Consider the following 223,247-nt stretch of genomic DNA (forward strand, 5'->3'; position numbering starts at 1 on the left):
GTCCAGGATCAGCACCTTGCCCGACATCTCGACCGCGCGGGCAATGGCGACGACCTGCTGCACGGCGACAGAATAGCGCGTCAGCGGCTCGCCCGGATCGACGTCGAGGCCATAGTCGCGCAGCACCCGGCGCGCCTCGGCCACCATGCGCTTGCGCGACACCAGCCCGCCGCGCATCGGCTGACGACCCAAGTACAGGTTCTCGGCCACTGTCAGATTGGGCAGCAGGTTGACCTCTTGGTACACAGTGCCGATGCCGCAGATCTGGCTTTCGGCGGTGCTGGCGGGGTTGATCACCTCACCGTCCAGCGTGATCACGCCGCCGTCGCGCTTGTAAGCACCGGTCAGGCATTTGATCAGGGTCGATTTTCCGGCGCCATTCTCGCCCAGCAGGGCGTGCACCTCACCCCGGTGGAGCGTCAGCTCAACATCGTCGAGGGCTATGGTGCCGGGGAAAAACTTGGAAATGCCCTTGGCATGCAGCATCGGCGCGTCCTGCGCATCCGTGCCAGTGGGGGTGCCAGTCGGGGCGGTCTGTTCTGTCATGTCGCGAATCCAGCGGTCATGGGGCGTTGCGAATGGCCCTGCGCGAAACACGCAGGGCCACCCATGAAGACGACCGGAAAAACAACCACCGGCCCCTGATAAACCTCAGTACCCGAGGTCTTTCTTCATCTCGTAGACCGCCTGATTGTCGTCCTTGGCGGTATAGAGTTTGCTTTCGGTCTGGATCCATTTTGCCGGCATCGTGCCGTCGGCAAGGTAGGCTTCCATCGCGTCCAGCGCCGGGCCGGCCATGTTCGGCGTCAGCTCGATCGTGGCGTTCATCTCGCCGTTGGCCAGCGCCAGGTGCGCATCCGGAACCGCGTCGATCGACACGATCTTGATGTCGGTGCCGGGTTTCAGACCGGCTTCCTTGATCGCCTGAATGGCGCCCACGGCCATGTCGTCGTTATGCGCGTAGAGCGCGCAGATATTCGCGCCGCCCTCGGCCTTGAGGAAGCTCTCCATCACGACCTTGCCTTGCGACCGGGTGAAATCACCGGTCTGGCTGCGCACGATTTCCAGGTTGTCGTGGCCCTTGATCGCCTGCTCAAAGCCGGTCTTGCGGTCGATGGCGGGGGAAGAGCCGGTGGTGCCCTGCAGCTCGACAATGCGGCAATCCGCGCCTGCGACCTCATCCACCAGCCACTGGCCAGCGACATTGCCCTCATGCACGAGGTCCGAGGTGACGGCGGTCAGGTACAGATCTTCCGGTGCATCGACGGTGCGGTCCAGCAGGACGACGGGAATATCGGCGTCCTTGGCTTCCTCCAGAACCTCGTCCCAGCCGGTGGCCACGACCGGTGCGATCAGGATGCCGTCAACGCCTTGCGCGATGAACGAGCGGATCGCCTTGATCTGGTTTTCCTGCTTCTGCTGCGCATCGGCAAATTTCAGGTCGATGCCGCGCTCTTCGGCCTGCTGTTTGGTGACGGTGGTTTCTGCCGCACGCCAACCGGATTCAGACCCGATCTGCGAAAAGCCGATGGTCAGATCAGCCGCAAAGCCAGCCACAGGGGCCAGCGCCACGACGCCCGCCAGGAGCGTTGTTTTGATGTTCATGATGTCCTCCCTAAGAACACGTTATGTTCACGAATCCGATTAAGTATTACTTTATTATTTTTGTAAACAGATTTGTGATCAGCTTGTGAGGTGGGAGAGCCTTTTCATTGAACTTTCAACCATAGAAAGCGCCGCTGCTGCGCCGGTAATGCCTTTGCAATCAATCGGTTGTCGCATTTTCTGTTCGGCGCAACCTGGCGTTGATTTCCTCGGTGCGGCGCAGGTGCTCGGGCCGTTCCGCAATGGCCTTGCGGCTCGTCATGCTGGCGATCTGGTGGCAGATCGCGCTGATCGCGGCATAGTTGGACGGCGGTGTTGGAGTCTCGATCCGGCCGCGGAAATGCCAGGCGAATCGCGGGTCATCCGGCATGCTCTCGTCCGAGATCACGGCGCAGGAGGCCCCCGTCATCAGCACCTCCTGCAAGGCGGCCTCGATCACGCTGGGCCGGGGCGACAGCGCGAGGCACAGCACCAGATCGTCAGCATGCAGCAGCGCCAGATGGTCGCCCAATTGCTCTCCCGCCTGGGGGATGACGCGCATGTCCGGCACCACCCGAGACAGCTGCCAATACAGCATGCTGGCATAGCTGTGGCTGATTTGGTGGCCGATCAGCCAGACCCGCCGCGCCTTCAGAAGCGCCGTCGCCAGCGAGTCGAGCGAGTCCGGATCTATCCGCTCAAACGTCCAGGCGATGTTTTCCCATTCCTCGCCGAGGTTCAGCGCGGTCAGTGTCTGCATTGGCGGCTCAGTCGCGCCGATGGCGCTGCCCAGCGGTGTGAAATGCCGTGTCCCGGCCTGTCTTTCGCTGCGCGCCGCGCGCCGTGCCGCCTCAAAGCTCTCGAACCCGATGCGGCGGACAAAGCGAGACACGGTGGCCTTGGAAACCCCGCTCAGCTGCGCCAGTTCCTGCGCGTCGTAGGAGGCCACATCGCCCGCGAAATCCAGCAGAAACGTCGCCAGTTTGTGCTCGGCACGCTGCAGTTCCGGAAGGTGGACCCGGATGCGTGACAGAAAGGGCTGATGCGCGGGCGTGGGAAACTGTGATTTCATGCCAAAACTATGCGACAGCGCGTCAGACGGCACAAGACGGTCTGACCCTGATTAGCGTCAGGTGTCACAGAAACTGGTTATAATTTTAGTGTCCTCCGCCGAAATGAGGGCTCTTGGACGGTCTTCCCAGCGCGCACACATGCCCGATTGAAATCACAGTTTCAAAACAGCGCAAATCCGCAACACAGGTTTCCTGCCGACTCGGAATTCTCCTCAAGGTTGTACCGCGTTCCACGCCAGATCCCTGTGTTCCTCGGCCAGTGGCGGCGCTATGGTCCTCCGATATCAGCCACGCGGTCCCACCGGATCCCCAGCCACCCTGATCCACGTCTTTCGGGAGCCCTGACATGACCCTCACCGCGCAAACCCTTCGCCCGCTCGGCACCACCGGCCTGACGGTCACGGCCCTCGGCGTCGGATCGGCGCCGCTTGGCGGCCTCTATGGCGATGTGACCCAGGCCGAGGCGCTGGAGATGCTGGACACCGCATGGTCGCTCGGCATCCGCTATTTCGACACCGCACCGATGTACGGGCGGGGCAGGGCCGAGCACCTCGTCGGCCATATGCTGCGCGATCGGGGCGCGGGCTATACCCTCTCCTCCAAGGTCGGGCGGCTGATGCAGCGGGCTCGTCCGGGGCTGACGCTGCCGCCCGCGCAGGAACGTCAGCGGCCCGGTCCGACCTGGCACAACAGCCTGAGCTTTCGCGACGTCTATGATTATTCCTATGACGGCATCCTGCGCAGCTACGACGACAGCCTGCAGCGGCTGGGGGTCGCGCGGATCGATATGCTCTATGTCCATGACATCGGCCACGCCACCCACGGCCCCTATCAGGATGGGCACTGGCACGCGCTGACCTCGGGCGGCGGCTTTCGCGCGCTGGAGCAGCTGAAGGCCGCGGGCCAGATCAGCGGCTATGGCATCGGCGCGAACGAGTGGCAGGTGATGCGCGACGCGCTTGAGGAGACCGACCTCGATTGCTGCCTGCTGGCGGGACGCTATTCGCTGATCGACCGCGACGCTGAGGCGGAGTTCCTGCCGCTGGCGCAGCGTCGAGGTGTGGCGCTGGTGCTCGGCGGGGTTTTCAACTCCGGCATCCTCGCCGCCGATGCCGAGGCGCCGCAGATGTTCAACTATGTCGCCGCCGCACCCGAGGTCGTCGCCCGCGCCAACGCCCTGCGCCGCGTCTGCGCCGACCACGGCGTCGCGATGGGGGCGGCCGCGATCCGCTTTCCGATGCGCCAACCGGCGGTGGCCTGCGTGGTGATCGGGGCGACCTCCGCCGCGCAAATCCGCCAGAATGTCACGTGGTTTTCCAGCGAGCTGCCAGAGGCGCTCTGGTCCGACCTCGACGCCGCGCTCGCCATGGTCTGAGCCACCACCAGAGCAGGCAAAGCCCCGGCATCGAGCCGGGGCTTTGCCTTGGGCGGCGGCTGAAATCGCACCGCCCGGATACCGTTCACATACCGACGCGATACCGACGTCGCAATTTCACCATTTCCGAAGGGGGCTAAACGATCCCGCCGCCGCCGCCCGTCGACTTGGGACGCACCGCCGCGACCTGCTTGCGATAGCCGCTGGCGCGGTAGGTCAGGATCGGATCAATGGCGCCGCCCGCCTCAAGCCGCGCCATCGCCAGGATCGGCTCGACATCCGTGCGGAAGGCCGCGCGCAGCGTCGCACTGGCCATCAGAGCGTCGTTTGCATCCTGAAATCCACCCAAAGCCGCACGGTCCACAAGGCTCGCTTGCACATAGGCGCGCTGGATCTCGCAGGCAGAAATCATAAGGCTTTCAATGGGATCAGTGACATTATGGCTCTGGTCTATCATATGCGCCAGGTCGAGGTCGGCGCTTTCGGCATCCACCAGCTCGTTCCAGATCAGGAACAGGCGGTAGGGCTCGATCGTGCCGCTGTCGAGGTCATCGTCGCCATATTTGCTGTCGTTGAAGTGGAACCCGCCCAGCTTGCCCGCATGGATCAGACGCGAGACGATCATCTCGATGTTCACATTCGGCGCATGGTGGCCCAGATCGACCAGACATTTCGCTTTATCTCCAAGCTCTTGCGCGGTCAGAAGGCTGCTGCCCCAGTCCTGAACGACCGTCGAATAGAAAGCAGGTTCATAGATCTTGTGCTCGGAGAAGATCTGCCAACCCTCTGGCAAGCCTTGATAAATCTCCTTCATCGAGGAGAGGTAGCGTTCAAACTGCCGCCCCATATGCGACTGACCGGGAAAGTTCGTGCCGTCCCCGATCCAGACCGTCAGCGCCTTGGAGCCGAGCTTTTCACCGATCTCGATGGTCTCAAGGTTGTGCTCGATGGCCTGCGCGCGCACAGCCTTGTCCATATGCGACAGGGAGCCGTATTTATAGCTCAGCGGATGGTCCGCATGGTCTTGAAATGTATTGGAATTCATCGCGTCAAAGCCGACGCCGACCGCCTCGGCCTTTGCCAGCAAATCGGCCGGATCCGCCTTGTCCCAGGGGATGTGCAGCGACACGGTCGGCGTTGCCTGCGTCAGCCCATGGATCACGCCGCAATCGTCAAGTTTGTCAAAGATATCGCGGGGTTCGCCCTCGCCCGGGAAGCGCGCAAACCGTGTCCCGCCGGTGCCTGTGCCCCAGGACGGGACAGCAACGCCAAAGCCCTTGGCGCGGTCTTTCAAGGCCGCGATATCAATGCCGCGCCGGTCCAGATGTTCGCCCAATGCGGCGTAATCGGCGCGCAGAGCGGCCTCGCGCGTTTTGTTCTCAGCTTCGATCAAACCCTTGTCGATCATGGAAAATTCCTCCCCAGAATGTCGTGGGGCGCGGTGTGATCCCCGCCCAAAACCCCTCAGCGTGTGAAGGCTTCCTTGTTGCCCGCATCGACGTTGATGATATTGCCCGTCGACTTTGCCGACTTGTCGGAGGCAAAGAAATAGGCGGCCTCCGCAATATCTTCGGGCAGCACCGAGCGCTTCAGCATCGAGCGGTTGCGATACATCTCTTCCAGCCCGTCCTTGTCGGTCTTGTAGGTGCTGGCGCGCTGGTCCAGCCATTCGCCTTCCCAGATCTTGGAGCCGCGCAGAACGGCGTCGGGGTTGACCACGTTGACACGAATACCAGCCTCGGCCCCCTCCAGCGCCAGACAGCGCGCAAGATGAATTTCGCTTGCCTTTGCAGTGCAATAGGCCGCCGCGTTGGGGCTGGCGGCAAGGCCGTTCTTGGACGCCACGAAGACGACAGAGCCGCCAATCGCCTGCGCCCGCATCACCTTGAAAGCCTCGCGCGAGACAAGGAAGTAGCCGGTCGACAGGATCGACATGTTCTTGTTCCACAGCTCCAGCGAGGTTTCCTCGATCGGCGCAGACGAGGCGATGCCGGCGTTCGACACCAGAATATCGATGCCGCCAAACTCCACCGAAACCTCGGCATAGGCGGCAGTCACCGCCGCCTCATCCGTCACGTTCATCGCCACGGTGCGCACGACGTCCTTGGAGTAGCGCCCCGAGAGTGTATCCTTTGTCGAAGCCAAGGCAGCTTCGTCGATATCCGCCAGCATGACGCAGGCGCCTTCCGAGAGGTACCGTTCCGCCGTCGCCGCGCCGATGCCGCCCGCGCCGCCGGTGACCAGAGCCACCCGACCGGCCAGGCTTTTCGGCTTCGGCATGCGCTGCAGCTTTGCCTCTTCCAGCAGCCAGTATTCGATGTCGAAGGCTTCCTGCTCGGGCAGGCCGCAGTATTCCGACACGGCGGAGGAGCCGCGCATCACATTGATCGCATTGACATAAAACTCGCCCGAGATGCGGGCCGTCGCCTTGTCCTTGGCGAAGGTGATCATGCCGACGCCGGGCACGAGGTAGACCACCGCGTTGGGGTCACGAATGGCCGGCGAATCGTCGTGCTTGCAGCGCGCGTAATAGGCCGCGTAATCCTCACGGTAGGCGGCGACCTGCGCCGACAGACCTTCCAGAACCTCGTCGATATTGCCCTTGGCCGGATCGAACGCGACGACCAAAGGCCGGATCTTGGTGCGCAGGAAGTGGTCGGGACAGGAGGTGCCGAGCGCCGCAAGCGCCTGCATATCCTTGGAATTCACGAACTCCAGCACCGCGTCGCTGTCCTCGAAATTGCCAGCCATGTGCTGGTTGCCCGAGACGAAGCCACGAATGGCGGGCATCAGTTTCGCCGCGACCGCACGCCGCTCAGCCGCCTCAAGGCTTTGATGAACGGCACCGCCGAAGGCATCCTTGCCGCTGGTCTCTTTCTCGAAATAGGCGATGGCGGTGTTGATGATCTCCAGCGTCAGCTCGTAGCAGGCCTTGGCGTCGTCATCCCAGGTGAACAGCCCATGGCTTTCCAACACGACACCCTTGGCGTCGGGGTTCTCAAGGCAGAATTTCTCCAACCACAGACCCAGCTCGTAGCCCGGCTTCTTCCACGGCAGCCAGCCGATGGTGTCGCCGAAGATCTGCTGCGTCAGGGCGCGCGAATTCTTCGACGCCGCGATCGCGATGATCGCATCGGGGTGCATGTGATCGACGTGTTTCTTGGGCACATAGGCGTGCAGCGGCGTGTCGATGGAGGCCGCCCGCGGGTTCAGCGCCCAGGTGCAATGGGGCAGATAGCCGACCATTTCATCCTCGAATTCGACGCCGCGATAGAGGTCCTTCAGCGCGTTCAGCTTGTCCATGTAGAGCGTGGCAAAGCCGTCCATCTTGATCGAGCCGACATCGCCGCCCGATCCCTTGACCCAGAGAACCTCAACCGCTTCGCCCGTCAGCGGGTCCTTCTCCATCACCTTGGCGGAGGTATTGCCGCCGCCGTAGTTGGTGATCCGCTTGTCCGAGCCAAGCAGATTCGAGCGGTACAGAAGCTTTTCAGATTCGCTCATTGAGCTGGCCTTGGCCTCGTCCCACTTGGACAAAAGGCGCGTGGTTGCGGGTGTCATGATGGTCATTGCTGGTTCCTCCGGGGCGTTCCTGCCAGAACGATGTTTTCAGGCGAAAGCTGTCAGGGGTGCGTCGCATTGTCAATCATAAACGATCATGAACAATCATGCTGCGATGCAGAATGAAAAGTTACGATCATTTATGATTGACAATGATTGAGCTTCTACGACAGGTTGAAGGTAAGGTGAGGAACCACATGCACGAGAAAGAACGCCACAGGATCATACTCTCCGCTGTCCAGGACCGCCCGGTCGTGACAGTGCCAGAGCTTTGCGCGTTGACTGGCGCGTCTGAGGCCACGATCCGGCGTGATATCGCGTCTCTGCACGTCGCCAAAAAGCTGCGCCGGGTGCGCGGCGGGGCCGAGGCGCTGCACGGCACGCAGTTTCCCGGGTTGGCGGGGCGTCCCTTCACGCTGAACGAAACGGTCAGGATCGCTCAGAAACGCGCAATTGCGCGCGCGGCTGTCGAGCTGTGTGAGGATGGTGAGCCGATCATCATCAACGGCGGCACCACGACCTTTCAGATGGTGCATCCGCTTGCCTCGCGCCGGTTGCAGATCTTCACCAACTCGTTTCCCATCGCTGAGCATCTGCTGAAGAATTCGCGCAACACGATCCTGCTGTCGGGCGGCGTGGTCTACCGCGAACAGAACATCATCCTGTCGCCGTTCGAGAATGACGTGACACGCAATTTCTACGCCCGGCGCATGTTCATGGGCGCGCAGGGCATCGGCCCGCTCGGGCTGATGGAGGCCGATCCGCTGCTGATCCAAGCCGAACACAAGCTGATCGGGCAGGCGGACGAGCTGATCGTCCTCGCCGACAGTACGAAATTCGACAACCGCTCGTCACTTGTGCTTTGCCCGCTGGACCGGATCCAGCGGCTGATCACAGATGACGGCATATCGGACCGCGCCGCCTCGATGCTTGAGGCGGCTGGTGTGCAACTGATCGTGGCGACCCCGAGCACCACGATACAGGAGGCCTCTGGAGGGTAGACGCAAGCGTCTGCGAGGAGGCAGAAAAATCGGGATTTGTTCTTTAGGGAGGAGACAATCATGAAACTCGCGAAACTGCTGATCACCGCCGCAACGGCTGTCGGTCTGACGGCATCCGCCGCCGCCGCCGACGAGATGCGCATCGCGCTTGTGGTCAAGGCGCTCGGCATCGGGTTCTTCGAGGCCGCAGCAAAAGGCGCCGAGGAAGCCGCAAACGAGATCGGTGACGTCAAGATCATCTACACCGGCCCGACCGAAACCACCGCCGAAGGCCAGATCGAGGTGATCAACGCCCTGATCGCCCAGAAGGTCGACGCCATCGCCGTCTCGGCCAACGACACCGACGCGCTGGTGCCGACGCTGAAAAAGGCCATGCAACGCGGCATCACCGTGATCTCGTGGGATAGTGGCGTCGCCCCTGAGGGTCGCTCGGTCCACCTGAACCCGTCGTCGAACCCGCTGATCGGCAACATGATCATCAAGCTGGCCGCCGATCACATGCCCGATGGCGGTGACGTTGCCGTGCTGTCGGCCACCACCACCTCGACCAACCAGAACATCTGGATCGACGAGATGAAGAAGGTGATGCCGAACTATCCGGGCATCAACCTGGTCACCACCGTCTATGGCGATGATCTGGCGGACAAATCCTACCGCGAGGCGACCGGCCTGCTGCAAACCTACCCGGACCTGAAGGCGATCATCGCGCCGACCTCCGTCGGTATCGTGGCCGCCGCGCAGGCCGTGGCGGATGCCGGCAAGATCGGTCAGGTCAACGTGACCGGCCTTGGTCTGCCGTCCGAGATGGCCGGCGCGGTCGAGAGCGGTGCGTCGGACAGCTTCGCGATCTGGAACCCGATCGATCTGGGCTATTCCGCCGCGATGATCGCCTACCACCTTGCCAAGGGCGATGCCGAGGCGAAACCCGGTGCGGAAATTCCGATGGGCCGCATGGGCGCGCTGACACTGGACGACAATCTTGAAGGCGCGATGGCGGACCCCTTTGTCTACGACAAGTCCAACATCGAAGAGTTCAAGAGCATTTTCTGAGGGTTCCTCCCTGCAGGGCGACCCAAAGCGCCCTGCTGCACGACCGGACCGGGGGCCTGTTTCCCCCGGTCCACCTCTCTATCGTCAGGAAATCCGCCATGCCCTATGATACAACATATTCCGGCGCCCAGCCGCCCGCAGGGGCTCCGATCCTTGCTCTGAACGGCATCGAAAAGGTCTTTCCCGGCGTCAAGGCGCTCGACGGTGTCAACCTGTCGCTCTACCCCGGGCAGGTCACGGCGCTGGTCGGCGAAAACGGCGCAGGCAAGTCCACCATCGTCAAGATCCTGACCGGCATCTATCAACCCGACGGCGGGCAGATCCTGCTGAACGGCGCGCCCATTGCCTTTCCCACCGCCCAGCACGCCGCCGCCGCTGGCGTCACCGCGATCCATCAGGAAACCGTGCTGTTTGATGAGCTGACGGTCGCCGAAAACATCTTTCTCGGCCATGCCCCCCGCACCCGCCTCGGTCTGCTCGACTGGCGCGCGATGCGGCGCGACGCGCAGGCGATCCTGACCTCGATCGGCGCCGACATCGACCCCGGCGTGAAGCTGGCCGAACTTGGCATCGCCTCCAAGCACCTCGTCGCGATTTCCCGCGCGCTCTCCATCGACGCCCGTGTCGTGGTGATGGACGAACCCACCGCCGCCCTGTCGCACAAGGAAATCCATGAGCTCTATGAGCTGGTGGAAAAGCTCAAGGCACAGGGCAAGGCGATCCTCTTCATCTCGCACAAGTTCGACGAGATCTTCCGCATTGCCGATCGTTACACCGTGTTCCGCGACGGCCAGTTCGTCGCCGAGGGCCGCATCGACGAGGTGAGCGAGGGCGATCTGGTGCAGATGATGGTCGGCCGCTCCGTCGATCAGGTGTTCCCGCAGCGCACGCCCACCTTGGGTGAAGAGATCCTCACCGTCGCGGGCTACGCCCATCCGACCGAGTTCGAGGACATCAACTTCACCCTGCGCCGGGGCGAGATCCTGGGGTTTTACGGCCTCGTCGGGGCGGGTCGGTCTGAATTCATGCAATCGCTGATCGGCATCACCCGCCCCTCCAAGGGCGCGGTCAAGATCGAGGGCCACGTCCGCATCATCCGTTCGCCCGCCGAAGCGATCCGCGAAGGCATCGTCTATGTGCCTGAGGATCGCGGCAAGCAGGGCGCCATCACCGCCATGCCGATCTTTCAGAACGTCACGCTGCCCTCGCTGGCGCACACCTCGCGCAACGGCTTTTTGCAGCTGGCCGAGGAATTTGATCTGGCCCGCGAATACACTCAGCGGCTGGATCTGCGCGCGGCCTCGCTCGACACGCCCGTCGGCTCGCTCTCGGGTGGCAACCAGCAGAAGGTGGTCATCGCCAAGTGGCTGGCCACCAAGCCCCGCGTCATCATTCTGGACGAGCCGACCAAGGGCATCGACATCGGATCGAAAGCCGCCGTGCATGAATTCATGGCCGAGCTTGCCGCCGAAGGCCTCGCCGTCATCATGGTCAGCTCGGAACTGCCCGAAATCCTCGGCATGTCCGACCGTGTCATCGTGATGCGCGAAGGCCGGATCGTCGCCGAGGTTTCGGGCGACGAGATGACCCCGCAAACCCTTGTCCGCCATGCGGCCGGCATCGGGCAGGAGGACGCCGCATGATCCCCTTTCGTCTGACCCGCGAAGTGCTTCTGGCCTTCGCGCTGCTGGTGCTGCTGGTGCTGGTGGCGACCCGGTTCCCCGGCTTTGTCGCGCCATCCAATCTGGCCGCCGTCTTCAACGACACCTCGGCGCTGATCATCCTGGCGCTCGGCCAGTTCATCGTCATTCTGACGCGCTGCATCGACCTGTCGGTCGCGGCCAACCTCGCCCTCACCGGCATGGTCTGCGCGCTGCTCAACACCGTGGCGCCGGACCTGCCCATCGTCTTCACGCTGGGGCTGGCCCTCGCCCTCGGTGCGACGCTCGGTGCGGTGAACGGGTTTTTCGTCTGGAAGCTCGACATCCCCCCGATCGTCGTCACCCTCGGCACGATGGTGATCTTTCGCGGCATCATCTTCCTGATCTCCGACGGCCAATGGGTCAACGCACATGAGATGAGCCCGCGCTTCACCGCCTTCCCGCGGTATGAGATCCTCGGCATTCCGATGCTGTCGTGGTGCGCTGTGCTGGTGATCGCGCTGGTCTATGTGCTGGTGACGCGCACATCGCTTGGCCGGTCGTTCTTTGCCGTCGGTGGCAACCCTCACGCGGCGGTCTACACCGGCATCGACGTCGGTCGCACCCAGTTCCTGGCCTTCGTCATCTCGGGCACGCTGGCGGGTCTTGCAGGCTACCTCTGGGTGTCGCGATACGCCGTCGCTTACGTCGATATTGCCGGCGGGTTTGAGCTTGACGTCGTGGCCGCCTGCGTCATCGGCGGCGCAGCGATCAGCGGCGGGGCCGGGTCGGTCTTCGGCATCGTGCTGGGCGCGCTGTTCCTCGGCGTGATCAAGAACGCGCTGCCGGTCGTCGATATCTCTCCCTTCTGGCAACTTGCCATCTCCGGCTCGGCGATCATCATCGCCGTGGCGCTGAACGCCCGCTCGGGCCGCGCCAAGGGCCGTATCATCCTGCGCAAAGCGGAGCATGCACATGAGCCTGTCTGAAACCGCCCTGTCCCCCGCCGCCACCCAGCGGCGCGACCCCCGCCAGATCCCCGACCGCCTGACCACCCGAGGCCAGCGCGTGCTGAAGTCGTGGGAGGCGCTGTTGCTGCTGGTCGGCATCGCGATCTTCATCGCCAACTGCTTTGCCTCGCCCTATTTCCTGTCGCCGTGGAGCCTGTCGGACGCCACCTTCAACTTTACCGAAAAGGCGATGATCGCCTTCGCCATGGCACTGCTGATCATCTCGGGCGAGATTGACCTCTCGGTCGCGGCGATCATCGCACTGGCCTCTACCGCCATGGGCGCCGCGGCGACCGCAGGCTTCGGCACGCCGGTTCTGGTCGGCATCGGCCTTGGCACGGGGCTGCTTTGCGGCGTGTTCAACGGCGTCCTCGTGACCCGCCTCGGTCTGCCCTCCATCGTTGTCACCATCGGCACGATGAGCCTGTTTCGCGGCCTCTCCTATATCGTGCTGGGCGACGGCGCCTATCGCGGCTACCCCGAGAGCTTCGCCTTCTTCGGGCAGGGCTACGTCTTCTGGGTGGTGTCGTTCGAGTTCGTGCTGTTCGCCGTCCTCGCCGTGATCTTCACCGTGCTGCTGCACAAGACCAACTTCGGGCGGGCGGTGTTTTCCATCGGCAACAACGCCACCGCCTCGCTGTTTTCGGGCGTGCGGGTGCCGCGGGTCAAGATGATGCTGTTCCTGCTGACTGGCGTGATGAGCGGCGTTGCCGCGATCTGTCTGACCTCGCGCCTCGGCTCGACCCGCCCCTCGATCGGGCTGGGGATGGAGCTGGAGGTCGTCACCATGGTCGTGCTCGGTGGTGTCAGCATCCTTGGCGGCTCAGGCTCGATCCCCGGCGTGGTCATCGCGGCCTTTGTGCTGGGTCTGCTGACCTTTGGCCTTGGGTTGCTGAACGTGCCCGGCATCGTCATCTCGATCTTCACCGGCGCGCTGCTGATCGGCGTCATCGCCCTGCCGCGCCTTATTCAGAAATGGAGGGGCTGATGCAAAAGCACGCCTTCAAGATGCGCCTCAACCCCGGGTGCCGCGCAGAATACGAACGGCGTCATGACGAGATCTGGCCAGACCTGTCGGCGCTGCTGAAAGAGGCGGGCGTCTCCGACTACTCGATCCACTTCGACGCAGAGACGGACACGCTGTTTGCCGTCCTGTGGCGGCGCGACGATCACGGCATGGCGGCGTTGCCGGATCATCCGGTGATGCAGAAATGGTGGGCGCATATGGCCGACATCATGGCGACCAACCCCGACAATTCGCCGGTCGCGACCGACCTGCCCATGCTCTTTCACATGGCCTGATCCGCATGACCCGTCCCCGCCATATCGCCGTCATCGACGTCGGCAAGACCAACGCCAAGCTGGCGCTGGTCGAGGCGGGCTCCCTGCGCGAGCTCGACGTCGTCACCCGCCCCAACACCGTGCTGGCAGGGCCGCCCTACGCGCATTTCGATCTTGAGGGGCACTGGGCCTTCTTCCTCGTCCACCTCGCGCGGTTTCACACGGACCATGGGATCGATGCGATTTCGATCACCACGCATGGCGCTTCGATCGTGCTGCTGGACGGGCAGGGCGGGCTCGCCACCCCGATGCTGGATTACGAGGATACCGGCCCCGACACCCAGTCCGCCGCCTACAACGCGCTCCGCCCCGGCTTTGCCGAAACCGGATCGCCGCGTCTGCCTGCCGGGCTGAACGTCGGGGCCCAGCTGCATTGGCTGTTCGCCCGCGATCCCGATCTGCTGGAGCGCACCGCTCATATCGTCACCTATCCGCAATACTGGGGCGCGCGGCTGACCGGCAATTACGCCACCGACGTCACATCCCTCGGCTGTCACACTGACCTGTGGACTCCTTGGGAGGGCGCGTTTTCCCCCCTCGTCGACCGCCTCGGCATCCGCGACAAGATCGCCCCCGCGCTGCATTCCGGTGACACCCTCGGCACCCTGCGCCCCGATCTGGCGGCGCTGACCGGGCTGCCGGACAGCACGCCGGTAACCTGTGGCATCCACGATTCCAACGCCTCGCTCTATCCTCATGTCGCGGCGCGCAAGGGCGCTTTCTCGGTCGTCTCCACCGGCACATGGGTTATCGCGATGTCGATCGGCGGCGATCCCGTCAGCCTGGACGCCGCGCGCGACACGCTGGTCAACGTGAACGCCCTTGGCCAGCCGGTGCCCTCGTCCCGCTTCATGGGCGGGCGTGAATACGAACTGATCCGCCGCGACGCGCCCCCCGCCACCGCAGCCGACTACGCCACTGCCCTGCAAGGCGCGCTGCTGCTGCCCTCGGTCGAGCCGACCTCCGGTCCCTTCCAAGGTCGCCAGATGCGGTGGAGCGGCGACGAGCCGCAAGGCGCCCCGCGCATGCTGGCGCTGTCGTGGTACCTGGCGTTGATGACCGACACCTGCCTCGGCCTTGTCGGTGCGCGCGGCCCGGTGATCGTCGAGGGGCCGTTCGCGCGCAACCCTGACTACCTCGCCATGCTGGCCGCCCTGCGCACCGAGGGGGTCGAGACCGCCTCCTCGGCCACCGGCACCGCTGCCGGGGCCGCGCTATTGGCACAAAAGAACACCGCGCCGCCCGACACGGCAACGGTGCCGCGCCCGAAGGATCGCGCGGCGCTGATCGCCTATGCCAAGCGCTGGCAAGCGGCCGTGGAGCAGGTCGCTACGATGGCCTGAAGTGTCACGCGCTCAGATGCGTCAGCAGCACGCCGCCGCCCATGCAGATCAGCGCCACACCGCCCAAGGCCTCGGCCGCCCGGCCAAAGCGCACGCCCAGAAACCGCCCCGCCATCAGGCCCGCCGTCGCCATGCAGGTGGTCGCGACGCCAATCGCCACTGCCACCGTCAGGATATGCACATCGGCAAAGGCCAGCGACACGCCGACAGCCATCGCATCAACCGAGGTGCCAAAGGCCGTCGCCAGCAAAGCCCAGAAGCTGCCCCGCGCGGGCAATGCGGCGTCCTTAGGGCCCTGAAGCGCCGACAGGATCATCCGCAGGCCGACCCCGCCCAGCAGCGCGAAGGCGATCCAGTGATCGACGACTGCGACATAGCGGCTGGCGGCGATCCCCAAGGCCCAGCCGATCAGGGGCGTCACCGCCTCGGCCAGACCAAAGATCAGCCCGGTGCGCAGCGCGCGCGCCAGCCCCGGTTGCTGTCGTGTCGCACCCCGTCCGAGCGCGGCTATGAAGGCGTCGACCGACAGGCTGAGGGCCAGAATGCCAATGCTGACGGGTGTCATGGGCCGTATCCTGTCTGCGAAGATGCAAAAGACGCCACCCGGTGGGGCAGCGTCGTCTGGGGCATCTGATTGCTTTGGTCGCATCTGTTAGGCGTGGTGCCAACAAGTGTCAATCAATTCAATGGTCTATAGAATGAGACGCATTCGCAACTGGTCTGCTTTGGCGCGTGTGGATCAGGCCTCGTTCGCGTCTTATCTCGCCAGCAGCTTCAGCACATGGGCCGGGCCGGTGGGCACGATCCCCGACGGGTTCAGCGCCTTGATCGAGTAATAGCCGCGCGTGATGTGGTCCATGTTCACCGTCTCGGCGACGCCGGGCAGGGCCAGCACGTTCTCCATCAGCGCCTGCAGCTTGGGGTAATCCGCGATGCGGGCGCGGTTGGTCTTGAAGATCCCGTGATAGGCCGCGTCAAAGCGGATCAGCGTCACGAACAGGCGCACATCGGCTTCAGTCACCGCATCGCCGAACAGGAAATCGCCCGCCACCCGCGCCTCTAGCATGTCGAGCGTTTCGAACACGCCCTCGACCGCCTCGTCATAGGCCTGCTGCGAACTGGCAAAGCCCGACTTGTAGACGCCATTGTTCAGCCTGTCATAGAGCACCGGATTCAGCGCGTCGATCTCAGGGCGTAGCGCTTCGGGATAGAGGTCAACCGTGCCCGGCACCAGCCCCTCAAACGCGGTGTTCAGCATCCGCAGGATATCGGCGCTCTCGTTGTTGACGATGACGCCCTGCTGTTCATCCCAGAGCACCGGCACCGTGGCGCGACCCGTAAAGACTGGGTCCACGCGGGTGTAGATCTGGTGCATGAACTGCGCGCCAAACAGCGGATCTTCGTCCGCGCCGGGATAGCCGCCAAACGACCAGCCCTGATCCCCCAGCACGGGCGACACCACCGTCACCGCGATCATGTCCTCCAACCCCTTGAGCTTGCGCGCAATCAGTGCCCGCGACGCCCAAGGGCAGATCAGCGCCACATAGAGACGATAGCGCCCGGCCTCGGCCTTGAAGCCTGCCTCGCCCGTCGGACCGGCGGCGCCATCCGGCGTGATCCAGTTGCGGAAAGAGGAGGTCTGGCGGACAAAGCGCCCCTCGGCATCCTTGGCCTGCACAGGGGTCCAGTCGCTTGCCCATTTTCCGTTGACCAGCATCGTCTCAATCCTCTCCACTTTACCGTTCAGACATAAAAAACGCCCGCCCCGAGCATGTCGGGACGGGCGCTTTGGCAGGATCAGATCTTGGTTTTACGACCCAGCGGGAACAGCGCATAGGCCCCATCCCCAAGACCGGCGATTGCGGCCATCACGAAGGCCCACAGCACCGGGTATTCCCAGCCACCACCGGCATTGGAGAAGGTGAAGCCGTTGCCGCCGTGACCGAACAGCGCCGCGCCCAGCAGGACGGGAACCATGATCAGCGCGACCAGACGGGTGCCGAGGCCGAGGACGAGGGCGATACCGCCGACGATCTCGATCACCATCGTCACAACGCCGAGCCAGCCCGGCAGGCCGATCGACTGAAAGTAACCAGCGGTGCCGGCGGGGGTGAAGACGAACAGTTTGATCAGGCCGTGGGTCAGCATGTAAACGCCGGTGATCACGCGCAGCAGCAGCACGGCATAGGGTGCGGTTCTTGTATCAATCATAACATTTACTCCGGTGCGCCAGAATGGCGCGTGGTTTTCAGATGTGCGTCAGCAGGGCACTGCAGCCCCTGTCGCGATGACCTTCTTATCGCGCAATCCCGCCCTCCATGATATGGCGCATATGTGGATTAACTTTCGCCAGTATGTTCCGAATAGGAGGGCCCATGGATTTTCTCGACGGTATCCGCGTCTTTGTCGCTGCGGTCGACACCGGCTCTTTCGCGCAGGCCGGGGCGCGGTTGGGGATCTCGGGCAAGCTGGCGTCGAAATACATGGGCGCGCTTGAGGATCGCCTTGGCACCCGGCTGTTGCAGCGCACCACCCGCAAGCTCGGCATGACAGCGGCGGGAGAGAGCCTCTATGCCCGCGCCCCCGCATGGCTGGACGAGCTTGAGGAGATGACCTCTGCCATCAACGAACCGGGGCGAGGGGTGACGGGCACGCTGCGCGTCTCGGCCCCGGTGATCTTTGGCGAGCATCATGTGCAACAGCTGCTGCGCCGGTTTCGCGCCCAGCACCCCGATCTGGTGGTCGACCTGCGCCTCACCGACGCCTACAGCGACCTCGCGAGCGAAGGCATCGACGCCGCGATCCGCATCGGCACCCTCTCCGACAGTGCGCTGATGTCGCGGCATCTGGGCAGCACCGGGCTGATGATCGGCGCGTCGCCCGCCTATCTCGCGGCGCATGGCACGCCACAGTGCCTCGACGATCTGGGCCGGCACGCCTGCATCCGCGACACCAACATCCGCAGCCGCGGCGGGTGGGAGCTGTCGGAGGGCGGCATCCTGCGCAAGATCGTGGTGCGCGGCCCCTATCTGGTCAATTCCGCCCGCGCCGCGCTGGAGCTGGCCGTGGCGGGCGAGGGCATCGTCATGTCGCCCGATTACGTCCTGGCCCCCGCCCTGCGCGAAGGCCGGCTGGTGCGCGTGCTGGCTGATGTCGAAGCCGCGCCGCTGGATATCCAGATCGTCTATCTGGCCGGGCGCAGCATGCCGCGCCGCCTGCGGGCCTTCCTCGATTTCCTCTCCGTGCAGAAACGGGACCTCTTCGATCCGGGAATTGCGACCCTGTGAGCACAACTTATAGGCGTACCTTCGCAAAACATTGCAGAAACGCCGCTATCAATGGTACGAGACCCGACCAAACCGAACGGGGCCAGAGCTGATGCTGCGAACTTTCTGGGAAAATGTCATATCGCCGCTGATTTCGCGGCCCAGCCGCTTTCAGGTCGCGGCGCTTTGCTACCGCAGGCTCGGGGGCGAGGTGCAGGTGCTTGTGATCACCTCCCGCGACACCGGCCGCTGGATCCTGCCCAAGGGCTGGCCGAAACGCGGCTATGATGCCGGTGGCACCGCGCTTGAGGAAGCCTGGGAAGAGGCCGGCGTCAAATCCGATGGCGCGCCGCCACGCCTGATCGGCACCTACCGCTATGACAAACGCCTCAAGGGCGGCGTCCCCGTCACCACGGATGTCGAGGTCTTCGCGATCCGTGTCATCAAGCTGCTTGACGACTTCCCCGAGGTCGGCGAACGCACCCGCGAATGGATGACCCCTGAAGACGCCGCCGAGGTCGTCGATGAAACCGGCCTGAAGGCGCTGTTGCGCGACCTGCCGGTGACACTCTCGGACTGACGGCGTAAAGGCTGGCCAATCTGCGCGGCACGAAGGCGTGCCCCGCCGCCCCCCTGCGCCCTCAAACGATAGCACAAACGGAACAAGAACCTTGCCAGAGCCGACCAACAATTATCAGTGGCAGACGCTAGACCGCGATCTGAACCGTTTCTCGCGGGTTGAATATGCCACCAACTACGTCTCTCGCCCACTGGTCGGGGTGGGGGTCTCGCTTGTGTTCATCGTGCTGGCCACGCTGGCGGCGGCCCTGATCATCGGACGCGAGCCGGGCTCGCTCATCGTGATCGCGGCAGCAGCCTTCGGCGCCTATATGGCGCTCAACATCGGCGCCAATGACGTGGCCAACAACATGGGGCCCGCGGTCGGGGCCAATGCGCTGTCGATGTTCGGCGCCATCGCCATCGCGGCGATCTTTGAAAGCGCCGGGGCGCTGCTGGCCGGCGGCGATGTCGTCTCGACCATCTCCAAGGGCATCATCGACCCCTCCAGCGTCGCCACCACCCGCGTCTTTGTCTGGGCGATGATGTCGGCGCTGCTTTCGGCGGCGATCTGGGTCAACCTCGCCACTTGGATCGGCGCACCGGTCTCTACCACCCACTCCGTCGTCGGCGGCGTCATGGGGGCAGGGGTCGCGGCGGCAGGCTTTGGCGCGGTGCAATGGGGCACGATGGGGGCCATTGCCGCCAGCTGGGTGATCTCGCCCCTGCTCGGTGGCATCATCGCCGCCGCCATGCTCGCCTTCATCAAATCCCGCATCATCTATGCTGAGGACAAGATCGCTGCGGCCCGCAAATGGGTGCCGGTTCTGATCGGCCTGATGACCGCAGCCTTTGCCACCTACCTTGCCCTAAAAGGCCTCAAGCACCTGTTCGAAGTCACCATGGGCCAGGCCCTGCTGATCGGCGCAGGCCTCGGTCTGGGCAGCTGGCTCGTCGCGATCCCGCTGATCCGGCGCCAGTCACGCGGCCTTGAAAACCGCAACCGCTCGCTCAAGGTGCTGTTCGCCTTCCCGCTGGTCGCCTCGGCGGCTCTGCTGTCCTTTGCCCATGGCGCGAACGACGTGGCCAACGCTGTCGGCCCTCTGGCGGCGATCGTGCACGCCCAGCACTTCGGGGCAGCAGCAGGCGAAGTGGTGATCCCGATGTGGGTCATGGTGATCGGCGCCTTCGGCATCTCCTTCGGTCTGATCCTGTTCGGCCCGAAACTGATCCGCATGGTCGGCAACCAGATCACCAAGCTGAACCCGATGCGCGCCTATTGCGTCTCGCTCTCGGCGGCCCTGACGGTGATCCTCGCCTCCTGGCTCGGCCTGCCTGTCAGCTCGACCCATATCGCGGTGGGCGGCGTCTTCGGCGTCGGCTTTTACCGCGAATGGTACATGGAAAAGCGCGCCCGCTCCTCCGCTCAGGCCCGCCCCACTGTTCCGGGCCATGCCGCCGAGGAACGCCGCCGCCGCAAACTGGTGCGCCGCTCGCACTTCATGACGATCATCGCGGCTTGGGTGATCACTGTCCCCGCCGCCGCCCTGATGTCGGCACTCATGTTCCTGCTGCTCGGAGGCCTGCTCGGCTGACCGCCCGGATACCGTTCAGATACCGACCGGATACCGACACTGCAATTTCGCCCCTCAGAGGCCTAGCGCAGGCCGCATGAGACAAGCCCCCCCCTGTCATCTTGCCCGAAATACTTCGGGGGAGGCCGCAGGCCGGGGGCAGCGCCCCCTGCGACACTACATCCCCGCGTGTCCTGCCCTCTGCCCATTCAAACATGCCGCGAAAATGGATATATGGCGGGATAACAACGACGGAGCATCCGATGACAATGGTCACAGACATCCCCACCCGAGAGCTGAAGCCCGCCATGCTGCGCGGCGCCCGTGGTCGCTGCCCGCGTTGCGGCGAGGGGCATTTGTTCAGCAAATACCTCAAGATAGGCGATGCCTGTTCAGAGTGCGGCCTGGATCTGACACATCAGCGCACCGACGACGGTCCGGCCTATATCACCATCCTCATTGTCGGCCACGTCGGGGTCTTCATGCTGACGACGCTGTTTCACTACATGTCCGAGCACCCTCTGGCGCTGGCGCTGATCATGTCGACGGTGTGCTTTGGCCTGGCCCTGCTGATGCTGCCCCGGGTCAAAGGGGCCATGGTCGGTCTGCAGTGGGCCAAGCGGATGCACGGGTTTTAGGTTTTTAAGTCAGGCCCTTAGCCCACCGGCGTCAGCAATGCCTCGCCTGCGAAATGCGCGGCGAGGTTGTCGACCACCAGTTGTGCCATCGCATCCCGCGTCTCGACAGTGCCGCTGGCGTGGTGCGGGGACAGCGTGACAGTGTCGAGGTCGGTCAAGGCCTTGTCCGGACCAGGTTCGCTGGCAAAGACGTCCAGCCCCGCAGAGCCGAGCCTGCCGTCTTTCAGCGCGGCGATCAGCGCCGCCTCATCCACGACACTGCCGCGCGCGATATTGATCAGCGTGCCCTGAGGCCCGATGGCCTCGATCACGTCTTGCGACACCAGAGCCTGCGTCCCCGCGCCGCCCGGTGTTGCGACGACAAAAATATCAGACCACTGCGCAAGGGCTTGCGGAGTCTCGAAAAATTCAAAGTCCACCGGCTTTTCAGAGCGCGCACTATAGCCCACCTGCAGGCCGAAGGGCAGGCAGCGCTCGGCAATCGCCTGGCCGATCCGACCCAGGCCGAGGATGCCAACCCTCTTGCCTCTGAGCGCCGAGGTCAGTGCAAAAGGCCCCTTCTGTGCCCAGGTGCCGGAGCGGACATATTCATGCCCCTCCACCAGTCGCCGCCGCGTCATCAGGATCATTCCGAGTGCGATATCGGCCACGTCGTCGGTCAACACATCCGGCGTGTTCGTCACATGGATACCCCGCGCGGCGCAGGCCGTCAGATCAATCGCATCCGTCCCGACACTGGAGGTTGCGACGATCTCAAGCGCCGGGAGAGCCGCGATCTCAGCCGCAGTGATGCCCCGTCCCCCAGTCGTGACCGCCGCGCGGACACTGGGGGCCACCTCAGCGAGAAAACTCGCAGGATCTGCCGCAAGATCAAGGCGGTGCAGGGTGTAGGCCGCGTCGAGCTGGCGCATCTGATCGGGCCGGATTGCGGACAGGACAAGAAGGTCGGGCTGGGGCATCGGGTCTCTCCGAAGGGGGTGGAACAGGGGCCCGGCCGCCCCCTATTGTGGGGGGGGCGGCCGGGGGTTTCAGGGACGGGGAATCACCGACCTTGCGTCTTGCGCCAGAGCGCGAACTTTTGCAGGTTCTCATCCTTGGTCCCGGGATACAGCCCGATGATCGCCGCGCCGGCCTTCACCTCGTCCAGCACGAAATCCTCATACACCGTCATTTCGACAGCCTCGTCCGCGACCTCATCCGCGATCCCGGCGGGGATGACGATGACACAATCCGCATCTCCCACGATCACGTCGCCGGGAAAGACCGGTGCGTCTCCGCAGCCGATTGGGCCATTGATTTCAATGGCTTCGTTGCAGGTCAGGTTGGTCGGGCTGGAGGGGCGCATGTGGTAAGCCGGGATCTCGAGATCGGCGATGGTGGCCGCATCACGAAAGCCACCGTCGGTGACCACGCCCGCGCCGCCACGCATCATCAGCCGCGTGATCAGGATATCGCCAGCCGAGGCCGCCTCGGCGCTTTTGCGGCTGTCCATGACCATGACGTGCCCGGGTGGGCAGGTCTCGATCGCGACGCGCTGTGGATGCTCGGGATTGCGGAATTCGACGAGTTGGTTGCGGTCCTCACGTGCCGGCATGTAGCGCAGCGTGAAGGCGGGCCCGACCATGTTGGCACCCTTGAAGCCGATCGGGTGCACTCCCTGAATGACCTGATGCCGCAGGCCACGTTTGTAGAGCGCGGTGGCGAGTGTCGCGACCGACACCCCCATCAGTTTTTCGCGGGTTTCTTCTTTCATTTCAATAACTCCTCCTCACTCGAGGTCATCGGGCAGGACGCCCTGAGGGATGTTCTGGAAACAGACGGGGCGCAGGAAGCGGCGGATCGACAGGGTGCCGACGGAGGTCGCGCCAAAGTTGGTCGAGGCGGGGTAGGGGCCGCCGTGCACCATGGCGTCGGCGACCTCGACCCCGGTGGGGAAACCGTTGGCCAGAACCCGACCGGCCTTGCGCTCCAGGATCGGCAGCAGCTTGCGGGCGAGGTCCTTGTCGGCGTCGTCCATCTGGATCGTCGTGGTCAGCTGGCCCTCGAAACCGCGGGCAAGGCCGAGCATCTCTTCGGGGTCGCTGATGCGCACGATCAGGCCGAGCGGGCCAAAGACTTCCTCGCCCAAGGCGTGGTCCTGGAGGTAGGCGTCGGCGTCAGTCTCATAGAGGTTCGGCCTGGCGGTGCGTCCCTCGTTTTCGGTGGACAGCAAAGGGGTTACGGCATTGCGCCCCTCAAAACGGGCCTGCCCGTCGCGGTAGGCCTTGGCGATGCCGGCGGTCAGCATGACCTGCGCGCCGGTGGCGGAAAGGGCCTCTTTCGCGGCGGCGACAAAGGCGTCGCCCTCAGGCCCCTTGGCGATGACGGCGATGCCGGGGTTGGTGCAGAACTGGCCCGCGCCCATGGTCAGCGACCCGGCCCAGCCGGTGCCGATTTCAGCGCCGCGCGCGGCGGCGGCGGCGGGCAGCACGAACATCGGGTTGACCGAGCCGAGCTCGCCGAAGAAGGGGATCGGCTCGGGGCGCTGTGCGCAGAGGTCGAACAGCGCGCGACCGCCGCCGAGCGAGCCGGTGAAGCCGACGGCCTTGATCAGCGGATGGGTCACGAGGGCTGCGCCGACCGCGCGATTGCCGCCTTGGATCAGAGAGAAGACGCCGGGGTGGAGGCCGCATTTTTTACGCGCGGCATCAATGGCTTCGGCGATGATTTCACCGGTGCCGGGATGCGCGGAGTGGCCCTTGACGACGACGGGACAGCCCGCAGCCAGCGCGGCGGCGGTGTCGCCCCCGGCGGTGGAAAAGGCGAGCGGAAAGTTCGAGGCCCCAAAGACCGCGACGGGGCCGATCGGACGCTGGATCATGCGCAGCTCGGGACGCGGCGGGGTGCGGTCGGGCACAGCGGCGTCGACGCGGATGTCGAGGTAGTCACCCTTGAGGATATGCTCGGCAAAGAGGCGCAGCTGGCCGGTGGTGCGGCCTCGCTCGGCATTCAGACGCGCCTCGGGAAGGCCGGTTTCGGAGGTGCCGATGGCGGTGACAGCCTCGGCGCGGGCTTCGATTTCATCCGCTATGGTGTTGAGAAACTGCGCTCTTTCGGCGCGCGAGGTATAGGCGTAGCTCCAGAACGCCTCCTCTGCGGCGGCGCAGGCCTGCGCCACGAGGGCTTCGGTGCCGACGGAGAAATCATGCGCGGAACCCGTGGCGGGATCGGAGGCGAAGGTCTGCGCGGTGGCGACCCAGTCGCCGGCGATCAGGTGTTTGCCATGCGGGGTGAAGGCGGAGGCTGTGCCATCCATGAGAGGCTCCTTTCGAGGTGTCGGTATCGGGTCGGTAAGTGGTCGGTATCTGAACGGTGCGATTTCTGGCGGCTCCCACTGGCGCGCTTTTGTCGTTTCCCTGTTGTAAATATCCCGGGGGAGGCCGCAGGCCGGGGGCAGAGCCCCCTGCGCACCAGACACAGGGGGCTCTGCCCCCGGCCTGCGGCCTCCCCCGAAGTATTTCTGGCAAGATGATGGAGCGGCCACAGCGCGGGGAGGCTGGGATGGGTCAGATCAGGGCGTTGCGGGTCAGGAAGTCTTGCAGGCGGGTTTGCTGGGCGGCGGTCAGGGGCCACGCTGAGGGCGGGCGGGTTGGGCCGCAGTCGTTGCTGAGCGCCATGAGGGCGGCTTTGACGCCGGTGACGTTGGTGCCGTTGAGTTCTTCTGCGCGGATGTCCTCGAAGGCGCGCATCTCGGCGATGAGGGCGTTGGCTTTTGGGTAGTCGCCGGCGTCGAGGGCGGCATGGATCGCGAGGGAGCGTTCGGGCCAGATGTTGATCAGGCCGGAGGTGAAGCCGCGCGCGCCGACGGCGTAGAAGGCGGGGGCCCAGACCTCGGCCAGGCCTCCGACCCAGGTGATCGAGGGGTCGCAGGCGGCGATGGCATCGGCCAGTTTCTGGACGTTCGGCGTGGCCCATTTGACGCCCTTGACGCCGTCGATATCGCAGAGCGCCTTGATGCCTGCGGTGCCGATGGCGTCGTTGCGCAGGTAGAGCATGATGGGCAGGCCACCGGAGGCCTCGGAGATCGCCCTGACGTAGTCGACCGTGCCGCGTGGGGCGACGAAGGGGTCGGGGGCTGGTGGATCATCAGGGCGGTGGCGCCGGCCTCGGCGGAGGCTTCGGCCAGTTTGCAGGCGTCGCGGATGCCGCGACCGATGCCGGCGAGGACCGGGGCACGGCCATCGACCATGGCGCAGACCTCGGCCGCCATGGTGCAGGCCTCGTCCGTGGTCAGGGCGTAGAATTCGCCGGTGTTGCCGTTGACGACGGGCATGTGCAGGCCCGCGTCGAGGGCGCGGTCGAGGATGGGGGTGAGTTTTTCCGGGGCGATGTTGCCTGCCGCGTCATAGGGGGTGACGAGGATGCCGGAGATGCCGGAGAGGGCGGTGTCGAGATCGAGCATGGGGGTGTCCTCAGAAAATGTCGGGTTCGGGGGCGGTCCTGCCGAAGTCGGCCTCGAGGTAGTCGAAGTCGCAGCCCTTGTCGGCCTGCGTCACGTGGCGCGAGAACATGTAGCCGTAGCCGCGTTCGTACCGGGGCTGGGGGGGCTGCCAGTCGGCGCGGCGGCGGGCGAGTTCTGCATCATCCACCAGCATGTTCAGGCTGCGGTTTGGCAGGTCGAGGCGGATGATGTCGCCGGTTTTCAGCAGGGCGAGCGGGCCGCCGATGAAGCTTTCGGGGGCGACGTGCAGCACGCAGGCGCCGTAGGAGGTGCCGGACATCCGCGAATCCGAGATCCGCAGCATGTCGCGGTGGCCCTGCTTGATCAGCGCCTTGGGGATCGGCAACATGCCCCATTCCGGCATGCCGGGGCCGCCCTGGGGACCTGCGTTGCGCAGCACCAGCACCGTGTCCGGCGTGACGTCGAGGTCTTCGTCGTCGATGGCTTTCTTCATCTCGGGGTAGCTGTCGAAGACCAGGGCCGGGCCTTCGTGGACGTGGTATTTCGGGTCGCAAGCGGCGGGTTTGATCACCGCGCCGTCGGGGCAGAGGTTGCCGCGCAGCAGGGCCAGCGAGCCTTCCTTGTAGACCGGGTTCGACAGCGGGCGGATGACGTCATCGTTGTAGACCACCGCGCCTTCGAGGTTTTCGCCCAGCGTCTTGCCGGTGACGGTGAGGCAGGTGGTGTCGAGGCGTTGCTCCATCTGTTTCATCAGGGCGCGCAGGCCACCGGCGAAGAAGAAATCCTCCATCAGGTAGTCCTTGCCCGAGGGGCGGACGTTGGCGATCAGCGGCGTGGTGCGGCCCAATGCGTCTAGGTCATCGAGGGTCAGGTCGACACCGGCGCGGCGCGCCATGGCGATCAGGTGGATGACGGCGTTGGTGGAGCAGCCGGTGGCCATGGCGACGATGGCGGCGTTCTGCACCGCAGCCGGGGTGATGATCCTGGAGGGCGTGAGGTCTTCCCACACCATCTCGACAATGCGGCGACCACATTCGGAGGACATGCGCATGTGGCCCGAGTCGACCGCCGGGATCGACGACGCGCCGGGCAGGGTGAGGCCCATGGCATCGGTGATCGCCGTCATGGTCGAGGCGGTGCCCATGGTCATGCAGGTGCCCGCCGAGCGCGCGATGCCGCCCTGGACGCCGAGCCATTCCTCGTCCGAGATATTGCCCGCGCGGCGTTCGTCCCAGTATTTCCACGCATCCGAGCCGGAGCCGAGGATCTTGCCTGCGTAGTTGCCGCGCAGCATCGGCCCGGCGGGCAGGTAGATCATCGGCACGCCTGCGGTGATGGCGCCCATGACGAGGCCGGGGGTGGTCTTGTCGCAGCCGCCCATCAGCACCACGCCGTCGAGGGGGTGGGCGCGGATCTGTTCTTCGGTCTCCATCGCCAGCATGTTGCGGTAGAGCATCGAGGTCGGCTTGTTGAAGCTTTCATCAACGGAGAGGGCGGGCATTTCCACCGGCAGGCCACCGGCCATGGTGACACCGCGTTTCACGTCACGCACCCGCTCGGGGAAGTGGCTGTGGCAGGAGTTCAGCTCGGACCAGGTGTTGAGGATGCCGATGATCGGTTTGTCGCGGTACTCGGCGTCCGTGTAGCCGAGCTGCATCATCCGGGAACGGTGGCCGAAACTGCGCAGATCGTCGGGCGCAAACCAGCGGGCTGAACGGAGCTGGTCGGGGGGCTTGCGGGGGCCTGTCGACATGGGTTTCCTCCTCTGGAAAGGCTGTCGTTTGTATTTTTGTATGCGCATACATAAGTGCGCGTCAACTGCAATGAATGCGGATTCTGCAGAAATGAAACGGCTTGACAGAAGGTGGCGCGGCATGTTTTTAGATTATGTATGCGCTTACATTGGTGCGTTCCAGCGTCAGGAGAGCGCTTGGAATAGGAACTGGATGGGCCGCTGCGGCGGTTCAGGGAGGATCAGATGAAGATCAATCGCAGAACACTTCTTGCCGCGGCGTCGGCTGTCGCGCTGCTGGCGCAACCGATGATCGCGCAGGCGCAAAACCTGCCGCGCAACATGCGCATGGTGATCGGGTCGAAATCGACCGGCGGCGATACCTATCAGGCCTCGGCGATGGTGGCGGATGCGCTGTCGGAAAAGCTCGGGATCAACATCAAGGTGGATGCCGTCGGCTCCTCCGAAGCGTTCAAGGTGCTGGAGCGCGACAAGCGCGGCACGACGATCATGATGTTCCACGATCAGGCCTACCTCGGGCATCTGTACGGCGTGACCGGCTATGACGATATCTTTGCCAATTACAACATTGGCCCGACGGTCGCGATCAACCCTGGCAACGCCTATCTGGTCGCCGCCGATTCGCCCTATCAGAGCATGCAGGACATCCTGCAGGCTGCCGCCGATGGCACCCGCGTGCGTGTGGCGATCCAGCCCGGTGGCGTCTCCGAGATCGGCTTTTCCGCTATGAAGAATGCCGCCAAGGTACTGAACCCCGGGTCGGAAGAGAACATCGTGCCGGTCAACACCGGGTCGCAGTCCGACAAGAACCAGGCGATGTGGGATGATCTGGCGGATGTGATCAACGGCTCGATCCAGGGCAACGAACAGTTCACCCAGCTGCCCGCCGACGACGTTAAGGCGATGCGCTTTGTCTGGATCACCGCGCGCCCCGAGACGCTGGAGCAGGCACCCGAGGCCGGCATGGGCGGCACCAGCCGCGACGAGATGCTGAAGCACGCCAGCCCCGCCACCAGCGTGACGCTGGACGGGTCCAAGGATTTCACTTTCGATAAGGAATTCTTCCTGCTTTATAACAAGGACATGGACCCCGCCGTCTCCGAGGCGATCGATGCCGCACTGACCGAGATCTATGCCGATGGCGAGATCCAGAAGCGTCAGAAAGAGGCCTTCTTCATGCCCAACTTCCTGCCCGCGGCCGAGGCCAAGGCGCATCTGGAAGACAAGAACGCCACCTACGCCAAGGTCATCGACCAGATCTCCGCGGGGAACTGAGGCCTGAACCGGACCCGGCCAGAGACGCTCTGGCCGGGGTTTCCCGCGTGTGCGGTGCCCGGTGCCGGGATCACGACCGAATAACCAAGACTGAAAGGGAGGGGGAGGCAGCATGGGCGACCTGACCCGCGTGACGATCGACTTTCAAACCTCGCATCTGATTTTTCCGACGCTGATCGCCTGCGTGCTGGGCCTGCTCGGGCTGGCGGTGCTGATCCGCGACCGCAGCAAAATCGCCGCTGCCGTGCCTTACTGGCGCGGTGTGCTGGAGGGCATGGACAAGCTGCGCTTCTTCGGCGCGCTGGTGCTGACGCTGCTCTACTTCTCGCTGATGGTGCCGGTCGGAAACATCTGGCCGAACACCGGCCTGGGGTTCCTGCTGTGCTCGATCCCCTACCTGCTGGCGACGGGGCTGCTGTTCATGCACGAACGCCCCCTGCGTCAGGTGCTGCCGTTGCTGATCGTCGCCGTCGTCGGCCCGGTCTTCGTGTGGTGGCTGTTCACCTATCCCCTGTTCCTGTCCCTTCCCTGAGGCCGCACACATGCTGGAAATTCTCACGCCGCTGTTCCTGTCGCTGATCGTCGGTGGCACGCTGGTCGGTATCATCTTTGGCGCCATTCCGGGCATGACGGCCACCATGGCTGTCGCTGTCTGTCTGCCGCTGACCTATTCACTGGGGCTGGAAAACGGCCTCGCGCTGTTGCTGGGGCTCTATGTCGGGGGCATCTCGGGCGGGCTGGTGCCGGCGATTCTGCTCGGGATTCCGGGCACGCCAAGTTCGATCACCACGACGTTCGACGGCTATCCGATGGCGCAACGGGGCGAGGGCGAGAAGGCCCTGCGCATCGGCATCGTGTCGTCCTTCGTCGGCGGCATCATCAGCCTGATCGTGCTCTGGCTGTTCGCGCCGACACTGGCCGATTTCGCCATCAAGTTCAGCTACGTCGAAAAATTCCTCATTATTTTCTTCGCGATGACCGTCATGGCGGCACTATCGTCGGACATGCTGATGGGCGTCTTCTCGGGCGTACTCGGCGTCTTCATCAGCCTGATCGGCACCTACGACATCTCGAATGGTGGCAACGGTGAGCTGCGGCTGATCCCGCCGGGCACCGAGTACTGGCTCGAGTCCGGCTTTTCCCTGTTGCCGGTGCTGATCGGATTGTTCGGGCTGGCCGCCATTCTGGAGCAGGCCGAGATCGGCGTGCCCAAGGGGCATTCGGCGAAGGATCTGCAGGTCGGCAAGTCGTCGTCGTTCTCCTTCCGGATCTTCGCAACCAATGGTGTGAACCTTGTACGCTCGTCGCTGATCGGGACGTTTGTGGGGATCCTGCCAGGGGTGGGGGGCTCTGCGGCCTCGATCATCGCCTATACCAACGCCAAGACCTTCTCCAAGACGCCGGAGAAGTTCGGCAAGGGCGAGCCTGCGGGCATCATCGCGTCGGAGTCAGGCAACAACGGGCTGACCGGGGGCGCGCTGGTGCCGCTGCTGAGCCTTGGTATTCCCGGCGATTCCACCACTGCTCTGCTGATCGGGGCGTTTACGCTTCAGGGCATTCAGGTGGGACCGCTGTTCATCGGCAACAACCCTGTGACCTGGGACGCGATGATCATCGCCATGCTGATCGCCAACGTCGCGATGTTCGTCATGATGTATTTCGCCATCCGCTACTTTGCTCTGGTGGTGACGATCCCCAAGCACATCCTGTTTCCGGTCATCCTGATGATGTGCGTGATCGGCGCCTATACCATCAACTACGGCATCATGTTCGACGTCTGGACGCTGCTGATCTTCGGGGTTTTCGGCTGGCTTGCCAGTAAGATAGGCATCGAGGTCGCGCCCTTCATCATCGGTTTCATCCTGGGGCCGTCGGCCGAGGTCTACTTCGTCAAGAGCCTTGAGAGCTTCGGAGATCTGACGATCTTCTTCACCAAGAGCTGGATTGCGGTGCTGCTCTGGGTGCTGATCCTGGGGTCGATCGTGGGGTCCGTGCTGATGTCGCGCAAGCAACGCCGGATGAACCAATAGGGCGCGCATGGCTCAGAGGCTTGCGCTGGCGCGCCGGGGGGCCGAAAGATGTGTCCGATGGATGAGCATGAACATAACGCCGCCTCCCGCGATGCGGGGGGCAGGGCCGCAGGGCGCAAACCGGCGCGCGGCGTCACGATGGAGACGGTGGGCCGCCTTGCCGGGGTGTCGCAGGTTACTGTCAGCCGGGCGCTGAGTGATCCGTCGAAAGTGTCGCCCAAGACCCTCGCAAAGATCCACGAAGCCATTGAAATGACGGGCTTTGTGCCGAACGCTCTGGCGGGGGCGCTGGCGTCTAGCAAGTCAAAGCTGATCTCGGCTCTGGTGCCCTCGATCCGCAATTTCGTCTATGCGGGGATGGTGCAGGCGTTCAGCGCGGTGATGCGCGACAATGGCTATCAGATCATGCTGTCCGAGACCGGATTCGAACCCGAGGAGGAGGAAAAGCTGATCGCCGCCCACCTGTCGCGCCGCCCCGATGCAATGATGCTGACCGGCATTCACCATTCTGCGCAGGCGCGGCGGATGCTGCTGGGCGCCGATATTCCGGTGGTCGAGGTCTGGGATATCACCGACTCGCCCATTGATGTCTGCGTCGGGTTTTCCCATGCCGATACCGGGCGCGCGGTGGCCGAGTTTGCCCATGCCAACGGCTATCGTCAGGCCGGATGCGTGGCCGCCGGGGACGAACGCGCCCGCCGTCGCGCGCGCGCCTTTTCCGAACGTTTCAAGGCACTTGGCGGCGAAGGCGTGGCGATTGCACAGTTCGACGCTCCGGCCAGTCTGGAGCGGGGGCGGCAGGGGCTGGCGCAGCTGATGGACGCGCAGGGATTTAGCGGCGGCGTTGTCTTCTGCAGCTCGGATCTGCTGGCGCATGGGGTGCTTGTGGAGGCGCGCGAGCGTGGCTTGCAGGTGCCGGGACAGCTGGCTGTGATCGGCTTCGGCGATCAGGATTTCTCGGCCTTTGTCACGCCTGCGATCACCACGGTCCGCGTGAATATGGAGGCCTTTGGCCAATCCGCCGCGCGTGCCGTGCTGGAGCGGATCGAGGCGCAGCGCGGTGATCAATCGGTGATCGACCTCGGGTTCGAGATCGTGCGGCGCGAGTCGGCCTGAGCGGCCCAAACCCCCGAAATTGGGATGTCGGTATCTGGTCGGTATCCGGGCGGTATCTGAACGGTGCGATTTCAGCCCAGTTCGGCGACCAGATCCGGCAGCTCGGCAAAGCGGGAGAACCGCCCGGCGCAGTCGATCGCCTCGGCCGGGCCCTTGGGATAGCCTTCGGTGAACAGCAGAAAGGGCACCGCAGCGGCATGGGCGGTTGCGGCGTCCGTCTCGCTGTCACCGACATAGAGCGCGTGGGTGTCGCCGAGGTTGGCCAGGATCGCCAGCAGCGGTGCCGGGTCGGGCTTGCGCTGGGGCAGGGAGTCGCCGCCCAGCATGACATCGAAATATTCCGCCAGCCCGAGGTGGGCGAGCACGGCGCGCGCCGGTCGCGCCGGTTTGTTGGTGCAGACCCCAAGGCGATGGCCCGCAGCGCGCAGCGACTCCAGCGTTTCAGCGACGCCGGGATAGGCGGTGGTCTGCCCGACAGCGGTGTCGTAACGCGCAAGGAAGCCCTTGTGCAGGGTGTCATAGCCCTCCGGGTCCAGCCCGCGCGCGGCGATCATGCGCTGCAGGAAGGTCGGCACGCCCTCGCCCATAAAGGCGCGGGTCTCGGCCAGGGTCAGAGGCGGCTGATCGGGTGGCAGCAGGGCGTTGGCGATGCCCTGCACATCGGCTGCGCTGTCGATCAGGGTGCCGTCGAGGTCAAAGACGATCCGGGTCATGCGAGGCGGCCTTTCATGCGGGTTCGTCGCGGGTCTGACTTCCTTATGGCGCAAGAGGCGGCATTGGTCGCGGGAAATCGGGGGGGCGGGAAAAAAGACCGCAGCTGCTTGAAACCCGCCCAGCTGCCGTGTCAGGTGGCGGCGATCGCCAAGGCCCGCCCGCGCGGGCCGCTGCGCCCATAACATGAAGACATCAAGATCATGCCTGAGCATCTGTTCCTTCTGGCCCTTGCGGCGTTTGTCGTCGGGCTGGCCAAGGGCGGGCTGTCGTCTGCCGGGGCGCTGTCGGTGCCGCTGCTGAGCCTGTTCATGGACCCTTTGCAGGCCGCCGGGGTGATCCTGCCGGTCTATATCGCCAGCGACATGATCGCGGTGTATCTGTACCGGCGCAATTTCTCGGTGCAGAACCTGAAGGTGCTGGTTCCGGCGTCGCTGGTCGGCATCGTCATCGCCATGGTGATTGCGCCGCTGGTGCCGGTGGCCGGGGTCATTCTGGCGACGGGGCTGATCGGGTTGATCTATTGCCTGCAGGTGGCCTGGGTACGGCTGAAGGGCGGACAGGACGCGCGGCCGTTTTCAGCGCGGCGCGGTTGGGTGTTCGGCATACTCTGCGGCATCACCAGCTTTATCTCGCACAATGGCTCGCCGCCGTTTCAGGCCTTCATGCTGCCGCAGAAGCTGGAGAACCTGACCTTTGCGGGCACGGCGACGATCCTGTTCGCGATCATCAATATCTCGAAGATCCCCGCCTATACCGAGCTGGGGCTGTGGGATCAGATCGAGCTTGTGCGGATGCTGTGGATGATCGGCGTCGCAATCTGTGGCGCGTTCATCGGGCGCTGGCTGGTGGCGCGGTTGCCCAAGTGGTTCTACATGGGGATGATCCAGATCATGCTGTTCTGCGTGTCGGTCTTCCTGATCTACGAGGCGCTGAGCGCGCTTCTGTGATCGCTCACATCGGCCGGGTTTCGGTGACATAGGTTTCAAAGAAGTCCGAGAAGGTGGCAAGGCGCGTCGGCAGCCGGTCGTAGGGCGGGTAGTAGAGCGTCAGCCAGAGCTCGGGCGGGGTCCAGTCGGGCAGGACCGGGCGTAGGGTACCGGCTTGCAGCGCATCGGCAGTGATGAAGCGCGGCAGCAGGGTGATGCCTTCGCCGTTGATCGCGAGGCGTGCGGTCAGGTCGCCGTTGTTGCTGGAGAGCACCGCCCCGGCGGTGATGCGACGGCGGCTGGCGCCATTGGCCAGATCCCAGACCTCAGGCCCCGCGTCGGAATCGTAGCCGATGCAGGTGTGGCGGGTCAGATCTTCGGGCGTCTCCGGGGTGCCATGGGCGTCGAGGTAGCGCGGGGAGGCGACCAGCAGGCGCGGCACCCGGCAGATCTTGCGCCAGATGGTCAGCTTGTCCTTGGGGGGTTCCGAGATGCGGATGGCGAGGTCGGTGTTTTCCGAGACAATGTCGATCATGCGGTCAGTCAGGGTCAGGGCGACACTGACACGCGGATGCAGGGTGCGGAACTGAGCGATGACGTCGGGCAGCACCCGTTCGCCCATCGACATCGGCGCGTTGATGCGGATCAGCCCGGCGGTCTGGGACTGGCCATCGCGGATATCCTCGGTCGCGTCGTCAAAGCCCTGCACCAGCGGCGCCACCCGCGCGGCATAGGCGGCCCCCGCTGAGGTGAGCGAGACCTGCCGCGTGGTGCGCAACAACAGCTGCACGCCAAGCTTTTCCTCAAGCGCGTTGAGGCTGCGGGTGACGGAGGGCGGGGTCATACCAAGGGTGCGGGCGGCGGCGACAAAGCTGCGCTGCTCGGCCACGGCCAAAAACACCTTGATGGATTCGAGGTCGCCCATGGGGGAAGGATGCCTGATTGTTGCGATATGTGGAATAGTGAACCGAAGATTATTGTTATTCTCTATTGGCGGCACTGGGGCCATGTTGGGTGCAGGCAAAGACACCGGCCAGCACACAGGCTGGTCCCCAGACAGAGGGCTGACCCTACAAAAGGTCCGGCGCCCCTCAAGGAGCGAACACATGGCACTGAATATCAATGGTCTGCACCACGTCACCTCGATCGCGTCGGATGCTCAGGAAAACAGCGACTTCTTCACCAAATCCCTCGGGCTGCGGCGCGTCAAGAAAACCGTCAACTTCGACAGCCCCGATACCTATCACCTCTATTATGGGGATGAGGCGGGCAGCCCCGGGTCGGTGATGACCTACTTTCCGTTCCGCAATGCCGGGCGCGGTCGCCCCGGTGTCGGGGAAGTCAGCGAGACGCAGTTCTCGATCCCGAAAGGGACGGTTGGTTACTGGAGCGAGCGCCTCGGCAATCGCGGCGTTTCGGGTCTGAAGGAAACCGAAGTGTTCGGTGAGAAGCACCTGCGCTTCAAGGGTCCGGATGGTGATGGCTTCTCGCTGGTGGAAGTGGCGGATGACACGCGTGCTGGCTGGACCGGCGCGGGTGTCAGCGACGCGGAAGCGGTGCGCGGGTTCCGTGGGGCCACGCTGCGGCTGCGCGACGGTGCGGCGACAGGCGAGCTGCTGACCTTCATGGGCTACCAGAAGGTCGACACGCAGGGCAATGTCACCCGCTATGGCGTGAACGACGGCAATGGCGCGGACTTCGTCGATGTCGAAACGCTGCATGGGGCGAGCTTTGCCCAGCAGGGCGCAGGCTCGGTGCACCATATCGCGTTTTCGGTGAAGGACCGTGCGGTTCAGCTGGAGGTGCGCAAGGCACTGATGGACACAGGCTATCAGGTGACACCGGTGATCGACCGTGACTATTTCTGGGCGATCTACTTCCGCACCCCCGGTGGTGTGCTGTTCGAGGTGGCCACGGACGAGCCCGGCTTTGACCGCGACGAATCCCCCGCCAAGCTGGGCACCGCGCTGAAACTGCCGAAACAGCATGAGCGGATGCGCAAACAGATCGAGGCCTATCTCGACCCGATCAAGGATTGATGCCGAGCGGCGCGGAGGGGCAGGCCCCCTCTGCGCCATCCGGTTCCCAGAATGACAGGAGGCAGAGATGTCCCAACTCGACAAACACGTCTATCAGAGCGTGGCCGTACCCGGCGCGCCGATCGTTTTCGCCTTTCACGGCACCGGAGGGGATGAGACGCAATTTTCCGATCTCATCGCTGATGTGCTGCCCGAGGCGGGTATCATTGCGCCGCGCGGCGATGTCTCGGAACACGGGGCGAACCGGTTCTTTCGCCGCACTGGCGAGGGGGTCTATGACATGGCCGATCTGGCGAAACGGACAGAGGCGATGATTGCCTTCGTGCGGGCCCGTCAGGCGGCCAATCCCGGCGTGCCCTTCTATGCGCTGGGCTATTCCAACGGCGCGAATATTCTGGCGGCGATGTCGTTTGTTGCGCCGGATCTGTTTGAGCGCACGGCGCTGCTGCACCCGCTGATCCCCTGGACGCCGGAGCCTGTCGCGGGCCTGAAAGGCGCGAAGGTGCTGATCACCGGTGGGCGGCGCGACCAGATCTGCCCGCTGCCGCTGACCGAGGCGCTGGCGACCTATTATCGCGGGCAGGGGGCCGATCTGACGGTTAGTCTGCATGACGGAGGCCATGAGTTGCGCCCCAATGAGGTGACGGCTCTGCGGGCCTTTTTCCGCTGACACAGCAGTTGTTAACGAGTGATCCTGTTTCTGCCGCCGTCCGTGGAGTGTCCCGGGCGGCGGTTTGCGTGTGGCGCGCGCGCCTTCACCTGCCGTTGAGGGACCTTGCCTGAGGGTGCCAGAGGCCCAAAATAACGCTCTCAATCCCGTGCCGGTTGAGGCATAGGGGAAGGGCAGGCAGGAGATACAGATGCAAGACGAGACCGGCAGTCCCCCCCAGACACCGCAGGCCCCGACACCCGACAGCCGCCACCCCTTGCGCCGGTTGTCGCTGCCCGAGGTGATGCGCCGACATGCGGCGCTGGTGCTGACGGCGGTGCTGTTTCTGGCCGGGATCTATGCGCTCTATCGCTTGCTGGCACCGCTGGACATGAAGGTCGTGCTGGGCCAGATCCGCGCGACCCCGCCGCATCTGGTGGCGGGCGCACTGGCGGCGACGGTGGTCGGCTATATCGCTTTGATCGGGTACGACTGGTCGGCGATGCGCTATATCGGCAAGAAAGTGCCCTTTGGCGCGACGGCGCTGGGCAGCTTTCTAGGCTATTCCATGGGCAATACCATCGGCCTGAGCGCGGTGTCCGGGGGCGCGGTGCGCTATCGGATCTATTCGGCGCTGGGCCTGGATGCCTATGATGTTGCGGCGATTTCTACCTTTGGTGCGGTGTCCTACGGGGTTGGCGCGACGCTGATCGGGCTGATCGCGCTGGCGCTGGATCCGGTGTCGCTGGAGGGGCTGGTGGCGCTGTCGACCGCCACCTTGCAGACGCTGGCCTGGTGCGGGGTGGCGGTGATCGTGGCTGTGCTGATCTGGGTGACGCAGCGCGGCGGGGCGCTGCAGATCGGGCGGTTCTCGATGCGCGCGCCGACATCGGTCGAGACGCTGCGCCAGCTTTGCATCACCTCCACCGATGTCGCCATGGCGGCGCTGGTGCTCTATCTGCTGCTGCCCACCGGCGCGGTGCCCTATGTCAACGTGCTGGCGGTGCTGGCGGTCGGCACGCTGATCGGCGTCGCGAGCCATGTGCCCGGCGGGATCGGCGTGTTCGAGAGCGTGGTTCTGGCGGCGCTGCCTGCCTCGGTGCCGGTCAACGATGCGGTGACGGCGCTGCTGCTGTTCCGGCTGATCTATTTCCTGCTGCCCTTCGTTCTGGCCCTCGCGCTGCTGTCGCTGACCGAGATCTGGGGCAGTGCCGCACAGCGCATCGCGGGCGTCGCGGGCCTTGCCCCCGTGGTGCGGGCCGGGCGGTCGCTGATCCCGACGGCGACGGGCGTGCTGGTGCTGCTCTCGGGTCTTTACATGATGTTCGCGGGAATCCTGCCGAACCCGCGCATTTCCCCCGAGGAGATCGAGACCTTCCTGCCGCTGGCGCTGGTCGCGGGCGGGCCGATGCTGTCCTCGGTGCTGGGGTCGTTCATGGTGGTGCTGTCGATCTCGCTGTTCCGCCGCTCGCGCATGGCGTTCTGGCTGGTGCTGGCGGTGCTGGTCTATGGCGCGGCGCTGGCGGCCTGGCGCAGCCATGACCTCGACCGGGTGGTGACGCTGGGGGGCATGGCGCTGATCCTGCTGCCCTGCCGGCATGAGTTCTACCGCAAGGCGCGGTTTTCGCAGGGGTTGCTGTCGGCGCAGTGGATCGTCTTCACGCTGGCGATCATCGCGTCGCTGGCGCTGACATGGTCACTGGTGCACGAGGGGCGCGCGCCGCGGGACATGATGTGGTGGCAGGTGATGGGCGACGCCCCCGCTGTCGCTGCCTGGCGGGCGGTCTTCACCGGCGCGGTGCTGCTGAGCGCGGTTCTGCTCTATGCCGGGCTGCGCGCCGCGCGCACGCTGACCAGCCTGCCCGACACTGCCGAACTGGACGCCGCGCAGGCGCTGATCGCGGCGCATGGGCGCGGCGGCGACATGATCGCGGTGACGGGGGACAAGATGCTGATGTTCGGTCCGGCGGGCAAATCCGTGCTGTCCTATGCGGTCAAGGGCACCAGCTGGATCGCCATGGGTGCGCCGGTGGGCGAGGCCGAGGATGTCGAGGATCTGTCCTGGGCGTTTCACGACGCTGCCCGCGCCGCAGGGGCGCGCCCGGTGTTCTACGAGGCCGATCCGGGCTTTACCGAACAGGCGATCGATATGGGGCTGACCCTGCACAAGATGGGCGAAGAGGCGGTGGTGCCCCTGACCCGCTTTTCGCTGGAAGGACCTGCCCGCAAGAAGCTGCGCACGACGCACGCCCGCGCGGGCCGGGACGGGCTGGTGCTGGAGCTGGTCGCGCCGCCGCACGCGGAGGAGCTGATCACCGGGTTGCGCGGTATCTCAGACGACTGGCTGGGCCAGCACGCGGCGCGCGAAAAGCAGTTCTCGGTCGGGCGCTTTGATGCGACCTGGCTGGGGCGCACCCGTGTCGCGCTGCTGCGCCACAACGGCGTGCTCTGCGCCTTCGCCAACCTGATGGAGAGCGAGCGCGGCTGCGCTGTCGACATGATGCGCTATCGGCAGGGCGCGCCGACGGGGACGATGGAGTTTCTGTTCACCGAGTTGATGTTGCAGCTGAAGGCCGAGGGCTGCACCGAGTTCAGCCTTGGCATGGTGCCCTTTGCCGGTCTGCCGGGGCGGCGGGGTGCGACGCTCTGGGCGCGGTTCGGCAATCTGGTCTATTCGCGCGGCGAAAAGCTTTATAATTTCGAGGGCTTGCATCGCTTCAAGTCAAAGTTCGATCCCGATTGGCAGCCGCGCTATTTCTGCTGCCGCTCGGCGCTGCCGCCTGTTGGCCCGCTGGCGGACGCCGCCCGGCTGATCGCAGGCTCGGCGCGCGGCATCGTCGGCAAGTAGCGCGGGGTGTTGTCGCTGATGAGGGCCTGCGCCGCCTGTGGCGCGGGCTGAGGGGGCAGGGTGGCGCATACGGCGCACACTGGTTCATGCCAGCTAGACCTAGGCTCTCAGCGAGCCTCTCAGGCGGCCTGCCTGGATGTCACGGAAGACGCCCGCAGACGGGCGCACCGCCGCGTTACACGGAAAGCGACCGCACCGCCGGAGCGGCGTCGAATGCTTTGATTTATTTGAGTGAGTTGGCTGGGATGGTAGGAGCCGCAAAGGCCTGTCCAGCATTTAAGAAAATATTGATAATCAGATGTTTATCGGATCGTCGCAGCAGAGAAGAGACGCTTCTGTGTAAACTGTTGTGTAGATTCTCATGTAACCTCTACCTGCCTTCGATAGCCTCAAGATTTCGATGTGTATAGGTTCTTGATGGTGCGATACCTTCCTCGGGTACGGGCTCGCGGGCGCATCCCGAGCCACATCGGGGGGGCGTTGCCGCAAATATTTCGGAAGCTATGGTGCCGAGCCTGGGCGCCGTTGCCATGGTCGGCGCGTAACCCGAGGTGCGAGTGTGTCCGAGGTCGGCGATGCGCATAGAGCGGCCCCCTCAAACCCGGTTTTTCGACAACGGGCGACATGTTTCGTGCCGAGATGTCGCCAGCAAAAGCGGCCAGTCGCGGCGGGCGCAGGGCCGACTGTCAGCACAGCCTAGTAGTCCACCGCTAATCCACAACGCTATGAGGCAATAAATCGCATTTTGGGTGCGGTGTGAGCGTTGGCGCCCTCACCCAGAAAAACCTGTTCGAACTGGGCACTCATCAGATCGCCCTCCACCGCTGCATAGAACACGAGGCGAAGATGCCGATCTTGGTCAACGACAAATGTCGAGTGGCTGAACGTGACGCGACCTACCGCTTCAATGTTGAAGCTGCGCTGACCCTCGCAGGATCCGTTGACCCGATGATCTGCCCACAAATGCCGAAACTGGCTTGAGACCGATTGTAGCCGCTCGACCAGCTCCTGCATGTCGGGCCTCTCAACGGCCTGCGCGAAGTCACGACGAAAACTTGCGACGATCTGGGGCGCCTGGTGAGGCCAGTTCTCGACGCGCCCGCTCAGCCGGTCGTCAGAGAAGTACATCCATAGCATGTTTCGATGTTCGGCGGGACGCGCGTCGAAGCCGAACACCCTGTCAGCAGCGGCATTCCATCCGATCACGTCCCACCTGAGATTCATGACGAAAGATGGTCGTACTGGCAGATCTTCAAGCAGCCTCCTGACCAGCGGGGGCAATACGCACCAAGTTTTTGCGGGAGCGGAGGGAGGCCGTTGCTGTGCAAGAAGGTAGAGGTGCTTGCGCTCATCCCCGTCCATCTTCAAAGCGCGGGCGACATTGTCCAGAAAGGCTGACGAGACGCTGATCTCGCGTCCCTGCTCGAGCCACGTGTACCAGCTCAACCCGACCCCTGCGAGTGTGGCGACCTCTTCTCGCCGCAACCCCGGTGTCCGACGCCGAGTTCCAATTGGCAGGCCGACCTCTTCCGGCCGGATGGCTGCTCTTTTCCGGCGAAGAAACTCCGAGAGTTCGGAACGGGTGCGTGAGAGGCGGGATGCTGTCATGAGACCTCTAGTCATAGGATAACTTCCCTCATTGTAACAGCATGAGTGTCGCGCGACATGCAATTTCCATCGAAAGGAAATTAAATGTCCTCTGACCTATTGCTCACCTCAGCCTCTCCGCCTCGGGCTCGCGCCCAGATCGCGCTGCTTTTGGGGGGCTTCATAACAATCTTCGATCTCTTCGTGGTCAATGTCGCGATACCTGCGATCCGTACCGACCTGAACGCCAGCCTTTCTGATATCGCGTTTGTCGTCGCTGGCTATGAGCTGTCCTTTGGTGTCTTGCTGATCGCCGGAAGCCGCCTCGGCGATCGCTACGGTCGGCGCAAGGTTTTCATGCTCGGCATGCTGGGCTTCACACTTGCGTCGATCCTGTGCGGTCTCGCGACCAGTGCATCCATGCTCATTCTGGCGCGCCTCGTTCAGGGCGCGGCTGCAGGGATGCTCTTTCCGCAGGTCTACACAATGTTGCGCGTGCTCTACGACGAGAACGGGCGTAGACGCGCTTTTGGTTTTCTGGGCATGACACTTGGCTTTGCCGCTATTGCGGGTCAGGTGCTCGGTGGATGGATCGTAACAGCGGATTTCGCGGGCCTCGGATGGCGCTCGGTCTTCCTGATCAACCTCCCCGTCGGAGTGATCGGCCTGGCCTGCGCCGCCACAATTGTGGAAACGTTCAGCGAAGACGGCAGCCGCATCGACAAGCTTGGTACACTTCTGGCCTCTGGGACACTGTTGCTGGTTTTGTTTCCGCTACTGGAAGGCGCAAAATTTGGCTGGCCGCTGTGGATATGGGCATGTTTCATGGCTGCCATCCTGCTTGCAGTACTCTTCGTAGCCTGGGAGCGAAAACTGCGGGAATCCGGCGGTGCTCCCGCGGTAGATCTGGAATTGTTCAGCAACCCTGCCTTCAGTGCTGGTTCCTTGGTGGTTCTCCTCGTTTACTCGACCTCCACCTCTTTCTTCCTGTGTTTCGCGTTGCTCGTGCAAACCGGGTTTGGTCTGTCGGCTTTCGACGCGGGCACATTATTTGCTCCCGCAAGCGTCGCCTTCGTGGCGGCTTCCCTCATAGCGCCCAGACTTGTCGCGAAATTCGGCGACCGCCTTTTAGCAGTCGGAGCCCTGATCTACGCCCTCGGAACAGGCTGGGTCATCGCGATTGCTGTCAGTTTGACGAGTGCTGACGAAGCACATCGCCTGTTGCCCGCGCTGATCCTATTCGGATTCGGGCAAGGGCTTTCGATGACACCATTGCTGAACTTTGTGAGTGGCCTCGTTCCAGCCCGCCAGGCTGGAATGGCGGGCGGCATCATCTCGACCATGCAACAGATCGGCGGTGCTTTTGGCGTCGCTCTCGTCAGCATCCTATTCGGAGAGCTGCTCGGCGGGGGAGAGGCGTTGGCCTATACTGCAGCTTTTGCCGGGGCGCTTGCCTACAATATCGTTGCACTGGTGATAGTAGCTGGCGTTCTGATCAGTTTGGCACGGAGGGCGAACTAGCAGGTCATCTCGATGAATGGTGACGGCGAACCCTACTAGGACGAAAGTAATACGTCTCGGTAGGGTAGATGCCGTGACATGGGCTCGAAGCCGCCATGTGGCGGCGCGGCATGAAGACCGCGGTCCCACACCGCCTCGGCGATGACAACATCCGGCGGCAGCAAGCCCTTTCGCGACGCCCCTGCGAAGCGCAGCATGCCGCGTGGGGCCGACACTAAGAAAGCAACTAAGGGCTGCACAAGGCTAGGTTCATCCCTGCCCCAAGGAAGCGACTCCTCCTGTTCACTGGTGAATCTTAAGGAAAAGCACAGTTCTGCATACTATAAATATTGATGAACTGTCAGCGTTTCAGGCGGTTGTTCAGTTCGAGGAAGATCACTATCATCAGGTCAACTGCGAAATAATTTATATCTTCCAGTGGCGAGGCGATTTCGCGGGGCGATAGTATAGACGAGAGAGACAGATCTTGACGAGGTTAGAGCAATTTGCTTCAAAAGAAGCACTACCAAAAAAGCCAACATCTCGAGAGCCTAAAGTTGTAGACCTTTTTTCAGGGGCTGGAGGCTTTTCGCTAGGGGCACGTAATGCGGGTGCTCAAGTCGCATTTGCGGTAGAGTTTGACAAATTCGCAGCAGCTACCTACCGTAATAACCTATGTAGAGATGGCAAAACTACGCTCTACACCGAAGATATTGTTGAGCTGGATGCGAATGCTCTGGCCGAGAAGCATTTTCCAAATGGTTCAGAGTGCGACATTCTTTTAGGCGGACCGCCCTGTCAGGGCTTTTCTACCCATCGAATAAATAATGCGGGTGTGAACGACCCTCGAAACACCCTGATTTATCGATACTTCGACTTCGTAAGGGCCTTACGTCCAAGGGCTTTCTTGTTGGAAAATGTGCCCGGGCTACTCTGGCCCAGGCATAAAGAGTATCTGGAAAAATTCTATCAACTTGCAGCGGATGAGGGGTACACTGTTTTTGCGCCATCAACGCTCGATGCTAGAAATTTTGGTGTGCCGCAACGAAGAAAGAGAGTTTTTATTCTGGGCATCTGCAAGCGAAGACTGACACCATCTTTGAATTGGCCGCTGAAACCGTCCCATTCAGAAACAAGTCAAGATCCGGAAAAAAAGTGGATCTCATGCCAAGATGCTTTCTTGCCAGCAACTTTGGGTGACCCTAACGACCTGCACATGAACCACAATGAAGAACTGATCGGAGCGTTCAAGAACACGCCTCCAAATGGCGGTTCAAGACGGGACTCTGGCCGCACTCTTCCCTGTCACAAGAACCATGACGGGCACAAAGACGTCTATGGTCGGATAGACCCGCGGGTTCCAGCTCCCACAATGACAACTGCATGCATCAACCCTTCGAAAGGTCGCTTTGTTCATCCAACTGAGCACCATGGGATCACTGTGCGCCAAGCGGCGCGCCTCCAAACATTTCCGGACGATTTTGTGTTCGAAGGGGGCTTGACCGCAGCAGGAAAGCAAATAGGCAATGCGGTTCCAGTGAAAATGGCAGAAGCATTGATAAATCATCTAGTTTCGATGGTTTGCCCAGTAACTGAGCCAGCATGCCTACCGGTCCATAATGAGCAAAAATCATGAAACGTTCCGGCTTCAAGACAAGAGCTAGGACCGTCGACCATTTGGGCAGAGAACAGGTCGCTGATTGCCCAACCGCAATTTCGGAACTTTGGAAAAATGCGTTTGATGCATATGCGACAGACGTTATCCTGGACATTTTCGACGAGAAATCTCCGATAGCCGTGGTTTCAGACAATGGCCACGGAATGAATCTATCCGAATTTCAAGATCGATGGCTGGTCATTGGGACTGAATCCAAGGCGACGGGAGACAAAGTACCAAAGGCTGATCGAAAAGGTCTTCAGGAAAGGGTTAAGCAAGGTCAGAAAGGCATTGGCCGGCTGTCGTGTGCCAATCTGGGGCCTATACTGCTACTAGTCTCTAAACGCTCTGGTGAAAAATTCGTCGTTTCTTTGGTTGACTGGCGATTATTCGAAAACCCATTCCTAAACCTTTCTGACATTTTTTTTCCGACTGTCGAAGTCTCCGGTCTCGAACATGCCTTTGAACGCCTTCCAAGCATGATCGAGGAGCTTGTCCAAAATATTGAGCCGAACAGCAGGCCAGTCTTGGACGACTCTGACACAGAGTATGATGATGCGAACAGAATTGCAGAGGCTTGGAACGATTTCGACAATCTTCCAGAACGTTCCGGAGGTGTGACTTCGAAGTCGATAGTTAAGAGCATCCGAGAGCTGAGTTTCTCGTTTCACCACCTGTCCGGATGGGCCGTCGCTCAAGGAACTGCAGATAGCGGTACCGCTCTCTTGGTTTCGGGTATCAACTACGACTTGCAATCTCAACTTCTATCACCGCCCTTCAAGCAGTCGGTTGCCAGAACACGTAAGAATTTCAGAGAAACTTTGGCTAGTTTTCTTGACCCATTCGTTGATGCAGATGATCAGACACTTCCTGATTATTTTTCGGATTTTTCCTATCAGGTGCGCATCTGGAAAGATGATGTATCAAAGACGATTGTTGGCCGTGAAATCGGCATCTCTCGCCGTGACGTTTCACAGTTGGAGCACTGCATTATTGGTAGCGTGGACATCGAAGGTGTTTTCCGTGGGCGTATAAAAGCTTGGGGAAAATGGCTCCCCGACCAAGTCAAAATACTTCCAGCGACTGATGTTCAGATCCCTACCAGAGCAGATACAAGACTTGGAAATTTCGAGCTTTTCATCGCGGCCATGGAATTTGACTACAAAAACTCGACCCACGAAAAGGCGGAACATGACAGATTCAGAGAGATAGCCGAACTGTACGCAGGCTTCATGATATTCAGGGATGGTTTGCGCGTACTGCCATATGGCCGCAGTGGCGATGATTTCTTTGAGATTGATGATCGTCGATCAAGGCATGCAGGTCGTGAATTCTGGAACCATCGCCGGATGTTCGGACGTATCGGAATTACTCGTGCTGGCAACCCAAACCTGAAAGACAAAGCCGGTCGCGAAGGAGTCATAGACAACCGCGCAGCAAAAGCTCTAAAAGATGTCGTAGTCAATCTCCTCATGCAGTCGGCACGGAAGTATTTCGGTACTGATGCACCAATCAGAAAAGAGCTGCTACCGGATGTAGTGGCAAACAAAAAGCAAGCACGCGACGCAGAAGCTCGGCGCAAACTGAGCGATAAGAATAAGAAGACTTTTGCACGCAACCTCAAAGAGGGCCTTGAGGCTCTCCCTGATTTGCTGGGCCGGCTGGAGTGCGCAGCGAAGGACCTGACTATCAAAAACGACGCTGATGTAGCGGATAAACAAGAGCTCATTTCTGCATTTCGAGACCAACTTCCGCCAGCGACAATTCCAGGCGCGCCTCGTTCAATGTCACCACGTCAACAAGAGAATTATTCGGCCTATCGCTCTCAAGCTTCTCAAGCGCGAAATCTTTATGCCAGTGTCTCCAGAGCTGTCGATGACGAGGTTGAAAGGTTCAGACCTTCGGACCCACTTTCAGTTTTACAAAGCCAGGTAGAGAAGTCCCGGAACAGAATTTCAGCTCGAGTCAATCACTGGCAAAAGCTTGTTCGGACACTTCAAACTGATGAATTCAAGAGAATCCTTGATCTGTCTGATCAAAGAAAAACACTGTTTAAAGCTGAGGCTGAAGCCGTGCTGCAACTATTCAAAGCCGAGCGAGAAACCTTCTCCTCGGCATCAGCAAAGCTGACAAAGATCGATCGCGACATTTCAGAACAGAATGAGGACATTTTTGAACCGTATGTACGCGCTCTTGAAGGGCTGAAAGAGAGTATTGATCTTGAGCACCTTGCTACACACGGCATGGAGGAACTCGCGGAAGCAAGAGTTGAGCTCGAGAGGCTCAACAGCCTAGCGCAACTCGGCATAGCGGTGGAGATCACCGGACATGACTTGCAAGACTTTGATGATATCATTGCCTCTGGCCTTCGGGCGCTTCCTTCTGAACTTTCGCAAACAAAGGCAGTTCGAGATATAACACTTGGCTACGAAGGATTGACGGATCAACTTCGCTATCTTTCACCACTCAGATTATCCGGAATCAAGATTGAGAGATGGATTACTGGCGCTGAGATTCAAGATTATATTCATGATTTTTTCGCCCCAAGCTTTAAGAAAAACCAGATCGACTTTCGGGCCACTGAAATCTTTCGTGGCTTCAGAGTCTTTGATCAACCTTCGAGGTTATTCCCTGTGTTTATCAACTTGGTGAACAACAGCATCTACTGGGTTGGTACCAGCCGAAGTGCCGAGCGCACAATTTTATTTGACGTTAATTCTGAGAAAATCGTTGTCGCCGATAGCGGGCCGGGTGTAGCAACTGAAGATATCGAAAACCTCTTCAAACTCTTTTTCACAAGAAAAATTCAAGGGGGAAGGGGTGTCGGACTTTACCTCGCTAAAGCTAATCTGGTCTCTGGCGGGCACTCTATTTCGTATGCCCGAGACGATAGCAACCAGCTACTTGCGGGCGCAAACTTTGTTATAGACTTGAATGGGGCTGAATTTAAAAATGGCTGAGGGATTCGAGAGCTTCATTGAAGATGCATTTATTGATCCAATCCGGTCGGTTGTAATTGTTGATGATGACTATCCCACGATCGAAGAGGTTTTGAATTCTAATGTCGAGGGTGAAGGTAAAGTTACAAAGACTGATAGCCAAAAAGGCTGGGTAAAAAACCCCCGACAGGTACTGGAGGTAGTCAGCGAATTTCGTTCCAAAGAGAAGAAGTACATACTCGACATTCACGACGCCCAGAACCTTACTGACGATCAAGAAGTTGAGGGTGCGGCCCACCTCCATCAGACTGATTTGTTAGTTTTGGACTACCAACTTGATCCCGAGAATGTTGAAGACCATACACGCTCCCTTCGGATTGCGCGCAAACTCTTTGCTAGCGATCACTTCAATCTAATCATCGTCAATACCAATAAAGATCTTAACGAGGTATTTGAAAATTTTTTAATTGGGCTGCTAGAGAGGGATTGTTTGCCAGCCCTTTCGGAAGAAGCCAGCGCTAGGGTCGAGGAAGCATACGAAAAAAATGACATCCCAGATAGTTTTTCGGATGGCTTGAGGAAGGCTGTGGGGTTTCGACAATTTATTTCGGTGGTACAAGATTGTAAAAATATTTCTCACGTGATGTCGGGAAAATCTGAGTTTGCGGCGCTGTCTAAACTCTTTGCAGATTCAGGGTTGCCAAAAAAATATTGGATCAGTATCGCAATGTCTGCAATCCTATCCTATCAGGAGAAAATAGCTGACCAGATGAGCGTTGGAAGCTGTGGAGTATCTAGTTTCCGCGATTCAGGCAATGTGAAGTGGATTCGATCTGATCGTGGCTTCATCACATTTTCAGACAAGAAGGCAAAGAGGCCGCTGCTGGATGCTTTACGCGCAGCGCTAGCTGACTGGAAGCCGAGACCCTCGCGTCTTTTATTGGCTAAGATGTCAGCTGATATCGAAAATCAAGGTGTCGAAATGCAAGATCGTGCCCTTGCCGACAATCATTCATCCGCACTTTGGTTTAAAGATTTGCTGCTTTCCAATGAATTAGAGCGAAAATCGGCCATAGACGGTACAGTCAGACGGCACATTGAGGCCATGGTCGCTGAAGTGCTTCCAGGGGTTCGAGCTTTTGCTGAGAGGCTTGTTGCGTCTCAAAGACAAGATCTGGAAGCGGACAACATTTCTATTGTCAAGAGTCATTACCAAGTTGATCTCTCTAAAATGGAACAACTTCAGAAGGCTCAATTGTTCCATAATGCCCTAACTTGTAGCGAGGACGTGTCTGGGTGGCATATCCAGACGGGTCATGTTTTCGAAGCCGCCGGGGAAACCTGGATTTGTGTCTCACCGTTGTGCGACACTGTCCCTGCTCAAATTTCCAATAATAATATCCAGCTGCACGGAGATAGACTTAGATTTAGCGCAATCAAGCTGCATTCGAAAAATTCGAACAAGATGCCCAAGAACGTTCAAAGCAATCAGTTCTTATTCTTTAATTCTGAACATGGCATATCAGTCTTCTCGATTGTTGTGAGTCCGGATGCCATGCCGGAGACGGAGGTTTTCTATGCCGAGAACAAAGGCATCTTTCACGACGGCTTTAAATTCACGATATGCCGTTCTGAAGTGAACCGAAACTCTAACGAGCTCGGCATGGTCAGCCACTCTACTGAGGTTAGTTACCAGCTTAGGTACGAGTATGCACAAAATCTTGTCCAACGTCTTGGAGGGGCGGTGACAAGGATCGGACTTAATTTCGCTGGCAACTAAAGCGTCTAAATGAGCCCTTTGGAAGCTATTTTTTTGAATAGACTGGTATCAGTTTTTTTCGCAGGCAGCGAATGGCAGCTATGGCGCGCCGCATCGACGTATTTAGAGTATTTCATGAACGGCAGATCAGGGCCGTTCACTCCACTTACGCTCGGCCCGGCAACAAATTTGCGAGGTCCGCTTCCTGAGCATCTCTGCCGGTCAAGCAGCCTGCAGCATCACCTAGCGCCGCGTCAACGCGCCGAGCATCAGCTTTTGGGAAGTTGGTCTTGGGATCTCACGGCAGCAGCATAGCTATCGCTGCGCCAGGCAAGAAGGTCGCGAAAGGGCTGCAACCGGTCATGCGCGGCGTCTTGCACGAATGGCGGCTCTGCGCCGGAAGTGTCGAACATGCTGGTCGTAGCGCCCCCGGGCGGAACGGCAGCTACCTGAGCACCTCTGCCTTTCGCGCCAGGCGTTACTAAGGACAGCTATCTTAGCCACGTCGATGGATGTAAATGGTGATCTCCGACATTTAGTCACGCGTGAGGCCGAGATTTCGTGCTGGAGCGCACGGCTGAAAGCTAAGTGATCAAATTTGACCAGTGTCGATTCAGGCCTTCAACTACCGTCTTCTGCGTTGCTGGTACTTTTGCAGCTTCAGAGAGCTCGGCGCAGTTCGCCCTGACCAGTGCCTCGGCGAGGGGCGGGCACACGCTGTTCCCGCAGCAGCTGACCTGGACGTCTTTGGTGAAGGGCCGGAACTCCCAAGCCCCGTCGGTTTCCTGCCAGTGGCCGTCGATCACGTAGTCTGGCGGAAAGCCTTGGGCGTTGAACAGCTCGCGCGGGGTGAGCATGCGCAGGCCGATATCGGTGATGACGTAGGTGGCGCCATCGATCTCCATAGTGACGACATCGCCGCCGTCCCAGACGCCATGGGCCCGGAGGAACTCGGCCACGGCGTGGGCGCGGGGCGCGTGGGCTTCGGTGAACGGCGGCACCTGCAAAGCCGCCTGAACATGCGCCATGCGATCCTTGACGGTGATCGTGTGGCAGGGCGCGTTGGTCCGGGCGCCGTCTCCGGTGCCGTAGTATTTGGCGAAGAAGGATGCCACGGGCTGCTGAGCCAGCGTAGGGATGATGACGGCGTTCTGATCCTTGCGGCTCGCACAGATTGTGGAATGGGGCAGGGTCGCCGGGCGGCAGGCGCCGCCGTGCTGGGCATAGGTCAGCACCGGTGCGATCAGCGCGCTGTGACCGCCGCCGGCCAGAACGGTCGGATGCGGGGCCGTGACCGCGCTGTCGCGCCGGGCTGTGCCCTTGAGCGACATGAGCGACGGCGCAAGCAGACCCAGCGGGGCCGCGCCGCCGGGGCGTTTGATCCAGCTGTTGGCGGTGATCGTCGGCGCCGGGGCGCGCAGGTCGGATCCTGTGGCGCCGCCGTTGAACCGGGTCAGACTGGGGACCACGAGGGCCTTTTCGCCCCGATGCGCTCCGGTAATGGTGCGCAGGGGCTCGGCGAGATCTTCGATCCGCCCGCCGTGGGTGAGGTTGACCAGGAAGGGGCGCTCGGCGTCCAGCACATAGCGTTTCATGCCGCGCGCGATGCGGGCCAGCGTGTTGGCAGCCAGAGGGCGCTTGGCCCGCAGGCCATGCTTCGCCATGACCTCGGCACTGCTGTCGAAGATCGAGGGACATGGCAGCGACCAGTCGATGCACTCAGCCGCCGCACGCCATGGTTGCAGCTGACCTGACATCACCTCGGCGCTGTCGGGCGCGCCGTGCGTCGGCGCGGGCCAGACGATGGGCTTGCCGTCAAAGCGGATGATGACAAACAGACGCTTGCGGATGGTCGGGGCGCCGTAGTCACAACCACGCAGCTCGCGCGTCTGCATCTTGCCGCCGAGGCGTCGGATCTCCTTTTGCCACGCCCGAAAGGTCTCGCCACGCCGGTCAGGGCAGGGCATCAACCCGCACGGCGTTTCCACCAGCGGCCCCCAGTCCTTCCACTCCTCGACGTTTTCCATGATCACGACATCGACCCGGCCACCCTTGCGCTGCAGGCGGTCGATCCACCCCGGAATGATCCAGGCGAGGTCGCGGATGTTGCGCTCGACCGGCTTGCCGCCCTTGGCCTTGGAGAAGTGCTTGCAGTCGGGGCTGAACCACATCAGCCCGATGTGACGGCCTTGCATGTGATCCAGAGGATCGACCCGGAAGACGTTCTCGGAGAGGTGCAGGGTGTCAGGGTGGTTCGCGGCATGCAGCGCCAGCGCGGCGGCGTTGTGGTTGATGGCGATGTCGGGACTGCGCCCAAGGGCAAGCTCTATGCCAGTGCTGGCCCCGCCGCCGCCCGCGAAGCTGTCGACGATCAGCGGGCGGGGATCGGAGTACACCGGGACAGGTGAGGGGTCCGCCAGAATGCCGAAGAGGTCGGAGCCATCCATCAGGCCATCCCCAGGGCTTCTTTGTACATCTCCAGCACCGCCTCTTCCTCGGCGATGTCGTCGGGCTCGCGCTTGCGCAGGGCGATGACGCGCCGGATGATCTTGGTGTCGTAGCCGCGGCCTTTGGCTTCGGCGAAGACCTCCTTTTGCTGGTCGGCGAGGTCTTTCTTCTCGGCCGCCAGCCGCTCTATGCGTTCGATGAAAGCGCGCAACTCGGCGCCAGTGACGCGGAAGGCGCTATCGCGGACGGCCTTGTCGGCCTCGGTCTCTTTCATCGGCGTCTTGCCGGTGGGGTGGTCAGACATGGGGTGTCCCTTTGGTGCGGGGTAAATGGCGCAATCGAGCTTGGCGCAGGCATCGCGCTGGCCTGCGGCGTTGGCTGGGCCGTAGACGGTGGGCGCTTCAGCAGCGGCCCACGCTGCTATGGCGACAACCGCGCCGATGGCAGCAACCTTGAGCCAGGTGGGGGCGGGTGCTTCGGACATGACGGCTCCTAGCGCGGGGCTGCGATCTTGCCGGTCCAGACGTCGAACTCGGTGATCAGGATGTTGAACCTGACGAGGGCCTGCACGTCGCTGTGCAGGTCGGCCCGGCTGAGAATGTTGCACTGATCCCGCAACCAAGCAGAGGTGACGTCCTCGGTGAAAAAGCTGACGCTGTAGCCGCATTGCTGCGCGGCGAAACGCTGGAAGCGCGAATCCTTAAAGAGCAAGGCCGCCTGCGTCCCGGCGGGCAAATCCGCGAAGGCGGGGCGTCTGGCTGTGCGGGTCATGTCTGCGCCCCGACAATCGCGGACAGCAGCGGACTCACGATGAGCCGCCAAACTGCGAAGCCAGTGCCGTAGAACAGCATCAGGCTGGCCAGCACGATGAGGATGCGCTGCGAGCGGACCGAGCGGCGGGCAAGGGCGTTCAGCGTCCGCTGCCATAGTGACGATGTTGTCGATGTCGTGCTGATCGGGTGGCCGGACATAGGGATCCCCATCGGCCAGCAGGACATGCGGCCGTCAGCGCTGAAGTGCGCTGGTTGAAAATGATGGATGGAAGAAGCGCCGGGGCTTACGCCTCGGCTGATGCGCCTTCGAAGGTGATCTTGTGCGCGGTCCGCTTCCAGGCGCGGAAGGCGTCGGCCTCGTCGCGCCCGGAGGCGCTGATGCCATGCAGGCTGATCTCGAACAGGTGGAGCGCGTGAGGCGTTTCGGGCGGCGCGTCATAGCGACCCCCGGTCTCCACGATCTCGCTGACCAACGCGTCGCGCTGACCGGCGGTATCGAGGCATTCGAGGTTGGTCAGGAATGCGGCCAAGCGGTTGTGCAGGGCATCAAGGGTCATGCTGGGCCTCCGCTCGTCCGCCGCGCGATGATCTCGGCGAGGCGCTGCTGGGTGCGCTGGCAATGCGGCTGGATCTGTTCTGCGACGGTGCCGACGGCTGGCATGGCTTGGCCGAGGGTACGCCCACGGGCGGCGCTGGTTTGATCGTGCAGCGGCGTCAGGCGGGCGAGGCGCTCGGGGTCGATCTCTTGTCCACGGGCGGCCTTGGCGGATGCCCAGTTTGCCGCTCTGGCGGCTGGGGAGCGCGCGATCAAGTTGGTGGTGCAGATGTGGGCGTAGTAGTCGGTGAGGGTAGGGGGATGCATGTGGATCTCCATCAGGTCGATGGGAACCTTTCGTAATCCGAAAAAATCGGATAGGCAACAAGTAAATCCGATAATATCAGATAGCCTATTTGAAGCGAAGTCTTGTCACCAAACAGTCCTGCGGGGATCAAACCATGAACGAAGAGCAAGTAGGATGGTGCTAGCGATTCTCCACGCTTTGCGACGTCTGGGTCTTAATGTTAATTGGATAGGTGACTTCAGGACGGCTCTCGTTCACCAAGAGCAGCTAACAGCTCCATCTGAACATTCGAAGGAAGCTGAGGCAGATCACCGTGCAGGATGAAATTGAAATCGATCCTAAAAGACCTGTAAAAATAGCGCATTAGCTTAACTGAAGGTCGACCGGAAAGCACCTGAGAGTTGAGTGTGGTCGGTGAGAGGCCCAAGTGTGCTGCTATTTCCTTCTGCGCCATACCACTGACCTTCTCGGCCGCCTTAAGGCGGCGAGAGATGGCTTCATCAGAGGTATCGCCAGTACGAGCAAGACGTTCTCGCGCTTCCGGATCGTTGGAAATTGGGGCTCTTTTCATGAGGTAACTCATACCCCGGAAGTCCATCAAACCGAAGATCTCGGATCGAAAAGCTTGCATATCCGATATTATCGGATTATTGGCGTTATTCATGACAGAAAATGTTCGTGAGATGCTGAGAACTATGGGCGGTTTTCGACACATGGCCCTGAGAGTTGGATTGGCTGCGGCGACGTTGCACAGCGACATGATGGCAAACGTCCTGCGAGCGAAGTTTTACTTTGCCTTTCGGGATTTCGTTACCGAGCTGGGCTGCGTTTCTCCCTCGCCGGATTTGTTCGGCTTCGCTGCCCCTCTTCGTTCCGCGTGTGTAGGTGAGGAGTGTGACGTCGTATGACGCATTCATTCGGCCTTTTCTCCGCGCTGCCGTGCTGCCCGAGACACGATACAGAGTCGCGAGCATACCCACCTCTTTCTTACCCTTTCACCGTCCGCTTTGAGCTCCGTTCTGCCCGAATGGGCTTCATCTGTCCCGCGAAACCGTCAGGAGAGTTTCCCCATGCGTAATGTGCGCCCTGCGTCGATCCAGTCGGCGGTCCAGTCCTCGATGCGAGCGGGCGGCGGCCTAGAGGCCGTCGCCAATGACCTCGGCGTCGGGGTGTCGACGTTGTCCCACGGCACCGAGTTGTCCGAACAGCGCCCCGGCGGGTTGGGTGTGAACTACCTTGACCGGCTCGGGCGGATCTCGCCAAAGGCTGCCGTGCCGATCGCTCAGCACTTTGCGGCGCTTGGCGGCGGGGTGTTCCATCCGCTGGAGGTCGAGGGGCGGCTGGCCTCGGACATCCACCAGATCACGCGCGATTTCTCGGACGTGTTGCAGCGCCATGGCGAAGCGCATTCGCCGAGTTCGGAGAACCCGAACGATTACACCCCGAAAGAGGCGATGGCGCAGGTGGTCGAGCTGGACCAGATGGTTTGCGCCGCGATGAACTTCCGCGCGGCTCTGCTGCAGAAGGCGGGCGTCTCCGTGGTGCCAGCACAGACGCGCGCGCAATGACGCGGGGCCAGATTTTGGAGGTGCCGGCATGGACATCCTGACCGAAGAAGAGCGCCGTTTGATCGACGAGGCTCTGGCGCGGATTCCCGAGGAAGCGCGTCGCGTCCCAACGGGCGTCAGCGGGATGGATCCCGACTATGTCTGGGATCCGAAAACCCAGCGGATCATCACGCGCAACGAGGTCTTCGCTGGCGGCTATCGGACGATGACCCTGCGCAACGTCCGCAGCCCCGAGGATCGGATGAAGGATCGCGAGATCTCTCTCGATATCCGCGACGGTTTGAGCATCGGAGAAATCTCCCTGCTGCGCCACACCAGCCGCGAGCGCATCCAGCGTGTGGCACGCGAGTACGGGATCGAGGTGGCGCGTGCCAAGCCAGCGCCGCGCCAAAAGACCGCCTCGGGCAATGACGACGATATCACGCGCAAGATCCTGACCTTCGTGGATGGGGAGCGCGGCCTGACCGAGATCGCCCGGTTGGCGGGGTGTCACAAGGACGCGGTGAGGCTGCGGCGTGACCGGCTGGGGCTCAATATCCCGGCAGCCATCCGGGGGCAGGCGGCATGAGTGCAGAGATGGACCACGCCCCCGAAGCGGGCTCTTGCGCCGCCAGGTGCCGGGCGCCGCCCCCGCTAGGGGCTGAGCGCACAGAGCACTGTGGGGGCCGCTCAAGCGGCTGATCTCACACCATGAAACTCGCCGCGCGGAGTGCGCGGAGTTGATGCGGCCTTGGCCCGTCGACGCAATTGGGCTGCCCGGAGGACACCATGAACACTACAGCCATGACGAAAGACGCCGCGACAGAACCGGAGCCGGAAGACGGCTTCACGGTCCCCGAGGGCTACCTGCTGATCGCCCCCGCCGACTGGGAGCGCCAGCGCTGGCACTGGCTGAAGGGCGTGCGCCGCGATGGCGGTCCGGGCAGGCTCAGCCCGATGGCCCGGCTGGTGGCGCATGCCCTGGCGCTGGATTTCGCGCACCATCTTACGGCGCGCTGTGATCCGCTGTTCAGCCACCTCACCTCGGCCGTCGGGGCCTCAGCGGCGACCGTGAAGCGGGCTCTGGCAGAGCTTGAAGCGGCCTGCTGGATCGTGCGCGATTCCGGGCGCGGCAAGGGGCGGCAAAGTCGCTTCGGCTTCCTGACGCGGCCCCGGATTGCGCCGCTGAAAGGAGGTGGCTCGACCCCTCCGAAATCGCGCAGAAATGAGCCATCAAAGGCCCGCGAAAAGGCTCAGAATTGTAGCTCTTCTGGCTCAGATATGAGCCATCCCTATAATAAGGATAAACCATATAAGAACCATAAGGGGCGCGAGGGTGCGCGCGAGCTCTCTCAAAATCCGATGGTTCGCAAGCGGGCCGAGGACGCTGTGCGCAGCTTTCGAGGGGGTCGCTCCGAAGCCTTCGCCGAGCTTCCCCGCTACGTCTTGAACCACATCATCGCCGCAGACCTGCTGACGCCGCTCGAGCTTCAGACGTCGGGTATTTTCTGAGAATGGAGGCGCTGGCCATGACCGAGGATCTCAAGATCGAAACCAAGCGCGACCGGGTGCGTCGCCTGCTGCTGACACCGATGGCCGAGCTCGGCTTTCGCTTTCCCAAGGCGGTCAGCGCCGAGGACGGCCAGCGAAAGCTGGACCGCATTGCGGATGACCTGGCCTACATGGCCGATGACCGCCTGCAGCTGCGGATGCTGCCTGTGCTGCGGACCAAGGGTCAGGGCAGTGCTCGGAACTTCTGGCCGGATCACGCGACCTTCATCGCCTATGCCCAGATCGCCCAGCCGCGCCCGCTTAGCGAGATGCCGGGCATTGCCAGCTGGTTCGGCAGCGTTGCGGGGCAGCAGGCTCTGGACGGCGGCCGCCTTGTCGCCGAGTTCCGGTTCTGGCTGGAGAAGAACAGACCCCCGCAGGGCGAGGCCGAGAAGCGCCGTGTCGCCTCCAAGGGCGCAGAAGATCAGAGCCGCGTGACGCGGATCCGCGAACGGCTGAGCCACAACCTCGCTGTCGATATCATTGATCGCGGCTGGCTCGCCGAGTTCGAACAATCCGAAGCGCGGGCCATGGCCCTGGTCGACGCCAAGCGGGGAGAAGTGGCATGACGATGCAGATGCCGATCCGGGCGACACGGCGCAGCCACGACATGCGCGAGGTCTCGATCCTCCAGCTGATCGAATGGGCCTTCCAGCGCGAGAAGGTGCGCATCGACTTCGAGCAGGGCACCCAGCACCGCCCGCAAGGCGCGCTCAAGGGCTACGGCATGGAGCACATCCTGATGCGCCAGGCAGAGCTTGGCTGCCGTGTCGATGGCGGTGGCACATCTGAGCCGCACCCGGACGCCGACGCTGTCGCTGACGCGCTGGCGGTCCTGCCCGAGGGCCACGGCGGCCAACGCATGGCGATGCGCATCGGAGAGCTTGCAAGGGCAGGGCAGGTGCCCAGCTGGCACATCCCCGAGAAGACCCGCGTCGTGCCCTGCGAGTGGCGCACCACCAAGCACGGCACCTTCGCGCAGACCGAAAGCGCCGGGATGCTCAGCTACATGAGCCGGGGCAAACTCCGCGAGGTCGAGGTCAAATACTGCCCGATCACCATCCAGAACCATCCGGGCGATGCGGCTGCTCTGCGCAGGGAATATCTCGGCTGGTGGGGTGCTCTGCTGGAGCTGCGGGACACCTTCCGGATCTACGGTGGGCTGACGTCCTATGTGGTGACGGAGGCGATGCCACCTCGCACGCCATGGAAAGACGCGGCACGCTGATCGCGAGCGGGTGGCCCCCAGTGGTGGGGGCTGCCGCCGTGGCGGAGGATCGGGCACTGCCCTGGGTGATCCGCCGCATAGGGGGGGGCTATCCGAAAATCTGGGCGAAGACACGTTGACCGGTATGATAACAGTTGTTTTCGTGCGCGCTGAATTGGAGAAAAAAGCCCAATTTGGAACGGGTTAGCAGTGATAGGAAAGTGCGTTTGGCCAAGGTGCTGCAAGCTCCGCTGCGCTACCAGCTCCCACCATGCTTACCTTCGGATGCCGCGACCGAAAGTCGTAGCGTAATGTAATTGAAGCATCAAAATTAACCCGAGCGGCTGCTGCGCGGACTTTGCGGCCGGTTGATCTTATAGGCGATAGCCGCCGGAAACGGTGAGGACTTCACCTGTGATAAACGAGGCGTCATCCCCGGCCAAGAACCGGACTGCTCTTGCGATATTGTCGGGGGAGGCGATACGGCCCAAAGCTGTCTCATCGGCAAAAAGTTTCACGAGCTCATCCGGCCGCGGCGCTTCTGGAATATTCACCGCACCGGGTGCCACAGCATTCACCCGGATTTGGCTGGGCCCAAGTTCCTTCGCCATACCTTTTGTCCAAAGGTTGATCGCAGCCTTGCTGGCTCCATAGATCGCAGCACCTTTGGGCGGCAAAACCGCATTGACCGACGAAATGTTTACGATGGATGCTCCTGCCTTAAGATGAGGCAAAGCGGCGACCAGAAGTGAATGGGCTGCTAAGACATTCACATTCAGCATCCGACCCAAACCATCCGCATCGAACACGTCATTTCGGGAAGGAGAGATCAATCCGGCATTATTGACAATCACGTCGAGACGCCCGAACCGATCTATGATTTCCGCCACGATCCTGGGGGCAGCGTCTTTGTCTGTCAGGTCCGCCCGAACCGCCAGCGCCCCATCAGGCAAAGCGGCCGGCGGTGTGTTCAACCACGTCACAGCAAGGTCATGGTCCCGCACAAGGTTCAGTGCGATGGCTAAACCAATCCCTCTGGCGCCGCCCGTGACAAGCGCAACTTTCCGCATGGCAATCTCCGGACTGATAGGAATTCCAGACGACCACGAGGCCCCGTCTTTGTCCAGAATGCTTTCGATGTCATCGAAGGGCAAAATTGGGCTCGGACCGGACCTGCGCGGCGCACTGCGTGAGGGTCCGGTGAGCGGACTTTCCTGTCGTTGACTGCGATCTGCGCGAAGGTCCGGTTTTCCAAATTGGGTCAGTTGGTAACGTGATAGTCAAAGTCATCCGACCTCTGACACCCATGGGAAGATTGGCTTTTCATGAAAACATCGTATCTGGTGGTTTTTCCAACAATCCGGTGGGTACAGGGCCTCACCCCCTCTATGGCATGAGCTTTCAATGGCCACTTCAGAACAACTCTTTTGGCGTCATGCTGAAGGGCAGTTCTGACGAGGTCCGCGGCATCGTCATCGTTTCCCACTATCTCGCGGACTTGCCGCAAATCGAGCTTCACTAGGGCAGATCCACTGCGAGCAGGATGCATCGGATCAATCAGGATCGCTTCTGCGGGGATTTGGGGTAGCAAATCCTTTGCGTCTCCCCTCAGTAGCGACATCCGGCCAATGATATCGCGCAGTTCCCCACCTTCCTTGGCCGCACGAGCCATGCCTTCAGCCAGCAAGAAGTGCATAGTTTCGGACCGCTCGATCATTGTGACCCGAGCTCCGAGCGAGGCCAGCAGAAAGGAGTCTCGACCCAGACCGGCAGTAGCATCAATGATGACCGGGGTATTTCCCCCACGCAGGCCCATGGCCTTCGCAAGCGGCTGGCCGCGACCCCCACCGAACCTGAGCCGATGTGCAACGGCCCCCTTAACGAAATCAACTCTTAGGTCACTTACGGATTGCTTCACGGGGGTGCTCATCACTGTTGGAGACTAAAGGGAAGACTGCAGGGTAGGACTTGGACGATTTGTTTTCTGGTCCGCTAAAGACCAGATCTGAGCCGCATTGATTTTACAGGATGCGACATTTCAATCGGGTTCCAACTTGAATGAAGTTGTCCTTGTAGTGCGGGTCGCGCTGCTGCGTATGACCCGCATCATCGTCAAGAGCAATACGCCGTCCCGCGAAGCAAGTCTGCTAAGAGATGTGGCCTCGCCACGATGTGCCTGAGCTACCTGCCTGCGGGCACCGGAGCGGATCAATCGGCATAGCGCCATACCGCGGTCGCCCGGCCTGAGGGGATCCAAAGCGCGATCAACCAAAGCTGCCGTTTATGTAGATTGCGGCATTAAGAAGAGAGGGCGAAGGCCGGACCTTCGCCGCACACGGCAGCGAGGTCAGGTGAGCGGACAATGGGGACTTTCGCTGCGATTTTGCCAATGTCGGCTTTCGTAAATAGAAAGGCGTCGATAAGTTTGGTTCTAGCGAAGCTATTTGGCGCATTGGTTGCTGCGCTTGCTCCACTATGGGACATCTCCCAACTAGACGGTTGTGGCTTTGCCGTGTGTTCCGGTATTCTGCGATAGAGTGTATCGACTTAAGAGGAACCATTTCATGGAAGACAAGGTTAAAGGCCCCGCGTCCTATTTCCCCTCTATCGAGAAGACTTACGGCAAGCCGGTTCAGCATTGGCTCGACCTGATCTCAGCCAGACCCGAAGAGAAGCACATGGAGACAGTTGCTTGGCTTAAGTCTGAACATGGGCTCGGTCACGGACATGCAAATGCGCTCGTGGCTCATTCGCGGGCCTCGAACAGTTAGGTAGAAATTACGATTTCGCCACAGCAGACCCAAAAACCAGACATATCTTGATGGCGCAGCATCTTTTATTCTGGGCTCAGACCGGACTTGCGGCGGCGCAGCGCCAAGGCGAGCATCCAAAGCCGCTTCTGTGACGAACACAGCAGGTCGCAGCCAGCCCTTTCGCGACCTTCGTGCCTGGTGCAGCGGTAGCTATGCTGCCTGTGAGAGAGGCCAAATTCAAGGAAGCGGACGCTAGGCCACTTAGCGCAGAGCCCAATGATCCTGCGGACCGCCCGACTGACAGAGAAGCTTGCCGTTAGAGAGGATTCAAGGCAAAGTTCTCACTCAAAACACGAAGAGGACGTAAACCGATGCTTCGACTTCTACGCCGTCTCTTCACCACCCCTCTAAGCTCACGCCCTCGAAAGCCGGGTAGCGCGTTTGCTCCTTCGGTAACTCAGCCTGATGTCTCTGTTGGCCACAACGCATAAATGAGGCGCATCTCGGGGCGTTTCGTGCGGCATCTCCTTTTTGTCATCGCGCTGGTCGCGGCCACCTGGGTCTTTGCGCCCGGGTCGGCACAGGCGCATGAAACGGCGCAGAGCGTGCCTATGTCAGGCGACTGTCCGAACTGCATGGACATAGACGCCGAAGGATCGGTCGATCACAAGATGACCCACGATTGCCACCAGGGCGCAGTCTGCGGCCCGGCGCTTGCTGGCTTTTCCGACAGTGCTGGCCTGGTCATTTCGTTTCCAGCGGCAAAGCTGAATTTGCGCCCGAGGAGCCAAGCGGCGCCCGGGTCCGAGGTTGTCGCTAGGGACCTGCCTCCACCGCGAGCCTGACTGCATTCGAAACCGGGTCGCGGGCAACTCCGCGTCCACGATGCATTCACGGCCATGACGCCGAGTTTTTCAGGACAACCATTATGAACAAGATCATTCCCGCCTTGGTAGCGGCTATTGCCGTTATGGGCGGTGCCTACTACGTCACAAAACCCTCCGAGCAGACTGTAGCGGACTCACCTGTTCAGGGGGAGCCGCTGGTGGCTATCACCCTGCCCGCCGACCTCTCACCCGAGGCAAAGATGGGTCAGCGCGCCTTCGACGCCACCTGTGCCGAGTGCCATGGGCAGAACGCGACGGGCAAAATGGGCTTTGGCCCGCCGCTGGTGCACAAGATCTACGAGCCAAACCACCACGCCGACATCGCTTTCCAGATGGCCGTACAGAACGGCGTCCGGGCACATCACTGGCAGTTCGGAGACATGCCGGCCCAATCCGGGCTGACCCGTAGTGATGTCGGCAATATCATCGCCTATGTGCGCCAACTTCAGCGCGTCAACGGGATTAATTAGAACGCCATGCCTCGTGTGGCACGAGGACCGGGGTCGCAGACCCTGCAAGACAATATGAACCAAAGTCGCCTTCGCGGCCGCACCCACTAAGGATCTAAAAATGAAGAAATATATCGCACTTGGTTTCATTGCGGCTGGAACCGCCGCCCTCGCACATGGTGGGGTCAAGGACCCGGACGTCATGAATCGCATGATAGGGATGTCGGAACTTGCAAAGCAGATGAAAGTCGTCGGGAGCATGGCCAAGGGAGAGACCGCATTCGACTCTGCCGCCGCCAACGCAGCTCTGGCAAAAATGTCGGAAGAGGCGTCGTATATCCCCAGCCTTTTCGAAACTGAGGCGATAGACCCCAAGTCCGAAGCGCTGCCGATAATCTGGGATCAGTTCGAAACCTTCGCCGCACGCGCCAATGACTTGGAGCAGGTCACAGGAAGCCTCGCGGGCCAAGTGCTGACGGTCGGCGATCTCGGTCCGGCCATGCAGCAGATCGGCAAGGCCTGCAGCGCCTGTCACACGACGTTCCGCAAATGAAGCGTGCTGGCATATCGTAGGTTTGTGCCGCGCCCGGAGCCCAAACGGACCGCCGCTTCCGGGCGCGCGATCTGGAAGCAGCGGCACCCTCTATGAAAGCCATTCGCTGCGCATGTCGCGTAGTGGCTCTGGAAGAAGCAGCCCTCAGCGCAGTGTGCGACCTTCTGGCGTGTGTCTGGTCGACCTGGCCAGACCGCGCGCAAGAGGTTCAGCGTCAACGCACGCATGGCGTCGAGGAACCACGATAAAAACGCAGGCGCGACGATCCTGAATATTTCCTCGTGCCTTCAAAACCTTCAGGTCGTCAGCAGCGCCTTGCGTGCGGCATAGTCCTCCGCTTCGATCTCGCCACGGGCGAAGCGGAGGTCGAGTTCCGAACGCGCGCTTGACGCTGCACCGTGCGCATGGTGGCCGTCCATCCGACGGACGAACCAGATCACCCCGGCAACGATTAGCCCAAGGACAATCAGCCAGAGCACCGGACCAAACATCATGCCCATTCCGTATCCATATCCGCCGTCCATCATATGGCCGTAGCCATCCGTATCGGCCAGGGCAGGTTGGGCCATTATGGCCAACAGCAGTGCAATACGTTTCATAATACTCTCCGGTGTTTGAGGTCTGTCCTGACGATACTGCCCCCGCTCAGAGGCTGGCGCGCTGATCTGCATCAAGTGCGTTGTGATCAGGCGAAAGCCAAAGGCGCGCCGAAAATATCGACGCGCCCCTTCGCAGAACAGGTAGCTCGCTAAGCCGCTACCTTGGCGTTACTCGGTCATTATCTCCGTCACGGTCAGCTTGCCCTTCACGCGGTCGGCAACAAAATCGACCTCCTGGCCTTCGGCGAGGCCTTCGATCATCACGGGGTCAGTGACTTCGAAGACCATTGTCATAGCATCCATTCCGAGATTTTCGAGCGGGCCATGATCGATTGTCAGCTTGTTCCACTTGGTGTCGATCTTGGTGATTGTGCCATGGCTCATCTGCATGTCGCCATGGTCGGCGGAATGGGTGCCTTCGGCGTGAGCGGTGGCGGCAAAAAGGGCGAAAGCGAGGGCAATCAGGGTTTTCATTCAGGATGTCCTTTCAAGGTACTAGGGGGAGCGCCTAGGCGCTCCGGCGATAGTCAGCCTTTGTGAAGATGGCTGCGCGGGGTGAGGATGGTGTCGGGGCTATCGTTGCGGGCGTGATCGGGAAGTTCGCCTGTCCACTCCCACGCCTGCGTTCCGGGCGGGTTTTCATACCAGCCGGGGTCGGAATAATCGTTGTCGGCAATGCCGTCCCGGACCTTCACGACCGAGAACATGCCGCCCATTTCCAGCGGGCCATACGGACCCCAACCCGACATCATCGGCACAGTGTTGTCGGGCAGCTCCATCGACATTTCAGCCATGTCCGCCATGCCGGCGGTGCCCATGGGCATATAGCCGGGGGTCTGGCGGCGGATCATCTGGGCGAGCTTCTTCTTGTCCGCCCCGATGAACGTTGGCAGGTCGTGACCCATGGCGTTCATGGTGTGATGCGCCTTGTGGCAATGAATGGCCCAGTCGCCCTCATGATCGGCGGTGAACTCATAGGCGCGCATCGCCCCGACCGGGATGTCGATGCTGACCTCGGGCCAGCGGGCCTCGGGGCGCACCCAGCCGCCATCGGTGCAGGTGACCTCGAAGTCGTAGCCGTGCATGTGGATCGGGTGGTTGGTCATCGTCAGATTGCCGCAACGCACCCGTACCCGGTCGCCCTTGGACACGACCAAAGGGTCGATGTCGGGAAACACACGGCTGTTCCATGTCCACATGTTGAACTCGGTCATGGTGGCTACGCGGGGGATATAGGTGCCCGGGTCGATGTCGTAGGCCGCCAGCAGAAAGGCAAAGTCCCGGTCCACCGGCATGAAGGCAGGGTCGCGCGGATGCACGATGAACAGGCCCATCATCCCCATGGCCATCTGCACCATCTCATCCGCATGAGGGTGATACATGAAGGTGCCCGACTTGATCAGGTCGAACTCGTAGACATAGGTCTTGCCCGGTGGGATCGCGGGGTGGCTCAGCCCGCCGACGCCGTCCATCCCTGATGGAAGGATCATGCCGTGCCAATGCACCGTGGTATGTTCTGGCAGGCGGTTGGTGACATAGATCCGAACTCGCTCTCCCTCCACCGCCTCGATCGTCGGGCCGGTGGACTGGCCGTTGTAGCCCCAGAGACGCGCCATCATGCCGTTCGCCATGATCCGTTCGACCGGCTCGGCCACAAGGTGGAATTCCTTGACGTTGCCGTTCATGCGCCAAGGCAGGGACCAGCCGTTGAGGGTTACGACAGGGTTGTAATCCGGCCCTGATCCGGGTCGCGGGGGCACCATGGTGTCCGGGCTGTCGTATGTCGCCGCATCGGGCAGATCGCGAAAACGGGTCTGTGCTGTCGCGGCGGAGGCCATCACCAGCCCGGCGCCTGCGGTCAGAAGCTGTCTGCGGTTCATTCGCGGGATCCTCCGTTGGAGCCGCCCCAGATGGCGGCAGTCATGTCGGCCTCGGCGCGCCAGTAGTCGGCCTTGGCCTCGGCTGTGCTGAGTTGGGCCTCAAGCCCTTCGCGGGCGTCGGTGATCAAATCAAAGGTCGAGATCAACATGCCGTTGTAGGACCTCAGCGCGTCTTCATCGATGATACGGCGCAGCGGCAGGACAGCATCGCGCCAATGCTTTGCGACGTTGTACTTCCCAGTGACCGCAGCATGAGCAGACCGGGCCTCTGACCTTGCGTTTACGGCCTTTTGAGCAAGGTCGTTCGCGGCGCGCATGTATTCAATTTCGCCCCTGCGCGCGATCAGAGAGCCGGTGTCGTAGATCGGGATTTCGAACGTGACCTCCAGCACCGGCGACACCTCGGTTGTCCGGCTCGAGGGAGAGCCCGATCTTTCCGCCGTCGCGCCTGCGACGATAGACACGTCTGACAGCATGCGCGTTTGTCCGGAAAGGCGGTACTCCTGTGCGACGGCCTCAAGTTCAAGCCGACCGATGGCAAGGTCGGTGCGGTGCTCCAATGTCAGCCGTTCCACATCCGACCGCCCCGGCCTGCGCCCTGGCAGGCCCGGCAGTTGGTTTGGCACGTAATAGTCGATATCCGCGCCCCAAAGCCCCATCAGCCGGGTCAGCTTTTCTTTCGCCAGTTGCGCCTCAAGCTTCGCGTCAGCGCGCTCAGCAGCCAGTTCGGCCGTAAAGGCATGTTCGCGCGCCTGATCCGAACGGCTCATTGCCCCGGTGCGGCCCAGTTCCACGGCAAGTTCAGACGCCGCATCCGCGGTGTCCTGCGCCCGCCCGATCAACGCGGCCGCCTCGAAGGCAGCAACGGTGTCGACCCAGGCCTGCCGGGTCTCGGTAGCCAGTGCGATAGTGGAGCCAAGCGCTGCGAACTGGGCCTGCCGGAATCGCGTCTCGGCAATATTCCGGCGCGGCTTCGCCGTCGCCGCCTCCAGGATCGCCCCGGTCACTGATGCCTCCAGAGAGCGCGCCAGCCCGACCTCGCCGATACCCGAGATGGTGACGCCAAAGGTCGGCACGGGACCACGCGCGACCTCCCATAGATCGGCCGCTGAAAGGCCAAGATCGCCGTAGGCAGCCTGAAGTCCCCGATTGTTCATCAGCGCCACCTGAACGGCAGTGTCCGGCCCGATGGTCTTGCCATGCACCAGAGCGCGCGCCTTGGTCTCGTTGGCTGCCACCTCTGCCGCCGATTGCGCCCAGACGCCGACAGCGCCGGTGGCCTGCTGCGTGCCACTGGATACCAGAGAGTACCCCGCACGTGGGGCCGAGGCCTTTTGCACCAGCCCCGTGTCAGCACAGGCCGCCAAAGCAAGGGGGAGTGCTGCTGCGGTCATCTTCAAACCCCAGATCATGAGGAGCCTCCCGGCGCTTGTGCGTCGTTCAGCCGTCGCCAGTCTTCTGGCTCGGCAATGGTGCGCAGGGTGTTTGCGACGCCCGGACCGGGTCGTGCAGCGCGCGACGTGGAGGGATCGGCCGCGCGGGTGAGCGGTGTTGCAACAGGCGGCGCATAGGGCTGCGCACAGCCCGCAAGCGCCAGCGGCACGGCGGCCGCAAACAGGATTTTCATGGAATAACTCCGGAAGGGATCGGCAGTGCAGGCGCCTTACAGCGCCCTACGACATGTCGATCAGGCCTTCGGAGGTCGGCGCAGTCCGTTCGGGTGGTTCAGCTCGGTCAGATCATCCGACGCCCAGGCATGAATTGCCCTGGAGCTGGACCCTGCGGTGACAAGGTCAAACGATGGCGTAGAGGCCTCGAAAAGGCACGCATGGTCGCAGCACACCAACGCCTGCGTGTCCGAAGTCCTGTCCTGTTTCGCATGCCCCGCATGAGAGGTACTTTCGACGTCGGCCTTCATATGGTCCGCATGCGTGGCCACGAGAGGCTGTCGATCCTGCTTGTCCTGCAGTGCTGCCCGCTGTTCACAGAGCATGTCTCCAGCCATAGCCATGGCTGCGACCGGAGAGATCGCGACCATGGAACCGGCCAGCGCCAGGAACATTGTGAGCAGGTATCGCTTCAACATGCCGGCATAGATGTCCGATCAGTTTGTATCTGGCAAGACACGAGTGCATGATATGACGTCAGAAAACAGAGATACGGGATATGACGGTTTCTCCGTGACGCGACCTATGACGCGGTATCGAGGCGCGGACCCAAGGGATGGGGGCGAGCGTCGCACAGCTGGAAAAGGGGGGCTGATCGGGTCCGGGGTAATTCCGGCCAAGGGTGTCCAGAGGGAGCGGCGCGTCCCTCTGGCAGGTGTTTCGAAAGAGGGCAGCGCCTTCTTCGTCAGGGTTTCGAAAGGGGCGAAGCACCCTTCGCCGGAGAGACAAAACCGCAGGTTATGGCTAGTAGGTTCAAGCGTAGCGCCGAAGCGTAATGATTGCCCTGATCGGTTTCTTGATCGTCATAATTCCTGAATCCGGGTCGATCCTTTGACAGCCATCGTGAGACTAGAGCCGTCACAGCCGTTGTCACGGGGCCGTCCCGTAACTGGTGAGCGTTACGCCGCTCCACCACGCGTTCTCGGGAAAAGCAAGAATAAGGCAGATTAGGCGAGGGGAGAAGAAAAGGCCGCTAGGGACTTTCACGGGACGGGGCGATCCTAGTGACATGAAGGATTTGTGGCTCTCAGATACCGGCGCTGATGCCAACCCGCGCGCGGCTTCTCTCAGGCTGAAGTCGCGCTCGATGAGCCGCGCCTATGGCCAGCGTCGCCATGATTTCCGCAAGGGGGTCCAGCCGAATTACGTGCAGGGGGAGCGGACACATCTGAACCGTGTGTTGCTTCAGCCCCGGCCCTTGCCGCTGATCCGTGAGGAGATCGAAACTGTGCGCCGGGAGCGTGGCGCGCAGAGGGCGCTGAAGTCCAACGCAGGCATTGTCACCGCAGGGATCATCACCTTTGGTCAGGAAGCTGCCTTGCTCTTCGAGGCCTTGTCCCCGGATGCACAGGATGCGGCGTTCCAGTCGCTCGCCCGGGCTGTGGCCGACCGGTTGGATACCCAGCTCGAGGCACTTTTGGTGCATTGTGATGAAGTGACGCTCCACGCCCATTTCGAACTGCGCGCCTATTCCAAGACGGGTATCCCGGTCAGCAAGATTGCTCTGGCTGGCGTGATGTCCGAACTGCAGGACCTGACTGCCGAGATCATGGGGACCCATTGTCCGGGAATTGAACGCGGGACCAAAAAATACGATCGACTGGCGGCCGGGGCGGATTACGCGGCGACATTGAACCGATCCGTCAAGCAGCTTCACAGGGATTTGCCGAAAGAGATCGCCGCGAAGGAGGCGAGCTTGGCCGAGCTGTCCGATGAAGTGATGCGCCTGTCGATCGCGCTTGAAAAGGATAAGGCCCGGGTCGCGAAGCTGATCGCGATGGCAGAGCGCACAGCCAAGGAAGAAAAGCGCCTGGCGACCTATACCGAGCGCCTTAAGAAGCGCGTTGTGGCACTAAAGGTTGCGGAAAAAGCAGTGCAGGAAGGCGAAGCACGCAACCAGCGCCGGACCGATGCAATCATTCAGATCCAGAAAGAGCAGGATGCCCGCCAGTCCACACAAGAGGCCGCAGATGCCCTACTCCTTGATCGCGCTGCCACACTGGAGACGCAGGAGGCACAAGCCCGCTGTGACGCCGCCGCACTGGAGGCCGTGACGCGAGAGCTGGCCGAGAACACGGTGGGGCACACAGACGGTCGCCTTACTCTGCAGGACCCGACTCCCATGCTCCGTGCCTCGCTGCCCATGCGCAAGCGCCTCGCGCAGGTGATGCGCCAGCACCTCGACTTGCGGGCGGCGCTTGTGGATCGGATGGCTTTCGTGGATCAGCTGATGACCCGTGTGACGAGATGGCTCAAACGGGACGATCTGCCCGCCGACGCCCGGCAGGAAGCCGAAGAGATCCGCCAGAAGCGGGACGAAGGTCCGGGTTTTTAGGGGCGCTGTGTTGGGCGTTTGGTAGGAGGGGCCATGCTGACGAGGGCGCTTCGGTGCGACGTTCGCCCCGCTCCGACATACCGCCCATGTTCTTGTGGCGCTCATCGTCGTGCAGAAGATAGTCGTTTCGAACATTTCGAAGCGGGAAATAGTCGCCGTGAAAAGGCTGCAAACGCCGCATGAACGGCCCGCCGTCCTTCTGGATAAGCGCCTCGGCGCGGGTGCGAGCAGGGATAAACGTTTGCCTGCTGTTTTCAGCCCAGAGGCGTCGACGGGCTTGTGTTGGCAGGTGCCCCCTCAGAAAAGGCGCGGCAACGTCCTGACAGCGGCGTAGAGCGGCCCGAGGGGCTGTTCCGGACGCCGGTAGGTGGTCAGGTTCACCCCCAATGGCGTGTGCCCCAGCAGGTCCATCCTATCCATTTCGGAAACGACTTGGGTGGTGCCATCTTCCTGCCGCAAGGTCACAAGATGGTCGTTCACGTAGTGTCGGAACCCATGACAGGACAGCCCGCGCGGGTTACCATTGAGACTCAGCTCGAAACTCCTGCGCAGCGGGTAGTCCAGACTGTCTGCGAACTTCTTGTCGTAGAGGACTTCACCGCCCTTGGTGGAATGGGCCAGGCGACGGCGATCCTTTGGAAGCGCCTCGGGGAAAAGGGCGACCAAGTTCCGCTTACGGCACTTGCTGACGAACTCTGCAAAGCCGAGCTCGATGACATGCGGGTGCAGGGGGACGCGCCGCGTGCTGGCCAAAGTCTTCAGGCCGCGCATGTGGTTGGGCCGAATATGGACATAGGGAATCCCGCCCTCTTCCCCAAGATCACCGACCAGCAATCCGGCGATCTCGCTGCGCCGTGCGCCCGTGTAGGCCAGCAGCAGGTTGATCCAGTAGTGATGATCCCTGAGAACCACTTTCCCGGGCACATGCCGCCGCCCGCGTGACTTGCAGCCCTGCCAGAGGGTGTGGCTGAAGAGTGTTCTCAGATCGTCCAGGGTGGGAACGGCGCGCATCTCGCTTGGGGCACGGGTTTCTTCAGGAACCAAGCCGCGCAGGTTCGGAACGAAGGTGCCGACGTTGCCTTCTGTTCTGGCGTGATGGATCAGGCTGGCGATCGCATTGATATGGCGTTCGATCGTATTTGGCGCAAAACCACAGGGCAGGCCAAGGCGCGTGGCATGTGTGATGGTCTCTTGGCTGGTCAGGTGGCGGTCTTCCTCCCTGCGCCAGTATTTCGTGGGCATCCGCTGCTTGATCAGTTTTGCAAAGCGGTCCAGATGGTGCTGGCGGATCTCGGACATGCGCTGCACGCCGGTGAGGTACATGAAGAGGGCGACCGAGGTCAGCTTCTGGTCCCGCGTGTTCTGATTGCCTTTGATGCGCCAGGTCATCCGAACGGCCGTACCTGCGATGTCGTCGCCGTAGGTGCGTTCGATCTCGACCGACTCTGCGAAGCCGTCAAAGCTATCGTCCTGCGGTTGTGCGCGTGCTGCGTTGATCTGGGCAAGGATCGACACGCCTGTCATCCTGCCTTCGATCAACGCGACGCCGGGCGTCAGTGTCGGGCGCGCCTGGGCCGGGGGGACCGGGGCGGGCATTGCGATTGGCGTCTGTACTTCGGGGGCGGGGCCTTCGGGCTCGGTCGGTACCGGCACAGGCGCGGGAGGGGTGATGCCGGCGGCGGCCTTCTGCATCAGGCTGCGCAGCAAGGACACGGCTGCCTCCTTCGCCTCATCACCCGCGTGCAGGGGAACGGCCTCCGCTGCTTCATGCGCTGCCATACGTGCCTCGACGGCCGCCCAGCGAAGATGCAGCACATCAAGCTGGGACAGATCGCTCCTCGCGGTGGCGCGGGCCTGAACCTCGCGATTGAAAGCAGGTGACAGGAACTCTCGGAACAACGTGCTCTGGATTTCGATGGCAGTAATCTGGTCGTTGGGGGCAAGCGTCTTCAGGCGCTCGGGCGCCATCTCTTCGCGCAAACCATCCTCGACCATGCCGCGCAGCACGATCGTCTCCAGCTGATTCCGACGCGTCTTCTCGGCGGTCAGGCTGCCATCCATCCGCTCGATCATCCGAACCTGTGACACGGCATCCACGCAACGGCGCAGCTCGGCCTTGAAGAAGGCCGCCACCTCCGTGGAGGGCAATGTCTTATGTAGGTTCTCGTCGAGCATCCGGTCCATGCGTGCTGTGAGTTGCACACATATCTTAAGTGCCCCGGAGCGGTCCGTCGTCCCCAAGGAGACCATGAGGGGCATATGAGATGTGGATAACCCCGGAATGCGGCGACGAAAGTAAAACCGTCCCGCCCGCGCGCACAGGTAGGGGATCGTGATCATGACGACTGCTCCGTAGCTCAGTCATCTCTTCGGTCAGGTGCGACGTTTACCGGGCCGGGCGACGAGGCTGTGTCACCCCGTGTGTCACCTTGCGTGTAAACGCTTGTGTAACCTGTACCTCAAACCACCGCAGGCAAGAACCTGAAGTATCTGATATCGCAATATTTCTTGAGTGAGTTGGCTGGGATGGTAGGATTCGAACCTACGGTACACTGTACCAAAAACAGTTGCCTTACCACTTGGCTACATCCCAACTTGGAGCGCTGATTACTCTGGACTTGCCGCGTGTTCAACCCCTTTCGCACGGAAAAATGCACGACATCGAAAGCTAATTTTTCCGTCCGCTTCTCCGCGGGCTCACCACAGGGGGCAGGGCCGCGCCGCAACCGTTGAAAATAAGAGAAACCGAGGCCGTGTCGCGGCTTACTCGCGGATCTCGTCGGCCATGACACCCCAGAGCGCGGTTTTCGGAGCCCAGCCTTTGTAGCCGGCGACGGAAACCTTGCACCAGTCGAGCGTGCATTCATCGAGATCGGCAATCACCCCGGCTTCGAGCTTCGCGGTGATGCGGGAATCGCTGTCGGGACGGAACCGCAGCTCCAGCATGTCCTGTTCGACAAGCACCGTGCGATGCCCCGAGATCAGCGCATAATGCACCCAGCCGCCCATGCCATCATGATCGCGGATCCGCCGCCAGTGGCCATATTCGGCGACCACCTCGACCGGCATGCCACGGCGCAGGAACTCCCAGTCGATTCGATGCGTCTTGCTGGGGCCCCGGCGCACATTGGTGCGTTCGGTCTTCATCGACAGAAACCGCGGCAGCGGCAGATTGGTGACAGGGCCCAGCACGGGGCCAGAGCCGTTGCTCTGCTCTGGGTCGGGCAGGGGGGCGGGCAGCACGCCGGGGATCGCACTGGCGGCGGCGCGGGTGTCCTCGGGGGCCATCAGCACAGGGGTATCGGGCACCGCGTCGGAGTCTGAGAATTCGGACGGGATATCGGGGCTTTCCTCGCCGGGCAGCTCTTCTGCCACCAGAAAGCCTGCGACCGAGAATAGGGATATGGACAGCGCAATCGCGCTCATTCGCCAAGGGCTCATTGTCGTCGCCTGTTCTTGCCTCATCAGCGCCAGAGTTCTTGTGCCCCCGGTCACTTTGCGCCACCTTGCCCCCAAAGCGCCTGATTGGGAAGCCGCCGGAGGAAATCTATGCCATCTCAACGCCTGAGTGTTGTTGTAACGCGACGCCTGCCGGAGCGGGTCGAGGCCCGTCTGAGCGAGCTGTTCGACGTCACCCTGGGCCCCGAAGACCGCCCCATGACGCGCGAGGAACTGGTCGAAGCGGTGCGTCACGCCGATGTGCTGGTGCCCAATCTGCGGGACGTGATCGACCAGTCGCTGCTCAGCCAGGCCGGCGAACAGCTGCGCCTGATCGCCAACTACGGCGCCGGGGTCGACCACATCGACGTCGCCACAGCGCGCCAGCGCGGCATTCTGGTGTGCAACACGCCGGACGTGGTGACCGAAGACACCGCCGACATGACCATCGCGCTGATCCTGGCACTGCTGCGCCGGGTCCCCGAAGGCCTCGCGATGATGCAGGCGGATGAATGGACCGGCTGGAGCCCCAATTCCATGCTCGGCAGCCGCATCACCGGCAAGCGGATCGGCATCCTCGGCATGGGGCGGATCGGGCAGGCGGTGGCCCGCCGGGCGCGCGCCTTCGGCATGCAGGTCCACTACCACAACCGCCGCCGCCTGCGCGAGGAAACCGAATCAGAACTCTCGGCGCGTTACTGGGAAAGCCTCGACCAGATGGTGGCGCGGATGGACGTGATCTCGGTGAACTGCCCGCACACCCCCTCGACCTTCCACCTGCTGAACGCCCGCCGGCTCAAGCTGCTCAAGCCCGAAGCGGTGATCGTCAACACCTCCCGGGGCGATGTCATTGATGAAAATGCGCTGACGCGGATGCTGCGCGCGGGCGAAATCGCCGGCGCCGGCCTCGACGTCTTCCGCTACGGCCGCGATGCCAACCCGCGCCTGCGCGAGCTCAAGAACGTCGTGCTGCTGCCGCACATGGCCTCCGCAACGATCGAGGGCCGCATCGAGATGGGCGAGAAAGTCCTGATCAACATCAAGACCTTCGCCGACGGCCACCGCCCCCCCGACCTGGTCCTGCCCGCCATGATCTGAAGCGCGACGCCACACCTCTGCAGACCCCGCGCCACCCGTCATCTTGCCAGAAATACTTCGGGGGAGGCCGCAGGCCGGGGGCAGAGCCCCCTCCAAGCCCGCAGCCCGCGCCGCCTTCAGCGATTGGCGCCCGGCACCCAGAGCACATCCCCCGCGCCGCCGTCATTGGCTGCGCGCGAGGCGACAAAGAACCAGTCGCTCAGCCGGTTGAGGTACTTCACCGCCAGCGGATTGCAGCCCTCGTCCAGCATCAGCGCGACCGACAGACGCTCGGCGCGGCGGCTGACGGTGCGGCACAGATGCAGATGCGCCGCCAAAGCCGAACCACCGGGCAGCACGAAACTGCGCAGCGGTTTCAGATCGGCGTTCATCACGTCGATCTCGGCCTCCAGCCGGTCGACCTGCGCGGCGATCATGCGCAGCGGCGGGTATTCGGCCACGGCGTCCTTTTCCATCCCCGGGCGACACAGATCCGCGCCGAGGTCGAACAGGTCGTTCTGGATACGGGCCAGCGCCGCGTCCATTTCGCCCTCCGCGTGCAGCCGGGCCAGCCCGACGGTGGCGTTGGTTTCATCCACGGTGCCATAGGCCTCGACCCGGTCGGAGGGTTTCGGCACCCGGCTGCCATCGCCCAATGCGGTATCCCCGGCGTCGCCGGTGCGTGTATAGATTTTCGACAGAACGACCATGTCAGCCCCCTCTGCGGATCAGCACGAACAGCACGATCAGAACGACCGCCCCGAACTGCGCGATGATCCGCCATTGCATCAGTTTGTTGGATTTCTTGGCATCGCCGCCCTTGGCGAAATTGCCGATCCCCAGTGCCAGGATCAGCGCCACCAGCAGCACGGCAGCGGCAGCGGCGAGGAAGACAGGATCACGTCCCATGGGTCAGCTCCTTTTGGCCCCGGTCGGTCACAGGATAGTGGCCTTTTCGGCTGGCGGGTGCCTCTTCCCCATCTAGAGGGGACGGGGCCAAAAGCGAACAGGAAAAACCGCCGCAGGGGGGCGGCGGGCTCACCGGGCGCGCCTTCAGGCGTTGCGCACCAGCCGGTCGATCAGGCGCGCGGGCAGCAGGCGGCGGATCACGGCGGCGCTATAGGTCGGCGTCGTCACCATGTAGCGGGCCTTTGGCCGGGGATCCTCCAGCGCGCGGATCAGCTTGGCGGTCACCGCCTCCGGACCCAGCTCGAAGCGGTCGGGTTTGCCCGCCGAAGCCCCGCGCTTGTAGAGCTTGTCGAGCAGCCAGTCGCGATAGTCCTGCGCCCGTTCGGAGGCCTCCCAGTCCACCCAATGCTCAAAGGCGGCGATGGCGTTCTTGCGGAAGTCGGTGCGGATCGGGCCTGGCTCGATCAGGATCGGGTGAATGCCTGTTCCCGCGAGCTCGACCCGCAGGGTATCGGTCATCCCCTCCAGCGCGAATTTGCTGGCGTTATAGGGCCCGCGCCACGGCGCCGCGACCAGCCCAAGCACCGAGGAACAATTGACGATTCGCCCATGCCCCTGCCGTCGCATCGCCGGGATGACGGCGCGTGTCAGGGCGTGCGGGCCGAGGAGATTGACCTCGAACTGCGCGCGCATGGCGTCGCGGGGGATATCCTCCAGCGGGCCGGGAATGGCGAAGGCGCCGTTGTTGAACACGGCATCAAGACGCCCGCCGGTCGCGCTCAGAACATGGGCGACGGCAGCCTCGATGCTGCTCTGGTCGGCGTAATCGAGGTGCAGCGCCTCTAGCCCCTCGTCCGCAAGGCGGGCCATGTCGGCGGGGCGGCGCACGCTGGCGAAAACGCGCCAGCCATGGGCCTTGAGGCCGAGAGCCGCGTCACGTCCGATGCCGCTGGAGCAGCCGGTGATCAGGATTGTTTTCATGCCCGAAGTGATGCCGTGACCGAGACGGCAGGGCAAGGGGCAGCCGCGCCGCAACAAAAAACGCGCCCGGTCAGGGGCGCGTTCGGGAAGGGGAGGCTTCCTTGGGTATCAATTGTCGGGCATCAAATTGGCGGCGATCAGTTCGCGGCGGCAGTGACCAGAAAATCAGCCATCCAGCCGATCCGCCCGGTTTCGGCGACGCGCAGTTTCAGCCAGCTGCGTTCCTGTCCGATCACCTCGACCGTCTCGCCCTGACCCAGCTGATCGACGACGCCGAAGCTGGTGCCGGGGCCTTGGCGCAGATTGACGTGGCTGCCTGCAACGGCTCGCACATCGGCGGCCGCCTGAAGGGCGGCGGCGGCAATAGCGCGGCGCTCAGCCCCTGCGGGCAGGGTCGAAGAGGGGGTCTTGGACGCGACCTGGGAGATCTTTGCCAGCGGGAGCGCAGAGACGGAGGGGTCGATCTGCGCGCTCTTGTCGGCGACGGGCATGGAGGCCAGAGTCACGACCGCATCGGGGTATCCGGGCAGGCTGGTCGCGGACTGTGTCTTGGCCATGTTCGCGGCAATCATGTTGCCGGGGGTCTGCGTCGCACCGATACCGGCACCGGGTGCAGCGTCCGCCAGCTCAGCGGTGGTCTTGGCCCCCGTCTCGGAGGTGTCAGCCTCGGCCGAGCGCGGCTGGAAGTCGAAGCCGCCGCTCGCCTGAAAGAAAACACCGGCAAGCAGAAGGGTGGTCGCGGACATGAACTTGAACATAACAGGCCTCCAATGGTCTCGTAGGGTCAACCACCGGACCGCCGAAAGGTTCCCGAAAACGTGAACAGATCGTGCATTGTCTTTTGGGGCGACCCCAGGTCGGCTTGGGGATGCCGCTGAAACAGGCGCGCACCAGAGGCCGCAAGCTACAGCGAAACTGACGGCTTTACCGTGGCCCGACCTGCGGCTATCACCGCGTCATGAGCGATACCCCCGAAGATCCCAAGACCGGCCCGAAAAAGGCCCCGAAAGCTGGTGCCGACGCCAGCCCGAAGATTGCGCATGAAGTGCTTGCGGAACCGTTGCGCCGTGCCATCGGCGACCGGTACCTGACCTATGCGCTGTCCACCATCATGCACCGTGCGCTGCCCGATGCCCGCGACGGGCTGAAGCCGGTGCACCGCCGCATCCTCTATGCGATGCGAGAGCTGAAGCTGGGGCCGAACTCGCGCTTCCGCAAAAGCTCCAAGATCTCGGGCGACGTGATGGGCAACTATCACCCGCACGGCGATACCGCGATCTATGACGCGATGGCGCGACTGGCGCAGGATTTCAACGTGCGTTATCCGCTGGTCGACGGCCAGGGTAACTTCGGCAATATCGACGGCGATAACCCGGCTGCCTCGCGCTATACCGAAGCGCGGCTGACCGTCGTGGCCGATGCCATGATGGAAGGTCTGACGGAAAACGCCGTCGATTTCCGCGACAACTACGATGGCACGCTGCAGGAACCCGTGGTGCTGCCTGCGGCGTTTCCGAACCTGCTGGCGAACGGTTCCTCCGGGATCGCGGTCGGCATGGCGACGAACATCCCGCCGCACAATATCGTCGAACTGTGCAACGCCTGTCTGCATCTGATCAAGACACCGGATGCGCCCGATGACTCGCTGCTGAAATTCGTCCCCGGCCCGGATTTTCCGACCGGTGGCGTGCTGGTGGAAAGCCCGGAGAACATCGCCCAGGCCTATCGCACCGGGCGCGGCGGCTTCCGCCTGCGCTGCAAGTGGGAAAAGGAAGAACTGCCGCGCGGTCTCTGGCAGATCGTCGTCACCGAGATCCCCTATCAGGTGCAGAAATCCAAGCTTGTCGAACGGCTTGCAGATCTGATCCAGACCAAGCGGGTGCCGATCCTGGCCGATGTGCGCGACGAATCCGCGGAAGACGTGCGGCTGGTGCTTGAGCCGCGCTCGAAAACCGTCGATCCGGACGTGCTGATGAACCTGCTCTATCGCAACTGCGATCTGGAGCTGCGGTTTTCGATGAACATGAACGTGCTGATCGACGGGCTGACGCCCAAGGTCTGCTCGATGAAGGAAGTGCTGCGCGCCTTCCTCGATCACCGCCGCGACGTGTTGCAACGCCGCTCGCAGTATCGTCTCGAAAAGATCGACCACCGGCTGGAAGTGCTGGAAGGCTTCATCACCGCCTTCCTCAACCTCGACCGGGTGATCGACATCATCCGCTACGACGAGGATCCCAAATCCGCGCTGATGGCCGAGGAATGGGCCAAGAAGCGGGGCCGGGCGCGTGACGAGAAAAGCTATGTCTCGCCGCTGGGCCAGGGCGATGACGGCGAGCTGACCGAGATCCAGACCGAAGCCATCCTCAACATGCGCCTGCGCAGCTTGCGCCGGCTTGAGGAAATGGAGCTGATCCGCGAACGCGACGCCCTGATCGAAGAACGCGCCGGCCTCGACGACCTGCTCACCACGCCCGAACTGCAGTGGACGCGGATCGCCGAGCAGATGCGCGAGACCCGCAAGGCCTTCGGCAAGGACTACTACGGAGGCGCGCGCCGCACCCTGATCGAAGCCGCCGCCGAGGCCGAGGAGGTCCCGCTGGAAGCCATGATCGACCGCGAGCCGCTGACGGTCGTCTGCTCGAAAATGGGCTGGATCCGGGCGATGAAGGGCCACCTCGACCTCGCGCAGCCGCTGAAGTTCAAGGACGGTGACGAGGGCCGCTTTGCGTTCCACGCCGAGACGACGGACAAGCTGCTGGTCTTCGGCTCGAACGGGCGCTTCTACACGCTGATGGCCGCCAACCTGCCAGGCGGCCGCGGCATGGGCGAACCGCTGCGCTTGATGGTCGATCTGCCGAACGAGACTGAAATCGTCGAGATGCGCATCCACCGCCCCGGCGAGCGGCTGATCGTCGCCTCCTCGGCGGGCGATGGCTTCATCGTGCCCGAAGACGATGTGGTGGCACAAACCCGCTCCGGCAAGCAGATCCTGAACGTGCGCGATGATGTGCGTGCGCTGCTGGTCAAGCCGGTCTGGGGCGATCACGTCGCCGTTGTGGGCGAGAACCGCAAAGTGCTGATCTTCCCGCTGGAAGAACTGCCCGAGATGACCCGCGGCAAGGGCGTGCGCCTGCAAAAGTACAAGGACGGAGGGCTGTCTGACCTCTCAACACTTGTGCTGGCAGACGGCCTGAGCTGGCACGACCCGGCCGGGCGCACCCGGACCGAGATGGTCCTCGAGGATTGGCTCGGCAAACGCGCTGGGACGGGCCGCATGGCGCCCCGCGGCTTCCCGAGGGACAACACCTTTACCTGAGACGTTTCCCTGTTTCAAAATATCCTCCGCGAAGCGCGCCCCGGGCCTATGGCCCGGGGCGTTTTCGATCCTGCGGACCGAAGCCTCCGGCGGGGATATTTGGAACAGGGAAACGATAAGGCGTCCGCGCTGAGGCCGCGGGTCAGTCGAGGGGATCGACGGTCAGCCAGATGCCGCCTTCGGCGCGCAGGGTCAGGATCATGACGGGTTTGGGGGATTTGCCCGGCACGGCGGTGAAGCGGAACCTGGACAGCAGCGTGGCGAGGATGATCACTGCCTCTTGCAGCGCGAAGCTGGCGCCGATGCAGACGCGGGGGCCGTCGCCGAAAGGCAGGTAAGCGTAGCGCTCGATGCTCTTGCGATCGGCGAAACGCGCGGGGGCAAAGCTGTCGGGATTGTCCCAGAGCAATGCGTTGCGGTGCAGGGCGTAGATCGGCAGCATCACGGTGTCGCCTGCGCGCACCTCGCGGCCACAGAGGGTGTCAGCGCGTTTAGCGGTGCGCGATACTAGGGCTGCGGGCGGGTAGAGGCGCAGGGTTTCGTCGATGATCTGACGCGTCAGGGGCAGGTTGGCGACATCTTCGGCGGTGGCGGTGCGGCCCTGAAGCAGGGCGCGGGCTTCGTCGCGCGCGGCTTCCTGGATCTTCGGGTCGAAAGCGCAGAGGTAGAGCGCCCAGCCAAGTGTGAGGGCCGTTGTCTCGTGCCCCGCGACGATGAAGGTCAGCAGGTTGTCGGCCAGCTCGGCGTCGCTCATCTTGCGTTCGGACTGAGGGTCCTCGGCACCGAGCAGCAGGTCGAGCAGGTCGGGCGGCAGGTCGGTTGGCGCGCGGTCACGGCGCGAGGAAATCGCGTCGTCTGCAATCGCCTTCATCTGTTTCAGCGTGCGCGCCGACATCAGGCGGCCGGGGCGTGGGATCCAGTCCGGCATGCCGAGGATGTCGAGCAGCGAGACCTTGCCCGCCTCGGAAATATAGGCGTCAATGGCGCGATGCACGGCGTCACGGTCAAAACTCTTGCCGCCGGAGAAGGTCACGTCGGAGATCACCTCGAAGGTGGCGCGCACCATTTCATCGGCCATGTCGACTGCCTTTGGCCCGACCTGAGCGAGGCGGGCGGAGGCGCGGTCAGCTGCGATGGACATCACCGGCGCAAGGCCCGTCACGTTGCGATGTGAGAAGACGGGTGCGACCGCGCGTCGCTGCCAGCGCCAGTGCGCGCCCTCTGCAATGAACAGGGATTCGCCGATGGCCGGGCGCAGCAGGTTCTTGGTGACATCGGATTTGGGGTAATCCTCGACCGCCTCGAGCAGGATGTGGCGGATCGCCTGCGGGTCCATCACCATATGCCAGCGGATGCCCATCTTGCCCGAGACGATGGGTTGGGTCACCGCCAGATGTGGCAGGATTTCCAGCACGTTGCGCCGTGCGGCGCGGAGCGAGCCGAAGAGGCCCAGCGGCTCGGTCACCAGCGGGACATGGACGGGCAGGGCATTGGTGTCGGGCGTTGGCAGGGTGGTGTCGGGCATGGCGCCTCCGTTGCCGGCGGACTGCGCGCGGCTCTCGCTTCGATATAGGCGCGACGCGGGGAATTTCAAAAGAGCCGCGGACATACGGGTTCTGACAGAGGCCGTGGCAGACAGACTGCGGGGGGGGGGCGCAGGCGGAGCCTCGCCAATGCGCCCAGCAGGTTTGGCGGGAATGCGCTGGTGAATTGTAAAGCCGGGGCCGATCCGCTATGCGAGGTGGGTTGTCATCGCATCCGAGGGTCTCATGTTCCGCATCCGCTCTGCCATCCGCGTGTCTCTTGTCGCCCTTGCCGCGGGGGTCTTCCTGAGCGCCTGCACCAATTCCGACGACCTCGGCGAGCCGATGAAGGACCTCGGCCAGTTCCGTCTTGGCCATGACGTCGTCGTCGCCGAGAAGATGAAGAAGGGGCCGTTGTCGCGCGAAGCCACGCCGGAACAGTTCGAGGAGGCGATGAAGGCCGCCGTGGAGGAGCGTTTCCGCCGCTACGATGGCAGCCAGCTCTATCACTTCGGGATCTCGGTCGAGGGCTATATGCTGGCCACCCCGGGCATTCCGCTGCTGTTTTCGCCGAAATCGGCGCTGATCATCAACGTCACCATCTGGGATGACGCCGCTGGCAAGAAGCTGAACGAGGAGCCGCATCAGATCACCGTGCTGGAAAGTTTCTCCAAGACGACGATCATGGGTTCGGGGCTGACGCTGTCGCCGGAAGAGCAGATGCAGAACCTGACGCGAAACGCCGCGAAAGAGATTCAGAACTGGATGCAGCAGAACCGCGAGTGGTTCGGGGCGAAAATGCCTGAGGTCCTCGCGGCCGAGAGCAAAGAGGTCGCAGCGGCCAAGACCAAGGCCAAGGGCGACACTGCGCCTGCCATGGTCTTCCCCGAACCCATGGCCCCGCCCTCAGACCCAAGCTGAGCTGATTTTCGACATTCCGCGAAGGGGTTAGGCTGCGCATCGCCGGTTTCTGCGATGCGGGCGCGGCGTGCTTTTGCACCAGGATGCGCCGGGATCTGTGTCGCGGGGCGGCAAAGACTGGCGCAGCTGCAACAATCGCAGCGCCTGTTGCACAGGGCTGCGCGACGTGCCGCTTGATTTTCCTCCACAGACTCAATAAATGCCCCCCGGAGCGAAATCGGCCCGCCCTATACCTTGGGGGGTCCCCAACACAGAGGCGCCTTACGATGGGAAAAGGTAAGTTTGAGCGCGGCAAGCCGCACTGCAACATCGGCACGATTGGTCACGTTGACCACGGCAAAACCACGCTGACCGCTGCGATCACCAAATACTTTGGTGAATTCAAAGCCTACGATCAGATCGATGGCGCACCGGAAGAAAAAGCCCGTGGCATCACGATCTCGACCGCACACGTGGAATACGAGACCGCTGCACGCCACTACGCACACGTCGACTGCCCCGGCCACGCTGACTATGTGAAGAACATGATCACCGGTGCCGCACAGATGGACGGCGCGATCCTGGTTGTGAACGCAGCTGACGGCCCGATGCCCCAAACGCGCGAGCACATCCTGCTCGGTCGTCAGGTTGGCATCCCGTCGATGGTTGTCTTCATGAACAAAGTGGACCAAGTCGACGACGAAGAGCTGCTTGAGCTCGTCGAGATGGAAATCCGCGAACTGCTGAGCATGTACGACTACCCGGGCGACGATATCCCGATCGTTTCGGGTTCGGCTCTGGCCGCGCTTGAAGGTCGTGACGAAGCCATCGGCGAGGACAAGATCCGCGCTCTGATGCAGGCTGTCGACGACTACATCCCGCAGCCCGCACGTGCCATCGACCAGCCGTTCCTGATGCCGATCGAAGACGTTTTCTCGATCTCGGGTCGTGGTACTGTTGTGACCGGCCGTGTTGAGCGTGGCATCGTGAACGTTGGCGACGAACTTGAAATCGTCGGCATCCGCGACACCCGTAAAACCACCTGCACCGGCGTTGAAATGTTCCGCAAACTGCTCGATCGCGGTGAAGCTGGCGACAACATCGGCGCCCTGCTGCGCGGCATCGACCGTGAAGGCGTGGAACGTGGTCAAGTGCTCTGCAAGCCCGGTTCGGTCAAGCCGCACACCGAGTTTGAAGCCGAAGCCTACATCCTGACGAAAGAAGAAGGCGGCCGTCACACGCCGTTCTTTGCGAACTACCGTCCGCAATTCTACTTCCGCACCACGGACGTCACCGGCACCGTCAAGCTGCCCGAGGGCACCGAGATGGTCATGCCCGGCGACAACCTGAAGTTCGAAGTCGAACTGATCGCGCCGATCGCCATGGAAGAGAAGCTCCGCTTCGCTATCCGTGAAGGTGGCCGGACTGTCGGTTCGGGCGTCGTCTCGAAAATCCTGAAGTAAGAAAGACCTTTTCGCCCCGGCGAAAAGTCTTTCACTGCGCGAGGTCACTTTCCCGACGGGAAAGTGACTTAAGCGGCACCCGGTCGCAGATTGCCCGCGGATGCACCACACAACGAATGGCGGGGCCTCTGGCCTCGCCATTTTACATTCCCGACGCGGATCTGCGCTAAAGCCCAGTTCTCGCTAGAACTTCCGTGTCCCCGCTCTATCCTCGCGATGACCAACCTGCCCTGATCAGGACGCCCCCCCATGACTCAACCCTGCCAATTTGCCTATGCCCTGAACGGTGATCGCCGCGGCCAACTGCTGAGCGGCAGGGATATCGAGGAGCTGCTTGAGGCCGAGACGCTGTGCTGGGCACATCTGGACGCCGCCGATCCCGAAACGCCTGACTGGGTGTCGATGAAGCTCAACTACCTCGATCATACAGTGACCGAGGCGCTGACCCAGACCGAGACGCGCCAGCGGGCCAATGTCATCGGTGACGGGCTGCTGGTGATCCTGCGCGGCATCAACATGAACGAGGGTATGGACCGCGAGGACATGGTTGCCGTGCGCGTCTGGGCGGATGCCAATCGCATCGTCACCCTGTCGCGCCAGCGTGTGCGCGCGCTTGAGGATATCGCGAAGGAAGTCGCCCTCTGCGAAGGTCCCGAGACCGCGGGCGAGTTCCTGTCACTGCTGGCGGCGCGCCTGAACGCGCGATTCGCCCCCTTCGTGCATGAGCTGGACCAGAGCGTTGAGGCTCTGGAGACCGAGGTGATCGATTCGCCCCGCTCCGAGCTGCGCCGCAAGATCGTCGCTCTGCGCCTGTCGGTGGTTGAGTTGCGCCGTCATGCCCCGCCGCAACGCGACGCGGTCAACGATCTGCTGGAATCGGGCAGCCCTCTGCTGTCGGATCAGGATCTGCGCGAACTGCACGAGGCCCATGACAAGCTGGTCCGCCTGGCCGAAAACCTGGATGAGCTGCGCGACAATCTGTCTGTGTTGCGCGACGAATTGCAGGGCCAGCTGTCGGACCGGCTGAACCGGCACATGTACCTGATCTCCATCATGTCGGGGGTGTTTCTGCCGCTGGGCTTTCTGACCGGCCTGCTGGGGATCAACGTTGGCGGCATTCCCGGCGCGGGGGATCCGCATGCCTTCTGGGTGTTTTCCGCCATTCTGATCGGTATTCTCTGCATTCAGGTTGTGGTGCTGCGGGTCTTTCGCTGGATGAACTGAGCCGGCGGGCAGGGCCCTTGTCCTTGCCCGGCAGGGGGGATGGGGTGGATTTGCCCCCGGCGTGCGGACGACGCGAGAAAAGTGGCAAAAGGCGGTGCGGGCCCTCTTGATCTTCATGGCCCGCTGCCGTATCCGGGCGCTACGGACTAGGGGTTTAGCTCAGTTGGTAGAGCATCGGTCTCCAAAACCGAGGGTCGTGGGTTCGAGTCCCTCAGCCCCTGCCAGTCCGGATCTCATGACATGATGACCTGCCAAAGCCCTCTCCGGGGCCGCCGCGGGCTCATGTCTGTGGCGCGGGCATTGAATGCGGCCTTGAAACACCCCGCTGGTTTCCGTATGTCGGCGCAGATCTAACGTCGGTCGATGTACCGGCGCGATACCTACCTGACACCGACGTAGAACCGACACAGGATTTTACCCATGGCGAACCCGCTGCAATTCATCCAGCAGACCCGTGCCGAGATTGGCAAGGTCTCATGGCCGACCCGCCGCGAGGTTGTGCTGACCACCATCATGGTGCTCATCATGTCTGCGCTGGCGGCTATTTTCTTTGCCCTCGTCGATGTCGGCATCCGTTCGGGTCTGCAGGCGATCCTCAGCTTCTTCGGCTGAGGTCACGCAGGGTCGGGGGGAAGGCTTGCGCTTTCCGGCGCATGTTTGTATCTGACAGCCAATTCCCCAATTTTGGCGCGTGGCGATTCGAGCCCTGCGCCGATTTTCTATTGGGGGTCCGGCATTTGGGCAGATCAGCCCGGGCTGGACAGACATAGCAGAATTTCGACCGATCGGTCGCGATGGAATAAAGGGTCGACACGACATGGCAAAGCGGTGGTACTCGGTCAGCGTCCTCTCGAACTTCGAGAAGAAGATCGCCGAGCAGATCCGGCAGAGCGTCGAGGAAAAAGGTCTTGAGGACCAGATCGACGAAGTGCTCGTGCCGACCGAAGAAGTGATCGAAGTGCGTCGCGGCAAGAAGGTCACGGCAGAACGCCGCTTCATGCCCGGTTACGTGCTGGTGCACATGGAGATGTCCGACGCGGGCTATCACCTGATCAACTCGATCAACCGCGTCACCGGTTTTCTGGGCCCGCAAGGTCGCCCGATGCCGATGCGCGATGCCGAGGTGAACCAGATCCTGAACCGCGTTCAGGAAGGCGAAGACGCCCCGCGCACCCTCATTCACTTCGAGATCGGCGAACGCGTCAAGGTCAACGACGGCCCCTTCGAGGGCTTCGATGGCATGATCGAGGAAGTCGACGAAGACAACCAGCGCCTCAAGGTGTCGGTTTCGATCTTTGGCCGGGAAACCCCGGTCGAGCTGGAATTCACGCAGGTTGCAAAACAGACGTGATGTTCGAGACGTGGGAGGGGGCGCTACGGCGGCTCCGAACCACGGCATGCCCTTCGGGGCAGTTGTAAGGCGGGATTTTCCCGCCGCTTGAAAATAGGAGAGGCCACATGGCCAAGAAACTTATTGGTAGCCTGAAGCTGCAAGTTAAAGCAGGCCAGGCCAACCCGTCCCCGCCCGTCGGCCCGGCCCTGGGTCAACGCGGCATCAACATCATGGAATTCTGCAAGGCGTTCAACGCCAAGACGCAGGAAATGGAGCCCGGCGCGCCGTGCCCGACCGTGATTTCCTACTACCAGGACAAATCCTTCACGATGGAAATCAAGACGCCCCCCGCGTCTTATTACCTCAAGAAGGCTGCAAGCCTGAAATCCGGCGCCAAACTCCCGGGCAAGGAAACCGTTGGTACGGTGACCATCGCTCAGGTGAAAGAAATCGCCGAAGCGAAAATGCGCGATCTGAACGCCAACGACATCGAAGGCGCAATGCAGATCATCCTGGGCTCCGCCCGCTCCATGGGCATCGAGGTTAAGTAAGATGGCAAAGTTCGGAAAACGCACCCGCGCCGTCCGCGAAGCCTTCGCTGGCAAAGAAGATCTGTCGGTTGAAGACGCCATCGCGCTGATCAAAGCCAACTCGAAGGTCAAGTTCGACGAGACCATCGAGATCGCGATGAACCTCGGCGTTGACCCGCGTCACGCAGACCAGATGGTCCGCGGCGTTGTCGGCCTGCCCAACGGCACCGGCAAAGACGTGCGCGTCGCAGTGTTCGCCCGTGGCGCGAAGGCTGATGAAGCCACCGCAGCTGGCGCAGACATCGTCGGCGCAGAAGACCTGATGGAAGCCATTCAGGGCGGCAAGATCGATTTCGATCGTTGCATCGCCACCCCGGACATGATGCCCGTCGTCGGTCGTCTCGGCAAGATCCTGGGCCCGCGCAACCTGATGCCGAACCCCAAGGTCGGCACCGTGACCATGGACGTCGCTGACGCCGTGAAAGCGGCCAAAGGCGGCGAAGTTCAGTTCAAAGCTGAAAAAGCCGGTGTTGTGCACGCAGGCGTTGGCAAAGTCTCCTTCGACGACGCCAAGCTGGCCGAAAACATCCGCGCGTTCGTGGATGCCGTTTCCAAGGCGAAACCGGCAGGCGCCAAAGGCTCCTACATGAAAAAAGTCTCGCTGAGCTCGACCATGGGTTCCGGCGTTTCGGTCGCGATCGAAAGTGCCACCGGCAACTGATTTTTTTCAGATCCAGTGAATTGAAAGGCGGAGTGCAAACTCCGCCTTTTTTTTGTCTCTCTGGCAGCGTGGTAGGCCTATTTTAGGGTGTTGCCCAAATAGTAGCTGCCTGACTGTTGCCCGAAGTCGTCGTTGTCTGGCGGGTCAATACCTAAAGGCGAATGCGCCTTGCTTTTAAACCTTGCAAGGCTACTAAATTCGGCAACGTTTTTGTGAGTCTTTTGATGAGAGTGGAGAAATGCTTGTCATGTTCGATTGTGTGAAAAGGGCTGGTCTGGCCGTTCTGGCGGGCGTGACAGTGATGACCGCAGCCGTGAACACGGCTTCTGCGCGCGACATTGGCAACGTGACGATGTTCGGCGCGGATACGGCCTTCATCCTGCCCCATGGTGCGATGTTTATCGGCGGCACACTATCGGATCCGCGCGGCGGCGTTGCCGGCAATGACATGGATGGTGACATTGCCTTCGGTGCCGGCTTCCTGAGCCCGACGGACTCCATCGGTCTGGAAGTCGATGTGAACATCACGGGGACTGACCCGATGTTCGATTCGGGTGCGCTGACCTTCAAGGCCTCCCGCGCGCTGTCGCTGCAACCCAACAGTGCCATCTTCGGCTCGGTCGCCGTGTCCAACGTGGCCGCCTGGGGGGATGCCAAGCTGGCAGACGAGCGCTGGAATGCGACGATCTCCGGGATGACCCAGATCGTGGGACCCAGCATCACGCACCCGATCATGTGGACCGTCGGTTACGGGTCCGATGCCGTTTTGCGCACGCCTGGCAGGTCGCTTGTTGATAGCGGCGTGTTCGCCGGTGTTGGCATCGGGGTCAACAAGTACTTCGGCGTTTCCGTGTCGGGCACCGAAAACCAGATGAACGCGGGTATCGGTATTTCTATTCCTGGTCTTGATGGTGTTGGTATCAGCTATGGCGTCAACGACATCACTGACCACATGGAACGTCGCCAGCAGCTGCTGAGCATCACCTTCACCAAGCTCAACGTTTTTAAAGGGTACTGACATGATGAAAAATATCGTCCGTTTCTCGGCCGTCGTCGCGCTGTCGCTGGCTGCAGTGTCGCCTGCCTTTGCTGGCGGGTCTTCCGTGGTGAATTCGACGGGCACCGCAACGAGTTCTCAGCTTGCAAGTTCAGGCGTTGTGACCGCGGCTTTTAGTGGTGCGGTCGTCGTCGCGCCTGGAGCGCCTGCAGGCATCAATTTCCAGTCGGCGTTTGTGGAATTCTATGGCTTTAATCCCGGTGAGCCTACAACGGCCTCTGCCCCTGATGCTGTGACGCTTAGTTTCGCTGAGTAAGCTCCCAACATCCATATTTTGAAAGCGCCGGGATCTTCCCGGCGTTTTCTTTTGCGGCAGGCGCTGACGCACTTTTCCCCTTCACATTCCCTTCGTCATTGTCTAAGACCGGCGACTGTTACGCTGCCGGGAGCGATTTCGGCGGCGGACGATTCGTCCGAGACGGTGGGTGAGGGCTCCGGCCTTCATAATTCCTGCCTGAGACGGGAAAAGACCAGATTTCTTCGGGTTTTGCGCAAGCGGCGCCCGGGGTGACCTTGGACGGACCCGTAAATGGACCCGAATGCCGGGACTCTTGTTCCGGCAAAACTGAGCCGGAGGGTCAAACCTCCCTACTTGGAGTGAAACTGTGGATAGAGCCCAGAAAGAGAAATTGGTCGACGAACTCGGCCAGATCTTCGAAAGCTCTGGCGTTGTTGTGGTTGCCCACTACACCGGCCTCACGGTTGCCGAAATGCAGGACCTACGTGCGCGCGCTCGCGACGCAGGTGGTTCCGTGCGTGTCGCCAAGAACAGGCTCGCCAAGATCGCCCTGGAAGGCAAGCCCTGCGCAAGCATCGCTAATTTCCTGACGGGCATGACCGTTATTACCTATTCCGAAGACCCCGTGGCAGCAGCCAAGGTGGCCGAGGATTTCGCCAAGACAAACAAGAAGTTTGAAATTCTTGGCGGCGCAATGGGTAACAACGCTCTGGACCGTGCCGGTGTTGAAGCCGTGTCGAAAATGCCGTCGCGTGAGGAGCTTATCGCTTCCATCGTCGGTTGCATCGGCGCACCCGCTTCCAACATTGCCGGTGCCATTGGCGCTCCTGCTTCGAACATCGCGTCCATCTTGTCTACAATCGAAGACAAGGCAGCCGCGTAAGCAACCCAGAGACCGGCGTAGGGTTGAACTCCCCATCGTTGGAACACATCTAGAGATACGGAAACAGTACAATGGCTGATCTGAAGAAACTGGCTGAAGAGATCGTCAACCTGACGCTGCTCGAAGCACAAGAACTGAAAACCATCCTGAAAGACGAGTACGGCATCGAGCCCGCAGCCGGTGGCGCCGTCATGATGGCTGGCCCGGCAGATGCCGGTGGCGCTGCTGAAGAAGAGCAAACCGAATTCAACGTTATCCTGAAATCGGCCGGCGCTTCCAAAATCAACGTCATCAAAGAAGTCCGCGCCATCACTGGCCTGGGCCTCAAAGAAGCCAAAGAGCTCGTTGAAGCTGGCGGCAAAGCTGTCAAAGAAGGCGTGTCGAAAGACGAAGCCGAAGACGTCAAAGCCAAGCTGGAAGCAGCTGGCGCAGAAGTCGAAGTCAAGTAATCTGCTCCGGGATATTCCCGGGTGTAAGATTTTTAAGGCTGGACGCGGGGTGACCCGCGTTCAGCCGAACCCGTCTCAGACAGGGCTTTAGCAAAAGCCTTGTCTAAGGCGAGGTTTAAGGATCGGGAGGTCACCCTTGGGAAGGTGGCCAGGCATGGATCCTAACCCCCTGTCTCGAAAGGGCGTGGTGCCGGAGCCCGACGGCATCGCCCCCGAATGAGAAACGAAAGGTGACTTCTGTCATGGCTCAGACCTTCCTTGGTCAGAAACGACTTCGCAAATACTACGGTAAGATTCGCGAAGTTCTCGAAATGCCGAACCTCATCGAGGTTCAGAAAAGCTCTTACGAACTCTTTCTGAAATCCGGAGACCAGATCGACCCCACCGACGGTGAGGGCATCAAAGGTGTCTTCCAGTCGGTATTCCCGATCAAGGATTTCAACGAGACCGCAGTTCTCGAATTCGTCAAATACGATCTGGAGCGTCCGAAGTACGACGTCGAAGAATGTATGCAGCGCGATATGACCTACAGCGCACCGCTGAAGGTGACCCTGCGTCTGATCGTGTTCGATATTGATGAAGATACCGGAAACAAATCCGTCAAGGACATCAAGGAACAGGACGTCTTCATGGGTGACATGCCCCTGATGACCCCGAACGGGACGTTCATCGTGAACGGCACCGAACGCGTGATCGTGTCCCAGATGCACCGTTCGCCGGGCGTGTTCTTTGACCACGACAAGGGCAAGACCCACTCCTCGGGCAAACTGCTGTTCGCCTGCCGCATCATTCCCTACCGCGGCTCCTGGCTGGACTTCGAGTTCGACGCCAAGGACATCGTCTTCGCCCGCATCGACCGCCGCCGCAAACTGCCGGTGACGACGCTGCTCTATGCCCTTGGCATGGATCAGGAAAGCATCATGGATGCCTACTACAAGACGGTGAACTTCACCTACCGTCGCGGCCAGGGCTGGGTCACCAAGTTCTTCCCGGAGCGCGTGCGTGGCACCCGTCCGACCTATGATCTGGTGGACGCCGACACCGGAGAGATCGTTGCCGAAGCCGGCAAGAAGATCACCCCGCGCGCCGTCAAGAAGATCGTCGACGAAGGCACTGTCGAGAACCTGCTGGTTCCGTTTGAACACATCGTTGGCAAGTTCGTCTCCAAGGACATCATCAACGAAGAAACCGGCGCGATCTATGTCGAAGCCGGTGACGAGCTGACGCTGGACTACGACAAGGCCGGTGACATCACGGGCGGCACCCTGCAGGATCTGCTGGAAGCCGGCATCACCGAGATTCCGGTGCTGGACATCGACAATATCAACGTCGGTCCCTACATGCGCAACACCATGGCGCAAGACAAGAACATGAACCGCAACACGGCGCTCATGGACATCTACCGCGTCATGCGTCCGGGCGAGCCGCCGACCGTCGAAGCCGCGTCGAACCTGTTCGACACGCTGTTCTTCGATAGCGAACGCTATGACCTCTCGGCCGTTGGCCGCGTTAAGATGAACATGCGCCTGGACCTCGAGAAGCCCGACACCCAGCGGACGCTGGATCGCGACGACATCGTTCAGTGCATCAAGGCACTGGTCGAACTGCGCGACGGCAAGGGCGACATCGACGACATCGACCACCTCGGCAACCGTCGTGTGCGTTCGGTTGGCGAACTGATGGAAAACCAGTACCGCGTCGGGCTGCTCCGCATGGAGCGCGCGATCAAGGAACGTATGTCCTCGGTCGAGATCGACACGGTGATGCCGCAGGATCTGATCAACGCCAAACCGGCAGCAGCGGCTGTGCGTGAATTCTTCGGCTCCTCGCAGCTGTCGCAGTTCATGGACCAGACCAACCCGCTGTCCGAGGTGACGCACAAGCGTCGTCTGTCGGCGCTTGGGCCGGGCGGTCTGACCCGCGAACGCGCAGGCTTTGAGGTGCGTGACGTTCACGCAACCCACTACGGCCGGATGTGCCCGATTGAAACGCCGGAAGGCCCGAACATCGGTCTGATCAACTCTCTCGCGACCTTCGCGCGCGTCAACAAGTATGGCTTCATCGAAACCCCGTACCGCACCGTCAAGGACGGCCAGGTCACGGACGAAGTGAACTACATGTCGGCGACCGAAGAACAGCGGCACGTGGTGGCGCAGGCCAACGCGACGCTGGACGAAAACGGCCGTCTGGTCGACGAAATGGTGAACACCCGTCAGGCGGGTGAATACACTCTGACGCCGATCGAAAACGTGGACCTGATCGACGTGTCGCCGAAACAGCTGGTTTCGGTCGCCGCTTCGCTGATCCCGTTCCTTGAAAACGACGATGCTAACCGCGCTCTCATGGGCTCGAACATGCAACGTCAGGCCGTTCCGCTGCTGCGGGCCGAGGCGCCGCTGGTCGGCACCGGGATCGAAGAAGTTGTCGCACGTGACTCCGGCGCGGCCATCATGGCCAAGCGGGCAGGGATCATCGACCAGGTTGATGCGCAGCGTATCGTTATTCGCGCCACGCATGATCTTGAGCTCGGCGATGCTGGCGTCGACATCTACCGCATGCGCAAGTTCCAGCGCTCGAACCAGAACACCTGCATCAACCAGCGCCCTCAGGTGAAGGTCGGTGATACGGTTGTGAAGGGCGAAGTGATTGCAGATGGTCCGTCCACCGATATGGGTGAACTGGCGCTCGGCAAGAACATCATCGTCGCGTTCATGCCCTGGAATGGCTACAACTACGAAGACTCGATCCTGATCTCCGAGCGGATTTCGCGCGATGACGTCTATACCTCGATCCACATCGAGGAATTTGAAGTCGCCGCACGGGACACCAAGCTCGGGCCGGAAGAGATCACCCGCGACATTCCCAACGTCGGTGAAGAAGCGCTGCGCAACCTCGATGAGGCTGGCATCGTCTACATCGGTGCGGATGTCGAACCGGGCGATATTCTGGTCGGCAAGATCACTCCGAAGGGCGAAAGCCCGATGACGCCGGAAGAAAAGCTCCTCCGCGCCATCTTCGGTGAAAAGGCATCGGACGTCCGTGACACCTCGCTTCGTGTGAAGCCGGGCGATTACGGTACCGTTGTCGAGGTCCGCGTCTTCAACCGTCACGGCGTCGAAAAAGACGAACGTGCGCTGCAGATCGAGCGTGAAGAAGTCGAACGTCTGTCGCGTGACCGCGACGATGAGCTCGCCATTCTGGATCGCAACATCTACGCCCGTCTGAAAGACATGATCCTGGGCAAGGTGGCTGTCAAAGGCCCCCGTGGCATCAAGGTCGGGTCGGAAATCACCGAAGAACTGCTCGGCACCATGTCGCGCGGTCAGTGGTGGCAGCTGGCGATCGAAGACGATCACGAAGCCAAGATCGTCGAAGCCCTGAACGAGCAGTACGAGGTGCAGAAACGCGCCCTGGATGCCCGCTTTGAGGACAAGGTCGAGAAAGTCCGTCGTGGCGACGATCTGCCGCCGGGTGTGATGAAGATGGTCAAGGTCTTCATCGCCGTGAAGCGCAAGCTTCAGCCGGGTGACAAGATGGCCGGTCGTCACGGTAACAAAGGTGTGGTGTCGCGCGTCGTCCCGATGGAAGACATGCCGTTCCTCGCCGATGGTACCCCCGTCGACTTCTGCCTCAACCCGCTGGGCGTGCCGTCGCGCATGAACGTCGGTCAGATCCTTGAAACCCACATGGGTTGGGCCGCACGTGGCCTTGGCATCAAGATCGACGACGCCTTGGGTGATTATCGCCGCTCCGGCGACATGACCCCCGTGCGCGAAGCGCTGCGCATCGCTTATGGCGATGACGTCTACGAGGAAGGCTTCGCCCATATGGAAGAAGCCCAGATCCTCGAGGCCGCAGGCAACGTCACACGCGGTGTGCCGATCGCAACGCCGGTCTTCGATGGTGCCAAAGAGGCAGACGTGAACGATGCGCTGACGCGCGCCGGTTTCGACACCTCGGGTCAGTCGATCCTGTTTGACGGCCGCACGGGCGAGCAGTTTGCACGTCCCGTCACCGTCGGCATGAAGTACCTGCTGAAACTGCACCACCTGGTTGACGACAAGATCCACGCGCGTTCGACCGGCCCGTACTCCCTCGTCACGCAGCAGCCGCTGGGTGGTAAGGCACAGTTCGGTGGTCAGCGCTTCGGTGAGATGGAAGTCTGGGCTCTGGAAGCTTACGGCGCCGCCTACACGCTGCAGGAAATGCTGACCGTGAAGTCGGATGACGTGGCAGGCCGGACCAAGGTCTATGAAAGCATCGTCAAGGGCGAGGACAACTATGAGGCCGGTGTGCCTGAATCCTTCAACGTTCTCGTGAAGGAAGTCCGCGGCCTCGGCCTGAACATGGAACTCCTGGACGCGGAGGACGAGGAATAAGGGCCTTCCAGCCACCGCGCGGGCATCGACCCGCGCGGCTCCTCACCTCCAAGCCCTGTCTATTTAGGAAGACGACATGAACCAGGAACTGACGAACAACCCGTTCAACCCACTGACCCCGCCGAAGGTTTTCGACGAGATCAAGGTATCCCTGGCCTCCCCCGAACGGATCCTCTCGTGGTCCTACGGCGAGATCAAGAAACCCGAAACCATCAACTACCGGACCTATAAGCCCGAGCGCGACGGCCTGTTCTGCGCCCGGATCTTTGGCCCGATCAAAGACTACGAATGCCTCTGCGGCAAATACAAGCGGATGAAGTATCGCGGCGTTGTCTGCGAGAAATGCGGCGTCGAAGTCACGCTGCAAAAAGTCCGCCGTGAGCGTATGGGCCACATCGAACTGGCGTCGCCGGTTGCGCACATCTGGTTCCTCAAGTCGCTGCCCTCGCGCATCGGCCTGATGCTGGACATGACCCTGCGCGATCTGGAGCGGGTTCTCTACTTCGAGAACTACGTCGTGATCGAACCCGGTCTGACGGACCTCACCTACGGTCAGATGATGACCGAAGAAGAGTTCATGGACGCTCAGGACACCTTCGGCATGGACGCCTTCACGGCGAACATCGGCGCCGAGGCCATCCGTGAGATGCTGGCACAGATCGACCTCGAGTCCGAGGCCGAGAACCTGCGCGCAGAGCTCGCCGAAGCCACTGGCGAACTGAAGCCCAAGAAGATCATCAAGCGCCTGAAGGTGGTTGAAAGCTTCCTGGAATCCGGCAACCGCCCGGAATGGATGGTCCTGACCGTGATCCCCGTGATCCCGCCCGAGCTGCGCCCGCTGGTGCCGCTGGACGGTGGCCGCTTTGCGACCTCGGATCTCAACGACCTGTATCGCCGGGTCATCAACCGCAACAACCGTCTGAAGCGTCTGATCGACCTTCGTGCGCCCGACATCATCGTGCGCAACGAAAAGCGGATGCTGCAGGAATCCGTCGACGCCCTGTTCGACAACGGCCGTCGTGGCCGCGTGATCACCGGCGCCAACAAGCGCCCGCTGAAATCGCTGTCGGACATGCTGAAGGGTAAGCACGGTCGCTTCCGTCAGAACCTTTTGGGCAAGCGCGTCGACTTCTCGGGTCGTTCGGTCATTGTGACCGGCCCCGAGCTGAAGTTGCACCAGTGCGGTCTGCCCAAGAAGATGGCGCTCGAGCTGTTCAAGCCGTTCATCTATTCGCGTCTTGAAGCGAAGGGCCTGTCCTCCACGGTCAAGCAAGCCAAGAAGCTGGTCGAAAAAGAGCGTCCCGAAGTCTGGGATATCCTTGACGAGGTCATCCGCGAGCACCCGGTTCTGCTGAACCGCGCGCCCACGCTGCACCGTCTTGGCATCCAGGCGTTCGAGCCGATCCTGATCGAAGGTAAAGCCATCCAGCTGCACCCGCTCGTCTGCTCGGCTTTCAACGCCGACTTCGACGGTGACCAGATGGCTGTGCACGTCCCGCTGAGCCTTGAGGCCCAGTTGGAAGCGCGCGTTCTGATGATGTCGACGAACAACGTTCTGTCGCCTGCCAACGGCGCACCGATCATCGTTCCGTCGCAGGATATGATCTTGGGTCTCTACTACACGACCATCATGCGTCAGGGCATGAAGGGCGAAGGCATGATCTTCTCGTCGATCGACGAGGTGCAATACGCGCTGGATACCGGCACCGTACACCTGCACACCAAGATCATCGCCCGCGTTCCGCAGATCGACGAAGAAGGCAACGAGATCGTCAAGCGTTACGAGACGACCCCCGGTCGTGTCCGCCTTGGTTCCTTGCTGCCGATGAACGCAAAAGCACCGTTCGAGCTGGTCAACCGTCTGCTGCGCAAACGCGAAGTTCAGCAGATCATTGACACGGTTTACCGGTATTGCGGTCAGAAAGAGTCCGTCATCTTCTGTGACCAGATCATGACCATGGGCTTCCGTGAAGCGTTCAAGGCCGGCATTTCCTTCGGCAAGGACGACATGGTTGTACCGGAATCGAAATGGCCGATCGTGGAAGAGACCCGCGATCAGGTGAAAGACTTCGAACAGCAGTACATGGACGGCCTGATCACTCAGGGTGAAAAGTACAACAAGGTTGTCGATGCCTGGTCCAAGTGCAACGACAAGGTCACCGATGCCATGATGACCACCATTTCGTCGGTGAAATACGACGAAGATGGCGCTGAAATGGAGCCGAACTCGGTCTACATGATGGCGCACTCCGGTGCACGTGGCTCGGTCACCCAGATGAAGCAGCTGGGCGGGATGCGCGGCCTGATGGCGAAGCCGAACGGCGACATCATCGAGACCCCGATCATCTCGAACTTTAAAGAAGGTCTGACCGTTCTCGAGTACTTCAACTCGACCCACGGTGCCCGTAAGGGTCTGTCGGATACCGCTCTGAAGACAGCGAACTCGGGTTACCTGACCCGTCGTCTGGTGGACGTTGCGCAAGATTGCATCATCCGCGAACATGACTGCGGCACCGACCGCGCGATCACCGTCAGCAACGCCGTCAACGATGGCGAAGTTGTGGCGACGATCGGCGAACGGATCCTTGGTCGTGTGACGGCCGATGACGTGCTGCGCCCCGGCACAGAAGAGGTCATCTGCAAGAAGGGTCATCTGATCGACGAACGCATGGCGGATCTGATTCAGGACGCTGGTGTCCAGTCGTTCCGCATCCGCTCGCCGCTGACCTGCGAAGCCGGTGATGGCGTTTGCGCGGCCTGCTACGGTCGTGACCTTGCACGCGGCACGATGGTCAACCAGGGCGAAGCTGTCGGTATCATCGCGGCTCAGTCCATCGGTGAACCCGGCACACAGCTGACGATGCGGACCTTCCACATCGGCGGCGTTGCGCAGGGTGGCCAGCAGTCCTTCCTCGAGGCCTCCTCGGACGGTGTCGTTGAATTCGAAAACGCCACGCTGCTTGAAAACGCAGCCGGCGACATGCTCATCATGGGTCGGAACATGAAGCTCCGCATCATGGACGAGCATGGCGAAGAACGCGCCAGCCACAAGCTGGGCTACGGTACCAAGCTGTTCGTCAAGCACGGCGAGACCATCAAGCGCGGCACCAAGATGTTCGAATGGGATCCCTACACCCTGCCGATCATCGCGGAAAAAAGCGGTACGGCCCGTTATGTCGACCTGATCGCCGGTATCGCTCTGCGCGAAGACACAGACGATGCGACAGGCATGACCCAGAAGATCGTTTCGGACTGGCGCGCTGCCCCCAAAGGCAACGAGCTCAAGCCCGAGATCATCGTGGTCGATGCTGATGGCGAACCGGTCCGCACAGACAGCGGCAACCCGGTGACCTACCCGATGTCGGTGGACGCGATCCTTTCGGTCGAAGATGGCCAGGAGATCCGTGCAGGTGACGTTGTGGCGCGTATCCCGCGGGAAGGCGCGAAGACGAAGGACATCACCGGTGGTCTGCCGCGTGTGGCCGAACTCTTCGAGGCCCGTCGTCCCAAGGACCACGCCATCATCGCCGAGATCGACGGTTACGTCCGCTTTGGTCGCGACTACAAGAACAAGCGCCGGATCACGATCGAGCCTGCGGATGACACCAAAGAGCCCGTGGAATACATGGTGCCGAAGGGTAAACACATCCCGGTTCAGGAAGGCGACTTCGTTCAGAAAGGCGACTACATCATGGACGGCAACCCTGCGCCGCATGACATCCTTGCCATTATGGGTGTCGAAGCGCTGGCGAACTACATGATCGACGAAGTCCAGGACGTCTATCGTCTGCAGGGCGTGAAAATCAACGACAAGCACGTTGAGGTTATCGTCCGTCAGATGCTGCAGAAGTGGGAAATCACCGACAGCGGCCAGACGACGCTGCTGAAGGGCGAACACGTCGACAAGATCGAATTCGATCAGGCCAACGAGAAAGCCGAACTGAAGGGCTTCCGTCCTGCTTCGGGCCAGCCGATCCTTCTCGGGATCACCAAGGCCTCGCTGCAGACGCGCTCCTTCATCTCTGCCGCCTCGTTCCAGGAAACGACCCGCGTCCTTACCGAAGCTTCGGTTCAGGGCAAACGCGACAAGCTGGTCGGTCTGAAAGAGAACGTGATCGTCGGGCGTCTGATCCCGGCCGGGACCGGTGGGGCCACCATGAAGGTGCGCCGCGTTGCAACCGACCGCGACAACGTCGTGCTGGAAGCCCGTCGGGACGAAGCCGAAGCCGCCGCAGCGCTGGCTGCTCCGGTCAAGAAAGAGGTCGCGGGTGGTGACGCCTTTGATCCTTTCGCGCCCAAGGCTGACACGCAGGACTGATCGTCCGATCTATCTTGATTTGGAGAAGGCCCCCGGTTTCGGGGGCCTTTTTCGTTTGTGCCTCCCGCAGCGGCTGCACCGGGGCGCAGCAGTGCGCCGGGGCAGGGGGGCCGGGCCCGTGAAGAGTGGGCACTGATCCGGTCGCCGGGCAGGGCGCTCAGCGGCTCTCTGGGGACAACACCTTTTCAAATCCGCGCGCCTGTATCATGTGTGCGGACAGGAACCGTCAGGGAAGGCCCGAGACAATGACCGACAACGTGAAGGCCGCGCTGCTGATGATGGGGGCGCTGGCCATGCTGGCGCTGAACGACACCGCCATCAAGACCATGGCGCTGACCATCCCGCTGTTCCAGATCGTCGTGCTGCGCAACGGTGTGACGACGCTGGCGCTTGGCTTCTCGATCCTGCGCGGCGGCAAGCTGCCCAGGCTGTCGCGCCGTGATCTCGCCCTGTCGTTGCTGCGCGGCGTGGGCGAGGTCGGGGCGGCCTACTTCTATCTGATCGCGCTGGTGGCCATGCCCTTTGCCAATGTCGTGGCGATCCTGCAATCCGCGCCTCTGGTGGTCACGCTGGCGGCGGCGCTGTTCCTGGGCGAGAAGGTCGGCTGGCGGCGTCTGTCGGCGATCCTTGTCGGTTTTGTCGGGGTGCTGCTGATCGTGCGCCCGGGCACCGAGGGCTTTGACATCTTCGCGCTGGACGTCCTGATCTCGGTCGGCTTCATCACCCTGCGCGATCTGGCAACCCGGCGGCTGTCGCGCGAGGCGCCGGCGATGACCGTCACGGCCATCACCTCCTCCATGGTGCTGGCCTTCTTCGTGGTGCTGGGGCTGGACGAGCCCTGGGTGCCGATGTCCGCCTGGTCGATCGTGCTGACCTTCGTGGCGGCGGGTTTCGTGCTCGGCTCCTACCTCACGACGATTCAGGCGATGCGCATCGGAGAGATCTCCTTCGTGTCGCCGTTCCGCTACACCAGCCTGCTCTGGGCGCTGCTGCTGGGCTTCGTGCTGTTCGGAGAGTGGCCTCAGGCGTTGACGCTGATCGGGGCGGCCATCGTCGTGGCCTCAGGTCTGTTCACCCTGTACCGCGAACGCAAGACCGGACAGCCGGTGCCACAGGGCCCCGAGGTCATCCAGGCGCTCGAATCCAGGCCGTAAAACGCACCTACCGGTTACCGACGCAATACCGACCGGATACCGACATGCCGTTCAGGCCCCGAATTGAGCGCCGCTGGCGGCCCGGCGTCGGCTGACGCCCTCCTGCGCGCGCCCAGTCATGCCCCTGCCTGTGGACCCCGCTGCAGGCCCTGCGGCGGGCGTGACTTTCGCTTGATCACCGCGGCATTCGCCACTAAACGGCGGGCGTTACCAGAGTCTTGCAGCCGCAGGGCAGGCGGCCAGCCCGCCGCACCCTGTCTGTGGCGCCCCGTATGGCCGCTGAGCCCTGCGCCGAGGCGCCTGAAGCTGCAGCAATCCTTGGCCTTGTGGGCGGGCGCAAACTTCACCTCTTGTTGACAACCCCCACGACTCCCCCTATACGCGCCCCAATCAGGCGAGGGGGCCGCCCCTTTGCCTTCCAGGTTTGAAGTGGTCAAGATCCGGGTTAACCACCCCGATCCTCTGGAAAACCCACCGCGTCGTTCCCCGTGTACGAGGGGACGGATGCGGTTTTTTACGTTGCGCGCAATGCGCGGCGAATGTTTCTCAGCCCTCTTGTGGCTGGGGGACGGGCCCGTGAAAGCGCGCTCACGAACCCGGTTCGGGCGGACGCGCCAGGGACCATCGGAAGGAAACTCGCATGGGGACACGGCCCCTCATGCAACACATGTGTTAGAGACGGGAAAAGAACCCTATGCCTACGATCCAGCAGCTGATCCGCAAGCCGCGGCAGCCCAAAGTCAAACGCTCGAAGTCGATGCACCTGGAACAATGCCCGCAGAAGCGCGGCGTTTGTACCCGGGTTTACACGACCACACCGAAGAAACCGAACTCGGCTATGCGGAAAGTCGCCAAAGTGCGCCTGACCAATGGTTTCGAGGTCATTTCCTACATCCCCGGTGAAAGCCACAACCTGCAAGAGCACTCCGTTGTGCTGATCCGCGGCGGCCGGGTAAAAGACCTTCCGGGTGTCCGTTACCACATCCTGCGCGGTGTTCTGGATACCCATGGCGTCAAAGATCGTAAGCAACGTCGTTCGAAATACGGCGCGAAGCGTCCGAAGTAAGAGGATTAACAGATGTCCCGTCGTCACGCCGCCGAGAAGCGCGAAATTCTGCCCGATGCCAAGTATGGCGATCGGGTTCTGACAAAGTTCATGAACAACCTGATGGTCGACGGCAAGAAGTCGATCGCAGAGAAAATCGTCTACAACGCGCTTGGTCGCGTCGAAGACAAGGTGAAGCGCGCGCCCGTGGAAATCTTCCACGAAGCTCTCGACAACATCAAACCCTCGGTCGAAGTCCGTTCGCGCCGTGTGGGTGGTGCCACCTACCAGGTACCCGTCGAAGTGCGCCCCGAGCGTCGCGAAGCTCTGGCCATCCGCTGGCTGATCAACGCGTCCCGCGCCCGTAACGAAAACACCATGGAAGAGCGTCTGGCGGGTGAACTGCTCGATGCTGTGAACTCGCGCGGCTCTGCCGTCAAAAAACGCGAAGACACCCACAAGATGGCCGACGCGAACAAAGCGTTCAGCCATTACCGCTGGTAATCCATTCCACAAAGGCTGCACATTATGGCACGCGATTATCCCCTCGAACGCTACCGGAACTTCGGCATCATGGCTCACATTGATGCTGGTAAAACGACTTGTTCCGAGCGGATCCTGTACTACACCGGCAAATCCCACAACATCGGTGAGGTGCACGATGGTGCAGCCACCATGGACTGGATGGAGCAGGAACAGGAACGCGGCATCACGATCACTTCCGCAGCCACAACGACGTTCTGGCAGTGGCAGGAAGATCCGACCGCTGAAGGTACCTACGACACCAAGTACCGCATGAACATCATCGACACCCCCGGCCACGTCGACTTCACCATCGAAGTCGAACGTTCGCTGGCGGTTCTCGACGGTGCCGTCTGCGTGCTCGACGCCAACGCCGGTGTTGAGCCCCAGACCGAAACCGTGTGGCGCCAAGCAGACCGTTACAAGGTTCCGCGGATCGTGTTCGTCAACAAGATGGACAAGATCGGCGCAGACTTCTTCAACTGCGTGAAGATGGTTGCTGACCGTACTGGCGCGATCCCGGCACCGATCCAGATTCCGATCGGCTCCGAGACCGAGCTTGAGGGCATGATCGACCTCGTGACCATGGAAGAATGGGTCTGGAAAGGCGAAGATCTGGGCGCGTCCTGGGTTCGTCAGCCGATCCGTGAAGACCTGCAGGACCTCGCCGACGAATGGCGTGCCAACCTGATCGAATGCGCCGTCGAAATGGACGACGGAGCCATGGAAGACTACCTGGAAGGCAAAGAGCCCGATATCGCTTCGCTGCGTGCTCTGATCCGCAAGGGTACTCTGGCTCTGGCGTTCGTTCCGGTTCTCTGTGGTTCGGCATTCAAAAACAAAGGTGTGCAGCCCCTGCTGAACGCCGTTGTCGATTACCTGCCCAGCCCGATGGACGTTGTCGACTACATGGGCTTCCGCCCCGGTGATGAAACGGAAACCCGTGACCTGCCGCGTCGTGCCGATGACAACATGCCCTTTGCTGGCCTTGCGTTCAAAATCATGAACGACCCCTTTGTCGGTTCGCTGACCTTCGTGCGCGTTTACTCGGGCATGCTGAAAAAAGGCGACTCGCTTCAGAACTCGACCAAGGGCAAAAAAGAGCGCGTCGGTCGTATGATGATGATGCACTCGAACAACCGCGAAGAGATCGAAGAAGCGTTCTCGGGCGACATCATCGCGCTGGCCGGTCTGAAGGACACCACCACTGGGGATACCCTGTGCGATCCTAAAGATCCGGTGGTTCTGGAAACGATGACCTTCCCCGATCCAGTGATCGAGATCGCCGTCGAACCCAAAACCAAGGGCGACCAAGAAAAGATGTCGGCGGGCCTTGCTCGTCTGGCGGCTGAAGATCCTTCCTTCCGGGTGGAGACCGACCTCGAGTCCGGTCAGACCATCATGAAGGGCATGGGCGAACTTCACCTCGACATCCTGGTTGATCGTCTGCGTCGCGAGTTCAAGGTCGAAGCCAACATCGGTGCCCCGCAAGTGGCATACCGTGAAACGATTTCGAAGCAGGTCGAGCACACCTACACCCACAAGAAACAGTCGGGTGGTTCGGGTCAGTTCGGTGAGGTCAAGCTGATCATCACACCGACAGAGCCGGGCGAAGGTTACTCGTTCGAGAGCAAGATCGTTGGTGGTTCGGTGCCCAAGGAATACGTTCCCGGCGTCGAAAAAGGGATCAAGTCGGTCATGGACTCCGGTCCGTTGGCAGGCTTCCCGGTCATTGACTTCAAGGTTGCGCTGATCGACGGTAAGTTCCACGACGTTGACTCCTCCGTTCTGGCGTTCGAGATCGCTGCACGTATGTGCATGCGTGAAGGGATGCGTAAGGCCGGTGCGAAACTGCTCGAACCGATCATGAAAGTCGAAGTGATCACCCCGGAAGAATACACCGGCGGGATCATCGGCGACCTGACCTCGCGTCGCGGTCAGGTAACGGGCCAAGAAAACCGCGGCAATGCCGTGGCGATCGACTGCTTCGTGCCGCTGGCCAACATGTTCGGCTACATCAACACTCTGCGTTCCATGTCTTCGGGCCGCGCACAGTTCACGATGCAGTTCGACCACTACGATCCGGTTCCGTCGAACATCTCGGACGAGATCCAGAAGAAATACGCTTAACGGGAAGGCGGGGAGTACCCCGCCCTACCCACATTCCGTAGGGCGGGGACACCCCGCCACCCGACAAGACAAGGAGCCCATGATGGGAAAAGGTAAGTTTGAGCGCGGCAAGCCGCACTGCAACATCGGCACGATTGGTCACGTCGACCACGGCAAAACCACGCTGACCGCTGCGATCACCAAGTACTTTGGTGAATTCAAAGCCTACGATCAGATCGATGGCGCACCGGAAGAAAAAGCCCGTGGCATCACGATCTCGACCGCACACGTGGAATACGAGACCGCTGCACGCCACTACGCACACGTCGACTGCCCCGGCCACGCTGACTATGTGAAGAACATGATCACCGGCGCCGCACAGATGGACGGCGCGATCTTGGTTGTGAACGCAGCTGACGGCCCGATGCCCCAAACGCGCGAGCACATCCTGCTCGGTCGTCAGGTTGGCATCCCGTCGATGGTTGTCTTCATGAACAAAGTGGACCAGGTCGACGACGAAGAGCTGCTTGAGCTCGTCGAGATGGAAATCCGCGAACTGCTGAGCATGTACGACTACCCGGGCGACGATATCCCGATCGTTGCAGGTTCGGCTCTGGCCGCGCTTGAAGGTCGTGACGAAGCCATCGGCGAGGACAAGATCCGCGCTCTGATGCAGGCTGTCGACGACTACATCCCGCAGCCCGCACGTGCCATCGACCAGCCGTTCCTGATGCCGATCGAAGACGTTTTCTCGATCTCGGGTCGTGGCACTGTTGTGACCGGCCGTGTTGAGCGTGGCATCGTGAACGTTGGCGACGAACTTGAAATCGTCGGCATCCGCGACACCCGCAAAACCACCTGCACCGGCGTTGAAATGTTCCGCAAACTGCTCGATCGCGGTGAAGCTGGCGACAACATCGGCGCCCTGCTGCGCGGCATCGACCGTGAAGGCGTGGAACGTGGTCAAGTGCTCTGCAAGCCCGGTTCGGTCAAGCCGCACACCGAGTTTGAAGCCGAAGCCTACATCCTGACGAAAGAAGAAGGCGGCCGTCACACGCCGTTCTTTGCGAACTACCGTCCGCAATTCTACTTCCGCACCACGGACGTCACCGGCACCGTCAAGCTGCCCGAGGGCACCGAGATGGTCATGCCCGGCGACAACCTGAAGTTCGAAGTCGAACTGATCGCGCCGATCGCCATGGAAGAGAAGCTCCGCTTCGCTATCCGTGAAGGTGGCCGGACTGTCGGTTCGGGCGTCGTCTCGAAAATCCTGAAGTAAGTCTGGCGTCCTGCCCTGGCGGGACACCGACCGAACAGGTCCAGAACCGGATGAAACGGCGGGGGAAACCCCGCCGTCTCTCTTCTGGTTACGAAAAGGAAAAGTTGTGCTGGACATAGCGTCCCACACAACGTATTCCGCGCCAATTCCAAACGGCGGGTCGCCTTGTTTTTGCAGGGTCCGCCGCGTGGGTTCGACGAGGGGCAGGGGTGATCCCTGCTCGTCCTATCAACTCCAACGCCGCGAAAGGCTGACAACATGAGCCAAACCATTCGCATCCGGCTGAAGGCATTTGATTACCGCGTACTGGACTCCAGTACCCAGGAAATCCTCAACACGGCGAAGCGCACTGGCGCGACTGTCCGTGGCCCGATCCCGCTGCCCAACAAAATCGAGAAGTTCACGGTTCTCCGTGGCCCTCACGTTGACAAGAAATCCCGCGATCAGTTCGAGATCCGTACGCACAAGCGTCTGCTCGACATCGTGGATCCGACCCCGCAGACGGTGGACGCGCTGATGAAGCTCGACCTCGCCGCCGGCGTGGATGTCGAGATCAAGGTGTAAGGGGAGCAACGGATATTATGCTGCGTTCCGGTATCATCGCAAAAAAAGTCGGTATGACCCGGCTGTTCATGGAAGACGGTAAACAGATTCCTGTGACCGTTCTTCAACTCGACAAACTGCAGGTTGTTGCTCAGCGCACTTCCGAACTCAACGGCTACACTGCTGTTCAGCTCGGCGCCGGCACTGCCAAGGTCAAGCGCACCTCGCAAGCTATGCGCGGTCACTTTGCTGCAGCCAACGTCGAACCCAAACGCAAGGTTGCCGAGTTCCGTGTGGACCCCGACAATCTGATCAAGGTTGGTGAAGAAATCACTGCCGACCATTACTTCGCTGGCCAATTCGTCGACGTGTCTGGCACGTCGATCGGTAAAGGCTTCGCGGGCTCGATGAAGCGTCACAACTTCGGCGGTCTGCGTGCTTCGCACGGCGTCTCGATCTCTCACCGGTCGCATGGTTCGACGGGTCAGTGTCAGGATCCGGGCAAAGTCTTCAAAGGCAAGAAGATGGCTGGTCACATGGGTGCCGTTCGCGTCACCACGCAGAACCTGCAGGTCGTCAAGACCGATGCAGACCGCGGCCTGATCATGATCAAAGGCGCCGTCCCCGGTTCCAAAGGTGGCTGGGTGACTGTCAAGGATGCTGTCAAGAAACCGTTCCCCGAGAACGCGATCCTGCCCGCAGCCCTGCGCTCTGCTGCTGAAGAAGCTTCCAAAGCCGCTGCTGAAGCTGCTGCGGCCGCTGAAGCCGAAGCCAAAGCAGCCGAAGAGGCCGCACTGGCCGAACAAGCTGCTGTGGAAGAAGCCGGTCTGAAAGAGGCTGCGGCCGATATTCAGGCTGATAAGAAGGAAGGCGAAGAATGAAACTCGACGTGATCAATCTGGACGGCTCCATTGCCGGTTCCGTCGATCTCGGCGACGAGATCTTCGGCCTGGAGCCGCGTGCAGACATTCTGCACCGTATGGTTCGCTGGCAGCGTGCCAAGCAGCAGCAGGGTACCCACAAGGTTCTCGGCCGCTCGGAAGTGAGCTACTCGACCAAGAAGATCTATCGCCAAAAAGGCACCGGTGGCGCACGTCACGGGTCCCGCAAGGCGCCGATCTTCCGCAAGGGTGGTATCTACAAGGGCCCGACGCCCCGCAGCCACGCACACGATCTGACGAAGAAGTTCCGCAAGCTGGGTCTGAAGCACGCGCTTTCGGCCAAGGCACTCGCGGGCAACCTCGTCATCATCGAGAATGCAGAAGCTGAGGGCAAAACCTCGGTTCTGGCCAAGCAGGTCGCAAGCCTCGGCTGGAAACGCGCCCTGATCATTGACGGCGCCGCTGTCAACGAAGGGTTCGCCCGTGCTGCCGCCAACATCGACGGTCTGGACGTGCTGCCTTCGATGGGCGCCAACGTTTATGACATCCTGCGTCGTGACACCCTCGTGCTCACGAAGTCGGCTGTCGAAGCCCTGGAGGCCCGTCTGAAATGAGCGCGAAAGCAGAACATTACGACGTGATCCGCAAGCCGATCATCACCGAAAAAGCCACGATGGCGTCCGAAGCTGGCGCTGTGGTTTTTGAAGTCGATATCGCGGCCAACAAGCCGCAGATCAAAGAAGCTGTAGAAGCCCTGTTCAACGTCAAGGTGAAGGCCGTCAACACGACCATCACCAAGGGCAAGGTCAAACGGTTCCGCGGTCAGCTCGGCAAGCGTAAAGACGTCAAGAAGGCTTATGTGACCCTGCAAGAGGGTAACACTATCGACGTGACCACGGGTCTCTGATAGTAAGCCGCGAATCTTACATGGCCCCGGACCTCCGGGGCCATGTATTTTTGGTCACGAGACGGGCGTAAGCCGGTCATCTGACCGCCGGGCAGGGTTACCTGCCTCACCCCACCGGGGACCTTCGGGGCCCTAATTCAGGGTAGTGTGTCGTTTGCGGACCTTTCCATCCGCGCGGCAAGTACCCAATACATAGCGGCCCTGGTCCTCTCTGGGACAGACGGGTCGCACTTGCTAAACGGAAGACAGAAAGCATGGCACTTAAGTCGTATAAGCCGACTACGCCGGGCCAGCGCGGGCTGGTGCTGATCGACCGTTCGGAGCTGTGGAAAGGACGTCCCGTCAAAGCCCTCACCGAGGGTTTGACGAAATCGGGCGGCCGGAACAACACCGGACGGATCACCTCGCGCCGTCGCGGCGGCGGGGCGAAACGCCTCTACCGGATCGTTGACTTCAAACGCAACAAATTTGACGTCGAAGGCGTCGTGATGCGGATCGAGTATGACCCGAACCGCACCGCCTTCATCGCACTGATCCAATACGTCGATGGCGAACAGGCCTACATCCTGGCGCCTCAGCGTCTGACGATCGGCGACAAAGTCGTCGCCAGCGCCAAGGCAGACATCAAGCCGGGCAACGCAATGCCCTTCTCGGGTATGCCGATCGGTACGATCGTCCACAACATCGAGCTGAAGCCCGGTAAAGGCGGTCAGATCGCACGTGCCGCCGGCACCTACGCCCAGTTCGTTGGTCGTGACGGTGGCTACGCACAGATCCGCCTGTCGAGCGGAGAGCTCCGCATGGTGCGTCAGGAATGCCTGGCAACCGTGGGTGCCGTGTCGAACCCCGACAACTCAAACCAGAACTACGGTAAAGCCGGTCGTATGCGCCACAAGGGCATCCGCCCGAGCGTTCGCGGCGTTGTCATGAACCCGATCGACCACCCCCATGGTGGTGGTGAAGGTCGGACATCCGGTGGTCGCCACCCGGTTACCCCCTGGGGTAAACCGACCAAGGGCTACAAAACCCGCAAGAACAAGGCGACGGATAAATACATCATCCGTTCGCGTCACGCGAAGAAGAAGGGTCGCTAATCTATGGCACGCTCTGTTTGGAAAGGCCCCTTCGTTGACGCTTACGTCCTGAAGAAGGCCGAGGCGGCACGCGAAAGCGGTCGTAACGAAGTCATCAAAATCTGGTCGCGTCGCTCGACGATCCTGCCCCAGTTCGTGGGCCTGACGTTCGGCGTTTACAACGGTCAGAAACATATCCCTGTCAACGTCTCGGAAGACATGATCGGTCAGAAGTTCGGTGAGTATTCCCCGACCCGGACCTATTATGGTCACGCTGCAGACAAAAAAGCGAAGCGGAAGTAAGTCATGGGCAAGGAAAAGAACCCCCGCCGCGTGGCAGACAACGAAGCAATGGCAAAATTGCGCATGCTTCGTACCAGCCCGCAGAAACTGAACCTGGTTGCAGCGATGATCCGCGGCAAGAAGGTCGGCAAGGCTCTGAACGATCTGACCTTCTCGAAAAAGCGTATCGCTGAAGACGTTAAGAAATGTCTCCAGTCCGCGATCGCCAACGCCGAGAACAACCACAGCCTGGACGTTGACGAGCTGATCGTCGCCGAGGCTTATGTCGGTAAGAACCTGGTGATGAAACGTGGCCGTCCGCGCGCACGCGGCCGTTACGGCAAGATCATGAAGCCGTTTTCGGAACTCACCATCAAGGTGCGTCAGGTCGAGGAGCAAGAAGCGTAATGGGTCAGAAAGTCAATCCGATCGGTATGCGTCTGCAGGTCAACCGGACCTGGGACAGCCGCTGGTACGCCGACACCAAGGATTACGGTGATCTTCTTCTTGAAGACCTGAAAATCCGCGCATTCATCAAGACCGAGTGCAAGCAAGCTGGCATTGCCCGCGTGATCATCGAACGCCCTCACAAGAAGTGCCGTGTGACCATTCACACTGCACGTCCGGGCGTGATCATCGGCAAGAAAGGCGCTGACATCGAGGTTCTGCGCAAGAAGCTGGCGAAGATGACCGACAGCGAATTGCACCTCAACATCGTTGAGGTTCGCAAGCCCGAGCTGGACGCGGCCCTGGTTGCCGAATCCATCGCTCAGCAGCTGGAACGCCGTGTGTCTTTCCGTCGCGCCATGAAACGTTCGGTTCAGAACGCCATGCGCATGGGTGCACTTGGTATTCGTGTCAACGTCGGTGGCCGTCTTGGCGGCGCCGAGATCGCACGGACCGAATGGTACCGTGAAGGCCGCGTGCCTTTGCATACCCTGCGGGCCGATATCGATTACGCCCACGCCGAAGCAATGACCCCCTATGGTATCATCGGGATCAAGGTCTGGATCTTCAAAGGCGAGATCATGGAACATGATCCGCAGGCGCGTGACCGTAGGGCACAAGAACTCCAGGACGGACCCGCCCCTCGTGGCGCCGGTCGCGGCCGGTAAGGAGAGAGTGATATGCTTCAACCGAAACGCACCAAATTCCGCAAAATGCACAAAGGCCGTATCCACGGTCTGGCAAAAGGCGGTTCGGACCTGAACTTCGGCACCTTCGGCCTCAAGGCTACTCAGCCTGAGCGTGTGACGGCTCGTCAAATCGAAGCGGCTCGCCGCGCGATGACCCGCCACATGAAACGCCAGGGCCGTGTCTGGATCCGGATCTTCCCGGATCTGCCCGTAACCTCGAAACCGACCGAAGTCCGTATGGGTAAAGGTAAAGGTTCCGTGGACTACTGGGCAGCCAAGGTGAAACCGGGCCGCGTCATGTTCGAAATCGACGGCGTCAGCGAAGAAGTCGCACGTGAGGCTCTGCGCCTTGCGTCGATGAAACTGCCGATCAAAACCCGCGTCGTCGTTCGCGAAGACTGGTAAGTCCGGGGTGGGCCTCAGCGGCCCGTCATCTGACCATCTAAAGAAACCCCCGCTGATCCGTCAGCGGGGGTTTTTCTGTGTGGGGCAGGGGCCGCGTCTGGGGTGCGTTTGTGGTCACCTGAAGGCGGGGTGAAGCCCGCCCTCCGGCAGGATTTCATTTGACTTCGCGCGCCCCATATCGTTCGCCTCGCCCCAAGCCTTCAAAGGAGTCTCGCCATGTCCGATATCCGGTCCCTCTTCGCCACCCGCCTCTACCGCGCCGCCCTGTCCGAAAAGGGCAATACTGTCGATGCGGATGAGCTTGAGGCCTCCTGCTACTCCATCGCCGAGGATGACGAGGCCGGGCAGGAATGGTGCGAGGACAACGATTACCCCGGCTACACCAGCTATGCCTCGCTGACCGATCTGCCCTGGCGGTTCCCGATCTTCGGCGATCTGGTCAAGCTGCTGGATGCCCATGTCGCCAGCTTTGCCGAAGACCTCGGCTTCGATCTTGGGGACAAGAAGCTGAAGCTGGAAGACCTCTGGATCAACATCCTGCCCGAAGGTGGCACGCACAGCTCTCATATCCACCCGCACAGCGTCATCAGTGGCACGACCTATGTCGCCATGCCCGAGGGCACCAGCGCGCTCAAGCTCGAGGATCCGCGCCTGCCAATGATGATGGCGGCCCCTGTCCGCCGCAAGGACGTGCGCGAGGAGCTGAAAACCTTCGTCTACGTCAAACCCGAGGTTGGCGACGTGCTGCTCTGGGAAAGCTGGCTGCGTCACGAGGTGCCGATGAACATGACCGAGGCGGACCGCATCAGCATCAGCTTCAACTACGCCTGGGGCTGAGGCCGGGGAGGGGGGCTGAAAGCCTTGCGAACCTTGTCTGCAAGGGGTTGCAACATGAGGCCCCCCCGCGTATAGGCAGCGCTCGTACTTGTAAAATAACCCACCGGATTCGCGGGTCACCTCAAAAGGGCCCCCCGGTGCAAGGATGGAAAGGAAGCGCTATGAGCGCCATCGAGCTTCGCGAGAAGACTCCGGACCAGCTTCGTGAGGAGCTGGCAGAGCTGAAGAAAGCACAGTTTAACCTGCGTTTTCAACAAGCGACCGGTCAACTGGAAAACTCCGCACAAATCCGCGTCGCGCGCCGTCAGGCTGCCCGCGTTCTCACCGTGCTGAACGAAAAAGCTGCAGCTGCAGCCGCTTCTGAATAAGGAAGATCCAGATGCCCAAACGTATTCTTAACGGCGTCGTCACTTCGGCTGCCAACGAACAAACAGTCACCGTCTCCGTGGAACGCCGTTTCACGCACCCGGTTCTGAAGAAAACCATCCGTAAGTCCAAGAAATACCGGGCTCACGATGAACTGAACACCTACAAGACAGGTGACGCGGTTCGCATTCAGGAATGCGCTCCGAAATCGAAAACGAAACGCTGGGAAGTGATCGCCAGCTGATCGGAAAGGCCTGCCCGCAAGGGTGGGCCGCAACCGTGAAGCCGGGCAACATTTCCCGGTTCAATCGAAACCCTGGGGCTCTGTTGATCATCAGAGCTTCCACAGGTCGGGAGAAACCACATGATCCAGATGCAGACCAATCTGGATGTCGCTGACAACTCCGGCGCTCGCCGAGTTCAGTGCATCAAGGTTCTGGGTGGCTCCAAGCGTAAGTACGCTTCGGTAGGTGACATTATTGTCGTCTCCGTCAAGGAAGCTATCCCGCGCGGCCGCGTAAAGAAAGGTGACGTCCGTAAGGCCGTCGTCGTACGCACCGCCAAAGAAGTTCGCCGTGAAGATGGCACCGCGATCCGTTTCGATCGCAACGCCGCTGTTATCCTGAACAACAACAACGAGCCCGTAGGTACGCGTATCTTCGGCCCGGTTGTTCGTGAGCTGCGTGCCAAGAACTTCATGAAAATCATCTCGCTGGCGCCGGAGGTGCTGTAATGGCTGCTAAACTCCGCAAAGGCGACACGGTCATCATTCTGACTGGCAAGGACAAGGGCAAGACCGGCGCAATCGCGTCTGTTGATCCCAAATCCGGCAAAGCCGTCGTTGAAGGCCTCAACATGGCAATCCGTGCGACCCGTCAGACACAGACGTCGCAAGGTGGCCGTATTCCCAAAGCAATGCCGATCGCTCTGTCGAACCTGGCACTTGTAGACGCAAACGGCAAAGCGACCCGCGTCGGCTTCAAAGTTGAAGGCGACAAGAAAGTCCGCTTTGCCAAGACCACGGGGGACGTGATCGATGCTTGATTCTGAGACCTACACCCCGCGTCTGAAGGCGATGTTCAACGACACGATCAAGCCCGCTCTGAAAGAAGAGTTCGGCTATAAGAACGACATGCAGATCCCGCGTCTGGATAAAATCGTTCTGAACATTGGTTGTGGCGCTGAAGCTGTCCGTGATTCCAAGAAAGCCAAATCGGCCCAGGAAGATCTGACGACCATCGCAGGCCAGAAGGCACTCATCACTGTCGCCAAGAAATCCATCGCTGGTTTCCGCGTTCGTGAGGACATGCCCCTCGGCACCAAGGTGACCCTGCGCGGTGACCGCATGTACGATTTCCTTGACCGTCTGATCACGATTGCAATGCCTCGTATCCGCGACTTCCGCGGCGTTCCGGGCAAATCGTTTGACGGCCGTGGCAACTATGCCATGGGCATCAAGGAACATATCGTGTTCCCCGAGATCAACTTCGACAAAGTCGATGAAGTCTGGGGCCTCGATATCGTCATCGGCACCACCGCGAAAACCGACGCGGAAGCGAAGGCCCTGTTGAAACACTTCAACATGCCTTTCAACAGCTGATCGCGCGAGGGAGATAGATATGGCTAAAAAATCCATGATCGAGCGCGAGAAGAAGCGCCAGCACCTGGTCGACCAATACAAGACCAAGCGCGCCGCTCTGAAAGTGATCATCAACGACCAATCCAAGCCGATGGAAGAGCGCTTTCGCGCAACTCTGAAGCTTGCACAACTGCCGCGCAACAGCTCGGCCACTCGGCTGCACAACCGTTGCCAGCTGACGGGTCGTCCTCACGCTTACTACCGTAAGCTGAAAATGTCGCGGATTATGCTTCGTGAACTGGGCTCCAAGGGCGAAATCCCTGGCCTGGTTAAGTCGAGCTGGTAAGGAGGGCATAAGATATGAACGATCCTATCGGCGATATGCTCACCCGTATCCGTAACTCTCAGATGCGCGGTAAATCCGTGGTCTCCACGCCGGCTTCCAAGCTGCGCGCATGGGTCCTGGATGTGCTGGCGGACGAAGGTTACATTCGCGGCTATGAGAAAGGCACTGATGTCAACGGTCACCCGACCCTCGAAATCAGCCTGAAATACTTCGAAGGCACTCCTGTCATTCGCGAGATCAAACGGGTTTCGACCCCGGGTCGCCGCGTTTACATGAGCGTCAAGGACATCCCGTCGGTCCGTCAGGGCCTGGGCGTGTCGATTGTCTCCACGTCGCGAGGCGTGATGTCGGATGCAGCAGCACGTAGCGCCAATGTTGGCGGCGAAGTGCTCTGCACCGTATTCTAGGGAGGTCTGTAATGTCTCGTATTGGTAAAAAACCTGTCGAGCTGCCATCGGGCGTCACAGCGACGATCTCGGGCCAGACCGTTGAAGTGAAGGGGCCGAAAGGCACCCACTCCTTCACCGCTACGGACGATGTGACAATCGAGTCAGCTGACAACACGATCACCGTGACCCCGCGCTCCAAGACCAAGCGCGCGCTCCAGCAATGGGGCATGTCCCGCACTGTCGTGTCGAACCTCGTCAAAGGCGTCACCGTCGGCTTCAAGAAAGAGCTTGAAATCGTCGGCGTGGGTTACCGGGCACAGATGCAGAGCGCAAACGTTCTGAAACTGAACCTCGGCCTCAGCCACGAAGTCAACTTTCAGGTTCCGGATGGGGTCACAGTGACCGCGCCGAAACCGACTCAGATTGTTGTCGAAGGCACCGATTCACAGCTCGTCGGCCAGGTTGCGGCTAATATCCGCGAATGGCGTCGTCCCGAGCCCTACAAGGGCAAAGGGATCAAGTACAAAGACGAGTATATCTTCCGCAAGGAAGGTAAGAAGAAGTAAGGAACGCGAAAATGGCAAACAGCAAAAGAACCCTGTTTCTGAAGCGCCGCCTGCGCGTTCGGAACAAACTGCGGGCGGTAAACGCCGGGCGTCTTCGCCTGTCGGTTCACCGCTCCAACAAGAACATCAGCGCACAGCTGATCGACGATGTGAATGGCGTCACCATTGCCGCAGCTTCTTCCCTCGAGAAGGATCTGGGCGTGTTTGGCAAGAACAACATCGAAGCGGCCACGAAAGTGGGCGCAGCCATCGCCGAGCGCGCAAAGAAAGCGGGCATCGAAGAGGCTTATTTCGATCGCGGTGGTTTCCTCTTCCACGGCAAGGTGAAGGCTCTGGCCGACGCTGCGCGTGAAGGCGGGCTCAAAATCTAAGGACGGGTCTGCGGGCAACCGCATACCTTTCTGACGATCCCGCAGGGTGCGTGGTTCTCCACGCACCCTGCACCTTTCAAGAGGGCGCAGGTCGCCCCGATGATCCGGGAGATATGTTCTCACCTGGATTGGGACAACGGGCAGGGGCCGCAGGGTCAATGCCCAGAAATTCAAGGAAGCCACAATGGCAAGAGATGACAACCGAGGCCGCCGCGACCGCGACGAATCCCCGGAATTCGCAGATCGCCTCGTCGCGATCAACCGTGTGTCCAAGACCGTTAAAGGTGGTAAGCGCTTCGGCTTTGCCGCTCTGGTGGTTGTGGGCGACCAAAAAGGCCGCGTCGGTTTCGGCAAAGGTAAAGCGAAAGAGGTCCCCGAGGCCATTCGCAAAGCCACCGAGCAAGCCAAGCGTCAGATGATCCGCGTCGCTCTGCGCGAAGGTCGCACGCTGCACCACGATATCGAGGGCCGTCATGGCGCTGGTCGCGTGGTCATGCGCTCCGCACCGACGGGTACCGGTATTATCGCTGGTGGTCCGATGCGTGCCGTTTTCGAAATGCTCGGCGTCCAGGACGTTGTTGCGAAATCGGTCGGGTCTTCGAACCCCTACAACATGATCCGCGCCACTCTGGACGGTCTGACGAAAGAATCGTCGCCCCGTTCGGTCGCACAGCGTCGCGGCAAAAAAGTGGCTGACATTCTGCCCAAGCGTGACGAGGCTCCGGCCCAGTCCACGCAAGTGGCTGAAGAAGCGTAAGGAGAGCTGGATATGGCAACTATCGTCGTCAAGCAGATCGGTTCTCCGATCCGTCGCCCCGCCAAGCAGCGTCAGACGCTGATCGGCCTCGGCCTGAACAAGATGCACAAAACCCGCGAGCTGGAAGATACCCCTTCCGTGCGCGGCATGGTCAACTCGATCCCTCACATGGTGAAGATCATCGAGGAAAAGCCCTGATTTCAGACGGTGGGGCACGCCCCGCCTGACGAACATCTTAAAGACGCCCCGATCGCAAGGTCGGGGCGTTTTGCGTTTGGGCGGCTGGCGGGCGCCACAGAGCACAGGCCGCAGGGCAGGGGGCCTTCGCCGCACCCCAGACACCCAGCCAACGAAAAACGCCCCCGGATTTCTCCGGGGGCGTTTTGCTATCTCAGATCGTGGGTCGCTTAGGCTGCGCGTGTGCTGCGACGACGTGCGCCACCCTTGGCCGAGTGGCCTTCGGACTTGCCGAAGCCGCCACCGGGCTTGCCACGGCCTGCGCCGCCACCACCGCCACCGGGGCCACCACGGCTACGGGCACCGCCGCCGCCGCCTTTGCCACGACCGCCACCGTTTTTCGAGGTGCCGCCACGGACTTCCCAGGCTTCGCCACCGGCCACGGGAATATCCCGGCCCATGACTTTCTGGATGTCGCGCAGTTCGCCCATCTCGGCGGGGGCGCAATAGGCAATCGCGGTGCCATCACGGCCCGCGCGTGCGGTCCGGCCGATGCGGTGGACATAGTTGTCCGGCACGTTCGGCAGGTCGTAGTTGTAGACGTAACGCACTTCGGGGATGTCGATCCCACGCGCGGCCACGTCGGTCGCAACCAGAACCTTCAGATCGCCATTGCGGAACGACTTCAGCGCGCGATCACGTTGGCCTTGGCTCTTGTTGCCATGGACGGAGCCTGCGGAGTAGCCGGCGCGCTCAAGCTGACCCATCAGGCGCTCGGCGCCGTGCTTGGTACGCGAGAACACCAGAGCCGACTGCTCGCGGTGCTTGTCGAGGTGCTGGATCAGCAGCTGGGTCTTGTCACCTTGTTGCACAAAGTGAATGTACTGGTCGATTTTCTCGGCCGGCTTGCCCGGAGGCGCCGTTTCAACCCGCACAGGGTTGGTCAGGTACGCCGAGGAAATCTCGCTCATGTGCTTCGGCATGGTGGCCGAGAACAGCATGGTCTGACGTTCCTTCGGCAGCAGCGGCGCAATGCGACGCAGCGCGTGAATAAAGCCGAGGTCCAGCATCTGGTCAGCTTCGTCCAGCACCAGGAACTTGGTTTCGTCCAGACGGACGGCCTTGCGGTCCAGCAGGTCAATCAGGCGGCCGGGGGTCGCGACCAGCAGGTCGGTGCCCTTTTGCAGCTTGGAGATCTGGGCGTTGATCGAGGCGCCGCCCACAACCAGCGCAATGCGAACGGCAGTGCCGTCTGCATAGGCGTGCAGGTTGTCGAGGATCTGTTTGGCCAGCTCGCGTGTCGGGGCGAGGATCAGCCCGCGCACGCCTTTCGGCAGCGGACGGCCCTCCATACGCAGCAGAGCGCTGAGCAGCGGCAGGCCGAAGGCAGCGGTCTTGCCGGTGCCGGTCTGGGCCAGACCCATCACGTCACGGCCATTCATGGCGTGCGGGATGGCTTGGGTCTGGATAGGGGTGGGTTCAGTAATGCCAAGCGTTTTCATGTTGGCGCAAAGGCGGGACGGCAGTCCCAGCATGTCGAAATCCAATAGATCGTCCTTCATCGCAGGCGGCATTGTGCCACCCGCTTGCAAGCGGGCGCTTGGCCCTTTTGCAGGACAGCGCGTCACTCGTGGGTTACGCCCGGAAGGAACCCCATGGCCGTATGCCAGTGGAGTATCAGGGCGCTGGACCCCCGCGTGAAATGGGAACCAATGTGTAGAAAAACCTGCCGGCGGGCAATCATGGCCCTGCGGCCTGCTCACGCGGCAGGAACGGCAGTTGATGGTGATATGGAGGTTTCTTCCGGCATTGTCAATGCAGCTGCAGCATTCCACACCGAGCGGATGCCGCAGCCTGCCCCGTATCACAGATCAGGGGCGCAATTTTTCGCCGCTTTAAGCCGCAAACGACAAAAAAGAAGAATTTCCCGTCAAAACTGATCACAGATTAACGCATGCAATTACACCCTAGGGTAGAGTTTCCCTGTGGGTGCTGGATCAGGCCGGAGGCACGCTGTGAATCTGTTCTATGAATTGAGCGAAGATGACCGGATACTCGCTGTCTGTGACGGCTGGGATGACTTCGGTCGTGCCAACAACGCCAGCAAGCTTGGCGCCGATGTCATTGGCTATCCGATCTGGCAGTTCATTTCGGGGCAGGACACCCGAAGCTACATGAACTCGATCTTTTTCTCCTGTCGCAGCTACGCCCGCCCTCTCACGGCGCTCTATCGTGGCGATTCTCCTGAGATGATGCGGGTCTACAGAATGACGGTGGCGCCGCTGCCGGATCTGGGTCTGCGCCTCACCCATCACCTGACGGCTGAAATGCCGCACTGGCACGATCCACCTGTGCGCCGGATACCGCGCGCGCTGGTCCAGTGCAGCCAGTGTCTGTCGCTGCAAACCCCGCAGGCCTGGGCGCCCGGTCCCGGCCCGGCGTTTCGCGCAAAGGGCGAGATTTCCTACCATGTCTGCCCTGATTGCCGCCAAAGCCTCTCGCGGCAGATCGAACGAACGGCGCTCAGCGAGGTGGCGGCCAGCCGACCCAAAGGCGGCGGCGTGCTGACGGCCTGAGCGGATCTCGCGGCACTCCGGGGGGGGCGCGCAGGGGCCGAAGTCGCCTTTTCTGACAGGGGTTCTGGCGTCGGCGCCGCGAAACCCGCTTGATCCGGGGGGTGAGCTATCCTATACGCCCCGGGTGGCCTGATCGGGCCCGGAATCAAAACCAAAAAATGCCGTGTCTGTCCATTCCGCTTCGGGGGCAGTTCCGGCTTAGGAGAAGCGACATGAAACTGAACGAACTGCGCGACAATCCAGGCGCAACCAAAAAACGCATGCGCGTTGGCCGTGGCCCGGGTTCGGGCAAAGGTAAAATGGGTGGCCGTGGTATCAAAGGTCAGAAATCCCGTTCGGGCGTAGCGATCAAGGGCTACGAAGGCGGGCAGATGCCCCTCTACCAACGTCTGCCGAAGCGCGGCTTCAACAAGCCGAACCGCAAAGAATTCGCTGTCATCAACCTGAGCTTGATTGCCAAGTTCGTTGAAGCCGGCAAAATCGACGCCTCCGCAGTTGTCACCGAAGACGTGCTGGTTGCATCGGGCGCTGTCCGTCGCAAACTGGACGGCGTTCGGGTTCTGGCGAAGGGCGATTTCTCGACCCTGCTGAACCTCGAAGTGACCGGCGCCTCGAAATCGGCTGTCGAAGCCGTCGAAAAGGCTGGTGGTTCGCTGAAGGTGGCCGCAGCCGCCGCGGAATAATTAGGTTGTAGGCGGCGTCCGCGCCGCTTACCTAACCGTTAGTTTTCCCAGAAACGCCGCCGAGCCGGAAAACGGCCCCGGCGGCGTTCATGCATAAGAGAGAGCCTTATGGTATCTGCAGCAGAACAGATGGCGGCCAACACCTCATGGGCCGCACTCAGCAAGGCGACGGATCTGCGCAAGCGGATCGTGTTCACCATTGGCCTTCTGATCATCTGCCGGCTGGGCACCTATATCCCCGTTCCCGGCATCGATGGCGCAGCGCTTCGCAACTTCATGGAAGGTGCAGGGCAGGGGATCGGCGGCATGCTGTCGATGTTCACCGGCGGCGCGCTTGGTCGGATGGGGATCTTTGCCCTCGGCATCATGCCCTATATTTCCGCCTCGATCATTGTTCAGCTGATGACCTCCATGGTCCCGGCGCTTGAGCAACTGAAGAAAGAGGGCGAGCAGGGCCGCAAGAAGATCAACCAGTACACCCGCTACGGCACGGTGATCCTGGCGACGCTGCAGGCCTACGGTCTGGCCGTTTCGCTCGAATCAGGCGACCTGGTCAGCGATCCGGGCCTGTTCTTCCGCGTCGAATGTCTGATCACGCTGGTCGGCGGTACCATGTTCATGATGTGGCTCGGTGAACAGATCACCGCACGCGGCATCGGTAACGGCATCTCTCTGATCATCTTCGTCGGCATCATCGCCGAAATCCCGGCCGCCCTGGCGCAGTTCTTTGCCTCGGGTCGTTCGGGCGCCATCAGCCCGGCCGTGATCCTCGCGGTGATCGTGCTGGTGATTGCCACCATTGCCTTCGTCGTCTTCATGGAGCGCGCTCTGCGCAAGATCCACATCCAGTACCCTCGCCGTCAGGTCGGCATGAAGGTCTATGATGGCGGATCGTCGCACCTGCCGATCAAAGTGAACCCGGCCGGCGTCATTCCCGCGATTTTCGCCAGCTCCCTGCTGCTGCTGCCGGTGACGATCTCGACCTTCTCGGGGGCCGATTCCAGCCCGATCATGTCGACGATCCTGGCCTATTTCGGCCCCGGTCAGCCGCTGTATCTGCTGTTCTTCATCGGCATGGTCGTGTTCTTTGCGTATTTCTACACGCATAACGTCGCCTTCAAGACCGATGACGTGGCCGATAACCTCAAGAATCAGAACGGCTTCATTCCCGGCATCCGTCCCGGCAAGAAAACGGCAGAATACCTTGAATACGTTGTGAACCGTATTCTGGTGATGGGCGCCGCATACCTGGCCGCCGTCTGTCTTCTGCCGGAGGTTCTGCGCGGCCAGCTGGCCATTCCGTTCTACTTCGGTGGCACCTCCGTGCTGATCGTGGTTTCTGTCACGATGGACACAATCCAGCAGGTGCAATCGCATCTTCTCGCGCATCAGTACGAAGGGCTTATTGAAAAGTCCCAGCTGCGCGGCAAAGGTAAACGGCGGACACGTAAAGGGGCAGCACGTAGATGAACATTATACTTCTAGGGCCGCCGGGTGCAGGTAAGGGCACCCAGGCGCGAATTCTGATGGAACAGCGGGACATGATCCAGCTCTCCACCGGCGACATGCTCCGCGAGGCGCGCAGCTCGGGTACCGAGATGGGCAAGGTCGTCGCGGATGTTATGGACAGCGGCGCACTTGTCACGGACGAGATCGTGATCGGTCTGATCCGTGAAAAGCTGGAAGGCGACAAGAAGGGCGGCTTCATCTTCGACGGTTTCCCGCGCACGCTGGCTCAGGCCGACGCGCTGGAAGGTCTGCTGTCAGACATGGGCGAGACGCTGGACGCGGTGATTGAACTGCGCGTCCGCGACGAAGCTCTGGTGGATCGCATCGTGCACCGTGCCACCTGTGGCAACTGCGGCGAAGTCTACCACGACAAGACGAAACCGATTCCCGCGGACGGCAAATGCTCGGTCTGTGGCGGAACGGAATTCAAGCGCCGGGCGGATGACAATGAGGAAAGCCTCAAGACCCGTCTGATGGAATATTACAAGAAGACCTCGCCGCTGCTTGGCTACTATCACGCCAAGAAGAAGCTGCAGCGTGTCGATGGCCTGGCAGAGATGCATGTGGTCAAGGCCGCAATCGGCGCCATTCTCGACGCCTGACACGATTTTCGGAGGCGGCGCGTTCGCCTCCGACACGGTCCCACAGGGACCGACACGGGCACCCACGGGGGCCAAGCTTTCGGATCAGCACAGTCCGGTCCCCAAGATATGTAGCCATATGACCCCCGAATCCGGGGAGAGGCCGCAACAGGTGTAAAAGGGGTTGACGCTTCGCGCTTTCCCCAATACCCAGCCCTATCTCGTGTGCAAGGTGATTCCGATTGCCTGACGCGAAACCGCCGAATACGACTCAGGCCCGGTGGCAAAAGCCTCGGGCCATGTGTTGTGAAAAAAGGTTCTGGTGCTACGGAACCGCAACAATAAGGAAGACGAAACATTGGCACGTATTGCCGGCGTTAACATCCCGACTGCAAAGCGGGTTCCCATCGCCCTTACCTACATCACCGGAATTGGCCCGTCCTCGGCGCGTTCCATCTGCGAAGCCGTTAACATCGACCTGACCCGTCGCGTCAACGAACTGTCGGACGCCGAAGTGCTCTCCATCCGTGAGCATATCGACGCCAACTTCACCGTTGAAGGCGATCTGCGTCGCGAAACCCAGATGAACATCAAACGCCTGATGGATCTGGGTTGCTACCGTGGCCTGCGTCACCGTCGGAACCTGCCGGTTCGCGGTCAGCGTACCCATACCAATGCTCGTACCCGCAAAGGCCCCGCTAAGGCCATTGCCGGCAAGAAGAAGTAAGGGAGCGCAACAGATATGGCACGTGATACCCGTCGTGGGGCCAAGAAAAAGGTCTCCAAGAACATCGCAGCTGGCGTCGCACATGTGAACTCCAGCTTCAACAACACCAAGATCCTGATCTCTGACGTGCAGGGCAACGCCATTTCGTGGTCGTCTGCTGGCACCATGGGCTTCAAGGGTTCGCGCAAATCGACCCCTTACGCCGCTCAGATGGCTGCAGAAGATGCGGCTAAAAAAGCTCAGGAACACGGCGTCAAAACGCTGGAAGTCGAAGTTCAGGGCCCCGGTTCGGGTCGTGAGTCGGCTCTGCGCGCTCTGGCTGCTGTTGGTCTCAACATCACCTCGATCCGTGACGTGACCCCGATCGCGCACAACGGCTGCCGTCCGCCGAAACGTCGCCGGGTCTGATCCGTACTGGTCTTTGAAGGGGGCTGCGCAGTTTGCGCGGCCTCTCTTTCGTCATTTTAACCTCGGGAGTTCCAGCCCTCGGACATGGGGCCAGAACAGGAATTGAGGAGACACGCATGATCCATAAGAATTGGGCCGAGCTGATCAAACCAACGCAGCTTGACGTCAAGCCGGGCAATGACCCGACCCGTCAGGCCACCGTTGTCGCAGAGCCGCTGGAGCGGGGCTTCGGCCTGACGCTCGGCAACGCTTTGCGCCGCATTCTGATGTCCTCTCTGCAGGGCGCCGCCATCACCTCCGTGCAGATCGACAACGTCCTGCACGAGTTCTCGTCCGTTGCTGGCGTGCGCGAAGATGTGACTGACATCGTTCTGAACCTCAAGGGCGTGTCCCTGCGCATGGAAGTCGAAGGCCCGAAACGGCTGTCGATCAATGCCAAGGGTCCGGGCGTCGTGACCGCTGCCGACATCACCGAGACGGCTGGCATCGAAGTGCTCAACAAAGAGCACGTCATCTGCCACCTCGATGAAGGCGCCGATCTGTTCATGGAACTGACCGTGGACACCGGCAAAGGCTATGTCGCTGCCGACAAGAACAAGCCCGACGATGCGCCCATCGGTCTGATCCCGATCGACGCGATCTATTCGCCGATCAAGAAAGTCTCCTATGACGTTCAGCCCACCCGTGAGGGCCAGGTGCTGGATTATGACAAGCTGACGCTGAAGATCGAAACCGACGGTTCGATCACCCCGGATGATGCCGTGGCTTATGCCGCACGTATCCTTCAGGATCAGCTGTCGATCTTCGTCAACTTCGAAGAGCCCGAGAGCGCTTCGCGTCAGGACGACGACGACGGTCTGGAATTCAACCCGCTGCTGCTGAAGAAAGTGGACGAGCTGGAGCTTTCCGTACGGTCTGCGAACTGCCTCAAGAACGACAATATCGTGTATATTGGCGATCTGATCCAGAAAACCGAAGCCGAGATGCTCCGCACCCCGAACTTCGGCCGCAAGTCGCTGAACGAGATCAAAGAGGTCCTGTCCGGCATGGGTCTGCACCTCGGTATGGACGTCGAGGACTGGCCGCCAGACAATATCGAAGACCTGGCGAAGAAGTTCGAAGACCACTTCTAAGATACCAATACAGGGCAGGGTGGGGCCTCCTCCACTCTGCTCAGACTTCGGGACGGGTCGTTCGCGCCTCGCCCCGGTGGTTCGGTCGGAAAGAAACACGCAATGTGTTAATCTCCGACCTGACCGAAATCGCACCTACGGTTGACCGCCGCGATACCGACGTTATACCGACGTGCGATTCTAGGGCCTTTTCGGGTCCGTTAATCAGACTGGGCATGACGCCCCAAGGAGAGTGATCCGCTCGCATGGATCACCAGACAAAGCAAAACCGCCCGTAGAGGGCAATAGGAGTAAGACACATGCGTCACGCACGGGGCTACCGCCGCCTGAACCGCACCCATGAGCACCGCAAGGCGCTCTTCGCCAACATGGCCGGCTCGCTGATCGAACACGAGCAGATCAAAACCACGCTGCCGAAAGCCAAAGAACTGCGTCCGATCGTTGAAAAACTGATCACGCTGGCGAAAAAAGGCGACCTTCACAGCCGCCGCAACGCCGGTTCGCGCCTCAAGCAGGACGCACTGGTTGCCAAGCTGTTCGAAGTTCTCGGCCCGCGCTACAAAGAGCGTCAGGGTGGCTATGTCCGCATCATGAAAGCGGGCTTCCGCTATGGTGACATGGCGCCGATGGCGATCATCGAATTCGTCGACCGCGATCTCGACGCGAAAGGCAAAGCCGACAAGGCTCGCCTGGAAGCGTATGAAGACGCTGAGTAATTCTCGGACCTGAGGGGCGCAAGCTCACGATGGTTTGAACCAAACCCCCGGTCCTTGTGGCCGGGGGTTTTGCTTTGTTCCGGGGCTGTGCCTTGCTTTTTGCTGTCCCGCTCCGCATATCTTCGGGGTCGCCATCCATCATAGGAAAGGCCCTCATGACCTTCTCGATTCCCCGCAGTTCCGTCCTCGCCTCCGCCCTCGTTGCGCTTCTTGCGCTCGGTCCGGGAGGGCCGCTTGCTGCGGAAACCAAGGTCCCGTCCTCTCAGGCCGAGATTTCGATGGGCTTCGCGCCACTGGTCAAGACGGCCGCGCCCGCCGTGGTCAACATCTACGCGAAACGCATCGTTGAAACCCGCCAGTCACCGTTTGCCAATGACCCTATCTTCTCTGATTTCTTCAAGAATTTCGGGCAGGTGCGGCCTCAGGTGCAGAACTCGTTGGGCTCTGGCGTGATCCTGTCGGACGACGGCTACGTGGTGTCGAACTTTCATGTGGTGGGCCAGGCGGACGAGATCCGCGTCGTGCTGAACGACCGCCGCGAATTCAACGCCAAGGTCTTGCTGGCAGACGAAAATTCCGACCTCGCGATTCTCAAGCTCGACGGCGTGAAGGACCTTCCGCACCTCGATCTGCGTGACAGCGACTCGGTTGAGGTGGGCGAGCTGGTGCTGGCCATCGGCAACCCCTTCGGCGTCGGTCAGACCGTCAGCTCTGGCATCGTATCTGGCCTCGCGCGCTCCGGCACCGCGACGGGCAGTGAGCGTGGTTATTTCATCCAGACCGATGCGCCGATCAACCCCGGCAATTCCGGTGGGGCGCTGATCGATGTGAACGGCAGCCTGATCGGCGTGAACACCTCGATCCTCAGCCGCTCAGGTGGCTCCAACGGGATCGGTTTCGCAATTCCGGCGGCCTTGGTGCGTCAGTTCCTTGATCAGTCCCGCGCTGGCAGTACCCATTTTGAACGTCCCTGGGCGGGCATGTCGGGCCACCCGGTGGACCTCGACATGGCTGAGGCGGCTGGGCTTGATCGCCCCGAAGGCATGGTCATCGACTCACTTCATGACGAAAGTCCGTTTGCGATCAGGGGCTTCGTGCCCGGTGACATCATTCTGGCGGTGGACGGCAAGCCGATCTCCAGCCCGGCAGAGATGCTCTATCGCATGACGGTCAAGGGGCTGGGTGGTCAGGCAGATGTCACGCGCCTCAGCGGTGGCAAGCGGGCCGACATCACTGTTCCGATGATTGCCGCACCAGAAGAACCAGCGCGCGCGGCCTTGGAAACGGGCGATCAGACCGCCATTCCCGGCATGACTCTCATCAACGTAAACCCTGCCGTGATCAATGAATTTCAGCTTCAGCTGGATGCGACAGGCGTGATGATTCAGGACCCCGGTCGCATCGGTCAGCGCGCGGGCCTGAAGGTCGGTGACGTGATCCTGACGATCAATGGCAAGGATGTCACCTCGCCAAAGGTGGCAGAGAAGGCGCTCAGCAATCCCGGTCGCTCGCTGGAGCTGGATCTGCTGCGTGACGGCAAGCAGGCGACGATGCGGTTCCGGCTCTGAATGGTGGATCTGTTCGACAACGGCACCCCGGAAGCGGAGCAGGGCAACGCGCCGCGCCCGCTCGCGGACCGTCTACGCCCTCAGACGCTGGCCGAGGTGATCGGCCAGCGTCAGGTGATTGGGCCTGATGCGCCACTGACGGTGATGCTTGAGGCAGGGTCGCTCGGCTCGATCATTTTCTGGGGTCCGCCCGGCACCGGCAAGACGACCATCGCGCGTCTGTTGGCGCATGAGACCAACCTGCATTTCGTGCAGATCAGCGCGATCTTCTCTGGTGTGGCCGACCTCAAGAAGGTATTCGAAACCGCCCGCCAGCGCCGCCGCACCGGGCAGGGCACGCTGCTGTTCGTCGACGAGATCCACCGCTTCAACAAGGCCCAGCAGGACGGCTTTCTGCCGCATATGGAGGATGGCACGATCCTGCTGGTCGGCGCCACGACCGAGAACCCGTCCTTTGAACTGAACGCGGCGCTGCTGTCACGCGCCCAAGTGCTTGTGCTGGAACGGCTTTCCTTTGAAGATCTTGAACGGCTTGCGCAGCGCGGAGAGGAGGCTCTGGGCCGCCCCCTGCCGCTGGAACCCGCCGCACGCGAGGCCTTGCTGGGCATGGCCGATGGCGACGGCCGCGCCTTTCTGAACCTGTTCGAACAGGTTGCGGCCTGGAAGGTGAAGGCACCCCTGACCCCGGAGGAGCTGGCCAAGCGGCTGATGCGGCGCGCGGCGAAATACGACAAGAACGGCGATGAGCATTACAACCTGATCTCGGCGCTGCACAAATCGGTGCGCGGCAGTGATCCGGATGCGGCGCTCTACTGGTTTGCGCGTATGTTGGAGGGCGGAGAAGATCCGCGTTTCCTCGCGCGTCGGATCACCCGCATGGCGATCGAGGATATCGGCATGGCGGACCCGCAGGCCCAGACAATTTGCCTGGACGCCTGGCAGGTCTACGAACGCCTTGGCAGCCCGGAGGGCGAGCTGGCGCTGTCACAGGCGCTGATCTACCTCGCGTTGGCGCCAAAATCCAACGCCGGCTATGCCGCCTACAAACAGGCCCGCGCTGCAGCCCGCAAGACCGGCAGCGCCATGCCACCCAAGCATATCCTGAACGCCCCCACCCGGCTGATGGAGGAGCAGGGCTATGGCAAGGGCTATGACTATGATCACAATGCCGAGGATGGCTTTTCCGGGCAGAACTACTTTCCCGACGGCATGAAACGGCCAGACTTCTATCAGCCGGTCGAGCGTGGGTTTGAACGCGATCTGCGCAAGCGGCTGGAGTATTTTGAAAAGCTGCGGATCAAGCGCGCGGAGGGTCGTGAGGACTAGCGTGCATACCCGCTGCGCCTTGACAACAAGGGGCTTCCGCGCGACAGACGGCCAATGATCCTGACTGTTTTACAAGTGGCCCTCGGCGGCGCTATCGGCGCGTCCCTTAGATATCTATCGGGCGTCGCGATCCTGCGTCTTTTCGGCTCAAGCTATCCTATTCCGCTCGGCGTGCTTTTCGTCAACATCTTCGGCTCTTTCCTGATGGGGGCGCTGGTGGTGTTGCTGGGCAACAAGGAGCTGACCCATCTGAACGCCTTTCTGGTGACCGGCGTTCTGGGTGGGTTCACGACGTTTTCCTCCTTCTCGCTTGAGGCCTACAGTCTGTTCGAACGCGGCCAGGTGGCCGCAGCGGCCACCTACGTTGGCCTGTCCTTTATCCTGTCCCTGCTGGCGATCGTGCTGGGCTTCACTTTCATGCGGGCGGTCTTGTCATGAGCGGCGTACAAACACTTACGATTTCACAAGAAGATGACGGCATGCGGATTGACCGCTGGCTGCGGCGTGCCTTTCCGCAGCTCGGTCAGGCCCGCATCGAAAAGATGTGCCGCAAGGGCGAGATCCGCGTCGATGGCGGGCGGGTGAAAAGCAACCACCGTCTTGCGCCGGGGCAGGAGCTGCGGATTCCGCCGCTGCCCGACACGGATGAACGCCCCACCACCGCCCCCGTCCAGCGCCGCATCTCGGCCGAGGACGAGGCGATGATCCAGGCCTGCGTGCTCTATCGCGACGACCATATCATTGCGCTGAACAAGCCGCCGGGCCTGCCCGTGCAGGGCGGCAGCAAGCAGACCCGCCATGTCGACGGCATGGCCGAGGCGCTGAAGTTCGGCTACGAGGAAAAACCGCGTCTGGTGCACCGCCTCGACAAGGATACCTCGGGGCTGCTGCTGCTGGCGCGGACCCGCGAAGCCGCACAAAAGCTGACCGCCGCCTTCCGCTCGCGTGAGACGCGCAAGATCTACTGGGCGCTCGTCGCCGGTGTGCCGACGCCCTACATGGGCACGATCAGCTATGGTCTGGTCAAGGCTCCGGGGCATGGCAAGGACGGCGAGGGCGAAAAGATGCTCTGCGTCCACCCGCGCGCCGTGGATGAGACCCCCGGTGCCAAGCGCGCCGTGACCGATTACGCCGCCCTCTGGCGGCTGGCGCAGCGCGCGACTTGGGTCGCGCTTGTGCCGGTCACCGGGCGCACGCACCAGCTGCGCGCGCATATGGCCGAGATTGGGCATCCGATCATTGGCGATGGCAAATACGGTGGGTCGGGTCAGGAAAACCTCGGCGATGGCTGGGGCGCGCAACTCGGCGGCGACATCAGCCGCAAACTGCACCTGCATGCGCGGTCTCTGCGCCTCAAGCACCCCTTCACCGGCAAGGAGCTGTTCCTTGAAGCGCCGCTTGCCGAACACATGTCCCGGACCTGGAAGTCTTTCGACTGGTCCGAAAAAGATGCCGCCGTTGATCCGTTCGAGGCCCAGGAATGACCGATTCGCACAAGCACCCCGACGCACAACTTCGCCTCGTGATTTTTGATGTCGATGGCACCCTTTCCGACAGTCAGGCCGATATCATCGGCTCGATGACAGATGCCTTCGTCGCAGAAGAGCTGACAGTTCCGCGCCCAGATGAGATCCTGGGCATTGTCGGTCTGTCGCTTGAGGTCGCGATGCCCCTTCTGGCGCCCGAGGTTCCGGACGAGACGTTGGACCGCCTGATTGCTGCCTACAAGGCCGCCTACATGCAGCGTCGTCTGGACGCCGGGGCAGGGCATTCTCCGCTCTATCCCGGGATGCGTGAGCTGGTCGAGGCCCTCTCGGCCGAGCCGGAAACCCTGCTGGGGATCGCCACCGGAAAATCCCGTCGCGGTCTGGTTGCCCTGCTGGAAACTTACCAACTGAGCCGCGCCTTCCAAACCATTCAGGTCGCGGACGATCACCCCTCCAAACCGAACCCCTCGATGATTCTGGCCGCTCTGGCCGAAACCGGTGTGGCGCCTGAACATGCCGTGATGATTGGCGACACACAGTTCGATATCGACATGGCCAAGGCCGCCGGCATCCGCACCATTGCGGTCAGCTGGGGCTATCACCCGACGACCAAACTGGCGCATGCCGACCTTCTGGTCGATGACGCCGCGGCGTTGCGCAAGGCTATCGACACACTCACATAAAGGAGCACCGGATGAGCGAGTGGAAAGCCCGCAGGTTCTGGAAGGCCGCCGACGTGGCCGAACAAGGCAACGGCTATACAGTCCTGCTCGACGGGCGTGAGGTCAAGACGCCGGCCAAGTCGCCGCTGATCCTGCCAAGTCGCGCGCTGGCCTTGCAAATCGCCTCTGAGTGGGACGCGCAGGACGGGGTGATTGATCCGCTCTCGATGCCGCACACGCGCACCGCGAACTCCGCCATCGACAAGGTGACGCCGCAGCACGCCGAGGTCGCAGACCTGCTGGCCGACTACGGCGACAGCGACCTGCTGTGCTATCGCGCCGAAAGCCCGACCGAGCTGGTCGAACGGCAGCAGGAGGCCTGGGATCCGATGCTGGACTGGGCCGCCCAGACACTCGGTGCCCGGCTGCATCCGCGCGCGGGTGTGATCCATCAGTCGCAGGATCCCGAGGCTGTCGCAGTGCTGACGCGCCGTGTCCGCGACCTCTCGGCGTTCGAACTGGCAGCCTTCCACGATCTGGTCAGTTTGACTGGCTCACTTGTGCTTGGTTTTGCGGCATTTTTGGATGCGGCGCCAATTAATCGTGTATGGGAAATATCCCGTATCGATGAGACCTGGCAGCAGGAGCAATGGGGCGTCGATGATGATGCTATGGACGTTGCTGGAAGGAAAAGCGTCGCGTTTCAGCATGCCAAGCACTTTGCCGATCTGACACGGGCCGTTTCCTGACGCCCTGAAGACGTTTCAACACACCACATGTTTGCCATTCTCGTCGCCATCTCGCGGCGCGAAGCCGGGTGATCGTTTAGTTTTCGTTATGTCACTCTTGACCACATGCGATGAATGAGCACACACTTTAGGCACTGTTGGGGGAGCGCCCCTAACGACTTTCGCTCACGGCCCTTTGAGGTCGTAGAACCGCCAACCTTCAAAAGGCGGATAATCAGGAAGAGGTAAACATGAACAAAACCGTATTTCTTGGCGCGTTGACCGTCGCTGGTCTGGCCGCTGGCATCGCCGGCGCGGCCACTCTGGATGACGTTAAAGCACGCGGCAAACTGAACTGCGGCGTTACCACCGGTCTCGTGGGCTTTGCGGCCCCCGATGCGAACGGTGAATGGACTGGCTTTGACGTTGGCATCTGCCGTGCCGTCGCTGCCGCCGTTCTGGGTGACCCCAAAGCAGTCGAGTTTGTCCCGACAACCGGCAAGACCCGCTTCACCGCTCTCGCCTCTGGCGAAGTTGACCTGCTGGCGCGTAACACCACATGGACCTTCTCGCGCGATGTTGACCTGAAGTTCACCTTCATTGGCATCAACTACTACGATGGTCAGGGCTTCATGGTTCCCAAGGCACTGGGCGTCAGCTCGGCCAAGGAACTCGACGGCGCGACCGTCTGCATCCAGACCGGCACCACGACCGAGCTCAACCTTGCTGACTACTTCCGCAAGAACAACATGAACTACGAGCCGGTGCCGATCGAAACCAACGCCGAAGCGCAGCAGCAATTCCTGGCTGGTGCCTGCGACGTCTACACCACGGATGCCTCCGGTCTGGCGGCAACCCGCGCCACCTTCGAGAACCCGGCCGACTATGTTCTGCTGCCGGAAATCATCTCGAAAGAGCCGCTTGGTCCTCTCGTGCGTCACGGCGACGACGAATGGGCAGACATCAACATGTGGACGCTGAACGCGCTGATCTCGGCTGAAGAGCTGGGCGTCACCTCGGCAAACGCAGCCGACATGGCCGCAGCACCGGGCAACAACCCCGAAATCAACCGTCTGCTGGGTACCGAAGGCAGCCTGGGCGCAATGTTCGGTCTCAGTGATGACTGGGCGAAGAACGCGATCCTGGCCGGTGGCAACTACGGCGAACTGTTTGAGAAAAACATCGGTGAGAACACCCCGATCGGTCTGGCGCGTGGCTTGAACGCACAGTGGACCGAAGGCGGTCTGATCTACTCGCCGCCGTTCCGCTAAGAACGACGGAGAAGGGCGCGGATCAAACCGCGCCCTTCTGCCATCTGCCCCTCGGGGTGTAGCAATGACCGGTCCTCCGCGCGTAGACGCATCATAAAAACGGGCCGGATCACGGGGATCATCTGACCATGACAACCTTCACCGACCCGCCGGCGGAGTCGTTCAAGCTATCCATGCTTGTGTACGATACCCGGTATCGCTCCATCACTTTCCAGATTCTCGCCCTCGTTGCGGTGCTGCTGCTGTTTGGCTGGCTCACCATGAACACCGCGCAGAACCTGAATGACCTAGGCAAAGAGCCGTCCTTCGGGTTCCTTGGAGAATCCGCTGGCTACGACATCAACCAGCGCCTGATCGATTATTCTTCGCAATCCACGCACCTGCGGGCCGCGTTTGTCGGATTGCTGAACACCTTGCTGGTTGCGGCCATGGGCTGTGCGACCGCAACCGTCATCGGCGTCATCGTCGGTGTGTTGCGTCTGTCGGGCAACTGGCTGGTCGCCCGCCTGATGACCGTCTACGTCGAGATCTTTCGCAACGTCCCGGTGCTGATGTGGATCGTGCTCTGCATGGCCATCCTGATCGAAGCGATGCCGGCGCCGAGCGCCTTTCGTGGTGACAATCCAGACGCCACGATGAAGCTTTTCGACACGATCGCCATCACCAACCGCGGCGTCTATATCCCCGAGCCGCTGTTTTCGCGCTCGCTCGGCAATCTACACATCGGCACCGCCTTCGACATCAGCATCAACCTTCTTGCGATCCTCTTCGTGCTGGGTGTTTCGCTGTGGATCGCGCGCGACATCACCCGCCGCGCCAATGCCAAGCAAGAGGCCACAGGCCTGCGTCCGCGGACCTGGCACACCCGCCTCGCCGTCATCGTTTTGCCGACGGCCATCCTGCTGGCTTTCCTCGGGTTTCACCTCGGTTATCCTGAGCTGAAGGGCTTCAACTTCGCCGGCGGCACCTATATGCGCAACTCGCTGATCGCGCTCTGGCTGGCGCTGTCGCTCTATACGGCGGCTTTCATCGCCGAGATCGTGCGCGCTGGCATTCTGGCGATTTCCACCGGTCAGACCGAAGCGGCCGCGGCCCTTGGTCTGCGTGGCAACCGCATCATGTCGCTGGTGGTTCTGCCGCAGGCGATGCGCGTCATCATTCCTCCGCTGATCTCGCAGTACCTCAACCTCACCAAGAACTCTTCGCTGGCGATCGCCGTGGGCTACATGGACATCACCGGCACTCTGATGGGCATCACCCTGAACCAGACCGGGCGCGAGCTTGAGACGGTTCTGCTGGGCATGCTCGTCTACCTCACGATCAGTCTGATCATCTCCGGCGTGATGAACTGGTACAACAACCGCGTCAAACTGGTGGAGCGTTAAGATGGCTGACACACATGCAGAGACCGTCCTTTTCGTTCGTGACACGATGCTGCCGCAGAAAGAGCCACCCCTGTCGACCGTCGGTCCGCTGGGCTGGGCGCGCGGCAACCTGTTCTCCGGTTGGCTGAACTCGATCATCACGATTGTCGCCTTTCTTTTCGTGGTCAATCTGATCGCACATCTGCTGCCCTGGTTCATTTCGGGGACCTGGAACGCGAATTCGCTGACCGATTGCCGCGATATGATGGCTGCCGCCGGGCGTGAGCAGGGGGGCGCCTGCTGGGGCGTCATCCGCGAACGCTGGCCGCAGCTGATGTTCGGCTTCTATCCATCCGAGCTCTACTGGCGCCCGGTTCTGGTTCTTGTGCTGCTCTTCGTGGCGCTTGCACCGATCCTGTTCGCAGATCGCACGCCGACCAAGATGCTGGGCTTTACCATGCTGTTTCCGTTCATCGGGGCATGGCTGCTCTGGGGTGGCACGATCTGGAACCCGATCACGGCGCTGCTCGGCTTCGTCATCGGCTACTTCGTGTTCACCTTCCTCTCCAGGGTCGTGAACGCCGGTATCTCACTGTTCCTGGCCGCCATCGCCGCCTTCGTGTGGTGGAGCGTTCTGTCCGGCTACGTGGTCTCGGGGCTCTCCGCGATTGCGCCACTGGCCATTCATTCGGTGCAGAGCCGTGAGTTCGGGGGCTTCCTGCTGTCGATCACCATCGGCGTCACTGCGATCATGTTCTCGCTGCCCATCGGTATCCTGCTGGCGCTCGGTCGCCGCTCGGATCTGCCGCTGGTCAAGGCGCTCTGCGTCGGGTTCATCGAGTTCATTCGCGGCGTGCCCCTGATTACCCTGCTGTTCGTCGCCTCGACGCTGCTGAACATCTTCCTGCCGCCGGGCACCAACTTCGACATCATCCTGCGCGTCATGATCATGACCACGCTCTTCGCCTCTGCCTATATGGCAGAAGTGGTGCGCGGTGGCCTCGCCGCCCTCGGCAAGGGCCAGTACGAGGGCGCCGATTCGCTCGGTCTCGATTACTGGCAGGCGCAGCGGCTGATCGTCATGCCGCAGGCGCTCAAGATCTCGATCCCCGGTATCGTCTCGACCTTCATCGGCGTGTTCAAGGACACCACCCTCGTCTCGATCATTTCGATGTTCGATCCGCTGGGGCTGGCCAACGCGATCCGTGCCGACGCCAACTGGAACGGCATCTACTGGGAGCTGTTCATCTTCATCGGCGCAGTTTTCTTCATCTTCTGTTTCTCAATGTCCCGCTACTCGATGTATCTGGAGCGCAAGCTTCAGACCGGGCATCGCTAAGAGGTATCCCCCATGTCTGACACCGCTTTTGACACGACGCCCGTCATCGCCCCCTCCGCGCTCAAAGTCTCGGATGAGGTCGCCATCGAAATCAGCAACATGAACAAGTGGTACGGCTCGTTCCACGTGCTGCGCGACATCGACCTCACCGTGCACCGCGGCGAACGGATCGTCATCGCCGGCCCTTCGGGGTCGGGCAAGTCGACGATGATCCGCTGCATCAACCGGCTTGAGGAGCATCAGTCCGGCAAGATCATTGTCGATGGCACGGAACTGACCAGTGACCTCAAGAACATCGACAAGATCCGGTCGGAAGTGGGCATGTGCTTTCAGCACTTCAACCTGTTCCCGCACCTGACGATTCTCGAAAACTGCACGCTCGCTCCGATCTGGGTGCGCAAGACACCCAAGAAAGAAGCCGTCGAGACCGCGATGCACTTCCTTGAAAAGGTGAAGATCCCGGATCAGGCCAACAAGTACCCCGGTCAGCTCTCCGGTGGTCAGCAGCAGCGTGTGGCGATTGCCCGTTCGCTCTGCATGAAGCCGCGGATCATGTTGTTTGATGAACCGACCTCGGCGCTCGACCCGGAAATGATCAAGGAAGTCCTCGATACCATGATCGAGCTGGCGCAAGAGGGGATGACGATGATCTGCGTCACGCACGAGATGGGCTTTGCCCGTCAGGTGGCGAACCGTGTGATCTTCATGGATCAGGGCCAGATCGTGGAGCAGAACGAGCCTGAGGAATTCTTCAACAATCCTCGTTCGGAACGCACCAAACTGTTCCTCAGCCAGATTCTCGGCCACTAGGACACCGCGAATCGTTCGCTGCAAAATACGCCCGCCCGGATATTTCGGGCGGGTTTTGCGTTTCACAGGATTTTGTCTGTCCTCGCGTCAGTCAGTCAAATTGCGCGCTGTAATGAAATCCGTCGTGATCGCTGCGCCGAATGTCAGATCCGTCCAATCGGCGATTTCAAGATCGGCCACCAGAGTCGCCCCGGTCGGATAATCGTCAAACCGCGGGTGATCGGGCGGAATCGCAACGACGCGTTGCGCAAAGTCACCGATACCGGGGTTATGGGCGATCAGCAGCACGCAGTCGCCTTCGGCCTGTCGCAGCGCTGCCATGATCGCAGCTGGCCCGGCGTTGTAGAGGCTGTCGAGCAGACGCAACTCAGACCCACTCTCGAGGCCCGCATAAGTCTCCTGAGTGCGCTGCGCAGTTGAGACGAGGGCGAGGTCAGCTTCGTACCCCTGCGCCTCCAGCCAGCGCCCCAGAGCCTTGGCGGAGAGCTGGCCGCGTGTATTCAAAGGGCGGTCGTGATCGAGCTGACCAAGGGTGGCCCAGCTGGATTTGGCGTGCCGCATCAGGATCAACCGCTTCGCCATCACGCCCTCGCAAACCTGAACAGGGTCGCCCAAGCCCGGAGGCTTGAGCTGGTCTTGCAAGCGCCCTCAGTCAGCGCGGATCATCGAGCCGGCACCATGTTCGGTGAACAGCTCCAGCAAGACAGCATTGGGCGCACGTCCATCCAGAATGACCACGGCGCGCACACCGCCCTCAATGGCAGCAAGGGCGGTTTCCGTCTTGGGAATCATCCCGCCCGCGATGGTGCCATCTTCGGTCATGTCGCGGATCTGCTGGGCTGATATCGCGGTGACGACCTCGCCTTCCTTGTTCTTCACGCCCGCAACGTCGGTCAGCAGCAACAGGCGGTCGGCCTTCAGAGCAGCAGCAATGGCGCCCGCGGCCGTGTCACCGTTGATGTTGAAGGTCTCGCCGTTGCGGCCCATGCCGATGGGCGCAATCACGGGGATGATATCGCTGCGGAACATCGAATGCAGGATGGTCGTGTCGATCTCGTCCGGGGTGCCGACCAGACCGAGCTCAGGATCAGTCTGGGTGCAGATGATCATGTTGGCATCCTTGCCTGACAGGCCCACACCCTTGCCGCCCTGTTCGTTCAGCGCCTGCACGATGCGTTTGTTGACCTGGCCCGACAGGACCATCTCGACGACCTGCATCGTGGCGGCATCAGTGACCCGCTTGCCCCGGACGAACTCGCTTTTCACGTCGAGCTTTTCCAGCATTTCGTTGATCATCGGACCACCGCCGTGAACAATGACCGGGTTCACGCCGACCTGACGCATCAGCACGCAATCGCGCGCAAAGGTCGACATCGCCTCGTCGTCGCCCATGGCATTGCCGCCGAACTTGACCACGACAATGGCGCCCTCATACCGCTGCAAGTAAGGCAGGGCCTCCGACAATGTGCGGGCGGTAGCGATCCAGTCTCGGTTCATGGCTGTCTGCTTCTTCATCTATCGTGTCCTCGTTTCATACACTTGATACGCTGTGGGGGCGGTCCTGCCAAGCCCGCGGGGCCGCGAAGCCGAGTCGAACGGTATTACTGGTAATGCCCGTTTTTGTATTTCAAGGGGGCCTCAAGCTAACTGAACTGATTGTTTCAGTTTCAGGCGATTGCCCGCCTGCGGTCAGGGGGGTGTTCAGCGCAAACTGGCCGACATTACGGGGACGTGTTCGTGCCCTATGGAACTTCCCTCCGATCTAAGTCGTTTGTGCCTCGAACGCGGAAGAACGCGCGTTGGAATTGCTTCGGGGACAGGCCCGGGGCAGGGGCGAAAGCCTCGAGAGACAAATCAGGAGACTACAATGCTTCGCAATAAAATCATCGCAGCAGTCGCAACCGTCGTCGTCGCAGGCCCGGCATTCGCTGGTTCCTATGCACCGGCACCCGCTGAACCCGTCGTTATGGTTCCCGCAGCTGCTCCGGTTTACACCGGTGGCGACTGGACCGGCGGCTTCGGCGGTCTGAGCCTCGGCTGGGGCGACTTCGACGCCGGCACCGGTTCGAGCGATGGCACGGTTTACGGCGTGCACGCTGGCTACGACTACGACTTCGGTTCGTACGTCATGGGTGGCGAACTCGAATACCAGAAAAACGATTTCGACTCGGTTGCCGGTGTATCTTCGGATTCCGCGACCCGTCTGAAACTGCGCGCAGGCTATGACGCCGGCAGCACGCTGATCTACGGTGTTGCAGGCGCGGTCAACGCCGACACCAACTTCGGCAACGACACCGGCTACACCGTCGGTCTGGGTGCAGAATACAAAGTCACCGACAATGTGAGCCTCGGTGCCGAGTACCTGTACGACGATATCTCGGACATCAACGGTTCGGGCAACGACTACACCGGTAACTCGGTTGTCGCGCGCGTCAACTACCGCTTCTGATCTCCAGATCAGAGACCCCTTCCCGTCAGGGAAGCGAAAGGGCCCGAGCTTCACCGCTCGGGCCTGTTTCGTTTGAGGTGCGAAAACGTCGTTAAATAATCGCCAAAAAGTTGAACTTTTCGTGTTCTGGCGGCGTTTGTTCTGCATGAAACACACAGCGCACATCCTTTTGATCGGTCTGGCCCCTCTGGCCTTTGTGTCACACTCCGGTGCGGTCACCGCGCAGGAGGCTCCCTGGTCCGGCGCCTACTTCGGTGGGGATGTCGGGCTGACCTTGGGCAACAGCAACGACGTCACCCGCAGCCTGCACTTCGGCGTCAATCGCCAGATGGGCAGAACGGTGTTGGGGGGCGAGGTTGAGTATATCGAGACTGATATCGGCACGCGCGTGGGCACGATCGACGACATGACGCTGGTCAAGCTGCGCGCCGGTCGCGTCAAGGGCAAGACGCTGTACTACGGCGTGCTGGGCGGCGGTCAGGCCCATGGACGCTTCGGCTCTGAAATCGGCTATGTGGCGGGCTTTGGTGCAGAATATGCCATCTCGTCCGACCTGACAGTCGGCGGCGAGATGATGCATCAGGGATTTTCAGATTTTGCAGGCAGTGGCAGCTTGGGTGTGAACACCTTGTCAGCCCGCGTCAGCTACCATTTCTAAGCGCCCCTGAGGGCGCGAGGGGCGACGATGGGGGAACCTACCCCAAGACGTCGCCCTATCGCGTTCACAGGCCTTATTCCAGGCCTGCAATGATGGCGCGAAGGGTGGCGATGCCGTCGCCCTTCTCAGAGGATGTCAGGACGATTTCCGGGAAGGCCGCAGGGTGCTTGGCGAGGGCCGTGCGCACCTGCGTAAGGATGGCTTCGCGGTCATCTTCTTTGACCTTATCGGCCTTGGTCATGACGCATTGAAAGGTCACAGCGGCACTGTCGAGCAGCTTCATGATCTCTTCATCCACAGCTTTCACACCGTGGCGGCAATCCACCAGCACAAAGGCGCGGCGCAGGGTCTGGCGGCCGGACAGGTAACGCTTGAGCAGGCGCTGCCACTTCTCGACCACCGCCAGAGGCGCATTGGCGTAGCCATAGCCCGGAAGGTCGACGAGATAGCGTTCTTCGCCAAGACTGAAATAGTTGATCTCCTGCGTCCGACCCGGCGTGTTGGAGGCGCGCGCAATCCCTTTACGACCGGTCAGAGCGTTGATCAGGCTGGATTTCCCGACGTTGGAGCGCCCGGCAAAACAGACCTCGATCCGGTCGGCGTCGGGGAGGCCATCCATGTGGACGACGCCTTTGACAAAATCGACGGGCCCGGCAAACAGCAGGCGGCCTTTTTCGGAGGCCTGATGATCGGGCTCTTCTACGAGGGGGAAGGGGAGGGTGATCACAGCAGTTCCGCTTTCTGTCCAAGGGCGATGGTGCCGCCGGTAACGACGCGGGCCTTCACGCCAAAATCGATATGACCCCAGGTCTTGCGCAAGACCTGCAGGGTGTTGATGTCGCGTTCCCCGGTGTCGGGGTTGGTCTCGGTCGCGCGGCAGCGGTCGATCCGTTCGGAAACCTCCAGAACGGTATCGCCTATCTTCAGCTGCCGGCCCGGCCAGTCAAGTTCTTCAAAGGGCTGCAAACCCTCGATCCAGAGATTGCCACGAAAGCGACGCGGATCAAGCGGCGCGCCACAGGCCTCGGACAGCGCCGCCAGAGAGGCGGTGCCAAGGATCGACAGGCACGCGTAGGGCGCATCGCTCATCCCCTCTTCAGGGGCCTGAATGAGACGTCGCAGCGCGGGGCGTTCCTGCGGCCAGAGCGGCGACAGCCACGCCACCAGTTTCTGCCCATCCTGCGCCGGGTTGATCGTGATCGCGCCGGCAGTGGGGTGGGACAGGTGAACAACCTCGCCCTCGCTCCGGGCGGTGATGGCCATCAGTTGCGGACCATTGCAGCCACGGGCGAACAGGTTGCATTTCTGCCAGCCACCGGTGTCTTCGGCGGCCCCGGTCAGCAAGGCCCACGCCCGGTCACCGGGCATGGGCCTGTCAGGCGTCAGGGCCGCGCGCTCCAGTGGTTCGGCACCGATCCCTTTGATCGGATGCCTCCAGATCTGCGCGACCCTGCTCATGTCATTTCGTGCCTTTGGCGTCTGCTGGCTTCTTCTTCCGGAACGGAATGGCGTTCTTGATGTTGCCGAACACGTCCGGTTTGAAGCCGTGGCTGCGCATGATCAGGTACTGCTGGGTGAACGTGATCGTGTTGTTGGTGATCCAGTAGAGCACCAGACCGCTGGCAAAACGACCCAGCATGAACATGAACACCCAAGGCATCCAGGCAAAGATCATCTGCTGCGCGGGGTCGGCTGGCGCCGGATTGAGCCGCTGTTGCAGCCACATCGAGATACCCAGCAGGATCGGCAGCGCGCCGAGGCTGATGATGTGGAAGGCACTTTCCGGCCCCGGGGTGGCATAGGGCAGCAGGCCGAACAGGTTCAGGATCGACGATGGATCGGGCGCGCTCAGATCGTGGATCCACAGGATCCAGGGCTGTTGACGCAGTTCCAGCGTGACGAAGATCACCTTGTAGAGCGAGAAGAAGATCGGGATCTGCAGCAGGACCGGCAGACAACCCGCAGCAGGGTTGACCTTCTCGGCCTTGTACATCGCCATCATTTCTTTCTGAAGCTTCTGACGGTCATCGCCCGCCTTCTTCTTCATCTCTTCCATGCGCGGCTGCAGTTCCTTCATCTTCGCCATGGAGGCGTAGGACTTGTACGCCAGCGGGAACAGCAGAGCCTTGAGGAAGATCGTCATCACGATGATCGACCAGCCCATGTTGCCGATGAAGCTGTGCAACCAGTGGATCAGCCAGAAGATCGGCTTGGTCAGGAAGAAGAACCAGCCCCAGTCAATCGAGTCGATGAAACGGGTGACGCCCTGCGCCTCATAGGCCTTGATGGTTTCCCATTCCTTGGCGCCCGAGAACAGCTTGGTGTCGACGTCATAGGTCTGACCCGGCGCGACCTCGGCGTTGCCCAGAACGGCTTCGGTTTGGTAGATATTCGGCGTCTCGTAGTATTTGACGGTCGAGCGGAACGGCTGATCGCCAGGGATCAGTGTCGACATCCAGTAGTGTTCGGTGAAACCGACCCAGCCACTTTCGCTGACTTCGATCCGGCTGGCGCGGGCGCCTTCACGCGGATCGGTGTCCATCTTGTCGATTTTCTTGAAGGTCTCTTCTTCCAGCTCACCGTCGGACATGCGGACCAGACCTTCGTGCACGACGAAGAAGTTCTGCAGGTCTGAGGGCTGGCCGTGGCGGCGCAGCAGCCCATAGGGGCGCAGCGCGACGGCGGCACCAGTGGTGTTCTCGACCGATTGCGCGATGTCGAACATGAACTTGTCGTCGACCGAGTAGGTCTGATGGAAGATCAGGCCCTGGCCATTGTCCCAGCTCAGCGTCACGGGCGTTTCAGGCGTCAGAACGCTGCCGCTCTCCAGGCTCCAGGGGGTGTCGGCACCGGGAACCGCGTCTGCGGCGACGTTGGTGCCGGGGATCCAGCCATAGACCGCGTAATAGGCATCTGTCGGGCTGCCTTGCGGGCGGAACAGCGTGACGTCGGGCGAATCCGGATCAAGCGTTTCACGGTAGTTCTTCAGGCTCAGATCGTCGATCCGACCGCCGACAAGGGCGATGGAGCCGGACAGGCTGGGCGTGTTGATCTCGATGCGCGGCGAGTTTGCCACGGGCGAGGTCGGGCTGACCGAGGACGCCGAGGCATCTGTGGGCGTGCCGCCAGGCGACAGCGAGCCGTTGTTGGCACCCGTCGGATCGATGGCGGTGCCGACATCACTTTGCGTGACCTGGGCCGGGGTCTGTTCTGGCACCTGCTCGGGCGGTGGAAATACCACGAACCAGATGATGACAACGATAAAGCTGAGCACCGTGGCCAGAATGAGGTTTTTGTTCTGATTGTCCATCGCGCTGCGCCACCCTTGGTATTTGCGGTACGGGAATTTGGTCTTGGGGCGTTCAACCTGTCACTGGCCCAAAGGTCAAGGCCCTTCACCGATTCTGCGACATCACAGAGGTATGTTTGCAAGGTATGCCGGGTACAGCCAGAGATGCAGACCCCTGTTCTCGGCTCGCCTACGGGGGGTGATCGGGATCCTGTCGTCGCAAGATCCTATCGGTCGCACTGCTCGGAGACGGGACCGATACCACTCCTTTACGCTCACGCAGAATTTCATCTTCAAGCCCGATGCGGATACGCCGAGCGCAGGATTTTCCCTTTAACGCTGTGCCGGCAACGACTTGGCGGACCTATCTGCAGTCTTTCGCGGGGGCTCTTACTGTGAAGACCGCCTCGCTGAGACTGCGTGACATGGTTAATGCTCACGGGACTGAAGGCAAACATACGCTGCAGTCGAACGGTGTCGCCGCCCTTTCCCTCTGCTGATGCGGGGACTTCGGTGAAAACCGCCGATGCGTGCCCTCGCCATCTGCAACGCGAGAAAGTGAAGACAGGCGGCGGTTGTCTTGCCGCCTCGCCAACGAGTCGTTTGGCCAGAGACCCATTTGCGAACGCTTTCGTCGACCCGGCAAAATTCACGGGACTATGCCATCACCATATCTTGGCTGCACCGGAGTTCAGCCTGCTCTCTGTTCAGGCGTCATGGCATTGGTGTTTGCTCCCCCGAAGGCCCAACTGGCCCGACGCAGTCAGCCAGAGAGTTCTTTACCCGGCATCCCGCCCGAATTTCGGCGCGGTGATGAGGCCTGCATGGTGCGTACGTACCCATTCCGCAGTCTGATCAAACGGCATCGGACGCGCGATTTCAAACCCTTGCACATGGCCGCATCCAAGCTGCGCCAGCGTGGCATGTTCGCCCGGTGTCTCCACCCCTTCGGCCAATGTCTCCAGCCCAAGACGTTCCGCCATGGTCAGTATGGCCGAGACCATGCGTTGCTGATCGATATCCTTGTCGACCTTCATCACGAAACTGCGGTCGATCTTGAGCCGCTCAACCGAAAACCGCCGGATGGACGAGATTGAGGCATGCCCTGTCCCGAAATCATCCAGATCAATCTTGCACCCCAGCTTGGACAACCCATTGATATTGCGTGACACAACGTCTTCAGGCGAGTCTGCCACGACCGTTTCCAGCACCTCTACCGCCAGCCGCTCCGGCTTCAGCCCATAGCGGTCCAGTTGCCAGCGCACCTTTTCCATCAGGCGCGGATTGCGCAGTTCATCCGTGGCGAAATTGACCCCGACCTGCGGGACATTCAGCCCCATTTCATCCCAGCGGCGCAGGGCAATCAGCGACTGAACCAGCATCAGATCACCAAGCCGTTCCATCTGGCCAGAGTGCTGGATCACCGGAAGAAACTCTGCGGGAGAGATCAGTCCACGCTCAGGGTGGCACCAGCGCGCCAGCGCCTCGAAGCCAGAGACAAGGCCCGTGTCGGTGCACAATTGCGGTTGAAAGAACGGCACGATCTGTCCGTTTTCCAGTGCGGCCGATACCTCGTCCGTCAGGGCGGTCCGGGCCAGATGCGTGCGCTGCATATCCGCCGAAAACGACCGGATGGCTGAGGGCGCAAAGCGCAGCGCCTCGCTCAACGCGTTCTGGGTTGCCGCGACCAGAGAGGCGCCGGTGGACAAGGGGCTGCGCGTGCCGAGGCAGAACCCGATCGAGCAGGAGACATAAACTGTCGTGGCATCCAGCGCCAAAGGATCTTCGACAACGGATTGCAGCCGCGAGGCCAGCTGAATGGTCGTTTCAAGATCGACCTGGGTGACAGGCGCGATGCCGATCCCAAAGGTGGCGGGGCCGATCTTGCACAGAATGTCATCATCGCGCAGCGCACCGCGCAATCGCTGCGCCATGCGGTTCAGCACGTCTTCTGCAGCGGCCTGACCGTATCGCTCTGAAAAGTCGTCGAAATCATCGATCTGGACCATCATGCAGGCGGTCTTGCGCGCGGATGTTGCCTGCAGGGACAGGGCCGCGTCCATCGCCAGATCCAGACTGCCGCGCATCCCAAGACCGGTCACAATATCGCGGCTGGGGTCGGATTCGGTCGGGCGCACACCTGCCAGAAACGCATACAAGGCGGAGAGGCTGAGCGCGGTGGCAATCAGCGCCGCCTCGCCCGCCAGCCAGAACGCGCCCAGACAGACAGCGGGCACTGTCGCCAGCATCAGCGGTCCGGTCAGCACAGTCTGCGCCCGCATCCGGGCCCTTGTAAATCTAGTCCTGGTCAGTTCTGGCATCTGCGCATGTCCCATCGTCGTCGGGGGTCACGCTAGAGTGAGAACTTCAACAGCGGTTTAACGCAGACGCGGAATCGCATCCTCTTCTGTGGGTTTCGCCCCCAGCATCAGCCCGGCGAAATCGAACAGCTTGGGGTCCAGCAGATGCGAGGGGCGCGCATTCATCAGCGCGCGGAACATGATCTGACGCCGCCCAGGGCTGTTGCGCTCCCAGCCATCAAGGATCTGTTTCACCTGCTGACGCTGCAATCCGTCTTGGGAACCGCAGAGATCACATGGAATAATAGGGTAATTCATCGCTTTGGAGAATTTCTCGCAATCCACCTCAGCGACATGGGCCAGCGGGCGATAGAGGAACAGATCGCCTTCCTCGTTCACCAGTTTCGGCGGCATCGTGGCCAGACGGCCGCCGTGGAACAGGTTCATGAAAAATGTCTCTAGAATGTCGTCGCGGTGATGCCCCAGAACCACGGCCGTGCAACCTTCTTCGCGCGCGATGCGGTACAGATTGCCGCGACGCAGCCGTGAACACAGCGCACAGAAGGTACGGCCGGCAGGCACCTTGTCCATCACGATGGAATAGGTGTCCTGATATTCGATGCGATGCGGGACACCCATCTTTTCCAGAAACTCCGGCAGAACGGTCGCGGGAAAGTTCGGCTGACCCTGATCCAGATTGCAGGCCACCAGATCCACCGGCAGCAGGCCGCGCCATTTCAGCTCATAAAGCACCGCCAGCAGGGTATAACTGTCCTTGCCGCCGGACAGGCAAACCAGCCATTTGCCACCACGTTCGATCATGCCGTATTGTTCGATCGCCTCGCGGGTCTGGCGCACGATCCGCTTGCGCAGCTTGCGAAACTCTGTCGAGGAAGGCGCCCCGTGAAAGAGCGGGTGAATATCGTCGCGCTCGTCGAGCATGGCCCGTGCACTCCCGTGAGACTGATGTCAGAGCATGGGCTCCGAACCGTGATGGATCTGTTTAACAAGTCTGCTGGCCGAGTCACATGGCGAGAGTGGCCTGGCCTCTGTTTGGCGCGCGGTGTCAGTCCGGTACGTCATCGACGCCCATGCCGCCCCAGGGGTGGCAGCGCGCGACGCGGCGGACAGACAGCCAGAAGCCCTTGATCGCGCCATGTTTTTCCAGCGCTTCAAGGATGTAGGCGGAGCACGTCGGATCATAGCGGCAGTTGTGACCAACCCAGGGCGAAAACACCGCCCGGTAGCTGCGGATCGGCAGCGCCAGGACCCAGGCGAGGGGCGTCACTTGAGCTTGCCCTTGGCGGGGTAGGGGCGCGGCGTATCCCCCTGACCGGCATGAAGGCGGTCCAGCGCGACTCGCAGATCGCTCAGCAGCAGGTCGAAGGGGCGCGCGGCGGTGCTGTCCTTGCGTCCGACCAGAACGTAATCCCAGCCGGGTTGCGCCATCTCGGGCAGCACGGCGCGCGCAATCTCGCGCAGCCGCCGCTTGGCGCGGTTGCGTGCCACGGCATTGCCGACCTTTTTGGAGCAGGTAAAGCCGACGCGCGCGACATCTGTGCTGCCCTCGGCCCGCTTTCGCGCCTGCACCAGCATGGCCGGGCCACCGTGCCGCTTGGCGCGCGACGCCAGCAGAAAATCCGCCCGCTTGATCATGACGTTGAGAACACCCGAGCGACGGAATCCGTTCACCGTATCGGCGTTGACCGCCTCGCTGGGAACCGGGGCAGGGGCGTCAGAATATCCACCGTCCAGACATGATGAAACCGCCGAAGCGTCCACCGTCTGCGCCGCTGGTGCGGGATCGGGTTTGGCATTCGGCGGTGTCATGTTCAGAACCGCTTCCATATTGGAAGGGCTGGCGCGAACTTATGCGCTCAGCGTTTTCCGGCCGCGTGCGCGGCGTGCGTTCAGGATTTTCCGGCCAGCTTTGGTCGCCATGCGAGCGCGGAAACCGTGGCGCCGCGAGCGGACCAGGTTCGAAGGTTGGTAGGTGCGTTTCATCGCTCCGTCTCCGTTTGTATCCCCGCCGGCAGGTCCACCGGGGCGTGTATTTGATCCTTCGCGCTCAAACCTCTGTTAAAAGGTCGTCCCGCTCGGGAAAGGGCAAAGCGGGTGCAATCCGGGAATCGCCCCGAGGCCCGCGTATATATGAAGCCCGGTCTATAAGAAGACGCCGCTCCGTTGTCAAACCCGCAGCCGGTATTTCGGCAGAGATTTCTGTCGTCGTCGCGCAATGGCGCGCCTTGTGATCGTGTTGCGCCGGTCCCGAAAGGCCCCGACCGCGCACCCCGCCATAGGGCCCTCTTTTCAGGCGTGGCGCAAAATACCGGGCGTTTCGGGCTTTCCCGGCGTGTTCCCGCCCTATCCATTGGTGCTGCATCTGGCTAAAAGCGCCGCAAGCGCCTATTTTACACTGAGATTTCTGGTAACACACGGGTCTGCGGTCCGCTTTTCGGTCCCGACCCTCGTCCTCTAGGCACAGCGCGTCATGTTCCGATCCCTCTCCGGCCGCTTCCTGATCCTCACCGCGATCTTCGTGATCCTGGCCGAAGTGCTGATCCTCGTGCCCTCGATTGCCCGCTTTCGCGAGGATTATCTGCTGTCGCGGCTCGAGAGGGCGCAGATCGCCTCGCTCGCCCTGCTGGCCGACGACATGATTGCACCGGATCTCGAACAGGAACTGCTGCGCAATGCTGAGGTCTATAACGTCGTGCTGCGCCGCGACGAGGCGCGCCAGCTGGTCCTCTCCTCTCCGGTGCCCGGGCCCGTCACAGATACCTATGATCTGCGCGACCCCACTGCGGCCGAGCTGATCCGCGAGGCCATCGTCACGCTCTGGCGTCCTGAAAATCAGGTGATCCGGGTGATCGGCAACCCGGTGCGCGAAGCGGGCCTTCTGATCGAAGTCACCATGCCCACCGGCCCGCTGCGCACTGCGATGCTGGAATACGGCATCAACATGTTCTTTCTCTCTGCGGTCTTCTCTATCTTTACGGCCGTGCTGTTGTTCCTTGCCGTGCGCAGTTTCATCCTGCGGCCCATCAAGGGCGTCATCACGCATATGCAGGTCTACGCCGAAGACCCCGAGGACAGCCGGCGCATCATCGAACCCTCTGCCTCTGTCCGGGATCTGCGCGATGCCGAGGTCGCCCTGCATGATCTGCAGACTCAGCTGACCAATGCATTGCGTCAGAAAGAACGTCTCGCCCAGCTCGGCTCTGCCGTGGCCAAGATCAGCCACGATCTGCGCAATATCCTGACCTCGGCGCAGCTTTTCACCGACCGGCTGGAGATTTCCGAGGATCCGGCGGTCAAGCGACTCGCCCCCAAGGTCATCAACTCGATCACCCGCGCCGTGAACCTCTGTGAGGCCACACTGGCCTTCGGGCGCGCCGAGGAACCTGCGCCACGGCTGTCTCAGGTCGCCCTCATCGACGTCGTGGGCGATGTCATCGACAGCGAACGCCTTGCCGTGGGTGAGCACGACATCTCCTTTGCCGAGGATATTCCGGCGACCCTGCGCCTGCGCGCCGATCCCGAACAGCTCTACCGCGTGATCTTCAATCTGGTGCGCAATGCCCGTCAGGCGATCGAGAACACCGGCGCCCCGGGCGAGATTGCCGTCTCCGCAGAGGAGACCGACAGCCACTGGCTGATCCGCGTCTCTGATACCGGCCCCGGTCTGCCGCCGAAAGCGCGCGAGAATCTCTTTACTCCGTTTCAGGGTGGGGCGCGCAAAGGGGGCACCGGGCTTGGCCTCGTCATCTCGGCCGAGCTGATCCGGGGGCACGGCGGTCAGATCGAGCTGGAGAGCACCGGTCCCACAGGCACGACCTTCCTCATTCTGCTGCCCAAAGAGATCACCGGAGTCGGGCTGGCCGCCCGCTGAGCCGTCCCGTCGATCGCGGCCCTCCCCAAAAGCCGACCACCCCAGGATCGCTAGGAGGCGGCGCGAAAACTTTTTTTCCGCCGCGTTTTCGCGCAAAGCCAATAAACCAAAGCCTTCGCGCGTGCCTCGAAATCTTTGTCGCAGATTTTTTAATTTTTCTGCTTGCGCCCCCCGGACGCTCGGTCTAAACGGCCTCCAACGCACCCGTAGCTCAGCTGGATAGAGTACTTGACTACGAATCAAGGGGTCAGAGGTTCGAATCCTCTCGGGTGCACCATTCTCCTCAACCAGTTGAAAACAGGCCGCTTTTAGCAGTCACGCGGCCGCAGTCGCATGCGATTTGCCCTCAGCCAGACCTGCGCCCTGATGCAAGGCCCTGTGCGGCCTGTGCCTGCTCAGCAGGGGCGAGGTGACGCGGTAGTCGGAAGCAGATCGTCGTGCCCGGATTGCTGCCCTCCACAGGTTTCGACTCCTGCGCCATGCACCAGATGGTGCCGCCGTGGCGCTCGACGATTTTTTTGCAGGTGGCCAGCCCCAGCCCCGACCCCGGAATATCGTCCGAGGGTCTCAGCCGCCGGAATGGCTCGAATATCGCATCCTGAAAGCGCGCAGGCACGCCGATGCCATTGTCGCTGACGCTGAAGCGGAGATGGTCCGCGCCGTCCTGCACGACGCTGACGCGCACATGCGGGCGCACGCCACAGGAAAACTTGATAGAATTGGCCAGAAGATTCTGGAGCAGCTGCGCAATCTGCGGCGGATTGCAGGTGATCTCATAGGGCGCAGGGGCGATCTCGATCACGGCGTCGGCCTGCGCAATGGTGCGCGCCAGTGCGGTCATCGCCCGGTCGTTCAGCGCATCCGCTGTCACCGTCTCGAGTCGCGACGCCTGATCGCTGCGCAGCAGCGCCGACAGGCTGTCGACCAGCTCCGCCATCTGCCGGGCGGATTTCTGCAGCATCGCCAGTTCCTTCAACGTGGCCTCCGTGTCGCCGTCGCGCAGACTTTCCGCCAGCAGCTCGGCCATGCAGGACACCTGAATGATCGGGGCGCGGAAATCATGCACCAGCACATTGGCGAAGGTCGTCAGCTCCTCGCGCTGCTGTTCGATCTTCCAGCGCATCAGGGCGGTCTGCGTGCCGACCTTCAGCATCCTGCGCACCGCGCCCTCGGACAGCCTGCGCTTGGGGATATAGTCGACCGCGCCGCGCAGCAGCGCCGATGTCGCCAGCGCCTCATCCCCCTGCGTCAGCGTTAGGATGATGGCACAGCGGGGCGAGGCGTCCAGCAAAGCCTCAATCGCGCGCAGCACCGCATCGCCCGGCAGGCTGTCATCCAGAAAGACGACATCCGGCGCACCAGCCTCCGCCATGCCTTCGTCCAGCGTCCCGGCAACCGCGCATGTACTCTCGGGATCGCTGGTGGCGATCAGCCGCTGCAGCCGCTCCGCGTCGCCAGGGATCGGGTCGATCACCAAGGCGCGCAGCCCCGCATCCAGGCGGCCCGGCCCGATCCCATGTTCACCAGCGACTTGCCGCACACCCCGGCTGATCCTGAAACCTGTCATCTCTATCCTCGTGCCCCGGCGCAAAAAAGGGCAGGGCGCCGCAGCAGACTTAGGCTGGATCTGGTTAGCACAAGATGAACGCAGGCCGGGAGACAGCCTTCCCCCATCGCCCACCTGCACCAAAGCCGCACTTGGCCCCGCCCGGCCTTTGCTCTAGCGTCGCCAGCGACCCCGGAGCACTCCGGGCCCCATACCATTCTGAACCTGACCACTCCGAGCCAGAGGAACTCCGCCATGGAAATGAGCGACAGCCGTGTTATCCGCGCCGACCGTGCCACCGTATTTGCCGCCCTCCTGTCCCCCGAGGTGTTGCAGGAATGCGTGCCCGGCGCGCAGGATGTGACCGGCACGCCGGAAGACGGCTTTGAGGCAACCGTGGTGCAGAAAGTCGGCCCCGTGAAAGCCACCTTCAAGGGGATGGTTGTCGTCTCCGATCTGGTGGTGAACGAGAAACTGACCCTCTCGGGCGAGGGCAAGGGCGGCGCTGCGGGCTTTGCCAAGGGCGGCGCCGCCGTGCGTCTGGAAGAACACCCCGACGGCACCGAGCTTTTCTATGATGTCGAGGCCAAGGTCGGTGGCAAGCTGGCCCAGCTGGGCAGCCGCATCATCGATGGCTTCGCCAAGAAGATGGCGGACCAGTTCTTCACCCGCTTTCAGGAAGTGCTCGAGGCGCCCGCCGAGGCCGATGCCGATGCGGATGCCGCGCCTGCCGAGGCTGAAACCGAATCCGTGGCAGAGAAAAAAGGCTGGCTCAGCCGCATTCGGGGCAACTGATCCCGCCGAGCCGGGGCCGCCTTGCGCGCCCGGGCGCAGCCACCGCCGGGCATCTCGGCCCTACGCTGCGGCGGCGGTGCCGCTGCAATGGCCCCGCCTCCGCACCAAGGCAGGCGGGGTTGTGTGAAATGGCACAATGAAACTTACACCGTTCCGGCCTATGTCCCTATCAAATCCCGTACATCGGGCATGTGTTATGCGGAAGGGGGACGACCATGGCTGCGATCCTGCAGATCCGAGATCTGAAAAAGACCTATGAGGGCGGTTTCGAGGCCCTCAAGGGCATCACGCTCGACATCGAAGCGGGCGAGATCATCGCCCTGCTCGGGCCCAACGGCGCCGGCAAGACGACGCTGATTTCCACCATCTGCGGCATCACCGAACCCACCTCCGGTTCGGCGACCGTGGGCGGGCACGACATTCAGCAAGAATTTCGCAAAGCCCGCTCCATGATCGGGCTGGTGCCTCAGGAAATCAACCTTGAGCCCTTCTCGGTGGTCGAGGACAACCTGCATTATTCGCGCGGCCTGTTCGGTAAGCCCCGCGATGAGGCCTTGGTCGAGCGGATCCTGAAACGCCTTTCGCTCTGGGACAAGCGCCGCTCGCGCGTGCGCGAACTGTCGGGCGGCATGAAGCGCCGGGTGCTGATCGCCAAGGCGCTGGCGCATGAGCCGCGCGTGCTGTTTCTGGACGAGCCGACCGCGGGGGTCGACGTTGGCCTGCGCAAGGACATGTGGGAAACCGTGGCGCAACTCAAATCCGAAGGCGTCACGATCATCCTCACCACCCACTATATCGAGGAAGCCGAGGCGATGGCCGACCGTGTGGGCGTGATCCTCAAGGGCCAGATCCTGATGGTCGAACCGACCCAGGACCTGATGCGCCGGTTTGGCCGCAAGGAGCTCAGGATCGAGTTGCGTGCGCCGCTGGACGCCCTGCCGGCGCAGCTCTCCGACTACGACATCGAACTCGCTGACGAGGGCCAGACGCTGGTCTATTCCTATGACACCCACGCCGATCGCACCGGCATTGCGGGCCTGATGCGGTCTCTGAACGAAGCGGGCATCGTGTTGCGTGACGTTCAGACCCGGCAAAGCTCTCTGGAGGAGATCTTCGTGGATCTCGTCTCCGAAGGCTCCACCGAAGAGGAGGCAACAGCATGAACCTGCTGGCCGTAAAATCGATCTACAAAGCGGAAATGGCGCGGTTTTTCCGCACGATCGGGCAAAGCTTCATTTCCCCCGTCATCTCGACCTCGCTCTATTTCGTGGTCTTCGGCGCCGCCATCGGCTCGCGCATCCAGGAAGTCGAGGGCGTGCCCTACGGCGCCTTCATCGTGCCCGGCCTGATCATGCTCTCGGTGATCATGCAGTCGATCTCCAACGCCTCCTTCGGGATCTACTTCCCCAAGTTCATCGGCACGATATTCGAACTGCTCTCCGCCCCTGTGAACTTCCTCGAAATCGTGCTGGGCTTCGTCGGTGCCGCCGCGACAAAGGCGCTTTTCATCGGCCTCGTGATCCTCGGCACAGCGGCGCTCTTCGTCGACCTGACCATTCAGCACCCGGTGGCGATGATCGCCTTTCTGGTGCTGACCTGCCTCACGTTCTCTCTGATGGGGTTCATCATCGGCATCTGGGCCAAGAACTTTGAGCAATTGCAGCTGGTGCCCTTGCTGATCGTCACCCCATTGGTCTTTCTGGGCGGCTCTTTCTACTCGGTCACAATGCTGCCGCCGTTCTGGCAGACGGTCACGATGTTCAACCCGGTCCTATATCTGATCTCCGGATTTCGCTGGGCCTTCTTCGGAGTCTCTGACGTCTCGATCGGCATCAGTCTTGGTGCTATCGCCGTGTTCTTCGTGATCTGTCTGACGATCGTCTGGTGGATCTTCAAAACTGGCTGGCGCTTGCGCGACTGATCGCTCGGGAAGGGGGCTCTGCCCCCGCGCCTGGCGGCGCTCCCCCGAAGTATTTCAGGCAAGATGACAGGGGAGCCGCGCGCTTTATCATCTTGCCAAAAATACTTCCGCCGGAGGCATACTGCAGAGGACATCATGTGGAGGCGTGGAAATAATCGTAGATCGTTTCTGCAAGACTGTCTGACACGCCATCAACGGCCTTCAGATCCGAGAGGTTGGCGCGCGCCACTGCTTTGGCGCTGCCGAAGTGCGCGAGCAGGGCGCGCTTGCGGGTCGAGCCGACGCCGGGCACGTCATCCAGCGGGTTGGCCGAGATCTGCTTGGAGCGTTTCGCCCGGTGTGTGCCGATGGCCCAGCGGTGGGCCTCATCGCGCAATCGTTGAATGAAATAGAGCACCGGGTCGTTCATGCGCAGCGCGAAGGGACGCGTTCCGGGGCGGTGGAACTCTTCCTTGCCATGATCACGGTCCACGCCCTTTGCCACGCCCACCATGGGCAGGTCGGGCACACCCATCTCGTTCAGGATCTGCTGCACCGCCGAAACCTGACCGGCCCCGCCGTCGATCAGCAGCAAGTCTGGCCAGAGGCCCTTGTCGCGGTCGGGGTCCTCTTTCAGCAGCCGTTTCAGGCGACGGTTCAACACCTCTTTCATCATCCCGAAGTCATCGCCCGGAGTGAGCTCCTCGCCCCGGATGTTGTACTTGCGATACTGGTTCTTCATGAAACCGTCCGGCCCGGCGACGATCATGCCGCCGACCGCATTTGTGCCCTGGATGTGCGAGTTGTCGTAGACCTCGATCCGGGTCGGCATGCTGGCCAGTCCGAAAGCTTCGGCCACGCCTTTCAGCAGCTTTGTCTGGGTCGCGCTTTCGGCCATCTTGCGGCCCAGACTTTCACGGGCATTGCGCGCGGCCCCCTCGATCAGCTCGGCCTTTTCGCCGCGTTGCGGGACGAGGATCTCGACCTTGCGACCGGCCTTTTCGCTCAGTGCTTCGGTCATCAGGTCTTCGTTCTCAATGGCGTGGCTCAGCAGGATCTGGCGGGGCGGGTCCTTCTGGTCGTAGAACTGACCGAGGAAAGCCTCCAGCACCTCGGCCTCGTCGATGTCGGCGCCGACGCGGGGGTAGAAGTCCTGATTGCCCCAGTTCTGGTGCGCGCGGATGAAAAAGACCTGCACGCAGGCCTGTCCGCCCTCAAGATGCAGCGCCACGACGTCGGCCTCGCCGGTGACGCGCGGGTTGATGCCTTGGGCGCTTTGCACCTGAGTGAGGGCGCGGATGCGGTCGCGCATGGCAGCGGCACGCTCGAATTCCATCGCTTCGCTGGCGGCGGCCATTTCGGCGGCGAGCTTTTCCTGCACGCCGGTGGTGCGCCCCTGCAGGAACTTCTCGGCATCCGAGACGCTGGAGGCATAGTCCGCCTCGCTGATGTAGCCGACGCAGGGCGCCGAGCAGCGCTTGATCTGGTACAGCAGACAGGGGCGCGAGCGGCCCTCGAACATCGAATCCGTGCAGTTCCTCAGCAGGAAGACCTTCTGCAGCTGGTTCAGCGTCCGGTTTACCGCCCCAGCACTGGCGAAGGGGCCGTAGTAGGCGCCCTTCGAGGTCTTGGCGCCGCGGTGTTTGCGGATCTGCGGATAGGCGTGATCCTTGGCGACCAGGATGTTGGGAAAGCTCTTGTCGTCGCGCAGCAGCACGTTGTAGCGCGGCTTCAGCTGCTTGATCAGGTTCTGCTCGAGCAGCAGCGCCTCGGTCTCGGTCCGGGTGGTCAGGAACATCATGCTGGCGGTTTCGCGGATCATCCGGGCGATGCGCGCGGAATGCCCCGTGGGGCGCGAATAGTTCGACACCCGCGCCCTGAGATTGCGCGCCTTGCCGACGTAGAGCACCCGGCTTTCAGCATCCAGCATGCGGTAGACACCGGGCGAACTGTCCAAGGTCGCCAGATACCCCTGAATGATCTCGTGCCCGTAGGGCGCGCGCTGTGCAGGGCTGTTCACTTGGGTCTCGTCAGACATCATTTTCCTTACGCAGGGGCAGCTTCAAACGCTTCCGATTCTTCGGCCTGACTGCAAAACTCCCGCACCCAGCACAAGGGAAAAGGTTTCCCCCTATTCTGTGGATAAGTCTGGGGGTACTCATCCGTGAACGCGAAAAAATCGTTGTTTCAAGGCCCCTTCCTTGACCTGCCTAAAAATTAGGCGCAAATATAATGCATTGTAATCGTTCGCTTTTATTATTTGACGATGCCAAGGGCCTGAAAACGTTAGGGTTTTGGTAACGGTTTGATGACGGTTTTCAGGCCCGTGCAGAAGTCAAACGAAAAGGCTCATTCGACGCCCTGAACATCGGGGGTTTGCCAGGCAAGATGCTGCCCACCATCGGTGCACAGCAGCTGTCCGGTGACCCCGGGCGCGTTCAGGAAGTACAGCAGGGCGGCCGTGATATCCTCGGGGTTGGAGCCGCGCTCCAGCACCGTATTTTCGCGCTGTGCGGCGAAGTGCGCCTCGCTCTGGCGCGCGCCCTGCAGGGTTGGTCCGGGGCCGATGGCATTGACCCGCACAGCCGGGGCCAGCGCCCGCGCTGCGGTCTGGGTCAGCGCCCAGAGGCCCATCTTGGAGATCGTGTAGCTCATGAATTCCGGGGTCAGCTTGTGCACCCGCTGGTCGAGCAGGTTCATCACCATACCCTGCGCCAGCGGCTCGTCGCGGCTGTCGCGCAGCGGGGCAGGGGCCTGCGCGGCGAAATGCTGCATCAGCACGAAGGGGGCGCGCAGATTGGCCTCCATGTGCATGTCCCAGGTCTTGCGCGTCGCGCTTTCGATATTGTCGTATTCAAAGACCGAGGCGTTGTTGACGAGGCAGGTCAGCGCCCCGCCGAGGCCCTCGGCCGCGCGCGCGACCAGCGTCTGCACCTCGGCCTCCAGCGTCAGATCGGCCTGAACGGTCACCGCCTTGCGTCCCATGGCGCGGATCGCGGCGCAGACCTCTTCGGCGGCGTCGGCCGATCCACCGTAGTGCACCGCAACATCATGCCCCTGCTCGGCCAACGCCAGCGCCATGGCCCGCCCGAGACGTTTTGCGCCCCCGGTGACCAAAGCGCGGCGGGGGGCGGGGGTCTGTGGCAGGCGGGCTGTATCGTCGCTCATGGGGCTTCCTCTTGGGGTATCAGATCAGAACTGCTCCGATATAGCAGGCGTAGAGCAGGATCAGAATAGCGCCGACGGGCCATGTGATGTTGCGGCGGAAAAACACGAAGGGCACCAGCAGCAGCGAACTGCCGAGCATGACGGCAAAGTCGAACTCCAGCTCGGCCACATCGACCGGCACCTTTCCGATCAGCGTGGTGACGCCCATGATGCCCAGCAGGTTGAACATGTTCGACCCGATCACGTTGCCAAGCGCCACGTCAGCCTGCTTGCGCAGTGCCGCCATCACCGTCGTCGCCAGCTCCGGCAGCGAGGTGCCGACCGCCACCAGCGTCAGGCCGATCACCGTCTCGCTGATGCCGAAATCGCGCGCAATGATCGAGGCATTGGTGACCAGCAACTGCGCGCCAAGCGGCAGCCCGACCAGACCGATGACCAGGAACATGATGACCTTCCACCAGCGCATCGCGGGATCGGCGCCCTCGACCTCACCCTCGGGCAGGGCGCAGGCGGCGCTCTCGGTGTCGCGTTTGTGGCGGATCACGTCGCGCCCCTGATCGGCGAGGATCAGCGCCAGCATCGCCAGCATGATCCCCCCCGCCATCAGATCCAGCGTGCCGCGCATTGCCAGCCCGATGAAGACCAGCGTCGCCACGATCATCGTCAGATAGCTTTTGCGGCTGTCGTGTTCGCTGGTGTGCATCGTCGCCAGCAGCGCCGGAATGCCCAGCACCAGCAGGATATTGGCGGTGTTGGAGCCGACCACATTGCCAAGCGCCAGCCCCGGCTTGCCGTCCATCACCGCCGAGATCGAGATCAGCAGCTCTGGCGCCGAGGTGCCGAAGGCCACCACGGTCAAGCTGACGATCAGCGCCGGGATGCCCATGCGCAGCGAAAGGTTCACCGCGCCGCGCACCAGCGCGTCACCGGCAAGCAGCAGGATGACAAGGCCCAGAACGGCCAGCAACCAGGGTAGCATATCTTGGGATTATCCCTTTTTGGACCGGCAGGCGCAGGGCCCTTTGCCGATCATGTAGCGCCCGCAAGCGGAGCATTTCTTGCCGCCAAGCTGGCCCGGTTTCTTCGCGCCCGGCTTCTTTTGTCCCGGCAGCGTCAGCTTGCCGAACATCGCCATGACGCCCATGCCGACCAGAAACAGGATGACGACCTTGACCACCACCTCAGAGGCCGAAGCGGGCGTAAGCGGCCCGCTCCTCGATGGAATTCAGCCCGTCGTTCAGCACCGAGGCACCCAGTCGGCTGATCAGCCCGCGCTTCTTGCCATAGGTGCGGAAACGCACGGTGTCGCCAAAGCGGTCCTTCATCACCGGCACCATATGCCCGATGCCATCAATCAGACCGCGCTCGACCGCCTTGCGGCCCAGCCAGACCTTGCCGGTGAACATCTCTTCGTCGGTCTTCAGCGCCGCACCCCGACGCGATTTGACGTATGCGATGAAGGTGCCGTGGATATCCTCAAGCAACCCTTTCAGGCGCGCGACATCCTCTTCGCTCTCGGGGCGGAACGGGTCGAGCATGCTCTTGCTCTCGCCTGCCGTATAGACCCGCCGCTCGATCCCCTGCCGCGCCAGAAAGACATGCGCGCCGAACCCGGCGGAAATCACCCCGATCGAGCCGAGGATCGAGCCCTCGTCCGCCAGAATCTCATCCGCCGCGCAGGCCAGCCAGTAGCCGCCCGAGGCCGCGACATCTTCGACAAAGGCATAGACGGGGATGTGCTTTTCATCCGCCAGCCGCCGGATGCGGGCGGCAATCAGCGACGATTGCACCGGCGATCCGCCGGGCGAATTGATTTTCAGCGCCACGGCCACGGGTTTGCCGCGCCGGAACGCCTTCTCGATGACAGGGGCCAGAGCCTCGTCACTCAGCGGGCCGCGCGGGCCGGCGGAAATCATGCCGCCGAGGGCAATCACGGCCACCATGGGTGGGCGCTTCTTCAGGGGGTTCCATCTACTCATGGTGGTGGATGTAAGGTCCGCCCGTGCCTCAGGCAAGGCGACCCATGGCAGGCCCGGATAAAAACGTGTGGCGGGGCTGCGAAAAAAGTCGCCCAATGATGCCTTGATGGTCGCTTTTGCGGCCCCGGAGGCGCAGTCTCTGTGTTTGGGTGGCGGAATGCGGCGCACGCGGGCCGGAACCATCGCCTCGCCGGGCCGTTGAACATGAGTTGAACGTGAAACGCCTTGAATCCCGCTTTCCCGGCGCTGCAAGGAAGGATAGGAGAGGGATCATGACCCTGACACTTCCCAATCTCCTGACGATCCTGCGCCTGCTTTGTGCGCCCGGTATCGCGCTGTGCTTCCTTCTGCTGCCCCGTCCCTTTGCGGATTGGTGGGCGCTGATCCTTTTCATCGTTGCCTCGGCCACCGACTGGTTTGACGGCTACCTTGCACGCAACCTCAATCAGGTCAGCAAGCTTGGCACCATGCTCGACCCGATTGCCGACAAGGCGATGGTGGTCATTGCCCTGATGGTGCTGGCGCATGTCTCGTCGCTGGCGCCTCTGCTGATCCTGCCCGCCGCCGCGATCCTGTTCCGCGAGGTCTTCGTGTCGGGCCTGCGCGAATTCCTCGGCGAAACCGCAGGTCTGCTCAAGGTCACCAAGCTCGCCAAGTGGAAGACGACCTCGCAGATGGTCGCCATCGTCGTGCTGCTGGCGCAGGGCATTGCCGAACATCAGCTCGGCACCGCCATCTTCGGCCTCGAATCCGAATCTGTCGACGCGATCCTGACCGGCAGCCAGCCCGATGACCTCAACCTGCGTCTGCTGATGGTGCTGAACGACTGGACAACATGGGGCGGCGTGGCGCTCATCTGGATTGCCGCCGCGCTGACCCTGATCACCGGCGCGGACTATTTCCTCAAGGCGCGCCCGCACCTGAAGGACGACTGATGGACGTGCTGTATTTCGCCTGGGTCCGTGAACGCATCGGCCTGCCGAAAGAGCGGGTCGAGAGCTCGGCCGCCACCGTCATGGACCTCGTGCACGAACTCTCGGCGCGCGAAGACCGCTACGCGCTGGCCTTCTCCGACCTCACGGCCCTGCGCGTCGCCGTCGATCAGCAGCTCTCGGACTTCGACGCGCCCCTCGCGGGCGTGCGCGAGATCGCGTTCTTCCCGCCGATGACCGGGGGCTGAGCGGATGAGCCTGATCGACATCCGCGTTCAGGACGCCGCCTTCGATCCGGGAGTCTTGCTCAGCGCCTTCACCACGCTTGCGGCGCAGGCCGGGGCAGGGGCCGTGGTCTGCTTCACCGGCCTCGTGCGCGATCTGCCCGGCGCCAATGGCGGGCTGTCGAAAATGGTTATCGAACATTATCCCGGCATGACCGAAAGCGCCCTGCAGAGCATCGCTGAGGAGGCCGCGACGCGCTGGTCGCTTGGGCCGGTGCTGATCCTGCACCGCTACGGCGCGCTGACGCCGGAGGAGCCGATCATGATGGTTGCCACCGCCTCGGCGCACCGTGCAGATGCCTTTCTGGCCGCCGATTTCCTGATGGATTACCTCAAAAGCCGCGCGCCCTTCTGGAAGAAGGAATTCACCGCTGAGGGCGCGACCTGGGTCGCCGCCAAGGACAGCGACGAAGACGCCCTGTCGCGCTGGCGCTGATCATCCCCCCCTTAGTGGGTGGGGGCCTCATGACCTCTGGTGAATACGCTCGATATAAGCGCGCAGTTCCTCGGCCTCATGGCGCGCTTCGCGCAGGCCCTCCATCGTGGCGGAAAGCTCTGCTTCACTCTGGTTCAGCTGCGTTGTCAGGTCGTCCTCGCGCTGCTGCAGATAGGTGATCGCCTGATCGCGGGTTTCTTCCGCGTCGTGCAGATCCTGCGCCATCTTCTCCAGCTCGCCCATGTCCGATTTCGACACGCGGGTGAAGCGATGGATCAGCCAGTATGAAAACCAGCCCATGCAGAATGCCACGAACAGGATGATCGCAGTGGCGATGATAAATTCCGTTCTGTTCACCTAGTCGTCCCCTGTGTCCCAGGCCAGTCCGCCATGGGCATTTGATATGTCCTCAAGCCGCTCGGGCTGTCTTGTGCGCGCCGCTCACTCTGCGGGCAGATCCTCGCCCGCATCGCTGCCCTCGCCCATGTCATCGCCGGAAAAGTCGCCCGACCCGTCGTCTGTCGCGTCGCCCGAGCCGTCGATATCCTCGCGCCCCTCGTCCCCCGAGACGTCGACATCGCTGCCATCGCCCAGCAGATGCGCGCCGCCCAGACCGTCCTCGACGATCATGCCCGGCGCGGTGCCCGCATCGTCATCGGCGGTGGCCTGCAGGCGGAACTCGATGCGACGGTTGGCTTCGCGGCCCTCTTCGGTGGCGTTGTCGGCGATCGGATCGGCCTCGCCAAAGCCTTCGGCGGCAAAGCTGCTGGTCAGCACGCGGCGGGTGCGCAATTCGTTCAGCACTGCCTGTGCGCGGCTCTCGCTCAGCGCCAGGTTCATCTCTTCGCGGCCCTGACTGTCGGTGAAGCCGGCGATCTGCAGCGGCAGCTCGGGGCAGGTTTTCAGCACTTCCGCGATCTGGTCCAGCAGGCCGCGGCTGTCCCCGGTCACATTGGCCGAGCCGGGCTCGAAGTTGATCTTGGCCTCTTTCTGCACGCCCTTCAGCAGCGCCAGACATTCCTCAGGCGTGGGCAGGGCGGCCAGCGGGTCCAGCTTTTCCTGATAGGTGACATTGATCTGAAACTCTGCGCCTTCGCCCAACCGGCTGCCGAACATCCGCGCGATCTCGTTGCTGGCGTCCTGATTGCCGGTGTTGCCGCTGATGTCCACCGAGTCCGGCGTCACCGTGACGGCACCATTGGCCAGCAGCGACAGCGCATCAAGGCTGGTCAGCACCCGCACCGGCCAGCCCTCGGGCAATGTCTCGTCCAGCCGCGCGGCAGTATAAACGCTGTCACTGCCGAACCGCGCCTTGGCGAGGGATTCGGTGGCGTTGCGCATCACCTCGTCACTGACCCGGCCGCGCAGCTGCACCTTCCCCTCAGGGCTCAGCGTGGCGGTGAACTCGGGCGTGCCCGAGGGGGCGGCATCGGGCATCTTCGGCAGCACGGTGTGCAGCGCATAGACCTCGGGCAAGCCATTCTCCAGCTCGCCGACAACGCGGTCGAAATCGGCCTGTGTGGTGCCTTCGGCGGCGATCAGGCTGATGTCGGCGTCCGACACGGTAACACTGCCACCGCCCAGCTCGCCCACGGCACGCACCGCCATCGAGGTCGCCCGCCCCCAGTCGGAGGAGGGCACGCCAAGGCCGATGACACAGCGACCCGGCGCCTCCATCCCGGCGACGCGCCCGGCGTCCAGAATCATCCGCGAGGCGCGCTCGGTATCGGCCGAACAGGCGTCAAAGCGCGCGCCCTCGGCGTCGCGGACGAATCGCAGGGTGAAGGGCGCGATGATCGGGCGCGGCGCGCTGATCGACAGCATCAGCCGCATGTCGGGGTCGGCGCGGCGGCGCAGATCGGCCTCCAGCGCGCGCTTGGCCTCGGGGCTGTCGCTCATTGCGGTGATCGACACCCGGTCCGAGGACAGCGAAATCTTGGAATGAGGCAGGTTGCGCAAGGCGTTGACGGCATAGGAGACCGTCGCGCTCCAGCCCGCAGGCACCGGATAATCCGCGCTTTGCAGCAGGTCGGAGACATTCTCGACGCCGCGCAGCTTGGACACCCGGTCCACCAGCGCCGCGCGATCCGTCTCCGCCGGGATCAGCCCGATGAGAGAGATTTCCCCCTCATTGCGCAGGATCTCGATGGAAAAATCCGGGGCCGCCAGCGCACTGCTGGCCTGCACCTGCATCCGGTCGATGACCCGGCTGGCCTCCACCACCGAACTGGCGACGGACTTGGCACGAAACCGCAGCGCCTCGGTCGGGGCGATGCCGCTCAGCCGCACCTGCAGGCCGTCGGCGCGCACCTCGGCCCAGCCCAGTTCGGACTGGTCCAGCGACCGGCGGACATTGGTTTCCGACGCGTTCTCGATGGTGTCGACGGCAAAGCCTGCAGCCACCATGCTGCCCGCAGCGGCGGCAAGGAACGTTCCGGTCAGGATGAAGATCGAGGACAGACGCATCAGGCGGGGTCCGGGCGCAGTTTCAGTTGCCCCGTGTCTAGACGTCGGAGCCGGGCGTGGCAATCAGAGCAGGATGGCGGCGGCGAAAAACGGCAAAGGCAACAGACCGGCATCGCGATTGGCGCGGAACAGGAACAAAAGCCCGTCAAAGTCGGTGTCATCGTAGTGTTTCAGCTGCCAGAGCATGTGCGCCCCGAACGCCCAGGCCCCCGCCAGCGCCATCACGATGCTGAGAGGCGAGGCGCTCGGCAGCAGCGCCACCAGAATGGCCAGCGACATCAGCGCGACCGAAGCGATCAGGAAGCGCGCCAGCCACTGCGGCGTGCGCTCCATGAACAGGCGGGCGGTGGATTTGACGCCGATCAGCGCGTCGTCTTCCTTGTCCTGATGGGCATAGATGGTGTCGTAGAACAGCGTCCAGGCGATCCCCGCGATATAGAGGATCACCGGCGCCGCGCTCAGGCTGCCGGTATGCGCCGTCCAGACCATCAGCGCGCCCCAGTTGAACGCAAGGCCGAGGAAGACCTGAGGCCACCAGGTGAATCGCTTGGCAAACGGATAGATCGCGACGGGTATGATCGAGATGAACCCCAGCACGATCGCCGCCACCGGAAACGTCAGCAGGATGCAGAAGGCGATCAGCGCCTGCGCCACCATCCACGCGACCGCCTGCTTGACGCTGACCTGACCCGAGGGGATCGGCCGCGAGCGGGTGCGCGCGACCGAGGCATCGAATTCCCGGTCGGTGATGTCGTTCCAGGTACAGCCCGCGCCCCGCATCAGGAACGCGCCAAGCCCACAGGCCACGAATATCCACAGATCCTGCCAGCGTGGTTGCCCGTCCGACGCGATGGCCAGCAGCAGCCCCCACCAGCAGGGCAGCAGCAGCAGCCATGTGCCGATGGGCCGGTCGGCGCGTGACAACCTCAGATAGGGGCGGGTGGCGGGCGGCGCCAGCCTGTCGACCCAATTGCCACGGACCGCGTCCGCAACCTGACCCTCATCGTTGGTCGCATCTGGTGTCGCTGGGCGATGGGTCATATGTAGGCCTCATGGAAACTGCAAAGATCAGGCTCTGTGTAGAGCACCCCTTGGGGGAAGGGCAAACCGTTCCGCTCGACCGGGACCAGGCGCATTACCTTTTCGGGGTCATGCGGCAGGTCGCGGGGGCGGCGATTGCCCTTTTCAATGGCCGTGACGGCGAATGGCAGGCCGAGGTCGTCGACGCCGGCAAGCGCGGCGGCATCCTCGTCTGTCGCACGCAATCGAAACCGCAGGGCGGCCCGGCGGATGTCTGGCTGCTGTTCGCGCCGATCAAGAAGGCCCGCACCGACTTCATCGTCGAAAAAGCGGCCGAGATGGGCGCCGCCCGCATCCTGCCGGTGCAGACCGACTTCACCAATGCCGAACGCATCCGCCGCGACCGCCTGCAGGCCCACGCGGTCGAGGCCGCCGAGCAATGCGGCAACACCTATGTCCCCGAGGTCGCCGACCTCACCAAGCTCGACCGCCTGCTCGCGGACTGGCCCGAAGGCCGCCGCCTGATGTTCTGCGACGAAGCCCTTGCCGACACCGACGCGGCGCAAAACGGCCTGACCGGCGCGCCGCGGGGCCCCTGGGCGATCCTCATCGGCCCCGAGGGCGGCTTTTCAGAGGCTGAGCGGACCCGCCTGCGCAGTCTTCCCTTCGCCCACTCCGTCCAGCTCGGCCCCCGCATCCTGCGCGCCGACACCGCCGCCGTGGCCGCCCTGACGCTCTGGCAAGCCGCGTTGGGCGACTGGTCATGATCCGCGAGGTGGCGCCCGCCGACGCGCCCGCGATCGAGGCGTTTCTGGCGCAGCACGCCGAAACCTCGATGTTCCTGCGCAGCAACCTCGCAGGGCAGGGCGTCGGCCTCACCGATCACCCGCACTCCAGCCGCTACTGGTGCGCCCCTGCAACCGGCGCGATCACCGGCGTCGTCGGCCTTTCGCGCGACGGCTTCGCGATGCTGCAGATCCCCGGCGCGAGTGACGCCACCATCGCCGCCTTCGCCGCAGCCCTCGCAGGCGAACCCCTGCAAGGCCTCACGGGCGAGGCCGATCAGGCCGCTCGCCTGCTCGCCGCGCTGCCCCCCGCCCGCCTGTCGATGAACGACGTCGAACCGCTCTACCGGCTGGAGCTGTCGCAGCTCGCCCCCAGCACGGCCACGATCCGCCCGCCACAGCCGGATGACCTCGCTCTGCTGAGCGACTGGTTCACCGCCTACGCCCGCGACACCGGCCTCAGCGCCACCGATGCCGAGGCACGGGCGCGGGGCCGCGACCGCGCCGAACAGGCGCTGCGTCCCGACGCCACGCTCCGACTGTTGCTGGAGGGTGACCAGCCCGTCGCCATGGCCGCCCTCAACGCCCGCGTCGCCGATATGGTGCAGGTCGGCGGCGTCTACGTCCCGACGTCCGCCCGCAACACAGGCCGGGGCCGCCGCGTCACCCAAGCCCTGCTGGCCGAAGCCGCCGCCACAGGTGCGCGCACCGCCATCCTCTTCGCCAACAACCCCGCTGCTGCCCGCGCTTATGAGGGGCTGGGCTTCACCCTCATCGGCCAGTACCGCGTCGCCATGATGGCCACCGCATGATCCTCATCCGCCCCGAAGCCCGCCGCGCCGTGGCGCGCTGGCGCGAGGCCCTGTTCGGGCTGGCCGTCACCGGTGTCGGCGTCTGGTGGATGCTGATCAGCTACGGCCTCGTGTTCTGGATCAGCGGCGTCATCAGCCTCGCCGGTCTCGCCATGGTCGCCGCCGGGGTGCAGCAGGGACGCTTTCGTACCATGGCGGGCGGCCCGGGCGTCGTGCGCATCGACGAAGGCCAGATCGGTTATTTCGGCCCCTTCACCGGCGGCGCCGTCGCGCTGTCGGAAATCTCCCGGCTGACGCTCGACCCCAACGTCACGCCGCCCAGCTGGCGCCTCTCGCAAATCGGCCAGCCCGACCTTCTGATCCCGCTCAACGCCGAAGGCGCCGACGCGCTTTTCGATGTCTTTGCCGCGCTTCCGGGCATCAGCACCAGCAAACTTGTCAGCGAAGTCCAGCGCGCCGTTTCTGGCCAGAAGTCCGCACCGGTCATCATCTGGCAACGTCGCCAGCTCTGGCTCCATTGACACGCGCGCCATTTCAGAACAGACCTAGGCCCCTTGGTCCGGACATCTCCGGCCAGGCCAGTTTCCATTGACCCCCTAAACGACGCGGAGATCCCCACATGTCCATCCCCCAAACCGGTGGCGGCCCGATCGAACGGCAAGAGCAACTGGCCGAATATCTGGCCGAGGGCTGCAAGCCCAAAGAAGACTGGCGCATCGGCACCGAGCACGAGAAATTCGGCTACTGCAAAGACAGCCTGAAACCGCTGCCCTATGAGGGCGACCGCTCCATCGTGGCCGTCCTGCAGGGCCTGCGCGACCGCTTCGGCTGGACCCCGGTCGAGGAGGGCGGCAAGCTCATCGGTCTGACCAAGAACGACGCCAACGTCAGCCTTGAACCCGGTGGCGCGCTCGAACTCTCCGGTGCCCCGCTTGAGACGATCCACCAGACCTGCGACGAGGTGAACGACCACCTGCGCGAAGTGAAGACCATCGCGGATGAGATCGGCGTCGGCTTCATCGGCCTCGGCGCCGCCCCGATCTGGCAGCACGAAGAGATGCCGCTGATGCCCAAGGGCCGCTACAAGCTGATGGACAGCTACATGCAGTCCGTCGGCACCATGGGCACCACCATGATGCGCCGCACCTGCACGGTTCAGGTCAACCTCGACTTCGGGTCCGAACCCGACATGGTCAAGAAGATGCGCGTCGCCCTGGCGCTGCAGCCCGTGGCCAATGCCCTCTTCGCCAACTCGCCGTTCTTTGAAGGCAAGCCGAACGGCATCAAGAGCTATCGCGGCCTTGTCTGGCGCAATCTCGACAGTGCCCGCACCGGCATGTTGCCCTTCGTCTTCGACGAGGGCTTCGGGTTCGAATCCTACGTGCAATACGCCCTCGATGTGCCGATGTACTTCGTCTACCGCGACGGCAAGTACATCAACGCCCTCGGCCAGTCGTTCCGCGACTTCCTCAAGGGCGAACTGCCCGCGCTGCCGGGGGAAAAGCCGACCCTCTCGGACTGGGCCGACCACCTGACGACCCTGTTCCCCGAAGCCCGCCTGAAGAAGTTCATCGAGATGCGCGGCGCCGACGGTGGCCCGTGGCGTCGCCTCTGCGCGCTGCCTGCCTTCTGGGTCGGTCTGATGTACGACGACACCGCGCTGGATGCCGCATGGGATCTGGTCAAGGGCTGGACCTCGGCGCAGCGCGACGCCATGCGCATCGCCGCGTCCGAGCAGGCGCTGCAAGCCAATGTCGACGGCATCTCGCTGCATGACATTGCGCGCGAGGCTCTGGCGATCTCCGAAGCCGGTCTGATCGCCCGCGCCCGCCCCGGTGCCGGGGGCCTGATCCCGGACGAGACGCACTTCCTCAACGCCCTGAAGGAAAGCGTCGACAGCGGCAAGGTGATGGCGGATGAGCTGCTCGACCTCTACAACGGCCCGTGGGATCACGATGTGACCCGCGTGTTCAAAGAGTTCAGCTACTAAGGATGACGGCAGGGGCGACGGCCCCGCGTCTCACGGGAAAAGGGGGCGCACCTGCCGGGTGCCGCCCCTTTTTCATGGGTTCTGAGTGTCGCTTCGTCGGGGTAGGGGCGGAAAAACGCACCGTTCAGTTACCGTTCAGATACCGACGCAATACCGACATCCCGATCTGGCTGTTTCTGGCGCTGTCGCCGGGCGCCCGGTTTGCGGCGTTAGGTCTTCTTGCCGATCTTCGGCTCTTCGCCGGTCATCAGCCGTTCGATATTTGTGCGATGGCGGATAAAGATCAGCAAAGCCAACAGGATACACAGCAGAGCCATATCCGTGTGGCCCAGCAGCACCGCCCAAGCCGCGCTCAGCGCCGCCGCAATCAGCGCCGACAGCGAGGAATAGCGCGTGACAGCCGCGACAACCGCCCAGGTGGCGCAGCACGCCAGCCCCACCGGCCAGAATAACGCGAGCAGGGTGCCAAGGTAGGTTGCCACCCCCTTGCCCCCCTTGAAGCCCAGCCAGACCGGAAAGCAATGCCCCAGAAACGCAGCAAAACCAGCCAGTTGCACGGCATCCTCAGGGGCCACGGCGCGCGCGATCAGCACCGCCGCCGCGCCTTTTCCGCTGTCCATGATCAGCGTCAGCAGCGCCGCCGTCTTGTTTCCGGTGCGCAAAACGTTAGTCGCCCCGATGTTGCCAGACCCGATCTGACGCAGGTCACCAAGGCCGAATGCCCGCGTGATCACGATGCCAAACGGGATCGACCCCAGCAGATATCCCAGCCCCGCCGCCAGCAGCAGAATGACCGGACCAGAGACAATCGCAGGTGTCATTAATTCAAGCATTACAAAGGCTTCCCATGTACCTGACGACCACCAACCCAGGTGGCACGAACCCGCCCCTGCATCCGGGCGCTGTCAAAGGGCGTGTTCTTCGACTTCGACAGCATCGCGAAACGATCCAGCACAAACGGCGCATGCGGATCAAGCAGCACCAGATCCGCCGGAGCACCCACGGCCAGCCGCCCCGTCTCCAGCCCTAGCAGCTTTGACGGGTTCAGCGACAAGGCTCTGAAAAGCGTCGGTAAATCCAGATCTCCCGCATGCACCAGCCGCATCGCAGCGGGCAGCAAAGTCTCCAGCCCCACCGCGCCGCTGGCGGCTTCCTCGAACGGCAGGCGCTTACTTTCCTCGTCCTGAGGCGTGTGCATGGATGAGATGATGTCGATCAGCCCCGACGCCACGGCGGCCACAACCGCCTGCCGGTCATCCTCAGACCGCAGCGGCGGCTTTACCTTGAAGAAGGTGCGATAGTCGGCCACGTCATATTCGTTCAGCGTCAGGTGGTGGATCGACACGCCAGCGGTCACGTCCAACCCGTTTTTCTTGGCCCGCTCCAGCGCCGGCAGCGCCCGCGCGGTGGTCACCTGATCAAAGTGATAGCGCACGCCGGTCATCTCGATCAGCGAGACATCGCGGTCAATTCCCATCCGCTCGGCCATCGGCGACACGGTGGGCAGACCACGCAGGGCAGCGAATTTGCCAGAAGTCGCACAGGCACCGGCAGACAGTCCTGGCTCCTGAATATGGCCGATTACCAGAGCCTTACGGGCCTTGGCGTAGGTCAGCGCGCGGGTCAGAACCTTGGTGTCGGTAATCACATGGTCGCAATCGGTGAAGGCAACAGCCCCCGCGTCGAGCAGAAATCCGATCTCGGTCATCTCGCGCCCGTCGCGCCCCTTGGTCAGCGCGGCCATCGGCAGGACCCGCACCGGCGCATCCTCGCGCCCCCGGCGGGCGACGAATTCCAGCGACTCCGGGCTGTCGATCGCAGGGGTGGTGTCGGGCCGTGTGACGATGGTGGTGACGCCCCCAGCCGCAGCCGCACGACCGGCAGTGCCAAAGCTTTCCTTGTGACGCTCGCCCGGCTCACAGACTTTGACGCCGATGTCTACGATGCCCGGCGCAAGGCACAAACCCCTGCAATCAAACACTTCGTCGGCGTTCGTGGCATCGACCGTATCGCCGAGGCCGACAATCACGCCATCCTCGATCAGCAGGCTGCCTTCAGTCTCCGTCCCCGCTTCGGGGTCGATCAGAATGACGTTGGTGAGAAGGGTGGTGGTCATCGGCAGGCCCCTGAGTTCCGGCTAAGCGTTCCGGGGTCTGCTATAAAGCATGTCGGCGCCGGGGTGTAGGCGCGAAATGGCGCCATCCTGCTCAGCGAAGGGCAAGACCCAGTGCAACCAGCGCAATCACCACCCCAACCCCGATGGTCAGCGAGGCAACCCACGCCTTGTTGCGCGGCATCGGGGCCATGGGAGGCGTCATCACCGGCGGGATCACCCCGACCGCCGATTGCGCCGCCAGAGGCATCATGCCGACTTCGGTGCGGTTGAGGAGGTATTTGCCGATATAACTGACACCGCGCGGAAGGGTGATTTCACTGTCACCCGCCTCGGCCAGACGTCCGCGCACCAGAATGACCGGGCTGCGCAGGGCGTCGAGGTTCTGCCTGTCGCGACCCACGGCCTCTTCGTTGAGCCCGAGGCCCTGCGTGAGGTAGGCGGACAGGCCCAACCCCTCCAGATCGGCCGGATTGACCAGCTCGACCTCGCCTGCGTGATCCTCGGACAGGCCCAGCAGCGAGGCGGTGGTACGCCCGGCAGAGCCGTTCAGCCGCTTGGGAGCCATGATGGCGGCGACTTCGGGCGCTTCGGGGTCGGTGGCCAGCACATAGACGGCGTCGCGATCAGCGGGGCGAACGGTCAGGCTCATCAAAAAGGGTCTCCTGCGCAATTGGGCGCGGGATGCGCCGTTGCACAGTCAACCCGCGCAGGGGCTGCCGGGTTCCGCAAAGGCCCGCTGTTTCAGGCCGCGTCGGCTGCTGCAGCGCGGCGCGCCCTGAGGTTGCGCGCCAGCAGATCCATTGCCGCCATGCGCACCGCGACGCCCATCTCGACCTGATCCTGAATGACCGAGCGGTTGATGTCGTCGGCGATGCTGCCGTCGATCTCGACCCCGCGGTTCATCGGGCCGGGGTGCATGACGATGGCGTCCTCCTTGGCGTGCGCGAGCTTTTCCGCGTCGAGGCCGTAGAGGTGGTAATATTCCCGCTCAGACGGAATAAAGCCGCCGTCCATGCGTTCTTTCTGAAGGCGCAGCATCATCACGACGTCGACGTCCTTCAGGCCTTCTTCCATGTTTTCATAGACTTCGCAGCCCAGCTCGGCAAAGGCCGAAGGCACCAGCGTCGGCGGGCCGATCAGGCGAATGCGGTTTTCCATCTTGTGCAGCAGCAGCATGTTGGAGCGCGCAACGCGGCTATGGGCAATGTCACCGCAGATCGCGATGTTCAAGCGGTGCAAGCGGCCCTTGGTGCGCCGGATCGTCAGCGCGTCCAGCAGTGCCTGCGTGGGGTGTTCGTGCCGCCCGTCGCCGGCGTTCAGCACGGCGCAGTTGACCTTCTGGCTCAGCAGATCGACGGCACCGGAGTGGGGGTGGCGCACGACCAGCAGATCCGGGTGCATCGCATTCAGCGTCATTGCCGTGTCGATCAGGGTCTCGCCCTTTTTGATTGAGGAGGCCTGCATCGCCATGTTCATCACATCCGCGCCGAGGCGCTTGCCCGCCAGCTCGAAACTCGCCTGCGTGCGGGTGGAGTTCTCGAAGAACATGTTGATCTGGGTCAGCCCGTTCAGCGCATCGCCGTGCTTTTCAGCCGAGCGGTTCAGCGTGACGTATTCGTCCGACAGATCCAGCAAGGTGGTGATTTCATCCGGGGCAAGCTGTTCGATCCCCAGCAGGTGGTTCTGGCGGAAGCTCATGGCGGTTCTCCCCGGTGCGCCCCGGGCAGGGGCGGTGATGCGTTTCGCCCCGCTTATAGGCCGCAGCACCCCCCGAGGTCCAGCGATGGCGCGCCTCCGCGATCGCGCTTCCGCCCGCAGGTGTGGCGCGATAGGGTGCGGCCATGGAATCGGCGCTGGATTGGGATCTGGCCCGCACCCTGCTGGAATGGCAGGTGGAGCTGGGCGTGGACGAGTGCATCGGGGAAGCCCCGGTGGACCGCTTTGAACTTGCGCCCGAAGCTCCGGCAAAACCCTCCCGCGCGGCGCAGGCGCGTCAGGCAGAGGATCTGCCGCGTGAACGGCTGGAGGTCGACGCCGTCGATATTGCGCGTCAGGCGGCTCAGGCGGCTGGGTCGCTGGAGGATCTGCGCGCCGCACTTGAGGCCTATGACCATTGCGAGCTGCGCCTGGGGGCCCGCAATCTGGTGTTTTCCGATGGCCTGCCCGGTGCGCGCGTGATGATCATAGGCGAAGCTCCGGGACGCGACGAGGACCGCGAAGGCAAGCCCTTTGTCGGACGCGCGGGTCAGTTGCTGGACAAGATGCTGGAGGCGATCGGCCTGTCACGCACCGCGACGGAGGCAGATCAGGGCGTCTATATCACCAATGTGCTGCCTTGGCGGCCGCCGCAGAACCGAGACCCCAAACCCGAAGAAATCGCGATGATGCTGCCATTTGTGCAAAAGCACATCGCGTTGGCGAAGCCAGAGGTTCTCGTGCTGATGGGCAATATCTCCTGTCAGGCCGTGCTGGGGCAGCGTGGCATCCTGAAGCTTCGCGGCAATTGGTCCGAGGGCTTTGGCCTACCCGCCCTGCCGATGACCCACCCGGCCTATCTGCTGCGCCAGCCCCATGCCAAGCGCGAAGCCTGGGCGGATCTTCTGTCGCTGAAGGCGCGACTGGGGAAGGGCAAGTGATGCCGCTCGACTGGCTGGTGCTGCTGACCTTCGTGCCCGCGTCGCTGGCGCTGAACGTGACCCCGGGGGCAGACATGATGTTTTGCGTCGGCCAGGGGCTGCGCGACGGAGCCCCTGCCGCCTGGAAGGGCAGTGCTGGCGTGGCGCTCGGTGGGCTGTGCCATGCGCTGATTGCGGGCCTGGGCGTTGGCGCGCTGGTTGCGGCGCATCCCGTGGCGTTTGAGGCGATCCGCTGGATCGGTGCGGCCTATCTGCTGTGGATGGCGGTGCAGATCCTGCGCTCGGACGGGCCGGGGCGGGCGTCGGCCAAGGCTGGGCACCCGTTTCGCGACGGGCTGCTGGTAAACCTGTCGAACCCCAAGGTGATCCTGTTCATTCTGGCCTTCGTGCCCCAGTTTATCGACCCCAGCGCCGCCGTTTTGCCCCAATTCCTGATATTTGGTGCGGTGCTGTCGGCCGGTGGGCTGATCGTCAATGGCGTTGTCGGCTCTCTCGCAGGGGTGCTGCAACAGCGCTTTGCAGGGGGCGGCGCGGGCGCGCGGTGGCTGCAAAGGCTGTCGGCGGCGATTTTTGCCGGGCTCGCCCTGCGCCTGATCTTCTTGCAACGGAGCTGAGCTGATGTCTTCCGACCCGCGTGCCTTTATCCCCGTCCGCATTGCCGTGCTGACCGTCAGCGACACCCGCGGGCCGGAAGATGACCGATCCGGTGACACTCTGGTGGGACGGATCGAGGGCGCCGGACACCTGCTGGCAGATCGCAAGATCTTACGCGATGATCGGCCTCAGATCGCGGCGCAGCTGCGCGTATGGATCGCGGATCCGGGCATCGACGTCATCCTCTCGACCGGGGGCACGGGGCTGACGGGGCGCGACGTCACCGTCGAGGCGCACCGCGACGTCTATGAAAAGGAGATCGACGCCTTCGCCACGGTGTTCACCATCGTTTCCATGCAAAAGATCGGCACCTCGGCCGTGCAGAGCCGTGCCACGGGCGGCGTTGCGGGGGGCACCTATCTGTTTGCGCTGCCCGGCAGCACCGGCGCCTGCAAGGACGCCTGGGATGAAATCCTGTGCAAGCAGCTGGATTACCGGCACAAACCCTGCAATTTTGTCGAGATCATGCCGCGGCTGGACGAGCATTTGCGTCGAAAATAGCGCGACTTCCCCGACAAATTCGTGACTTGGCATGTGCAGGTGCCGTAGCATCAGGACAGCGCAGCGTTGTTTGCGCAGATTGACGGCGGCGCTATCGGTAAATCCAACCCTGGATCCAGCACATGCGATTTCTGACCCGAAGCCTTTCCGGGCTTTTCCTGTTGTCGGTGACCCTCGGTCTGCTGGTCTATGCGGGCAGCCTGATTGCCAGCGCGATCGAGTCGCGGATGGCGCAGGAGCCGTTCCTGCCGAAGGCGCGCGAGCGGGCGTTTACCGTCAATGTGGTGCGCGCTGCGCCTGAGACTATTTCCCCCATCCTGACGGCCTATGGCACGGTGCAGAGCCAGCGCACACTGGATATCCGCGCCTCGGCTTCGGGCCCCATCGTGTCGCTCGCGCCAGAGTTTCGCGAGGGCGGAGCGGTGCGCGCGGGACAGGAGCTTTTGCGGATCGATCCGCAGCAGGCGCAGTCGGCGCTGGACCGGGCGGGCGCGGATCTGGCCGATGCCGAGGCCGAGGTGCGCGACGCCGCGCGCGGTGTGGTCATCGCCCGTGACAGTCTGCGCGCGTCGGAGGATCAGGCGACCCTGCGCGGCAAGGCCCTGACCCGGCAGACCCAGCTGGTCGAACGCAGCATCGGATCCGCGGCGGCGGTCGAGGAGGCCGAGCTCAGCGCAGCTCTGGCGCGGCAGTCGGTGCTGTCGTTCCGCAATGCGTTGGCGCAGGCAGAGGCGCGGATCGACTATGCGGCCACCGCGCTCGACCGGGCGCGCATCGCCCGTGACACGGCGCAGCGCGGACTTAGCGATACGGTGATCAAGGCGGGGTTCGATGGTACGCTGTCGGGGGTCACGCTGGTGCAGGGGCGGCTGCTGTCTGTAAACGAGATGCTGGCCCAGCTGGTTGATCCGGATGCGCTGGAGGTGGCCTTCCGGATCTCAACCCAACAATATTCGCGGATGCTGGACGCGTCGGGGCGGCTGATGCCTCTGCCGGTCGAAGTCTCGCTGGAGAATGCCGATGCCGCGCTCACGGCACAGGGGCGGATCAGTCGCGACAGTGCCGCCGTCGGCACGGGCCAGACAGGGCGGCTGATCCTCGCCACGCTGGAGCAGGCGCGTGGCCTGAAACCCGGCGACTTCGTCACGGTCGAGATCGTGGAGGAGCCGATTGCCGATGTGATCCGTCTGCCCGCCACCTCTGTGGATGCCACGATGCAGGTGCTTGTCCTGGGCGAGGGCGACAGGCTCGAGGCGCTTGGTGTGACGCTGGAGCGGCGACAGGGCGATGATGTGCTGGTGCGCGCCGAGGGGCTGACCGGGCGGGACGTCGTGGCGCAGCGCACGCCTTTGCTGGGCGCGGGTATTCTGGTGCGCGCCAATCGACCGGGGCAAGCCGGTGAGGCGGCCGGTGGCGCACCGCCTGAGGACCCGCTTGTCGAACTGTCGCCAGAGCAGCGCGCGCGATTGGTGGCTTTTGTGCAGGCCAATGCGTCGATGCCAGCCGAGGCCAAGACCCGCATCCTCGGACAGCTGGAGCAGCCCAAGGTGCCCGCCGCCATGGTTGCGCGGCTGGAAAGCCGGATGGGTGGCTGAGCGATGATGCGTCGTCCCCCCAGTCCCGCCACGGGCATCCTGAGCTATTTCACCCGCCACGGCACGGCGGCGAACCTGTTGCTGGTGGTGATGCTGGTGGCCGGGATCGCTGCCCTGCCAAGGATGCGGGCGCAGTTTTTCCCGGATGTGATCATCGACGATATCGGGGTCAGCGTCACTTGGGACGGCGCGGGGGCGGAAGACGTTGATCGTGCCATCGTGCAGGTTCTGGAGCCTGCTCTGCTGTCTGTCGAAGGCGTCGCGACGTCGGAGGCGACCTCGACCGAGGGGCGGGCCAGTCTTACGCTGGAATTTGATCCGGGCTGGGATATGGCGCAGGCCGCCGATGACGTGCAGGCGGCGGTGGACGCGGTCACGACCCTGCCAGAGGAAGCCGATCTGCCCGAGGTGGGCCGCAGTGCCTGGCGCGACCGGGTCACGGACGTCATCCTCACCGGTCCCGTGGGGGTGGATCAGCTGGCGCGGTTCGCGGATGAATTCGTCACCCGGCTGTTTGCGGCCGGTGTGACTCGCACGACGATCCGGGGCCTTGCCGCGCCCCGAACGGTGGTCGAGGTGCCATCCGCCAGTCTGATCCGCCATGATGTGACGATGCAGCAGATCGCCAGCGCGATCGCCGCCGAGGTTGATACCGATCCGGCGGGTGATGTTGCGGGGGCCAATGCACGGGTGCGCACAGGCTCCGAAAAGCGCAGCGCCAAGCAGATCGCAGGAATCGTGCTGCGGACCAATCCCGACGGCTCGGCGCTGACCATCGGCGATGTGGCGCGGATACGGGTCGAGGGGGTGGACCGCGCGCGCAGCTATTTCGTCGGCGAGGATCCGGCGATCTCGGTGCGGGTGGACCGGTCGGACAAGGGCGATGCCATCAAGATCCAGCAAAAGGTCGAAGAGGTCGCGGCAGAGCTACAGGCAACCTTGCCGGCAGGCACCTCGGTCGATCTGATCCGCACGCGGGCCGAGGCGATTTCCGGGCGGCTGGATCTGCTGCTCGACAACGGCGCCATGGGTCTGGTGCTGGTGCTGGCACTGCTGTTTCTGTTCCTGAATGCGCGTACGGCGATCTGGGTGGCTGCAGGCATCCCCGTGGCAATGCTGACGGCCATTGCGCTGATGTACGTGGCCGGGCTGACGCTGAACATGATCTCGCTCTTCGCCCTGATCATCACGCTGGGCATTGTGGTCGATGACGCCATCGTCGTCGCGGAATATGCCGACTCGCGGGTGCGCCAGACGGGCGAAGGCCCGGTGGAGGCGGCCGAGAGTGCGGCCAGTCGCATGGCCATGCCGGTGTTCTCGGCCACTTTGACCACGGTCATCGCCTTCTTCGGCCTGACCGTGATCGACGGGCGCTTTGGCGACATGATCGCCGATATTCCCTTCACAGTGATTGCAGTGCTCCTGGCCTCTCTGGTGGAGTGTTTCCTGATCCTTCCCAACCACATGAGCCATGCTCTGGCCCATGCTGGAACGCAGCATTGGTACGACTGGCCGTCGCGCTTCGTGAATCGCGGGTTTGAGCAGGCGCGGGACCGTCTGTTCCGGCCGATGATGGCCGCTGTGATCTGGGCGCGCTATCCGGTCCTTGCCTTCGTGATGCTGATCTTTGCCACGCAGGTGTCAATGTTCATCCGCGGTGATCTGCAATGGCGGTTCTTCAACTCGCCCGAGCAGGGCTCGATCACCGGCAATTTCATGATGGCGCCCGGCTCGACCCGCGACGATACGCTGGCAATGATGCGCGAGATGCAGCGCGCCACCAATGCCGTGGCCGAACGCTATGCCGCTGAATACGGGCGCAATCCGATTGATTATGTGATCGCCGAAGTGGGCGGCAACAGCGGCCGTGATCTTGCAGGTGCCGATACCAAGGACCCAGAGCAGCTCGGGTCGATCGCAATCGAGCTGATCGATGCAGACCTGCGCCCCTACTCCAGTTTTAGCTTTGTCGCGGCCCTGCAGGAGGCCGTTCAGCAGCACCCGCTGACCGAAGTTCTGTCGTTTCGCAGTTGGGGGTCCGGACCGGGCGGCGACGCCCTGGACGTCCAGTTCTATGGTGCTGATGCGGACACGCTGAAGGCCGCTTCGGAGGATCTCAAGGCGGCTCTTCAGCGCTATCCCGAGGTGTCGGCGGTCGAGGACAACCTCGCCTACGACAAGGAGGAGCTGCTGCTGGATCTCACGCCACAAGGCCAGGCTCTGGGGTTCACCATTGACGATCTTGGCCGGGTGCTGCGCCACAGGCTGAACGGGATTGAAGCCGCAACCTATCCCGATGGCCCGCGCAGCGCCGTCATCCGCGTCGAATTGCCCGAGCAAGAGCTGACCGCCGATTTCCTCAGCCGCACCAACCTGCGCAGCCCATCGGGGGAATATGTGCCCCTTGCCGATATCGTGCGGGTCACGCAGCGCAGTGGGTTTTCCACCGTCCGGAGGGAAAACGGGCTGCGGGTGATCTCGGTGAATGGCGATATCTCCGAGGATGACCCGGCCCGCGCGGCTGACATCATGGCGGCCCTGACCGATGAGATCCTGCCCGCCATCGCCTCTCAGCGTCAGGTGGGCTTTCGCCTGTCCGGGCTGGCCGAGCAGGAGGACAGGTTTCTGTCAGATGCCGTTACAGGGCTGACCTTTGTGCTGACGGGGATTTATCTGGTGCTGGCCTGGGTCTTTGCCAGCTGGACTCGCCCTCTGGTGGTCATGGCGATCATTCCGTTTGGCCTGATCGGGACGCTTTATGGCCATGCGCTGTGGGACGTGCCGCTGTCGATGTTTACGGTCGTCGGGTTGCTGGGCATGACGGGGATCATCATCAACGACTCCATCGTTCTGGTCACGACGATTGATGAATATGCGCAGGAGCGGGGCCTGTTCCCGTCGATCATTGATGGCACTGCGGATCGCTTGCGGCCTGTGATGCTGACGACCCTGACCACGGTGCTGGGGCTGGCGCCGCTGCTCTATGAGCGCTCAAGTCAGGCGCAATTCCTCAAGCCGACAGTGATCACGCTGGTGTATGGGCTTGGCTTCGGAATGGTGCTGGTTTTGCTCGTGGTGCCGGCCCTGATGGCGATGCAACACGATCTGATGCGCATCTGGCTGGCCCTGCGCCGGTCGCTCAGGGCGCGGCGGGCCCGCAGGCTGCGGGTGCTCAACCAGATCGGAGTGGTGTTCATGCTGGGCTGGCTGGGACTGACGCTGGGCTATGCGATCTGGCAGCAGGCGCTTTTCCCTGCGCTGCTGGCCTTTATGCCCTCGCTGGCAGAACTGCCCGTGATGCCTGTCGCTCTAGGTCTGTTCATCGCGGGGATGGCGGTCGTCACGCTGATCCTCTTTGCGGTCAGCGCGGTCGTGTATTCCGGCAGGCGGGCGCGATCGGTATGAGCACGCACGGTGCTTTAGTTGGCGTCGCAGCCCGTGATCTCGACCGCGTAGCTGTCCCCCAGAACTGTTATGCGGATGCGCGAGCGATCAATCACCACGGGCCCCCCGTAGGAGATCACCTTGGCACGCGAGATCAGCGTGTTCCCCTCGCGATGTGACGTCGTGTCAGAGATCATGACATCGGGAAGAGCCGTCTCGAACACCGTCACCTCATCGCCGCCGGCCGAGGGCATGTCGAGGCGCGCCTCAAGATCAAGACCGTCTCTGGCTGGCGATAGTTTGCAGGTGGCTTTGCGCAGTTTGCCCTCGGAGGCCGAATAGGGCCGCGCCGCAAGGGCCGCTGCAATGGCAGGCGCGCGATGGGTCTCGTTCGCGTCCAGTTCCGCGCTGACGTGGACATCCATCGGCACGCAGACTGTTTCGCAGATGCCGATCTGGATATCGCCGTTCAGTGACACCGCTTTGCTGTCATCCTTAGGTGTGATCCTCAGCGGCAATACCACCCGGTCCTTGTACCCAATGGAGCGCAACCCTTCGAGGTCGAAGACATGCGGGCGTGGCCATACCACCTCAACCCCGGCGAGATTGGTCGAGCCTGACCAATTGAAGCTGGGCGGGATACCTGCGCTGCCGGGGGACCGCCAATAGGTTTTCCAGCCCGGAGCCAGCGTCAGTTCCAGCCCCGCCATGTGGTGACCATCACGGTCGCGCCAGCCGGGCAGCACTTTGGCATCCAGATAGGCGGCATAAGGGTTCGCCTGCGCTGGCAGAGCGGCGAAAAAGGGGGCCGCCGCAAGGGCGAGGCTGATCAGAAGCGATTTCATGGTCCACAGATGGCGCGCGCGCTCTGAAATGCCAACTCACAAAGCGGCGAGAGGCGCGTCAATTAAAACGGTATGGAAGCTATGTCGCGTCTTTCCTATTGCTTATGATGCCACCTCGCGTCAAAACTATTGGCGGTGGTGTTTTGTTTTCGAGTCATGAGAGGGCATTTGAATTGCCAGACCTCTTCGATCTCACAGGCAAGATTTTGATTGCCACGCCGGGACTGGTGGACGACCGTTTCTCGAATTCTGTCATTGTGGTCTGCGCACATTCGCATGAGGGCGCAATGGGGTTGATGGTCAACAAACCCGCTGAGCAGGTGACCTCTGCCGAACTTTTCGATCAGCTCTCGATTCCGCTCGGTCCGGTAGTGCCGGGCCTGATGGTCTATGCCGGTGGCCCTGTTGAAATGGAGCGCGGCTTTGTTTTGCACTCCCCGGATTACAGCTCGGCGATTTCGACATTGGCGGTGACTGAGGCGTTGGCAATGACGGCCACGCTGGATATCCTCGAAGACATTGCCGAGGGGCAGGGGCCGGACCAGTCGTTGCTGGCTCTGGGCTATTGTGGGTGGGGCGCTGGACAGCTTGAGGGAGAGATCTCGGAAAACGGCTGGCTGATCGGTGACGCATTGCCAGAGCTTGTCTTTGCCCAAACGGACTCTCGCAAGTGGGAGCTCGCTCTTGCAGCGCAGGGTATTCATCCGCTGACATTGTCGTCGGCCTACGGTCACGCCTGACGCAAGGGGACAGCCTATTGTCCCTTAACTGCGTGGCGCGGCGGCCCGGATCAGTCGATCATTGATGGCCAATCCAATTCCAGTCATCGGAATGGGCGACACCGCAATTTGCATCGCTCCCATATCATCGAGCCGGTGCATCATTGAGAACAGATTGGCGGCGGCTTCTGCAAGGTCTGCCCCGGGCGACAGGTTTACGGCGGCATCGACGGCACCAAATCCCAACAGCGTTTCGCCCGCCTGAACCTCGCGCACATTCAGACGCATGGTGCCGCGTGGGGCATAGTGCGACAGCATCTGCCCCGGCGCTTCGATGCCCCTTTCGTCGACAGGGGTCTTCTGCACGGACAGTCCGGTACGCTTGCGAATATCCTCTGGGCCGATGCTGCCGGGACGGAGCAACCGGACCGTGCCATCTGCATCCACGGCCAGGATCGTCGATTCGACCCCGACAGTGCAGGGGCCGCCGTCAATCACGGCAGCGATCCTGCCATCCAGCCCGTGCAGGACGTGATCGGCCATGGTTGGACTGATCTTGCCCGAGGGATTGGCCGAGGGGGCGGCGACCGCACCGCCGAAGCGTTGCAGCAAGTCGCGGGCCAATGGATGGGCGGGGACACGCAGCGCCAGCGTGCTGAGACCCGCTGTCATGACGGGGGAAATCGGTGCACCCGGCCGGATCGGCAACACCATGGTCAGCGGGCCGGGCCAGAAGGCCTTAGCCAGAAGGCGTGCAGCATCGGGGAATATCGCCAGCCTGGCAGCGGCCTCGGCATCGGGAACATGCGCGATCAGCGGGTTGAAACTGGGCCTGCCCTTTGCCGCGTAGATCGCCGCAACAGCCCGGTCACTTGAGGCATCGGCGGCCAGACCATAGACGGTTTCGGTCGGCATTGCGACCAGCTGCCCCTCGGCCAGCAGGCGAGCGGCTTGGTTCAGGCTGGTCTCGTCTTGGCCCAATCTTAGAGTTTTCAGCTCGGACATGCGCCGTCCTTTTCCGATGTGTCGTCATCCGTGACGCGGCGTTGCTGTTGATGACAGCTGCCGTCTGGATACGGTAGCAGACCTATGAGACGTGCCAATACAGCCCGGCATTCGCAATGCCAAGCGGCACAGGGAGGAGACCACCATGCCATTTCGCGCGCCAGTCACCGAATTTACCTTCCTTCTGGACAAGGTTGTCGGTTTTAAACACGTCGCTGAAACCGAGATCTTTAGCGAGGCTACGCCGGACACGGTCGAAGCGATTCTGACCGAAATCGGACGTCTGAGCCAGGATGTCTGGGCGCCGCTGCAGCGCAATGGCGACACCGATCCCGCAAAGCTGGAAAATGGTGCCGTGCGCACCTCCAAAGGTTTTGTGGATGGATTTCGCGCCCTGGCTGATGGCGGCTGGCTGGGCCTGTCGGCCCCCGAAGAGTTCGGCGGTATGGCGCTGCCCGGCACGCTGACGGCGGCGATGAACGATATGCTGGCGGCGTCCTGCCTGTCGCTGGGGCTGAATCCCCTGCTGACGCAGGGCCAGATCGAAGCGCTGGAGCATCACGCCAGCCCGGAGATTCAGGCGCTCTACCTGCCCAAGCTGATCAGTGGCGAATGGACCGGCACCATGAATTTGACCGAGCCGCAGGCGGGCTCGGACGTGGGAGCGTTGCGCTCAACTGCCAAGCCGAACGGCGATGGCACCTACGCGGTCTCGGGGCAGAAGATCTACATCTCCTGGGGGGATCATGATTTTGGCGGCAATGTCTGCCATCTGGTGCTGGCCCGTCTGCCGGATGCGGCCCCAGGCACCAAGGGGATCAGCCTGTTCATGGTGCCGAAGTATCTGCCCAACGAGGACGGCTCTCTCGGCGATGCGAATTCCTTGCGCGTGGTCAGTCTGGAACACAAGATGGGCCTGCATGGCTCGCCCACGGCCGTGATGGAATACGACGGCGCAAAAGGCTGGCTGATCGGCGAGGAACACAAGGGCATGGCTGCGATGTTCACGATGATGAACAACGCCCGCCTCGGTGTCGGCATTCAGGGGATCGGCGCTGCGGAAGGCGCCTATCAGCACGCGCTTGCCTTTGCACTGGACCGCAAACAGGGCCGCACGGTGCTGGAGGGCAAACCGGGCGCCACTGGCGCGATTGTCGACCACGCCGATGTGCGTCGGATGCTGGCGACGATGCGTGCCGATGTCTTCGCGTCGCGCGCCATCGCCCTGTCCTGCGCCGTGGCAATTGACCTAGCCAAGGCAACGGGCTCGGCCGAGTGGAAAGCCCGCGCTGCGGTTCTGACGCCGATCGCCAAGGCTTTTGGCACTGAAACGGGGATGCGTGTCGCCGAGCTGGGTGTGCAGGTCCACGGCGGGATGGGCTTTATCGAGGAGACGGGCGCGGCGCAGTATTACCGCGACGTGCGTGTCACCGCGATCTACGAGGGCACCAACGGTATTCAGGCGATGGATCTCGTCGCCCGCAAGATGATGGACGGCGGCGAGGCGGTCTATGCCCTGATCGAAGAAATGCACACCGTCGCCGAGGCTGCGCGGGGCCAGTATGACACCCTCGCCGAGCCCCTTTGGCAGGCTGTTGAGACCCTGCGCGAGGCGACCGAGTGGATGGTCAGCCAGAGCGATCTGAACGAACGCTTTGCCGGCTCTGTCCCCTATCTGATGGGCTTTGCGCGGGTGCTGGGGGGCTACTTCCACCTCAAGGCCGCGCTCGCCGAGGAGGGCGAGGGGCCGCGCAGCCGTCTTGCGGGCTTCTACATCTCCCGGCTGTTGCCCGAGCATGTCGGCTTGCTTGCCCATGCCACGGTCGGGGCCGAGGATCTTTACGCGATGTCCGTGGAGGATCTGTCCGCATGACCGTGAACGCCCCGATCCGCTTTCCATGGGAAACGCCGCCCGACATCGGGCAGACCGTGGAGGTGGCGGACGGGGTGCTCTGGATCCGCTTGCCTCTGCCGATGGCTCTGGATCACGTCAACGTCTATGCGCTGGACGACGGTGACAGCTGGACGATTGTCGATACCGGGTTCGATACGAAAAAAACCCGCGACATCTGGCAGACCCTGCTGGCGGGTCCGCTGGCGGGCAAGCCTGTCGCGCGCGTTCTGATGACGCATCACCACCCTGATCACTGCGGTCTTGCGGGCTGGTTCATGGCGCAGGGCGAGGTCGAACTGGTCTCCTCGCGCACTGCATGGCTGACGGCACGGATGTTGTTGCTGGATCAGCAGGACGCGCCTTCGGACGCCGCCGTGACCTTTTGGCGGCGGGCGGGCATGGCGCCGGAACTGCTGGAACAGCGCATTGCCGAGCGGCCTTTCAACTTTATTGACGTGGTTCACCCGCTGCCGATCGGCTTTACGCGACTGCGCGAAGGCGATGTGTTCCGCGCCGGTGGGCGAAGCTGGGACGTGCGCATGGGCGATGGTCACGCCCCGGAACACGTAACGCTCTGGTCGCGTGACGATGCGTTGGTGATCGGCGGCGACCAGTTGCTGCCCTCGATCAGCCCCAATATCGGCGTGCATGCAACAGAGCCGGAGGCCGACCCGCTGGCTGAATGGATCGAGGCCACTCACAGGCTGGCTGAGTTCGGGCGCGATGATCAGCTGGTGCTCTGCGGTCACAAACTGCCCTTCACCGGGCTGCCAACCCGCTTGCGGCAGATGATCTTCAACCATACTTCGGGCCTTGATCGCCTGCTCAAGCACATCGCAACGCCCCGCACGGCGGTTGAGTGCTTTCCGGTGCTTTTCAAGCGTCGCATAGACGAATCCGTCTACGGCCTTGCCTTGGTCGAGGCCGTGGCCCATCTCAATAACCTGCACCAGTCCGGTGTGGCGACGCGTCGTTTACGCGACGACGGAGCCTATATCTGGCAAAGCAGGGAATGAGAGATGTCCGAACCCATCGATACCAGCGTCGAGGCAGCTGAAAATGCGGTGCTGATGTGCCGGCACGAAGCCCATACCAACAAGGATGCCTCCAAGGCCGGTGACTTGCCGGTGAATGTCATCGACAAGCCTATCCAATCCAAAAGCCCGGCCGCTTGGGCGTACGAGCGGCTTGTCCTCTACATCCAGACCTTCGAGGAAAGCCTGGACAGCGAGCACGAAGTCGCAATGGGCTTTGCCGGTGGCGATGCGGGGGTGCTGAGGATCGAGGGCATGGGGTACTTTGACCCCGACATTGTGACCTTTTACGGCACTGATACCAACGGCGCGAAAACGCAGCTGATCCAGCATGTCACCCAACTGGCCGTGATGTTGCGCGCCATGCCGAAAGAGGCGCCACAGGAGGCACCCCGGCGCATCGGTTTTCAGTTGCGGGCAGATCTGGAAAACACCGAAGCCGACGCAACCTGAACAGGTGACAGGCTTGGCGGAATCCGCTATCCAGACCTGCGATGATGATTTCTTCTTGAGGGTACAGAGACATGGCTGAACACAAGCACGGCGACATGGATATCGAAACGCAGGAAAAGACCTTTGAGGGCTTTCTGCGCACCTCGACATGGGTTGCAGGCATTTCGATTTTCGCACTGATTTTCCTCGCGCTGTTCAACAGCTGATCTTTCGCTGAGGGCACTGCCCCGGCCGAAAGGTCTCACTGCGCGGGAGATCGCCATGAGACTTGTGTTACTCGCCCTTGCCGCAATTGCGGTCCTTTCGGGCTGCGCAGGTGGACCGTCTCCCGACGCTACCAGCGCGTCGAACACCGGGACACCGGATGTCACTCGCGGAGCCTACCATTTTGACGGCCCGCCGTCGCTGACCCTGATCACCGTGCGCAGCAATCGTACCGGATCGGGTGGGCATACGGCACTGATGATCAATGCGGATCAACGGGTCATCTTCGATCCCGCCGGATCCTTCCATCACCCCAAGATTCGGCGCGAAGGCGACGTTCTGATCGGCATCGATCCGGCCTTCTACAATGGCTACAAGAGCATGCATGCGCGCCCGACCTATAATGTCGTGACGCAGACGGTCACCGTTCCGCCAGCAGTGGCGGCAAAGGCGCTGTCCTTGGCGATGGCGCGCGGGTCGGTCGGTCAGGCACGATGCGCACAGTCGACATCCAGCATTCTGCGCCAGCTGCCGGGCTTTGAGGGCATCTCTTCGACCTTCTTCCCGAACGCCCTGATGAACAGCTTTGAAGCGGTGACGGGCGCGCCGAAAGAGATCCTCTACGAGGGGTTCACACCGTCACGGATCACTGCAAACATGACGGTTCAGCCCAACGGCTGAACCTACCCCACCAGCCAGAGCATCAGATAGAGCGTGGCGGCCCCGCCAAGGATCGCAACAAGCGTGTTGCGCAGATAGATGCCCGCAATCAGCGTCACCATCGCGGCGATAAACCGTGCCGGGTCGAGATGACCTCCCGTCGCGGCCGGCCAGGCCACGAGAGGGGCGACGATCGCTGGAAGGATGGCGACAGCCGTATAGCGCAGATGCCGCAATACCCATTCGGGCATGGGCCTGTTGCCGATCAGCCCGATGAACACAAAACGCAGGGCAAAGCTGCCAAGGCCCAGTCCTATTATGACCAGCCACAGGTCGCCCCGGTTGATTGCGCCAGCTGTTTCCATGACCCCGTTCTCCATTATGCGCGCCGCCCCATCATCAGCTCAACCTGAGCGCCGGTCATCATGCCTGCCAGACCCGCCACCAGCAGCCCGAGATTGTAAGGCAGCCAGGCAAAGCTGAGCGCTATGATAATGGCCATGATGCACGCCGACAGATGTGCCAGCGTCTTCAGCATCGGTGCTACCATGGCGATAAAGGTGATGGGCATGGCGAAGTCCAGCGCCAGTTCTGGCGGGATGGCACTGCCGATCATCGCCCCGACGATGGTCATGAGATACCAGAACGGACAGATCGGCACGACAACGCCGAAAAAATAGCTCAGTCGGTGCTGCAGGGTCCAGTCGGGGTTTTTCTCATAAGCGACAACGGCGCAGGCATAGGTCTGATCTACCATGCAATAGGCGATAAGGGCTCTTTTCCACAGTGGAGCAGCCCCGAGGTAGGGCGTCAGAGACGCCGAATACATCGCCATGCGTAGATTGACCGCCAACGCCGAGGCGAGTGCGATGAACACAGGCGCGCCATCGCTGAGCAATTGCAACGACGTGAACTGGGCAGCACCCGCAATCACCGCGACAGAATACAGCGACGCCTCAAGGATGTTGAGGCCAGCTTCGGTCGCCACGACACCGAACAGCATGGCGAACGGAATGATCACAAGAAGGAAGGGTGCGGCATCACGCATACCCTGCCAAAAGGCGGACTGGACACTGGCGGTTGCCGGGGGATTTTCATAAACTGACATGCGGCCGGACGCTATCCTGAGCGCCGGGCAGAGACAATTGTATCTGATGCAAATTCGCGTCTGCGTCTTTCGTCAGGTGACTTTCAGGGACGGAGCACAGCACATGATCATCCCCGGTGTCATTCTGGCGGGCGGGCAGTCCCGTCGTATGGGCGGCGGCGATAAGGGCCTGCTGAGCCTGAGCGGGCGTCGTCTTTTGTCGCACGTGATCGATCGCATCGAACCGCAGGTGGCGCAGCTGGCGCTGAATGCCAATGGCCCGCCTGAGCGGTTCGCGTCTTTCGGTCTGCCGGTTCTGCCGGATTCGGCGCCGGACCTGTCTGGCCCTCTCGCTGGTGTGCTGACTGCGATGGACTGGGCGGCAGCCATGGGCACGGATGTGGTTGTGACCGTGTCGGGGGATACGCCGTTTTTGCCGGGGGATCTTGTCCCGCATCTCTTGCTGGCGTCTGAGGGCATGAAGGCCCCGTTGGCCATCGCGTCCAGTCAGGACAGCACAGGCGTTTTGCGCCTGCACCCGACCTGTGCGCTCTGGAGCGTTGCGCTGCGCGAGGATCTGCGTCAGGCGCTGGCGGCAGGCACGCGCAAGATGATGAACTGGGCAGACGGACAGGGGGCGCGCAGTGTCGCGTTTCCCTCGGCCAAAGGCGATCCGTTCTTCAACATAAACGCGCCCGAGGATCTGGAGCAGGCCGAGGCAATGATCGCCTCAGCCGAGTAGCGTCAGCTCTTTTTCATGCCGGTTTCTGCCAGCTTACCCTGCCGCTTTGCCTCGTAGTAATAGCCGCTCGCGTACCAGTGGACGGCGGTATCAAAACTGCCATCGGCAAGCAGCCACGCGCCGCGCAGATATTTCACGGCATACTTGAGGTTAGTTTCCGGGTCAAGAAGATCGCGGGCCTGACCACTGAAGCCCATGCCGCGCGCGGTGGCGGGCAGAATCTGCATCAGACCGTAATAGGGCCCGTTGCGTGCATCTGCACGGTGTGTGCTTTCGCGGATCACCACCCTCTGGATCAGTTTCACCGGAACTTCATAGGTCGCGGCGTACTTTTCGATCAACTGACGCAGCTCGGGCGTCTCGTTCGGATGGAGAGGTGTGGGGTCGACGAAATACGCTCTCGTCGCTGTGTCGTTGGTGCCGTTCATGGCACAGCCTGCCAGAGGCAGAAATATCATAAGGGCGAAACAGCGGGCAAATGCTCGCATACCTAGGCTCCGTCATCATTGCTCTGATACGGCTTAGGGCAATACGGTTAATCCACCAACCTAATACAATTTGCATAGGCGAGTATCGGCCAATGCAGTCTATTTCAGGACGACTGATTGCACCCACCAAGTCGGATTCGCCTTTGAAATAATCATTGCAGCTCTGTCGGATTGTTCCGTTGACGCAAAGAGGCCAAAGCAACTGGCTCCGGAGCCTGACATGCGCGCCAAGAGGCAGGATTCGGCACTCGCCAGTTGCGCGAGGACGCCCGCTATCTCAGGGGCGATCGAGATCGCCGGGGCTTGCAGGTCGTTGCGCTGCAGGGTCAGCCACGCGGCAACCTCAGCTACTGTTTTCAGGTTTTGCGGCACCTCGGGCATCGCTGGATTGTCACGCTTCTGTAATGCCTTGAACACTGGCGGCGTGGCGACAGGGATGCCGGGGTTCACCAGCACAGCGGGCAAGGGGGGCAGGGCGGGGACCTCGGACAGGACATCGCCGAGCCCGCGCATCCGCATTGCGCGGCTGGGGATGCAGACGGGGACATCTGCGCCAATGCGCTCGGCGCTGGCCAGCACAGGTGCAGAGGTGAGGCGGGCGATAGCGCGCAGCACGGCCGCCGCATCGGAGCTGCCACCGCCCAGGCCAGCCTCGTTCGGCAAGTGCTTTTCCAAGGCGACGCGCACGCTCTGCCCGGCAAGCCTTGCGGCCTTCAGGCAGAGATTGCGCGTGTCCATGGGCACCCCGGCGGCACGCGGCCCGGTGACAGAGATCGCATCGACCTCGGACAGCGCCACATGCAGCAGATCGCCATGATCGGCAAACACCACCAGCGAATCGAGCAGGTGATACCCGTCGTCCCGTTGCCCGGTGACATGCAGCGTCAGATTTACTTTTGCCGGGGCAAGCAGACGCACCCCGGAGCCATCAGGCAAGCCGTCGATCAAACTCATTCTGGCTTTATGCCGTCAACCGTCGTCGCGCGCCAGTTGTTGCAGCTCCTTCGTGGCTTCTTCAGCCACAACGGCATCCAGCCCCACTTTCAGTTTGCGGCGGATGCGGTCAGCGTCCTTGTCTTCGGGATCGCAAGACAGCGCCCGGGTCCACTGAAACTGCGCTTCAAGCTGACGACCCGCGGCCCAGTACACATCGCCCAGATGATCGTTGACGACAGCGTCGACCGGCATCAGCTCGGCGGCGTGTTCCATGTAGGGGACGGCCTCGTCGTTGCGACCCATCCGGTGCAGCACCCAGCCGAGGCTGTCGATGATATAGCCTGACTCGGGGCGCAGTTCGGCGGCGCGCTGGATCATGTTCAGGGCCTGCTCCATCCGCTCGTTCTTCTCAACCAGCGAATAGCCGAAGTAGTTCAGCACGTTCGGTTGGTCAGGGTTGAACTTCAGAGCTTTGAGGAAATCGACTTTCGCCGCATACCAGTTGCCAAGACGCTCTTCACTCATCCCGCGGGCATAGAGCAGGAACCACTGCGAAGGATCGTCATCGGCGAACAGGGCAAGGGCCTTGTCATAAGCGACGACCGCCTCTCTGTGGTTGCCGGACTGACGTTGCAGATCGCCCAGCGACGCCTGCACATCCGGGATCGTCGGATAGTCCGCAGACAATTGCTCCAGCACTTCACGGGCGGCATCGGGCCGGCCAGCTTTGCGCAAGGCTTCGGCGCGGCCCAGTTCCGCCTGGTAAAAACTCGGATTGTCGCGGGGCACCTTGCGATAGGCCACAGTCGCCAGCTCGGGCCGGTCGAGCTTCTCCAGCAGGTCACCCGTCAGCAGCAGAGAGTCGATGTGATCGGGGCGTAGGCTTTCTGCCAGCCGGGCGTAGAGCAGCGTGTATTCATAGCTCGCCTCGCTTTGCAGCGCGGCGGCGACGGAGTAGAAAATCTCGGCGACGCCATCTCTTACGGAGGTGACATGGGTGTAGGGCAGGGTCTGATTGGCCTCAAGCGCGGCCTTCAAGAACTGAAGTTCGGGGTTGAGGTCACTGCCAAACAGCCTGTTCAGCAGCGATAGGGCATCCTTGTCGCGATCAAGTTGCGACAACACTTCGATCCGCGCCAGAGCGCCACGACGGGTCATTTCCAGCGGCCCGTCGGATTGCGCCGCATAGATGCTTTCCGCGCCTTGAAAATCACCGACATATGCCAGCGCCAGAGCTTTGTGATAGCGGGCGAATCTTTCAAGCCCCTCCTGTGCGGAGACCTTGTCGAACTCGGCCAGAGCCTCGCTCATGTTGCCTTTACCAAGGTGGATCCAGGCGGCCAGCAACCCGTCAACAAGAGGGCCGACGCCTTGTCCACCCTCGATCCGGGCCTGCAGGGCGTCGTAATTACCCTTTTCGACATCATCCACGACCAGCGCCATTTGCGCGATCTGGCTGCTGACCCCCATCTTCTCAAGTCGCTCGGCGGGCACGCTCGCGGCATCGGCAGCACCGGCGGCGATCTGTGCCTGTATCAGGCCTTCGAGGATGCGAGGTTCATGGGGGGAGGAGGAGAGCGCGCGTTTATAGTACCGAACCGAGGCGTCATAATCGTTGGTGACACTCGCTTGCCGTGCGGCGAGGTAACTGCCCACAAGATCGCCCGCCAGCGATGGCAGTGGCAGCATCGTCGCAAGAGCAAGTGCGGAAACCTGAAGTAATCTCATCCCGGAACCCCGAATTCTGTGTTCAGGATGAGCGTAGGCAAGGCAAGTGCATATGGCAATGCGCAGCGGGGGTATCAACGCCCCGCCACGCAGAAAAGTTCCGATGTCGTTTACATATTGGGATAATTCGGCCCGTCGCCGCCTTGAGGCGTGGTCCAGTTGATGTTCTGGCTGGGATCCTTGATGTCACAGGTCTTGCAATGAACGCAGTTCTGGAAGTTGATCTGGAACTTGGCGTCCGCGCCTTCACCGATGAATTCGTACACCCCGGCGGGGCAATAACGCGCGGAAGGCCCTGCATATTTCGCCAGATTCACTGCGACCGGCACAGTCGGATCCTTGAGCTTCAGGTGGCAGGGCTGGCTCTCCTCGTGGTTGGTCATCGAGAAGGACACGTTGGTCAGCCGATCAAAGCTGAGCTTGCCGTCGGGTTTGGGGTAAACGATGGGTTTGTGCTTTTCGGCCAGTTCGGTCGCTTCGGCATCTGTCTTGCCGTGCTTGACGGTGCCGAGCAGAGAAAAACCTAAGGTGTTGGTCCACATGTCGAACCCGCCAAGGGCCAGAGAGGCACCAAGGCCGAACTTCGACCACAGCGGTTTGACATTGCGCACTTTCTTGAGGTCCTTGCCGATCGCGCCGCCGCGCACCTCGGTTTCATACTCGTTCAGCTCATCACCGGAGCGACCGGCCTTGATGGCAGCAAAGGCGGCCTCGGCTGCGGCTTTGCCTGATAGCATGGCGTTGTGGTTGCCCTTGATGCGCGGCACGTTGACCATCCCGACCGAGCAACCCAGCAGCGCAGCCCCGGGCACGACCATCTTCGGCATCGACTGATAGCCGCCCTCGGAAATCGCCCGCGCGCCATAGGCGACGCGTTTGCCGCCCTCCAGAAGCTCTTTGATCATGGGATGATGCTTGAAGCGCTGAAATTCCATGTAGGGGAACAGGTAGGGGTTCTTGTAGTTCAGGTGGACGACGAAGCCGACATAGACCTGATTGTTTTCAAGGTGATAGATGAAGGAGCCACCGCCCGCATTCTTGCCAAGGGGCCAGCCCATCGTGTGGGTGACGCTGCCTTCCTTGTGTTTGGCGGGGTCGATTTCCCAGATCTCTTTCATGCCGAGGCCAAATTTCTGCGGCTCATGACCCGCGGAGAGATCGTACTTGTTGATAAGTTCCTTGGCGAGAGAGCCGCGCACGCCTTCGCCGATAAAGACGTATTTGCCATGCAGCTCCATGCCAGGCTCATACCCAGGGCCTTCGGTGCCGTCGGGGTTCCTGCCGAACTCGCCCGCGACGACCCCTTTGACTTCACCGTTCTCGCCGTAGACCAGTTCCGAGCAGGACATGCCTGGGAACACCTCGACGCCAAGCGCTTCGGCCTGTTCGGCCATCCAGCGGCAGACGTTGCCCATCGAGACGATGTAGTTGCCGTGGTTGTTCATCAGGGGCGGCATCGGCAGGTTCGGGATGCGGATTTCGCCCGCTTCGCCGAGCAGGTAGAAGTTGTCGTCCTTCACCGGCACGTTGAGCGGGGCACCCTTTTCCTTCCAGTCCGGTATCAGCGCGTTCAGGCCGACCGGGTCGAGCACGGCGCCCGACAGGATGTGCGCGCCCACTTCCGAGCCTTTTTCCAGCACGACGACCTCGAGATCGGCATCAAGCTGTTTCAACCGTATCGCCGCCGACAGGCCCGCCGGGCCTGCTCCGACGATGACCACATCGTATTCCATGGTTTCGCGTTGCGTCTCGGACATGTTCTGGGTCTCCGGTGGCTTGGCTGCGTAATAATGTTGCGTCTGACTAGCGTTAATGCGGAACCATCGTCAATTGCTACGATACGTCAGAGGGGATTTGTCCTTTGATTTTCGCGCGATTCCAAGGGCGGTATGGTTTGCAGCGCATAGTTCGCAGCGAGACTGCCCATCTTCGTTCCTGCATGTCGCTGTAAATAGGTCGGTGTCGGGCAAAGTCGCGCGTCTGTTTTATGCTTGCCCTGGGCTCGCGACACGCGCGGGCGCGATGCTTGCGAGGGTTGCCGCGTAAATCGCTGGAATGGCGTGGTTCTTCGTTGGAGAGGAGGGCGGGCCATACGTCTCGCTCTGGATCGGTCGTTATCCGCCGGACCGGGCAAACCGCTTGCATTCAGGTCCTGCTTTGGGTCAGGTAGCTGAACCGTTTAGGATACGAGAGGGGCCGCAGTGGCCCCTTTCTGCGTGCCATGGAGGGCCTTGATGGAAAAGATACCAATGACCCGGGCGGGCTTTGTCAAACTCGAAGCCGAGCTGAAACAGCTCAAGTCCGTGGAGCGCCCAGAGATTATCAAGGCGATTGCCGAGGCCCGTGAACACGGCGACCTCTCGGAAAACGCCGAATATCACTCTGCCCGCGAAAAGCAGAGCTTCATCGAAGGGCGGATCAAAGAGCTGGAAGGCGTGTTGTCTCTCGCCGAGGTGATCGACCCCAAGACCTTGTCCGGAACCGTCAAGTTCGGCGCGACCGTGACACTGGTGGATGAAGACACGGACGAGGAAAAGACCTGGCGCATTGTTGGCGAATATGAGGCCAATATTGACAAGGGACTGCTGAATATCCGCTCGCCCATTGCCCGTGCCCTGATCGGCAAGGACGAAGGCGACTCGGTCGAGGTGCGCACCCCGGGTGGCGATCGCTCCTACGAGGTTCTGAAGATCACCTACGAGTAGTGGGGGCGCGGCGGAACACGTCGGGACCCCGTTCAGGCAAGCCAGCCGGGGACACTTTATGCCAGCCAGAGGCAGCACATGACTGACAGCCAGGATCAGGAAGGCAAGCCGACGCCGCTTGGCCTGCAGGACGCATCCGAACAGCAGGGCTTCAGCCCTGTTGAGACCATTGCCCTGCTTGTCAGTCTGCTGTGGATGGTGGGCGCGGGGGTCTATTTCGGGGTGTTTCGACAGCCCTCGGACAATGGCGTCGAGGGGCTGCACACACTTCAGGTCGCTATGATGGTGATGGCTGTCGTCGTACCTGTTGCGCTGATCTGGGTGGCGGCCATGGCCGCGCGCTCGGCCCGGGTGATGCGCGAAGAAAGCCGTCGTCTGCGGGCGGCGATCGACGCCATCCGCCACGCCTATGTCACGCAAAGTCAGCGTGGCGGCGGGGCAGGTGACAGCAGCATCACCCGCAAGCTTGACGAGATTGTCATGGCGCAGCGCAAGACCGAAACCGCGCTGCTGACCGTCAGCTCTATCCGCGAACACAGTGTTGCGCGGGCCGATGCCCCCGTGATGCCGGTCCGCTCTGCCGACGAAGGGCAGGCGCCTTTGCCACTTGGGCCTTCTGACGCCGATGTTCCGGCGCCTCTGAGCCGGGGCGATTTCATCCGCGCGATGAATTTCCCCGAAACCGCTGAGGATCAGGAGGGGTTTGCTGCCCTGCGCAAGGCCCTCAAGGATCGCCAGTCAGCCCTGCTGATACAGGCGTCGCAGGATATTCTGACGCTGCTCAGCCAGGACGGCATTTATATGGACGACCTACGCGTCGATATGGCCAGCGCCGAGATATGGCGGCGCTTTGCCGCGGGCGAGCGCGGGCCACAGGTTTCAGCGCTTGGTGGGATTCGCGATCGCTCTTCCCTGGCTCTGGCGGCGGGACGGATGAAGCAGGATCCCATCTTTCGCGACGTGGCACATCATTTCCTGCGCCGCTTCGACAAGATGTTCATCGATTTTGAAAAGACAGCGTCCGACGCCGAAATACAGGGGCTGTCGGAAACCCGCACCGCCCGTGCCTTCATGTTGCTGGGGCGCGTCGCAGCCATCTTTGACTGACGGCAGGTGTAAAAAGAGAGACGCAAGCCTTCGCCTGCGTCTCTCTTTTTCATTCAGACCATCGCCTCAGGTGAGACGCGAGACGACATAGGCCGCGAGATCTGACAGGATCGTGCGCAGGTCGCTCTCAGGCAGCACGGTCAGTGCGTCGCGGGCCTTTTGCGACCAGTCATGTGCCGTCTTGCGCGTGCTCTCCAGCGTGCCGTGCTTGTCCATCAGGGCCAGAGCCTGCTCCAGATCGCCCTCTGCCTGTTTGCCGCGCCCGATGGTGCGTTCCCAGAAGGCACGCTCGGTGTCGTCCGCAGCGGCGATGGCACGGATCACCGGTAGGGTCAGTTTGCGCTCTCTGAAATCATCGCCGACGTTCTTGCCGGTTTGTGCGCTGTCGCCGCCGTAATCCAGCAGATCATCCGCCATCTGGAACGCCACGCCGAGCGCGTCGCCATAGGTGAACAGCGCCTCGACATGCTCTTCCGGGGCTTCAGCCAGCACGGCACCCGATTGCGTCGCTGCGGAAAACAGCGCCGCCGTCTTGCCCCGGATCACCTGAAGATAGGTCTCCTCCGACGTCTTGATGTCCTGCGCCACAGTCAGCTGCAGCACTTCGCCCTCAGCGATGGTCGACGAAGCCCCGGCGAGGATATCCAGCACACGCAGGTTGCCCGGCTCGACCATGAGCTGGAAAGCGCGCGCAAAAAGATAGTCGCCAACGAGAACTGAGCTCTGGTTGTCCCAGAGCAGGTTCGCGGTGGGGCGTCCGCGGCGCTGTTTGCTTTCGTCCACCACATCGTCATGCAGCAGGGTCGCCGTGTGAATGAACTCGACTGTCGCCGCCAGATGGATGTGATAGCCGCCCGCGTATCCGCAAAGCTTGGCGGCCGCCAGCGTCAGCATCGGGCGCAGTCGCTTGCCACCAGCCCCCACAAGGTGGGCGGTCACTTCTGGGATGCGAGGCGCGTGGCGCGACGACATCTTCTCATTTATCAGCGTGTTGACCGCGTCCAACTCCTGCTGGAGGGCTGCGGCCAGCGCATCATGAGGTCTGCTTGCGAATTGGTCCAAACCGACTCTCCCGTCATTGGTCTCGACAAACCGGGTTGCCTGCATTTATCTGCAGAGCAATGAAACAGCTCCTGCGCACAAATGACCCGACCCGCCTCGCCTTCGCCCAGGCTATGCTTCAGGGCGAGGATATAGACTGCTTTGAAATGGACGTAAATATGAGCGTGCTCGAAGGCTCGATCGGCATTTTGCCGCGACGGCTGATGGTGCGCGAGTCTGACTACGACGCAGCGGTCATCGTGATGCGGGACAATGACATCCCCCTTGATGGATGAGAGCCTGAGCCGTGACCGCTTTCTGGGTGGGCGGCTGACCCTTTTACAGCCCAAGCGGGGCTATCGTGCGGGGGTGGACCCGGTGTTTCTGGCGGCCTCTGTGCAGGCGCGCGCGGGCCAGTCTTTGCTGGATCTGGGATGTGGTGGCGGGGTCGCTGCGCTCTGTGCCGGAGCGCGCAATCCGGGGCTGTCGCTGACCGGGCTGGAACGGCAGGCGCCCTATGCTGCGCTGGCGCGACGCAATGCCACTGAGAACGGTCTGGAAATGACGGTCTACGAGGGGGACCTGACCGCGATGCCCGGCGAGCTGCGTCAGATCCGGTTCGATCACGTTATCGCCAATCCTCCGTACTTTCGCCGCGATGCGTCGGTGCCAGCACAGGCTGAGGACCGGGAGGGCGCGATGGGTGAGGATACTCCGCTGGCCTCATGGGTCGAGGTGGCAGCGCGGCGCTGCTTGCCCGGCGGCTATGTCACCTTCGTACATCGCAGCGAGCGTTTGCCAGAATTGCTGGGCGCTTTCGCCCTGCACCTTGGCTCCCTCGAGCTCAAGCCTTTGTTACCCAGAGCCGGGCGTGCGGCGCATCTGGTATTGTTGCGGGGGCGCAAGGGTGGGCGTGCGGCATTTCGTCTGCATGCCGGGCTGGTCCTGCACCGCGGCGAGACCCACGACTGCGACGGCGCGAACTACAGCCCTGAGGTGAGTCGCATCCTGCGGGACGGCGATCCGCTCATCTTCGCGCCATAGGTCAGCGGGAAACCGCGCGACATTAACCTTACGTCAGGGTTTTGAGCGACATTTTACTGTTGATTAAGAGATTGGGCGCAGTTTTGCCGGTGCACTGCAGGTGCAACGTGACAGAATTATGAAAGTGTGGTGGACTGATTTCACTACATCATCAGAGAGGAGACGATCCATGAGCTTGAGTTCACACGTTGAAGAACTGAAGAAGAAACACGCATCTCTCTCGGCAGCCGTCGATCAGGCACGTCGATCGCCGAGCATGTCGGATCTGGAAATAACCGCGCTGAAAAAGCGCAAACTGGCGCTGAAAGAGCAGATCAGTCGGCTGGCGACCTCGCACTGACACTGCACTTTCCCGGGGCCTCGTCCCGCATATCTCAGCGACCCTGCCGGTGACGGCTGGGCGCATATGACTAGGAAAAAATACAGAAAAACTGCGCGGTCGGCACTTTGCCTCCTAGCAATTGAGTTGATTACTAAAGTGCTTTTTGCCTGCCGTGATCAGGGTTTCTTTTGCCCCGAGAAGGACCTCGGACGCCCGAATAGACAGCAGTTTCGGCCGCTTATTGAATTTCAAAGTCCAAAGTCAGCATTCGATCACGCATGCAATTTTTTCACGATGCAGTTTGTCGCGGCCACGTGTGAGTCTACCCAGCTTCGTCCTCGAACGTCCAAATCGTAAGGGGCCGCAGCTGATAACTCCGGCCCCTTCTCTGACATAACGAACAGTTCTCAGACGAAGAACTGTCCTCCATTGGCTGTGATCGTGGAGCCTGTGACAAATCCTGAGTCTTCGGAAGCCAGGAACACCACGCAGCGCGCGATTTCCTCCGGCTCCCCAAGGCGACCGACGGGGATCTGGCCGATGATCGCATCGCGCACCTTTTCCGGTACCGCCATCACCATGTCCGTCGCAATATACCCAGGGCAAATCGCATTCGCGGTGATGTTGAACCGCGCGCCCTCCTGTGCCAGCGATTTCACGATGCCAAGGTCACCTGCCTTGGTCGCGGCGTAGTTCACCTGACCGAACTGACCTTTTTGGCCGTTGATCGAAGAAATGACGATGAAGCGGCCAAATTTTCGCTCGCGCATCCCTGGCCAGACAGGATGGATGGTGTTGAAAACACCCGTCAGGTTGGTGCCGATGACCTCGCTCCATTGATCGGGCGTCATCTTGTGGAACGGAGCATCGCGGGTAATGCCCGCATTGGCAACGACCACATCAATCGGGCCAATGTCAGCCTCGACCGACGCGATCCCCGCCTTTGATTCGTCGTAGTCGGCGACGTTCCACTTGTACGTGGCGATGCCGGTTTCTTTGGTAAACGCCGCTGCCGCCTCTTCATTTCCGGCATAGGTGGCCGCGACGGTGTATCCGGCGGTCTGCAAAGCTATGGAAATAGCTGCGCCGATCCCCCGCGATCCCCCTGTTACAAGAGCTGTTCGAGCCATGTTGTCTCCTCCCCCTTACAGAAACTCATTCCGCAATACTATTAAATATTACGCCATAAATACGCAAGATTATTTCCTTAGTGAGGGGCGCGTCCTCGGCCACTCTTCCTTGAGTAGAGCGTTTAACGGCATGCAGATGCAACAAAAAAGGCGCCCGAAGGCGCCTTCTTCGCGAGATGTGATCAAGGGCGCTCGAGACACATGGCAACACCCATGCCGCCACCGATGCATAGGGTCGCAAGGCCCTTCTTGGCGCCGCGGCGCCGCATCTCGAACAGCAGGGTGTTCAGGATGCGGGCGCCCGAAGCGCCGATAGGGTGACCGATCGCGATGGCACCGCCGTTGACGTTCACGATCGCCGGATCCCAGCCCATATCCTTGTTCACAGCGCAGGCCTGCGCGGCGAAGGCTTCGTTCGCCTCGACAAGGTCGAGATCCTCAGGCTTCCAGCCGGCTTTTTCCAGCGCCTTGCGCGACGCGTGGATCGGTCCGACGCCCATGATCGACGGGTCAACCCCAGCGGTGGCGTAGGAGACGATTCGCGCCAGCGGTTCGATGCCGCGCTTTTCAGCCTCTTGAGCGGTCATCAGCAGGGCACCAGCAGCACCATCGTTGATGCCCGAAGCGTTCGCTGCGGTGACGGTGCCATCCTTGGTGAAGGCGGGGCGCAGTTTCTGCATGGCTTCAATCGTTGCACCGTGGCGGATATATTCGTCTTCGGAGACTACGATGTCGCCTTTGCGGGTCTTGACCGTGAAGGGCACGATCTCATCAGCGAATTTGCCCGCCTTTTGGGCGGCTTCCGCCTTGTTCTGCGAGGCGACTGCGAAGATGTCCTGCGCTTCGCGCGAGATTTGCCATTGCTCGGCTACATTTTCGGCGGTCTGACCCATATGGTAGCCGTTGAAAGCATCCCAGAGGCCGTCACGGATCATCGAATCGATGTATTTGACATCGCCCATTTTGTGACCGGCGCGCAGGTGCGCTACATGGGGGCTGAGCGACATGCTTTCCTGACCACCAGCGGCGATGATCGCGGCATCGCCAAGCTGGATGTGCTGGGCAGCAAGGGCAACGGCGCGCAGGCCGGAGCCACAGACCTGGTTGAGGCTCCAGGCAGAAGAGGCGATCGGCAGGCCGGCATTGATGTGGGCCTGACGGGCAGGGTTCTGGCCCTGACCGGCGGTCAAAACCTGACCCAGGATCGTCTCGGACACTTCGGCTTTTTCGATCCCGGCGCGGGCGACAAGCTCTGCCAGAACGGTAGCGCCGAGGTCGTGGGCCGGGGTGCTTGCGAAAGCGCCAAGGAACGAGCCGACGGGTGTGCGGGCCGCGGATGCAATTACGACGTTGGTCATGGTATCCTCCACCAGTGCAGGCGCAATGCCGCGCCCATTGACTCGAGACATATAGGAATTGGTGGGGTGCCTCAATAACGGCGGGGGTTCCTGCGGCTGAATGCGGCGCTTTGTCTGCCGTCAGCGGGGCGGTTCGGGGGCACTGCTGCTGACTGACCAAGGGGGGTAGAGCGTTGGTCGCGCGAAGAAATAGCCTTGCAGGTATTCCACACCACAGTCCGCCAGCCAGTCTGCATCGCGCTCGGTTTCGACACGTTCGGCGATGGTCAGCATATCGAACTGGTCAGCGATCATCACCAAAGCCCGGGTCAGAACCTGATGATCCGCTGAGGTGCTGATATCGCGGATGAAAGAGCCATCGATCTTGACCATGTCGAAGGAAAAGTCGCGCAGATAGCGAAACGACGTGTAGCCAGACCCGAAGTCATCCAGAGCAAAACAGACCCCGTGACGCTGCAGATCATGCATGAAACTGATCACGAGTTCAGGTGACAGCATGGCGGAGCGCTCGGTGATCTCAATGATCAGACGCTCGCCAATTGTGGGATCCTGGTCGAGCCAGTGATGCAGGGTGCGGTTCCAGTCGCCATAGCCGATGGAGCGCGTCGACATGTTGATTCCGAGACGTATATGCTGTTGTTCGTGCAGTGTTTTAAGCCCAAGCTCCAGGGCCTTGCAGTCAAGGATGCGCCCAAGTTCCGATGTCTCGACCGCGCTGATGAAATCCTTTGCCGGGGTGACACGGCCGGCGGGGTCAAGCAGCCGGATCAGACCTTCGTGATAGGCGATGCGACCGTTGCTGCGGGGGTTAACGACAGGCTGATAGGCGAGGGCCACGGAACCGGTGCGCAGCGCGGTGGCGACGAGCTCTTTCGCGGTGGACACGTCAAGGGCGGGACGGCTGATGTCGCCCTGAGAGGTGTCGGTCTTTCCCGCGGAAAGTTCCGCCCCTTCGCCCTTGCCACCGGCCATGTCATAATGCCTCTTTGTCCGGTCTAGGTTTATGCTGCCGCTCGGTTAAAAAGGCGATAAGATATGGAAATGAATACGCTTCCTCTGAATGACCCGCCGCGCTGTGCATGGGTCGGCACCGAGCCGATCTATCTTGAGTACCACGATACGGAGTGGGGGGTGCCCGAGTGGGACAGTCGAGCGCTCTGGGAAAAGCTGGTTCTCGACGGCTTTCAGGCCGGGCTGAGCTGGATCACCATCTTGAAAAAGCGTGACAATTTCCGCGAGGCTTTCGCCGGGTTCGATCCTGAGGTTATCGCCACCTGGGGCGAGCCGGAGGTGCAGCGGCTGTTGGGGGACGCTGGCATCATCCGGCACCGTGGCAAGATCGAGGCAACCATCGGCAATGCGCAGGCCTGGCTGAAAATTGAGGAAAAACAGGGCTTTGACAAGCTGCTCTGGGGCTATGTCGAGGGCGAGGCGCTGCAGCCGGGCTACCGGAGCCACAGTGAGGTACCCCCCTCGACTCCGCTGTCGGAGCGGGTCTCCAAGGATCTGAAAAAGGCCGGGTTCCGCTTTGTCGGGCCGACGATCGTCTATGCCTTCATGGAGGCCTGCGGGCTGGTCAATGACCACCTTGTGGGGTGCCATTGCCATGCCCGCTGTGCGGCGTTGAAGGCCGGTTAAGTCACGTCTCACGCCGCTCGGAAACGGGGCTTTTTGCTGCAAATCGGCATGTCGGTATCGCGTCGGTATTCCGACGGTAACTGAACGGTGCGAAATCTGACGCCCCGGGGCGGGGTTACTGACGGAAAGCGGCGATCAGGGCGCGGGCCTCGGGGGAGTTCCAGTCGGCCCCACCGATCAGGCGGGCCACCTCGGCGCCCTGCGGGTTGACCAGCACGGTCACCGGCAGGCCGAAGACTCCGGCGTCGCGGGCCTGTTCGGTGTTGGGGTCGCGCAGGCGGGGCAGGTTGGCAGCGCCATTCTCAGCCAGAAACTTGTCGACGGCCTCGGGGCGGTTGGGGCCAGAGGCGAGGGTCACCACGGCGAAATCACCACCGCCGAGATCGGTCTGCAGCGCCGAGAGGGTCGGCATCTCTTCACGGCAGGGGGCGCACCAGACCGCCCAGAAGTTCAGCACCACCCATTTGCCAGCGTAGTCGCCAAGCGTGACCTTGCCGTCGGGCGAGAGCCATTCGACATCGGTTCTGAGCTGGCTGGGGGTGTCGAGCACGGTCAACTTGCGCATCTCGCCGGTGCGTAGAGCGTTGATATTGTCGGGGGCTGCCATGGCGGGCAGGGACTGGCTGGCGATTGCACCCAAGGCAAGGGCCGTATAAACGAACGCGGAACGCAATTTCTTCATGTTTCCTCCGACGGGTGGCCCGATGACCGACAAGACTGCGAACCAGATGTGGGGCGGCCGTTTCGCCTCTGGCCCCGATGCGATCATGGAGGCGATCAACGCCTCGATCAGCTTCGATCAGAGACTGGCGGCACAGGATATTGCCGGTTCTCGTGCCCATGCGGCGATGTTGTCCGCGCAGGGCATAATCACAGATAAGGATGCCGAGACGATCAGGGAAGGGCTTCTCACGGTCTTGTCAGAGATCGAGGGCGGATCTTTTCAGTTTTCGACCGCGCTGGAGGACATTCACATGAATGTCGAGGCGCGTCTGAAAGAGGTGATCGGTGAACCTGCGGGCCGTCTGCACACAGGCCGGTCGCGCAATGATCAGGTGGCGACGGATTTCCGCCTCTGGGTGCGGGACCAAGCCGATGCGGCGATTGCCGGGCTGGAGGCGCTGATGCGCGCGCTGCTGGGGCAGGCCGAAGCGGGCGCCGATTGGGTGATGCCGGGCTTTACCCACCTTCAGACCGCACAGCCGGTGACATGGGGTCATCACATGATGGCCTATGTCGAGATGTTCGCCCGCGACAAGAGCCGGTTCGAGGATGCGCGCCGTCGCATGAACGAAAGCCCGCTGGGGGCGGCGGCGCTGGCCGGCACCTCTTTCCCGATTGATCGCCACGCAACCGCCGAGGCGCTGGGCTTTGACCGTCCGATGGCGAATTCGCTGGATGCCGTGTCGGACCGGGATTTCGCACTGGAGTTTCTGGGCGCGGCGAGCATCTGCGCCATGCACCTCAGCCGGATGGCTGAGGAGCTGGTGATCTGGTCGTCCGCCCAGTTCCGCTTTGTCGTGCTGTCGGATCGATTCTCGACCGGGTCGTCGATCATGCCGCAGAAGAAGAACCCCGATGCGGCGGAGCTGATCCGTGCCAAGATCGGCCGGATCTTTGGTGCCAATGTGGCGCTGATGATGGTGATGAAGGGGCTGCCCTTGGCCTATTCCAAGGACATGCAGGAAGATAAAGAGCAGGTCTTTGACGCCGCCGACAACCTGATGCTGGCGCTGGCCGCGATGACCGGCATGGTCGGTGACATGAAGGCCAATGTGCCCGGGCTTGAGGGCGCGGCGGGGGCTGGTTTCAGTACCGCGACGGATCTGGCCGACTGGCTGGTGCGGGTGCTGGGCATGCCGTTCCGCGATGCGCACCATGTGACCGGCGCGCTGGTGGCGCTGGCGGAGGGCAAGGGCTGCGATCTGCCCGAGCTGAGCCTGAGCGATATGCAGGGCGTTGAGCCGCGCATCACGGAAGAGGTTTTTGGCGTTCTGGGGGTGCACAACTCGGTCGCCTCGCGGATGTCCTATGGCGGAACAGCGCCCGAGCGGGTGCGGCAACAGGTGGCGGCATGGACCGAAAAACTGGGCTGATCGCAGCGGCTTTGCTGCTGGCACTGGCGGGCTGCGGGGTCGACGGATCGCCCCTGCCGCCTCAGCCGAACACGCTGCCGGCGCCGGGCGCGGGCATGGACATCAGCCCCGAGATCGGCACCGGGATCGGTGTGGCAAGCTCGCAGCTCTACGGGACGTCGATCTGATGTCGCCGCTGCGTATGGGCTACCTCGGGCTGGCGGTTTGGGGCGCGGTGCATCCGATGGCCTGGTTTGTCAGCTGGTTCCGCGAGCAGGGACTGTCGCTGACCGGCCTGCTGGAGGGGTGGCACGCCAATGCCGCGACCTCCGGTCTGGTCTGGGATCTGACGATTGCCGCCGTGGCGCTGACGCTGTGGATCCTCGCCGAGGTGCGGGTGCGGCGCAATTGGAGCGCGCTTTTGGCGATCCCGGCGACCTTTCTGATCGGGGTCAGCTGCGGGCTGCCGCTTTATCTTTTCCTCCGCACACGCCCGGTGTAAGCGGGGCGCGGGCTGCGGCCCAGCTTTTCTCATGATCCTGCCGGAGGGGACGCCTTGGACCATTTTCTGTACCGCGATGGCGCGCTTTATGCCGAAGACGTGCCCCTGGCCGAGATTGCCGCCGCTGTCGGCACGCCGTTCTATTGCTATTCCACCGCGACGCTGACGCGCCACTTCAAGGCCTTTGACGAGGCGCTGGCGGGGATGGATCACATGATCTGTTACGCGATGAAAGCCGCCAGCAATCAGGCGATCCTGAGGCTGATGGCCAGCCTCGGGGCGGGGATGGACGTGGTTTCGGGGGGCGAATATGCCCGCGCCAAGGCCGCCGGCGTGCCCGGCGATCGCATCGTCTTCTCTGGCGTCGGCAAGACCCGGGACGAGATGCGGATGGCTCTGTCCGGCGGCGTGCGCCAGTTCAATCTGGAGAGCGAGCCGGAGATGGAGGTGCTGAACGCCGTCGCGCTTGAGATGGGCGTCGTGGCCCCGGTGACCGTGCGGGTGAACCCCGACGTCGACGCCAAGACCCACGCCAAGATCGCCACCGGCAAGAGCGAGAACAAGTTCGGCATTCCGATCACCCGTGCCCGTGAGGTCTATGCCCGCATCGCTGAGATGCCCGGTCTGAAGGCCGTTGGCATCGACGTGCATATCGGCAGCCAGCTGACGGATCTGGAGCCCTACCGGCAGGCGTTTACCAAGGTGGCCGAGCTGACGGAGGCTCTGCGCGCCGATGGGCATGACATCATCCGCCTCGACCTCGGCGGCGGCCTCGGGATTCCTTACGAGCGCAACAATACCGCGCCGCCGCTGCCGAAGGAGTACGGCGCGATGGTGCAGGAGATCCTCGGCCATACCGGCTGCGAGATCGAGATCGAGCCGGGTCGTCTGATCGCGGGCAACGCGGGCGTCATGGTCAGCGAAGTGATCTACGTCAAACAGGGCGAGGGCCGCGATTTCCTGATCATCGACGGCGCGATGAACGATCTGATCCGCCCCGCGATGTATGATGCGCACCACGATATCGTGCCCGTGGTCGAGCCTGCGCCCGGTGCCGAACAGCAGCCCTATGACATCGTTGGGCCGGTCTGTGAAAGCGGCGATACCTTCGCCAAGCAGCGCATGATGGTGCCACTGGCAGCGGGCGATCTGGTCGCCTTCCGCTCGGCGGGGGCTTACGGTGCGGTGATGTCCAGCGAGTACAACACCCGGCCGCTGATCCCTGAGGTTCTGGTGCATGGCGATCAATTTGCCGTCATCAGAAAAAGACCGTCCTTTGAGGAGATCATTAACCGAGATACGCTACCTGAATGGATGTAGCGCGATCCCCGCGCAACCCCATCGGGACGGAGCATGGCTGACCAGACTCACTACACCGATACGCTGCGCCGCCTGCGGTGGCCGCTTTTCCTGACCTTCCTCGGCCTTCTTGCCGAGAGATTGGCGCGTGCCTTCTGGCCGCTCTGGTCGATCTGCATTGCCGCGCTGGCGTTGCTGATGCTGGGGGTTCAGGATTCCGCCTCGGTCGAGGTGGTCTGGGGGTTTGCCGCGCTGTCGGTGATCGCGGCGCTCTGGTATCTGGTGCGTGGCGCGTTCCGGTTCCGCTTTCCGCGCCGGGTTGAGGCTTTGTCCCGGCTTGATGCCTCGCTGAAAGGCCATCCATTACAAGCCCTTAGGGACAGTCAGGCGATTGGCGCAGACGACGCCGGGTCCAACGCGCTCTGGGCGGCGCACCAACGCCGGATGGCGGCGCGTGCGGCGCAGGCCCGCGCGGTTGAACCGGATCTGAGGCTGTCATCGCGCGATCCTTTCGGCCTGCGCTATGTCGCCCTGCTGGGGCTGATGGTGGCGCTGCTGTTCGGGTCGTTCTGGCGCGTTGGCAGTGTCGGCGGCATGGCCCCCGGCAGTGCCAATGCCGCCGCCGGGCCGAGCTGGGAGGGCTGGATGGCCCCGCCCGCCTATACCGGTCTGCCGACGGTTTACCTCTCGGATATTCGCGACGCGACTCTGACGGCGCCCGAGGGTGCGCTGCTGACCCTGCGCCTCTACGGGCCTGAGGGGCGGCTTTCTGTCGCAGAGTCGGTCTCTGGCCGCATCGGGGAGCTGCCGCCCGCGACCTCTGCTGCTCAGGAATTCAGCGTCATGCAGCCGGGGGAGCTGTCGATTGACGGCCCCGGCGGGCAGGCGTGGCAAGTGGCGCTGATCCCCGATCACGCCCCCGAGGTGAGCGTCGATGCCCCCGGTGAGGCGACGGTGGACGGCCAGATCTCGATCCCGTTCACGGCGCGCGATGACTACGGTGTCGAGTCGGGGCAGGCCGTGATTTCCCTCGACCTGGCCGCGCTGGATCGCCGGTATGGTCTGGCGATCGACCCCGAAGCCCGTGCGCCGATCGAGGTTGCGCTGCCGATGCCGATTTCGGGCAGTCGCAGCGAGTTCACCGAGGCGCTGATCGAGAATTTCTCTCAGCATCCTTGGGCGAATATGCCGGTGAAGGTGAAGCTGACAGTCGAGGATTCGCGAGGCCAGACCGGCACAAGCGACGATTTCGCCATGATGCTGGATGCGCGGCGGTTTTTCGACCCCGTCGCCTCGGCGCTGATAGAGATGCGGCGCGATCTGCTGTGGAACCGCGACAATGCGGTGCGTGTCGCGCAGGTGATGCGGGCGATCACCTGGTCGCCAGAGGGGCTGTTTGCTTCTGAGACGACCTACATGCGCACCCGCGCCCTGATGCGCCGGATCGAGGCCATTTCGGACTATGGCCGGATGAGCGATGTGCAGGTGGGCGAGATCACGCAGGCCCTCTGGGATCTCGCGGTCGCGCTGGAGGAGGGCGACCTCGACGATGCGCGGGCCCGGATGGAACGTGCGCAGGAACGCCTAAGCGAAGCGATGCGCAACGGGGCCTCGGATCAGGAAATCGCCAAGCTGATGCAGGAGCTGCGCGACGCGACGCAGGATTACATGCGCCAGCTGTCCCAGCAGGCGGCGCGCGATTCCGAGCAGAACCCGGATCAGCCCGCGATGAACATGGATAACGCCATGCAGATGAATCAGGATGATCTGCAGCGTATGATGGACCGCATTCAGGAGCTTATGGAGCAGGGCCGCATGGCGGAGGCGCAGGAAGCCTTGCAGGAGCTGCAAAAGCTGCTCGAGAACATGCAGGTCACGCAAGGCAAGGGCGGTCAGGGACAGCAGAGCCCCGGCCAGCAGGCGATGGAGGGCTTGTCGGAGACGCTGCGCGATCAACAAGGTCTGTCGGACGAAGCCTTCCGCGAGCTGCAGGATCAGTTCAATCAGCCCGGCCAGCAGGGGCAGGGCCAGCAAGGACAGGGCGAAGGCCAGCCGCAAGGTGAGGGTCAGCAGCCGGGGCAGGACCGTGGTCAGCCGGGTGGCCAGCAGGGCGGGCCGGACGCTGGTACCCTTGCACAACGCCAGCAGGACCTGCGGCAGGAGTTGCAGCGCCAGCGGGGCAATCTGCCGGGCGAAGGCTCGGCCGAAGGGCGCGCCGCGCGTGAGGCCCTGAACGACGCTGACCGTGCCATGCGCGGCGCAGAAGATGCGCTGCGCGACGGCGATCTGGCCGAGGCCATCGACCAGCAGAGCCAGGCCATGGAAGCTTTGCGTGAAGGCATGCGTCAGGTCGGCGAGGCAATGGCCGAGCAGGACCGCCAGATGGCCGGTCAGCAGGGCGAGGCCGAGGGCAATACCGGTGGTAAGACCGAAGATCCGCTGGGCCGCAACGCTGGCACCAATGGTAACCTCGGCAACGATCGCGAGATGTTGCAGGGCGAAGACGTCTATCGCCGCGCCCGCGATCTGCTGGACGAGATCCGCCGCCGCTCAGGTGATACCGCCCGCTCCGAGGTGGAGCTGGAGTATCTGAGACGGCTGTTGGAACGCTTCTGAGCTGAAACTCTGAAGGTGTGTTTGCGCTTATGGCTTTGTGAAGGCGTCAGGCTTTGCCCCAAGTGGGGCAGAGCCTGATGTCGGCTTAACCGTTTGACGACCCGTTGAAATATCCGACAACGGCCTGCATCTGATCGGCAAGCCAGAACCGGCCCGCGTCCAGCGTGCTGGTAAAGCTGTCGATGGCAGGCACCGTCTGGGGCAGCGACAGGCGGATACGGTCGGCGTTGAAGTAGACGAAGGCGACCAGCAGCGCGGCGAGGATCGGCAGAGCCAGACCGATGCGGAAATTGCGCTGACGGGTGGCCGGGTCCTCTTGAACCGGCGCCTCTGGCTGAGAGGTCTCGCGCAGGGAGGCACTCGTCTCCTCAATGTCGGGCAGGAGATCACGGCGCGGTGTGGCGCCGGGGATAGGCGCTGTCTTTTCGGGGTCGCCAAGGCGGGCGAGGCGGGCACGGGATTCCCGGTCGCGGCGGGCAGAGTCGCTCTCGGATACGGCGGACGCGGGCTGAGCGGCGCTCTCAAGGGCGCGCAGACGGGCCTCATGTGCCACTTCTTCGCGCAACAGGTCGCGGATGCCTGGGTCGAGCTCACGGCGGCGCACGGCGGGCGGATCGAAGACCGTCTCGACGTCGTCGTCGCGATCCTGAGCGATCGCGGCCCCGCTGCCGGGTTGAAACCATGTTTCATGACAACTGGAACATTGCACGTCGCGCCCGGCGGTCGGGATGACCTGCGCCGGAACCTCGTATTGTGCGCTGCAATTCGGGCACGTTAGCCGCATTCTGCCCCCTTGGACTGGCGCCTTTCAGATGGTCCGGATCAGCGCCGCGCCCCTGTCGGGAGCAGCCCCCCGAGGATGGCCACGCCGCGTCGTGATCCGGGCCAGCCTGGCCCCGTATTGAGCCACCTACCATATGTGCTTAGCCCTTAGCGGAAAAGTGCTATTTCCGCGGGGCGCTGCGATTGAAAGACCGGGCATCCTCAGGCAAAAGGAAACAGCAATCCCCGGGGGTCACCTGTGATCGAACTCGACAATCTGGCCTATAGCTACGGCGGCGGGGAACTGCTGAGCGAGATCTCGCTGCGCCTTGCGCCGGGGTCGTTCCATTTTCTGACCGGGCCGTCCGGCGCGGGCAAGACCACGTTTCTGAAACTGTGCTACGGCGCGCTTGTGCCGACCTCGGGCGATGTGACGCTGTTCGGTCAGGACGTGCGCAGCATGGGGCGCAACGACATGGCGTTGATGCGGCGCCGGATCGGTGTCGTGCATCAGGATTGCCAGTTTCTGGACCACCTGCCGCTGGTCGAAAATATCGCTCTGCCGCTGATGGTGTCTGGGCGCGATGTGGCGGCCGAGGCGCAGAACCTCGATGATCTGATCGCCTGGTGCGGGCTGTCGCACCGCAAACATGCCCTGCCGCCCGAACTGTCGGGGGGCGAGCGGCAACGCGCCGCGCTGGCGCGTGCGGTGATCATGAGCCCGGAGGTGATCCTTGCGGATGAGCCGACCGGCAACGTCGACTGGGAGATGTCGCAACGCCTGCTGCAATTGCTGGTCGAGCTGAACAAGATGGGCAAGACGGTGATGATTGCGACCCACGATCTGGCGCTGATCCGGGCGGCCAAAAGCCGGGTGCAGACGCGTGTGCTGCGCATCGCCAACCGCCGTCTGCACCTCGCTGGGGCGGATCTGTGAGGCGGTTCTTGCTGATCCTGGCGGATCTGGTGCGCGGCGACACGCAGGCGGACCGGGTTGTGCCGCCGACGGGCTTTACCGCGCGGCTGACGCTGTTTTCCGCTGCCGCCATGACCTTTCTGGCGGTTTTCGCACTGGCCCTGTCGCTGGCGACGGGCCGTCTGGCCCATAACTGGAGCGCCGAGCTGGCGCGCAGTGCGACGCTGCGTCTCTCGGCCTCCGACGACCAGATCGCGGCGCAGACACAGGCGGCGCTGAGCGTGCTGAAAACCACCGAGGGCGTCGAGAGCGCGCGGGCGCTGAGCGAGGCGGAACAGCAGGCGCTGCTGGAGCCATGGTTCGGACCCGATGTGCCGATCGCCGATCTGCCCGTGCCGCAACTGATTGAAATCATTGAGACCCGAAAGGGCTATGACGCGGAAGGCCTGCGCCTGCGACTGGCCGCCGAAGTGCCCGGAGCGGTGCTCGACGATCACACGCGCTGGCGGCGGCCTCTGGTGCGCGCGGCGTCGCGGATCCGCACGCTGGGGCTGCTGTCGCTGGCGCTGATCGGGGCGATCATGGCAGCGATGATCACGCTGGCGGCGCATTCCGCGCTGGCGGCGAATGCGCAGGTCATCTCGGTACTGCGGCTGGTCGGGGCACGGGATGATTTCATTGCCCGCGCCTTTGTGCGACGCTTTACCCTGCGGGCGATTTCCGGGGCTATACTGGGTCTGGCGCTTGGCCTTGGCGGGATCATGCTGCTGCCCGCGGCGCAGGCCGAGGGCGGCTTTCTGACGGGCCTCGGGTTTCAGGGCTGGGGCTGGATCTGGCCGTTTTTCCTGCCGCTGCTGGCGGGCGTCGTGGCGTTCTGGGCCACGCGCAGTGCGGCGCGGCGTATTTTGCGGGGGCTGGCGTGATGAAAGCGCTTCACTACATCCGGTCGGTGATCTTTATCGTGCAGATGTATCTGGCGATGCTGGTGGTCGGGGTGATCTGTCTGCCTTGGGCCGTTGTCAGCCGGGATGGTGCCTATGCCGCCGTGCGCGGTTACAGTCGCTATGTGCGCTGGTCGCTGCGCGTGATCTGCGGGCTGCGCACCGAGGTGCGCGGCGAGGTTCCGACGGGCGAAATCGTCATCGCCTCGAAACATCAGAGCTTTCTCGACATCATCATGATCACCAGCGTGGTCGACCGGCCCAAGCTGATCATGAAGAACAGTCTGCGCTATATGCCGGTTCTGGGCTGGTACGGCTTGCGCATTGGCTGTGTGCCGGTGCGCCGGGGCCATCGCGCCGAGGCGATCCATGCCATGATGAACGCGGTTCACGATGGCAATGCGCCCTCCGGTCAGCTGATCATCTTTCCGCAAGGCACCCGTGTCGCGCCGGGGGCCAAGCTGCCCTACAAGGTCGGCGCGCTGGTGATTTATGAGGAAACCGGCCAATATTGCGTGCCCGTGGCGGCGAATGTCGGTCTGTTCTGGCCGCGTCAGGGGCTGCTGCGCCGCCCCGGTCTGGCGGTGATCGAGTTCCTGCCGCCGATCCCGCCCGGGCTGAGCCGGCCTGAATTCCGCTCGACGCTGGAGCGGGTGATCGAGACGCGATCCAACGAATTGATGCGTGAGGGAGGCTTTGGGGCCGATGAACTATCTGGACACCACCGAGGCGCTTGAGGCGCTCTATGGCACGCCCGCCGCGGCGGCGCTGCGCAAGGTCGCGCATCAGCTGACACCGGAGTATCGCAGCTGGATCATGGCCTCGCGCTTTTGTGTCGTCTCGACCGTGGGGCCGGAGGGCGCGGATGGCAGCCCGCGCGGTGACGATGGCCCGGTGGTGCGCATGCTCGACGACCAGACGCTGGCGATGCCCGACTGGCGCGGTAATAACCGTCTGGATACGCTGCGTAATATCGTGCGTGACCCGCGGATTGCGCTGATGTTCATGGTCCCCGGCTCGGCCAATGCGGTGCGGGTCAACGGTGCGGCACGGATCACCGACGACGCCGATCTGCGCGCCAGCTTTGAGCGTGATGGACGCCAGCCGGCGACCGTGATCGTCATCAAGATCCACGAGATCTACAGCCAGTGCGCCCGTGCGATCATCCGGGCCCGCCTCTGGTCGGGCGAGGATGAGAGCGGCGATCTGCCCACCGTCGGCCAGATTCTGGCGGCGATGACTGAGGGTGAGGTTGGCGGCAAGGACTACGACGACAGCTGGGCGGATCGCGCCGCGCGCACCATGTGGTAACCGCGCTGCGGGGGGGGGGGAGGCAGAAAGATGCCACCCCCCGCCGCATACACGCGAAGGTGCGACGGAAGTGAACGGGCCTTGCGTAGAATATGGCAGACAGACCTGAACAAGGACGCCTGCCATGTCGCCTGAGACATCCGCCACTTCTGGCTCCGACATCGCCCGCCGCAAGTTGTTGCGGTTCCTTTCGCTGTCGCCTGTCGCGATGATGGGGGTGGGGGCCTTTGCCTCGGCCACGCGCGCGCAGGCCGAGGCCGCCGGTCTGATCAGCGCCAATGTCTGTATGGTGCAGCGCGAGGTGACGGAGGGGCCGTTCTACATCGACTCCGGGCTGATGCGCCGCGATATCACCGAAGGCCGTCCCGGCGCGCCGCTGCGGCTGAACCTTCAGGTGGTGACCGCTGATTGCGCGCCTGTGCCCGGTGCGCGGGTCGACATCTGGCATTGCGACGCCGAAGGGATTTACTCCGGCGTGACCAACATGGGCGCCGAGGACACCACGGGACAGACCTTCCTGCGCGGCACGCAGACCACGGGGGCGGATGGAGTCGCGATCTTCGACACGATCTATCCGGGCTGGTATCGCGGCCGCACCACCCATATTCACACCAAGATTTTTCTGGACGATCAGACGGTTCTGACCAGCCAGATCTTTTTCCCCGATGCGCTGTCGGCCTATCTGTTCCGCTCGGTCCCGCCCTATAACGCGCGCGGTGCGACGCGGGATACGATGAACGCCGGGGATTCGATCGCGAAACAGGCCGGGGACGGCGCTTTCGCCAGGGTGCGCGAACAGCCTGACCACTACGATGCCTCTCTCGTGGTCGGGATCAGTTCCTTTTCTGGATCGAGGTTGGGTTAAGGCGTCGTCCGCGCGGCGACGAAATCATAATAGCTGAGGCCCGGCGCGGCGCGTGCGGTGAAGTCGTGGTTGAGGCGGTCCTTGTCGCGGAACACCTGCGCGCAGCGTGCCCGCATCGTGTCCGGGATATCACCTTCGCCGGCCTCCATCTCGGCGATGTGGCGCTGATAGGCGCGGCCCACCCGCGTGGCAAAGCCCTCATCGGCGGTGGCGCTGGCGGGGTTGAGATGCAGATTGTAGCAGGTCTGCCCCAGCGGCGCTGTGCCCCCGAGACGGGCCAGCAGCTCGATCGCGTGGCGCACATCCTGGGAGGGCTGGTTGGTGAAGGGGCGGGCCTGCTGACGTTCCAGCACCGGATGATAGCTGGCGCCTGTTGCTCCGAAATCCTCCAGCGTCAGGGTGACGGCCCCGGGGCGGGGCAGATGCAGCAGCGGCACCCCCGCACTGAGCACGGCCGTCAGCCCGAAAGCCGCACCATTGCGCCGCGCCAGCGGCAGCAGTGTCGCGAGGTAGCCCGGGGCCCAGGTGTCATCGGCATCGAGAAACGCGATGAAGCTGCCCTGCGCCTGTGCCAGCGCGCGATTGCGCGTCGGCCCCGCGCCGCTGCGCAGGGGGCCCGGGGGGGTGAAGGAGAGCATGGAGTCGCTGAACCGGGTGGCGTAATCCTGACCGTCATCCGAGGCGATGATCACCTCGATCTGGTCGGTGGGCAGTCCGGACAGGCGGATGGAGGCGAGGGCGGCAGGCAGTGTGCCCATGGCCTGATAGGCGGGAATGATCACGGAAACATAGGGTACTGGCATCGCATTCCTCTGGGTGGGCAGCGAAAAGGCCCCGAGGCGAACACCTCGGGGCCTGTGGGCCACGTTAGACCGAAAGCGCGGGCGGTTGAAACCCGCGCCTGCCCGATCACATGTGAATAGCGCCGTCGCCGCAGGCCAGTGCTGCTTCGCGCACCGCTTCGGAGAAGGTCGGGTGGGCGTGGCAGGTCAGGGCCAGATCCTCGGCAGAGCCGCCGTATTCCATCGTCACGCAGATCTCGTGGATCAGATCGCCAGCGCCGGGGCCGATGATATGGGCGCCGAGGATACGGTCGGTGTCCTTGTCGGCCAGCAGCTTGACGAAGCCGTCACCAGCAAAGACAGCCTTGGCGCGGGCGTTGCCCATGAAGGAGAACTTGCCGACCTTGTAGGCGCGGCCTTCCTCTTTCAGCTGCTCCTCGGTCTTGCCGACGGCAGAGACTTCGGGGTGCGTGTAGATGACGCTGGGGATGACGCCGTAGTTGACGTGCCCGGCCTTGCCCGCGATGACCTCGGCGACGGCCATGCCCTCGTCCTCGGCCTTGTGGGCCAGCATCGGGCCGGTGATCGCGTCACCGATGGCGTAGACGCCTTTGACGTTGGTCGCCCAATGCGCGTCGGTCTTGACGACACCGCGCTCGGTCATCTCGACACCGAGCTCTTTCAGGCCGAGCCCGTCGGTGAAGGCGCGACGGCCCGTGGCGACCAGCACGACATCGGCGTCGAGCTGGTGTTCGCTGTCGTCCTTGCGCAGCTTGTAGGTCAGCTTGGCCTTGCCCTTGGCGGCTTCAGCGCCCTGGACGGCGGCGCCCATGATGAACTCAATGCCCTGTTTCTTGAGCATTTTCTGGAAGGTCTTCTGCACTTCGCCGTCCATGCCGGGGGTGATCTGGTCGAGGAATTCGACGACGGTCACCTCGGTGCCGAGACGGGCGTAGACCGAGCCCATTTCCAGGCCGATGACGCCCGCGCCGACGACGACCATCTTCTTGGGGATCTTCGGCAGCGACAGCGCGCCGGTGGAATCGACGATCACGCCCGCGTCATTGTCGACGTCGAGACCGGGCAGAGCGCTCGGGACAGAACCGGAGGCGACGACGATGTTCTTGGTCTCGTAGATGTCGTCACCGACCTTGACCTTGCCGGCCTCGGGGATGGAGGCCCAGCCCTTGATCCAGTCGATCTTGTTCTTCTTGAACAGAAATTCGATGCCCTTGGTGTTGGTGTCGACGACGGACTGCTTGTAGCCCTGCATCGTCGGCCAGTCGACCGAGGGGGATTTGCCCTTGAGGCCCATGGTGGCGAAGTTGGTTTCGGCCTCATGCAGCTGGTGGGTCGCGTTCAGCAGCGCCTTGGAGGGGATGCAGCCGATGTTGAGGCAGGTGCCGCCGAGAGTCTCGCGGCCCTCGACACAGGCGGTTTTCAGACCGAGTTGGGCGCAGCGGATGGCAGACACATAGCCGCCGGGGCCAGAGCCGATCACGATGACGTCGTATTGGGCCATTTGGGGTCTCCTTCGGGTCGGTTTTCCGACGTCGGTATCGCGTCGGTATTGGAACGGTTTATGGTCGGACCGGGGCGGGGGCGCTGCCCCCGTCAGCTGGCGCTGACTCCCCCGGGATATTTGGAACAGGGAAACGGATCAGAGCAGGGCAGTGATCAGCATTATCGTGGTCGCGGCGAGGCCGACGAGCCAGATCAGGCTGCGCCATGGCACCCAGCCGAAGGCGTAGGCCGGGATGTAGAGGATGCGCGCTGCGAGGTAGAGGGCGGGGCAGGCGCGGGTGAGGGGCGAGGAGGCATCGAGCAGTGTCACGGTGAGCACGGCGATGGTGAAGAGGATCAGCCCCTCGAAGTGGTTGTTCATGGCGCGGTAGAGGCGCCCGGTGACCGGGTGGACCTGATCCATCAGCGGCTTGTCCATCCGGGCGGGATCGCGCGGTGAGGTGGTCTTGCCCCGGCCAAGCTCAAGGTTGGCGGGGACGGCCATCAGGATGATCTGGAGCACCTGCAGCAGGCCGGCGAGGGCGAGGATCTGGAGTTCGTTCGGCATCACAGCACCGCCGCGATGATCATGGCGAGGGTGGCGACAAGGCCGACCGTGTAGATCAGCGAGCGCCAGGGCGCCCAGCCGTAGAGATAAGCAGGAATGTAGAGCGCGCGGGCCGCGACGTAGACATAGCCGCAGGCGGCCGTGAAGGCGCTGGCCTGGCCTGAGAGCGTGACGATGACGACGGCGGCGATGAAGATGCCGATGTTCTCGGTATGGTTGTCGAGGGCGCGGCGCAGGCGTTGCGTGGTTTTCGAGAGCGGCGGGACGTCGTCGCGCGGCGAGGCGTTGACGTCGGCGCCGACATCCTTGTTGAAAGCAGCCTGCGACAGGAAGACGAGGACCACATGCAGCAGAACGATGAGCGCGAGGGCGATGAGTTCGGGGGTCATATGGCGGCCTTTCGCAGGCGGAACAGGGGAAGCAGCATGTCGAGCAGGGCGACGATGGCCAGGGCGCCCATCAGCAGCGCCGTGAGGTTGTTCCAGGCCAGACCGCCGGAGATCGCCTGAACGTAGAGGGCGAAGCACCAGAACAGCGTCAGGGCGATGCCGCTGCGTCCCGGAACCGGGCGGCTGAGCAGGAACAGGACGGTGCCGCAGGCGATGAGTTCGGCCAGCTGGTACCCGAGGTCGGCAAAGCTGGAGCGCCCGGCAGGCACGAGCGCGCCGGTCAGCACGAACCGTGCGGCACTGACGGCGAGGATCAGCCAGAATGACAGGCGGGCGAGCTTCATCAGATATGTCCAGAGAGGGCGCGCGCCCAGGGGCAAGGCCTTGGGCGCGCGGGGTCTTATCAGAGGTCCATCAGCAGGCGACGGGGATCTTCCAGCGCTTCCTTGACGCGCACGAGGAAGGTCACGGCACCTTTGCCGTCGACGATGCGGTGATCGTAGGACAGCGCGAGGTACATCATCGGGCGGATTTCGACCTTGCCGTTGATTGCCATCGGACGGTCCTGGATCTTGTGCATGCCGAGGATACCGGACTGCGGGGGGTTCAGGATCGGCGAGGACATCAGCGAGCCGTAGACACCACCGTTGGAGATGGTGAAGGTGCCGCCCTGCATTTCCGCCATCGACAGCTTGCCGTCACGGGCGCGTTTGCCCTTTTCGGCGATCGCCTTTTCGATGTCGGCAAAGGACATCTGGTCGACGTCACGGATGACCGGCACGACGAGGCCCTGAGGCGTACCAGCGGCGACGCCCATGTGGACGAAGTTCTTGTAGACCACGTCGGTGCCGTCGATTTCGGCGTTCACATCCGGCACTTCCTTCAGCGCATGGACGCAGGCCTTGGTGAAGAAGGACATGAAGCCGAGACGCACGCCGTGCTTCTTCTCGAACATGTCCTTGTACTGGTTGCGCAGGGCCATGACCTCGGTCATGTCGACCTCGTTGTAGGTCGTCAGCATGGCGGCAGTGTTTTGCGCTTCCTTCAGGCGGCGCGCGATGGTCTGACGCAGGCGCGTCATCTTCACGCGTTCCTCGCGGGCTGCGTCATCCGCGGCGACGGGCGCGCGGGTGGCGGCAGCGGCGGGGGCCGGTGCGGATTTGGCGGCCGAAAGCGCCTTGGCGACATCGTCTTTCATGATGCGGCCGTCTTTGCCCGATCCGGACACCTGATCGCGCGACAGGCCTGCTTCGGCCATGGCTTTCTTGGCGGAGGGCGCGTCTTCGACGTCCTTGCCCGAGGCGGCAGGGGCGGCGGCTTCGGCTTTCGGAGCTTCGGCCTTGGGAGCCGCTGCGGCGCCCTCGCCCGAGGTCATCTCGGCCAGCTGACCGCCAGCCTCAACCGTGGAGCCTTCGGCGGCTAGGATCTTGGTCAGCACGCCGGAGGCCGGCGCGGGGACTTCGACGGAGACCTTGTCGGTTTCCAGCTCGCAGAGCATTTCGTCAGCGGTGACGCTGTCGCCCTCTTTCTTGAACCAAGTTGCGACAGTCGCCTCGGAGACGGACTCGCCCAGTGTCGGGACCATGACGGCCACGGTCTCGGACTTGGCGGAGGAGGCTGCGGGCGCGCTGGCTTCGGCCTTGGGCTCTGCCTTGGGCGCGTCGCTGCTGCCAGCGTCGGAGATGTTGCCCAGAAGGGCATCGACGCCAACGGTGTCGCCTTCCTTGGCGACGATTTCGGACAGCACGCCTGCGACGGGGGCCGGTACTTCGACGGTCACCTTGTCGGTTTCCAGCTCGCACAGCATTTCGTCAACGGCCACGGTGTCGCCGGGTTTCTTGAACCAGGTTGCGACGGTGGCTTCGGTCACGCTTTCGCCCAGGGTGGGGACTCGGATTTCGGTGCTCATTGGTCCTTAGTTTCCTTCGATGGTCAGCGCTTCGTCAATAAGCGCGGCTTGCTGTGCTTTGTGCTGGGCTGCGAGACCCGTAGCGGGGGCGGCGGCGGCTTGACGACCGACGTAGCGCGGACGCTGTGATTTGGAACCGATACGGCCCAGAACCCATTCGAGGTTGGGTTCGAGGAACGTCCAAGCGCCCTGGTTCTTGGGTTCTTCCTGACACCAGACGACTTCGGCATCCTTGAAGCGTTCCAGCTCCTTCACCATGGTGATGGCGGGGAAGGGATAAAACTGCTCGACGCGCATCAGGTAGACATCGGTGATCCCACGGGCATCACGTTCTTCCAGCAGGTCGTAGTAGACCTTGCCCGAGCACATGACGACGCGCTTGATCTTGTCATCCGCCACCAGCTGGGTGTCGGAATTGCCCTTCTGTGCGTCATCCCACAGGATCCGGTGGAAGCTGGAGCCGGTGGTGAAGTCTTCTGCCTTGCTGACGGCCATCTTGTGACGCAGCAGCGATTTCGGCGTCATCAGCACCAGCGGCTTGCGGAACGACCGGTGGATCTGGCGGCGCAGAATGTGGAAGTAGTTCGCCGGGGTCGAGCAGTTCGCCACGATCCAGTTGTCCTGACCACACATCTGCAGGAAGCGTTCCAGACGCGCCGAGGAGTGCTCGGGGCCCTGACCTTCATAGCCGTGCGGCAGCAGCATCACGAGGCCGGACATGCGCAGCCACTTGGCTTCGCCGGACGAGATGAACTGGTCGAACATGATCTGCGCGCCGTTGGCGAAATCGCCGAACTGCGCTTCCCACATCACCAGGGCATTGGGTTCGGCCAGCGTATAGCCGTACTCGAAGCCAAGAACCGCGTATTCGGAGAGCATCGAGTCGATGACCTCGTAACGCGACTGGCCAGCCCGGATGTTGTTCAGCGGATAGTAACGCTCTTCGGTTTCCTGGTTGATCAGGCCCGAGTGACGCTGGCTGAAGGTACCACGGGTCGAATCCTGACCCGACAGGCGCACCGGATAACCCTCGGTCACGAGAGAGCCGAAGGCCAGCGCTTCGCCGGTGGCCCAGTCAAAGCCTTCGCCGGTCTCGAACATCTTGGCTTTGGATTCCAGCAGACGTTCCACGGTGCGGTGCAGCGGGAATCCTTCGGGCGCACGGCTGAGAGCGGTGCCGACGTCCTTCATGGTCTCTTCGCTGATGGCGGTTTCGCCGCGCTGGTATTCTTCCTTTTCGCGGTCGAAACCGGACCAACGCCCATCCAGCCAGTCGGCCTTGTTGGGTTTGAAGTCCTTGGCGGCTTCAAATTCACCGTTCAGGTGCGACTGGAAGGCGGCTTTCATGTCCTCGATCTCGCCCTCGGGGATCAGGCCGTCCTTGATCAGGCGGTCCGTATAGAGCGCAAGGGTCGTGCGGTGGCCCTTGATGTTCTTGTACATGATCGGGTTGGTGAACATCGGCTCATCGCCTTCGTTATGGCCGAAGCGGCGATAACAGAAGATGTCGAGAACGACGTCCTTGTGGAACTTCTGGCGGTACTCGGTCGCGACGCGGGCGGCGTGCACCACGGCCTCGGGGTCATCCCCGTTGACGTGGAAGATCGGCGCCTCGACCATCAGGGCGATGTCGGTCGGATAGGGAGAGGAGCGCGAGAAATGCGGCGCGGTGGTGAAGCCGATCTGGTTGTTCACCACGATGTGGATCGTGCCGCCGGTGCGGTGCCCGACGAGGCCCGACAGACCGAAGCATTCCGCAACAACACCCTGACCGGCAAAGGCCGCATCGCCGTGCAGCAGGATCGGGATGACGCTGGTGCGATCGGGGTCGTTCAGCTGCGCCTGTTTGGCACGCGCCTTGCCCAGCACGACCGGATTCACCGCCTCAAGGTGCGAGGGGTTGGCGGTCAGCGACAGGTGGACCGAATTGCCGTCAAAGGTGCGGTCCGAAGACGCGCCGAGGTGGTATTTCACATCGCCCGAGCCATCAACGTCATCGGGCTTGTACGACCCGCCCTGGAATTCGTTAAAAATGGCGCGGTAGGGCTTGCCCATGACGTTGGCCAGCACCGACAGACGACCGCGGTGCGGCATGCCGATGACGACCTCTTTGACGCCGAGGCTGCCGCCGCGCTTGATGATCTGCTCCATCGCGGGGATCAGCGCTTCGCCACCGTCGAGGCCGAAACGCTTGGTGCCCATGAACTTGACGTGGCAGAACTTCTCGAAGCCCTCGGCCTCGACCAGCTTGTTCAGGATGGCGCGACGGCCTTCACGGGTGAAGGTGATTTCCTTGCCGTAGCCTTCGATCCGCTCTTTCAGCCAGGCGGATTGCTCGGGGTCGGAGATGTGCATGTATTGCAGCGCGAAGGTGCCGCAATAGGTGCGCTTCACGATGTCGATGATCTGGCGCATCGAGGCGATCTGCAGCCCCAGCACGTTGTCGATGAAGATCGGGCGATCCATGTCGGCTTCGGTGAAGCCGTAGGTCTTGGGATCAAGCTCGGGGTGGGTGTTCTGGTCCTGCATGCGCAGCGGGTCCAGATCGGCGATCAGGTGGCCGCGGATGCGGTAGGCGCGGATGATCATCAGCGCGCGGATCGAATCGAGCACGGCGCGCTTGATGGCGTCGTCCGAAACCGAGACGCCCTTTTCAGCCGCCTTTTCCTTGATCTTCTTGCCGGCGTCCTTGGCTTCGGCCGGGGCGGGCCACATGCCATCGAGCGCGGCCGTCAGGTCGTCGTTCGGGGTCGGCGGCCAGTCGGTGCGCGACCACGACGGGCCTGCGGCCTCGGCACGGGCGTCGTCTTCGGTGACGTCGAGCTGACGGAAGAACTCCGCCCAGCCTTCGTCGACCGAGGAGGGATCCGCGGCCCAGCGGGCCTGCAGCTGTTCAAGGTATTCGGCGTTATGCCCCTGCATGAAGCTGGAAGCATGGAAGAGATCATTCGGGCTTTGTTCGGTCATTATTTCACCTCGGGGGTGTGGTGGGCTGGATGACGGGAGAAGAGAGCGGTGGCAGAGAGGGCCGAGAGTGGCCCTTTGTCGTGGTCGTCAAGCGCCGGTGGCGGGTGGCAGCGAGACGCAGCCCGCTGCCGGATCTTGGTGGAATTTCGGGCGCGTCGCGGGCGGCTCATGGTGCCACCTGCAGGGCGGGGCCCCAGTCGTTCGCGCCGGGCTGGCTGGGGCGGCTCAGCCACCACAGCACCAGCAGCGGAGAGATGAACAGGATCAGCATCGCGCCCATCATCGCCAGCATCAGCACGCCCTCAAGTTGCCAGGGCAGCAGATGGAAAAAGGCGGTGAACGTGCCAATGCCGACAATCACGATCAGCGGGTAGAGCAGGAACAGCCCCGAGCGCCCGGTGTCATGCATGCGCCGCCAGCCCACCGCAAGGGCAGGGATCACCGTCGCAAGGTTGAACAGGCTGCCCAGGGGCCCATCGGCACTGATCATGAAACTGAAGGGGGTGGCGCTGACAACATCGTTGCCGAACAGCATGCCGTCGACGGCGCCGAGGACAAGACTGGCCAGCAACAGGAAAAGGATGAAGTACCAATACTCCGGACGCGAGGCGCGGCCCGAAAAGGTGGCATACTTCTGAAAACAGGTGCGGATGGCGTCAGAAAAGCTCATGCCAGCCCCCCGGCGCGGATCGCGCGGCAGGAGGAGCGGGACAGGCGTGGCGCCATGGCGGCAGGGCCGCTGTTGGCTGAGGTCGATGGTACTGCACGCATCGCGAGCGCTTTCAGGACATTCGCCCGGTCCGCGAAGGGCCGGGCGAGAATGTGACGTCTGGTCGTTCTGGGGTCGCAAGACACCGGCAGTGGCGCCGGGCAGGGGTCACCACGCTGCGGACCGGAACCCCGGTGCCGCGCGTCGCGCCCTTGCCCTATGGCCACTGCCGGCCTCATTCTATCAGCCGATCGCCTTGAGAACGGCTTCGCCGAGGCCCGCCGGGCTGTCGGCGACAACGATACCGGCCAGTTTCATGGCTTCGATCTTGTCTTCAGCGCCGCCTTTGCCACCGGCAACAATGGCACCCGCGTGACCCATGCGACGGCCAGCAGGAGCTGTCCGGCCAGCGATGAAGCCAGCTGTCGGTTTCCAACGGCCTTTCTTCTTCTCATCGGCCAGGAACTGCGCGGCTTCTTCTTCAGCCGAACCACCGATCTCACCGATCATGATGATCGATTTGGTCTCGGGGTCAGCCAGGAACATTTCGAGGATGTCGATATGTTCGCTGCCCTTGATGGGGTCGCCGCCAATGCCGACTGCGGAGGACTGGCCGAGGCCCGCATCCGAGGTCTGCTTGACAGCTTCGTAGGTCAGCGTGCCCGAGCGCGACACAACACCGACCGAGCCACGCTTGTGGATGTGGCCGGGCATGATGCCGATCTTGCAGGCGTCCGGCGTGATGACACCGGGGCAGTTCGGACCGATCAGGCGCGATTTGGAGTTCCGCAGCGCAGCCTTGACCTTCATCATGTCGAGCACGGGAATGCCCTCGGTGATGCAGATGATCAGCTCCATCTCGGCATCGATCGCTTCCAGGATCGAGTCGGCCGCGAAGGGGGGCGGCACGTAGATGACCGAGGCATTCGCCTGGGTGCGATCTTTTGCTTCGTGCACGCTGTCAAACACCGGCAGGTTCAGGTGGGTCTGACCACCTTTGCCGGGGGTGACGCCGCCAACCATCTTGGTGCCGTAGGCGATAGCCTGTTCGGAGTGGAAAGTGCCCTGCGAGCCGGTGAAGCCCTGACAGATCACCTTGGTGTTTTCGTCGACGAGAACTGCCATGGTTCTTAGCCCTTCACTGCTTTCACGATTTTCTCGGCACCGTCCGACAGGTTGTCGGCGGCAATGACGTTCAGGCCTGAGGTCGCGATGATCTCTTTGCCTTTTTCGACATTGGTGCCTTCGAGGCGGACAACCAGCGGAACCTTCAGCCCGACTTCCTTGACCGCGGCGATCACGCCCTCGGCAATGACGTCGCAGCGCATGATGCCGCCGAAGATGTTGACCAGGATGCCTTTGACGTTGGGGTCAGAGGTGATGATCTTGAAGGCCTCGGTGACTTTCTCCTTGGTGGCGCCGCCACCAACGTCGAGGAAGTTCGCCGGTTCTGCGCCGTAGAGCTTGATGATGTCCATCGTCGCCATGGCCAGGCCTGCGCCGTTGACCATGCAGCCGATTTCACCGTCGAGCGCGATGTAGTTCAGGTCGTATTTCGACGCTGCCAGCTCTTTGGGGTCTTCCTCGGTCTCGTCGCGCAGGGCGGCGATATCGGGGTGACGGTACATGGCGTTGCCATCAAAGCTGACTTTGGCGTCGAGCACCTTGAGGTTGTCACCGGGCATGACGATCAGCGGGTTGATCTCCAGCATCTCCATATCCTTCTCGACGAAGGCTTTGTAGAGCTGACCCATCAGCTTGACGCACTGCTTGACCAGCTGGCCTTCAAACCCGAGGGCGAAGGCGACGCGGCGACCGTGGAACGGCTGGTAGCCGGTGATCGGGTCGACAGAGAACGACAGGATCTTGTCGGGCGTGGAGGCCGCAACCTCTTCGATGTCCATGCCGCCCTCGGTGGAGCAGACAAAGGAAATCGAGCTGGTCTGACGATCGACGAGCAGAGCCAGATAGAGCTCACGCTCGATATCGGAGCCGTCTTCGATGTAGATGCGGTTGACCTGCTTGCCGGCGGGACCGGTCTGGTGGGTCACCAACGTGCGGCCGAGCATCTTCTTGGCCTCTTCGGCGGCTTCCTCGACCGATTTGGTCAGGCGCACACCGCCTTTTTCACCAGCGTCGGATTCCTTGAAGGAGCCCTTGCCGCGACCACCTGCGTGGATTTGTGCCTTTACGACCCAGAGCGGGCCGTCCAGTTCGCCGGCGGCGGTTTTGGCTTCGTCGGCCTTGGTGACCGGACGACCTTCCGAAACCGGGGCGCCATATTCGCGAAGAATAGCCTTCGCCTGATATTCATGGATATTCATGAACTCCGTCCCTCGTTTGCTACGATTGGCATCGGTACTGGCACAGTATTACGGTGCAATGAACTCATTTTTTTGTGGAACGGACAATTTTCGCCGATTTGATGCGATTTGTGATCACACGCAAAAAAGGTGTGATCACAAATCCTGCGGGCTGGGCATAAAAGCGCCGGGACAGGGCGTGCGGGCGAGTCGGGTTAACGACATTGGTCGCGGCGCCAGAGACGGCGGAGGGTATGGGCGAGGGCATTGTCATACCGAAGAGGTGGGGAGCAAAAGGGCCCCGTGCCATACCGCAGACGCAAAAAAGGCGCCCGGAGGCGCCTTTTTCTCAGATCTGTCCAGCGTGGCTTATGCCAGCGAGGAGTCGATGGCCTTGCAGGCTTCGACCAGGCCTTTGACGGCCTCGACGGATTTGTCGAACATGGCTTGTTCGTCTTTGGTCATCTTGATCTCGACAACTTTCTCGACGCCACCGGCGCCGATCACGGTCGGGACGCCGACATACATGCCTTTGAGGCCAAGCGCGTTTTCAACGTAGGCCGCGCAGGGCAGCACGCGCTTCTGGTCTTTCAGGAAGGCTTCGGCCATTTCGATGGCCGAAGTGGCGGGAGCGTAGAAGGCCGAGCCGGTTTTCAGAAGGCCAACGATTTCAGCGCCGCCATCACGGGTGCGCTGGATGATCGCATCCAGTTTTTCCTGCGTGGTCCAGCCCATTTCCACCAGATCCGGCAGCGGGATGCCCGCAACGGTCGAGTAGCGCGACAGCGGCACCATGGTGTCGCCGTGGCCGCCCAGAACGAAAGCGGTGACGTCCTTCATGGAGACCTGGAATTCCTCGGCGAGGAAGTGACGGAAGCGTGCGGAATCGAGCACACCCGCCATGCCGCAGACTTTGGAATGCGGCAGGCCGGAGAATTCACGCAGCGCCCAGACCATCGCGTCGAGCGGGTTGGTGATGCAGATGACGAAAGCGTCGGGGGCGTTGTCGCGAATGCCTTCGCCGACCGACTTCATGACTTTGAGGTTGATGCCGAGCAGGTCATCACGGCTCATGCCGGGTTTGCGCGGCACGCCGGCGGTCACGATGCAGACATCAGCGCCAGCGATATCAGCGTAGGACTGGGTGCCCTTGAGCTTGGCGTCGAATTTGGCAGACGGGCCGGATTCGGCGATGTCGAGGGCCTTGCCCTCGGGGGTGCCTTCCGAAATGTCGAAAAGAACAACGTCACCAAGTTCTTTCAGGGCTGCGAGATGGGCGAGCGTGCCGCCGATCTGGCCCGCGCCGATGAGGGCAATCTTGGGTCTGGCCATTTGGATATGTCTCCGGTCCGGTTGAAAACGTCGCGCATGGCGTAGGTCTTTTAGCCCAGCAGTGCAAGAGTGCGTCGCGTGAGAGAGGGGGGGCAGGGCCGAGAGGCCCGTTGAAAAGAGGCCCATCTTCAACGGGATGGACGTTTTGTAGGCGGGCCGGTCACAGGTTCGGCAGCCGCAGTGCAGGCGCTGCGTCGGCTCTGTTAGCGGCAACATAACGCCGGAGCGATTCTGAACGCTGTGGTTGAACGGCTGCGTCCCGAACTGGCGTGGGCGTCGCCTAACTCTCTTGGCCTGAGCCTTTCGCCGCTGCGACAGCCAGGGCGTCAGGCGTCCTGATCATCGATGGGCAGCGCCTCGGCCAGCGTTTCAAACGCCTGCCCGCTGGCGATCAGGCAGGTGATGCCCTGAGGCGAGGTGACAGTGATCGTCCAGCTGCCACTTTCATCGGAGGCAAAGATCTCGACCATGGAATTGTTGGTGCCGAGGCCGATGGATTGCCGCGTCTCGCCGTAGCCGGAGGCAAGGCGTTTCACCACCACCTCACGCGGCGCGCAGGTTTGCGCCGGGGTGGCCTGGGCCGCCGTGGCAAGCAGCAAAACGGCGCAGCCAAGGGTCATCGCGGGCAGGGTGCTGGTCCGGAAGGGCCATTTGCACAGCTGTGCCAAAGTCGGATCGTGTCGCTTCATGGCAGTCCCTTTCTTGTCCCTTGGGTCCCGTTGGCGGGGTGGGGAGAGGCGGTTGTGTCAGCGGCTGGAGCGCCCCGTGACGTCTGGGGTCACCCTGCGCCGGGACAGGCTGCGATCCGGTTAATCCCCCTCGGTTTCACTAGGATTGTGCGGATTTTCATGCGACGGGCGCTGCGAAGCGGGCCTGAAATCTGCCCCTGTTGCGGATTTGGCTTGAATTAATCGCGCCAATAATGCCATCACGACGCAACAATATTACCCAAAGGATTTGACCATGGACGCTCAGTTCCGCCCGTATCGCTCGCTTCTCTATATTCCCGGCTCCAAGGCGCGGGCGCTGGAGAAGGCGCGCGGGCTGGCGGTCGACGCCATTCTGTTTGATCTGGAGGACGCGGTGACCCCCGATGCCAAGGCCGACGCGCGCGAGACGCTGAAGGCCGCGCTGGCTGAGGGAGGATACGGTGCGCGGGCGAAAATCATCCGCATCAATGGCCTCGACACGCCCTGGGGGGCGGAGGATGTCGCGGCGCTGAAGGACGCCGGCGCCGATGCCTTTCTGCTGCCCAAGGTGAACAGCGCCGCCGATATCGACGCGTTGGCGGCTTTGCTCGGCAATGACACACCGATCTGGGCGATGATGGAGACGCCGCTGGCGATCTTCAACGCCCTCTCCATCGCCGCGCACCCACGGGTGCAGGGCTTTGTCGCGGGCACCAATGACCTCGCGAAAGAGCTCGGCTGCCGCGACCGCGCCGACCGCCTGCCGATGCAGATGGCACTGCAAACCATCCTGATGGCAGCGCGGGCGCATGGGGTGATCGCCGTGGACGGCGTCTATAATCAGTATAAGGATGACGCGGGGCTGCACGCGGAATGCGAGCAGGGCCGTGACCTCGGGTTCGACGGCAAGACGTTGATCCACCCGGCGCAGGTCGAGATTGCCAATGCCTGTTTCGCCCCGACCGAGGCCGAGATCGACCTCGCCCGCCGTCAAATCGCCGCCCATGCCGAGATCGAGGCGACGGGGCAGGGGGTCGCCGTCGTCGATGGCAAGATCGTCGAGAACCTGCATGTCGAGACCGCCAAAAAGACCCTCTCCAAGGCCGAGGCCATTGCACATATGGCCTGATGCGCCCAACGTGGTGGCAATTGACCCTGGCGTAGGAACCTCGCGTGGCACTGATCCTGATTGGCCTGATATTGTGGACCTGGCCCCACATGATGAAGGAATATACCCCCGGTCTGCGCGCACAGCAGTCGGAAAAGCTGGCGCGTCCGCTGGTGGCGGTGATCGCGCTGGTCGCCATCGTGCTGATGGTGATCGGCTACCGTTCGGCTGACGTGAGTCCGGTCTATGCGCCGCCCGTCTGGGGCCAGCACCTGAACAACCTGCTGATGGTCTTCTCGGTGCTGATGCTGGGCACGTCGCATTCCAAGTCGCGGCTGCGTGGCATGCTGCGCCACCCGATGTTCTTGGCCGTCATCCTCTGGGGTGTGGCCCACCTGCTGGTGCGCGGCGATGTGGCCGCTCTTCTGCTCTGGGGCGGCATGATCGTCTGGGCGGTGGCGGGCTGGATCGTGACCAATGCGCGCCATCCCGACTATATCCCTTATAGCGGTGGCAAACTGGCGGGCGACATTCGCCTTGCTGTCATCACCGTCGTCGTCTTTGTCGTGATCGTGCTGATCCACGGCTGGGTCGGCCCGAGCCCCCTTCCAATGTGAGACCAGAATGAAACTGTACCGATTCCTCTCCGAAGACGACACCTCGGCGTTTTGCCATAAGGTCACCAAGGCGCTGAACGCCGGCTGGGCGCTGCACGGCGACCCGACCTATGCATTTGACGCGGCCAACGGCACCATGCGCTGCGGTCAGGCCGTGGTGAAGGAGGTGGAGGGCACCTACACACCCGACACCAAGCTGAGCGACCACTGATGGCCAAGACCAATCCCGGCCGGTTCTTTGAGGATTACACCGTAGGGCAGCAGATCCAGCACGCGGTGCCGCGCACCGTGACGGTGGGGGAGAGGGCGCTCTATCATGCTCTCTACCCGGCGCGACATGCGCTCTATTCCTCGGACGAATTTGCGCGCGGGTGCGGTCTGCCCGGGGCGCCGCTGGATGATCTGGCGGCGTTCCACATCGTCTTCGGCAAGACGGTGCCGGATATCTCGCTGAATGCCGTGGCCAATCTGGGCTATGGCGAGGGGCGCTGGCTGAAGCCGGCGTATCCCGGCGATACGCTGCGGGCGCGGTCAACCGTGATCGGGCTGAAGCAGAACTCCAACGGCAAGACCGGCGTGGTTTACGTCCGCTCCGAAGGGCTGAACCAGCGCGACGAGCTGGTGATGAGCTTTTGCCGCTGGGTGATGGTGAAGAAGCGCGACGTCGAGGCCCCTGCGCCCGAGACTGTGGTGCCGGACCTCGCGCAGGCGATTGCGCCGGGCGATCTGGTGATCCCCGAAGGCCTTGATTTCACGAGCTATGATTTCGCACTGGCGGGTGAGGCGCATCGCTGGAGCGACTACGAGATAGGCGAGCAGATCGACCACGTCGACGGTGTGACGATCGAAGACGCCGAGCATATGATGGCGACGCGGCTGTGGCAGAACACCTCGAAGGTGCACTTCGATGCCACTTTGCGCGCTGATGGACAGCGGCTGATCTACGGCGGGCATGTGATCTCGCTCGCGCGGGCGCTGTCGTTCAACGGGCTGGCCAACGCGCAGATGATCGCGGGGCTGAATGCCGGGGCCCACGCCAACCCCTGTTTTGCCGGAACCACGGTGCATGCCTGGTCCGAGGTGCTGGACAAGGCCGAGACCACGGCCCCCGGCGTCGGTGCGATCCGGCTGCGACTGGTCGCGCGCAGCGGCGGAGAGGCGTTCACCCTGAAGGACGCGGCGGGCCGGTATCTGCCCCACGTTCTGCTGGATCTGGACTACTGGGCGTTGATTCCGCTGTAGGATTTCCCGCCTGGCCGGGGCGGTCA

At 62.2% G+C, this 223,247-nt stretch carries 225 protein-coding genes, 3 tRNA genes and 1 pseudogene (1 of these 229 cut by a window edge); 139 read left to right on the forward strand and 90 right to left on the reverse strand.

Features of this window, described 5'->3' with window-relative positions:
* The 3 genes from F3W81_RS19165 to F3W81_RS19175 form a co-directional block, all read right to left on the reverse strand.
* On the reverse strand, positions 1-546 hold the start of the coding sequence (locus F3W81_RS19165) for a sugar ABC transporter ATP-binding protein (protein WP_193081079.1). The gene continues 1,008 nt to the left of window position 1, outside the view; 546 of the gene's 1,554 nt are visible here — the first part of the coding sequence; its start codon is at positions 544-546; its stop codon lies beyond the left edge, outside the window.
* 105 nt (positions 547-651) lie between these two features.
* A complete protein-coding gene (gene ytfQ, locus F3W81_RS19170; protein WP_193081080.1) occupies positions 652-1,605 on the reverse strand; it encodes a galactofuranose ABC transporter, galactofuranose-binding protein YtfQ in 954 nt (317 codons plus the stop codon).
* Positions 1,606-1,765: 160 nt separating this feature from the next.
* Entirely contained in the window at positions 1,766-2,656 is an 891-nt protein-coding gene (locus F3W81_RS19175; RefSeq protein WP_193081081.1) for a MurR/RpiR family transcriptional regulator, read from the reverse strand.
* Between the two features lie 347 nt (positions 2,657-3,003).
* On the opposite strand from F3W81_RS19175, the gene F3W81_RS19180 reads away from it, so the two are divergent.
* Complete coding sequence (locus F3W81_RS19180; RefSeq protein ID WP_193081082.1) at positions 3,004-4,032, forward strand: aldo/keto reductase; 1,029 nt, start codon at positions 3,004-3,006, stop codon at positions 4,030-4,032.
* Between the two features lie 136 nt (positions 4,033-4,168).
* Here the strand turns inward: F3W81_RS19180 and rhaI are convergent, their stop codons facing one another.
* Both rhaI and F3W81_RS19190 read right to left on the reverse strand, forming a co-directional pair.
* Positions 4,169-5,440, reverse strand: coding sequence for an L-rhamnose catabolism isomerase (gene rhaI, locus F3W81_RS19185; protein ID WP_193081083.1), 1,272 nt, complete (start codon positions 5,438-5,440; stop codon positions 4,169-4,171).
* 56 nt (positions 5,441-5,496) lie between these two features.
* Positions 5,497-7,593, reverse strand: a complete 2,097-nt coding sequence (locus F3W81_RS19190; RefSeq protein ID WP_193084042.1) for a bifunctional rhamnulose-1-phosphate aldolase/short-chain dehydrogenase — start codon at positions 7,591-7,593, stop codon at positions 5,497-5,499.
* A 197-nt stretch (positions 7,594-7,790) separates the two neighbouring features.
* Between F3W81_RS19190 and F3W81_RS19195 the strand changes: the two genes are divergently transcribed.
* From F3W81_RS19195 to F3W81_RS19225, 7 genes are all read left to right on the forward strand, one after another.
* Positions 7,791-8,594: a DeoR/GlpR family DNA-binding transcription regulator gene (locus F3W81_RS19195; RefSeq protein ID WP_193081084.1), complete on the forward strand. Its 804-nt coding sequence runs from the start codon at positions 7,791-7,793 to the stop codon at positions 8,592-8,594.
* Positions 8,595-8,654: 60 nt separating this feature from the next.
* Complete coding sequence (gene rhaS, locus F3W81_RS19200; RefSeq protein WP_193081085.1) at positions 8,655-9,644, forward strand: rhamnose ABC transporter substrate-binding protein; 990 nt, start codon at positions 8,655-8,657, stop codon at positions 9,642-9,644.
* A 98-nt stretch (positions 9,645-9,742) separates the two neighbouring features.
* Positions 9,743-11,287 (forward strand): sugar ABC transporter ATP-binding protein, encoded by a 1,545-nt coding sequence (locus tag F3W81_RS19205; protein ID WP_193081086.1) that lies wholly within the window; start codon positions 9,743-9,745, stop codon positions 11,285-11,287.
* Complete coding sequence (locus F3W81_RS19210) at positions 11,284-12,273, forward strand: ABC transporter permease (protein WP_193081087.1); 990 nt, start codon at positions 11,284-11,286, stop codon at positions 12,271-12,273. Before F3W81_RS19205 ends, F3W81_RS19210 begins: the two co-directional genes overlap by 4 nt.
* Entirely contained in the window at positions 12,260-13,282 is a 1,023-nt protein-coding gene (locus F3W81_RS19215; RefSeq protein WP_193081089.1) for an ABC transporter permease, read from the forward strand. The genes F3W81_RS19210 and F3W81_RS19215 overlap by 14 nt, the downstream gene beginning before the upstream one ends.
* A complete protein-coding gene (gene rhaM / locus F3W81_RS19220; RefSeq protein ID WP_193081090.1) occupies positions 13,282-13,596 on the forward strand; it encodes an L-rhamnose mutarotase in 315 nt (104 codons plus the stop codon). The genes F3W81_RS19215 and rhaM overlap by 1 nt, the downstream gene beginning before the upstream one ends.
* Before the next feature lie 5 nt (positions 13,597-13,601).
* Positions 13,602-14,978: an FGGY-family carbohydrate kinase gene (locus F3W81_RS19225; protein ID WP_193081091.1), complete on the forward strand. Its 1,377-nt coding sequence runs from the start codon at positions 13,602-13,604 to the stop codon at positions 14,976-14,978.
* Positions 14,979-14,982: 4 nt separating this feature from the next.
* On the opposite strand, the gene F3W81_RS19230 is transcribed toward F3W81_RS19225, so the two are convergent.
* The 3 genes from F3W81_RS19230 to F3W81_RS19240 form a co-directional block, all read right to left on the reverse strand.
* Complete coding sequence (locus F3W81_RS19230; protein WP_193081093.1) at positions 14,983-15,543, reverse strand: manganese efflux pump MntP; 561 nt, start codon at positions 15,541-15,543, stop codon at positions 14,983-14,985.
* A gap of 192 nt (positions 15,544-15,735) precedes the next feature.
* Entirely contained in the window at positions 15,736-16,695 is a 960-nt protein-coding gene (locus F3W81_RS19235) for a glutathione S-transferase family protein (protein WP_193081095.1), read from the reverse strand.
* An 80-nt stretch (positions 16,696-16,775) separates the two neighbouring features.
* Complete coding sequence (locus tag F3W81_RS19240) at positions 16,776-17,189, reverse strand: DoxX family protein (RefSeq protein WP_193081096.1); 414 nt, start codon at positions 17,187-17,189, stop codon at positions 16,776-16,778.
* A gap of 164 nt (positions 17,190-17,353) precedes the next feature.
* Between F3W81_RS19240 and F3W81_RS19245 the strand changes: the two genes are divergently transcribed.
* The 4 genes from F3W81_RS19245 to F3W81_RS19260 all read left to right on the forward strand — a co-directional run bounded on the left by F3W81_RS19245 (position 17,354) and on the right by F3W81_RS19260 (position 21,014).
* Positions 17,354-18,265: a LysR family transcriptional regulator gene (locus tag F3W81_RS19245; protein ID WP_193081097.1), complete on the forward strand. Its 912-nt coding sequence runs from the start codon at positions 17,354-17,356 to the stop codon at positions 18,263-18,265.
* Between the two features lie 91 nt (positions 18,266-18,356).
* A complete protein-coding gene (locus tag F3W81_RS19250) occupies positions 18,357-18,824 on the forward strand; it encodes an NUDIX hydrolase (RefSeq protein ID WP_193081098.1) in 468 nt (155 codons plus the stop codon).
* A 91-nt stretch (positions 18,825-18,915) separates the two neighbouring features.
* Positions 18,916-20,397, forward strand: a complete 1,482-nt coding sequence (locus tag F3W81_RS19255) for an inorganic phosphate transporter (RefSeq protein WP_193081099.1) — start codon at positions 18,916-18,918, stop codon at positions 20,395-20,397.
* Between the two features lie 242 nt (positions 20,398-20,639).
* Positions 20,640-21,014, forward strand: coding sequence for a DUF983 domain-containing protein (locus tag F3W81_RS19260; protein WP_193081100.1), 375 nt, complete (start codon positions 20,640-20,642; stop codon positions 21,012-21,014).
* A gap of 17 nt (positions 21,015-21,031) precedes the next feature.
* Here the strand turns inward: F3W81_RS19260 and F3W81_RS19265 are convergent, their stop codons facing one another.
* The 6 genes and pseudogenes from F3W81_RS19265 to araD all read right to left on the reverse strand — a co-directional run bounded on the left by F3W81_RS19265 (position 21,032) and on the right by araD (position 27,208).
* Positions 21,032-21,973 (reverse strand): 2-hydroxyacid dehydrogenase, encoded by a 942-nt coding sequence (locus F3W81_RS19265; RefSeq protein WP_193081101.1) that lies wholly within the window; start codon positions 21,971-21,973, stop codon positions 21,032-21,034.
* Between the two features lie 83 nt (positions 21,974-22,056).
* Positions 22,057-22,767: a ribonuclease activity regulator RraA gene (locus F3W81_RS19270; protein ID WP_193081102.1), complete on the reverse strand. Its 711-nt coding sequence runs from the start codon at positions 22,765-22,767 to the stop codon at positions 22,057-22,059.
* Positions 22,768-22,782: 15 nt separating this feature from the next.
* Entirely contained in the window at positions 22,783-24,309 is a 1,527-nt protein-coding gene (locus tag F3W81_RS19275) for an aldehyde dehydrogenase (NADP(+)) (protein ID WP_193081103.1), read from the reverse strand.
* Between the two features lie 250 nt (positions 24,310-24,559).
* Positions 24,560-25,048, reverse strand: coding sequence for a dihydrodipicolinate synthase family protein (locus tag F3W81_RS21060; RefSeq protein WP_407692453.1), 489 nt, complete (start codon positions 25,046-25,048; stop codon positions 24,560-24,562).
* 137 nt (positions 25,049-25,185) lie between these two features.
* Positions 25,186-25,455 (reverse strand): annotated as a pseudogene (locus F3W81_RS21065) (dihydrodipicolinate synthase family protein); the annotation flags it as partial.
* 10 nt (positions 25,456-25,465) lie between these two features.
* Complete coding sequence (gene araD, locus F3W81_RS19285; protein ID WP_193081105.1) at positions 25,466-27,208, reverse strand: L-arabinonate dehydratase; 1,743 nt, start codon at positions 27,206-27,208, stop codon at positions 25,466-25,468.
* A gap of 225 nt (positions 27,209-27,433) precedes the next feature.
* On the opposite strand from araD, the gene F3W81_RS19290 reads away from it, so the two are divergent.
* The 4 genes from F3W81_RS19290 (at position 27,434) to F3W81_RS19305 (ending at position 31,629) form a co-directional block, all read left to right on the forward strand.
* Entirely contained in the window at positions 27,434-28,483 is a 1,050-nt protein-coding gene (locus F3W81_RS19290) for a type 2 periplasmic-binding domain-containing protein (protein ID WP_193081106.1), read from the forward strand.
* Between the two features lie 112 nt (positions 28,484-28,595).
* Positions 28,596-29,015, forward strand: a complete 420-nt coding sequence (locus F3W81_RS19295; RefSeq protein ID WP_193081108.1) for a tripartite tricarboxylate transporter TctB family protein — start codon at positions 28,596-28,598, stop codon at positions 29,013-29,015.
* Between the two features lie 10 nt (positions 29,016-29,025).
* Positions 29,026-30,513 (forward strand): tripartite tricarboxylate transporter permease, encoded by a 1,488-nt coding sequence (locus tag F3W81_RS19300; RefSeq protein WP_193081110.1) that lies wholly within the window; start codon positions 29,026-29,028, stop codon positions 30,511-30,513.
* Positions 30,514-30,570: 57 nt separating this feature from the next.
* On the forward strand, positions 30,571-31,629 hold the full coding sequence (locus F3W81_RS19305) for a LacI family DNA-binding transcriptional regulator (protein WP_193081112.1): 1,059 nt from the start codon (positions 30,571-30,573) through the stop codon (positions 31,627-31,629).
* A 71-nt stretch (positions 31,630-31,700) separates the two neighbouring features.
* Here the strand turns inward: F3W81_RS19305 and gph are convergent, their stop codons facing one another.
* A complete protein-coding gene (gene gph / locus F3W81_RS19310) occupies positions 31,701-32,342 on the reverse strand; it encodes a phosphoglycolate phosphatase (protein ID WP_193081113.1) in 642 nt (213 codons plus the stop codon).
* 201 nt (positions 32,343-32,543) lie between these two features.
* On the opposite strand from gph, the gene F3W81_RS19315 reads away from it, so the two are divergent.
* Positions 32,544-33,290, forward strand: a complete 747-nt coding sequence (locus tag F3W81_RS19315; RefSeq protein ID WP_193081115.1) for a sulfite exporter TauE/SafE family protein — start codon at positions 32,544-32,546, stop codon at positions 33,288-33,290.
* Between the two features lie 4 nt (positions 33,291-33,294).
* Here F3W81_RS19315 and F3W81_RS19320 read toward each other — a convergent pair whose 3' ends face one another.
* Complete coding sequence (locus F3W81_RS19320; RefSeq protein WP_193081116.1) at positions 33,295-34,194, reverse strand: LysR family transcriptional regulator; 900 nt, start codon at positions 34,192-34,194, stop codon at positions 33,295-33,297.
* Between the two features lie 181 nt (positions 34,195-34,375).
* Between F3W81_RS19320 and F3W81_RS19325 the strand changes: the two genes are divergently transcribed.
* The 3 genes from F3W81_RS19325 to mprF all read left to right on the forward strand — a co-directional run bounded on the left by F3W81_RS19325 (position 34,376) and on the right by mprF (position 38,805).
* Positions 34,376-35,308, forward strand: coding sequence for a ring-cleaving dioxygenase (locus F3W81_RS19325; RefSeq protein WP_193081117.1), 933 nt, complete (start codon positions 34,376-34,378; stop codon positions 35,306-35,308).
* 67 nt (positions 35,309-35,375) lie between these two features.
* Positions 35,376-35,978, forward strand: a complete 603-nt coding sequence (locus F3W81_RS19330; protein ID WP_193081118.1) for an alpha/beta hydrolase — start codon at positions 35,376-35,378, stop codon at positions 35,976-35,978.
* A 190-nt stretch (positions 35,979-36,168) separates the two neighbouring features.
* A complete protein-coding gene (mprF, locus tag F3W81_RS19335; RefSeq protein WP_193081119.1) occupies positions 36,169-38,805 on the forward strand; it encodes a bifunctional lysylphosphatidylglycerol flippase/synthetase MprF in 2,637 nt (878 codons plus the stop codon).
* A gap of 723 nt (positions 38,806-39,528) precedes the next feature.
* Here mprF and F3W81_RS19340 read toward each other — a convergent pair.
* Positions 39,529-40,251: a helix-turn-helix transcriptional regulator gene (locus F3W81_RS19340; RefSeq protein ID WP_407692454.1), complete on the reverse strand. Its 723-nt coding sequence runs from the start codon at positions 40,249-40,251 to the stop codon at positions 39,529-39,531.
* 246 nt (positions 40,252-40,497) lie between these two features.
* Here F3W81_RS19340 and F3W81_RS19345 point away from each other — a divergent pair, with 246 nt between their 5' ends.
* From F3W81_RS19345 to F3W81_RS19360, 4 genes are all read left to right on the forward strand, one after another.
* Positions 40,498-41,913, forward strand: a complete 1,416-nt coding sequence (locus tag F3W81_RS19345; RefSeq protein ID WP_193081129.1) for a DHA2 family efflux MFS transporter permease subunit — start codon at positions 40,498-40,500, stop codon at positions 41,911-41,913.
* 466 nt (positions 41,914-42,379) lie between these two features.
* Entirely contained in the window at positions 42,380-43,528 is a 1,149-nt protein-coding gene (locus F3W81_RS19350; protein WP_193081130.1) for a DNA cytosine methyltransferase, read from the forward strand.
* Complete coding sequence (locus tag F3W81_RS19355) at positions 43,525-46,509, forward strand: ATP-binding protein (protein WP_193081131.1); 2,985 nt, start codon at positions 43,525-43,527, stop codon at positions 46,507-46,509. Before F3W81_RS19350 ends, F3W81_RS19355 begins: the two co-directional genes overlap by 4 nt.
* Entirely contained in the window at positions 46,502-48,268 is a 1,767-nt protein-coding gene (locus F3W81_RS19360; RefSeq protein ID WP_193081132.1) for a response regulator receiver domain, read from the forward strand. Before F3W81_RS19355 ends, F3W81_RS19360 begins: the two co-directional genes overlap by 8 nt.
* A 563-nt stretch (positions 48,269-48,831) precedes the next feature.
* Here F3W81_RS19360 and F3W81_RS19365 read toward each other — a convergent pair.
* The 7 genes from F3W81_RS19365 to F3W81_RS19395 all read right to left on the reverse strand — a co-directional run bounded on the left by F3W81_RS19365 (position 48,832) and on the right by F3W81_RS19395 (position 52,974).
* Positions 48,832-50,694: a DNA cytosine methyltransferase gene (locus F3W81_RS19365; protein ID WP_193081133.1), complete on the reverse strand. Its 1,863-nt coding sequence runs from the start codon at positions 50,692-50,694 to the stop codon at positions 48,832-48,834.
* Positions 50,694-50,969, reverse strand: a complete 276-nt coding sequence (locus tag F3W81_RS19370) for a DUF2312 domain-containing protein (RefSeq protein WP_193084044.1) — start codon at positions 50,967-50,969, stop codon at positions 50,694-50,696. The genes F3W81_RS19365 and F3W81_RS19370 overlap by 1 nt, the downstream gene beginning before the upstream one ends.
* A gap of 218 nt (positions 50,970-51,187) precedes the next feature.
* Complete coding sequence (locus tag F3W81_RS19375) at positions 51,188-51,466, reverse strand: hypothetical protein (RefSeq protein ID WP_193081134.1); 279 nt, start codon at positions 51,464-51,466, stop codon at positions 51,188-51,190.
* Positions 51,463-51,666, reverse strand: a complete 204-nt coding sequence (locus F3W81_RS19380; protein WP_193081135.1) for a hypothetical protein — start codon at positions 51,664-51,666, stop codon at positions 51,463-51,465. Before F3W81_RS19380 ends, F3W81_RS19375 begins: the two co-directional genes overlap by 4 nt.
* Positions 51,667-51,752: 86 nt before the next feature.
* Positions 51,753-52,025, reverse strand: coding sequence for a hypothetical protein (locus F3W81_RS19385; protein ID WP_193081136.1), 273 nt, complete (start codon positions 52,023-52,025; stop codon positions 51,753-51,755).
* Positions 52,022-52,330 (reverse strand): hypothetical protein, encoded by a 309-nt coding sequence (locus tag F3W81_RS19390; protein WP_193081138.1) that lies wholly within the window; start codon positions 52,328-52,330, stop codon positions 52,022-52,024. The genes F3W81_RS19385 and F3W81_RS19390 overlap by 4 nt, the downstream gene beginning before the upstream one ends.
* A 218-nt stretch (positions 52,331-52,548) precedes the next feature.
* Positions 52,549-52,974 (reverse strand): helix-turn-helix domain-containing protein, encoded by a 426-nt coding sequence (locus F3W81_RS19395; RefSeq protein WP_226941752.1) that lies wholly within the window; start codon positions 52,972-52,974, stop codon positions 52,549-52,551.
* Between the two features lie 406 nt (positions 52,975-53,380).
* Here F3W81_RS19395 and F3W81_RS19400 point away from each other — a divergent pair, with 406 nt between their 5' ends.
* The 5 genes from F3W81_RS19400 to F3W81_RS19420 all read left to right on the forward strand — a co-directional run bounded on the left by F3W81_RS19400 (position 53,381) and on the right by F3W81_RS19420 (position 56,636).
* On the forward strand, positions 53,381-53,878 hold the full coding sequence (locus F3W81_RS19400; protein ID WP_193081141.1) for a hypothetical protein: 498 nt from the start codon (positions 53,381-53,383) through the stop codon (positions 53,876-53,878).
* A 28-nt stretch (positions 53,879-53,906) separates the two neighbouring features.
* Positions 53,907-54,446, forward strand: a complete 540-nt coding sequence (locus F3W81_RS19405; RefSeq protein WP_193081143.1) for a hypothetical protein — start codon at positions 53,907-53,909, stop codon at positions 54,444-54,446.
* Positions 54,447-54,646: 200 nt separating this feature from the next.
* Positions 54,647-55,369, forward strand: coding sequence for a hypothetical protein (locus F3W81_RS19410; protein WP_193081145.1), 723 nt, complete (start codon positions 54,647-54,649; stop codon positions 55,367-55,369).
* A gap of 17 nt (positions 55,370-55,386) precedes the next feature.
* The gene (locus F3W81_RS19415) at positions 55,387-55,977 is read left to right on the forward strand and encodes a hypothetical protein (RefSeq protein WP_193081146.1); all 591 of its coding nucleotides are present in this window, start codon (positions 55,387-55,389) and stop codon (positions 55,975-55,977) included.
* Positions 55,974-56,636, forward strand: coding sequence for a hypothetical protein (locus F3W81_RS19420; RefSeq protein WP_193081147.1), 663 nt, complete (start codon positions 55,974-55,976; stop codon positions 56,634-56,636). Before F3W81_RS19415 ends, F3W81_RS19420 begins: the two co-directional genes overlap by 4 nt.
* A gap of 353 nt (positions 56,637-56,989) precedes the next feature.
* On the opposite strand, the gene F3W81_RS19425 is transcribed toward F3W81_RS19420, so the two are convergent.
* Together F3W81_RS19425 and F3W81_RS19430 are read right to left on the reverse strand one after the other, a co-directional pair.
* Positions 56,990-57,685, reverse strand: coding sequence for an SDR family NAD(P)-dependent oxidoreductase (locus F3W81_RS19425; RefSeq protein WP_193084046.1), 696 nt, complete (start codon positions 57,683-57,685; stop codon positions 56,990-56,992).
* A 191-nt stretch (positions 57,686-57,876) separates the two neighbouring features.
* Positions 57,877-58,533 carry a class I SAM-dependent methyltransferase gene (locus F3W81_RS19430; RefSeq protein WP_226941753.1) on the reverse strand — a complete coding sequence of 219 codons (657 nt, stop codon included), beginning with the start codon at positions 58,531-58,533 and terminating at the stop codon, positions 57,877-57,879.
* Between the two features lie 646 nt (positions 58,534-59,179).
* Here F3W81_RS19430 and F3W81_RS19435 point away from each other — a divergent pair.
* From F3W81_RS19435 to F3W81_RS19445, 3 genes are all read left to right on the forward strand, one after another.
* Positions 59,180-59,386 carry a DUF4287 domain-containing protein gene (locus F3W81_RS19435; protein WP_193081149.1) on the forward strand — a complete coding sequence of 69 codons (207 nt, stop codon included), beginning with the start codon at positions 59,180-59,182 and terminating at the stop codon, positions 59,384-59,386.
* Positions 59,387-60,296: 910 nt separating this feature from the next.
* A complete protein-coding gene (locus F3W81_RS19440; RefSeq protein ID WP_193081150.1) occupies positions 60,297-60,725 on the forward strand; it encodes a c-type cytochrome in 429 nt (142 codons plus the stop codon).
* Positions 60,726-60,825: 100 nt separating this feature from the next.
* The gene (locus F3W81_RS19445) at positions 60,826-61,257 is read left to right on the forward strand and encodes a c-type cytochrome (protein ID WP_193081151.1); all 432 of its coding nucleotides are present in this window, start codon (positions 60,826-60,828) and stop codon (positions 61,255-61,257) included.
* Positions 61,258-61,553: 296 nt separating this feature from the next.
* Here the strand turns inward: F3W81_RS19445 and F3W81_RS19450 are convergent, their stop codons facing one another.
* The 6 genes from F3W81_RS19450 to F3W81_RS19475 all read right to left on the reverse strand — a co-directional run bounded on the left by F3W81_RS19450 (position 61,554) and on the right by F3W81_RS19475 (position 65,822).
* A complete protein-coding gene (locus F3W81_RS19450; RefSeq protein ID WP_193081152.1) occupies positions 61,554-61,856 on the reverse strand; it encodes an SHOCT domain-containing protein in 303 nt (100 codons plus the stop codon).
* Between the two features lie 168 nt (positions 61,857-62,024).
* Positions 62,025-62,330, reverse strand: coding sequence for a copper-binding protein (locus F3W81_RS19455; protein ID WP_193081153.1), 306 nt, complete (start codon positions 62,328-62,330; stop codon positions 62,025-62,027).
* 53 nt (positions 62,331-62,383) lie between these two features.
* On the reverse strand, positions 62,384-63,736 hold the full coding sequence (locus F3W81_RS19460; RefSeq protein WP_193081154.1) for a multicopper oxidase family protein: 1,353 nt from the start codon (positions 63,734-63,736) through the stop codon (positions 62,384-62,386).
* A complete protein-coding gene (locus F3W81_RS19465; RefSeq protein ID WP_226941754.1) occupies positions 63,733-65,148 on the reverse strand; it encodes a TolC family protein in 1,416 nt (471 codons plus the stop codon). The genes F3W81_RS19460 and F3W81_RS19465 overlap by 4 nt, the downstream gene beginning before the upstream one ends.
* Positions 65,145-65,363: a hypothetical protein gene (locus F3W81_RS19470; RefSeq protein ID WP_193081156.1), complete on the reverse strand. Its 219-nt coding sequence runs from the start codon at positions 65,361-65,363 to the stop codon at positions 65,145-65,147. The genes F3W81_RS19465 and F3W81_RS19470 overlap by 4 nt, the downstream gene beginning before the upstream one ends.
* A 60-nt stretch (positions 65,364-65,423) precedes the next feature.
* Entirely contained in the window at positions 65,424-65,822 is a 399-nt protein-coding gene (locus tag F3W81_RS19475; RefSeq protein WP_193081158.1) for a hypothetical protein, read from the reverse strand.
* A gap of 668 nt (positions 65,823-66,490) precedes the next feature.
* Here F3W81_RS19475 and F3W81_RS19480 point away from each other — a divergent pair.
* A complete protein-coding gene (locus F3W81_RS19480) occupies positions 66,491-67,738 on the forward strand; it encodes a hypothetical protein (RefSeq protein ID WP_193081160.1) in 1,248 nt (415 codons plus the stop codon).
* Between the two features lie 297 nt (positions 67,739-68,035).
* Here the strand turns inward: F3W81_RS19480 and F3W81_RS19485 are convergent, their stop codons facing one another.
* The 3 genes from F3W81_RS19485 to F3W81_RS19495 form a co-directional block, all read right to left on the reverse strand.
* Entirely contained in the window at positions 68,036-70,078 is a 2,043-nt protein-coding gene (locus tag F3W81_RS19485) for a site-specific integrase (protein WP_193081161.1), read from the reverse strand.
* A 178-nt stretch (positions 70,079-70,256) separates the two neighbouring features.
* Positions 70,257-70,331 (reverse strand) — tRNA-Gln (locus F3W81_RS19490).
* Positions 70,332-70,501: 170 nt separating this feature from the next.
* A complete protein-coding gene (locus F3W81_RS19495) occupies positions 70,502-71,026 on the reverse strand; it encodes an SH3 domain-containing protein (RefSeq protein ID WP_226942000.1) in 525 nt (174 codons plus the stop codon).
* Positions 71,027-71,287: 261 nt separating this feature from the next.
* Here F3W81_RS19495 and F3W81_RS19500 point away from each other — a divergent pair, with 261 nt between their 5' ends.
* Positions 71,288-72,274 carry a 2-hydroxyacid dehydrogenase gene (locus F3W81_RS19500; RefSeq protein WP_193081163.1) on the forward strand — a complete coding sequence of 329 codons (987 nt, stop codon included), beginning with the start codon at positions 71,288-71,290 and terminating at the stop codon, positions 72,272-72,274.
* A gap of 116 nt (positions 72,275-72,390) precedes the next feature.
* On the opposite strand, the gene F3W81_RS19505 is transcribed toward F3W81_RS19500, so the two are convergent.
* From F3W81_RS19505 to F3W81_RS19520, 4 genes are all read right to left on the reverse strand, one after another.
* On the reverse strand, positions 72,391-72,963 hold the full coding sequence (locus tag F3W81_RS19505) for a cob(I)yrinic acid a,c-diamide adenosyltransferase (RefSeq protein ID WP_193081165.1): 573 nt from the start codon (positions 72,961-72,963) through the stop codon (positions 72,391-72,393).
* Between the two features lies 1 nt (position 72,964).
* Positions 72,965-73,162, reverse strand: coding sequence for a twin transmembrane helix small protein (locus F3W81_RS19510; RefSeq protein ID WP_193081166.1), 198 nt, complete (start codon positions 73,160-73,162; stop codon positions 72,965-72,967).
* A 144-nt stretch (positions 73,163-73,306) separates the two neighbouring features.
* A complete protein-coding gene (locus tag F3W81_RS19515; protein WP_193081168.1) occupies positions 73,307-74,143 on the reverse strand; it encodes an SDR family NAD(P)-dependent oxidoreductase in 837 nt (278 codons plus the stop codon).
* 137 nt (positions 74,144-74,280) lie between these two features.
* Positions 74,281-74,901 (reverse strand): SH3 domain-containing protein, encoded by a 621-nt coding sequence (locus F3W81_RS19520; protein ID WP_193081170.1) that lies wholly within the window; start codon positions 74,899-74,901, stop codon positions 74,281-74,283.
* Between the two features lie 200 nt (positions 74,902-75,101).
* Between F3W81_RS19520 and F3W81_RS19525 the strand changes: the two genes are divergently transcribed.
* The gene (locus F3W81_RS19525; RefSeq protein ID WP_193081172.1) at positions 75,102-77,459 is read left to right on the forward strand and encodes a DNA topoisomerase IV subunit A; all 2,358 of its coding nucleotides are present in this window, start codon (positions 75,102-75,104) and stop codon (positions 77,457-77,459) included.
* A gap of 142 nt (positions 77,460-77,601) precedes the next feature.
* Here F3W81_RS19525 and F3W81_RS19530 read toward each other — a convergent pair whose 3' ends face one another.
* Positions 77,602-78,984: a cytochrome P450 gene (locus F3W81_RS19530; protein WP_193081173.1), complete on the reverse strand. Its 1,383-nt coding sequence runs from the start codon at positions 78,982-78,984 to the stop codon at positions 77,602-77,604.
* Between the two features lie 244 nt (positions 78,985-79,228).
* On the opposite strand from F3W81_RS19530, the gene F3W81_RS19535 reads away from it, so the two are divergent.
* The 40 genes from F3W81_RS19535 to rpmD all read left to right on the forward strand — a co-directional run bounded on the left by F3W81_RS19535 (position 79,229) and on the right by rpmD (position 113,222).
* Positions 79,229-79,903: a hypothetical protein gene (locus tag F3W81_RS19535; protein WP_193081175.1), complete on the forward strand. Its 675-nt coding sequence runs from the start codon at positions 79,229-79,231 to the stop codon at positions 79,901-79,903.
* A 266-nt stretch (positions 79,904-80,169) separates the two neighbouring features.
* Positions 80,170-81,345: an elongation factor Tu gene (tuf, locus tag F3W81_RS19540; protein WP_193081177.1), complete on the forward strand. Its 1,176-nt coding sequence runs from the start codon at positions 80,170-80,172 to the stop codon at positions 81,343-81,345.
* A gap of 249 nt (positions 81,346-81,594) precedes the next feature.
* Positions 81,595-82,569 (forward strand): zinc transporter ZntB, encoded by a 975-nt coding sequence (locus tag F3W81_RS19545; RefSeq protein ID WP_193081179.1) that lies wholly within the window; start codon positions 81,595-81,597, stop codon positions 82,567-82,569.
* Positions 82,570-82,717: 148 nt separating this feature from the next.
* Positions 82,718-82,793 (forward strand) — tRNA-Trp (locus tag F3W81_RS19550).
* Positions 82,794-82,989: 196 nt separating this feature from the next.
* A complete protein-coding gene (gene secE, locus F3W81_RS19555) occupies positions 82,990-83,181 on the forward strand; it encodes a preprotein translocase subunit SecE (protein WP_193081180.1) in 192 nt (63 codons plus the stop codon).
* Between the two features lie 205 nt (positions 83,182-83,386).
* The gene (nusG, locus tag F3W81_RS19560; RefSeq protein WP_193081182.1) at positions 83,387-83,920 is read left to right on the forward strand and encodes a transcription termination/antitermination protein NusG; all 534 of its coding nucleotides are present in this window, start codon (positions 83,387-83,389) and stop codon (positions 83,918-83,920) included.
* Positions 83,921-84,027: 107 nt separating this feature from the next.
* The gene (gene rplK, locus F3W81_RS19565; protein WP_193081183.1) at positions 84,028-84,453 is read left to right on the forward strand and encodes a 50S ribosomal protein L11; all 426 of its coding nucleotides are present in this window, start codon (positions 84,028-84,030) and stop codon (positions 84,451-84,453) included.
* A gap of 1 nt (position 84,454) precedes the next feature.
* Positions 84,455-85,153: a 50S ribosomal protein L1 gene (gene rplA / locus F3W81_RS19570; protein ID WP_193081185.1), complete on the forward strand. Its 699-nt coding sequence runs from the start codon at positions 84,455-84,457 to the stop codon at positions 85,151-85,153.
* A 238-nt stretch (positions 85,154-85,391) separates the two neighbouring features.
* Positions 85,392-86,171 carry a hypothetical protein gene (locus F3W81_RS19575; RefSeq protein ID WP_193081186.1) on the forward strand — a complete coding sequence of 260 codons (780 nt, stop codon included), beginning with the start codon at positions 85,392-85,394 and terminating at the stop codon, positions 86,169-86,171.
* 1 nt (position 86,172) lies between these two features.
* Positions 86,173-86,466, forward strand: a complete 294-nt coding sequence (locus F3W81_RS19580) for a hypothetical protein (protein ID WP_193081188.1) — start codon at positions 86,173-86,175, stop codon at positions 86,464-86,466.
* Positions 86,467-86,815: 349 nt separating this feature from the next.
* A complete protein-coding gene (gene rplJ, locus F3W81_RS19585) occupies positions 86,816-87,331 on the forward strand; it encodes a 50S ribosomal protein L10 (RefSeq protein ID WP_193081190.1) in 516 nt (171 codons plus the stop codon).
* 71 nt (positions 87,332-87,402) lie between these two features.
* Entirely contained in the window at positions 87,403-87,780 is a 378-nt protein-coding gene (rplL, locus tag F3W81_RS19590) for a 50S ribosomal protein L7/L12 (RefSeq protein WP_119400750.1), read from the forward strand.
* A gap of 242 nt (positions 87,781-88,022) precedes the next feature.
* Positions 88,023-92,159 (forward strand): DNA-directed RNA polymerase subunit beta, encoded by a 4,137-nt coding sequence (gene rpoB, locus F3W81_RS19595; protein ID WP_193081192.1) that lies wholly within the window; start codon positions 88,023-88,025, stop codon positions 92,157-92,159.
* 76 nt (positions 92,160-92,235) lie between these two features.
* Entirely contained in the window at positions 92,236-96,477 is a 4,242-nt protein-coding gene (gene rpoC / locus F3W81_RS19600) for a DNA-directed RNA polymerase subunit beta' (RefSeq protein ID WP_193081194.1), read from the forward strand.
* Positions 96,478-96,722: 245 nt separating this feature from the next.
* Positions 96,723-97,631 (forward strand): DMT family transporter, encoded by a 909-nt coding sequence (locus tag F3W81_RS19605; RefSeq protein ID WP_193081196.1) that lies wholly within the window; start codon positions 96,723-96,725, stop codon positions 97,629-97,631.
* 694 nt (positions 97,632-98,325) lie between these two features.
* Entirely contained in the window at positions 98,326-98,697 is a 372-nt protein-coding gene (rpsL, locus tag F3W81_RS19610; RefSeq protein WP_160897199.1) for a 30S ribosomal protein S12, read from the forward strand.
* 12 nt (positions 98,698-98,709) lie between these two features.
* Positions 98,710-99,180, forward strand: coding sequence for a 30S ribosomal protein S7 (rpsG, locus tag F3W81_RS19615; RefSeq protein WP_193081197.1), 471 nt, complete (start codon positions 98,710-98,712; stop codon positions 99,178-99,180).
* A gap of 24 nt (positions 99,181-99,204) precedes the next feature.
* Positions 99,205-101,328 (forward strand): elongation factor G, encoded by a 2,124-nt coding sequence (gene fusA / locus F3W81_RS19620; RefSeq protein WP_193081199.1) that lies wholly within the window; start codon positions 99,205-99,207, stop codon positions 101,326-101,328.
* 82 nt (positions 101,329-101,410) lie between these two features.
* Entirely contained in the window at positions 101,411-102,586 is a 1,176-nt protein-coding gene (gene tuf, locus F3W81_RS19625) for an elongation factor Tu (protein WP_193081201.1), read from the forward strand.
* 258 nt (positions 102,587-102,844) lie between these two features.
* On the forward strand, positions 102,845-103,150 hold the full coding sequence (gene rpsJ / locus F3W81_RS19630) for a 30S ribosomal protein S10 (RefSeq protein ID WP_010137465.1): 306 nt from the start codon (positions 102,845-102,847) through the stop codon (positions 103,148-103,150).
* 17 nt (positions 103,151-103,167) lie between these two features.
* Positions 103,168-104,010 (forward strand): 50S ribosomal protein L3, encoded by an 843-nt coding sequence (gene rplC, locus F3W81_RS19635; RefSeq protein ID WP_193081202.1) that lies wholly within the window; start codon positions 103,168-103,170, stop codon positions 104,008-104,010.
* Positions 104,007-104,624: a 50S ribosomal protein L4 gene (rplD, locus tag F3W81_RS19640; protein ID WP_193081203.1), complete on the forward strand. Its 618-nt coding sequence runs from the start codon at positions 104,007-104,009 to the stop codon at positions 104,622-104,624. The genes rplC and rplD overlap by 4 nt, the downstream gene beginning before the upstream one ends.
* Complete coding sequence (locus F3W81_RS19645; protein WP_193081204.1) at positions 104,621-104,917, forward strand: 50S ribosomal protein L23; 297 nt, start codon at positions 104,621-104,623, stop codon at positions 104,915-104,917. Before rplD ends, F3W81_RS19645 begins: the two co-directional genes overlap by 4 nt.
* A 254-nt stretch (positions 104,918-105,171) precedes the next feature.
* Positions 105,172-106,011 carry a 50S ribosomal protein L2 gene (rplB, locus tag F3W81_RS19650; RefSeq protein ID WP_193081205.1) on the forward strand — a complete coding sequence of 280 codons (840 nt, stop codon included), beginning with the start codon at positions 105,172-105,174 and terminating at the stop codon, positions 106,009-106,011.
* Between the two features lie 3 nt (positions 106,012-106,014).
* The gene (gene rpsS, locus F3W81_RS19655) at positions 106,015-106,293 is read left to right on the forward strand and encodes a 30S ribosomal protein S19 (RefSeq protein ID WP_008554066.1); all 279 of its coding nucleotides are present in this window, start codon (positions 106,015-106,017) and stop codon (positions 106,291-106,293) included.
* A 3-nt stretch (positions 106,294-106,296) separates the two neighbouring features.
* A complete protein-coding gene (rplV, locus tag F3W81_RS19660) occupies positions 106,297-106,680 on the forward strand; it encodes a 50S ribosomal protein L22 (RefSeq protein WP_193081206.1) in 384 nt (127 codons plus the stop codon).
* Positions 106,680-107,387, forward strand: a complete 708-nt coding sequence (gene rpsC, locus F3W81_RS19665; RefSeq protein WP_193081207.1) for a 30S ribosomal protein S3 — start codon at positions 106,680-106,682, stop codon at positions 107,385-107,387. The genes rplV and rpsC overlap by 1 nt, the downstream gene beginning before the upstream one ends.
* A 12-nt stretch (positions 107,388-107,399) precedes the next feature.
* On the forward strand, positions 107,400-107,813 hold the full coding sequence (gene rplP / locus F3W81_RS19670; RefSeq protein ID WP_119398477.1) for a 50S ribosomal protein L16: 414 nt from the start codon (positions 107,400-107,402) through the stop codon (positions 107,811-107,813).
* 216 nt (positions 107,814-108,029) lie between these two features.
* Complete coding sequence (locus F3W81_RS19675; protein WP_193081208.1) at positions 108,030-108,650, forward strand: 2OG-Fe(II) oxygenase family protein; 621 nt, start codon at positions 108,030-108,032, stop codon at positions 108,648-108,650.
* 161 nt (positions 108,651-108,811) lie between these two features.
* Positions 108,812-109,018, forward strand: coding sequence for a 50S ribosomal protein L29 (gene rpmC, locus F3W81_RS19680; protein ID WP_193081209.1), 207 nt, complete (start codon positions 108,812-108,814; stop codon positions 109,016-109,018).
* Positions 109,019-109,029: 11 nt separating this feature from the next.
* A complete protein-coding gene (rpsQ, locus tag F3W81_RS19685) occupies positions 109,030-109,260 on the forward strand; it encodes a 30S ribosomal protein S17 (protein ID WP_193081211.1) in 231 nt (76 codons plus the stop codon).
* 120 nt (positions 109,261-109,380) lie between these two features.
* On the forward strand, positions 109,381-109,749 hold the full coding sequence (rplN, locus tag F3W81_RS19690) for a 50S ribosomal protein L14 (RefSeq protein ID WP_005621870.1): 369 nt from the start codon (positions 109,381-109,383) through the stop codon (positions 109,747-109,749).
* On the forward strand, positions 109,749-110,060 hold the full coding sequence (gene rplX / locus F3W81_RS19695; RefSeq protein ID WP_193081213.1) for a 50S ribosomal protein L24: 312 nt from the start codon (positions 109,749-109,751) through the stop codon (positions 110,058-110,060). Before rplN ends, rplX begins: the two co-directional genes overlap by 1 nt.
* Entirely contained in the window at positions 110,053-110,616 is a 564-nt protein-coding gene (rplE, locus tag F3W81_RS19700; RefSeq protein WP_193081215.1) for a 50S ribosomal protein L5, read from the forward strand. The genes rplX and rplE overlap by 8 nt, the downstream gene beginning before the upstream one ends.
* Before the next feature lie 19 nt (positions 110,617-110,635).
* Positions 110,636-110,941: a 30S ribosomal protein S14 gene (rpsN, locus tag F3W81_RS19705; protein ID WP_193081217.1), complete on the forward strand. Its 306-nt coding sequence runs from the start codon at positions 110,636-110,638 to the stop codon at positions 110,939-110,941.
* Between the two features lie 14 nt (positions 110,942-110,955).
* Positions 110,956-111,348, forward strand: coding sequence for a 30S ribosomal protein S8 (rpsH, locus tag F3W81_RS19710; protein WP_119398469.1), 393 nt, complete (start codon positions 110,956-110,958; stop codon positions 111,346-111,348).
* Between the two features lie 11 nt (positions 111,349-111,359).
* The gene (gene rplF, locus F3W81_RS19715) at positions 111,360-111,896 is read left to right on the forward strand and encodes a 50S ribosomal protein L6 (protein ID WP_193081218.1); all 537 of its coding nucleotides are present in this window, start codon (positions 111,360-111,362) and stop codon (positions 111,894-111,896) included.
* Between the two features lie 11 nt (positions 111,897-111,907).
* Positions 111,908-112,267, forward strand: coding sequence for a 50S ribosomal protein L18 (gene rplR, locus F3W81_RS19720; RefSeq protein WP_193081219.1), 360 nt, complete (start codon positions 111,908-111,910; stop codon positions 112,265-112,267).
* A gap of 184 nt (positions 112,268-112,451) precedes the next feature.
* Entirely contained in the window at positions 112,452-113,024 is a 573-nt protein-coding gene (rpsE, locus tag F3W81_RS19725) for a 30S ribosomal protein S5 (protein WP_193081220.1), read from the forward strand.
* A 12-nt stretch (positions 113,025-113,036) separates the two neighbouring features.
* The gene (gene rpmD, locus F3W81_RS19730) at positions 113,037-113,222 is read left to right on the forward strand and encodes a 50S ribosomal protein L30 (RefSeq protein WP_119398465.1); all 186 of its coding nucleotides are present in this window, start codon (positions 113,037-113,039) and stop codon (positions 113,220-113,222) included.
* 209 nt (positions 113,223-113,431) lie between these two features.
* Here the strand turns inward: rpmD and F3W81_RS19735 are convergent, their stop codons facing one another.
* The gene (locus tag F3W81_RS19735) at positions 113,432-114,775 is read right to left on the reverse strand and encodes a DEAD/DEAH box helicase (protein ID WP_226941755.1); all 1,344 of its coding nucleotides are present in this window, start codon (positions 114,773-114,775) and stop codon (positions 113,432-113,434) included.
* 441 nt (positions 114,776-115,216) lie between these two features.
* Here F3W81_RS19735 and F3W81_RS19740 point away from each other — a divergent pair, with 441 nt between their 5' ends.
* The 18 genes from F3W81_RS19740 to F3W81_RS19825 all read left to right on the forward strand — a co-directional run bounded on the left by F3W81_RS19740 (position 115,217) and on the right by F3W81_RS19825 (position 132,089).
* Positions 115,217-115,777 carry a hypothetical protein gene (locus F3W81_RS19740; protein WP_193081221.1) on the forward strand — a complete coding sequence of 187 codons (561 nt, stop codon included), beginning with the start codon at positions 115,217-115,219 and terminating at the stop codon, positions 115,775-115,777.
* A gap of 212 nt (positions 115,778-115,989) precedes the next feature.
* On the forward strand, positions 115,990-116,460 hold the full coding sequence (gene rplO, locus F3W81_RS19745) for a 50S ribosomal protein L15 (RefSeq protein ID WP_193081222.1): 471 nt from the start codon (positions 115,990-115,992) through the stop codon (positions 116,458-116,460).
* 108 nt (positions 116,461-116,568) lie between these two features.
* Positions 116,569-117,930: a preprotein translocase subunit SecY gene (gene secY / locus F3W81_RS19750; RefSeq protein ID WP_193081223.1), complete on the forward strand. Its 1,362-nt coding sequence runs from the start codon at positions 116,569-116,571 to the stop codon at positions 117,928-117,930.
* The gene (locus F3W81_RS19755; RefSeq protein ID WP_193081224.1) at positions 117,927-118,571 is read left to right on the forward strand and encodes an adenylate kinase; all 645 of its coding nucleotides are present in this window, start codon (positions 117,927-117,929) and stop codon (positions 118,569-118,571) included. The genes secY and F3W81_RS19755 overlap by 4 nt, the downstream gene beginning before the upstream one ends.
* 337 nt (positions 118,572-118,908) lie before the next feature.
* Positions 118,909-119,277, forward strand: a complete 369-nt coding sequence (rpsM, locus tag F3W81_RS19760; protein WP_193081225.1) for a 30S ribosomal protein S13 — start codon at positions 118,909-118,911, stop codon at positions 119,275-119,277.
* Positions 119,278-119,292: 15 nt separating this feature from the next.
* Positions 119,293-119,685, forward strand: a complete 393-nt coding sequence (rpsK, locus tag F3W81_RS19765) for a 30S ribosomal protein S11 (RefSeq protein ID WP_119398459.1) — start codon at positions 119,293-119,295, stop codon at positions 119,683-119,685.
* Positions 119,686-119,801: 116 nt separating this feature from the next.
* Positions 119,802-120,818: a DNA-directed RNA polymerase subunit alpha gene (locus F3W81_RS19770; RefSeq protein WP_193081226.1), complete on the forward strand. Its 1,017-nt coding sequence runs from the start codon at positions 119,802-119,804 to the stop codon at positions 120,816-120,818.
* A 299-nt stretch (positions 120,819-121,117) separates the two neighbouring features.
* Entirely contained in the window at positions 121,118-121,534 is a 417-nt protein-coding gene (rplQ, locus tag F3W81_RS19775; protein ID WP_193081227.1) for a 50S ribosomal protein L17, read from the forward strand.
* A 155-nt stretch (positions 121,535-121,689) separates the two neighbouring features.
* Positions 121,690-123,102 carry a trypsin-like peptidase domain-containing protein gene (locus F3W81_RS19780; RefSeq protein WP_193081229.1) on the forward strand — a complete coding sequence of 471 codons (1,413 nt, stop codon included), beginning with the start codon at positions 121,690-121,692 and terminating at the stop codon, positions 123,100-123,102.
* Complete coding sequence (locus tag F3W81_RS19785; protein ID WP_193081230.1) at positions 123,103-124,428, forward strand: replication-associated recombination protein A; 1,326 nt, start codon at positions 123,103-123,105, stop codon at positions 124,426-124,428.
* Positions 124,429-124,482: 54 nt separating this feature from the next.
* Entirely contained in the window at positions 124,483-124,866 is a 384-nt protein-coding gene (crcB, locus tag F3W81_RS19790; protein ID WP_193081231.1) for a fluoride efflux transporter CrcB, read from the forward strand.
* Complete coding sequence (locus F3W81_RS19795; protein ID WP_193081232.1) at positions 124,863-125,912, forward strand: RluA family pseudouridine synthase; 1,050 nt, start codon at positions 124,863-124,865, stop codon at positions 125,910-125,912. Before crcB ends, F3W81_RS19795 begins: the two co-directional genes overlap by 4 nt.
* Entirely contained in the window at positions 125,909-126,598 is a 690-nt protein-coding gene (locus F3W81_RS19800; protein WP_193081233.1) for an HAD-IA family hydrolase, read from the forward strand. The genes F3W81_RS19795 and F3W81_RS19800 overlap by 4 nt, the downstream gene beginning before the upstream one ends.
* Before the next feature lie 11 nt (positions 126,599-126,609).
* Complete coding sequence (locus F3W81_RS19805; RefSeq protein ID WP_193081234.1) at positions 126,610-127,326, forward strand: ATP12 family chaperone protein; 717 nt, start codon at positions 126,610-126,612, stop codon at positions 127,324-127,326.
* Between the two features lie 230 nt (positions 127,327-127,556).
* Positions 127,557-128,576, forward strand: coding sequence for an amino acid ABC transporter substrate-binding protein (locus F3W81_RS19810; RefSeq protein ID WP_193081235.1), 1,020 nt, complete (start codon positions 127,557-127,559; stop codon positions 128,574-128,576).
* A gap of 128 nt (positions 128,577-128,704) precedes the next feature.
* On the forward strand, positions 128,705-129,961 hold the full coding sequence (locus F3W81_RS19815; protein ID WP_193081236.1) for an amino acid ABC transporter permease: 1,257 nt from the start codon (positions 128,705-128,707) through the stop codon (positions 129,959-129,961).
* 1 nt (position 129,962) lies between these two features.
* Positions 129,963-131,279 (forward strand): amino acid ABC transporter permease, encoded by a 1,317-nt coding sequence (locus F3W81_RS19820; protein WP_193081237.1) that lies wholly within the window; start codon positions 129,963-129,965, stop codon positions 131,277-131,279.
* A gap of 12 nt (positions 131,280-131,291) precedes the next feature.
* Positions 131,292-132,089 carry an amino acid ABC transporter ATP-binding protein gene (locus tag F3W81_RS19825; RefSeq protein ID WP_319022279.1) on the forward strand — a complete coding sequence of 266 codons (798 nt, stop codon included), beginning with the start codon at positions 131,292-131,294 and terminating at the stop codon, positions 132,087-132,089.
* 87 nt (positions 132,090-132,176) lie between these two features.
* On the opposite strand, the gene F3W81_RS19830 is transcribed toward F3W81_RS19825, so the two are convergent.
* On the reverse strand, positions 132,177-132,671 hold the full coding sequence (locus F3W81_RS19830) for a SixA phosphatase family protein (RefSeq protein ID WP_193084056.1): 495 nt from the start codon (positions 132,669-132,671) through the stop codon (positions 132,177-132,179).
* A 66-nt stretch (positions 132,672-132,737) separates the two neighbouring features.
* Entirely contained in the window at positions 132,738-133,604 is an 867-nt protein-coding gene (gene argB, locus F3W81_RS19835; protein WP_193081238.1) for an acetylglutamate kinase, read from the reverse strand.
* Positions 133,605-133,956: 352 nt separating this feature from the next.
* Between argB and F3W81_RS19840 the strand changes: the two genes are divergently transcribed.
* Together F3W81_RS19840 and F3W81_RS19845 are read left to right on the forward strand one after the other, a co-directional pair.
* The gene (locus F3W81_RS19840) at positions 133,957-134,538 is read left to right on the forward strand and encodes an outer membrane protein (RefSeq protein WP_193081240.1); all 582 of its coding nucleotides are present in this window, start codon (positions 133,957-133,959) and stop codon (positions 134,536-134,538) included.
* 145 nt (positions 134,539-134,683) lie between these two features.
* Complete coding sequence (locus F3W81_RS19845; RefSeq protein WP_193081241.1) at positions 134,684-135,196, forward strand: outer membrane protein; 513 nt, start codon at positions 134,684-134,686, stop codon at positions 135,194-135,196.
* 73 nt (positions 135,197-135,269) lie between these two features.
* Here F3W81_RS19845 and yihA read toward each other — a convergent pair whose 3' ends face one another.
* The 8 genes from yihA to rpmH all read right to left on the reverse strand — a co-directional run bounded on the left by yihA (position 135,270) and on the right by rpmH (position 142,789).
* A complete protein-coding gene (gene yihA / locus F3W81_RS19850; protein WP_193084057.1) occupies positions 135,270-135,920 on the reverse strand; it encodes a ribosome biogenesis GTP-binding protein YihA/YsxC in 651 nt (216 codons plus the stop codon).
* Positions 135,920-136,654 (reverse strand): MOSC domain-containing protein, encoded by a 735-nt coding sequence (locus F3W81_RS19855; protein ID WP_193081242.1) that lies wholly within the window; start codon positions 136,652-136,654, stop codon positions 135,920-135,922. The genes yihA and F3W81_RS19855 overlap by 1 nt, the downstream gene beginning before the upstream one ends.
* A gap of 1 nt (position 136,655) precedes the next feature.
* On the reverse strand, positions 136,656-138,506 hold the full coding sequence (gene yidC / locus F3W81_RS19860; RefSeq protein ID WP_193081244.1) for a membrane protein insertase YidC: 1,851 nt from the start codon (positions 138,504-138,506) through the stop codon (positions 136,656-136,658).
* A 758-nt stretch (positions 138,507-139,264) separates the two neighbouring features.
* Positions 139,265-140,767: a putative bifunctional diguanylate cyclase/phosphodiesterase gene (locus F3W81_RS19865; RefSeq protein ID WP_226941756.1), complete on the reverse strand. Its 1,503-nt coding sequence runs from the start codon at positions 140,765-140,767 to the stop codon at positions 139,265-139,267.
* Between the two features lie 96 nt (positions 140,768-140,863).
* Entirely contained in the window at positions 140,864-141,727 is an 864-nt protein-coding gene (gene ttcA / locus F3W81_RS19870; RefSeq protein ID WP_193081248.1) for a tRNA 2-thiocytidine(32) synthetase TtcA, read from the reverse strand.
* 124 nt (positions 141,728-141,851) lie between these two features.
* Positions 141,852-142,073 (reverse strand): membrane protein insertion efficiency factor YidD, encoded by a 222-nt coding sequence (yidD, locus tag F3W81_RS19875; RefSeq protein WP_193081250.1) that lies wholly within the window; start codon positions 142,071-142,073, stop codon positions 141,852-141,854.
* Complete coding sequence (gene rnpA, locus F3W81_RS19880) at positions 142,070-142,615, reverse strand: ribonuclease P protein component (protein WP_193081252.1); 546 nt, start codon at positions 142,613-142,615, stop codon at positions 142,070-142,072. The genes yidD and rnpA overlap by 4 nt, the downstream gene beginning before the upstream one ends.
* A gap of 39 nt (positions 142,616-142,654) precedes the next feature.
* Positions 142,655-142,789, reverse strand: coding sequence for a 50S ribosomal protein L34 (gene rpmH, locus F3W81_RS19885; RefSeq protein ID WP_193081254.1), 135 nt, complete (start codon positions 142,787-142,789; stop codon positions 142,655-142,657).
* 487 nt (positions 142,790-143,276) lie between these two features.
* On the opposite strand from rpmH, the gene F3W81_RS19890 reads away from it, so the two are divergent.
* Together F3W81_RS19890 and F3W81_RS19895 are read left to right on the forward strand one after the other, a co-directional pair.
* Entirely contained in the window at positions 143,277-144,677 is a 1,401-nt protein-coding gene (locus tag F3W81_RS19890) for a sensor histidine kinase (RefSeq protein ID WP_193081256.1), read from the forward strand.
* A gap of 200 nt (positions 144,678-144,877) precedes the next feature.
* Positions 144,878-144,954: transfer RNA gene (locus F3W81_RS19895), tRNA-Arg, on the forward strand.
* Between the two features lie 69 nt (positions 144,955-145,023).
* Here F3W81_RS19895 and F3W81_RS19900 read toward each other — a convergent pair.
* Positions 145,024-146,244 carry a sensor histidine kinase gene (locus tag F3W81_RS19900; protein WP_193081257.1) on the reverse strand — a complete coding sequence of 407 codons (1,221 nt, stop codon included), beginning with the start codon at positions 146,242-146,244 and terminating at the stop codon, positions 145,024-145,026.
* A gap of 234 nt (positions 146,245-146,478) precedes the next feature.
* Here F3W81_RS19900 and F3W81_RS19905 point away from each other — a divergent pair, with 234 nt between their 5' ends.
* The 3 genes from F3W81_RS19905 (at position 146,479) to F3W81_RS19915 (ending at position 148,939) form a co-directional block, all read left to right on the forward strand.
* Positions 146,479-147,018, forward strand: coding sequence for a CoxG family protein (locus tag F3W81_RS19905; protein ID WP_193081259.1), 540 nt, complete (start codon positions 146,479-146,481; stop codon positions 147,016-147,018).
* Between the two features lie 215 nt (positions 147,019-147,233).
* Positions 147,234-148,181 (forward strand): ABC transporter ATP-binding protein, encoded by a 948-nt coding sequence (locus F3W81_RS19910; protein ID WP_193081261.1) that lies wholly within the window; start codon positions 147,234-147,236, stop codon positions 148,179-148,181.
* Positions 148,178-148,939: an ABC transporter permease gene (locus F3W81_RS19915; RefSeq protein WP_193081263.1), complete on the forward strand. Its 762-nt coding sequence runs from the start codon at positions 148,178-148,180 to the stop codon at positions 148,937-148,939. Before F3W81_RS19910 ends, F3W81_RS19915 begins: the two co-directional genes overlap by 4 nt.
* 133 nt (positions 148,940-149,072) lie before the next feature.
* Here the strand turns inward: F3W81_RS19915 and uvrC are convergent, their stop codons facing one another.
* From uvrC to F3W81_RS19940, 5 genes are all read right to left on the reverse strand, one after another.
* Positions 149,073-150,956 carry an excinuclease ABC subunit UvrC gene (gene uvrC, locus F3W81_RS19920; protein WP_193081265.1) on the reverse strand — a complete coding sequence of 628 codons (1,884 nt, stop codon included), beginning with the start codon at positions 150,954-150,956 and terminating at the stop codon, positions 149,073-149,075.
* Positions 150,957-151,267: 311 nt separating this feature from the next.
* A complete protein-coding gene (locus F3W81_RS19925) occupies positions 151,268-152,086 on the reverse strand; it encodes an SDR family oxidoreductase (RefSeq protein WP_193081267.1) in 819 nt (272 codons plus the stop codon).
* 19 nt (positions 152,087-152,105) lie between these two features.
* Positions 152,106-153,065, reverse strand: a complete 960-nt coding sequence (locus tag F3W81_RS19930) for a calcium/sodium antiporter (RefSeq protein WP_193081268.1) — start codon at positions 153,063-153,065, stop codon at positions 152,106-152,108.
* A gap of 9 nt (positions 153,066-153,074) precedes the next feature.
* Entirely contained in the window at positions 153,075-153,266 is a 192-nt protein-coding gene (locus F3W81_RS19935; RefSeq protein WP_193081270.1) for a hypothetical protein, read from the reverse strand.
* Position 153,267: 1 nt separating this feature from the next.
* Positions 153,268-154,065: a S49 family peptidase gene (locus F3W81_RS19940; RefSeq protein WP_193081272.1), complete on the reverse strand. Its 798-nt coding sequence runs from the start codon at positions 154,063-154,065 to the stop codon at positions 153,268-153,270.
* 272 nt (positions 154,066-154,337) lie between these two features.
* Here F3W81_RS19940 and pgsA point away from each other — a divergent pair, with 272 nt between their 5' ends.
* Genes pgsA through F3W81_RS19955 form a run of 3 tightly spaced genes read left to right on the forward strand, consistent with a single transcriptional unit; the run spans position 154,338 to position 155,717 of the window.
* Positions 154,338-155,000, forward strand: a complete 663-nt coding sequence (gene pgsA / locus F3W81_RS19945; RefSeq protein ID WP_193081274.1) for a CDP-diacylglycerol--glycerol-3-phosphate 3-phosphatidyltransferase — start codon at positions 154,338-154,340, stop codon at positions 154,998-155,000.
* The gene (gene moaD, locus F3W81_RS19950; RefSeq protein WP_193081276.1) at positions 155,000-155,245 is read left to right on the forward strand and encodes a molybdopterin converting factor subunit 1; all 246 of its coding nucleotides are present in this window, start codon (positions 155,000-155,002) and stop codon (positions 155,243-155,245) included. Before pgsA ends, moaD begins: the two co-directional genes overlap by 1 nt.
* A gap of 13 nt (positions 155,246-155,258) precedes the next feature.
* Entirely contained in the window at positions 155,259-155,717 is a 459-nt protein-coding gene (locus F3W81_RS19955) for a molybdenum cofactor biosynthesis protein MoaE (RefSeq protein ID WP_193084059.1), read from the forward strand.
* 27 nt (positions 155,718-155,744) lie between these two features.
* On the opposite strand, the gene F3W81_RS19960 is transcribed toward F3W81_RS19955, so the two are convergent.
* The 3 genes from F3W81_RS19960 to ubiA form a co-directional block, all read right to left on the reverse strand.
* The gene (locus tag F3W81_RS19960) at positions 155,745-156,074 is read right to left on the reverse strand and encodes a hypothetical protein (RefSeq protein ID WP_193081278.1); all 330 of its coding nucleotides are present in this window, start codon (positions 156,072-156,074) and stop codon (positions 155,745-155,747) included.
* 84 nt (positions 156,075-156,158) lie between these two features.
* Positions 156,159-158,183: an OmpA family protein gene (locus F3W81_RS19965; RefSeq protein ID WP_193081279.1), complete on the reverse strand. Its 2,025-nt coding sequence runs from the start codon at positions 158,181-158,183 to the stop codon at positions 156,159-156,161.
* Positions 158,184-158,246: 63 nt separating this feature from the next.
* Positions 158,247-159,224: a 4-hydroxybenzoate octaprenyltransferase gene (gene ubiA, locus F3W81_RS19970; protein WP_193081281.1), complete on the reverse strand. Its 978-nt coding sequence runs from the start codon at positions 159,222-159,224 to the stop codon at positions 158,247-158,249.
* An 11-nt stretch (positions 159,225-159,235) separates the two neighbouring features.
* Between ubiA and F3W81_RS19975 the strand changes: the two genes are divergently transcribed.
* From F3W81_RS19975 to F3W81_RS19990, 4 genes are all read left to right on the forward strand, one after another.
* Entirely contained in the window at positions 159,236-159,970 is a 735-nt protein-coding gene (locus tag F3W81_RS19975; protein WP_193081283.1) for a 16S rRNA (uracil(1498)-N(3))-methyltransferase, read from the forward strand.
* The gene (locus F3W81_RS19980) at positions 159,967-160,800 is read left to right on the forward strand and encodes a GNAT family N-acetyltransferase (protein WP_193081285.1); all 834 of its coding nucleotides are present in this window, start codon (positions 159,967-159,969) and stop codon (positions 160,798-160,800) included. The genes F3W81_RS19975 and F3W81_RS19980 overlap by 4 nt, the downstream gene beginning before the upstream one ends.
* Entirely contained in the window at positions 160,797-161,321 is a 525-nt protein-coding gene (locus tag F3W81_RS19985; RefSeq protein ID WP_193081287.1) for a hypothetical protein, read from the forward strand. Before F3W81_RS19980 ends, F3W81_RS19985 begins: the two co-directional genes overlap by 4 nt.
* Before the next feature lie 98 nt (positions 161,322-161,419).
* Complete coding sequence (locus F3W81_RS19990; RefSeq protein ID WP_193081289.1) at positions 161,420-162,790, forward strand: glutamate--cysteine ligase; 1,371 nt, start codon at positions 161,420-161,422, stop codon at positions 162,788-162,790.
* Positions 162,791-162,999: 209 nt separating this feature from the next.
* On the opposite strand, the gene plsY is transcribed toward F3W81_RS19990, so the two are convergent.
* The 4 genes from plsY to F3W81_RS20010 form a co-directional block, all read right to left on the reverse strand.
* Complete coding sequence (gene plsY, locus F3W81_RS19995) at positions 163,000-163,611, reverse strand: glycerol-3-phosphate 1-O-acyltransferase PlsY (protein ID WP_193081291.1); 612 nt, start codon at positions 163,609-163,611, stop codon at positions 163,000-163,002.
* A gap of 11 nt (positions 163,612-163,622) precedes the next feature.
* Positions 163,623-164,906 carry a dihydroorotase gene (gene pyrC, locus F3W81_RS20000; RefSeq protein WP_193081293.1) on the reverse strand — a complete coding sequence of 428 codons (1,284 nt, stop codon included), beginning with the start codon at positions 164,904-164,906 and terminating at the stop codon, positions 163,623-163,625.
* 91 nt (positions 164,907-164,997) lie between these two features.
* Entirely contained in the window at positions 164,998-165,555 is a 558-nt protein-coding gene (locus F3W81_RS20005) for a hypothetical protein (RefSeq protein ID WP_193081294.1), read from the reverse strand.
* A 92-nt stretch (positions 165,556-165,647) separates the two neighbouring features.
* Positions 165,648-166,604, reverse strand: coding sequence for an aspartate carbamoyltransferase catalytic subunit (locus F3W81_RS20010; RefSeq protein WP_193081295.1), 957 nt, complete (start codon positions 166,602-166,604; stop codon positions 165,648-165,650).
* 143 nt (positions 166,605-166,747) lie between these two features.
* On the opposite strand from F3W81_RS20010, the gene F3W81_RS20015 reads away from it, so the two are divergent.
* From F3W81_RS20015 to F3W81_RS20035, 5 genes are all read left to right on the forward strand, one after another.
* A complete protein-coding gene (locus F3W81_RS20015; RefSeq protein ID WP_193081296.1) occupies positions 166,748-167,542 on the forward strand; it encodes a uracil-DNA glycosylase in 795 nt (264 codons plus the stop codon).
* Positions 167,542-168,156 (forward strand): LysE family translocator, encoded by a 615-nt coding sequence (locus F3W81_RS20020; protein WP_193081297.1) that lies wholly within the window; start codon positions 167,542-167,544, stop codon positions 168,154-168,156. Before F3W81_RS20015 ends, F3W81_RS20020 begins: the two co-directional genes overlap by 1 nt.
* Positions 168,157-168,160: 4 nt before the next feature.
* Positions 168,161-168,697, forward strand: a complete 537-nt coding sequence (gene moaB, locus F3W81_RS20025; protein WP_193081298.1) for a molybdenum cofactor biosynthesis protein B — start codon at positions 168,161-168,163, stop codon at positions 168,695-168,697.
* Between the two features lie 122 nt (positions 168,698-168,819).
* Entirely contained in the window at positions 168,820-170,292 is a 1,473-nt protein-coding gene (locus tag F3W81_RS20030) for an efflux RND transporter periplasmic adaptor subunit (RefSeq protein WP_193081299.1), read from the forward strand.
* Positions 170,293-170,295: 3 nt separating this feature from the next.
* Complete coding sequence (locus F3W81_RS20035; RefSeq protein ID WP_193081300.1) at positions 170,296-173,697, forward strand: efflux RND transporter permease subunit; 3,402 nt, start codon at positions 170,296-170,298, stop codon at positions 173,695-173,697.
* Between the two features lie 14 nt (positions 173,698-173,711).
* On the opposite strand, the gene F3W81_RS20040 is transcribed toward F3W81_RS20035, so the two are convergent.
* Positions 173,712-174,521: a protein-disulfide reductase DsbD domain-containing protein gene (locus F3W81_RS20040; RefSeq protein ID WP_193081302.1), complete on the reverse strand. Its 810-nt coding sequence runs from the start codon at positions 174,519-174,521 to the stop codon at positions 173,712-173,714.
* 173 nt (positions 174,522-174,694) lie between these two features.
* On the opposite strand from F3W81_RS20040, the gene F3W81_RS20045 reads away from it, so the two are divergent.
* Positions 174,695-175,261 carry a YqgE/AlgH family protein gene (locus tag F3W81_RS20045; RefSeq protein ID WP_226941757.1) on the forward strand — a complete coding sequence of 189 codons (567 nt, stop codon included), beginning with the start codon at positions 174,695-174,697 and terminating at the stop codon, positions 175,259-175,261.
* A gap of 24 nt (positions 175,262-175,285) precedes the next feature.
* On the opposite strand, the gene F3W81_RS20050 is transcribed toward F3W81_RS20045, so the two are convergent.
* Entirely contained in the window at positions 175,286-176,245 is a 960-nt protein-coding gene (locus F3W81_RS20050; protein ID WP_193081306.1) for an L-threonylcarbamoyladenylate synthase, read from the reverse strand.
* Positions 176,246-176,390: 145 nt separating this feature from the next.
* On the opposite strand from F3W81_RS20050, the gene F3W81_RS20055 reads away from it, so the two are divergent.
* The 5 genes from F3W81_RS20055 to F3W81_RS20075 all read left to right on the forward strand — a co-directional run bounded on the left by F3W81_RS20055 (position 176,391) and on the right by F3W81_RS20075 (position 180,511).
* A complete protein-coding gene (locus tag F3W81_RS20055) occupies positions 176,391-178,118 on the forward strand; it encodes an acyl-CoA dehydrogenase (protein WP_193081308.1) in 1,728 nt (575 codons plus the stop codon).
* Complete coding sequence (locus F3W81_RS20060; RefSeq protein ID WP_193081310.1) at positions 178,115-179,155, forward strand: MBL fold metallo-hydrolase; 1,041 nt, start codon at positions 178,115-178,117, stop codon at positions 179,153-179,155. The genes F3W81_RS20055 and F3W81_RS20060 overlap by 4 nt, the downstream gene beginning before the upstream one ends.
* A gap of 3 nt (positions 179,156-179,158) precedes the next feature.
* On the forward strand, positions 179,159-179,626 hold the full coding sequence (locus tag F3W81_RS20065) for a DUF6173 family protein (protein WP_193081312.1): 468 nt from the start codon (positions 179,159-179,161) through the stop codon (positions 179,624-179,626).
* 71 nt (positions 179,627-179,697) lie between these two features.
* Entirely contained in the window at positions 179,698-179,832 is a 135-nt protein-coding gene (locus tag F3W81_RS20070; RefSeq protein ID WP_193081313.1) for an aa3-type cytochrome c oxidase subunit IV, read from the forward strand.
* Positions 179,833-179,887: 55 nt separating this feature from the next.
* Positions 179,888-180,511: a hypothetical protein gene (locus F3W81_RS20075; protein ID WP_193081315.1), complete on the forward strand. Its 624-nt coding sequence runs from the start codon at positions 179,888-179,890 to the stop codon at positions 180,509-180,511.
* 2 nt (positions 180,512-180,513) lie between these two features.
* On the opposite strand, the gene F3W81_RS20080 is transcribed toward F3W81_RS20075, so the two are convergent.
* Positions 180,514-180,855 (reverse strand): AzlD domain-containing protein, encoded by a 342-nt coding sequence (locus F3W81_RS20080; protein ID WP_193081317.1) that lies wholly within the window; start codon positions 180,853-180,855, stop codon positions 180,514-180,516.
* A gap of 14 nt (positions 180,856-180,869) precedes the next feature.
* The gene (locus F3W81_RS20085; protein WP_226941758.1) at positions 180,870-181,538 is read right to left on the reverse strand and encodes an AzlC family ABC transporter permease; all 669 of its coding nucleotides are present in this window, start codon (positions 181,536-181,538) and stop codon (positions 180,870-180,872) included.
* Between the two features lie 163 nt (positions 181,539-181,701).
* On the opposite strand from F3W81_RS20085, the gene mobA reads away from it, so the two are divergent.
* A complete protein-coding gene (mobA, locus tag F3W81_RS20090) occupies positions 181,702-182,319 on the forward strand; it encodes a molybdenum cofactor guanylyltransferase MobA (RefSeq protein ID WP_193081321.1) in 618 nt (205 codons plus the stop codon).
* 2 nt (positions 182,320-182,321) lie between these two features.
* On the opposite strand, the gene F3W81_RS20095 is transcribed toward mobA, so the two are convergent.
* From F3W81_RS20095 to F3W81_RS20110, 4 genes are all read right to left on the reverse strand, one after another.
* Positions 182,322-182,747 (reverse strand): lytic transglycosylase domain-containing protein, encoded by a 426-nt coding sequence (locus F3W81_RS20095; RefSeq protein ID WP_226941759.1) that lies wholly within the window; start codon positions 182,745-182,747, stop codon positions 182,322-182,324.
* Between the two features lie 159 nt (positions 182,748-182,906).
* The gene (locus F3W81_RS20100) at positions 182,907-183,761 is read right to left on the reverse strand and encodes a 4-(cytidine 5'-diphospho)-2-C-methyl-D-erythritol kinase (RefSeq protein WP_193081324.1); all 855 of its coding nucleotides are present in this window, start codon (positions 183,759-183,761) and stop codon (positions 182,907-182,909) included.
* A gap of 15 nt (positions 183,762-183,776) precedes the next feature.
* Complete coding sequence (locus F3W81_RS20105) at positions 183,777-185,471, reverse strand: tetratricopeptide repeat protein (protein ID WP_193081325.1); 1,695 nt, start codon at positions 185,469-185,471, stop codon at positions 183,777-183,779.
* Positions 185,472-185,581: 110 nt separating this feature from the next.
* A complete protein-coding gene (locus F3W81_RS20110; RefSeq protein ID WP_193081327.1) occupies positions 185,582-187,228 on the reverse strand; it encodes an electron transfer flavoprotein-ubiquinone oxidoreductase in 1,647 nt (548 codons plus the stop codon).
* A 477-nt stretch (positions 187,229-187,705) separates the two neighbouring features.
* Between F3W81_RS20110 and greA the strand changes: the two genes are divergently transcribed.
* Positions 187,706-188,176, forward strand: coding sequence for a transcription elongation factor GreA (gene greA / locus F3W81_RS20115; RefSeq protein WP_193081329.1), 471 nt, complete (start codon positions 187,706-187,708; stop codon positions 188,174-188,176).
* 78 nt (positions 188,177-188,254) lie between these two features.
* Positions 188,255-189,283, forward strand: coding sequence for a hypothetical protein (locus tag F3W81_RS20120; RefSeq protein ID WP_193081331.1), 1,029 nt, complete (start codon positions 188,255-188,257; stop codon positions 189,281-189,283).
* A 66-nt stretch (positions 189,284-189,349) separates the two neighbouring features.
* On the opposite strand, the gene F3W81_RS20125 is transcribed toward F3W81_RS20120, so the two are convergent.
* On the reverse strand, positions 189,350-190,390 hold the full coding sequence (locus F3W81_RS20125) for a polyprenyl synthetase family protein (RefSeq protein ID WP_193081333.1): 1,041 nt from the start codon (positions 190,388-190,390) through the stop codon (positions 189,350-189,352).
* Positions 190,391-190,404: 14 nt separating this feature from the next.
* On the opposite strand from F3W81_RS20125, the gene F3W81_RS20130 reads away from it, so the two are divergent.
* The 3 genes from F3W81_RS20130 (at position 190,405) to F3W81_RS20140 (ending at position 191,708) form a co-directional block, all read left to right on the forward strand.
* On the forward strand, positions 190,405-190,620 hold the full coding sequence (locus F3W81_RS20130) for a putative signal transducing protein (RefSeq protein ID WP_193081335.1): 216 nt from the start codon (positions 190,405-190,407) through the stop codon (positions 190,618-190,620).
* The gene (locus F3W81_RS20135) at positions 190,598-191,368 is read left to right on the forward strand and encodes a tRNA1(Val) (adenine(37)-N6)-methyltransferase (RefSeq protein ID WP_193081337.1); all 771 of its coding nucleotides are present in this window, start codon (positions 190,598-190,600) and stop codon (positions 191,366-191,368) included. Before F3W81_RS20130 ends, F3W81_RS20135 begins: the two co-directional genes overlap by 23 nt.
* A 169-nt stretch (positions 191,369-191,537) precedes the next feature.
* Positions 191,538-191,708, forward strand: a complete 171-nt coding sequence (locus F3W81_RS20140; RefSeq protein WP_193081339.1) for a YdcH family protein — start codon at positions 191,538-191,540, stop codon at positions 191,706-191,708.
* A gap of 389 nt (positions 191,709-192,097) precedes the next feature.
* Here F3W81_RS20140 and phbB read toward each other — a convergent pair whose 3' ends face one another.
* The 3 genes from phbB to F3W81_RS20155 form a co-directional block, all read right to left on the reverse strand.
* Positions 192,098-192,820, reverse strand: a complete 723-nt coding sequence (gene phbB, locus F3W81_RS20145) for an acetoacetyl-CoA reductase (RefSeq protein ID WP_193081341.1) — start codon at positions 192,818-192,820, stop codon at positions 192,098-192,100.
* 182 nt (positions 192,821-193,002) lie between these two features.
* On the reverse strand, positions 193,003-194,178 hold the full coding sequence (locus tag F3W81_RS20150) for an acetyl-CoA C-acetyltransferase (RefSeq protein ID WP_193081343.1): 1,176 nt from the start codon (positions 194,176-194,178) through the stop codon (positions 193,003-193,005).
* A gap of 120 nt (positions 194,179-194,298) precedes the next feature.
* Positions 194,299-195,150, reverse strand: a complete 852-nt coding sequence (locus F3W81_RS20155) for an EAL domain-containing protein (protein WP_193081345.1) — start codon at positions 195,148-195,150, stop codon at positions 194,299-194,301.
* Positions 195,151-195,219: 69 nt separating this feature from the next.
* On the opposite strand from F3W81_RS20155, the gene F3W81_RS20160 reads away from it, so the two are divergent.
* Entirely contained in the window at positions 195,220-195,816 is a 597-nt protein-coding gene (locus tag F3W81_RS20160) for a DNA-3-methyladenine glycosylase I (protein ID WP_193081346.1), read from the forward strand.
* Between the two features lie 115 nt (positions 195,817-195,931).
* Here the strand turns inward: F3W81_RS20160 and F3W81_RS20165 are convergent, their stop codons facing one another.
* Positions 195,932-196,498: a TlpA disulfide reductase family protein gene (locus F3W81_RS20165; protein WP_193081348.1), complete on the reverse strand. Its 567-nt coding sequence runs from the start codon at positions 196,496-196,498 to the stop codon at positions 195,932-195,934.
* Between the two features lie 22 nt (positions 196,499-196,520).
* On the opposite strand from F3W81_RS20165, the gene argH reads away from it, so the two are divergent.
* The 5 genes from argH to F3W81_RS20190 are packed head-to-tail and all read left to right on the forward strand — an operon-like array spanning position 196,521 to position 202,308.
* Positions 196,521-197,912 carry an argininosuccinate lyase gene (gene argH, locus F3W81_RS20170; RefSeq protein ID WP_193081350.1) on the forward strand — a complete coding sequence of 464 codons (1,392 nt, stop codon included), beginning with the start codon at positions 196,521-196,523 and terminating at the stop codon, positions 197,910-197,912.
* Positions 197,891-198,079, forward strand: coding sequence for a hypothetical protein (locus F3W81_RS20175; RefSeq protein ID WP_193081352.1), 189 nt, complete (start codon positions 197,891-197,893; stop codon positions 198,077-198,079). Before argH ends, F3W81_RS20175 begins: the two co-directional genes overlap by 22 nt.
* Positions 198,079-198,393: a DUF2834 domain-containing protein gene (locus F3W81_RS20180; protein ID WP_193081354.1), complete on the forward strand. Its 315-nt coding sequence runs from the start codon at positions 198,079-198,081 to the stop codon at positions 198,391-198,393. Before F3W81_RS20175 ends, F3W81_RS20180 begins: the two co-directional genes overlap by 1 nt.
* 54 nt (positions 198,394-198,447) lie before the next feature.
* Positions 198,448-199,713, forward strand: coding sequence for a diaminopimelate decarboxylase (gene lysA / locus F3W81_RS20185; protein WP_193081355.1), 1,266 nt, complete (start codon positions 198,448-198,450; stop codon positions 199,711-199,713).
* 33 nt (positions 199,714-199,746) lie between these two features.
* Positions 199,747-202,308: a TIGR02302 family protein gene (locus F3W81_RS20190; RefSeq protein WP_193081357.1), complete on the forward strand. Its 2,562-nt coding sequence runs from the start codon at positions 199,747-199,749 to the stop codon at positions 202,306-202,308.
* A gap of 85 nt (positions 202,309-202,393) precedes the next feature.
* Here F3W81_RS20190 and F3W81_RS20195 read toward each other — a convergent pair whose 3' ends face one another.
* Positions 202,394-203,092: a zinc-ribbon domain-containing protein gene (locus tag F3W81_RS20195; RefSeq protein WP_193081358.1), complete on the reverse strand. Its 699-nt coding sequence runs from the start codon at positions 203,090-203,092 to the stop codon at positions 202,394-202,396.
* 237 nt (positions 203,093-203,329) lie between these two features.
* Here F3W81_RS20195 and F3W81_RS20200 point away from each other — a divergent pair, with 237 nt between their 5' ends.
* From F3W81_RS20200 to F3W81_RS20220, 5 genes are all read left to right on the forward strand, one after another.
* Complete coding sequence (locus F3W81_RS20200; RefSeq protein WP_193081360.1) at positions 203,330-204,007, forward strand: cell division ATP-binding protein FtsE; 678 nt, start codon at positions 203,330-203,332, stop codon at positions 204,005-204,007.
* A complete protein-coding gene (locus F3W81_RS20205; protein ID WP_226941761.1) occupies positions 204,004-204,909 on the forward strand; it encodes a cell division protein FtsX in 906 nt (301 codons plus the stop codon). The genes F3W81_RS20200 and F3W81_RS20205 overlap by 4 nt, the downstream gene beginning before the upstream one ends.
* On the forward strand, positions 204,909-205,664 hold the full coding sequence (locus tag F3W81_RS20210; RefSeq protein WP_193081361.1) for a lysophospholipid acyltransferase family protein: 756 nt from the start codon (positions 204,909-204,911) through the stop codon (positions 205,662-205,664). Before F3W81_RS20205 ends, F3W81_RS20210 begins: the two co-directional genes overlap by 1 nt.
* Positions 205,633-206,238: a pyridoxamine 5'-phosphate oxidase family protein gene (locus F3W81_RS20215; RefSeq protein ID WP_193081362.1), complete on the forward strand. Its 606-nt coding sequence runs from the start codon at positions 205,633-205,635 to the stop codon at positions 206,236-206,238. Before F3W81_RS20210 ends, F3W81_RS20215 begins: the two co-directional genes overlap by 32 nt.
* A 124-nt stretch (positions 206,239-206,362) precedes the next feature.
* On the forward strand, positions 206,363-207,103 hold the full coding sequence (locus F3W81_RS20220) for an intradiol ring-cleavage dioxygenase (RefSeq protein ID WP_193081363.1): 741 nt from the start codon (positions 206,363-206,365) through the stop codon (positions 207,101-207,103).
* On the opposite strand, the gene F3W81_RS20225 is transcribed toward F3W81_RS20220, so the two are convergent.
* The 12 genes from F3W81_RS20225 to F3W81_RS20280 all read right to left on the reverse strand — a co-directional run bounded on the left by F3W81_RS20225 (position 207,100) and on the right by F3W81_RS20280 (position 220,185).
* Positions 207,100-207,906 (reverse strand): glycosyltransferase family 2 protein, encoded by an 807-nt coding sequence (locus F3W81_RS20225; RefSeq protein WP_193081364.1) that lies wholly within the window; start codon positions 207,904-207,906, stop codon positions 207,100-207,102. The genes F3W81_RS20220 and F3W81_RS20225 overlap by 4 nt on opposite strands.
* 106 nt (positions 207,907-208,012) lie before the next feature.
* Positions 208,013-209,407, reverse strand: coding sequence for a dihydrolipoyl dehydrogenase (gene lpdA, locus F3W81_RS20230; RefSeq protein WP_193081365.1), 1,395 nt, complete (start codon positions 209,405-209,407; stop codon positions 208,013-208,015).
* 138 nt (positions 209,408-209,545) lie between these two features.
* A complete protein-coding gene (locus F3W81_RS20235) occupies positions 209,546-209,956 on the reverse strand; it encodes an MAPEG family protein (RefSeq protein WP_193081366.1) in 411 nt (136 codons plus the stop codon).
* Positions 209,956-210,345 (reverse strand): MAPEG family protein, encoded by a 390-nt coding sequence (locus F3W81_RS20240; protein ID WP_193081367.1) that lies wholly within the window; start codon positions 210,343-210,345, stop codon positions 209,956-209,958. The genes F3W81_RS20235 and F3W81_RS20240 overlap by 1 nt, the downstream gene beginning before the upstream one ends.
* Entirely contained in the window at positions 210,342-210,689 is a 348-nt protein-coding gene (locus F3W81_RS20245) for a hypothetical protein (protein ID WP_193081368.1), read from the reverse strand. The genes F3W81_RS20240 and F3W81_RS20245 overlap by 4 nt, the downstream gene beginning before the upstream one ends.
* A 59-nt stretch (positions 210,690-210,748) precedes the next feature.
* The gene (odhB, locus tag F3W81_RS20250; protein WP_193081369.1) at positions 210,749-212,254 is read right to left on the reverse strand and encodes a 2-oxoglutarate dehydrogenase complex dihydrolipoyllysine-residue succinyltransferase; all 1,506 of its coding nucleotides are present in this window, start codon (positions 212,252-212,254) and stop codon (positions 210,749-210,751) included.
* A gap of 6 nt (positions 212,255-212,260) precedes the next feature.
* Positions 212,261-215,221: a 2-oxoglutarate dehydrogenase E1 component gene (locus F3W81_RS20255; RefSeq protein WP_193081371.1), complete on the reverse strand. Its 2,961-nt coding sequence runs from the start codon at positions 215,219-215,221 to the stop codon at positions 212,261-212,263.
* Between the two features lie 166 nt (positions 215,222-215,387).
* Positions 215,388-215,891 (reverse strand): DUF805 domain-containing protein, encoded by a 504-nt coding sequence (locus F3W81_RS20260; protein WP_193081372.1) that lies wholly within the window; start codon positions 215,889-215,891, stop codon positions 215,388-215,390.
* A 282-nt stretch (positions 215,892-216,173) separates the two neighbouring features.
* Positions 216,174-217,055 (reverse strand): succinate--CoA ligase subunit alpha, encoded by an 882-nt coding sequence (gene sucD, locus F3W81_RS20265; RefSeq protein ID WP_193081373.1) that lies wholly within the window; start codon positions 217,053-217,055, stop codon positions 216,174-216,176.
* Positions 217,056-217,060: 5 nt separating this feature from the next.
* Positions 217,061-218,254: an ADP-forming succinate--CoA ligase subunit beta gene (gene sucC / locus F3W81_RS20270; RefSeq protein WP_193081374.1), complete on the reverse strand. Its 1,194-nt coding sequence runs from the start codon at positions 218,252-218,254 to the stop codon at positions 217,061-217,063.
* A 348-nt stretch (positions 218,255-218,602) separates the two neighbouring features.
* On the reverse strand, positions 218,603-219,565 hold the full coding sequence (mdh, locus tag F3W81_RS20275; RefSeq protein ID WP_193081375.1) for a malate dehydrogenase: 963 nt from the start codon (positions 219,563-219,565) through the stop codon (positions 218,603-218,605).
* 326 nt (positions 219,566-219,891) lie between these two features.
* Entirely contained in the window at positions 219,892-220,185 is a 294-nt protein-coding gene (locus tag F3W81_RS20280) for a hypothetical protein (RefSeq protein WP_193084062.1), read from the reverse strand.
* A gap of 343 nt (positions 220,186-220,528) precedes the next feature.
* Here F3W81_RS20280 and F3W81_RS20285 point away from each other — a divergent pair, with 343 nt between their 5' ends.
* The 4 genes from F3W81_RS20285 to F3W81_RS20300 are packed head-to-tail and all read left to right on the forward strand — an operon-like array spanning position 220,529 to position 223,221.
* Positions 220,529-221,383 (forward strand): HpcH/HpaI aldolase/citrate lyase family protein, encoded by an 855-nt coding sequence (locus F3W81_RS20285; RefSeq protein ID WP_193081376.1) that lies wholly within the window; start codon positions 220,529-220,531, stop codon positions 221,381-221,383.
* 44 nt (positions 221,384-221,427) lie between these two features.
* A complete protein-coding gene (locus tag F3W81_RS20290; protein WP_193081377.1) occupies positions 221,428-221,979 on the forward strand; it encodes an NnrU family protein in 552 nt (183 codons plus the stop codon).
* A gap of 7 nt (positions 221,980-221,986) precedes the next feature.
* On the forward strand, positions 221,987-222,190 hold the full coding sequence (locus tag F3W81_RS20295; RefSeq protein WP_193081378.1) for a DUF1737 domain-containing protein: 204 nt from the start codon (positions 221,987-221,989) through the stop codon (positions 222,188-222,190).
* Positions 222,190-223,221 (forward strand): MaoC family dehydratase, encoded by a 1,032-nt coding sequence (locus F3W81_RS20300; RefSeq protein WP_193081380.1) that lies wholly within the window; start codon positions 222,190-222,192, stop codon positions 223,219-223,221. The genes F3W81_RS20295 and F3W81_RS20300 overlap by 1 nt, the downstream gene beginning before the upstream one ends.
* Positions 223,222-223,247: the final 26 nt, after the last annotated feature.

Source organism: Pseudooceanicola spongiae, from assembly GCF_014899185.1.
Lineage (GTDB): Bacteria > Pseudomonadota > Alphaproteobacteria > Rhodobacterales > Rhodobacteraceae > Pseudooceanicola > Pseudooceanicola spongiae.

Bases quoted from the DNA above. Each gene is read 5' to 3' on its own strand.
- F3W81_RS19215 (WP_193081089.1), top strand. From the start codon at position 12,260: ATGAGCCTGTCTGAAACCGCCCTGTCCCCCGCCGCCACCCAGCGGCGC.
- tuf (WP_193081177.1), top strand. From the start codon at position 80,170: ATGGGAAAAGGTAAGTTTGAGCGCGGCAAGCCGCACTGCAACATCGGC.
- F3W81_RS19265 (WP_193081101.1), bottom strand. From the start codon at position 21,973: ATGCCCCAGCCCGACCTTCTTGTCCTGTCCGCAATCCGGCCCGATCAG.
- F3W81_RS19480 (WP_193081160.1), top strand. From the start codon at position 66,491: ATGAGCCGCGCCTATGGCCAGCGTCGCCATGATTTCCGCAAGGGGGTC.
- F3W81_RS19235 (WP_193081095.1), bottom strand. From the start codon at position 16,695: ATGCTGGTCAACGGAAAATGGGCAAGCGACTGGACCCCTGTGCAGGCC.
- ttcA (WP_193081248.1), bottom strand. From the start codon at position 141,727: ATGCTCGACGAGCGCGACGATATTCACCCGCTCTTTCACGGGGCGCCT.
- F3W81_RS19425 (WP_193084046.1), bottom strand. From the start codon at position 57,685: ATGCGGAAAGTTGCGCTTGTCACGGGCGGCGCCAGAGGGATTGGTTTA.
- F3W81_RS19545 (WP_193081179.1), top strand. From the start codon at position 81,595: ATGACTCAACCCTGCCAATTTGCCTATGCCCTGAACGGTGATCGCCGC.
- F3W81_RS19260 (WP_193081100.1), top strand. From the start codon at position 20,640: ATGACAATGGTCACAGACATCCCCACCCGAGAGCTGAAGCCCGCCATG.
- F3W81_RS19380 (WP_193081135.1), bottom strand. From the start codon at position 51,666: ATGTCCGGCCACCCGATCAGCACGACATCGACAACATCGTCACTATGG.
- F3W81_RS19250 (WP_193081098.1), top strand. From the start codon at position 18,357: ATGCTGCGAACTTTCTGGGAAAATGTCATATCGCCGCTGATTTCGCGG.
- rplB (WP_193081205.1), top strand. From the start codon at position 105,172: ATGGCACTTAAGTCGTATAAGCCGACTACGCCGGGCCAGCGCGGGCTG.
- rplF (WP_193081218.1), top strand. From the start codon at position 111,360: ATGTCTCGTATTGGTAAAAAACCTGTCGAGCTGCCATCGGGCGTCACA.
- F3W81_RS19405 (WP_193081143.1), top strand. From the start codon at position 53,907: ATGGACATCCTGACCGAAGAAGAGCGCCGTTTGATCGACGAGGCTCTG.
- moaB (WP_193081298.1), top strand. From the start codon at position 168,161: ATGTCTTCCGACCCGCGTGCCTTTATCCCCGTCCGCATTGCCGTGCTG.
- rplD (WP_193081203.1), top strand. From the start codon at position 104,007: ATGAAACTCGACGTGATCAATCTGGACGGCTCCATTGCCGGTTCCGTC.
- F3W81_RS19270 (WP_193081102.1), bottom strand. From the start codon at position 22,767: ATGAAAGAAGAAACCCGCGAAAAACTGATGGGGGTGTCGGTCGCGACA.
- F3W81_RS19410 (WP_193081145.1), top strand. From the start codon at position 54,647: ATGAACACTACAGCCATGACGAAAGACGCCGCGACAGAACCGGAGCCG.
- yidC (WP_193081244.1), bottom strand. From the start codon at position 138,506: ATGGACAATCAGAACAAAAACCTCATTCTGGCCACGGTGCTCAGCTTT.
- F3W81_RS20110 (WP_193081327.1), bottom strand. From the start codon at position 187,228: ATGTCCGAGACGCAACGCGAAACCATGGAATACGATGTGGTCATCGTC.
- F3W81_RS20130 (WP_193081335.1), top strand. From the start codon at position 190,405: ATGAAACAGCTCCTGCGCACAAATGACCCGACCCGCCTCGCCTTCGCC.
- F3W81_RS19475 (WP_193081158.1), bottom strand. From the start codon at position 65,822: ATGTTGAAGCGATACCTGCTCACAATGTTCCTGGCGCTGGCCGGTTCC.
- ytfQ (WP_193081080.1), bottom strand. From the start codon at position 1,605: ATGAACATCAAAACAACGCTCCTGGCGGGCGTCGTGGCGCTGGCCCCT.
- F3W81_RS20180 (WP_193081354.1), top strand. From the start codon at position 198,079: ATGTCGCCGCTGCGTATGGGCTACCTCGGGCTGGCGGTTTGGGGCGCG.
- F3W81_RS19330 (WP_193081118.1), top strand. From the start codon at position 35,376: ATGTCCCAACTCGACAAACACGTCTATCAGAGCGTGGCCGTACCCGGC.
- F3W81_RS19175 (WP_193081081.1), bottom strand. From the start codon at position 2,656: ATGAAATCACAGTTTCCCACGCCCGCGCATCAGCCCTTTCTGTCACGC.
- F3W81_RS19840 (WP_193081240.1), top strand. From the start codon at position 133,957: ATGCTTCGCAATAAAATCATCGCAGCAGTCGCAACCGTCGTCGTCGCA.
- F3W81_RS19300 (WP_193081110.1), top strand. From the start codon at position 29,026: ATGCTGGAAATTCTCACGCCGCTGTTCCTGTCGCTGATCGTCGGTGGC.
- F3W81_RS20030 (WP_193081299.1), top strand. From the start codon at position 168,820: ATGCGATTTCTGACCCGAAGCCTTTCCGGGCTTTTCCTGTTGTCGGTG.
- F3W81_RS19495 (WP_226942000.1), bottom strand. From the start codon at position 71,026: ATGGCCCCCGAGGACACCCGCGCCGCCGCCAGTGCGATCCCCGGCGTG.
- F3W81_RS19315 (WP_193081115.1), top strand. From the start codon at position 32,544: ATGCCTGAGCATCTGTTCCTTCTGGCCCTTGCGGCGTTTGTCGTCGGG.
- F3W81_RS20160 (WP_193081346.1), top strand. From the start codon at position 195,220: ATGAATACGCTTCCTCTGAATGACCCGCCGCGCTGTGCATGGGTCGGC.
- secY (WP_193081223.1), top strand. From the start codon at position 116,569: ATGGTATCTGCAGCAGAACAGATGGCGGCCAACACCTCATGGGCCGCA.
- rpsJ (WP_010137465.1), top strand. From the start codon at position 102,845: ATGAGCCAAACCATTCGCATCCGGCTGAAGGCATTTGATTACCGCGTA.
- F3W81_RS19525 (WP_193081172.1), top strand. From the start codon at position 75,102: ATGAGCGATACCCCCGAAGATCCCAAGACCGGCCCGAAAAAGGCCCCG.
- F3W81_RS19845 (WP_193081241.1), top strand. From the start codon at position 134,684: ATGAAACACACAGCGCACATCCTTTTGATCGGTCTGGCCCCTCTGGCC.
- F3W81_RS19940 (WP_193081272.1), bottom strand. From the start codon at position 154,065: ATGAGTAGATGGAACCCCCTGAAGAAGCGCCCACCCATGGTGGCCGTG.
- rpmC (WP_193081209.1), top strand. From the start codon at position 108,812: ATGAGCGCCATCGAGCTTCGCGAGAAGACTCCGGACCAGCTTCGTGAG.
- F3W81_RS20035 (WP_193081300.1), top strand. From the start codon at position 170,296: ATGATGCGTCGTCCCCCCAGTCCCGCCACGGGCATCCTGAGCTATTTC.
- F3W81_RS19805 (WP_193081234.1), top strand. From the start codon at position 126,610: ATGAGCGAGTGGAAAGCCCGCAGGTTCTGGAAGGCCGCCGACGTGGCC.
- tuf (WP_193081201.1), top strand. From the start codon at position 101,411: ATGGGAAAAGGTAAGTTTGAGCGCGGCAAGCCGCACTGCAACATCGGC.
- F3W81_RS20105 (WP_193081325.1), bottom strand. From the start codon at position 185,471: ATGAGATTACTTCAGGTTTCCGCACTTGCTCTTGCGACGATGCTGCCA.
- F3W81_RS20065 (WP_193081312.1), top strand. From the start codon at position 179,159: ATGTCCGAACCCATCGATACCAGCGTCGAGGCAGCTGAAAATGCGGTG.
- rpsK (WP_119398459.1), top strand. From the start codon at position 119,293: ATGGCACGTGATACCCGTCGTGGGGCCAAGAAAAAGGTCTCCAAGAAC.
- rplE (WP_193081215.1), top strand. From the start codon at position 110,053: ATGCTTGATTCTGAGACCTACACCCCGCGTCTGAAGGCGATGTTCAAC.
- rplO (WP_193081222.1), top strand. From the start codon at position 115,990: ATGAAACTGAACGAACTGCGCGACAATCCAGGCGCAACCAAAAAACGC.
- rplR (WP_193081219.1), top strand. From the start codon at position 111,908: ATGGCAAACAGCAAAAGAACCCTGTTTCTGAAGCGCCGCCTGCGCGTT.
- F3W81_RS19375 (WP_193081134.1), bottom strand. From the start codon at position 51,466: ATGACCCGCACAGCCAGACGCCCCGCCTTCGCGGATTTGCCCGCCGGG.
- F3W81_RS19440 (WP_193081150.1), top strand. From the start codon at position 60,297: ATGAACAAGATCATTCCCGCCTTGGTAGCGGCTATTGCCGTTATGGGC.
- nusG (WP_193081182.1), top strand. From the start codon at position 83,387: ATGGCAAAGCGGTGGTACTCGGTCAGCGTCCTCTCGAACTTCGAGAAG.
- F3W81_RS19770 (WP_193081226.1), top strand. From the start codon at position 119,802: ATGATCCATAAGAATTGGGCCGAGCTGATCAAACCAACGCAGCTTGAC.
- F3W81_RS20095 (WP_226941759.1), bottom strand. From the start codon at position 182,747: ATGAACGGCACCAACGACACAGCGACGAGAGCGTATTTCGTCGACCCC.
- F3W81_RS19830 (WP_193084056.1), bottom strand. From the start codon at position 132,671: ATGGCGAAGCGGTTGATCCTGATGCGGCACGCCAAATCCAGCTGGGCC.
- argH (WP_193081350.1), top strand. From the start codon at position 196,521: ATGACCGACAAGACTGCGAACCAGATGTGGGGCGGCCGTTTCGCCTCT.
- F3W81_RS19210 (WP_193081087.1), top strand. From the start codon at position 11,284: ATGATCCCCTTTCGTCTGACCCGCGAAGTGCTTCTGGCCTTCGCGCTG.
- F3W81_RS20235 (WP_193081366.1), bottom strand. From the start codon at position 209,956: ATGCCGAACGAACTCCAGATCCTCGCCCTCGCCGGCCTGCTGCAGGTG.
- F3W81_RS20125 (WP_193081333.1), bottom strand. From the start codon at position 190,390: ATGCAGGCAACCCGGTTTGTCGAGACCAATGACGGGAGAGTCGGTTTG.
- F3W81_RS20260 (WP_193081372.1), bottom strand. From the start codon at position 215,891: ATGAGCTTTTCTGACGCCATCCGCACCTGTTTTCAGAAGTATGCCACC.
- rpsC (WP_193081207.1), top strand. From the start codon at position 106,680: ATGGGTCAGAAAGTCAATCCGATCGGTATGCGTCTGCAGGTCAACCGG.
- crcB (WP_193081231.1), top strand. From the start codon at position 124,483: ATGATCCTGACTGTTTTACAAGTGGCCCTCGGCGGCGCTATCGGCGCG.
- F3W81_RS19460 (WP_193081154.1), bottom strand. From the start codon at position 63,736: ATGAACCGCAGACAGCTTCTGACCGCAGGCGCCGGGCTGGTGATGGCC.
- F3W81_RS19485 (WP_193081161.1), bottom strand. From the start codon at position 70,078: ATGATCACGATCCCCTACCTGTGCGCGCGGGCGGGACGGTTTTACTTT.
- F3W81_RS20050 (WP_193081306.1), bottom strand. From the start codon at position 176,245: ATGTCCGAGCTGAAAACTCTAAGATTGGGCCAAGACGAGACCAGCCTG.
- F3W81_RS20070 (WP_193081313.1), top strand. From the start codon at position 179,698: ATGGCTGAACACAAGCACGGCGACATGGATATCGAAACGCAGGAAAAG.
- F3W81_RS20300 (WP_193081380.1), top strand. From the start codon at position 222,190: ATGGCCAAGACCAATCCCGGCCGGTTCTTTGAGGATTACACCGTAGGG.
- rpsS (WP_008554066.1), top strand. From the start codon at position 106,015: ATGGCACGCTCTGTTTGGAAAGGCCCCTTCGTTGACGCTTACGTCCTG.
- F3W81_RS19815 (WP_193081236.1), top strand. From the start codon at position 128,705: ATGACAACCTTCACCGACCCGCCGGCGGAGTCGTTCAAGCTATCCATG.
- F3W81_RS20210 (WP_193081361.1), top strand. From the start codon at position 204,909: ATGAAAGCGCTTCACTACATCCGGTCGGTGATCTTTATCGTGCAGATG.
- F3W81_RS20150 (WP_193081343.1), bottom strand. From the start codon at position 194,178: ATGACCAACGTCGTAATTGCATCCGCGGCCCGCACACCCGTCGGCTCG.
- rhaI (WP_193081083.1), bottom strand. From the start codon at position 5,440: ATGATCGACAAGGGTTTGATCGAAGCTGAGAACAAAACGCGCGAGGCC.
- rpsL (WP_160897199.1), top strand. From the start codon at position 98,326: ATGCCTACGATCCAGCAGCTGATCCGCAAGCCGCGGCAGCCCAAAGTC.
- F3W81_RS19930 (WP_193081268.1), bottom strand. From the start codon at position 153,065: ATGCTACCCTGGTTGCTGGCCGTTCTGGGCCTTGTCATCCTGCTGCTT.
- F3W81_RS20140 (WP_193081339.1), top strand. From the start codon at position 191,538: ATGAGCTTGAGTTCACACGTTGAAGAACTGAAGAAGAAACACGCATCT.
- rplX (WP_193081213.1), top strand. From the start codon at position 109,749: ATGGCTGCTAAACTCCGCAAAGGCGACACGGTCATCATTCTGACTGGC.
- F3W81_RS19320 (WP_193081116.1), bottom strand. From the start codon at position 34,194: ATGGGCGACCTCGAATCCATCAAGGTGTTTTTGGCCGTGGCCGAGCAG.
- F3W81_RS19910 (WP_193081261.1), top strand. From the start codon at position 147,234: ATGGCTGCGATCCTGCAGATCCGAGATCTGAAAAAGACCTATGAGGGC.
- F3W81_RS19890 (WP_193081256.1), top strand. From the start codon at position 143,277: ATGTTCCGATCCCTCTCCGGCCGCTTCCTGATCCTCACCGCGATCTTC.
- F3W81_RS19245 (WP_193081097.1), top strand. From the start codon at position 17,354: ATGGATTTTCTCGACGGTATCCGCGTCTTTGTCGCTGCGGTCGACACC.
- rhaM (WP_193081090.1), top strand. From the start codon at position 13,282: ATGCAAAAGCACGCCTTCAAGATGCGCCTCAACCCCGGGTGCCGCGCA.
- rpmD (WP_119398465.1), top strand. From the start codon at position 113,037: ATGGCAACTATCGTCGTCAAGCAGATCGGTTCTCCGATCCGTCGCCCC.
- F3W81_RS20010 (WP_193081295.1), bottom strand. From the start codon at position 166,604: ATGAGCTTCCGCCAGAACCACCTGCTGGGGATCGAACAGCTTGCCCCG.
- uvrC (WP_193081265.1), bottom strand. From the start codon at position 150,956: ATGTCTGACGAGACCCAAGTGAACAGCCCTGCACAGCGCGCGCCCTAC.
- F3W81_RS20215 (WP_193081362.1), top strand. From the start codon at position 205,633: ATGAACTATCTGGACACCACCGAGGCGCTTGAGGCGCTCTATGGCACG.
- F3W81_RS20040 (WP_193081302.1), bottom strand. From the start codon at position 174,521: ATGAAATCGCTTCTGATCAGCCTCGCCCTTGCGGCGGCCCCCTTTTTC.
- F3W81_RS19325 (WP_193081117.1), top strand. From the start codon at position 34,376: ATGGCACTGAATATCAATGGTCTGCACCACGTCACCTCGATCGCGTCG.
- moaD (WP_193081276.1), top strand. From the start codon at position 155,000: ATGGACGTGCTGTATTTCGCCTGGGTCCGTGAACGCATCGGCCTGCCG.
- F3W81_RS20195 (WP_193081358.1), bottom strand. From the start codon at position 203,092: ATGCGGCTAACGTGCCCGAATTGCAGCGCACAATACGAGGTTCCGGCG.
- F3W81_RS20075 (WP_193081315.1), top strand. From the start codon at position 179,888: ATGAGACTTGTGTTACTCGCCCTTGCCGCAATTGCGGTCCTTTCGGGC.
- plsY (WP_193081291.1), bottom strand. From the start codon at position 163,611: ATGACACCTGCGATTGTCTCTGGTCCGGTCATTCTGCTGCTGGCGGCG.
- F3W81_RS19605 (WP_193081196.1), top strand. From the start codon at position 96,723: ATGACCGACAACGTGAAGGCCGCGCTGCTGATGATGGGGGCGCTGGCC.
- odhB (WP_193081369.1), bottom strand. From the start codon at position 212,254: ATGAGCACCGAAATCCGAGTCCCCACCCTGGGCGAAAGCGTGACCGAA.
- F3W81_RS19505 (WP_193081165.1), bottom strand. From the start codon at position 72,963: ATGGTCGTTCTGTCGAAAATCTATACACGCACCGGCGACGCCGGGGAT.
- F3W81_RS19515 (WP_193081168.1), bottom strand. From the start codon at position 74,143: ATGAAAACAATCCTGATCACCGGCTGCTCCAGCGGCATCGGACGTGAC.
- mobA (WP_193081321.1), top strand. From the start codon at position 181,702: ATGATCATCCCCGGTGTCATTCTGGCGGGCGGGCAGTCCCGTCGTATG.
- F3W81_RS19240 (WP_193081096.1), bottom strand. From the start codon at position 17,189: ATGATTGATACAAGAACCGCACCCTATGCCGTGCTGCTGCTGCGCGTG.
- F3W81_RS19900 (WP_193081257.1), bottom strand. From the start codon at position 146,244: ATGACAGGTTTCAGGATCAGCCGGGGTGTGCGGCAAGTCGCTGGTGAA.
- phbB (WP_193081341.1), bottom strand. From the start codon at position 192,820: ATGGCTCGAACAGCTCTTGTAACAGGGGGATCGCGGGGGATCGGCGCA.
- F3W81_RS21060 (WP_407692453.1), bottom strand. From the start codon at position 25,048: ATGCTCTACCTGCGCAACGACGCCATCGGCACCGCAGGCATCAAGGCG.
- F3W81_RS20220 (WP_193081363.1), top strand. From the start codon at position 206,363: ATGTCGCCTGAGACATCCGCCACTTCTGGCTCCGACATCGCCCGCCGC.
- mprF (WP_193081119.1), top strand. From the start codon at position 36,169: ATGCAAGACGAGACCGGCAGTCCCCCCCAGACACCGCAGGCCCCGACA.
- fusA (WP_193081199.1), top strand. From the start codon at position 99,205: ATGGCACGCGATTATCCCCTCGAACGCTACCGGAACTTCGGCATCATG.
- F3W81_RS19275 (WP_193081103.1), bottom strand. From the start codon at position 24,309: ATGGATGGCACAGCCTCCGCCTTCACCCCGCATGGCAAACACCTGATC.
- rpoC (WP_193081194.1), top strand. From the start codon at position 92,236: ATGAACCAGGAACTGACGAACAACCCGTTCAACCCACTGACCCCGCCG.
- F3W81_RS20015 (WP_193081296.1), top strand. From the start codon at position 166,748: ATGGAATCGGCGCTGGATTGGGATCTGGCCCGCACCCTGCTGGAATGG.
- rplV (WP_193081206.1), top strand. From the start codon at position 106,297: ATGGGCAAGGAAAAGAACCCCCGCCGCGTGGCAGACAACGAAGCAATG.
- F3W81_RS19780 (WP_193081229.1), top strand. From the start codon at position 121,690: ATGACCTTCTCGATTCCCCGCAGTTCCGTCCTCGCCTCCGCCCTCGTT.
- F3W81_RS19205 (WP_193081086.1), top strand. From the start codon at position 9,743: ATGCCCTATGATACAACATATTCCGGCGCCCAGCCGCCCGCAGGGGCT.
- rpsQ (WP_193081211.1), top strand. From the start codon at position 109,030: ATGCCCAAACGTATTCTTAACGGCGTCGTCACTTCGGCTGCCAACGAA.
- F3W81_RS20225 (WP_193081364.1), bottom strand. From the start codon at position 207,906: ATGCCAGTACCCTATGTTTCCGTGATCATTCCCGCCTATCAGGCCATG.
- F3W81_RS20060 (WP_193081310.1), top strand. From the start codon at position 178,115: ATGACCGTGAACGCCCCGATCCGCTTTCCATGGGAAACGCCGCCCGAC.
- F3W81_RS19520 (WP_193081170.1), bottom strand. From the start codon at position 74,901: ATGTTCAAGTTCATGTCCGCGACCACCCTTCTGCTTGCCGGTGTTTTC.
- F3W81_RS19800 (WP_193081233.1), top strand. From the start codon at position 125,909: ATGACCGATTCGCACAAGCACCCCGACGCACAACTTCGCCTCGTGATT.
- F3W81_RS19575 (WP_193081186.1), top strand. From the start codon at position 85,392: ATGCTTGTCATGTTCGATTGTGTGAAAAGGGCTGGTCTGGCCGTTCTG.
- rhaS (WP_193081085.1), top strand. From the start codon at position 8,655: ATGAAACTCGCGAAACTGCTGATCACCGCCGCAACGGCTGTCGGTCTG.
- F3W81_RS19345 (WP_193081129.1), top strand. From the start codon at position 40,498: ATGTCCTCTGACCTATTGCTCACCTCAGCCTCTCCGCCTCGGGCTCGC.
- rplN (WP_005621870.1), top strand. From the start codon at position 109,381: ATGATCCAGATGCAGACCAATCTGGATGTCGCTGACAACTCCGGCGCT.
- F3W81_RS20055 (WP_193081308.1), top strand. From the start codon at position 176,391: ATGCCATTTCGCGCGCCAGTCACCGAATTTACCTTCCTTCTGGACAAG.
- F3W81_RS19455 (WP_193081153.1), bottom strand. From the start codon at position 62,330: ATGAAAACCCTGATTGCCCTCGCTTTCGCCCTTTTTGCCGCCACCGCT.
- rpsG (WP_193081197.1), top strand. From the start codon at position 98,710: ATGTCCCGTCGTCACGCCGCCGAGAAGCGCGAAATTCTGCCCGATGCC.
- F3W81_RS19225 (WP_193081091.1), top strand. From the start codon at position 13,602: ATGACCCGTCCCCGCCATATCGCCGTCATCGACGTCGGCAAGACCAAC.
- F3W81_RS20135 (WP_193081337.1), top strand. From the start codon at position 190,598: ATGACATCCCCCTTGATGGATGAGAGCCTGAGCCGTGACCGCTTTCTG.
- F3W81_RS20085 (WP_226941758.1), bottom strand. From the start codon at position 181,538: ATGCGTGATGCCGCACCCTTCCTTCTTGTGATCATTCCGTTCGCCATG.
- F3W81_RS19535 (WP_193081175.1), top strand. From the start codon at position 79,229: ATGTTCCGCATCCGCTCTGCCATCCGCGTGTCTCTTGTCGCCCTTGCC.
- mdh (WP_193081375.1), bottom strand. From the start codon at position 219,565: ATGGCCAGACCCAAGATTGCCCTCATCGGCGCGGGCCAGATCGGCGGC.
- F3W81_RS20280 (WP_193084062.1), bottom strand. From the start codon at position 220,185: ATGACCCTTGGCTGCGCCGTTTTGCTGCTTGCCACGGCGGCCCAGGCC.
- F3W81_RS19990 (WP_193081289.1), top strand. From the start codon at position 161,420: ATGTCCATCCCCCAAACCGGTGGCGGCCCGATCGAACGGCAAGAGCAA.
- gph (WP_193081113.1), bottom strand. From the start codon at position 32,342: ATGACCCGGATCGTCTTTGACCTCGACGGCACCCTGATCGACAGCGCA.
- F3W81_RS19395 (WP_226941752.1), bottom strand. From the start codon at position 52,974: ATGAATAACGCCAATAATCCGATAATATCGGATATGCAAGCTTTTCGA.
- F3W81_RS20155 (WP_193081345.1), bottom strand. From the start codon at position 195,150: ATGGCCGGTGGCAAGGGCGAAGGGGCGGAACTTTCCGCGGGAAAGACC.
- F3W81_RS19195 (WP_193081084.1), top strand. From the start codon at position 7,791: ATGCACGAGAAAGAACGCCACAGGATCATACTCTCCGCTGTCCAGGAC.
- F3W81_RS20255 (WP_193081371.1), bottom strand. From the start codon at position 215,221: ATGACCGAACAAAGCCCGAATGATCTCTTCCATGCTTCCAGCTTCATG.
- greA (WP_193081329.1), top strand. From the start codon at position 187,706: ATGGAAAAGATACCAATGACCCGGGCGGGCTTTGTCAAACTCGAAGCC.
- F3W81_RS19855 (WP_193081242.1), bottom strand. From the start codon at position 136,654: ATGAGCAGGGTCGCGCAGATCTGGAGGCATCCGATCAAAGGGATCGGT.
- F3W81_RS19510 (WP_193081166.1), bottom strand. From the start codon at position 73,162: ATGGGACGTGATCCTGTCTTCCTCGCCGCTGCCGCTGCCGTGCTGCTG.
- F3W81_RS19925 (WP_193081267.1), bottom strand. From the start codon at position 152,086: ATGAGCGACGATACAGCCCGCCTGCCACAGACCCCCGCCCCCCGCCGC.
- pyrC (WP_193081293.1), bottom strand. From the start codon at position 164,906: ATGACCACCACCCTTCTCACCAACGTCATTCTGATCGACCCCGAAGCG.
- F3W81_RS19190 (WP_193084042.1), bottom strand. From the start codon at position 7,593: ATGACACCCGCAACCACGCGCCTTTTGTCCAAGTGGGACGAGGCCAAG.
- F3W81_RS19230 (WP_193081093.1), bottom strand. From the start codon at position 15,543: ATGACACCCGTCAGCATTGGCATTCTGGCCCTCAGCCTGTCGGTCGAC.
- F3W81_RS19530 (WP_193081173.1), bottom strand. From the start codon at position 78,984: ATGCCCGACACCACCCTGCCAACGCCCGACACCAATGCCCTGCCCGTC.
- F3W81_RS20240 (WP_193081367.1), bottom strand. From the start codon at position 210,345: ATGACCCCCGAACTCATCGCCCTCGCGCTCATCGTTCTGCTGCATGTG.
- F3W81_RS19415 (WP_193081146.1), top strand. From the start codon at position 55,387: ATGACCGAGGATCTCAAGATCGAAACCAAGCGCGACCGGGTGCGTCGC.
- rplQ (WP_193081227.1), top strand. From the start codon at position 121,118: ATGCGTCACGCACGGGGCTACCGCCGCCTGAACCGCACCCATGAGCAC.
- F3W81_RS19390 (WP_193081138.1), bottom strand. From the start codon at position 52,330: ATGCATCCCCCTACCCTCACCGACTACTACGCCCACATCTGCACCACC.
- secE (WP_193081180.1), top strand. From the start codon at position 82,990: ATGGCGAACCCGCTGCAATTCATCCAGCAGACCCGTGCCGAGATTGGC.
- F3W81_RS20190 (WP_193081357.1), top strand. From the start codon at position 199,747: ATGGCTGACCAGACTCACTACACCGATACGCTGCGCCGCCTGCGGTGG.
- F3W81_RS19675 (WP_193081208.1), top strand. From the start codon at position 108,030: ATGTCCGATATCCGGTCCCTCTTCGCCACCCGCCTCTACCGCGCCGCC.
- F3W81_RS20245 (WP_193081368.1), bottom strand. From the start codon at position 210,689: ATGAAGCTCGCCCGCCTGTCATTCTGGCTGATCCTCGCCGTCAGTGCC.
- F3W81_RS20005 (WP_193081294.1), bottom strand. From the start codon at position 165,555: ATGAGCCTGACCGTTCGCCCCGCTGATCGCGACGCCGTCTATGTGCTG.
- F3W81_RS20120 (WP_193081331.1), top strand. From the start codon at position 188,255: ATGACTGACAGCCAGGATCAGGAAGGCAAGCCGACGCCGCTTGGCCTG.
- F3W81_RS20285 (WP_193081376.1), top strand. From the start codon at position 220,529: ATGGACGCTCAGTTCCGCCCGTATCGCTCGCTTCTCTATATTCCCGGC.
- F3W81_RS19785 (WP_193081230.1), top strand. From the start codon at position 123,103: ATGGTGGATCTGTTCGACAACGGCACCCCGGAAGCGGAGCAGGGCAAC.
- F3W81_RS20165 (WP_193081348.1), bottom strand. From the start codon at position 196,498: ATGAAGAAATTGCGTTCCGCGTTCGTTTATACGGCCCTTGCCTTGGGT.
- F3W81_RS20100 (WP_193081324.1), bottom strand. From the start codon at position 183,761: ATGAGTTTGATCGACGGCTTGCCTGATGGCTCCGGGGTGCGTCTGCTT.
- rpoB (WP_193081192.1), top strand. From the start codon at position 88,023: ATGGCTCAGACCTTCCTTGGTCAGAAACGACTTCGCAAATACTACGGT.
- F3W81_RS19865 (WP_226941756.1), bottom strand. From the start codon at position 140,767: ATGCGGGCGCAGACTGTGCTGACCGGACCGCTGATGCTGGCGACAGTG.
- rpmH (WP_193081254.1), bottom strand. From the start codon at position 142,789: ATGAAACGCACCTACCAACCTTCGAACCTGGTCCGCTCGCGGCGCCAC.
- F3W81_RS19980 (WP_193081285.1), top strand. From the start codon at position 159,967: ATGATCCGCGAGGTGGCGCCCGCCGACGCGCCCGCGATCGAGGCGTTT.
- rplL (WP_119400750.1), top strand. From the start codon at position 87,403: ATGGCTGATCTGAAGAAACTGGCTGAAGAGATCGTCAACCTGACGCTG.
- F3W81_RS19400 (WP_193081141.1), top strand. From the start codon at position 53,381: ATGCGTAATGTGCGCCCTGCGTCGATCCAGTCGGCGGTCCAGTCCTCG.
- argB (WP_193081238.1), bottom strand. From the start codon at position 133,604: ATGAAGAAGCAGACAGCCATGAACCGAGACTGGATCGCTACCGCCCGC.
- F3W81_RS19445 (WP_193081151.1), top strand. From the start codon at position 60,826: ATGAAGAAATATATCGCACTTGGTTTCATTGCGGCTGGAACCGCCGCC.
- rpsH (WP_119398469.1), top strand. From the start codon at position 110,956: ATGAACGATCCTATCGGCGATATGCTCACCCGTATCCGTAACTCTCAG.
- rplC (WP_193081202.1), top strand. From the start codon at position 103,168: ATGCTGCGTTCCGGTATCATCGCAAAAAAAGTCGGTATGACCCGGCTG.
- F3W81_RS19965 (WP_193081279.1), bottom strand. From the start codon at position 158,183: ATGCGTCTGTCCTCGATCTTCATCCTGACCGGAACGTTCCTTGCCGCC.
- sucC (WP_193081374.1), bottom strand. From the start codon at position 218,254: ATGAATATCCATGAATATCAGGCGAAGGCTATTCTTCGCGAATATGGC.
- F3W81_RS19370 (WP_193084044.1), bottom strand. From the start codon at position 50,969: ATGAAAGAGACCGAGGCCGACAAGGCCGTCCGCGATAGCGCCTTCCGC.
- rpsE (WP_193081220.1), top strand. From the start codon at position 112,452: ATGGCAAGAGATGACAACCGAGGCCGCCGCGACCGCGACGAATCCCCG.
- F3W81_RS19180 (WP_193081082.1), top strand. From the start codon at position 3,004: ATGACCCTCACCGCGCAAACCCTTCGCCCGCTCGGCACCACCGGCCTG.
- F3W81_RS19795 (WP_193081232.1), top strand. From the start codon at position 124,863: ATGAGCGGCGTACAAACACTTACGATTTCACAAGAAGATGACGGCATG.
- F3W81_RS19500 (WP_193081163.1), top strand. From the start codon at position 71,288: ATGCCATCTCAACGCCTGAGTGTTGTTGTAACGCGACGCCTGCCGGAG.
- rplK (WP_193081183.1), top strand. From the start codon at position 84,028: ATGGCCAAGAAACTTATTGGTAGCCTGAAGCTGCAAGTTAAAGCAGGC.
- F3W81_RS19905 (WP_193081259.1), top strand. From the start codon at position 146,479: ATGGAAATGAGCGACAGCCGTGTTATCCGCGCCGACCGTGCCACCGTA.
- F3W81_RS20295 (WP_193081378.1), top strand. From the start codon at position 221,987: ATGAAACTGTACCGATTCCTCTCCGAAGACGACACCTCGGCGTTTTGC.
- araD (WP_193081105.1), bottom strand. From the start codon at position 27,208: ATGTCGACAGGCCCCCGCAAGCCCCCCGACCAGCTCCGTTCAGCCCGC.
- F3W81_RS19915 (WP_193081263.1), top strand. From the start codon at position 148,178: ATGAACCTGCTGGCCGTAAAATCGATCTACAAAGCGGAAATGGCGCGG.
- F3W81_RS19985 (WP_193081287.1), top strand. From the start codon at position 160,797: ATGATCCTCATCCGCCCCGAAGCCCGCCGCGCCGTGGCGCGCTGGCGC.
- rplP (WP_119398477.1), top strand. From the start codon at position 107,400: ATGCTTCAACCGAAACGCACCAAATTCCGCAAAATGCACAAAGGCCGT.
- F3W81_RS20080 (WP_193081317.1), bottom strand. From the start codon at position 180,855: ATGGAAACAGCTGGCGCAATCAACCGGGGCGACCTGTGGCTGGTCATA.
- F3W81_RS19825 (WP_319022279.1), top strand. From the start codon at position 131,292: ATGTCTGACACCGCTTTTGACACGACGCCCGTCATCGCCCCCTCCGCG.
- F3W81_RS20175 (WP_193081352.1), top strand. From the start codon at position 197,891: ATGGACCGAAAAACTGGGCTGATCGCAGCGGCTTTGCTGCTGGCACTG.
- F3W81_RS19465 (WP_226941754.1), bottom strand. From the start codon at position 65,148: ATGATCTGGGGTTTGAAGATGACCGCAGCAGCACTCCCCCTTGCTTTG.
- F3W81_RS19435 (WP_193081149.1), top strand. From the start codon at position 59,180: ATGGAAGACAAGGTTAAAGGCCCCGCGTCCTATTTCCCCTCTATCGAG.
- F3W81_RS19975 (WP_193081283.1), top strand. From the start codon at position 159,236: ATGGAAACTGCAAAGATCAGGCTCTGTGTAGAGCACCCCTTGGGGGAA.
- F3W81_RS19290 (WP_193081106.1), top strand. From the start codon at position 27,434: ATGAAGATCAATCGCAGAACACTTCTTGCCGCGGCGTCGGCTGTCGCG.
- F3W81_RS19360 (WP_193081132.1), top strand. From the start codon at position 46,502: ATGGCTGAGGGATTCGAGAGCTTCATTGAAGATGCATTTATTGATCCA.
- rnpA (WP_193081252.1), bottom strand. From the start codon at position 142,615: ATGACACCGCCGAATGCCAAACCCGATCCCGCACCAGCGGCGCAGACG.
- F3W81_RS19810 (WP_193081235.1), top strand. From the start codon at position 127,557: ATGAACAAAACCGTATTTCTTGGCGCGTTGACCGTCGCTGGTCTGGCC.
- F3W81_RS19820 (WP_193081237.1), top strand. From the start codon at position 129,963: ATGGCTGACACACATGCAGAGACCGTCCTTTTCGTTCGTGACACGATG.
- F3W81_RS19755 (WP_193081224.1), top strand. From the start codon at position 117,927: ATGAACATTATACTTCTAGGGCCGCCGGGTGCAGGTAAGGGCACCCAG.
- F3W81_RS19470 (WP_193081156.1), bottom strand. From the start codon at position 65,363: ATGAAAATCCTGTTTGCGGCCGCCGTGCCGCTGGCGCTTGCGGGCTGT.
- F3W81_RS19365 (WP_193081133.1), bottom strand. From the start codon at position 50,694: ATGGATGGCTCCGACCTCTTCGGCATTCTGGCGGACCCCTCACCTGTC.
- rplA (WP_193081185.1), top strand. From the start codon at position 84,455: ATGGCAAAGTTCGGAAAACGCACCCGCGCCGTCCGCGAAGCCTTCGCT.
- F3W81_RS19420 (WP_193081147.1), top strand. From the start codon at position 55,974: ATGACGATGCAGATGCCGATCCGGGCGACACGGCGCAGCCACGACATG.
- F3W81_RS19385 (WP_193081136.1), bottom strand. From the start codon at position 52,025: ATGACCCTTGATGCCCTGCACAACCGCTTGGCCGCATTCCTGACCAAC.
- sucD (WP_193081373.1), bottom strand. From the start codon at position 217,055: ATGGCAGTTCTCGTCGACGAAAACACCAAGGTGATCTGTCAGGGCTTC.
- F3W81_RS19735 (WP_226941755.1), bottom strand. From the start codon at position 114,775: ATGCCGCCTGCGATGAAGGACGATCTATTGGATTTCGACATGCTGGGA.
- ubiA (WP_193081281.1), bottom strand. From the start codon at position 159,224: ATGACCCATCGCCCAGCGACACCAGATGCGACCAACGATGAGGGTCAG.
- F3W81_RS19580 (WP_193081188.1), top strand. From the start codon at position 86,173: ATGATGAAAAATATCGTCCGTTTCTCGGCCGTCGTCGCGCTGTCGCTG.
- F3W81_RS19305 (WP_193081112.1), top strand. From the start codon at position 30,571: ATGGATGAGCATGAACATAACGCCGCCTCCCGCGATGCGGGGGGCAGG.
- pgsA (WP_193081274.1), top strand. From the start codon at position 154,338: ATGACCCTGACACTTCCCAATCTCCTGACGATCCTGCGCCTGCTTTGT.
- F3W81_RS19295 (WP_193081108.1), top strand. From the start codon at position 28,596: ATGGGCGACCTGACCCGCGTGACGATCGACTTTCAAACCTCGCATCTG.
- F3W81_RS20020 (WP_193081297.1), top strand. From the start codon at position 167,542: ATGCCGCTCGACTGGCTGGTGCTGCTGACCTTCGTGCCCGCGTCGCTG.
- rpsN (WP_193081217.1), top strand. From the start codon at position 110,636: ATGGCTAAAAAATCCATGATCGAGCGCGAGAAGAAGCGCCAGCACCTG.
- F3W81_RS19450 (WP_193081152.1), bottom strand. From the start codon at position 61,856: ATGAAACGTATTGCACTGCTGTTGGCCATAATGGCCCAACCTGCCCTG.
- F3W81_RS19355 (WP_193081131.1), top strand. From the start codon at position 43,525: ATGAAACGTTCCGGCTTCAAGACAAGAGCTAGGACCGTCGACCATTTG.
- F3W81_RS19645 (WP_193081204.1), top strand. From the start codon at position 104,621: ATGAGCGCGAAAGCAGAACATTACGACGTGATCCGCAAGCCGATCATC.
- lpdA (WP_193081365.1), bottom strand. From the start codon at position 209,407: ATGGCCCAATACGACGTCATCGTGATCGGCTCTGGCCCCGGCGGCTAT.